Annotated in this window: 193 protein-coding genes, 4 tRNA genes, 3 rRNA genes, 3 pseudogenes and 1 riboswitch (1 of these 204 cut by a window edge); of the genes and pseudogenes, 85 read left to right on the forward strand and 118 right to left on the reverse strand. The window is 54.6% G+C overall.

All coding sequences use genetic code 11. From position 1 onward, the window contains the following. Positions 1 to 603 precede the first annotated feature (603 nt). Positions 604 to 1,719 (reverse strand): phosphoethanolamine transferase, encoded by a 1,116-nt coding sequence (locus MY052_RS19295; RefSeq protein WP_248537657.1) that lies wholly within the window; start codon positions 1,717 to 1,719, stop codon positions 604 to 606. Between the two features lie 1,178 nt (positions 1,720 to 2,897). Between MY052_RS19295 and MY052_RS19300 the strand changes: the two genes are divergently transcribed. Beyond that, complete coding sequence (locus MY052_RS19300; RefSeq protein WP_248537658.1) at positions 2,898 to 3,668, forward strand: amidohydrolase; 771 nt, start codon at positions 2,898 to 2,900, stop codon at positions 3,666 to 3,668. Positions 3,669 to 3,673: 5 nt separating this feature from the next. Here MY052_RS19300 and eamB read toward each other — a convergent pair whose 3' ends face one another. Then, positions 3,674 to 4,261, reverse strand: coding sequence for a cysteine/O-acetylserine transporter (gene eamB, locus MY052_RS19305; protein ID WP_248537659.1), 588 nt, complete (start codon positions 4,259 to 4,261; stop codon positions 3,674 to 3,676). Between the two features lie 104 nt (positions 4,262 to 4,365). Between eamB and MY052_RS19310 the strand changes: the two genes are divergently transcribed. Further along, positions 4,366 to 5,250 (forward strand): LysR family transcriptional regulator, encoded by an 885-nt coding sequence (locus tag MY052_RS19310; protein WP_248537660.1) that lies wholly within the window; start codon positions 4,366 to 4,368, stop codon positions 5,248 to 5,250. A 3-nt stretch (positions 5,251 to 5,253) separates the two neighbouring features. On the opposite strand, the gene MY052_RS19315 is transcribed toward MY052_RS19310, so the two are convergent. The 4 genes from MY052_RS19315 to MY052_RS19330 all read right to left on the reverse strand — a co-directional run bounded on the left by MY052_RS19315 (position 5,254) and on the right by MY052_RS19330 (position 11,721). Next, entirely contained in the window at positions 5,254 to 6,585 is a 1,332-nt protein-coding gene (locus MY052_RS19315) for an HlyD family type I secretion periplasmic adaptor subunit (RefSeq protein ID WP_202216423.1), read from the reverse strand. Then, on the reverse strand, positions 6,582 to 8,684 hold the full coding sequence (locus MY052_RS19320) for a type I secretion system permease/ATPase (protein WP_248537661.1): 2,103 nt from the start codon (positions 8,682 to 8,684) through the stop codon (positions 6,582 to 6,584). The genes MY052_RS19315 and MY052_RS19320 overlap by 4 nt, the downstream gene beginning before the upstream one ends. A gap of 62 nt (positions 8,685 to 8,746) precedes the next feature. Beyond that, positions 8,747 to 11,005 carry a calcium-binding protein gene (locus MY052_RS19325; protein ID WP_248537662.1) on the reverse strand — a complete coding sequence of 753 codons (2,259 nt, stop codon included), beginning with the start codon at positions 11,003 to 11,005 and terminating at the stop codon, positions 8,747 to 8,749. Between the two features lie 18 nt (positions 11,006 to 11,023). After that, a protein-coding gene (locus tag MY052_RS19330; protein WP_248537139.1) for an IS1 family transposase occupies positions 11,024 to 11,721 on the reverse strand; the annotation gives its coding sequence in 2 pieces (ribosomal slippage) (positions 11,024 to 11,472 and positions 11,472 to 11,721; 699 coding nt in all). A gap of 389 nt (positions 11,722 to 12,110) precedes the next feature. On the opposite strand from MY052_RS19330, the pseudogene MY052_RS19335 reads away from it, so the two are divergent. After that, positions 12,111 to 12,218, forward strand: a pseudogene (locus MY052_RS19335) (LysR family transcriptional regulator); the annotation flags it as partial. A 61-nt stretch (positions 12,219 to 12,279) separates the two neighbouring features. Here MY052_RS19335 and MY052_RS19340 read toward each other — a convergent pair. Next, positions 12,280 to 12,356: transfer RNA gene (locus MY052_RS19340), tRNA-Asp, on the reverse strand. Between the two features lie 130 nt (positions 12,357 to 12,486). After that, a complete protein-coding gene (dnaQ, locus tag MY052_RS19345) occupies positions 12,487 to 13,218 on the reverse strand; it encodes a DNA polymerase III subunit epsilon (protein ID WP_248537663.1) in 732 nt (243 codons plus the stop codon). Between dnaQ and rnhA the strand changes: the two are divergent. Then, positions 13,172 to 13,749, forward strand: a pseudogene (gene rnhA, locus MY052_RS19350) (ribonuclease HI). The gene dnaQ and the pseudogene rnhA overlap by 47 nt on opposite strands. Here the strand turns inward: rnhA and MY052_RS19355 are convergent. Then, positions 13,746 to 14,468, reverse strand: a complete 723-nt coding sequence (locus MY052_RS19355) for a class I SAM-dependent methyltransferase (protein WP_248537664.1) — start codon at positions 14,466 to 14,468, stop codon at positions 13,746 to 13,748. The pseudogene rnhA and the gene MY052_RS19355 overlap by 4 nt on opposite strands. Before the next feature lie 33 nt (positions 14,469 to 14,501). Here MY052_RS19355 and gloB point away from each other — a divergent pair, with 33 nt between their 5' ends. Continuing rightward, entirely contained in the window at positions 14,502 to 15,257 is a 756-nt protein-coding gene (gene gloB / locus MY052_RS19360; protein WP_248537665.1) for a hydroxyacylglutathione hydrolase, read from the forward strand. Between the two features lie 71 nt (positions 15,258 to 15,328). Then, positions 15,329 to 16,690, forward strand: coding sequence for a murein transglycosylase D (mltD, locus tag MY052_RS19365; RefSeq protein WP_035894470.1), 1,362 nt, complete (start codon positions 15,329 to 15,331; stop codon positions 16,688 to 16,690). A gap of 57 nt (positions 16,691 to 16,747) precedes the next feature. On the opposite strand, the gene MY052_RS19370 is transcribed toward mltD, so the two are convergent. Next, a complete protein-coding gene (locus MY052_RS19370) occupies positions 16,748 to 17,542 on the reverse strand; it encodes an endonuclease/exonuclease/phosphatase family protein (protein WP_248537666.1) in 795 nt (264 codons plus the stop codon). 141 nt (positions 17,543 to 17,683) lie between these two features. After that, complete coding sequence (locus tag MY052_RS19375; protein ID WP_202216428.1) at positions 17,684 to 18,859, reverse strand: MFS transporter; 1,176 nt, start codon at positions 18,857 to 18,859, stop codon at positions 17,684 to 17,686. Between the two features lie 104 nt (positions 18,860 to 18,963). On the opposite strand from MY052_RS19375, the gene yafC reads away from it, so the two are divergent. Continuing rightward, a complete protein-coding gene (gene yafC, locus MY052_RS19380; protein WP_202216429.1) occupies positions 18,964 to 19,857 on the forward strand; it encodes a DNA-binding transcriptional regulator YafC in 894 nt (297 codons plus the stop codon). A 107-nt stretch (positions 19,858 to 19,964) separates the two neighbouring features. On the opposite strand, the gene dkgB is transcribed toward yafC, so the two are convergent. The 8 genes from dkgB to gmhB form a co-directional block, all read right to left on the reverse strand. Then, positions 19,965 to 20,768 (reverse strand): 2,5-didehydrogluconate reductase DkgB, encoded by an 804-nt coding sequence (dkgB, locus tag MY052_RS19385; RefSeq protein ID WP_248537667.1) that lies wholly within the window; start codon positions 20,766 to 20,768, stop codon positions 19,965 to 19,967. A 165-nt stretch (positions 20,769 to 20,933) separates the two neighbouring features. Next, a tRNA-Asp gene (locus MY052_RS19390) sits at positions 20,934 to 21,010 on the reverse strand. 191 nt (positions 21,011 to 21,201) lie between these two features. Next, a 5S ribosomal RNA gene (gene rrf / locus MY052_RS19395) occupies positions 21,202 to 21,317 on the reverse strand. 97 nt (positions 21,318 to 21,414) lie between these two features. After that, a 23S ribosomal RNA gene (locus tag MY052_RS19400) occupies positions 21,415 to 24,322 on the reverse strand. A 210-nt stretch (positions 24,323 to 24,532) separates the two neighbouring features. Then, positions 24,533 to 24,608, reverse strand: a tRNA-Ala gene (locus MY052_RS19405). A gap of 42 nt (positions 24,609 to 24,650) precedes the next feature. Further along, positions 24,651 to 24,727 (reverse strand) — tRNA-Ile (locus MY052_RS19410). A 69-nt stretch (positions 24,728 to 24,796) separates the two neighbouring features. Next, positions 24,797 to 26,336, reverse strand: a 16S ribosomal RNA gene (locus MY052_RS19415). The 16S, 23S and 5S rRNA genes sit together here with 3 tRNA genes alongside, the layout of an rRNA operon. A 378-nt stretch (positions 26,337 to 26,714) precedes the next feature. Beyond that, on the reverse strand, positions 26,715 to 27,278 hold the full coding sequence (gmhB, locus tag MY052_RS19420) for a D-glycero-beta-D-manno-heptose 1,7-bisphosphate 7-phosphatase (protein ID WP_035891989.1): 564 nt from the start codon (positions 27,276 to 27,278) through the stop codon (positions 26,715 to 26,717). Between the two features lie 188 nt (positions 27,279 to 27,466). On the opposite strand from gmhB, the gene metN reads away from it, so the two are divergent. The 6 genes from metN to proS all read left to right on the forward strand — a co-directional run bounded on the left by metN (position 27,467) and on the right by proS (position 33,055). Continuing rightward, a complete protein-coding gene (gene metN / locus MY052_RS19425) occupies positions 27,467 to 28,498 on the forward strand; it encodes a methionine ABC transporter ATP-binding protein MetN (RefSeq protein WP_035891988.1) in 1,032 nt (343 codons plus the stop codon). Beyond that, positions 28,491 to 29,144: a methionine ABC transporter permease MetI gene (locus MY052_RS19430; RefSeq protein WP_035891987.1), complete on the forward strand. Its 654-nt coding sequence runs from the start codon at positions 28,491 to 28,493 to the stop codon at positions 29,142 to 29,144. Before metN ends, MY052_RS19430 begins: the two co-directional genes overlap by 8 nt. A gap of 41 nt (positions 29,145 to 29,185) precedes the next feature. Further along, positions 29,186 to 30,001, forward strand: a complete 816-nt coding sequence (gene metQ, locus MY052_RS19435; RefSeq protein WP_035891986.1) for a methionine ABC transporter substrate-binding lipoprotein MetQ — start codon at positions 29,186 to 29,188, stop codon at positions 29,999 to 30,001. 113 nt (positions 30,002 to 30,114) lie between these two features. After that, entirely contained in the window at positions 30,115 to 30,519 is a 405-nt protein-coding gene (rcsF, locus tag MY052_RS19440; RefSeq protein ID WP_035891985.1) for an Rcs stress response system protein RcsF, read from the forward strand. Next, positions 30,516 to 31,223 carry a tRNA (N6-threonylcarbamoyladenosine(37)-N6)-methyltransferase TrmO gene (gene tsaA / locus MY052_RS19445; RefSeq protein WP_202216432.1) on the forward strand — a complete coding sequence of 236 codons (708 nt, stop codon included), beginning with the start codon at positions 30,516 to 30,518 and terminating at the stop codon, positions 31,221 to 31,223. Before rcsF ends, tsaA begins: the two co-directional genes overlap by 4 nt. Before the next feature lie 113 nt (positions 31,224 to 31,336). Then, entirely contained in the window at positions 31,337 to 33,055 is a 1,719-nt protein-coding gene (gene proS / locus MY052_RS19450; protein WP_035891983.1) for a proline--tRNA ligase, read from the forward strand. 127 nt (positions 33,056 to 33,182) lie between these two features. Here proS and nlpE read toward each other — a convergent pair whose 3' ends face one another. The 3 genes from nlpE to MY052_RS19465 form a co-directional block, all read right to left on the reverse strand. After that, positions 33,183 to 33,848, reverse strand: coding sequence for an envelope stress response activation lipoprotein NlpE (gene nlpE / locus MY052_RS19455; protein WP_420828648.1), 666 nt, complete (start codon positions 33,846 to 33,848; stop codon positions 33,183 to 33,185). Between the two features lie 72 nt (positions 33,849 to 33,920). Next, positions 33,921 to 34,334 (reverse strand): alternative ribosome rescue aminoacyl-tRNA hydrolase ArfB, encoded by a 414-nt coding sequence (arfB, locus tag MY052_RS19460; protein ID WP_035891981.1) that lies wholly within the window; start codon positions 34,332 to 34,334, stop codon positions 33,921 to 33,923. Beyond that, positions 34,331 to 34,876 carry a YaeQ family protein gene (locus MY052_RS19465; protein ID WP_202216437.1) on the reverse strand — a complete coding sequence of 182 codons (546 nt, stop codon included), beginning with the start codon at positions 34,874 to 34,876 and terminating at the stop codon, positions 34,331 to 34,333. Before MY052_RS19465 ends, arfB begins: the two co-directional genes overlap by 4 nt. 176 nt (positions 34,877 to 35,052) lie before the next feature. Here MY052_RS19465 and MY052_RS19470 point away from each other — a divergent pair, with 176 nt between their 5' ends. Together MY052_RS19470 and rof are read left to right on the forward strand one after the other, a co-directional pair. After that, positions 35,053 to 35,253: a YaeP family protein gene (locus MY052_RS19470; RefSeq protein ID WP_035891979.1), complete on the forward strand. Its 201-nt coding sequence runs from the start codon at positions 35,053 to 35,055 to the stop codon at positions 35,251 to 35,253. After that, positions 35,240 to 35,500 (forward strand): Rho-binding antiterminator, encoded by a 261-nt coding sequence (gene rof, locus MY052_RS19475; protein WP_035891978.1) that lies wholly within the window; start codon positions 35,240 to 35,242, stop codon positions 35,498 to 35,500. The genes MY052_RS19470 and rof overlap by 14 nt, the downstream gene beginning before the upstream one ends. A 1-nt stretch (position 35,501) precedes the next feature. Here rof and tilS read toward each other — a convergent pair whose 3' ends face one another. From tilS to rpsB, 21 genes and pseudogenes are all read right to left on the reverse strand, one after another. Continuing rightward, on the reverse strand, positions 35,502 to 36,818 hold the full coding sequence (gene tilS / locus MY052_RS19480; protein WP_202218162.1) for a tRNA lysidine(34) synthetase TilS: 1,317 nt from the start codon (positions 36,816 to 36,818) through the stop codon (positions 35,502 to 35,504). Positions 36,819 to 36,881: 63 nt separating this feature from the next. Next, positions 36,882 to 37,271, reverse strand: coding sequence for a VOC family protein (locus MY052_RS19485; protein ID WP_035891977.1), 390 nt, complete (start codon positions 37,269 to 37,271; stop codon positions 36,882 to 36,884). A 62-nt stretch (positions 37,272 to 37,333) separates the two neighbouring features. After that, positions 37,334 to 39,472, reverse strand: coding sequence for a lysine decarboxylase LdcC (gene ldcC, locus MY052_RS19490; protein WP_248537669.1), 2,139 nt, complete (start codon positions 39,470 to 39,472; stop codon positions 37,334 to 37,336). 76 nt (positions 39,473 to 39,548) lie between these two features. Next, positions 39,549 to 41,303, reverse strand: a pseudogene (locus tag MY052_RS19495) (glycoside hydrolase family 19 protein). A 180-nt stretch (positions 41,304 to 41,483) separates the two neighbouring features. Next, positions 41,484 to 42,443: an acetyl-CoA carboxylase carboxyl transferase subunit alpha gene (gene accA, locus MY052_RS19500; RefSeq protein WP_202216440.1), complete on the reverse strand. Its 960-nt coding sequence runs from the start codon at positions 42,441 to 42,443 to the stop codon at positions 41,484 to 41,486. Between the two features lie 12 nt (positions 42,444 to 42,455). Next, positions 42,456 to 45,938, reverse strand: a complete 3,483-nt coding sequence (gene dnaE / locus MY052_RS19505; RefSeq protein ID WP_035891973.1) for a DNA polymerase III subunit alpha — start codon at positions 45,936 to 45,938, stop codon at positions 42,456 to 42,458. Between the two features lie 36 nt (positions 45,939 to 45,974). Further along, positions 45,975 to 46,571, reverse strand: coding sequence for a ribonuclease HII (gene rnhB, locus MY052_RS19510; RefSeq protein ID WP_035891972.1), 597 nt, complete (start codon positions 46,569 to 46,571; stop codon positions 45,975 to 45,977). Beyond that, positions 46,568 to 47,716: a lipid-A-disaccharide synthase gene (gene lpxB / locus MY052_RS19515; protein ID WP_248537670.1), complete on the reverse strand. Its 1,149-nt coding sequence runs from the start codon at positions 47,714 to 47,716 to the stop codon at positions 46,568 to 46,570. Before lpxB ends, rnhB begins: the two co-directional genes overlap by 4 nt. Further along, positions 47,716 to 48,504, reverse strand: a complete 789-nt coding sequence (gene lpxA, locus MY052_RS19520; RefSeq protein WP_035891970.1) for an acyl-ACP--UDP-N-acetylglucosamine O-acyltransferase — start codon at positions 48,502 to 48,504, stop codon at positions 47,716 to 47,718. The genes lpxB and lpxA overlap by 1 nt, the downstream gene beginning before the upstream one ends. A 3-nt stretch (positions 48,505 to 48,507) precedes the next feature. Beyond that, entirely contained in the window at positions 48,508 to 48,963 is a 456-nt protein-coding gene (gene fabZ / locus MY052_RS19525; protein WP_004145858.1) for a 3-hydroxyacyl-ACP dehydratase FabZ, read from the reverse strand. 103 nt (positions 48,964 to 49,066) lie between these two features. Continuing rightward, entirely contained in the window at positions 49,067 to 50,092 is a 1,026-nt protein-coding gene (gene lpxD / locus MY052_RS19530; protein WP_123650808.1) for a UDP-3-O-(3-hydroxymyristoyl)glucosamine N-acyltransferase, read from the reverse strand. Between the two features lie 3 nt (positions 50,093 to 50,095). Beyond that, the gene (skp, locus tag MY052_RS19535) at positions 50,096 to 50,581 is read right to left on the reverse strand and encodes a molecular chaperone Skp (RefSeq protein WP_035891968.1); all 486 of its coding nucleotides are present in this window, start codon (positions 50,579 to 50,581) and stop codon (positions 50,096 to 50,098) included. A gap of 126 nt (positions 50,582 to 50,707) precedes the next feature. Further along, entirely contained in the window at positions 50,708 to 53,119 is a 2,412-nt protein-coding gene (bamA, locus tag MY052_RS19540) for an outer membrane protein assembly factor BamA (protein ID WP_248537671.1), read from the reverse strand. Between the two features lie 31 nt (positions 53,120 to 53,150). Then, positions 53,151 to 54,503, reverse strand: a complete 1,353-nt coding sequence (rseP, locus tag MY052_RS19545) for a sigma E protease regulator RseP (RefSeq protein ID WP_035891966.1) — start codon at positions 54,501 to 54,503, stop codon at positions 53,151 to 53,153. 11 nt (positions 54,504 to 54,514) lie between these two features. Continuing rightward, a complete protein-coding gene (cdsA, locus tag MY052_RS19550) occupies positions 54,515 to 55,372 on the reverse strand; it encodes a phosphatidate cytidylyltransferase (RefSeq protein ID WP_202216443.1) in 858 nt (285 codons plus the stop codon). A gap of 12 nt (positions 55,373 to 55,384) precedes the next feature. Beyond that, positions 55,385 to 56,143: a (2E,6E)-farnesyl-diphosphate-specific ditrans,polycis-undecaprenyl-diphosphate synthase gene (ispU, locus tag MY052_RS19555; RefSeq protein ID WP_248537672.1), complete on the reverse strand. Its 759-nt coding sequence runs from the start codon at positions 56,141 to 56,143 to the stop codon at positions 55,385 to 55,387. 237 nt (positions 56,144 to 56,380) lie between these two features. Next, a complete protein-coding gene (gene ispC, locus MY052_RS19560; RefSeq protein WP_202216444.1) occupies positions 56,381 to 57,577 on the reverse strand; it encodes a 1-deoxy-D-xylulose-5-phosphate reductoisomerase in 1,197 nt (398 codons plus the stop codon). Between the two features lie 212 nt (positions 57,578 to 57,789). After that, the gene (frr, locus tag MY052_RS19565) at positions 57,790 to 58,347 is read right to left on the reverse strand and encodes a ribosome recycling factor (protein WP_035891962.1); all 558 of its coding nucleotides are present in this window, start codon (positions 58,345 to 58,347) and stop codon (positions 57,790 to 57,792) included. Between the two features lie 151 nt (positions 58,348 to 58,498). After that, the gene (gene pyrH / locus MY052_RS19570) at positions 58,499 to 59,224 is read right to left on the reverse strand and encodes a UMP kinase (RefSeq protein ID WP_035891961.1); all 726 of its coding nucleotides are present in this window, start codon (positions 59,222 to 59,224) and stop codon (positions 58,499 to 58,501) included. Positions 59,225 to 59,390: 166 nt separating this feature from the next. Next, positions 59,391 to 60,242: a translation elongation factor Ts gene (gene tsf, locus MY052_RS19575; protein ID WP_035891960.1), complete on the reverse strand. Its 852-nt coding sequence runs from the start codon at positions 60,240 to 60,242 to the stop codon at positions 59,391 to 59,393. Positions 60,243 to 60,378: 136 nt separating this feature from the next. Continuing rightward, on the reverse strand, positions 60,379 to 61,104 hold the full coding sequence (rpsB, locus tag MY052_RS19580) for a 30S ribosomal protein S2 (RefSeq protein WP_035891959.1): 726 nt from the start codon (positions 61,102 to 61,104) through the stop codon (positions 60,379 to 60,381). A gap of 334 nt (positions 61,105 to 61,438) precedes the next feature. Here rpsB and map point away from each other — a divergent pair, with 334 nt between their 5' ends. From map to MY052_RS19600, 4 genes are all read left to right on the forward strand, one after another. Then, entirely contained in the window at positions 61,439 to 62,233 is a 795-nt protein-coding gene (gene map, locus MY052_RS19585) for a type I methionyl aminopeptidase (RefSeq protein WP_035891958.1), read from the forward strand. A gap of 62 nt (positions 62,234 to 62,295) precedes the next feature. After that, positions 62,296 to 64,968, forward strand: a complete 2,673-nt coding sequence (gene glnD, locus MY052_RS19590; protein ID WP_202216445.1) for a bifunctional uridylyltransferase/uridylyl-removing protein GlnD — start codon at positions 62,296 to 62,298, stop codon at positions 64,966 to 64,968. A 33-nt stretch (positions 64,969 to 65,001) separates the two neighbouring features. Beyond that, positions 65,002 to 65,826, forward strand: coding sequence for a 2,3,4,5-tetrahydropyridine-2,6-dicarboxylate N-succinyltransferase (gene dapD / locus MY052_RS19595; protein ID WP_004872026.1), 825 nt, complete (start codon positions 65,002 to 65,004; stop codon positions 65,824 to 65,826). Positions 65,827 to 65,934: 108 nt separating this feature from the next. After that, on the forward strand, positions 65,935 to 66,318 hold the full coding sequence (locus MY052_RS19600; protein WP_035891957.1) for a DUF3461 family protein: 384 nt from the start codon (positions 65,935 to 65,937) through the stop codon (positions 66,316 to 66,318). A gap of 55 nt (positions 66,319 to 66,373) precedes the next feature. Here the strand turns inward: MY052_RS19600 and cdaR are convergent, their stop codons facing one another. From cdaR to dgt, 3 genes are all read right to left on the reverse strand, one after another. Then, a complete protein-coding gene (gene cdaR / locus MY052_RS19605; RefSeq protein WP_035891956.1) occupies positions 66,374 to 67,531 on the reverse strand; it encodes a DNA-binding transcriptional regulator CdaR in 1,158 nt (385 codons plus the stop codon). 158 nt (positions 67,532 to 67,689) lie between these two features. Next, positions 67,690 to 69,129 (reverse strand): serine endoprotease DegP, encoded by a 1,440-nt coding sequence (gene degP / locus MY052_RS19610; RefSeq protein ID WP_248537673.1) that lies wholly within the window; start codon positions 69,127 to 69,129, stop codon positions 67,690 to 67,692. Between the two features lie 135 nt (positions 69,130 to 69,264). Next, positions 69,265 to 70,779: a dGTPase gene (gene dgt, locus MY052_RS19615; RefSeq protein ID WP_248537674.1), complete on the reverse strand. Its 1,515-nt coding sequence runs from the start codon at positions 70,777 to 70,779 to the stop codon at positions 69,265 to 69,267. 83 nt (positions 70,780 to 70,862) lie between these two features. Here dgt and mtnN point away from each other — a divergent pair, with 83 nt between their 5' ends. Genes mtnN through MY052_RS19630 form a run of 3 tightly spaced genes read left to right on the forward strand, consistent with a single transcriptional unit; the run spans position 70,863 to position 72,992 of the window. Then, on the forward strand, positions 70,863 to 71,561 hold the full coding sequence (gene mtnN / locus MY052_RS19620) for a 5'-methylthioadenosine/S-adenosylhomocysteine nucleosidase (protein WP_035891953.1): 699 nt from the start codon (positions 70,863 to 70,865) through the stop codon (positions 71,559 to 71,561). After that, positions 71,554 to 72,354: a vitamin B12 ABC transporter substrate-binding protein BtuF gene (btuF, locus tag MY052_RS19625; protein WP_248537675.1), complete on the forward strand. Its 801-nt coding sequence runs from the start codon at positions 71,554 to 71,556 to the stop codon at positions 72,352 to 72,354. The genes mtnN and btuF overlap by 8 nt, the downstream gene beginning before the upstream one ends. A 14-nt stretch (positions 72,355 to 72,368) precedes the next feature. Continuing rightward, positions 72,369 to 72,992: a TRIC cation channel family protein gene (locus tag MY052_RS19630; protein WP_202216447.1), complete on the forward strand. Its 624-nt coding sequence runs from the start codon at positions 72,369 to 72,371 to the stop codon at positions 72,990 to 72,992. A 136-nt stretch (positions 72,993 to 73,128) separates the two neighbouring features. On the opposite strand, the gene erpA is transcribed toward MY052_RS19630, so the two are convergent. Together erpA and clcA are read right to left on the reverse strand one after the other, a co-directional pair. Then, positions 73,129 to 73,473 (reverse strand): iron-sulfur cluster insertion protein ErpA, encoded by a 345-nt coding sequence (gene erpA / locus MY052_RS19635; protein WP_035891950.1) that lies wholly within the window; start codon positions 73,471 to 73,473, stop codon positions 73,129 to 73,131. An 82-nt stretch (positions 73,474 to 73,555) separates the two neighbouring features. After that, on the reverse strand, positions 73,556 to 74,974 hold the full coding sequence (clcA, locus tag MY052_RS19640) for a H(+)/Cl(-) exchange transporter ClcA (RefSeq protein ID WP_035891949.1): 1,419 nt from the start codon (positions 74,972 to 74,974) through the stop codon (positions 73,556 to 73,558). Positions 74,975 to 75,155: 181 nt separating this feature from the next. On the opposite strand from clcA, the gene hemL reads away from it, so the two are divergent. After that, positions 75,156 to 76,436 carry a glutamate-1-semialdehyde 2,1-aminomutase gene (gene hemL / locus MY052_RS19645; RefSeq protein WP_035891948.1) on the forward strand — a complete coding sequence of 427 codons (1,281 nt, stop codon included), beginning with the start codon at positions 75,156 to 75,158 and terminating at the stop codon, positions 76,434 to 76,436. 95 nt (positions 76,437 to 76,531) lie between these two features. Here hemL and fhuB read toward each other — a convergent pair whose 3' ends face one another. The 6 genes from fhuB to hrpB form a co-directional block, all read right to left on the reverse strand. Further along, positions 76,532 to 78,514 (reverse strand): Fe(3+)-hydroxamate ABC transporter permease FhuB, encoded by a 1,983-nt coding sequence (fhuB, locus tag MY052_RS19650; RefSeq protein WP_123650798.1) that lies wholly within the window; start codon positions 78,512 to 78,514, stop codon positions 76,532 to 76,534. Next, complete coding sequence (fhuD, locus tag MY052_RS19655) at positions 78,511 to 79,401, reverse strand: Fe(3+)-hydroxamate ABC transporter substrate-binding protein FhuD (protein WP_035891946.1); 891 nt, start codon at positions 79,399 to 79,401, stop codon at positions 78,511 to 78,513. Before fhuD ends, fhuB begins: the two co-directional genes overlap by 4 nt. Further along, on the reverse strand, positions 79,401 to 80,198 hold the full coding sequence (fhuC, locus tag MY052_RS19660) for a Fe3+-hydroxamate ABC transporter ATP-binding protein FhuC (RefSeq protein ID WP_035891945.1): 798 nt from the start codon (positions 80,196 to 80,198) through the stop codon (positions 79,401 to 79,403). Before fhuC ends, fhuD begins: the two co-directional genes overlap by 1 nt. Before the next feature lie 48 nt (positions 80,199 to 80,246). Next, positions 80,247 to 82,460 carry a ferrichrome porin FhuA gene (fhuA, locus tag MY052_RS19665; RefSeq protein ID WP_248537676.1) on the reverse strand — a complete coding sequence of 738 codons (2,214 nt, stop codon included), beginning with the start codon at positions 82,458 to 82,460 and terminating at the stop codon, positions 80,247 to 80,249. A gap of 304 nt (positions 82,461 to 82,764) precedes the next feature. Next, complete coding sequence (mrcB, locus tag MY052_RS19670) at positions 82,765 to 85,299, reverse strand: bifunctional glycosyl transferase/transpeptidase (RefSeq protein WP_248537677.1); 2,535 nt, start codon at positions 85,297 to 85,299, stop codon at positions 82,765 to 82,767. 122 nt (positions 85,300 to 85,421) lie between these two features. After that, positions 85,422 to 87,851 carry an ATP-dependent helicase HrpB gene (gene hrpB / locus MY052_RS19675; RefSeq protein WP_248537678.1) on the reverse strand — a complete coding sequence of 810 codons (2,430 nt, stop codon included), beginning with the start codon at positions 87,849 to 87,851 and terminating at the stop codon, positions 85,422 to 85,424. A 73-nt stretch (positions 87,852 to 87,924) separates the two neighbouring features. Here hrpB and thpR point away from each other — a divergent pair, with 73 nt between their 5' ends. The 16 genes from thpR (at position 87,925) to MY052_RS19755 (ending at position 102,529) form a co-directional block, all read left to right on the forward strand. Then, positions 87,925 to 88,458, forward strand: coding sequence for an RNA 2',3'-cyclic phosphodiesterase (thpR, locus tag MY052_RS19680; protein WP_248537679.1), 534 nt, complete (start codon positions 87,925 to 87,927; stop codon positions 88,456 to 88,458). 12 nt (positions 88,459 to 88,470) lie between these two features. Beyond that, positions 88,471 to 89,193, forward strand: a complete 723-nt coding sequence (gene sfsA, locus MY052_RS19685; RefSeq protein ID WP_248537680.1) for a DNA/RNA nuclease SfsA — start codon at positions 88,471 to 88,473, stop codon at positions 89,191 to 89,193. 156 nt (positions 89,194 to 89,349) lie between these two features. Beyond that, positions 89,350 to 89,805 carry an RNA polymerase-binding protein DksA gene (gene dksA, locus MY052_RS19690; RefSeq protein ID WP_035891939.1) on the forward strand — a complete coding sequence of 152 codons (456 nt, stop codon included), beginning with the start codon at positions 89,350 to 89,352 and terminating at the stop codon, positions 89,803 to 89,805. Positions 89,806 to 89,873: 68 nt separating this feature from the next. Next, the gene (gene gluQRS, locus MY052_RS19695) at positions 89,874 to 90,764 is read left to right on the forward strand and encodes a tRNA glutamyl-Q(34) synthetase GluQRS (RefSeq protein ID WP_248537681.1); all 891 of its coding nucleotides are present in this window, start codon (positions 89,874 to 89,876) and stop codon (positions 90,762 to 90,764) included. A gap of 61 nt (positions 90,765 to 90,825) precedes the next feature. Then, positions 90,826 to 92,223, forward strand: a complete 1,398-nt coding sequence (gene pcnB / locus MY052_RS19700) for a polynucleotide adenylyltransferase PcnB (RefSeq protein ID WP_202209294.1) — start codon at positions 90,826 to 90,828, stop codon at positions 92,221 to 92,223. After that, on the forward strand, positions 92,220 to 92,699 hold the full coding sequence (gene folK, locus MY052_RS19705) for a 2-amino-4-hydroxy-6-hydroxymethyldihydropteridine diphosphokinase (RefSeq protein ID WP_202216454.1): 480 nt from the start codon (positions 92,220 to 92,222) through the stop codon (positions 92,697 to 92,699). Before pcnB ends, folK begins: the two co-directional genes overlap by 4 nt. A 119-nt stretch (positions 92,700 to 92,818) precedes the next feature. Then, on the forward strand, positions 92,819 to 93,610 hold the full coding sequence (gene panB, locus MY052_RS19710) for a 3-methyl-2-oxobutanoate hydroxymethyltransferase (protein ID WP_035891935.1): 792 nt from the start codon (positions 92,819 to 92,821) through the stop codon (positions 93,608 to 93,610). A 121-nt stretch (positions 93,611 to 93,731) separates the two neighbouring features. Beyond that, a complete protein-coding gene (panC, locus tag MY052_RS19715) occupies positions 93,732 to 94,580 on the forward strand; it encodes a pantoate--beta-alanine ligase (protein WP_202216455.1) in 849 nt (282 codons plus the stop codon). Positions 94,581 to 94,843: 263 nt separating this feature from the next. Continuing rightward, positions 94,844 to 95,224 (forward strand): aspartate 1-decarboxylase, encoded by a 381-nt coding sequence (panD, locus tag MY052_RS19720; RefSeq protein ID WP_035891933.1) that lies wholly within the window; start codon positions 94,844 to 94,846, stop codon positions 95,222 to 95,224. 359 nt (positions 95,225 to 95,583) lie between these two features. Continuing rightward, complete coding sequence (locus tag MY052_RS19725) at positions 95,584 to 96,168, forward strand: fimbrial protein (protein WP_315405163.1); 585 nt, start codon at positions 95,584 to 95,586, stop codon at positions 96,166 to 96,168. Positions 96,169 to 96,229: 61 nt separating this feature from the next. Continuing rightward, entirely contained in the window at positions 96,230 to 96,964 is a 735-nt protein-coding gene (locus tag MY052_RS19730; protein ID WP_248537683.1) for a fimbrial chaperone, read from the forward strand. 57 nt (positions 96,965 to 97,021) lie between these two features. Next, on the forward strand, positions 97,022 to 99,598 hold the full coding sequence (locus MY052_RS19735) for an outer membrane usher protein (protein ID WP_248538971.1): 2,577 nt from the start codon (positions 97,022 to 97,024) through the stop codon (positions 99,596 to 99,598). A gap of 18 nt (positions 99,599 to 99,616) precedes the next feature. Continuing rightward, positions 99,617 to 100,192, forward strand: coding sequence for a fimbrial protein (locus tag MY052_RS19740; protein ID WP_338033433.1), 576 nt, complete (start codon positions 99,617 to 99,619; stop codon positions 100,190 to 100,192). Between the two features lie 24 nt (positions 100,193 to 100,216). Further along, entirely contained in the window at positions 100,217 to 100,777 is a 561-nt protein-coding gene (locus tag MY052_RS19745; protein WP_248538973.1) for a fimbrial protein, read from the forward strand. A 22-nt stretch (positions 100,778 to 100,799) separates the two neighbouring features. Next, positions 100,800 to 101,396, forward strand: coding sequence for a fimbrial-like protein (locus tag MY052_RS19750; RefSeq protein WP_420828626.1), 597 nt, complete (start codon positions 100,800 to 100,802; stop codon positions 101,394 to 101,396). A 23-nt stretch (positions 101,397 to 101,419) separates the two neighbouring features. Continuing rightward, the gene (locus tag MY052_RS19755; RefSeq protein WP_248537684.1) at positions 101,420 to 102,529 is read left to right on the forward strand and encodes a fimbrial protein; all 1,110 of its coding nucleotides are present in this window, start codon (positions 101,420 to 101,422) and stop codon (positions 102,527 to 102,529) included. 2 nt (positions 102,530 to 102,531) lie between these two features. Here MY052_RS19755 and MY052_RS19760 read toward each other — a convergent pair whose 3' ends face one another. The 4 genes from MY052_RS19760 to MY052_RS19775 all read right to left on the reverse strand — a co-directional run bounded on the left by MY052_RS19760 (position 102,532) and on the right by MY052_RS19775 (position 106,070). Continuing rightward, positions 102,532 to 103,761 carry a polysaccharide deacetylase family protein gene (locus MY052_RS19760; RefSeq protein ID WP_248537685.1) on the reverse strand — a complete coding sequence of 410 codons (1,230 nt, stop codon included), beginning with the start codon at positions 103,759 to 103,761 and terminating at the stop codon, positions 102,532 to 102,534. 63 nt (positions 103,762 to 103,824) lie between these two features. Next, positions 103,825 to 104,265: a PTS sugar transporter subunit IIA gene (locus MY052_RS19765; RefSeq protein ID WP_123650784.1), complete on the reverse strand. Its 441-nt coding sequence runs from the start codon at positions 104,263 to 104,265 to the stop codon at positions 103,825 to 103,827. 111 nt (positions 104,266 to 104,376) lie between these two features. Continuing rightward, positions 104,377 to 105,147, reverse strand: a complete 771-nt coding sequence (locus tag MY052_RS19770; protein WP_035891927.1) for an ABC transporter permease — start codon at positions 105,145 to 105,147, stop codon at positions 104,377 to 104,379. Continuing rightward, a complete protein-coding gene (locus MY052_RS19775; RefSeq protein WP_035891926.1) occupies positions 105,144 to 106,070 on the reverse strand; it encodes an ABC transporter ATP-binding protein in 927 nt (308 codons plus the stop codon). Before MY052_RS19775 ends, MY052_RS19770 begins: the two co-directional genes overlap by 4 nt. A gap of 101 nt (positions 106,071 to 106,171) precedes the next feature. Here MY052_RS19775 and can point away from each other — a divergent pair, with 101 nt between their 5' ends. Continuing rightward, on the forward strand, positions 106,172 to 106,834 hold the full coding sequence (can, locus tag MY052_RS19780; RefSeq protein WP_035891925.1) for a carbonate dehydratase: 663 nt from the start codon (positions 106,172 to 106,174) through the stop codon (positions 106,832 to 106,834). Between the two features lie 90 nt (positions 106,835 to 106,924). Here can and hpt read toward each other — a convergent pair whose 3' ends face one another. Then, entirely contained in the window at positions 106,925 to 107,461 is a 537-nt protein-coding gene (gene hpt / locus MY052_RS19785) for a hypoxanthine phosphoribosyltransferase (RefSeq protein WP_248537686.1), read from the reverse strand. Positions 107,462 to 107,665: 204 nt separating this feature from the next. Between hpt and MY052_RS19790 the strand changes: the two genes are divergently transcribed. Continuing rightward, positions 107,666 to 110,056 (forward strand): glucose/quinate/shikimate family membrane-bound PQQ-dependent dehydrogenase, encoded by a 2,391-nt coding sequence (locus MY052_RS19790; RefSeq protein WP_248537687.1) that lies wholly within the window; start codon positions 107,666 to 107,668, stop codon positions 110,054 to 110,056. A gap of 69 nt (positions 110,057 to 110,125) precedes the next feature. On the opposite strand, the gene MY052_RS19795 is transcribed toward MY052_RS19790, so the two are convergent. Beyond that, the gene (locus MY052_RS19795) at positions 110,126 to 110,650 is read right to left on the reverse strand and encodes a hypothetical protein (RefSeq protein ID WP_248537688.1); all 525 of its coding nucleotides are present in this window, start codon (positions 110,648 to 110,650) and stop codon (positions 110,126 to 110,128) included. Positions 110,651 to 110,772: 122 nt separating this feature from the next. Beyond that, positions 110,773 to 112,338: a multicopper oxidase CueO gene (cueO, locus tag MY052_RS19800; RefSeq protein WP_248537689.1), complete on the reverse strand. Its 1,566-nt coding sequence runs from the start codon at positions 112,336 to 112,338 to the stop codon at positions 110,773 to 110,775. Positions 112,339 to 112,481: 143 nt separating this feature from the next. Between cueO and MY052_RS19805 the strand changes: the two genes are divergently transcribed. Next, the gene (locus tag MY052_RS19805; protein ID WP_035891920.1) at positions 112,482 to 112,829 is read left to right on the forward strand and encodes a YacC family pilotin-like protein; all 348 of its coding nucleotides are present in this window, start codon (positions 112,482 to 112,484) and stop codon (positions 112,827 to 112,829) included. Between the two features lie 33 nt (positions 112,830 to 112,862). Here MY052_RS19805 and yacL read toward each other — a convergent pair whose 3' ends face one another. Then, positions 112,863 to 113,225 (reverse strand): protein YacL, encoded by a 363-nt coding sequence (gene yacL / locus MY052_RS19810; protein WP_035891919.1) that lies wholly within the window; start codon positions 113,223 to 113,225, stop codon positions 112,863 to 112,865. Between the two features lie 352 nt (positions 113,226 to 113,577). Here yacL and MY052_RS19815 point away from each other — a divergent pair, with 352 nt between their 5' ends. Further along, the gene (locus MY052_RS19815) at positions 113,578 to 113,898 is read left to right on the forward strand and encodes an excalibur calcium-binding domain-containing protein (protein ID WP_202216475.1); all 321 of its coding nucleotides are present in this window, start codon (positions 113,578 to 113,580) and stop codon (positions 113,896 to 113,898) included. A gap of 248 nt (positions 113,899 to 114,146) precedes the next feature. Here the strand turns inward: MY052_RS19815 and acnB are convergent, their stop codons facing one another. Continuing rightward, positions 114,147 to 116,744 carry a bifunctional aconitate hydratase 2/2-methylisocitrate dehydratase gene (gene acnB, locus MY052_RS19820; RefSeq protein WP_123650762.1) on the reverse strand — a complete coding sequence of 866 codons (2,598 nt, stop codon included), beginning with the start codon at positions 116,742 to 116,744 and terminating at the stop codon, positions 114,147 to 114,149. Positions 116,745 to 117,210: 466 nt separating this feature from the next. Between acnB and MY052_RS19825 the strand changes: the two genes are divergently transcribed. Further along, on the forward strand, positions 117,211 to 118,869 hold the full coding sequence (locus tag MY052_RS19825; protein ID WP_248537690.1) for a DUF3300 domain-containing protein: 1,659 nt from the start codon (positions 117,211 to 117,213) through the stop codon (positions 118,867 to 118,869). A gap of 11 nt (positions 118,870 to 118,880) precedes the next feature. Further along, positions 118,881 to 119,687, forward strand: a complete 807-nt coding sequence (locus tag MY052_RS19830; protein WP_202216477.1) for a DUF2950 family protein — start codon at positions 118,881 to 118,883, stop codon at positions 119,685 to 119,687. 60 nt (positions 119,688 to 119,747) lie between these two features. Here the strand turns inward: MY052_RS19830 and MY052_RS19835 are convergent, their stop codons facing one another. The 5 genes from MY052_RS19835 to pdhR form a co-directional block, all read right to left on the reverse strand. Then, positions 119,748 to 120,032, reverse strand: a complete 285-nt coding sequence (locus MY052_RS19835; RefSeq protein ID WP_248537691.1) for a hypothetical protein — start codon at positions 120,030 to 120,032, stop codon at positions 119,748 to 119,750. A 322-nt stretch (positions 120,033 to 120,354) separates the two neighbouring features. After that, positions 120,355 to 121,779 carry a dihydrolipoyl dehydrogenase gene (lpdA, locus tag MY052_RS19840; protein WP_035897481.1) on the reverse strand — a complete coding sequence of 475 codons (1,425 nt, stop codon included), beginning with the start codon at positions 121,777 to 121,779 and terminating at the stop codon, positions 120,355 to 120,357. 206 nt (positions 121,780 to 121,985) lie between these two features. Continuing rightward, entirely contained in the window at positions 121,986 to 123,881 is a 1,896-nt protein-coding gene (aceF, locus tag MY052_RS19845; RefSeq protein WP_115074870.1) for a pyruvate dehydrogenase complex dihydrolipoyllysine-residue acetyltransferase, read from the reverse strand. A gap of 14 nt (positions 123,882 to 123,895) precedes the next feature. Beyond that, on the reverse strand, positions 123,896 to 126,559 hold the full coding sequence (gene aceE, locus MY052_RS19850; RefSeq protein ID WP_035893076.1) for a pyruvate dehydrogenase (acetyl-transferring), homodimeric type: 2,664 nt from the start codon (positions 126,557 to 126,559) through the stop codon (positions 123,896 to 123,898). A 155-nt stretch (positions 126,560 to 126,714) separates the two neighbouring features. After that, on the reverse strand, positions 126,715 to 127,479 hold the full coding sequence (pdhR, locus tag MY052_RS19855; RefSeq protein ID WP_035893074.1) for a pyruvate dehydrogenase complex transcriptional repressor PdhR: 765 nt from the start codon (positions 127,477 to 127,479) through the stop codon (positions 126,715 to 126,717). Between the two features lie 537 nt (positions 127,480 to 128,016). Here pdhR and aroP point away from each other — a divergent pair. The 3 genes from aroP (at position 128,017) to MY052_RS19870 (ending at position 131,991) form a co-directional block, all read left to right on the forward strand. Beyond that, positions 128,017 to 129,384: an aromatic amino acid transporter AroP gene (gene aroP, locus MY052_RS19860; RefSeq protein WP_115074868.1), complete on the forward strand. Its 1,368-nt coding sequence runs from the start codon at positions 128,017 to 128,019 to the stop codon at positions 129,382 to 129,384. 247 nt (positions 129,385 to 129,631) lie between these two features. After that, positions 129,632 to 131,041, forward strand: a complete 1,410-nt coding sequence (locus tag MY052_RS19865) for a glycoside-pentoside-hexuronide (GPH):cation symporter (RefSeq protein WP_035893072.1) — start codon at positions 129,632 to 129,634, stop codon at positions 131,039 to 131,041. Further along, positions 131,041 to 131,991 (forward strand): glycoside hydrolase family 43 protein, encoded by a 951-nt coding sequence (locus MY052_RS19870; protein ID WP_202216479.1) that lies wholly within the window; start codon positions 131,041 to 131,043, stop codon positions 131,989 to 131,991. The genes MY052_RS19865 and MY052_RS19870 overlap by 1 nt, the downstream gene beginning before the upstream one ends. Before the next feature lie 81 nt (positions 131,992 to 132,072). Here the strand turns inward: MY052_RS19870 and ampE are convergent, their stop codons facing one another. Continuing rightward, entirely contained in the window at positions 132,073 to 132,927 is an 855-nt protein-coding gene (gene ampE, locus MY052_RS19875; RefSeq protein WP_248537692.1) for a beta-lactamase regulator AmpE, read from the reverse strand. Beyond that, positions 132,924 to 133,484 (reverse strand): 1,6-anhydro-N-acetylmuramyl-L-alanine amidase AmpD, encoded by a 561-nt coding sequence (gene ampD / locus MY052_RS19880; protein WP_035893068.1) that lies wholly within the window; start codon positions 133,482 to 133,484, stop codon positions 132,924 to 132,926. The genes ampE and ampD overlap by 4 nt, the downstream gene beginning before the upstream one ends. A gap of 98 nt (positions 133,485 to 133,582) precedes the next feature. Here ampD and nadC point away from each other — a divergent pair, with 98 nt between their 5' ends. The 4 genes from nadC (at position 133,583) to hofC (ending at position 137,687) form a co-directional block, all read left to right on the forward strand. Continuing rightward, on the forward strand, positions 133,583 to 134,476 hold the full coding sequence (gene nadC, locus MY052_RS19885) for a carboxylating nicotinate-nucleotide diphosphorylase (protein WP_248537693.1): 894 nt from the start codon (positions 133,583 to 133,585) through the stop codon (positions 134,474 to 134,476). Between the two features lie 178 nt (positions 134,477 to 134,654). Then, positions 134,655 to 135,092 carry a prepilin peptidase-dependent pilin gene (gene ppdD, locus MY052_RS19890; RefSeq protein ID WP_248537694.1) on the forward strand — a complete coding sequence of 146 codons (438 nt, stop codon included), beginning with the start codon at positions 134,655 to 134,657 and terminating at the stop codon, positions 135,090 to 135,092. A 14-nt stretch (positions 135,093 to 135,106) separates the two neighbouring features. Beyond that, on the forward strand, positions 135,107 to 136,492 hold the full coding sequence (gene gspE, locus MY052_RS19895) for a type II secretion system protein GspE (protein ID WP_248537695.1): 1,386 nt from the start codon (positions 135,107 to 135,109) through the stop codon (positions 136,490 to 136,492). Beyond that, positions 136,485 to 137,687 carry a protein transport protein HofC gene (gene hofC, locus MY052_RS19900; RefSeq protein ID WP_248537697.1) on the forward strand — a complete coding sequence of 401 codons (1,203 nt, stop codon included), beginning with the start codon at positions 136,485 to 136,487 and terminating at the stop codon, positions 137,685 to 137,687. The genes gspE and hofC overlap by 8 nt, the downstream gene beginning before the upstream one ends. A gap of 31 nt (positions 137,688 to 137,718) precedes the next feature. On the opposite strand, the gene MY052_RS19905 is transcribed toward hofC, so the two are convergent. Beyond that, positions 137,719 to 138,762 (reverse strand): GMP reductase, encoded by a 1,044-nt coding sequence (locus MY052_RS19905; protein WP_035893058.1) that lies wholly within the window; start codon positions 138,760 to 138,762, stop codon positions 137,719 to 137,721. Between the two features lie 225 nt (positions 138,763 to 138,987). On the opposite strand from MY052_RS19905, the gene coaE reads away from it, so the two are divergent. The 3 genes from coaE to yacG are packed head-to-tail and all read left to right on the forward strand — an operon-like array spanning position 138,988 to position 140,555. After that, entirely contained in the window at positions 138,988 to 139,608 is a 621-nt protein-coding gene (gene coaE / locus MY052_RS19910; protein WP_202216483.1) for a dephospho-CoA kinase, read from the forward strand. Then, the gene (gene zapD, locus MY052_RS19915; protein WP_035893054.1) at positions 139,608 to 140,351 is read left to right on the forward strand and encodes a cell division protein ZapD; all 744 of its coding nucleotides are present in this window, start codon (positions 139,608 to 139,610) and stop codon (positions 140,349 to 140,351) included. Before coaE ends, zapD begins: the two co-directional genes overlap by 1 nt. A gap of 9 nt (positions 140,352 to 140,360) precedes the next feature. After that, positions 140,361 to 140,555 carry a DNA gyrase inhibitor YacG gene (yacG, locus tag MY052_RS19920; protein WP_035893052.1) on the forward strand — a complete coding sequence of 65 codons (195 nt, stop codon included), beginning with the start codon at positions 140,361 to 140,363 and terminating at the stop codon, positions 140,553 to 140,555. Between the two features lie 83 nt (positions 140,556 to 140,638). Here the strand turns inward: yacG and mutT are convergent, their stop codons facing one another. The 23 genes from mutT to leuO all read right to left on the reverse strand — a co-directional run bounded on the left by mutT (position 140,639) and on the right by leuO (position 167,826). Next, positions 140,639 to 141,028: an 8-oxo-dGTP diphosphatase MutT gene (gene mutT, locus MY052_RS19925; protein ID WP_035893051.1), complete on the reverse strand. Its 390-nt coding sequence runs from the start codon at positions 141,026 to 141,028 to the stop codon at positions 140,639 to 140,641. Between the two features lie 59 nt (positions 141,029 to 141,087). Beyond that, positions 141,088 to 143,793 (reverse strand): preprotein translocase subunit SecA, encoded by a 2,706-nt coding sequence (gene secA, locus MY052_RS19930; RefSeq protein ID WP_035893049.1) that lies wholly within the window; start codon positions 143,791 to 143,793, stop codon positions 141,088 to 141,090. A 64-nt stretch (positions 143,794 to 143,857) separates the two neighbouring features. Beyond that, entirely contained in the window at positions 143,858 to 144,364 is a 507-nt protein-coding gene (gene secM, locus MY052_RS19935; protein WP_248537698.1) for a secA translation cis-regulator SecM, read from the reverse strand. A 261-nt stretch (positions 144,365 to 144,625) separates the two neighbouring features. Further along, positions 144,626 to 145,543: a UDP-3-O-acyl-N-acetylglucosamine deacetylase gene (lpxC, locus tag MY052_RS19940; RefSeq protein ID WP_035893045.1), complete on the reverse strand. Its 918-nt coding sequence runs from the start codon at positions 145,541 to 145,543 to the stop codon at positions 144,626 to 144,628. A 100-nt stretch (positions 145,544 to 145,643) separates the two neighbouring features. Next, a complete protein-coding gene (gene ftsZ / locus MY052_RS19945; protein ID WP_035893043.1) occupies positions 145,644 to 146,795 on the reverse strand; it encodes a cell division protein FtsZ in 1,152 nt (383 codons plus the stop codon). A 63-nt stretch (positions 146,796 to 146,858) separates the two neighbouring features. Further along, complete coding sequence (gene ftsA, locus MY052_RS19950) at positions 146,859 to 148,121, reverse strand: cell division protein FtsA (RefSeq protein ID WP_035893041.1); 1,263 nt, start codon at positions 148,119 to 148,121, stop codon at positions 146,859 to 146,861. Further along, the gene (ftsQ, locus tag MY052_RS19955; RefSeq protein ID WP_035893039.1) at positions 148,118 to 148,951 is read right to left on the reverse strand and encodes a cell division protein FtsQ; all 834 of its coding nucleotides are present in this window, start codon (positions 148,949 to 148,951) and stop codon (positions 148,118 to 148,120) included. Before ftsQ ends, ftsA begins: the two co-directional genes overlap by 4 nt. A gap of 1 nt (position 148,952) precedes the next feature. Further along, the gene (locus MY052_RS19960) at positions 148,953 to 149,873 is read right to left on the reverse strand and encodes a D-alanine--D-alanine ligase (protein ID WP_035893037.1); all 921 of its coding nucleotides are present in this window, start codon (positions 149,871 to 149,873) and stop codon (positions 148,953 to 148,955) included. Next, a complete protein-coding gene (murC, locus tag MY052_RS19965; RefSeq protein ID WP_035893035.1) occupies positions 149,866 to 151,341 on the reverse strand; it encodes a UDP-N-acetylmuramate--L-alanine ligase in 1,476 nt (491 codons plus the stop codon). Before murC ends, MY052_RS19960 begins: the two co-directional genes overlap by 8 nt. Before the next feature lie 53 nt (positions 151,342 to 151,394). Continuing rightward, positions 151,395 to 152,462 (reverse strand): undecaprenyldiphospho-muramoylpentapeptide beta-N-acetylglucosaminyltransferase, encoded by a 1,068-nt coding sequence (gene murG, locus MY052_RS19970; RefSeq protein ID WP_248537700.1) that lies wholly within the window; start codon positions 152,460 to 152,462, stop codon positions 151,395 to 151,397. Next, a complete protein-coding gene (gene ftsW / locus MY052_RS19975; RefSeq protein ID WP_035893031.1) occupies positions 152,459 to 153,730 on the reverse strand; it encodes a cell division protein FtsW in 1,272 nt (423 codons plus the stop codon). Before ftsW ends, murG begins: the two co-directional genes overlap by 4 nt. Beyond that, positions 153,730 to 155,046: a UDP-N-acetylmuramoyl-L-alanine--D-glutamate ligase gene (gene murD / locus MY052_RS19980; protein ID WP_248537701.1), complete on the reverse strand. Its 1,317-nt coding sequence runs from the start codon at positions 155,044 to 155,046 to the stop codon at positions 153,730 to 153,732. The genes ftsW and murD overlap by 1 nt, the downstream gene beginning before the upstream one ends. Positions 155,047 to 155,048: 2 nt before the next feature. After that, positions 155,049 to 156,131, reverse strand: a complete 1,083-nt coding sequence (mraY, locus tag MY052_RS19985) for a phospho-N-acetylmuramoyl-pentapeptide-transferase (protein WP_035893027.1) — start codon at positions 156,129 to 156,131, stop codon at positions 155,049 to 155,051. Beyond that, a complete protein-coding gene (gene murF / locus MY052_RS19990; RefSeq protein WP_248537702.1) occupies positions 156,125 to 157,483 on the reverse strand; it encodes a UDP-N-acetylmuramoyl-tripeptide--D-alanyl-D-alanine ligase in 1,359 nt (452 codons plus the stop codon). The genes mraY and murF overlap by 7 nt, the downstream gene beginning before the upstream one ends. Further along, a complete protein-coding gene (gene murE / locus MY052_RS19995) occupies positions 157,480 to 158,967 on the reverse strand; it encodes a UDP-N-acetylmuramoyl-L-alanyl-D-glutamate--2,6-diaminopimelate ligase (RefSeq protein ID WP_248537703.1) in 1,488 nt (495 codons plus the stop codon). The genes murF and murE overlap by 4 nt, the downstream gene beginning before the upstream one ends. Next, positions 158,954 to 160,723: a peptidoglycan glycosyltransferase FtsI gene (locus MY052_RS20000; RefSeq protein ID WP_035893021.1), complete on the reverse strand. Its 1,770-nt coding sequence runs from the start codon at positions 160,721 to 160,723 to the stop codon at positions 158,954 to 158,956. Before MY052_RS20000 ends, murE begins: the two co-directional genes overlap by 14 nt. Before the next feature lie 15 nt (positions 160,724 to 160,738). Next, entirely contained in the window at positions 160,739 to 161,104 is a 366-nt protein-coding gene (gene ftsL / locus MY052_RS20005; RefSeq protein ID WP_035893020.1) for a cell division protein FtsL, read from the reverse strand. Beyond that, positions 161,101 to 162,042: a 16S rRNA (cytosine(1402)-N(4))-methyltransferase RsmH gene (gene rsmH / locus MY052_RS20010; protein WP_035893019.1), complete on the reverse strand. Its 942-nt coding sequence runs from the start codon at positions 162,040 to 162,042 to the stop codon at positions 161,101 to 161,103. The genes ftsL and rsmH overlap by 4 nt, the downstream gene beginning before the upstream one ends. A 2-nt stretch (positions 162,043 to 162,044) precedes the next feature. Then, positions 162,045 to 162,503 (reverse strand): division/cell wall cluster transcriptional repressor MraZ, encoded by a 459-nt coding sequence (gene mraZ, locus MY052_RS20015; protein WP_035893018.1) that lies wholly within the window; start codon positions 162,501 to 162,503, stop codon positions 162,045 to 162,047. A gap of 593 nt (positions 162,504 to 163,096) precedes the next feature. Further along, positions 163,097 to 164,101 carry a catabolite repressor/activator gene (gene cra, locus MY052_RS20020; RefSeq protein WP_035893017.1) on the reverse strand — a complete coding sequence of 335 codons (1,005 nt, stop codon included), beginning with the start codon at positions 164,099 to 164,101 and terminating at the stop codon, positions 163,097 to 163,099. Between the two features lie 145 nt (positions 164,102 to 164,246). Then, positions 164,247 to 164,738: an acetolactate synthase small subunit gene (ilvN, locus tag MY052_RS20025; RefSeq protein ID WP_035893016.1), complete on the reverse strand. Its 492-nt coding sequence runs from the start codon at positions 164,736 to 164,738 to the stop codon at positions 164,247 to 164,249. 2 nt (positions 164,739 to 164,740) lie between these two features. Next, complete coding sequence (gene ilvI, locus MY052_RS20030) at positions 164,741 to 166,465, reverse strand: acetolactate synthase 3 large subunit (protein WP_248537705.1); 1,725 nt, start codon at positions 166,463 to 166,465, stop codon at positions 164,741 to 164,743. 389 nt (positions 166,466 to 166,854) lie between these two features. After that, the gene (gene leuO, locus MY052_RS20035; RefSeq protein ID WP_035893013.1) at positions 166,855 to 167,826 is read right to left on the reverse strand and encodes a transcriptional regulator LeuO; all 972 of its coding nucleotides are present in this window, start codon (positions 167,824 to 167,826) and stop codon (positions 166,855 to 166,857) included. Between the two features lie 602 nt (positions 167,827 to 168,428). Here leuO and leuL point away from each other — a divergent pair. The 5 genes from leuL to leuD all read left to right on the forward strand — a co-directional run bounded on the left by leuL (position 168,429) and on the right by leuD (position 173,289). After that, the gene (leuL, locus tag MY052_RS24340; RefSeq protein WP_100249930.1) at positions 168,429 to 168,515 is read left to right on the forward strand and encodes a leu operon leader peptide; all 87 of its coding nucleotides are present in this window, start codon (positions 168,429 to 168,431) and stop codon (positions 168,513 to 168,515) included. 90 nt (positions 168,516 to 168,605) lie between these two features. Then, positions 168,606 to 170,177 carry a 2-isopropylmalate synthase gene (gene leuA, locus MY052_RS20040; protein WP_248537706.1) on the forward strand — a complete coding sequence of 524 codons (1,572 nt, stop codon included), beginning with the start codon at positions 168,606 to 168,608 and terminating at the stop codon, positions 170,175 to 170,177. Beyond that, positions 170,177 to 171,268 (forward strand): 3-isopropylmalate dehydrogenase, encoded by a 1,092-nt coding sequence (leuB, locus tag MY052_RS20045; protein ID WP_035893011.1) that lies wholly within the window; start codon positions 170,177 to 170,179, stop codon positions 171,266 to 171,268. The genes leuA and leuB overlap by 1 nt, the downstream gene beginning before the upstream one ends. A 2-nt stretch (positions 171,269 to 171,270) precedes the next feature. Further along, on the forward strand, positions 171,271 to 172,671 hold the full coding sequence (leuC, locus tag MY052_RS20050; RefSeq protein ID WP_035893010.1) for a 3-isopropylmalate dehydratase large subunit: 1,401 nt from the start codon (positions 171,271 to 171,273) through the stop codon (positions 172,669 to 172,671). 12 nt (positions 172,672 to 172,683) lie between these two features. Next, positions 172,684 to 173,289, forward strand: a complete 606-nt coding sequence (gene leuD / locus MY052_RS20055) for a 3-isopropylmalate dehydratase small subunit (protein ID WP_035893008.1) — start codon at positions 172,684 to 172,686, stop codon at positions 173,287 to 173,289. An 84-nt stretch (positions 173,290 to 173,373) separates the two neighbouring features. Here the strand turns inward: leuD and MY052_RS20060 are convergent, their stop codons facing one another. Both MY052_RS20060 and sgrT read right to left on the reverse strand, forming a co-directional pair. Beyond that, a complete protein-coding gene (locus MY052_RS20060) occupies positions 173,374 to 174,552 on the reverse strand; it encodes a sugar efflux transporter (protein WP_202216492.1) in 1,179 nt (392 codons plus the stop codon). Positions 174,553 to 174,635: 83 nt separating this feature from the next. Beyond that, a complete protein-coding gene (sgrT, locus tag MY052_RS20065) occupies positions 174,636 to 174,773 on the reverse strand; it encodes a glucose uptake inhibitor SgrT (protein WP_115074862.1) in 138 nt (45 codons plus the stop codon). 98 nt (positions 174,774 to 174,871) lie between these two features. On the opposite strand from sgrT, the gene sgrR reads away from it, so the two are divergent. From sgrR to thiQ, 4 genes are all read left to right on the forward strand, one after another. Beyond that, entirely contained in the window at positions 174,872 to 176,527 is a 1,656-nt protein-coding gene (gene sgrR / locus MY052_RS20070) for an HTH-type transcriptional regulator SgrR (protein ID WP_035893004.1), read from the forward strand. Between the two features lie 35 nt (positions 176,528 to 176,562). Next, a riboswitch (TPP riboswitch) is annotated at positions 176,563 to 176,663 on the forward strand. Between the two features lie 30 nt (positions 176,664 to 176,693). Continuing rightward, positions 176,694 to 177,677: a thiamine ABC transporter substrate binding subunit gene (gene thiB / locus MY052_RS20075; protein ID WP_248537707.1), complete on the forward strand. Its 984-nt coding sequence runs from the start codon at positions 176,694 to 176,696 to the stop codon at positions 177,675 to 177,677. Beyond that, positions 177,653 to 179,263: a thiamine/thiamine pyrophosphate ABC transporter permease ThiP gene (gene thiP / locus MY052_RS20080; RefSeq protein WP_248537708.1), complete on the forward strand. Its 1,611-nt coding sequence runs from the start codon at positions 177,653 to 177,655 to the stop codon at positions 179,261 to 179,263. The genes thiB and thiP overlap by 25 nt, the downstream gene beginning before the upstream one ends. Further along, positions 179,247 to 179,945 carry a thiamine ABC transporter ATP-binding protein ThiQ gene (thiQ, locus tag MY052_RS20085; RefSeq protein ID WP_035895441.1) on the forward strand — a complete coding sequence of 233 codons (699 nt, stop codon included), beginning with the start codon at positions 179,247 to 179,249 and terminating at the stop codon, positions 179,943 to 179,945. Before thiP ends, thiQ begins: the two co-directional genes overlap by 17 nt. Positions 179,946 to 179,982: 37 nt before the next feature. Here thiQ and MY052_RS20090 read toward each other — a convergent pair whose 3' ends face one another. Continuing rightward, positions 179,983 to 180,750 (reverse strand): DedA family protein, encoded by a 768-nt coding sequence (locus MY052_RS20090; protein WP_035895439.1) that lies wholly within the window; start codon positions 180,748 to 180,750, stop codon positions 179,983 to 179,985. 129 nt (positions 180,751 to 180,879) lie between these two features. After that, positions 180,880 to 181,725 carry an arabinose operon transcriptional regulator AraC gene (gene araC / locus MY052_RS20095; protein ID WP_123650728.1) on the reverse strand — a complete coding sequence of 282 codons (846 nt, stop codon included), beginning with the start codon at positions 181,723 to 181,725 and terminating at the stop codon, positions 180,880 to 180,882. A 338-nt stretch (positions 181,726 to 182,063) separates the two neighbouring features. On the opposite strand from araC, the gene araB reads away from it, so the two are divergent. From araB to rluA, 6 genes are all read left to right on the forward strand, one after another. Then, positions 182,064 to 183,770 carry a ribulokinase gene (araB, locus tag MY052_RS20100; RefSeq protein ID WP_248537709.1) on the forward strand — a complete coding sequence of 569 codons (1,707 nt, stop codon included), beginning with the start codon at positions 182,064 to 182,066 and terminating at the stop codon, positions 183,768 to 183,770. Between the two features lie 11 nt (positions 183,771 to 183,781). Next, positions 183,782 to 185,284, forward strand: coding sequence for an L-arabinose isomerase (araA, locus tag MY052_RS20105; RefSeq protein WP_248537710.1), 1,503 nt, complete (start codon positions 183,782 to 183,784; stop codon positions 185,282 to 185,284). A 127-nt stretch (positions 185,285 to 185,411) separates the two neighbouring features. After that, positions 185,412 to 186,107, forward strand: a complete 696-nt coding sequence (araD, locus tag MY052_RS20110) for an L-ribulose-5-phosphate 4-epimerase (protein ID WP_123650726.1) — start codon at positions 185,412 to 185,414, stop codon at positions 186,105 to 186,107. 138 nt (positions 186,108 to 186,245) lie between these two features. Further along, positions 186,246 to 188,603, forward strand: a complete 2,358-nt coding sequence (gene polB / locus MY052_RS20115; protein ID WP_248537711.1) for a DNA polymerase II — start codon at positions 186,246 to 186,248, stop codon at positions 188,601 to 188,603. A gap of 132 nt (positions 188,604 to 188,735) precedes the next feature. Then, positions 188,736 to 191,642 (forward strand): RNA polymerase-associated protein RapA, encoded by a 2,907-nt coding sequence (gene rapA / locus MY052_RS20120; protein WP_035895430.1) that lies wholly within the window; start codon positions 188,736 to 188,738, stop codon positions 191,640 to 191,642. Between the two features lie 11 nt (positions 191,643 to 191,653). Next, positions 191,654 to 192,313, forward strand: coding sequence for a bifunctional tRNA pseudouridine(32) synthase/23S rRNA pseudouridine(746) synthase RluA (gene rluA / locus MY052_RS20125; protein ID WP_123650722.1), 660 nt, complete (start codon positions 191,654 to 191,656; stop codon positions 192,311 to 192,313). Positions 192,314 to 192,412: 99 nt separating this feature from the next. On the opposite strand, the gene djlA is transcribed toward rluA, so the two are convergent. Then, a complete protein-coding gene (gene djlA, locus MY052_RS20130) occupies positions 192,413 to 193,237 on the reverse strand; it encodes a co-chaperone DjlA (protein WP_035895425.1) in 825 nt (274 codons plus the stop codon). 243 nt (positions 193,238 to 193,480) lie between these two features. Here djlA and lptD point away from each other — a divergent pair, with 243 nt between their 5' ends. From lptD to apaH, 6 genes are read left to right on the forward strand one after another with little or no spacing between them, the layout of a single operon-like run. Beyond that, positions 193,481 to 195,850 carry an LPS assembly protein LptD gene (gene lptD / locus MY052_RS20135; RefSeq protein WP_248537712.1) on the forward strand — a complete coding sequence of 790 codons (2,370 nt, stop codon included), beginning with the start codon at positions 193,481 to 193,483 and terminating at the stop codon, positions 195,848 to 195,850. Positions 195,851 to 195,903: 53 nt separating this feature from the next. Then, positions 195,904 to 197,190 (forward strand): peptidylprolyl isomerase SurA, encoded by a 1,287-nt coding sequence (surA, locus tag MY052_RS20140; RefSeq protein ID WP_035895422.1) that lies wholly within the window; start codon positions 195,904 to 195,906, stop codon positions 197,188 to 197,190. Then, complete coding sequence (gene pdxA / locus MY052_RS20145; RefSeq protein ID WP_248537713.1) at positions 197,190 to 198,182, forward strand: 4-hydroxythreonine-4-phosphate dehydrogenase PdxA; 993 nt, start codon at positions 197,190 to 197,192, stop codon at positions 198,180 to 198,182. Before surA ends, pdxA begins: the two co-directional genes overlap by 1 nt. Next, a complete protein-coding gene (rsmA, locus tag MY052_RS20150; protein WP_035895418.1) occupies positions 198,175 to 198,996 on the forward strand; it encodes a 16S rRNA (adenine(1518)-N(6)/adenine(1519)-N(6))-dimethyltransferase RsmA in 822 nt (273 codons plus the stop codon). The genes pdxA and rsmA overlap by 8 nt, the downstream gene beginning before the upstream one ends. Before the next feature lie 3 nt (positions 198,997 to 198,999). After that, entirely contained in the window at positions 199,000 to 199,377 is a 378-nt protein-coding gene (apaG, locus tag MY052_RS20155) for a Co2+/Mg2+ efflux protein ApaG (RefSeq protein WP_123650718.1), read from the forward strand. Positions 199,378 to 199,380: 3 nt separating this feature from the next. Further along, the gene (gene apaH, locus MY052_RS20160) at positions 199,381 to 200,229 is read left to right on the forward strand and encodes a bis(5'-nucleosyl)-tetraphosphatase (symmetrical) ApaH (protein ID WP_035895414.1); all 849 of its coding nucleotides are present in this window, start codon (positions 199,381 to 199,383) and stop codon (positions 200,227 to 200,229) included. A gap of 102 nt (positions 200,230 to 200,331) precedes the next feature. Here apaH and folA read toward each other — a convergent pair whose 3' ends face one another. The 6 genes from folA to MY052_RS20190 form a co-directional block, all read right to left on the reverse strand. Beyond that, the gene (folA, locus tag MY052_RS20165; protein WP_248537715.1) at positions 200,332 to 200,811 is read right to left on the reverse strand and encodes a type 3 dihydrofolate reductase; all 480 of its coding nucleotides are present in this window, start codon (positions 200,809 to 200,811) and stop codon (positions 200,332 to 200,334) included. Positions 200,812 to 200,967: 156 nt separating this feature from the next. After that, a complete protein-coding gene (kefC, locus tag MY052_RS20170; protein WP_248537716.1) occupies positions 200,968 to 202,836 on the reverse strand; it encodes a glutathione-regulated potassium-efflux system protein KefC in 1,869 nt (622 codons plus the stop codon). Beyond that, complete coding sequence (gene kefF, locus MY052_RS20175; protein WP_035896026.1) at positions 202,829 to 203,362, reverse strand: glutathione-regulated potassium-efflux system oxidoreductase KefF; 534 nt, start codon at positions 203,360 to 203,362, stop codon at positions 202,829 to 202,831. Before kefF ends, kefC begins: the two co-directional genes overlap by 8 nt. Positions 203,363 to 203,482: 120 nt before the next feature. Then, positions 203,483 to 204,793 carry an MFS transporter gene (locus MY052_RS20180; protein ID WP_123650715.1) on the reverse strand — a complete coding sequence of 437 codons (1,311 nt, stop codon included), beginning with the start codon at positions 204,791 to 204,793 and terminating at the stop codon, positions 203,483 to 203,485. 56 nt (positions 204,794 to 204,849) lie between these two features. After that, a complete protein-coding gene (locus tag MY052_RS20185; protein WP_248537717.1) occupies positions 204,850 to 205,800 on the reverse strand; it encodes a 2-hydroxyacid dehydrogenase in 951 nt (316 codons plus the stop codon). Positions 205,801 to 205,997: 197 nt separating this feature from the next. Further along, a complete protein-coding gene (locus tag MY052_RS20190; RefSeq protein WP_202216506.1) occupies positions 205,998 to 206,990 on the reverse strand; it encodes a LacI family DNA-binding transcriptional regulator in 993 nt (330 codons plus the stop codon). Positions 206,991 to 207,243: 253 nt separating this feature from the next. Here MY052_RS20190 and idnO point away from each other — a divergent pair, with 253 nt between their 5' ends. From idnO to MY052_RS20205, 3 genes are read left to right on the forward strand one after another with little or no spacing between them, the layout of a single operon-like run. Continuing rightward, on the forward strand, positions 207,244 to 208,008 hold the full coding sequence (gene idnO / locus MY052_RS20195) for a gluconate 5-dehydrogenase (protein ID WP_035896019.1): 765 nt from the start codon (positions 207,244 to 207,246) through the stop codon (positions 208,006 to 208,008). A gap of 15 nt (positions 208,009 to 208,023) precedes the next feature. Then, a complete protein-coding gene (locus MY052_RS20200; protein ID WP_035896017.1) occupies positions 208,024 to 208,554 on the forward strand; it encodes a gluconokinase in 531 nt (176 codons plus the stop codon). Continuing rightward, positions 208,551 to 209,018 (forward strand): NanQ anomerase/TabA/YiaL family protein, encoded by a 468-nt coding sequence (locus tag MY052_RS20205; protein ID WP_248537719.1) that lies wholly within the window; start codon positions 208,551 to 208,553, stop codon positions 209,016 to 209,018. The genes MY052_RS20200 and MY052_RS20205 overlap by 4 nt, the downstream gene beginning before the upstream one ends. 48 nt (positions 209,019 to 209,066) lie before the next feature. Here the strand turns inward: MY052_RS20205 and MY052_RS20210 are convergent, their stop codons facing one another. Then, positions 209,067 to 209,300, reverse strand: a complete 234-nt coding sequence (locus tag MY052_RS20210) for a YgdI/YgdR family lipoprotein (protein WP_035896033.1) — start codon at positions 209,298 to 209,300, stop codon at positions 209,067 to 209,069. 181 nt (positions 209,301 to 209,481) lie between these two features. Between MY052_RS20210 and MY052_RS20215 the strand changes: the two genes are divergently transcribed. Beyond that, positions 209,482 to 210,345: a MurR/RpiR family transcriptional regulator gene (locus MY052_RS20215; RefSeq protein ID WP_248537720.1), complete on the forward strand. Its 864-nt coding sequence runs from the start codon at positions 209,482 to 209,484 to the stop codon at positions 210,343 to 210,345. A gap of 126 nt (positions 210,346 to 210,471) precedes the next feature. On the opposite strand, the gene MY052_RS20220 is transcribed toward MY052_RS20215, so the two are convergent. Next, on the reverse strand, positions 210,472 to 210,867 hold the full coding sequence (locus MY052_RS20220) for a RidA family protein (RefSeq protein WP_035896012.1): 396 nt from the start codon (positions 210,865 to 210,867) through the stop codon (positions 210,472 to 210,474). Next, positions 210,867 to 212,324 carry an N-acyl-D-amino-acid deacylase family protein gene (locus MY052_RS20225; RefSeq protein WP_248537721.1) on the reverse strand — a complete coding sequence of 486 codons (1,458 nt, stop codon included), beginning with the start codon at positions 212,322 to 212,324 and terminating at the stop codon, positions 210,867 to 210,869. The genes MY052_RS20220 and MY052_RS20225 overlap by 1 nt, the downstream gene beginning before the upstream one ends. 202 nt (positions 212,325 to 212,526) lie before the next feature. Here MY052_RS20225 and MY052_RS20230 point away from each other — a divergent pair, with 202 nt between their 5' ends. Beyond that, positions 212,527 to 213,747 carry an amino acid deaminase gene (locus MY052_RS20230; protein ID WP_248537722.1) on the forward strand — a complete coding sequence of 407 codons (1,221 nt, stop codon included), beginning with the start codon at positions 212,527 to 212,529 and terminating at the stop codon, positions 213,745 to 213,747. 58 nt (positions 213,748 to 213,805) lie between these two features. On the opposite strand, the gene MY052_RS20235 is transcribed toward MY052_RS20230, so the two are convergent. Then, positions 213,806 to 214,885 (reverse strand): MurR/RpiR family transcriptional regulator, encoded by a 1,080-nt coding sequence (locus MY052_RS20235; RefSeq protein ID WP_123650707.1) that lies wholly within the window; start codon positions 214,883 to 214,885, stop codon positions 213,806 to 213,808. Positions 214,886 to 215,157: 272 nt separating this feature from the next. Here MY052_RS20235 and MY052_RS20240 point away from each other — a divergent pair, with 272 nt between their 5' ends. From MY052_RS20240 to celB, 3 genes are read left to right on the forward strand one after another with little or no spacing between them, the layout of a single operon-like run. After that, a complete protein-coding gene (locus MY052_RS20240) occupies positions 215,158 to 215,463 on the forward strand; it encodes a PTS sugar transporter subunit IIB (protein ID WP_248537723.1) in 306 nt (101 codons plus the stop codon). Positions 215,464 to 215,479: 16 nt separating this feature from the next. Then, entirely contained in the window at positions 215,480 to 216,784 is a 1,305-nt protein-coding gene (locus tag MY052_RS20245; RefSeq protein WP_248537724.1) for a 6-phospho-beta-glucosidase, read from the forward strand. A 49-nt stretch (positions 216,785 to 216,833) separates the two neighbouring features. Then, complete coding sequence (gene celB / locus MY052_RS20250) at positions 216,834 to 218,183, forward strand: PTS cellobiose transporter subunit IIC (RefSeq protein WP_035896004.1); 1,350 nt, start codon at positions 216,834 to 216,836, stop codon at positions 218,181 to 218,183. 60 nt (positions 218,184 to 218,243) lie between these two features. Here the strand turns inward: celB and carB are convergent, their stop codons facing one another. The 9 genes from carB to citC all read right to left on the reverse strand — a co-directional run bounded on the left by carB (position 218,244) and on the right by citC (position 229,280). Then, positions 218,244 to 221,468, reverse strand: coding sequence for a carbamoyl-phosphate synthase large subunit (gene carB, locus MY052_RS20255; RefSeq protein ID WP_115074856.1), 3,225 nt, complete (start codon positions 221,466 to 221,468; stop codon positions 218,244 to 218,246). Positions 221,469 to 221,486: 18 nt separating this feature from the next. Next, the gene (gene carA, locus MY052_RS20260; RefSeq protein ID WP_035894907.1) at positions 221,487 to 222,635 is read right to left on the reverse strand and encodes a glutamine-hydrolyzing carbamoyl-phosphate synthase small subunit; all 1,149 of its coding nucleotides are present in this window, start codon (positions 222,633 to 222,635) and stop codon (positions 221,487 to 221,489) included. Between the two features lie 455 nt (positions 222,636 to 223,090). Further along, positions 223,091 to 223,912 (reverse strand): 4-hydroxy-tetrahydrodipicolinate reductase, encoded by an 822-nt coding sequence (dapB, locus tag MY052_RS20265; protein WP_202216514.1) that lies wholly within the window; start codon positions 223,910 to 223,912, stop codon positions 223,091 to 223,093. A 179-nt stretch (positions 223,913 to 224,091) separates the two neighbouring features. Beyond that, on the reverse strand, positions 224,092 to 225,000 hold the full coding sequence (gene citG, locus MY052_RS20270; RefSeq protein ID WP_248537726.1) for a triphosphoribosyl-dephospho-CoA synthase CitG: 909 nt from the start codon (positions 224,998 to 225,000) through the stop codon (positions 224,092 to 224,094). Beyond that, complete coding sequence (gene citX, locus MY052_RS20275; RefSeq protein WP_248537727.1) at positions 224,960 to 225,529, reverse strand: citrate lyase holo-[acyl-carrier protein] synthase; 570 nt, start codon at positions 225,527 to 225,529, stop codon at positions 224,960 to 224,962. Before citX ends, citG begins: the two co-directional genes overlap by 41 nt. Further along, positions 225,529 to 227,049, reverse strand: a complete 1,521-nt coding sequence (gene citF, locus MY052_RS20280) for a citrate lyase subunit alpha (RefSeq protein ID WP_248537729.1) — start codon at positions 227,047 to 227,049, stop codon at positions 225,529 to 225,531. The genes citX and citF overlap by 1 nt, the downstream gene beginning before the upstream one ends. A gap of 10 nt (positions 227,050 to 227,059) precedes the next feature. After that, the gene (citE, locus tag MY052_RS20285; RefSeq protein ID WP_248537731.1) at positions 227,060 to 227,929 is read right to left on the reverse strand and encodes a citrate (pro-3S)-lyase subunit beta; all 870 of its coding nucleotides are present in this window, start codon (positions 227,927 to 227,929) and stop codon (positions 227,060 to 227,062) included. Next, on the reverse strand, positions 227,926 to 228,219 hold the full coding sequence (citD, locus tag MY052_RS20290) for a citrate lyase acyl carrier protein (protein ID WP_248537732.1): 294 nt from the start codon (positions 228,217 to 228,219) through the stop codon (positions 227,926 to 227,928). Before citD ends, citE begins: the two co-directional genes overlap by 4 nt. A gap of 29 nt (positions 228,220 to 228,248) precedes the next feature. Then, on the reverse strand, positions 228,249 to 229,280 hold the full coding sequence (gene citC, locus MY052_RS20295; protein WP_248537734.1) for a [citrate (pro-3S)-lyase] ligase: 1,032 nt from the start codon (positions 229,278 to 229,280) through the stop codon (positions 228,249 to 228,251). Between the two features lie 251 nt (positions 229,281 to 229,531). Between citC and citS the strand changes: the two genes are divergently transcribed. Beyond that, on the forward strand, positions 229,532 to 230,686 hold the 5' portion of the coding sequence (citS, locus tag MY052_RS20300; protein ID WP_248537735.1) for a citrate/sodium symporter CitS. It continues 186 nt past the right edge of the window; 1,155 of the gene's 1,341 nt are visible here — the first part of the coding sequence; the start codon lies at positions 229,532 to 229,534; the stop codon falls past the right edge of the window.

Here is a 230,686-nt window from a genome sequence, read left to right on the forward strand (position 1 = left end):
AACAACAATAAATCCACTGCAATATATGTTTTAAAGTGATGTGTTTTATAATTCGATTATTGATAAGATTTATATTTGTATTTTATATATTAAATAAAGCTGTAATGGAATGTATAATACATCTACTTACCATGAAAAATAAAGTCACTTTTCAATGCAGGCCAATTAATGGAAAGCTAGCAATCCAGTGGTCGGAGTACAACATATCCTTGTCCATCATCAGCATTTTAAACGGAATACCAACGAGCCTTCGGTATTATCAATGCCACCCAAAGAGAGCATGCCCGTAGTCTTTCATCTTATTCTTTCTGAACTGACTCATCAGGAGATAACGCTGACTAATGCCGTTAACAAACGTTAACCTCCTCCCTCCACGAACCCATGATCTAGCTTATCGCTAGCATGCCTATCTTCTGCCATCTCTCCATGACCAATATCGTGAATCTGGTGGGTATAGCAGAACGCACTAACATGCTTTTCACTGCCCACCATAGAGGTGAGCAGTGCAATCCAAATTTTGAAGTACTGTCAAACTTTCAGGTGTTGATATCAGGACCGAGAAACAAGGAACAAATGCATAAAATAAAACATTTGCCATATCTATTAATGTTCTAACGTTAAATCGTCTACAAGATTTATTGCGGGATCATCTATTTCGTACACCTTTTTACTTAAACCATAGTCCTGAGGGTTGGATATACCATCAAACAAGTTATAGGAGCTAATTGAACCACCTTCGATACCCATCCACTCAGCCAAACCATTAACAAACATCAGGCCAGATTTCCTTGAGGTAACTACCGTCCTCTTGTCATCGTCAGATGATATTTTAACTAATGGAATATCATAATGGTATTTGCTGTTATAATTATTATTTAGCTTAATATCACCATTTATTTTTTGATGAGCCAAGCCATGATCTGAAAAATAAACAAGGGAAAATGTTCTTCCTCTATTATTAAACTTCAATATATTATAAGCTTCTTTTAAGAAATCATCCGTTTGTCTGATACTAGAAATATAGCATGCTATGTCGTCATTTATTTTTGAACGTGACTTATACCGAACACCCATGTTTTTAATTCTAGCACAAGCATTTGGATGAGACCCCATTGTATGCAGCACAATAAGTCGTTTTTTATTCGTACTTTTTGATAAAACGTTGGCTAATTTCCGTAACAGCACTGAGTCCTGTATGTTAGATTCATCGAATCCCTGAAATTTAGTGAAGTAGGAATACCCCGCATTTTTGGCAATGGCAGATACTGGAGAATCCCATTTACCAAACTGCCCCTGATTTGATAACCAATAGGACTCTATGCCAGCCTTATTCACCATACCTATGATATTCTTGTTGTACTGTGGTAGCCAATTATGAGGATCCCCCTGTGTTAGCATCAAGCGTAAAGAGCCTATAGTATAGGTATCTCCTGATGTCAGACCATCAACAATAACGCCCTTCACACCGTCGAGAAATGGTGTATTACCCACGGGGTAACCATATACATGAAAATAATCTTTCCTGGCACTTTCCCCAATAACAAGAATATAGTCATCGTATTTTGTTTTGTCTGTCAGATGAATGTCACCCCAATTATTTTCGCTTACATACTTAGATAATTCAGCCTGATCGGATTTCAAGTCATTAATAGAACCACTTGTTTTCTTGATAAAAACAAGGGCGCCAGAAGAGAGCGTCATAATAATCGCAATCAGCATAACATAAGTTCGGTTTTTAATAGGCCTTATCTTAAACTTACATGATAACAAATGTAATATATAAAAAAGAATAGGGATCAAAACTGAAACCGCATATGCGTCGTAGGATATCAACGTAAGAAATTCAAGGCTTTCCTGAATATCAGTAGCGAATAAAGATGACACATACTGGTAGGATGGGAAACCATAGGTGAATCCGACTGGAGCATACAAGGCAACAATAATTGATGCAGGAAGTGTAATCAGACAATATGATTTTTTAGACCCTAGTGTAAGGCTTATTAACAACAGAAGAATAATTACATTGCTCACCTTCGGATGAACATCACCTGTTGCTACCAGGGTCAATACTGATAAAAGAAAAAGAAATACAAGAAGACATATTACAATTATATATGATTTATATTTTTTTAGCATGATTTTTTATGGTGAGTGGCATAAGTATTAATTATTTATATAGCGCAATTAATCCATTTTTTAAATGCATTTAACTTTTATCATCGTCATACCCCGCTCAATTAAAATGATGTTTTTCAACATAAGCTTCAATCAGTTTCCAATGTAATTAAAACAAACGTAAACAGCAAATGGCTTTACACGCCAGTACGTTTAACATAGATGCAATGATTAACATCACGCCATTCAATTTCTTAAGTAAATATCTAGCCTATGAGATTAACGCCTGCTAATGCTGCCCATTAATAACCGCTCTGGTTGTAGTGTTCAAGGTTTTTGTTGAATAAATCAGACTTTTGCTGAGAGAAGGATTGGGATACGTATTACCCGACTACATTGGTCGCTTCGGGTACAAATGCAAATGTACAATTGATTAAATGAACCTGGTAATATTTACTTAAAGCGAATGAAAAGCAAGGGCTAGCAAACTACAATCTAAGAAACCTCTTCACCCAGAACATTTGACATTGTGAGAAAAGCAATAAGTAGCAAAAATAAAAACTCAACAGTCGACAATACCAAGCAAAAAGCATACCTTCACAATGAATACATACAGATTATGTACATTATTAAAAACAATATCTCTATAAAAAATGATAAATTCAAAACCAACCACTAAGTATAAACATAACGTCCCTATCATTCATAACGATAATAAACGCCACTCAATACCCACCAGCCATGCTACAGTGTAAAAACACGGTACAACGAGGAGCATGGTCGTGCCTGCATTAAAAATTACTTTACTACAGCAACCCCTCGTGTGGATGGACGGCCCCGCGAATCTGCGCCACTTTTCCCGGCAGATGGAAGGGATTACAGGGCGTGATGTGATAGTCCTGCCGGAGATGTTTACCACTGGCTTTGCGATGGAAGCGGCGGAACAATCGATGTCAGAAGATGAGGTTGTGGCCTGGATGCGCGAGCAAGCCGCGCGCGCCAATGCACTGGTGTGCGGGAGCGCCGCGCTACAAACCGGTCTCGGCGCGGTGAACCGTTTTCTGCTCGTTGAACCGGAAGGTCACGTCCACCGCTATGATAAACGCCACCTGTTTCGCATGGCAGATGAACATCATCACTACGTTGCTGGTCATGAACGTCTCGTGTTGACCTGGCGCGGCTGGCGTATTCTGCCTCTGGTCTGCTATGACCTGCGTTTCCCAGTGTGGTCGCGCAACCGTAATGATTACGATCTGGCGCTCTACGTGGCGAACTGGCCTGCGCCACGCTCCGTACATTGGCAGGCGTTACTGACCGCGCGGGCAATCGAGAATCAGGCCTATGTTGCAGGATGCAATCGCGTCGGTACCGATGGCAACGGCCACCACTATCGAGGCGATAGCAGGATTATTACCCCACAAGGTGAAATCCTGGCCACCGCCGAGCCGCATCAGGCAACGCGTATCGACGGTGAGCTTTCGCTTGCAGCGCTACAAGAATATCGCGAGAAATTCCCCGCCTGGCAGGATGCCGATCCCTTTGCGCTTGGTTGAAAGGTTTAGATAAACATCCGCACCGCACAATAAATCAGCAATGCCGCCAGCAACCAATTTAGCTGGCGGCCATAGCGTTGAAATACCCGCTGAAAAAGATGCCCCGCCAGCGCCCAGCAAACATTGCCAAATACCCCAATCACCGCCAGCAAAAGGCTCACCCCTACCACCCAGTGCCAATCTCGCGTATAGGGCAGTACAAAAGTCGACAGCGCCGTGATGCCGTAAAGGATTATTTTCACGTTCACAAACTGTAGCCCACAGCCAGCCCAGAAGCTGACCGGCACTTGCCTGGTATTACCGCCACCAGGTGTGCTCATGGCGATACGCCAGGCAAGCCAGACGATATACGTCGCCCCCACAATGCTCAGCCAGTGCGTCATCGTCGGGTCGAGTCTCACCAGAGAAAAGGTTAACCCCGCGCACAGTAGCATAATGGCTAAAAAGCCCGCCCCCATTCCAGCCAGCACTCGTGAGCTCTGGCGAAAACCATGGGTGGTGACAGCATTAAGCGCCAGAATATTATTCGGGCCGGGCGTTAGCGCGGTGATCAGGGTATAGGTAAAAAAAGCACTTATCAGGGTTGAAGTCACTTGTTATCTCCTTGGTTTTGCCCGACAGTACCCGAAGATAATTATTTAAAAAAATGAATGTTTTCTGATTAAGAATTCGAACTTATCGATAGATTGAGGTCACGATGGATTTACGCCGTTTTATTACGCTGAAAACCGTGGTGGAAGAAGGTTCGTTCCTGCGCGCATCGCAAAAACTGTGCTGCACTCAGTCGACCGTTACCTTTCATATTCAGCAGCTTGAACAAGAGCTGTCGATGCAGCTTTTCGAGAAAATTGGCCGCCGAATGTGCCTGACCGCTGCGGGGAAAAACATCCTGCCGCACGTTTATGAACTGACTAACGTTATCTCCTCTATTCGCCAGGCAGCCCAACTGGACGCCGAGCCGACGGGGGAGCTACGCGTGGCGACAGGCGAAACACTGTTAGCCTATAAAATGCCGCAGGTTTTGCAGCGCTTTAAGCAGCGGGCACCGCAGGTAAAACTGTCGTTGCAATCACTGAACTGCTACGTCATTCGCGATGCGCTGTTGGATGATAAGGTCGATCTTGGGGTCTTTTATCGGGTTGGGAACGATCAGGCCTTAACAATGCGTCATTTTGGTGAGCAGCCGCTGGTGCTGGTAGCATCCCCCGAATTTCATGGCTACGACTTCACCCGTCACGATCAGCACATTCCGGTGAGCTTTGTTATCAACGAGCCCCAGTGCATTTTTCGGCAGATTTTTGAAAGTACGCTTCGCCAGCGGGCGATCACTATGGGAAATACCATTGAGCTGTGGAGTATTGAGAGCATTAAACAGTGCGTGGCGGGAAATCTGGGCGTGTCGTTCCTGCCACGTTTTACCGTCGAGCGAGAGCTGGCAAGCGGTGAATTGCAAGAGCTCCCGTTTAGCCCAACGCCAATGAAAATTAGCGCCCTTTGCGCACACCATGCCGGAAAAGCCGTTAGCCCTGCCATGCAGGTGTTTATGGAGTGCATGGCAGAGATGTTAGGCAAAGAGAAGTAAGGGCTAACGCTGTTTGCCTACGCTATCCAACGCTTCCATGACTGGGCTAAGCAGATAACTCAGGATGGTGCGGGTTCCGGTGGTGATTTCTGCCGTCACCTGCATTCCTGGCTCCAGTCGCATCGGCTGGCCGTCAATCACCAGCGATTTTTTATTCAGCTCAATGGTGGCTTTGTAAACCAACCCCAGCTCTTTATCCTCAATGGCATCGGCGGAGAGCTTAATTAAGCGTCCTGGCACCCAGCCATAGCGGGTGAAATCGAAGGTATCGATCTTTACGGTGACATTCTGGCCGGAATGAAGGAAGCCGATATCGCTGTTGCTGACCATGACTTCAGCAGTCAACGTTTCGTTTTCCGGCACAATGCGCAGCAGCTCCTGTGGTGCATCTACCGCCGCGCCGCCATCACGAAAGAGTAACGCATCAACTATCCCTGAGACGGGTGCTTTCAGAGTGTACTGGGCTATCTGAGCAGAAAGCTCCTGAAGCTGCTTCTCCAGCACTCGGTTTTCGTGCTGCTTGTCTGAAATATCCTGCTCGACCTGCTGCATTTTTTCCGCGATACGTGCACGATATTCCGTCTCCGCCTGATGATAGCTGACGTCCATTTCTGTCAACTTCGCCTGCGCGCTTTCCAGTGTGTAGCGTGCCTCTGTAAGCTGCTTTTGCTTTTCCAACAGGCTGTCACGGCTGGTTAACTGTTTTTTATAGAGCGTCGCCAGTGCCTGATATTGCTCGTTATAAACTGGCAGCAGGCTTTCTGACTGCGCTTTTTGCGAGGCGTACCAAACCTTTTGCGCTTTCAGCACCGACATCTTGTCGCGCAGCACCGCTTTCTCCTGACGATCGTTTTCGGCCTCCGACATCAGCTGCGCCGATAGTTGCCGCGCCAGTGCCTCATCCTCCTGATAAAATATCGCCGGAAGTTTTTCCTCCGCCGGCTGATCCTGGTAGTGCTGGAGCAGCAGCGTCAGGCGAGCGATATGAAAACGGTTAATCTTCTGACGTAGGGCATTTTCTTCATACCGTGCGTCCAGCGCCCGGCTATTCAGCCGAATGAGTGGCTGACCTTTTTTCACTTTCATACCATCACGCACCAGCACGCTGTCTACTTCCGCCATCACCGCGCTGCTTACCGGGCGAGATAATTCGCTGACCACCACTTTGCCGCGACTGATCGCCACAATATCGATATCGCCGCACGCCGACCAGACCACTGCCGTGACCAGCAGCACCATAATCGTTCGCAGAATAATGCGGCCGACGGGAGAAGGCGGGGTTTCCTGGACTTCCAGGACGGCAGGCAAAAACTCACGATAAGATTCCTGCCTCATACCGTGGCCTCCTGAAGCGTATGCAGGTGCGCGTAAAGGCCCTGCTGTGCCAGCAGTTGTTGATGATCCCCCTGCTCAACGATCGCCCCCTTATCCATCACAATAATCCGGTCAGCCGAACGCAGCGCCGACAGGCGGTGAGCAATAATAAATACGGTACGGTTGTGGCAGATCTGGGCCATATTGCGCTGAATGATATGTTCAGATTCATAATCGAGAGCGCTGGTCGCCTCATCAAAAATCAATATCCTGGGGTCAGACATCAACGCGCGAGCAATGCCGATACGTTGTTTCTGACCACCGGACAAACGACCACCGTGCTCCCCGACCGGCGTATCGTAGCCCAGCGGAAACTCGCTAATAAAATCATGTGCCCCCGCGAGCTCTGAAACCGCAATCACCTGCTCCAGCGAGGCTTCAGGTACGGCAAGCGCGATATTGTCACGAATGCTTCCGCTGAACAGCTGCGTTTCCTGAAGCACGACGCCAATTTGTCGACGTAACCAGTGGGGGTCGGTTTGGGCGATATCGATCCCATCGATAAATATCTGCCCCTCTGAAGGGGTGCAAAGCCTCTGGATGAGTTTGGTCAGCGTGCTTTTGCCAGAGCCAGAGCGTCCTGCGATGCCAATCATCTCTCCAGGGCGGACGGTTAACGAGAACGCATTCACCACCGGCGCATTGCCCACCTGCCAGGCAAAAGTCACATTGGTCAGTTTGACCGCGCCTTTAATTGTCATTAGCGTAGAACTGTTTTCCTGATGCTCTGTCGGCACGTTCAGAATATCGCCCAGCCGTCTGACCGAGACTGATACCTGCTGAAAATCCTGCCATAGCTGCACCACTCTTAGCACCGGCGCCGTGACCTGCCCTGCGAACATATTGAAGGCGATCAGCGCACCGACCGTCAGTTCGGCATCCATTACCTGCTGAGCGCCGTACCACAGGATAGCCACGCTGGTCACTTTGCTGACGAAACGAGAGATCTGGCTGGCAATATTGCCGAGAGTCTGGGTTTTAAAGCAACTGGTGACAAAAGCGGCGATTTGCTCATCCCAGCGACGGGTCATCAAATTTTCCACCGCCAGCGCTTTGACTGACTCCATGCCGGTCAGACTCTCTACCAGGAAGGCCTGGTTTCCCGCGCCCTGTTTAAACTGCTCATCCAATCGACGGCGCAATACGGGCGTGATAGCAATCGACAATAGAATATAGGGCACGAGCGATGCGATAACGATAAACGTAAGCGGCAGGCTGTACAGCGCCATTACGGAAAAAAACACGAGGGTAAAGAGAAGATCCAGGCACAGCGTCATCGCGCTGCCGGTTAAAAATTCCCGCACGGTTTTCAGTTCATGAACACGGGCGACAATCACCCCGGCCTGACGTTGCATAAACCAGGTCAGCGGCAGCGCTAGTAGGTGTTTATAAAGCAGAGAGCTTAGCGTTGCGTCAATACGCTGGGAAGTATGCGCCAACTGGTAACTGCGAAGACCATCAAGGATGACATCAAAGAGTGCGACCAGCAGCATCCCTAGCGCCAGCACGTCCAGCGTGGTCACGCTCTGATGGGTCAACACTTTATCGACGACCACCTGAAAAAACAGCGGCGACACCAGCGCCAGCAGTTGAATAAAAAATGAGGCCAGCAGTACTTCGCCCATCAGTTTTTTATAACGCCAGAACGCGCTGGCAAACCAGCGCAGATTAAATTCGGTGGTTAATCTTTCCAGAGAAAAGCGCCGGGCAAAAAGAAAACCCGGATAGTGTGCGCCAGCATCGGGCTCGAATCGCTCTGGCGAAGCGGTCATATTACGCTGAATAAGCCACTCGCCCTCTTTAACGGCCAGGAGCAAGACATAACCTATATCCGGAATTTCAGCGATGGCCGGTAGCGGAATTTTATTCCCCTGAGAAAAATGGCGGACATAGCGGCATTTCAGTCCGGTTTCACGCACCGCGCGGACAAACTGCACGGTGATTTCATGATGCGCATCCACAGCATATTTTTCCTGCAATGCAGGAATATTTATCGCCATACCATAAAATTGTGCAATAGCAGAAAAACCCTGCCAAAGAGGCTGATAATTGGCCGACATCTTATTTCCTCATCCTTAAGCAATCATGCAGCCGACAGCGCAGCCGCTAATATCCATAACCTTTAATAGCTAACCAGTGAATTCACCGTGGTGCGGGCCGTTGCCAGCGTGGTATTTACCACCAAGCCAGCATTATCGTCATACTCCCCCCCTGAAAAAGCCGCCATTTCCTGGCGTAGCAGGCTCATTGATACGGGCGTATCCGGCGGCGCTGCAATCGGGAGGGGGATGTCATCCTCCAGGTAATTCAGTATGTCCTCCGGCAGCCAGTCAGTTCCATCTGCAAAGGTAATGTGCTCGACCTGGTATTTGGCAGCGCGGAAGAAATCATCAAGGGTGATGCTGTCGGTGCTGTCGCGGAAGGTGATAATCAGACTGTCACGGGCATTGAGTCCGGAGGTCTTTCTGCGCTGAATAATCACATCTTCCGGGTTAATGCCTTCGCCAAAGCGCAGGGTGTCGACGTCACCGGCGTTACTGGTTCCCTCATAGAGATAATCGTTGCCGTCTCCGGCGTTGAAGAGATAAGTGTCGCTGCCGTAACCGCCCTTGAGCGTGTCGTTGCCGGTACCGCCGGAGAGTATATCAGCGCCTTTACCGCCGACGAGGGTATCATCACCCGCGTCGCCGTAGAGCTGGTCGCTGTTATCAGCACCCTGCAGGGAGTCATTACCGCCCGCCGCATGAATTTCGCTGCCCTCAGCATAGGCGGTGATGGTCTGGGCGTCATCGGTACCGTGCAGGCTCATGGCCTTAACGGTATTCACATCCCAGACTGTGCCATTCGCAAATACCAGTTCTTCGACCTGGTATTTGCCCTCACGGAAGAAGTTATCAATAGTAATGCTGTCAGCGCTGTCGCGGAAGGTGATAACCAGGCTGTCGGCGGCTTTCAGGCCGGTGGTGATTTTACGCTGGAGGATGACATCTTCCGGGTTGATGCCTTCACCGAAGCGCAGGGTATCGATATCTCCGGCGTTGCTGCTGCCCTCAGAGATATAGTCTTTGCCATCACCCATGTTGAAGAGATAAGTGTCGCTGCCGTAGCCGCCGTTGAGCGTGTCGTTGCCGGTACCGCCGGAGAGAATATCTGCACCTTTACTGCCAACGAGGGTATCGTCACCCGCGTCGCCGTAGAGCTGGTCGCTGTTATCAGCACCCTGCAGGGAGTCATTACCGCCCGCCGCATGAATTTCACTGCCCTCAGCATAGGCGGTGATAGTCTGGTCATCATCAGCGCCTTCGAGCAGCCGGGCTTTGATGGTGTCCACATGCCAGACGGTACCGTCGGTGAAGATAAACGCTTCAACCTGGTATTTCGTCCCGCTGAAGAAGTTATCGATGGTGATGCTGTCAGTGCTGTCGCGGAAGGTGATAATCAGGCTATCGGCGGCTTTCAGGCCAGTGGTGATTTTACGCTGGAGGATGACATCTTCCGGATTAATCCCTTCACCAAAGCGCAGAGTGTCGACATCCCCGGCGTTGCTGCTGCCCTCAGAGATATAGTCTTTACCATCACCCATGTTGAAGAGATAAGTGTCGCTGCCGTAGCCGCCCTTGAGCGTGTCGTCGCCTTTATTTCCCCAGATATAATCATTCATTTTGCTGCCGCTGAATGTATTATTGCCATCATCGCCAAAGAATGATTGTTCTGAAGGTATACCTAATTGTTCGCGAACATCACTATAGGAAGGCGAATACTCGAATAAGGCATAGAATGTTTTTCTGAGATGCAGATATTCATTGACGTCAGTTAATTTTATCGACTCCAGATGACAGGCGAAATCATCAAAATTCAATGTCAGTCCGCTGTAATCAGATTTCATGGTAAGGGAAATGGTTGCAAAGTCATCACGGTACAGGGTTTGCGATAGCAGCGATGCTTCAATAAAGTCAGAAAAGTGTTTATATTCATCTTCCAGCAATACCGCTGCGTTTTTAAGTGGATCAGTCGTGCCATTGACTTTATTCTGATAGTTTTCGCCAGTGGCTTTCTCCAGAACGCTGAGCCGACGGGCATCTATGTTTTCCCCGCGACTGTCTGCCGCGATATCGGCCACTCCCGCCCAGGTGAATATAATATCCTGTAACAGCGCCTGAGAATTTAACGGGTCTACAATATACTGTTCCACCATCGCCTGTAATTCCGAATTCAGGCTCATTGCCACATGCAAATCCGTCATATTGCCAAAGCCACGTACCCAGGGAAGCGCGCGAACAGACTGAGGAACGACAATATCCAGAGTGTAGCTTGTATAACCTTTATCCACATCGAACCAGACGTCTGCCGACTGCCCTTCAGACCCATCGAGATAAATCACTTCGGTAATGACTCCAACTTACTGATAGTGTTTTATGTTCAGATAATGCCCGATGACCTTGTCATGCAGCTCCAGCGATTTTGAGAACGACAGTGACTTCCGTCCCAGCCTTGCCAGATGTTGTCTCAGATTCAGGTTATGTCGCTCAATGCGCTGAGTGTAACGCTTGCTGATAACGTGCAGCTTTCCCTTCAGGCGTGATTCATAAAGCGGCCAGCCATCCGTCATCCATACCACCACATCAAAGACCGACAGCAGCTCCAGAAGACGCTCCAGTGTGGCCAGAGTACGCTCACCAAAGACGTGTGCCACCACCGTCCTGCGCATCCTGTCATAGGCGTAAAATAACCAGCGCTGACATGATTTAGCCCCGACGTAGCCCCACTGTTCGTCCATTTCCGCGCAGACAATGACGTCACTGCCCGGTTGTATGCGCGATGTTACCGGCTCCGGCCTGAGTTTTTTAAGTGCCGTAAAATCGTGTTGAGGCCAACGCCCATAATGCGGGCACTGGCACGGCACCCAACCCCATTCATAGCCATATCAATGATTTTCTGATGTGTACCGGGTTGAGAGGCGGTGTAAGTGAAGCTGATTTGCCATGTTTTACGGCAGTGAGAGCAGAGATAGCGCTGATGTCCGGCAGTGCTTTTACCGTTACGCACGACGCCTTCGGTAGCTGAACAAGTGGGACATCTGATGGAAATGGAAGCCACGCAAGCACCTTAAAATCACCATCATACACTAAATCAGTAAGTTGGCAGCATTACCAACAATACCGGTAATGTTTGTTTTCGTTGGATTGCTACCTGATTCTGAGTTTCTCAAATGGAGGATTAAAAAGTAATTTAATTTATCGCTTATGATAAACCCACGATCATCGTGATGCTCAAAAAATTAGTTCAAAAAGCATAAATAAAAGTATGCAGAGGTACTGACGTCACGTACTTCGCATCTATAGCATTCTGGCCCTCTTTTAGACTTTCCATTTGGTCCCAATGACTATTGAGGTGGTTCATGACAGGTGCCTGAGTGCCATGTTTGTCGTACGTTACCGTCAAGCAAGAGCCGGCAAGCAACGATCTTCAGGAACAACCGCATCCCAACGGCAATGAAAATTAGCGCCCTTTGCGCGCACCATGCCGGAAAATCCGTTAGCCCAGCCATGCAGGTGTTTATGGAATGTATGAAGGCGTTGCTAGGTGAGGAATAAAAAGTAAGGGGATAGAAACGACGAAAGCCCGAATCATTGCTGATTCGGGCTTTCTGAATAGTGGCGGAACGGACGGGACTCGAACCCGCGACCCCCTGCGTGACAGGCAGGTATTCTAACCGACTGAACTACCGCTCCGCTGTGTTCCCTTGGGAACGAGGCGAATATTACGGATTCCCCGGCAAACCGTCAACGCTTTTTCTCTACTTTTGAATCGTTTGCTGCAAAAATCGCCCACACGCTTATTTTCACAGCAAAAACAGCCGTTTTACGACCGCCAGAGGCAGCTTCCGCCCTTTTTCTGCACCAGGTCGAGGCGCGATTCATGATTCGCCAGCTCTTCATCAGTAGCATAAACCACACGTAGTTTACTTGCCGCACGCACAATACGCTGAATACCGGCATCTCCCGCCTGCTGCTGCGATTCGCCTTCCATCGAGAACTTAATCGAGGTCTGCCCACCGGTCATGGTCAGATAGACATCCGCCAGAATCTGGGCATCGAGCAGTGCACCGTGCAATGTACGCTTGGTGTTGTCTATCTCATAACGTGAGCAGAGCGCATCGAGGCTGTTGCGCTTGCCGGGGAACATCTTCCTCGCCAGCGCCAGGCTATCGGTGACTTTGCAGAAGGTACTAGTTTTTGGAATACCGCGGTTGAGCTTACTAAACTCATAGTCCATAAAGCCGATATCGAACGATGCGTTATGGATAACCAGTTCCGCACCGCGGATGTAGTCCATAAACTCGTCGGCTACGTCGGCAAAGGTCGGTTTATCCAGCAAAAACTCATCGGCGATACCGTGAACGCCGAACGCCTCAGGATCCACCAGCCGGTCGGGCTTGAGGTAAACGTGGAAGTTGTTGCCGGTTAAACGACGGTTTATCACCTCGACGGCACCGATCTCGATGATCTTGTGGCCTTCATAGTGGGCACCGATCTGGTTCATACCGGTGGTTTCGGTATCCAGAACGATCTGTCGTGTAATTGCAGTGCTCATATCAGTCATTTATGTCAGACTTGCCGTTTAACTTTGATTGCAGATACAGGAAGTCTACCAGAGATGCTTAAACAGGTAGAAATTTTCACCGATGGCTCTTGCCTCGGTAACCCAGGTCCGGGTGGTTATGGTGCCATTCTACGCTATCAGCAGCGGGAAAAAACCTTCAGCGAAGGTTACCGTCTGACGACCAATAACCGCATGGAAATGATGGCGGCTATCGTCGCGCTTGAAGCGCTCAAAGAGCCATGCACCGTGGTGTTGAGCACCGATAGCCAGTATGTTCGTCAAGGGATCACCCAGTGGATCCACAACTGGAAAAAACGCGGCTGGAAAACGGCGGATAAAAAGCCGGTGAAAAACGTCGATCTGTGGAAGCGCCTGGACACGGCGCTCGGTAAGCATGAGATTCGTTGGGAATGGGTTAAAGGCCACGCCGGTCACCCGGAAAACGAACGCTGCGATGAGCTGGCGCGTACGGCGGCCAACTCACCAACGCACGACGATGTTGGGTATCAGCCGGAGGCTTAAGCGTCCGGTTTACGGTACTGTCGCGTTGCCCCTACGGCCTGCTGAATGCGGCTTTTGGCTTTATTCTGCCGCATCGGGTTAAGCGTAAGCGGAAACGTCCGCTTACGCGCTACGATCACCTGCAGGCAACCCAACGCCGGTAAATGTGTGCTGAGCAGCGTCCCGCCCTGTTTCGCCCAGGGAAGCACCTGAAACCGGCTTTGGTGCATCACTTCAAAATTCAGTAGCGCCAGCCAATCCAGTTGACGCATCAGGGTAAACATCCGGCTATTGTAGGGCATCGATTTACGCAGCACCGGAACCAGTTTACGCAGCCCCATCAGGCTCATCGGGTTAAAGCTGGTGATAATCAGCCAACCATCGTCAATAAGCACGCGGTCAGCTTCACGCAGCAGGCGATGAGGATCGCTGCACCAGGGCAGCGTGTGCGACAGCAGGCAGGCATCAACGGATTTCTCCGCAAATGGCAAATGCAGGGGATCTGCCTTCACCTGCATCGGGTTGCCTTCCAGAGAAATATTGACCTGATGCGAGATAGCGCAGGCTTCAGTATTGATCTCAGCGCTGAGGTTTCCCACCTTGAGCAGGTGAAAACCATACAGTTTTCCCAGCCAGGGTTTCAGTTGACGATCGATAGCCTCGCGATAATATTCACCCCAGGGCATTTGCGCCCACGAGACAGGCGCCGAGACTGTTTGAGGTATCCTTGCCGGTTTCATCACAACCTTCCCTACGCGTTTAAGAGGTAACAAATGAATCTTAACAGTATTCCAGCCTTTCAGGACAACTACATCTGGGTTCTTAATGATGAAACCGGGCGTTGTTTGATAGTCGATCCGGGTGATGCCGCGCCGGTGCTTGAGACAATCAAGGCAAACAACTGGCACCCAGAGGCGATCCTTTTAACGCATCACCACAACGATCATGTCGGTGGGGTTGCCGAGCTCGTTAAGTCTTATCCGAATATTGACGTTTATGGCCCTAAAGAGACTCACAACAAAGGGGCAACAAAAATTGTGTCCGACGGCGACCAAATTCACATCCTCAACCAGGATTTTCACGTTTTCGCCACGCCGGGCCACACTTTAGGACATGTCTGTTTCTACAGCGCCCCGTGGCTTTTTTGCGGAGACACCTTGTTTTCCGGGGGCTGCGGCCGTCTTTTTGAAGGCACGCCAGCCCAGATGTACCAGTCGTTGCAGAGCATTAACACGTTGCCTGAAGAGACGCTAATTTGTTGCGCTCATGAGTACACGCTCTCCAATATGAAGTTTGCGCTGAGCGTTTTACCGCATGATTTGTTCATTAACGAATACTATCGAGAAGTGAAGGAGTTACGCGCGAAAAAGCAAATGACACTCCCCACAACTCTGAAAAAAGAGCGTCAGATTAATCTCTTTTTAAGAACGGATGATATTGATTTAATTAATGAAATAAGCAAAGAAACAAAATTGCTACAATCTGAGCAGCGTTTTGCATGGTTACGGTCAAAGAAAGATAACTTCTGATACTTCCGGGTTGCGTTTTCGAAAGTTCGTCGTTATTATCGGTCGTCTTTTAAGCAACTATTGACACACACATGAAGGCAAAAGCGATATTACTCGCCTCTGTCCTGCTCGTGGGTTGCCAGGCTTCACAGCAAGGTAACGTCCAACAGCACGCACAGAGCCTTTCTGCGGCTAGTCAAGGGGAAGCAGGTAAGTTCGCAAGTCAGGCACGTTGGATGGACGATGGGACATTCGACATGCAGGACCAGGATTTGTGGGCTTACATTGGCGACGAGCTAAAGATGGGAATCCCGGATAACGCCCGGGTTCGCGAACAGAAACAGAAGTACTTACGAAATAAGAGCTATCTCCACGATGTAACTTTACGGGCAGAGCCGTATATGTACTGGATAGCCGGGCAAGTTAAGAAACGTAACATGCCAATGGAACTGGTATTACTACCCATAGTGGAGAGCGCTTTTGACCCGCACGCAACGTCTGGTGCCAATGCCGCAGGCATTTGGCAGATCATTCCGAGCACAGGGCGAAATTACGGTCTGAAACAGACCCGCAGTTATGACGCACGTCGTGATGTCGTTGCTTCCACAACGGCAGCACTGGATATGATGCAGCGCCTGAACAAAATGTTCGATGGCGACTGGTTATTAACCGTGGCAGCGTATAACAGCGGCGAAGGCCGTGTAATGAAAGCAATGAAGGTGAACAAGGCCCGTGGTAAACCCACCGACTTCTGGTCACTGCCGTTGCCTCAGGAAACAAAATTATACGTACCTAAGATGCTGGCCTTGAGCGACATCCTCAAGAACAGCAAACGCTATGGCGTTCGTCTGCCTACCGCAGATGAAAGCCGTGCATTGGCGCGCGTACGCGTTGATAGCCCAGTAGAGATCTCACAACTGGCCGATATGGCAGGAATGCCCGTCAGCAAGCTGAAGACCTTTAACGCGGGCGTCAAAGGCTCTACGCTCGGTGCAAGCGGTCCGAAGTACGTGATGGTGCCACAGAAACATGCGGATCAGCTGCGTGAGTCCCTGGCCTCCGGTGAGATTGCCGATCTCCAGCCTACTCTGGTTGCCGACAACACGCCGATGACCAGCCGTAGCTATAAGGTACGTTCAGGTGACACGCTGTCAGGTATTGCCTCACGTTTAGGCGTGAATGCAAAAGACCTGCAGCAGTGGAACAACCTGCGTGGCAGCAATCTGAAAGTCGGTCAGAGCTTAACGGTAGGTGCGGGCAGCAGCGCTGCACGTCTTGCCGATAACAGCAGTATTACGTACCGCGTACGCAAAGGTGATTCGCTTTCGAGCATCGCCAAACGGCACGGCGTGAACATCAAAGATGTGATGCGCTGGAATAGCGATACGGCCAATCTGCAGCCGGGCGATCAGCTGACGTTGTTTGTAAAAAACAGCGACCGTCCTGATTCCTGACAGGTAACTCATAAAAAAGGCACCGTTTCCCCCGGTGCCTTTTTTATTTCCCTCGCCCTATTTTCCCGGGCTAAATTCCACAATCAGCGGATTATGATCGGATGCGCGGGTCACCAGAACCGAGGCGTCAGCCACGCTTAGCCCGCGATAGAACACAAAGTCTAACGGACGACCAAATGCGCGACGACGCTGGTCATCATCAAAACGAACGGGACGCAGCGACATATCGCGCGCAAACCGATACAACGCATTCATTCGCGGACGGCTCCAGGCGTTAAAATCTCCGGCCATAATCACCGGGCCTGTGTGCTGGGCAATCTGTTCTCCAATAGGCATCAGCTGTTTACTATAGACATCCACGCCGAGGCTAAAGTTAACCGCGTGAATATTGACGACCATCAGCAGGCGCGCGTCGGGAAGTGGGTAAACGGTCACTAACGCTGATTTTGCTAACCGTAGTATCGGCTCGCGTTCGCGCAATGGATAACAGTAAATAGGATGAGCGGCGGACAGCGTCATCACGCCTGAAGGGTGATGTGGCAGCGCAAAGGCGGGAACCTGATCGGCGGCAAGATAGTTAGTGGTCGCAAACTTCACCAGCTCAGGCGTCGTCTGCGCTTCCTGTAATAGGACCAGATGGGCATCTTTACCGAACTTATTCAGCACCGACAGCCATTCAGCCCGCTGCTGTTTAAAGATGTTCCACACCAGGATACGAATGTTCTCTTCCGTGCTTAACGGCTTACCCACCGAGAGTGCCTGGCTAATGCTGGTATAAGCGCCGGGAGGAGGCAGAATCCGCTCCGCTGGCTGTCCGGCAATATAGCGCATGGCGTAGGTATTTTTTCGCACTTTCTTTTATAACCTCAATAACGAAAGAACCCGCCTGATTCCAGGAAGGTTCTTCTGTTATAGGGGCTTTTGCCCGCGGTTTCAACGCTATTTGTGATAAAGCTGCGTGAACTTCTGTAAGCGCTTGCTTACCCTTCAGCCTTAGCCTAATGCGACGCGTGCAGGTCTATCCAGGCGACCGCTCAGGCCGGTCAGCAGCAGTGCAACCACCACGATCAGCGCGCCAATCCACGGTGTTTGCGCCAGACCATAATGCTCTACCGTTTGACCACCAACGACGGAACCGATAGCGATGCCGACGTTAAAAGCGGCGATATTCAGGCCAGAGGCAACGTCGACCGCAGCCGGAGTGTACTGCTCTGCTTTTTGCACCACATAAACCTGCAAGCCCGGAACGTTACCGAAGGCAAAGACACCCATCACGAGGACGGTGGCCAGAGCCGCGTACTGAATTGATGCCGTAAACTGGAAAACCAACAGCAGTGCAGCCAGTGCCGCGAAAATAAACTTCAGTGCGGGTACTGCGCCGTGTTTATCGGCCAGTTTACCGCCCCAGATGTTCCCAATTGCTACCGCCACACCATAGCCCAGCAGGATCCAACTCACCGCGCCTGGCGTAAAGCCAGCCAGGTCCTGCATCATCGGCGCCAGGAAGGTAAAGGCAGTAAAGACGCCGCCATAGCCTAACGCGGTAATGGCGTAAATCATCAGCAAGCGTGGGTGAGTCAGTACTTTCACCTGTTCAGCAAGGCTTGCTGGCGCACGCCCTGGGATATTACGTGGGATAAGCACCGCGCTGGCAATTAGCGCAATCACGCCGAGCAGAGAAACGGCGAGGAAGGTTTCCCGCCAGCCGAAATGCTGACCAATGAACGTCCCCATCGGTACGCCGGTCACCAGAGCAACGGTCAAACCGCCGAACATAATAGCGATTGCCGACGCCGCCTTATCTTTAGGTACCAGGCTCGTTGCAATCGTCGACCCAATGGAGAAGAAAACGCCGTGGGCCAGGCCTGTCAGCAAACGCGCGACGACCAGAGTGGCATACCCGGGCGCTTGCCAGGCCAGCAGGTTCCCGATGGTAAATAGCACCATCAGCGCCAGCAGCAGCTGTTTTCGCGGCAGTTTGCCGGTCAACGCGGTTAATACCGGCGCGCCGATGGCTACGCCCAGGGCATAAATAGAAACCAGCATCCCTGCGGAAGGCAGAGAGATGGCAAGCTGTTCAGCAATCGTCGGGACCAGGCCGACAATCACAAATTCGGTTGTGCCAATTGCGAAGGCACTGATCGTTAAGGCTAGAAGCGCCAGCGGCATAATTTACTCCACATCATCAGTATTAAGATGACACGTAGTATGCCGGGGTGTTTAAATAACAAAAATATTCAAAATCTCAATAGAATTTTGCTTCAGGTGCAATAATGAGAGCGACATCAGAAGAAATAGCCATTTTTGTGGCGGTAGTGGAAAGCGGCAGTTTCAGTCGTGCCGCCGAGCAGCTTGGGCAGGCCAACTCGGCGGTAAGTCGGGCGGTGAAGAAGCTGGAATCAAAGCTTGGCGTGAGTCTGCTTAACCGCACTACGCGCCAGTTGAGCCTGACCGAAGAGGGAGAGCGTTATTTCCGCCGTATGCAGGTTGTGCTACAGGAGATGGCGGCTGCCGAGAACGAGCTGCTGGATACGCGTAACACGCCGCGGGGCCTATTGCGCGTGGATGCTGCCACGCCGGTGATGCTGCACTTCCTGATGCCACTGGTGAAGTCTTTCCGCGAACGTTACCCGGAAATGACGCTTTCGCTGGTCTCTTCCGAAACCTTTATCAATTTGATTGAGCGTAAGGTTGATGTCGCTATCCGCGCCGGTACTTTAACGGATTCCAGCCTACGCGCACGTCCACTGTTTAGCAGCTATAGGAAGATTATTGCCTCGCCGGAGTATATTGCTCGCCACGGTAAACCAGAGAACGTTGTCGACCTCAAAGAACATCTTTGCCTTGGCTTTACCGAACCGTCTTCACTGAACACCTGGCCTGTTTACTGCTGTGATGGCCAGTTTATGGAAATTAGCAGTGGAATTTCGTCAAACAGCGGTGAGACGCTTAAACAACTGTGTTTGCACGGTAACGGCATTGCCTGCTTGTCGGACTATATGGTGGATAAAGAAATTGCTAGCGGGGAGTTTGTTGAGCTGCTGGCTGATAAACGTCTGCCGGTGGAAATGCCTTTTAGCGCCGTGTATTACAGCGATCGTGCGGTGAGTACGCGCATCAGAGCGTTTATTGATTTTCTCAGCGAGTATGTGAAAGACAACCGGTAATAGAGAGATCCCGGCGTCGGCGTAAACGCCTCGCCCGGGCTACCAGAGGGTGCAGCCCGGGTGAGTTGCTTTAGCTACTTGAGGGTTGTAGCCCGTTTATCGCATCATTAGTCCCACTCTGGAGCCAAGCCTTCTGGGCTGACCAGGCGGTCGTTGCAATCCAGGGCAGCAATCGCTTGTTTATCATCGGCATCTAATTTCAGATCCAGCGCCAGCAGGTTACTCGCCAGGTTTTCACGCTTGGTTGAAGATGGGATCACCGCATAGCCTTCACCCATTGCCCAAGCCAGAATAACCTGCGCTGGCGTCGCATTGTGTTTCTTCGCAATTTCAGCAATCACCTCATCTTTCAGCGCCTTACCGTAGGCCAGCGTCATATAAGAGGTGATGTGGATACCATGCTCTGCCGCCCAACCCACCACCTTACGGTTCTGCAGGTAAGGTGACAACTCAATCTGGTTGGTCGCAATATTTTCGACGCCAACGGCAGAAATAGCGCGTTCCATCAGCGGAATAGTGAAGTTGGAGATACCAATCTGGCGCGTCAGGCCCTGCTGTTTCGCTTCCAGCAGCGCAGCCATGAATTCTTCAACCGCCACAGCGTCATTTGGAGACGGCCAGTGGATCAGCGTCAGGTCAACATAATCGGTACGTAGCTTCTCCAGGCTCTCTTTGAGGCTAGCGATCAGCTTGTCTTTGCCCAGGTTTTCAATCCAGATCTTAGTGGTGATGAACAGCTCATCACGCGCGATGCCGCTTTCCGCAATCGCCTGACCAACGGCCGCTTCGTTGTCGTAGATCTGCGCGGTATCGATGGTGCGGTAACCTAGCTCAAGGGCGGTTTTAACGGATGCGATAACAACGTCATCTTTCAGGCGGAAGGTGCCAAGGCCAAGTGCAGGGATTGTCATGATTTTCCTCTTTATTTATCAATATTGGTTAACGAAAACCATTATGACGAGCGAGAGGATCGGGAAAAAGATCGTTTAATGCAGAGGATTTTTGCTAAAACAGCAATAATTAGACAGCAGAAAAAGAAAAAGCCCTGAGCAATTATGCTCAGGGCTCTTAATAAGTGGCGGAACGGACGGGACTCGAACCCGCGACCCCCTGCGTGACAGGCAGGTATTCTAACCGACTGAACTACCGCTCCACCGAATTCTTTGTCACTACCCGGATTATTCATCCCGGTTTACTGCAATTTGATGCCTGGCAGTTTATAAATCACTACGTGATTTACCCTTCGGGCCGTTGCTTTGCAACGTTCAAAAGCTTTCGCTTTTGTCCTACTCTCTGTCGAGTAGTGAACTGCCTCGAATATTAGTGCCATACTTCTAAATTGATGCCTGGCAGTTCCCTACTCTCGCATGGGGAGACCCCACACTACCATCGGCGCTACGGCGTTTCACTTCTGAGTTCGGCATGGGGTCAGGTGGGACCACCGCGCTACAGCCGCCAGGCAAATTCTGTTTATCAGACCGCTTCTGCGTTCTGATGTAATCTGTAATCAAGCTGAATATCAATGTCTGTCTTTCGCCAAAACATCTTCGGCGTTGTAAGGTTAAGCCTCACGGTTCATTAGTACTGGTTAGCTCAATGTATCGCTACACTTACACACCCAGCCTATCAACGTCGTCGTCTTCAACGTTCCTTCAGGACTCTCAAGGAGTCAGGGAGAACTCATCTTGGGGCAAGTTTCGTGCTTAGATGCTTTCAGCACTTATCTTTTCCGCATTTAGCTACCGGGCAATGCCATTGGCATGACAACCCGAACACCAGTGATGCGTCCACTCCGGTCCTCTCGTACTAGGAGCAGCCCCCCTCAATTCTCCAGCGCCCACGGCAGATAGGGACCGAACTGTCTCACGACGTTCTAAACCCAGCTCGCGTACCACTTTAAATGGCGAACAGCCATACCCTTGGGACCTACTTCAGCCCCAGGATGTGATGAGCCGACATCGAGGTGCCAAACACCGCCGTCGATATGAACTCTTGGGCGGTATCAGCCTGTTATCCCCGGAGTACCTTTTATCCGTTGAGCGATGGCCCTTCCATACAGAACCACCGGATCACTAAGACCTGCTTTCGCACCTGCTCGAGCCGTCACTCTCGCAGTCAAGCTAGCTTATGCCTTTGCACTAACCTCCTGATGTCCGACCAGGATTAGCTAACCTTCGTGCTCCTCCGTTACTCTTTAGGAGGAGACCGCCCCAGTCAAACTACCCACCAGACACTGTCCGCAACCCGGATTACGGGTCTACGTTAGAACACCAGCCATTAAAGGGTGGTATTTCAAGGTTGGCTCCACACGAACTGGCGTCCGCGCTTCAAAGCCTCCCACCTATCCTACACATCAAGGACCAGTGTTCAGTGTCAAGCTATAGTAAAGGTTCACGGGGTCTTTCCGTCTTGCCGCGGGTACACTGCATCTTCACAGCGAGTTCAATTTCACTGAGTCTCGGGTGGAGACAGCCTGGCCATCATTACGCCATTCGTGCAGGTCGGAACTTACCCGACAAGGAATTTCGCTACCTTAGGACCGTTATAGTTACGGCCGCCGTTTACCGGGGCTTCGATCAAGAGCTTCGCGTTGCCGCTAACCCCATCAATTAACCTTCCGGCACCGGGCAGGCGTCACACCGTATACGTCCACTTTCGTGTTTGCACAGTGCTGTGTTTTTAATAAACAGTTGCAGCCAGCTGGTATCTTCGACTGATTTCAGCTCCATGAGTAAATCACTTCACCTACATATCAGCGTGCCTTCTCCCGAAGTTACGGCACCATTTTGCCTAGTTCCTTCACCCGAGTTCTCTCAAGCGCCTTGGTATTCTCTACCTGACCACCTGTGTCGGTTTGGGGTACGATTTGATGTTACCTGATGCTTAGAGGCTTTTCCTGGAAGCAGGGCATTTGTTACTTCAGCACCGTAGTGCCTCGTCATCACACCTCAGCGTTAAAAGAAGTCCGGATTTACCTAAACTTCCCGCCTACATGCTTAAACCGGGACAACCGTCGCCCGGCTAACATAGCCTTCTCCGTCCCCCCTTCGCAGTAACACCAAGTACAGGAATATTAACCTGTTTCCCATCGACTACGCCTTTCGGCCTCGCCTTAGGGGTCGACTCACCCTGCCCCGATTAACGTTGGACAGGAACCCTTGGTCTTCCGGCGTGCGGGTTTTTCACCCGCATTATCGTTACTTATGTCAGCATTCGCACTTCTGATACCTCCAGCATCCCTCACAGGACACCTTCGCAGGCTTACAGAACGCTCCCCTACCCAACAACACATAGTGTCGCTGCCGCAGCTTCGGTGCACAGTTTAGCCCCGTTACATCTTCCGCGCAGGCCGACTCGACCAGTGAGCTATTACGCTTTCTTTAAATGATGGCTGCTTCTAAGCCAACATCCTGGCTGTCTGAGCCTTCCCACATCGTTTCCCACTTAACTGTGACTTTGGGACCTTAGCTGGCGGTCTGGGTTGTTTCCCTCTTCACGACGGACGTTAGCACCCGCCGTGTGTCTCCCGTGATAACATTCTTCGGTATTCGTAGTTTGCATCGGGTTGGTAAGTCGGGATGACCCCCTAGCCGAAACAGTGCTCTACCCCCGAAGATGAGTTCACGAGGCGCTACCTAAATAGCTTTCGGGGAGAACCAGCTATCTCCCGGTTTGATTGGCCTTTCACCCCCAGCCACAAGTCATCCGCTAATTTTTCAACATTAGTCGGTTCGGTCCTCCAGTTAGTGTTACCCAACCTTCAACCTGCCCATGGCTAGATCACCGGGTTTCGGGTCTATACCCTGCAACTTAACGCCCAGTTAAGACTCGGTTTCCCTGCGGCTCCCCTATTCGGTTAACCTTGCTACAGAATATAAGTCGCTGACCCATTATACAAAAGGTACGCAGTCACACCCCGAAGGATGCTCCCACTGCTTGTACGTACACGGTTTCAGGTTCTTTTTCACTCCCCTCGCCGGGGTTCTTTTCGCCTTTCCCTCACGGTACTGGTTCACTATCGGTCAGTCAGGAGTATTTAGCCTTGGAGGATGGTCCCCCCATATTCAGACAGGATACCACGTGTCCCGCCCTACTCATCGAGCTCACAACACATGCAATTTTGTGTACGGGGCTATCACCCTGTATCGCCGGCCTTTCCATACCGTTCCACTATCACACATGCTGATTCAGGCTCTGGGCTGCTCCCCGTTCGCTCGCCGCTACTGGGGGAATCTCGGTTGATTTCTTTTCCTCGGGGTACTTAGATGTTTCAGTTCCCCCGGTTCGCTTCATTACGCTATGTATTCACGTAATGATAGTGTGTCGAAACACACTGGGTTTCCCCATTCGGAAATCGTCGGTTATAACGGTTCATATCACCTTACCGACGCTTATCGCAGATTAGCACGTCCTTCATCGCCTCTGACTGCCAGGGCATCCACCGTGTACGCTTAGTCGCTTAACCTCACAACCCGAAGATGTTTCTTTCGATTCATCATCGTGCTGCAAAAATTTGAGAGACTCAAACACACCTCAGTCTGTTCTTATTACGGAGAACAGAGTTCAGTGTGCTGTTTCAATTTTCAGCTTGATCCAGATTTTTAAAGAGCAAAACTTCGCAGTGAACCTTTTCAGGTACACTCTGAAGTTTTCTTGGGTTTGTTGCAGTAAAGGATGGTGGAGCTATGCGGGATCGAACCGCAGACCTCCTGCGTGCAAGGCAGGCGCTCTCCCAGCTGAGCTATAACCCCATCGCAAAATGCTAATCTCTGTACCGACAATTCTTGCGAATTTGGTAGGCCTGAGTGGACTTGAACCACCGACCTCACCCTTATCAGGGGTGCGCTCTAACCACCTGAGCTACAAGCCTGCAGAGATTTTTACTGCTAATTTTCATCAGACAATCTGTGTGAGCACTTCAAAGAACGCTTCTTTAAGGTAAGGAGGTGATCCAACCGCAGGTTCCCCTACGGTTACCTTGTTACGACTTCACCCCAGTCATGAATCACAAAGTGGTAAGCGCCCTCCCGAAGGTTAAGCTACCTACTTCTTTTGCAACCCACTCCCATGGTGTGACGGGCGGTGTGTACAAGGCCCGGGAACGTATTCACCGTAGCATTCTGATCTACGATTACTAGCGATTCCGACTTCATGGAGTCGAGTTGCAGACTCCAATCCGGACTACGACATACTTTATGAGGTCCGCTTGCTCTCGCGAGGTCGCTTCTCTTTGTATATGCCATTGTAGCACGTGTGTAGCCCTACTCGTAAGGGCCATGATGACTTGACGTCATCCCCACCTTCCTCCAGTTTATCACTGGCAGTCTCCTTTGAGTTCCCGGCCGAACCGCTGGCAACAAAGGATAAGGGTTGCGCTCGTTGCGGGACTTAACCCAACATTTCACAACACGAGCTGACGACAGCCATGCAGCACCTGTCTCAGAGTTCCCGAAGGCACCAAAGCATCTCTGCTAAGTTCTCTGGATGTCAAGAGTAGGTAAGGTTCTTCGCGTTGCATCGAATTAAACCACATGCTCCACCGCTTGTGCGGGCCCCCGTCAATTCATTTGAGTTTTAACCTTGCGGCCGTACTCCCCAGGCGGTCTATTTAACGCGTTAGCTCCGGAAGCCACTCCTCAAGGGAACAACCTCCAAATAGACATCGTTTACGGCGTGGACTACCAGGGTATCTAATCCTGTTTGCTCCCCACGCTTTCGCACCTGAGCGTCAGTCTTTGTCCAGGGGGCCGCCTTCGCCACCGGTATTCCTCCAGATCTCTACGCATTTCACCGCTACACCTGGAATTCTACCCCCCTCTACAAGACTCTAGCCTGCCAGTTTCGAATGCAGTTCCCAGGTTGAGCCCGGGGATTTCACATCCGACTTGACAGACCGCCTGCGTGCGCTTTACGCCCAGTAATTCCGATTAACGCTTGCACCCTCCGTATTACCGCGGCTGCTGGCACGGAGTTAGCCGGTGCTTCTTCTGCGAGTAACGTCAATCACTAAGGTTATTAACCTTAATGCCTTCCTCCTCGCTGAAAGTACTTTACAACCCGAAGGCCTTCTTCATACACGCGGCATGGCTGCATCAGGCTTGCGCCCATTGTGCAATATTCCCCACTGCTGCCTCCCGTAGGAGTCTGGACCGTGTCTCAGTTCCAGTGTGGCTGGTCATCCTCTCAGACCAGCTAGGGATCGTCGCCTTGGTGAGCCATTACCTCACCAACCAGCTAATCCCATCTGGGCACATCCGATGGTGTGAGGCCCGAAGGTCCCCCACTTTGGTCTTGCGACGTTATGCGGTATTAGCTACCGTTTCCAGTAGTTATCCCCCTCCATCGGGCAGTTTCCCAGACATTACTCACCCGTCCGCCACTCGTCACCCAAGAGCAAGCTCTCTGTGCTACCGTTCGACTTGCATGTGTTAGGCCTGCCGCCAGCGTTCAATCTGAGCCATGATCAAACTCTTCAATTTAAGTTTGATGCTCGTGAATTAAACTTCGTAATGAATTACGTGTTCACTCAGAGACTTGGTATTCATTTATCGTCTTGCGACGTTAAGAATCCGTATCTTCGAGTGCCCACACAGATTGTCTGATAAATTGTTAAAGAGCAGTGCAACACGGCTTTCGCTCACTGTTGCGAGGTGGCGTATATTACGCTTTCCTCTTTCAGAGTCAAGCGTTTAATTTCGCTTTTCTCCGTCGAGATTCTCAGGAGAACCTCGCTGACCCGGCGGCTTGCTTGCCGTTGTTCCGTCTCAGTGGGGCCGCATTATAGGGAGTTTCTTCAGGCTGACAAGAGGAAAAATGCATTTTTCTTTCAACCGCTCACCTTTTCGCCTTTTCGTCGTTTATTTCTGCTTTTTGATAGCCGCAGGCAGGTCTGCAAGGCTATTAATCACCCAATCTGCGGCTTTTTCCGCTTCCTCGGTGACGGGTTTGCCCGTACGCACCAGCACTTTAGTCCCCACGTTCGCCGCAGCAGCTGCCTGCATGTCTTCTACTTTGTCACCCACCATATAAGAAGAAGCCATATCAATGTGCAGAAACTCCTGCGCGGATTTGAACATTCCCGGGTGCGGTTTACGGCAATCACATACCTGACGATACTCTTCTACCGTTCCCTGCGGATGATGTGGGCAATAATAGATACCGTCCAGGTCAACGCCACGGTCAGCCAGAGACCAGTCCATCCATTCCGTCAGCGTTTCAAACTGCGCCTCGGTGAACTTCCCGCGAGCAATACCTGACTGGTTAGTCACCAGCACCAGCGCATAGCCCATCTCTTTTAATTCGCGCATAGCGTCGATGACGCCATCAATAAACTCAAACTCATCGATTTCATGTACGTAGCCATGATCGACATTAATCGTGCCGTCACGATCGAGAAAAATTGCGGGTACAGACTTTGCCACCGTGTTGCTCCTGATTAAGGCTTGTGCCTTTAGTATCGCATGTTTCGACAGGCAAGAAAGCGCCGATCGCATAAATCAGATTGATTTAGCCGTCTAGATGCCTTAACATCCGTTTTGTTGACGGTCATCGCCCGTCTCTGGCAGAAGAAAATGCCACGGATAACTCCTAACCGATAATAAATAATCTAATGATTAAACTTTCGAATATCACCAAGGTGTTCCAGCAGGGCCACCGCACAATTCAGGCGCTGAACAACGTTAGCCTGCACGTGCCTGCGGGACAAATTTATGGCGTCATTGGCGCATCCGGTGCAGGTAAAAGTACGCTGATTCGCTGCGTCAACCTGCTTGAACGCCCGACAGAAGGCAGCGTTCAGGTTGGCGGTCAGGAACTTACCGCACTGTCCGAATCGGCGCTGACTAAAGCGCGTCGCCAGATTGGCATGATCTTCCAGCACTTTAACCTGCTCTCTTCACGCACGGTGTTTGGCAACGTTGCGCTGCCGCTGGAACTCGATAATACGCCTAAAGAAGAAGTGAAGCGTCGCGTCACTGAACTGCTGGACCTCGTGGGTCTGGGCGACAAGCATGATAGCTACCCGGCAAACCTGTCCGGTGGGCAAAAACAGCGTGTGGCCATTGCCCGTGCGCTGGCCAGCAACCCGAAGGTTCTGTTGTGTGATGAAGCCACCAGCGCGCTGGATCCGGCAACCACTCGCTCTATCCTCGAACTGCTGAAGGACATTAACCGTCGCCTGGGTCTGACGATTCTGCTCATCACCCATGAGATGGACGTGGTGAAGCGTATCTGTGACTGTGTTGCGGTTATCAGCAACGGCGAGCTTATCGAGCAGGATACGGTAAGCGAAGTCTTCTCTCATCCGAAGACGCCGCTGGCACAGCAGTTTATTCAGTCCACGCTGCATCTGGATATTCCAGAAGATTACCAGGCACGTCTTAAAGAAGCACAGACTGCCGATAGCGTACCGATGCTGCGCATGGAGTTTACCGGTCATTCGGTCGACGCTCCACTGCTGTCGGAAACCGCACGTCGCTTTAACGTGAACAACAACATTATTAGCGCGCAGATGGATTACGCGGGCGGCGTGAAGTTCGGCATTATGCTGACCGAAATGCACGGCACCCCTGAAGATACGCAAGCGGCCATCGCCTGGCTGCAGCAACACCATGTAAAAGTAGAGGTACTGGGTTATGTCTGAAGCCATGATGTGGTTACTGGCGCGCGGCGTCTGGGAAACGCTGGCAATGACATTCGTGTCGGGCTTTTTCGGCTTCGTGATTGGTCTGCCGGTCGGCGTGCTTTTATATACCACGCGTCCGGGGCAAATCATTGAGAATGGCAAGCTCTACCGTGTGCTTTCTGCGCTGGTGAATATCTTCCGTTCCATCCCGTTCATTATCCTGCTGGTATGGATGATTCCGTTTACCCGTATTATTGTCGGTACCTCTATCGGCCTGCAGGCGGCAATCGTTCCGCTGACGGTTGGTGCTGCACCGTTTATTGCACGTATGGTGGAAAACGCCCTGCTGGAAATCCCAACCGGGTTGATTGAAGCTTCCCGCGCAATGGGTGCCACGCCGATGCAGATCGTACGTAAAGTCCTGCTGCCGGAAGCGCTGCCGGGTCTGGTCAATGCGGCAACCATCACCCTGATTACGCTGGTTGGCTACTCCGCAATGGGCGGTGCCGTCGGTGCTGGCGGTCTGGGGCAGATTGGCTATCAGTATGGCTACATTGGATATAATGCGGTCGTGATGAATACAGTACTGGTATTGCTTGTCGTTCTGGTTTATTTAATTCAAGTATCTGGCGACCGTATCGTTCGGGCAGTCACTCATAAATAGCGTTACACACAACACAACTCAAAAGTTTAAGGATAATAAGCATGGCGTTCAATTTTAAAACCTTTGCGGCAGTTGGGGCCCTGATTGGTTCTCTGGCTCTTGTTGGTTGCGGCCAGGACGAGAAAGATCCAAACCACATTAAGGTCGGCGTGATTGTCGGTGCAGAACAGCAGGTTGCTGAAGTTGCACAGAAAGTCGCGAAAGAAAAATATGGCCTGGACGTTGAGCTGGTTACCTTCAACGATTACGTTCTGCCGAACGAAGCGCTGAGCAAAGGCGACATCGACGCGAACGCCTTCCAGCACAAACCATACCTGGATCAGCAGATCAAAGATCGCGGCTACAAGCTGGTTTCCGTGGGTAATACCTTCGTTTACCCAATCGCAGGCTACTCCAAGAAAATCAAATCTCTGGACGAACTGCAGCCGGGCTCCCAGATTGCGGTACCAAACGACCCGACTAACCTCGGTCGTTCCCTGCTGCTGCTGCAGCAAGTTGGCTTGATCAAACTGAAAGATGACGTAGGTCTGCTGCCAACCGCGCTGGATATCACTGAAAACCCGAAAAACCTGAAGATTGTTGAGCTGGAAGCACCACAGCTGCCACGTTCCCTGGATGATGCGCAGATTGCTCTGGCCGTTATCAACACCACTTACGCCAGCCAGATCAACCTGACTCCGGCGAAAGACGGTATCTTCGTTGAAGGTAAAGACTCTCCGTACGTGAACCTGATCGTGACCCGCGAAGATAACAAAGACGCTGAAAACGTGAAGAAATTCGTTCAGGCTTACCAGTCTGATGAAGTGTACGAAGCAGCAAACAAAATCTTTAACGGCGGCGCTGTTAAAGGCTGGTAATCGCATTACCGCTAAGCAGTATCTTTCAAGACGGGCGCATGCCCGTCTTGTCATTTATGCAAGCACCTGATTCAATAGCTCCCTGGTCTACCCTTTATGATAGAGGAATTACTATGCGTGCTTTACCGGTCTGTTTATTAGCGCTCCTGTTAGGTGGCTGTTCCATGCTAAACAGATCTCCTGTTGAACCTATTCAAAGCACTGCGACCCCCGCGAAAACGGAGACCGCGAAACCTAAAGCGCCACGCGCTACGCCGGTGAGAATTATCACCAACGCTGAAGATCTGGTCGGTAAGCCGTTCCGCGATCTGGGCGAAGTCTCCGGTGACTCATGCCAGGCCACTAATCAGGATTCTCCACCGAACATCCCAACGGCACGCAAGCGCATGCAGATCAACGCCTCTAAAATGAAGGCCAATGCGGTACTGCTGCACAGCTGTGAAGTCACCAGCGGCACGCCGGGTTGCTACCGTCAGGCGGTCTGCGTAGGTTCAGCCCTTAACGTTAGCGCGCAATGAGCCCATTCGTATTTGAACAAATAGGCGTTATCCGTTCTCCTTATAAAGAGAAGTTTGCCGTACCTCGCCAACCAGGGCTGGTCAAAAGCTGCAGCGGTGAGCTGCATCTATTGCCGCCCTACAACCAGGCCGACGCCGTGCGCGGCCTGGAAGCGTTCAGCCATTTGTGGGTACTGTTCGTCTTCCATCAGACGATGGAAGGCGGATGGCGTCCTACGGTACGGCCTCCTCGCCTCGGCGGAAACGCCCGTATGGGCGTGTTTGCCACGCGCTCAACCTTCCGCCCGAATCCCATCGGAATGTCGCTGGTTGAACTCCGGGGCGTTCGCTGCCACAAAGAACACGTCATCCTTGAACTAGGCGGGTTAGATTTAGTCGACGGCACGCCTGTTGTCGATGTAAAACCGTACCTACCGTTCGCCGAGTCGCTGCCAGACGCTCGAGCCAGCTACGCTCAGGATGCACCGCAAGCCAACGTTGACGTCACCTTCAGCGATGAGATTGCCCAGCAGCTTATCGGCCTGGAAAAGCGCTACCCGCATTTACGTCGGTTTATTGCCGAAGTACTGGCCCAGGACCCGCGTCCGGCCTATCGTAAGAACGAGGAAGAAGGAAAGACCTACGCCGTCTGGCTGCTCGATTTTAACGTCCGCTGGCGCGTAACGCCGTCAGGATTTGAGGTCTTTGCGCTGGAAGCCCGGTAATTTCACCGCGCTCTCTTTTGACATCCCTTTCTCGCTGGTAAACTAAATCACTTTTGTTTTTGTGCCAGGCTCGACTTGAGCCTGTTCGATCGTTCAACTGGAACCGTAACAACATGCGTACTAGCCAATACCTGCTCTCCACTCTGAAGGAGACACCTGCCGACGCCGAGGTTATCAGCCACCAGCTGATGCTGCGCGCCGGGATGATCCGCAAGCTGGCCTCCGGGTTATACACCTGGTTGCCGACCGGCGTGCGCGTCCTGAAAAAAGTCGAAAACATCGTGCGTGAAGAGATGAACAACGCCGGTGCTATCGAGGTGTTAATGCCGGTAGTTCAGCCTTCTGAACTGTGGGAAGAGAGCGGCCGTTGGGAACAGTACGGCCCGGAACTTCTGCGTATTGCAGACCGTGGCGATCGTTCATTCGTACTGGGTCCAACCCACGAAGAAGTCATCACCGACCTGATTCGTAACGAGCTGAGCTCATACAAACAGCTGCCGCTGAACTTCTATCAGATCCAGACCAAATTCCGTGACGAAGTACGCCCACGTTTTGGCGTGATGCGTTCCCGCGAATTCCTGATGAAAGACGCCTACTCTTTCCATACCTCTCAGGAATCCCTGCAGGAAACCTACGACGCGATGTACGCGGCCTACAGCAAAATCTTCAGCCGTATGGGTCTGGATTTCCGCGCAGTACAGGCTGACACCGGTTCTATCGGCGGTAGCGCTTCCCACGAATTCCAGGTGCTAGCGCAGAGCGGCGAAGACGATGTGATCTTCTCTGACTCTTCCGACTTCGCGGCAAACATCGAGTTCGCTGAAGCCGTGGCACCAAAAGAACCACGTGCGGCAGCAACGCAGGAAATGACGCTGGTTGATACGCCGAACGCGAAAACCATCGCCGAGCTGGTTGAGCAGTTCAACCTGCCAATCGAGAAAACCGTGAAAACCCTGCTGGTGAAAGCGGTGGAAGGCAGCAAGTCTCCGCTGGTTGCCCTGCTGGTTCGCGGCGATCACGAGCTGAACGAAGTCAAAGCAGAAAAACTGCCGCAGGTTGCGAGCCCGCTGACCTTCGCCACGGAAGAAGAAATTCGTGCGCTGGTGAAAGCTGGTCCAGGCTCACTCGGCCCAGTTAATATGCCAATTCCGGTGATTATCGACCGTACCGTCGCTGTGATGAGCGATTTCGCGGCTGGCGCTAACATCGACGGTAAGCACTACTTCGGCATCAACTGGGATCGCGACGTGGCGACGCCAGAAGTGGCTGACATTCGTAACGTTGTCGCTGGCGACCCGAGCCCAGACGGCAAAGGCACGCTGCTGATTAAACGCGGTATCGAAGTGGGCCACATCTTCCAACTGGGTACCAAGTACTCCGAAGCGATGAAGGCGTCTGTTCAGGGCGAAGATGGTCGTAACCAGACCCTGACCATGGGCTGCTACGGTATTGGTGTAACTCGCGTAGTTGCGGCAGCCATTGAACAGAACTTTGACGACCGCGGTATCGTATGGCCAGACGCTATTGCACCGTTCCAGGTTGCCATTCTGCCAATGAACATGCACAAGTCCTACCGCGTTCAGGAGCTGGCTGAGAAGCTGTACGCTGAACTGCGCGCACAGGGCATCGAAGTGCTGATGGACGACCGTAAAGAGCGTCCAGGCGTGATGTTCGCGGATATGGAGCTTATCGGTATTCCTCACACTATCGTGCTGGGCGACCGTAACCTCGACAACGACGATATCGAATACAAATACCGTCGTAACGGCGAGAAGCAGCTGATTAAAACCGGTGACATCGTTGATTACCTGGTGAAAGCTATTAAAGGCTAATCCGCTCGGTGCCTTCCCGGAGTCGGCGTTACCGCCTCGTCCGGGCTACAAAAAAGCCTCACATATACGTGAGGCTTTTTTATATCAATATGCTCTTGTACGACCGCCATCCGGCCTACAAACACCGTTACTTCGCGCTGGAACAGTCTTTACCCGGCGTAAATTTCCCGGCTTTATCGGTCGCCAGCGTTTTCACCATCGCGCCGGTATCCGGGTTCGGCTCAACGGTGAAGTGCCCGTCAACCACCAGCAGAATCGGCTTGCTGTCGCTGCCTTGTGCGGCGGCATAGTCACGCTCCAGCTGCGCGTTATTCGCTACTGCCACGCGCTGTCCGGTGGCGCAGTCGGTGAAGGTTGCCGCATCCGCCATATAGAAGTACATCCCGCGCATCGCCATTGGCGTGGTTGGCAGGCTGGCTTTCACCGGCTCCAGCGTATAGTTAAGTTTTGATTCAATCGGGTTACCCTCGCGATCGAGCATCTCCAGCTTCTCGCCCTTCGCGCGGTAGTAAGATTTCTCGCCTTCGCTATCGGTCAGCACCAGCTTATCAGCGGTACGCGCCCAGGTACCGTAGGAACCAAACGACGACGGTTCACGGCTCACGCCCTGATAGCGTTCGTTCATCACCCAGGTGCCGTCCTTTTCGAGGAACAACGAGGTTTCAATACCTTCACAATCGGCGCAAGGGATAACGCCACGCCAGCTTTGCTGCATCGGCGTTAACTCAGCCGCCTGAGTCGGTTTAAGCGTCTTCACTTCCGAATGGTTGCAACCGAAAAGCCCAAACAGCATCCCCGTAGCCGCAATGGCCAATATCGCTTTTTTCACCCTCAATTCCTTATTCTTATTACATCCACGTCCGGCTTAATAGCGAACTTTACCGCGCAAATTTTTCACTGAAGACTTTTGCGCTTTCGACGTCAGCCGCCGCTCCTTCGAAGCCCGGGTTGGGCGCGTCGGTCGTCGGCTTTTTTGTTCTGCGGTCAGCGTCTGGATAACCGCGACCAGGCGAGCTATCGCCGCTTCACGGTTCATTTCCTGACTGCGGTACTCCTGCGCCTTAATAATAATCACACCATCGGCAGAAATTAAGTGGTGGTTAGCTTCGAGCAGGCGCTCTTTATAATACTCTGGCAGGCTGGAAGCTCGGATGTCAAAACGCAGGTGAATCGCCGTCGAGGTCTTATTCACGTGCTGACCACCAGCCCCCTGCGCCCGGATGGCGGTAATCGTCAGCTCCGAGTCTGGGATACTCACCTGCCGGGAGATAACAATCATGCCGGCAGCTGCCACGGCGTCAGGTGAATTTCCAGATTATTCTGAGCGTCAGAAAGCCAGATTGCCCCTTCTTGAATGGTGGCCTGTAGCGTCATGGTGCGTTCTGCAAACGCGCTCAGTTTCGCTAGCTGTTCGTCGTCAAGATACCAAACCGCCAGGTTTTTAAAGCCCGCCATCTTGTTCTGATTTTGCTGCCACCAAATCTCTGCCGCACGACTATTGTAGGTGAATAACGCCACCTCTTGAGACAGACTGCAGGCTTTTTTAATTCGACGTTCATCCGGCAGACCGAGTTCAATCCACAAGTCGATGCCCATATGGTCGTTGCGCAGCCATACTTCCGGCTCGTCCTCAGAAGAAAGGCCGCGGGTAAACTGCAGACGTTCGTTCGCGTACTTAATCCACGCCAACAGGCGCAGCATCATGCGCTCCTGGGTTTCGGAAGGATGGCGAGCCAGCGTTAACGACGCGTCCAGAAACTGGTTTCGGTCGAGATCCGCGACGTTCACCACCGCCTTATAAATTGTTGCTTTCAGCGCCATGACTTCACTCCTGCGAAAAATGGGGCTCATTGTAGCGAAATCAGGGCCAAAAGGCTGTCCTGAATTGCATCCGCCGTCGCTCATCCCGCTGATAATGCTTAAATGAGTATGATATAGTCACCTTGCTAAACAGAGATTATCTTCATAGGCTTATTGAAGCGCAGACAGGAGGGCACGTGGGCAACTATTGTGAGTTGATTCGTCAACGCTACGCAGAGATTGCGAGCGGTGATTTGGGGTATATCCCGGATGCGCTAGGTTGTGTACTGAAGGTGTTGAACGATGTTGCGGCGGATAATGCCATTTCCGAATCAATCAGGGAAAAAGCCGCGTATGCGGCGGCAAACTTACTGGTGAGCGATTATGTCGATGAATGATACTTATCAACCCATCAATTGTGATGACTATGACAATCTTGAGCTCGCCTGCCAGCACCACCTCGTCCTGTCGCTGGAGCTGAAAGACGGCGAAGTGCTGCAAGCCAAGGCTCATGATCTGTTATCACGTAAAAACGTGGAATATCTGGTCGTTGATAGCGCGGGCGAACTGCGCGAACTGCGCCTCGACCGTATTACCAGCTTCAGCCACCCCGAAATCGGGACCGTGGTCGTTAGCGAATCATGATTCAATCACGGGCGGCATCGCTGCCCGTTTTATCCCACCTCAGCGCGATGCCCTTACCTGCTTCACACGTCCCGTCGACCGTGACAAAGACACCGACCGCCGTAATGAGCGTTTCACCATAAAATAGCAGCGGCGTGGTGTCGCGCAGCCAGGGCGGTACACCCAGTTCTTGCCAGATTTTCTTGAGCTTACGGCCACCGTGACGCCCGACAATATGCAGCATCCCCGGCGCTTTAAACCGCACGGAAACCAGCTCATCAGCTCGCGGCGAGCGAATATCGCCGCCAGCGGCGCAGTGCAGTTGACCTAGTTCCCCCGGCAGTACCAGCGGCATCGTGCGGTCAGCCCATTCCAGCACCGATTCTGTTTGCCTCTCCAGCGCCTTCACCCACCAAAGCTGCTGCTGATAGCGGCGAACCTCGAAGTTCCCCAGACGCAGGCAAGGCGTCGCGTCTTCCCGCGCCAGCGCCACCTCTTGCCACACCCTGGCTATCGTCTCACGCGAAGGCATCGGCGCACCGAGCCACGCCAGCCAGCGGCGCAAAATCGCCGCCCGTTTTGGCGCGCTCATCGTCATCATCGGTTCGATGGTCAACGTCCCGGCATCCGTACGCAGTCGCGCAAGCTCATCCGCCAGCAGTTCATCCAGCAACTGTTCCTGCTCAGCGCACAGCGCCGCGCTTCTGGCCGATGCTTCGGCAAAGTGGGGCCAGCGGGCGTTGAGTAACGGTAAGACGCGCAGACGCAGGAAATTACGATCATAGGCATCGTCCTGGTTGCTCTCATCCTCAATCCACGTCAGCGCATGCGTCTGCGCCCAGTGCAGCAACGCCGCACGGGTTTCATGTAACAGCGGACGAATCAACTGCGTGTCACCAAACGCCGCATACGTCGGCATAGCTGACAGTCCGGCGGGCCCACTACCGCGTTTAAGCGCTAACAGCAGGGTTTCGCTTTGATCGTCAAGATGCTGCGCCGTAAGCAGTACCTCTCCCGGGATAAGCGCCTCGCGAAAAGCCTGATAGCGCGCGGTTCGTGCTTCCGCCTCTAGCCCCAGACCGTTTTGCGCCAGGGTGACTCGTTCTACCACCAGTGGCACCTGCCATTGTGTACAAAGCCGCTGGCAATGCGCTACCCAGCTATCGGCGTTCTGACTAATGCCGTGATGGATATGGACCGCGCGCAACGAAATGGATGGCTCCTGCTGACGCCAGCAGACCAGTTGATGCAACAGTACCGTTGAATCAAGGCCACCGCTGAATGCCACCAGAAACTGGCGGTGCGGTGAGAGTCGTTGCGCGAGCGAAGATATTGTCATGGGGATGTCGTCATCAGAAAGATAGCCCGGCACGTTACCGGGCCGGGCGCTCACAGGCAAGCCTTACTGCTGGTATAGCTCCAGCGGCAGGCCGTCTGGGTCATTGAAAAAGGTAAAACGCTTATCGGTAAACGGGTCGATACGGATCGCTTCACAAGCGACACCATGCGCCTCAAGGTGCGCCACCGCCACATCGATATCATCGACGCTGAACGCCAAATGGCGCAGGCCACAGGCTTCCGGGCGGCTGGGGCGCGCTGGCGGGAACGGGAAAGAGAACAGCTCAATCACATATTGACCGTTTAGCGCCAGGTCGCCTTTCCATGAATCGCGTTCATGTCGATAAACTTCGCTTTGCAGCGTAAAACCAAGAATATCGCAGTAGAAGGATTTACTCTTAGCGTAATCGGTCGCAATAATGGCAATGTGATGAATCTGTTTTAATCCCAACATCGTTTCTCTCCGTTAACCGTATCTCAGCACGTTACCCGCGCAGGTCGTTATCACGCAACCCCTCAATGGTTTTTTAGGACTCTCACACGGTAGACGCCGTTTTCATCGCGTTTTGCACCGTGGATATCGGTTTCAAAGCCCGGATAATGTCGCCCAACGGAGCAGAGCATCAGCAGGAAGTCGAGCACAGAACGACTCTCTTCCGTAATCATCTCACCCGGCATCAACAGCGGTACGCCCGGCGGGTACGGCAGGATCATATTGGCCGAAACACGCCCGACCAGATCTTCCAGCGCCACCGTTTCCACCTCGCCTTTGATCTGTTTCTGCCACGCCCGATGCGGCGTGAGCTTCATCTCTGGCAGCACGTCAAAGGCGCGCAGCATCAAGCGCGGAAGATCGTGCTGGCGAATCAGGCGATGGATCCCCTGCGCCAGATCCTGGATACGCATATTGCGATAGAAGTCAGGATCTTCAGCGTAGAGATCCGGCAGCATGTTCTTCACTCGCAGGTTCAGATCGTAGGCGCGCTTAAACTCGGTGAGACCACGCAGCAGCCCCATCGCGCGGGTTTTATCGATCCCAATGCTAAACAAGAACAGCAGGTTATACGGCCCGGTCTTTTCGACGACCACGCCGTGTTCATCAAGGTACTTCGCCACCAGCGCTGCCGGAATACCCTCATCGCTCATGTTGCCCTGTTCATCCATTCCCGGCGTAAGGATTGTCACCTTCACCGGATCGAGGAACATATGGTCGGCATCGGCATCGCTAAAACCGTGCCACTCTTCACCCGGGGAAACCGGCCAGCACTCCGCTTCGTCGATGGCTTCCGGCTGCCAGATATCAAAGAACCAGCTGTCCGACTCTTCGCGCAGGCGCTGAACCTCTTTGCGGAAATGCAGCGCACGCTCCACCGAGCGGTTAATCAGGCGTTTACCGGGGTTACCGCGCAGCATAGCTGCCGCCGTCTCTATTGAGGCGATAATCGGGTAGCTTGGCGAGGTGGAGGTGTGCATCATAAAGGCTTCGTTGAAGGTATCTTCGTCGTAGTCGCCCTTAATGTGGATTAACGAGGCCTGCGACAGCGCCGCCAGCATCTTGTGCGTAGATTGCGTTTCGAAGAAGACCTTGCCGGGCACCCGCTCACCGCTCATGCCGCTTTTACCCTGATAGATGGGATGGAAGTGGGTATACGGTACCCAGGCCGAATCGAAGTGAATCGACGGCACGTCCAGCGTCTGTTTGATCCAGTTGGTGTTATACAGCAGACCGTCGTAGGTTGAGTTGGTGATAACCGCATGCACCGGCCACTCGGCGCCGTCGGTACTGTTCACCTTCTGCTGCAGGCTGTCGCGGGTAAACTCGCGCTTCGGAATGCCGCCAAGTATCCCCAACGCGTTGCGCGTTGGTTTCAGCCACAGCGGCACAACGTCGTTCATCATCAGCAGGTGCGCCAGCGACTTATGGCAGTTACGGTCAATCAGCAGCGTGCTGCCGCTCGGAGCGGCGTACATGCCAACGATTTTGTTCGAGGTTGAGGTGCCGTTGGTCACCATATAGCTCTGCTCGGCACCAAAGGTGCGGGCGATATACTCTTCGGCCTCAAGGTGCGGCCCGGTGTGATCCAGCAGTGAGCCCAGTTCGGTGACGGAAATCGACACGTCGGCCTTCAGCGTATTCGCGCCGAAGAAATCATAGAACAGGCAGCCTACCGGGCTTTTCTGGTAAGCCGTACCGCCCATGTGTCCGGGCGTACAGAAAGTGTATTTGCCTTCCGTGACGTAGGTAAACAGCGCTTTGGTGAACGGCGGCGTGATGTTATCGAGGTATTCGTCGGTATACTGGCGGATGCGCGTGGCGATATCGTCGGCCTGGCCCAGCGCATATTCAAAGAACCACAGCGCCATACGCATGTCGTGCGCGCTGACGTCCATCGTCGAGTGGTTATTGATAAAGGCGTAGAGCGGCAGATACTCATTAAGCTGATTTATCTCACCGCAGAGATCGACGCTGTATTCGTCCCAGTCAAAAATCACGCCGCTGATACGCGGGTTGTGTTCGATAAACTTCAGCAGATCGGCGCTGTTCTGTGGCCAGATAATCTGAAACCCCTGATGCTGTAGCGCACGTTCGAGTTCCTTAATGGGCTCATCTTTATAAAAGACGCCATGCGGTCCCATGATGGCAATGATATTCATGCGTTCCTCCTGGAAAAACCTGAGGTAAGCATAGTAACAATCCTGCCAGTGCATAGCACTGACAGGATTTTTTAGATTAAAGCGCCTTCCAGGCATCTCCCCATGCAAACCCCACGCCCGGTTCATAATAGCTTGGGCTGGAGTTACACCAGGCACCGTCTGGCAGTGGCTTACATTGATACAGTGCGCCGTTGTTATTCACAATATCACCCGCCGACCAGGTGGTTGCACTGTTCCAGACTGGATAGGTTACATCCGCACCCTGCTCACCAGAGGATTTCGCTTTTACGTTCAGCGTATACTCCGTCGTGTCAGAAAGTGTGCCATCACTTACCTTCAGGTTGATCACATACTGGCTATCTTTTGTCACTTCTGGTGCCGTGAACGTCACCACGGACTTATCTTCACCACTGACGGTTTGACCATCCTGAGACATCCAGGTATAGGTCAGTTTATCGCCATTAGCGTCGCTAGAATCCGCTGCGCTCAACGATACCTGGGCACCCGCCTCAACGGCGCCGACCGGCCCCGAAATATGCGCGACAGGTGCGACATTTTCAGCAGGCGTTGGAGTTGGTTTAGTGCTGTCCTCTGATTTACCAGAATCATCTACTACGTTAACGTTAAAATACTTCTGTACGCACTTCGTGTAGTCGCCTTCTTTAAACGCGGTGAAAGGCGTCTGATAACCGACCAACTGACAAGAATAGGTTTTACCGTCAGGTGTATCCGCACTCCATCCCCAATCTTCTTCCCAGTAGATAGGCAGGGCACCAGCGCCACCTTAGTCAAACTGCTTCATGTTCTTACAGCCGAGGACCTCATCGTCGGCAACCGGCACTTTCAGATAGTTGGCAAACTCTTTGTAGTAAGCGATACGGTTAAGAGACTGAGCATTCTCTTCTGCCCCGCCGCACTCTACGCCACCGTTGATAATCTGAATAGTCACGCCAAATCCGTCAACCAGGCCATTAGCTTTATCATGGTCATTAGGCTGCCAGGTGCCGTCGATAACATGCAGCATGGATGGTTTTGGAGGCTGTGGGTAAACGAAGAAGAATACCGCACTTGCCAGGTTCATCCAGGTGTCTGCCACCAGTTCCGGTTTATCCAGCAGAGGACGAACGTCACCACCGTACATGGCATCCGAGAACGGACCATAGTTATAGTTATAGGAAAGCTGTTTTGCACCGCGACCAAAGTAGCTCAGGTAGTCGCCGTCTTTATCTGTGCCGCAAGGCCAGGTCTGTCCCTGCCAGATATCAGGATTACATTCGCCGTTGTAGCCGCCTTTTTGCCCTTCAACCCAACCGACTTCACGCAGATAAACCAAAGCCTGACGCCACTCTGGAATATCGCGCCAGCTTTCATGGCCACCGGTTTCCTGTGCAAAGTGCGCAAACATTGTCGCCAGAGATTTCCGGCAAATGGCATCACTATCACGCCCATCAGTATAGGTCCCGCATACCGCTGGGAATTTGCCAATGGCTTTCAGAAAATTACTGTACGTGTATTCCGATGCCCGCATCGGGAACAGAAAATCCCAGTCCTGTTCTGAAATAACGCTTTCTACGCGTTTAACGTTTTCCGGATTGGCCGCCCGACCGGGTTCAATCTTCTCGACTTCACTGTTTGCCAGTGTCGCGATGGAGGATTTAACTGCGTTCATTAACGGGAAATCCGTTAATGATTTCTCTTTTGCCGCCAGGTCACTGGCATTAATGGTATAGAGCTCACTGCTACTCAGCAAAGACGCAGCATGTGCGCCAGATAAACTAAAAATAATCCCTGCAGCAACGGCGCCTACCGCCATTTTTTTTCGCATTGCCATATCTATTCTCCTTGAGTGTTATGTCTAACCAGCCGGAAACGCATCGCTGGCCGTACTAACAATTTCAAGGATGAATGGCTCAAACCCTCAATCACAATGGCTCATTGCCATCTCATTTTTTCTCACAAAAAAAAGAGGCCGGATTATTATCCGGCCTCTTACAGAATGTGTTGCGGTTAATTATGCGTAACCGTAGCTCATCAGACGCTGATAACGACGGTTAAGCAGGTCTTCTTTGCTCAGTACGTCGAGATCCGCGAGGTCAGCCAACAGCTGCGCCTTCAGGGATGCCGCCATCACCTCTGGGTTGCGGTGTGCGCCGCCCAGCGGTTCTGGAACGATAGCGTCGATAAGCTTCAGCTCTTTCAGACGCGGTGCGACAATGCCCATGGCTTCAGCAGCCAGCGGCGCTTTGTCCGCGCTTTTCCACAGAATGGAAGCACAGCCTTCCGGAGAGATAACGGAATAGGTGCTGTACTGCAGCATATTCACTTTATCGCCCACACCGATAGCCAACGCGCCGCCGGAGCCGCCTTCGCCGATAACGGTACAGATGACCGGTACGCTCAGGCGAGACATCTCACGCAGGTTGCGGGCGATAGCTTCAGACTGACCGCGCTCTTCTGCGCCCACGCCAGGGTATGCACCCGGGGTGTCGATGAAGGTGATGATAGGCATATTGAAACGCTCAGCCATCTCCATCAGACGCAGGGCTTTACGGTAGCCTTCCGGCGCTGGCATGCCGAAGTTACGACGGATTTTCTCTTTGGTTTCGCGACCTTTCTGATGACCAATGATCATCACCGGACGACCGTCCAGACGTGCGATACCGCCGACGATAGCTTTATCGTCAGCATAGGCGCGATCGCCCGCCAGTTCGTCAAATTCATCAAACGCCAGGCGGACATAATCCAGGGTGTACGGGCGCTGCGGATGGCGCGCCAGTTGGGCTACCTGCCATGCGCCGAGATCGGCAAAGATTTTGCGCGTCAGCTCTACGCTTTTTTCACGCAGACGATGCACTTCTTCGTCGATATTAATATCCAGTTTCTCATCCTGACGGCTAACCGCAGTCAGAGAATCGATTTTCGCTTCCAGCTCTGCAATCGGCTGTTCAAAATCAAGGAAATTCAGACTCATAGTATTCCTGTATTAGTCAAACTCCAGTTCCACCTGCTCCGAACCGATGAGGCCACGCAGATCGTTGAGTAAACGATCGCTCGGAGAGACACGCCAGGTTGCACCGAAACGCAACCGCGCACGTGCATCCGCCCTCTGATAGTAGAGATGTACTGGAATGGTTCCCGAACGATGGGGTTCCAGAGACTGACGGAGTCGGTTTAAAAGCTGGTCATCAATTTGCCTGTCCGTCAGCGAGATAGCAAGCCCGCGAGCGTATTTTTCCCGGGCTTCGTCAATGTCCATCACTTCGCGGGCCATCATTTTAAGGCCGCCGCTGAAGTCATCAAAGCTGACCTGTCCGCTGACGATAAGTATGCGGTCGTTTTCCAGCAGATGCTGGTATTTTTCCAGGGCTTCGGTGAATAACATCACTTCTAGCCGTCCGGATCGGTCATCCAGGGTGCAGATACCGATACGATTGCCTCTCTTGGTGACCATAACCCTTGAGGCAATCACGAGCCCCGCAGCCGTGGTCACTTTACCACGTTCTGTCGGATGCATGTCTTTTAGGCGATAGCCGCCGACATAGCGCTCAATTTCTTTAAGATACTGGTTAATCGGGTGACCCGTTAAGTATAAACCTAACGTTTCACGCTCACCTTCCAGTACCGTGTGTTCAGGCCAGGGCATGCAGTTCGCGTACGACTGCTCAATTTGCTCCGGCTCTTCCGCCAACACGCCGAACATATCCGCCTGACCAATAGCTTCTGCTTTCGCGTGCTGGTCAGCCGCTTTTAACGCATCGCCCAGCGAATTCATCAGCGCGGCGCGGTGTGGGCCAAGGCGGTCGAACGCCCCGGACATAATCAATTTTTCCAGCACCCGACGGTTAAGCTTTTTCGTATCGGTGCGCGCACAAAGGTCAAACAGCTCGCGGAAATAGCCACCGTTATTACGCGCTTCGATAATGGCTTCGATTGGGCCTTCGCCCACGCCTTTAATGGCGCCGATACCATACACGATTTCCCCGTCATGATTAACGTGGAAATGATATAAACCGGAATTGATATCCGGCGGCAGGATTTTTAGCCCCATTCGCCAGCATTCATCCACCAGCCCGACCACCTTCTCGGTGTTATCCATATCGGCAGTCATTACCGCCGCCATAAACTCGGCCGGATAGTGCGCTTTCAGCCACAGCGTCTGATAGGACACTAAAGCATAAGCAGCGGAGTGCGATTTGTTAAACCCGTAACCGGCGAATTTCTCTACCAGGTCGAAGATTTTCATCGCCAGTTCGCCGTCAACACCGCGACTTTTCGCCCCTTCTTCGAAGGTGCCGCGCTGCTTGGCCATCTCTTCCGGCTTTTTCTTACCCATTGCACGACGCAGCATATCCGCGCCGCCGAGGGTATAGCCGGAAAGCTCCTGGGCAATCTGCATAACCTGTTCCTGATACAGGATAATGCCGTAGGTTGGCTCCAGTACTGGTTTCAGACATTCGTGCTGCCACTGTACGTCTGGGTATGAGATCTCTTCACGCCCGTGCTTACGGTCGATAAAGTTATCTACCATCCCCGACTGCAGCGGGCCCGGACGGAACAGGGCCACCAGCGCGATCATATCTTCGAAGCAGTCAGGCTGCAGACGTTTAATCAGATCTTTCATGCCGCGGGATTCAAGCTGGAAGACCGCGGTGGTCTCCGAGCGCTGCAGCATATCAAAGCTTTTCTTATCGTCGAGCGGAATGGCCGCGATATCCAGCGGCGGCTCGCCGTTACGCTCACGACGGGCGTTGATCATCTCCAGCGCCCAGTTAATGATGGTAAGCGTACGCAGGCCGAGGAAGTCAAACTTCACAAGCCCCGCGTATTCCACATCGTTCTTATCGAACTGAGTAACCGGGTGCAGGCCCTGCTCGTCACAGTACAGTGGCGCAAAATCGGTAATTTTGGTTGGTGCGATAACCACGCCACCAGCGTGTTTACCGGCGTTTCGGGTGACCCCTTCCAGCTTACGCGCCATGTCTATCAGCGCGCGAACTTCTTCATCCGCCTCGTAAATTTCCGGCAGTTGCGGTTCAACTTCAAACGCTTTCGCCAGCGTCATGCCCGGATCGGGCGGCACCAGCTTGGAGATGCGGTCAACGAAGCCGTACGGGTGACCCAGTACGCGGCCTACGTCGCGGATAACCGCTTTCGCCGCCATGGTACCGAAGGTGATAATCTGCGATACCGCATCACGTCCGTACATCTCCGCCACGTGCTCAATAACCTGGTCGCGTTTCTCCATGCAGAAGTCGACGTCGAAGTCGGGCATTGAGACACGTTCCGGGTTAAGGAAACGTTCGAACAGCAGGTCGAGTTCGAGCGGATCAAGGTCGGTAATTTTCAGCGCATAGGCCACCAGTGAGCCCGCACCGGAACCACGTCCCGGCCCTACCGGTACGCCGTTATCTTTTGACCACTGGATAAACTCCATTACGATCAGGAAGTAGCCAGGGAACCCCATCTGGTTGATAACTTTGAGTTCAACGTCGAGACGTTCGTCATATTCCGGGCGGCGTTTGGCGCGCTCTTCCGGATCCGGGAACAGGAACTCAAGACGCTCCTCCAGCCCCTCTTTCGACTTCGCCACGAGGAAGTCCTCGGTGGTCATATCGCCGGTCGGGAACTGCGGCAGGAAGTACTCACCCAGACGCACCGTCACGTTGCAGCGTTTAGCTATCTCAACGGTGTTTTCCAGCGCTTCCGGGATGTCGGAGAACAGCTCGCACATCTCCTCTTCGCTGCGCATATACTGCTGCGCAGAGTAGTTGCGCGGACGCTTTGGATCGTCGAGGGTAAAACCATCGTGGATGGCGACGCGAATTTCGTGCGCGTCGAAATCTCCCGGCTCGAGGAAGCGTACATCGTTAGTCGCCACCACCGGCAGACCGCGCGTTTCCGCGAGCTCCACCGCCGCATGCAGGTACGACTCTTCATCCTGGCGGCCGGTACGGATCAGCTCAAGGAAATAACAGTTTGGGAAATGTTCTTCATAAAAACCAACGCACTGCTCCACCAGCGCCATATTACCGCGCAGCAGGGCACGCCCGACGTCACCCATACGGCCGCCGGACAGCAAAATAAGCCCCTCTTTCAGCTCAAGTAGCCAGTCACGATCGATGATCGGACCGGCCGCGCCGTAGCCGCGCTGATAGGCTTTAGAGATCAGCAGCGTCAGGTTCTGGTAGCCGGTGTTATTGGCCGCCAGCACCGTTAAATGGGTAAGTTCGTCGCCGAACAGTTCGCTCTGCACGTTAAAATCCGCACCGACGATCGGCTTGATCCCTGCGCCATGGCCCGCTCCGTAGAACTTCACCAGGCCGCACAGGTTAGTAAAATCGGTGATCGCCAGTGCAGGCATGCCAAGCGCGGCCGCCTTTTTCACCAGCGGCCCGGTTTTTGCCAACCCATCGATCATGGAGTAGTCGCTATGCACCCGCAGGTGCACGAAACGTGGTTCAGCCATCTTTAGATTCCGGTTTACTTATTCACGACACACGAATCAGGACGCAAGTCCCAGTGCACGTTTGACGGGAGCAAAGCTGCGTCGATGATGTTCGGTAGCGCCATATTGCGCCAGCGCTTCCAGATGGAAAGCGGTTGGATAGCCCTTATGCTGGGCAAAACCGTACTGCGGAAACACTTTATCCAGCTCGGTCATCTCAGCATCTCGCGTCACTTTAGCGAGAATAGACGCCGCGCTGATTTCCGCCACTCGGCTATCGCCTTTCACCACCGCCATGGATGGCATTGGCAGCGCCGGACAGCGGTTGCCGTCAATCAGCACATATTCCGGCGGGATAGAGAGCCCGGCAACGGCACGCTGCATCGCCAGCATGGTGGCATGCAGAATGTTCAGTTCGTCGATTTCATGCGGCTCCGCGCGGCCAAGGCTCCAGCACAGCGCTTTTTCTTTGATTTCGTCAAACAGCGCCAGACGGCGTTTTTCGCTCAGCTTCTTGGAGTCGTTCAGGCCGACAATCGGGCGAGCAGGGTCGAGTATGACCGCCGCAGTCACCACCGCGCCAATCAGCGGGCCGCGACCGACTTCATCCACCCCCGCCACTAAATGGGTGTGGGGATATTCAAATTCAATCATTGTGCAAGCTCCAGCACCGCATCTGCCGCCTGTTCATCCGCATTACAGCGAATTTGCAGGTGCAGGTCGCGGAAGGTATCGTGCATCGCGTGGCTGGTCTTACCGTTTGCCAGCAACGGCTGCAACGCATCGGCTAGCGCCTGCGGCTGACACTCATCCTGCAGCAACTCTTTCACCAGCTCACGGCCGGCAAGCAGATTCGGCAGGGAAACGTAGTCGGTTTTCACCAGACGCTGAGCCAGCCAGAAGGTAAACGGCTTCATGCGATAGCCGACGACCATCGGACATTTTGCCAGCATACATTCTAGCGCCGCCGTCCCGGATGCCAGCAATGCGGCATCGCTAGCGATCATTGCTTCGCGCGCCATGCCGTCCAGCATATGCACGGAAAGATCCGGCGCCACGTCGGCCTTGATACGTTCAAACTGCTCGCGACGTTTTGCATTCACCAGCGGCACCACCACTTCAAGGTCGGGGTACCGCTGACGCAACAGTTGTGCCGTTTTTAAAAAGTCAGCGCTGAGCATTTCCACTTCGGCACCGCGGCTGCCGGGTAACAGCGCCAGACAGTGCACGTCGTGGGCGATACCCAGCGTATCCCGGGCGGCGTTTTTATCGGGGTCGAGCGGCATGGCATCTGCCATGGTATGACCGATAAAGCGACACGGGACGTTAAATTTGTCATAAAACGCTTTTTCAAAAGGCAGAAATGCGAGTACCAGGTCGGTAGCTCTGCCAATTTTGAAGACGCGTTTCTGTCGCCAAGCCCAGACGGACGGACTGACGTAGTGGATGGTTTTAATGCCCTGTTTCTTAAGGTTGCCCTCAAGGGTGATATTGAAATCGGGGGCATCAATGCCGACAAAGACGTCGGGCTTGAGATCGGTAAAGCGTTTGGTCAGGTCAGCGCGAATGTGCAGCAGACGACGCAGTCGCCCCAGCACTTCAACGATGCCCATCACCGCCAGCTCTTCCATTTCGTACCAGGCTTCACAACCTTCAGCCTGCATACGCGGACCCGCAACGCCAACAAAACGGGCGTTGGGAACTCGCGCCTTGAGGGCGCGAATCAGACCTGCACCAAGAATATCGCCGGAGGTTTCTCCGGCGACCAGGGCAATCGTTAGCGGACGCTGCTCAATCATTAACGAATCAGGCCACGCGTAGAGCGGGCGAAGAAATCGCTGAATGGTTGAACTTCCGGGTACTGCTTCGCCAGTTCGGCGATTTCCGGTTTAGCTTCGTCCAACGTTTTGCCACTGCGGTACAACGCTTTATAGGCGTTGCGGATCGCGGTGATCGCTTCGCGGCTAAAGCCACGACGCTTCAGGCCTTCGATGTTGACGCCAAACGGCGTCGCGTGGTTGCCCTGAGCAATAACGTACGGAGGCACATCCTGAGCAACGCCAGAACAGCCGCCGACCATCACGTGCGCACCAATAATGCAGAACTGGTGCACTGCGGTCATGCCGCCGATGATAACAAAATCATCCAGCGATACGTGACCCGCGAGCGTCGCGTTATTGGCCAGGATACAGCGGTTACCTACGGTACAATCGTGCGCTACGTGAGCGTTGATCATCAGTAGGTTATCGCTGCCCACCTTCGTCAATCCACCGCCCTGTTCTGTGCCACGATGAATGGTGACGCTTTCGCGGATGCGGTTGCGATCGCCAATTTCCACGCGAGTCGGTTCACCAGCATATTTCAGGTCCTGGTTAACTTCCCCGATAGAGGCGAACTGATAGATCTCATTATCACGACCAATAGTGGTATGGCCGTTAACAACAACGTGAGACTTCAGTACGGTGCCTTCGCCGATAACGACGTTTGGCCCCACAATACAAAACGGACCAATGTGGGCGTTAGCGCCGATAACGGCACCGTCTTCCACAATGGCGGTAGGATGGATAAAGGCGGTTTTATCAATCACGGATCAGGCCTCCCGGCTACGCGCACACATCATCGTCGCTTCGCAAACTACTTTACCGTCTACCAGCGCAACGCCTTTAAAGCGAGTCAGGCCACGGCGAGTTTTCTCGAAGGTGACTTCCATAATCATCTGATCGCCAGGCACGACAGGACGCTTGAAGCGCGCTTCATCGATACCAGCAAAGTAGTACAGCTCGCCAGGCTCCAGTTTACCAACGCTTTTAAACGCCAGAATACCGGTTGCCTGAGCCATCGCTTCCAGAATCAGCACGCCCGGTAAAATCGGTTTGCCAGGGAAGTGGCCCTGGAAAAACGGCTCATTTACGGAAACATTTTTCACTGCGCGCAGAAAACGACCTTCTTCAAAATCCAGCACGCGGTCTACCAGTAAGAACGGGTAGCGGTGTGGCAGAAGTTCTAAAATCTCTTCAATGTGCAGAGTATGAGTGTCAGTAGTCAAAATACTCTTCCTGTCAAAATATACTAAGGGGCAATAATAACACGGCCTGCCGGATTACAAGAATGCCGACAGGCCGGAAAGTATCATGCGATACAGATGAAAATTAGTCTTGATTATCAAGCTTGCGTTCAACAGCTTTGAGACGCTTGCTCATTTCATCAATATTCATCACCAGCGCGGCAGTTTTGCGCCATGCCTTATTAGGCTGGAGCGGGATACCTGACGAGTAAACGCCAGGTTCGGTAATTGGACGCATAACCATGCCCATACCGGTTACTGTCACTTTGTCGCAGATTTCCATGTGACCGTTGATGACGCTGGCACCGCCAATCATGCAGTAACGGCCAATTTTCAGGCTGCCGGCCATAATAACACCGCCAGCAACCGCGGTATTGTCGCCAATCACCACGTTGTGCGCAATCTGGCACTGGTTATCAATGATAACACCGTTGCCGATCTGTGTATCATCCAGCGCACCGCGGTCGATCGTTGTACAGGCGCCGATCTCTACGCGATCGCCAATAATGACGCGACCAAGCTGAGGGATCTTCACCCAATTTCCACGATCGTTGGCGTAGCCAAAACCATCCGCGCCAATGACGGTGCTGGATTGGATCAGGCAATTCTCACCGATCTCGACTTCGTGGTAAATGGTGACGTTTGCCCACAGACGTGAACCTGCGCCAATTTTCGTTTTTTTACCAACGAAACACCCCGCCCCAATCACAACGTTATCACCGAGCACAACGTCAGACTCAATCACCGCATTCGGACCGATGGAGACGTTGTTACCGAGTACCGCAGACGGACTAATCACCGCGCTCGGAGCGATATCCTGTGCTGGCTGTGGCGTGGTATCTAAAATTTGAGCCATACGTGCGTAAGTCAGGTAGGGATTCTTCACTACCAACGCAGCGCCTTTGGCAAAAGGCAGTAATTCTTGCGTCAGGACAATCGCCGACGCTTCGCACGCAGACAGGTGATCACGGTACTTAGGATTAACCAAGAACGTGATATGGCCCGCTTTAGCGGATTGCATGGACGCGACAGCGGTGATGACGATATCGCCATCACCGTGTAATTCCGCATCCAACTGCTGAGCTAAGTCAGCCAGTCGAATTGAAGGCATTACTTATTTAACCTGTTTCAGTACATCAGCGGTGATGTCTTTTACATCGCTGCTGTTGAATGCAACGGCGTTAGCATCAACTACCAGGTCAATGCTCTGGCTTGCAGCAACGGATTTCACAGCAGTCTGGATACGAGTAACCAGTTTGCCACGTTCTTCGTTGGTGCGACGCTGACGGTCCTGTTCAAAGGACTGCGCTTTCTGAGAGAAAGTCTGACGCTGGGAAGTGATGTCTTTTTCCAGCTTGGTGCGATCGGCACCTGCTTTCATAGACTGCAGACGCTGCATTTTAGACTGCAGATCACCTTCCATGCGCTGAAGTTCGCCAGCACGGCCTTTGAATTCGTTTTCCAGGGTGCTGGAAACGCCCGTTTTCTGTGCAACTTGCTGGAACAGGCTACCCATATTAACAATTGCAATTTTATCTGCTGCTTGAGCAGATGCAGCCATTGCTAAACCCAGACCTGCAGCGACTAACCACTTTTTCACAATAATACTCCTTACCATCCCATATGTACCCGAGGGTACTGTTCTTTTGGTGGCCGAAGCCACCTTGACGCTACCGCCTAATGCCAGCAAAACTACACTGAACCTGCATTCCTTTGCAAAGAGCAATTACCAGGTTTTACCAATGTTGAACTGGAACTGCTCGGATTTGTCTCCATCGTATTTCTTATACGGCTGGGCGTAGGAGAAGACCAACGGCCCTAATGGGGACATCCATTGTAATGCGATACCCGCGGACATACGGATATTGCTCGGATCGCTGTAGTCTGGAACGCCAGCAGACTTCATTGCTGCGGTATTCTGCCAGTTGGTATCCCACACGGTACCCGCATCCCAGAAGAATGAGGTACGCACCGAGTTCGCGTATTTATCGCTGATAAACGGCGTTGGGACGATCAGCTCAAGGCTGGCCACACCCATAGCGTTACCACCAACCGCATCGTCGGACTTACAGTAACCACCGCTCTGGTCGCAGTTATCCAAGCCTGATGCACCATAATAGACCGCTTTCGGACCGATGGTGTTGGACTGGAAGCCACGCACGGTGCTTGAACCACCAGCATAGAAGTTCTCATAGAACGGCAGTTCTTTACCGCCTAAACCGTCACCGTAGCCCCACTTGGTACGACCCAGAACCACCCACTTATGATCTTCATCCAGCGGGAAGTAGGACGCCGTATCCAGCGTTACCTTATAGAACTCGTTATCGGAGCCTGGGATTGTAACCTTACCGTTCAGGTTGACGCGCGAACCGTCCGTTGGGAAGTAGCCGCGGTCAAGTCGGTTATAGGTCCAACCGTAGTTAAAGGTGAAATCGTTAGCACTGAAGCCGTTATCATCGCTGGTTTTACCCGCCGTCTGGCCGATAGAGTCCAGATAACGCCACATCGCCACCTGCGGTTCCATATTGGACAGGTCGTTGTGGACATAGCCCAGACCCGCACGCAGTGAGTTGTATTCGTTAATCGGGAAGCCCAGCGTACCGTCTACACCATAACTTTTGTTGGTATAGGACGACAGGTCAGCATCATCCGCTTTAAAGTCATTGTAGAAGACACGACCGCCAAGGCTAACACCATCCACCGTAAAGTACGGGTTGGTCACAGAAAGCTCGGTATAGGTCTGGTAGTCGTTCTTGGTACCGTTGATACCGACGGAATAACCGGTACCTAACCAGTTATCCTGCTGAACGCCCGCCTGGAAGCTCACGCCGCTTTCCGTACCGTAGCCGATACCGAAGTTGAAGCTACCGGTGTTACGCTCTTTGACCTTGTAAACCACATCCACCTGATCCGGGCTGCCCGGTACGCGTTGGGTTTCAGTGTCGACGGTTTCGAAGTAGCCCAGACGGTTCAGACGATCTTTACCCTGGTCAACTAAATCACCGCCCAGCCACGCCCCTTCCATCTGGCGCATTTCGCGACGCAGAACGGAATCTTTTGACGTGTCGTTACCGACAAAGCGGATGTTACGCACGTAGAAGCGGTTACCTGCATCAACGTTGATGTGCAGCTTAACCGTTTTATCCGTGTCATTAATTTCAGGCTGAGACTGTACGCGTGGATACGCGTAGCCGTAGCGACCAAGAAGTTTCTTAATGTTATCTTCCATTTTGGTCACTTTCGCGCCGTTATAGAGTTCACCTGGCTCAATCTTAGTCAGGCTCTCAATTTCAGCCGAGTGCCCTGCCAGGTTACCCGTCACCTGTACGCCAGACAGTTTGTACTGGTCGCCTTCGGTGATGTTAACGGTGATGTAGATGCCTTTTTTATCCGGCGTCAGGCTCACCTGCGTGGAATCGATGTTGAAACGGGCGTAACCGCGATCCAGGTAGTAGCTGCGCAGGGTTTCAAGGTCACCCGCCAGCTTCTGTTTCTGGTATTTACGATCGCCAACCACGTTCCACCACGGCACTTCGTCACGCAGCTGGAAGGTTGAGATCAGATCTTCGGTGCTGAACGCATGGTTACCGACGATATTGATCTGTTGGATCTGGGCGGAAACCCCTTCCTGGAAGACCAGCTTCAGGTCGACACGGTTACGCGGCAGCGGCGTAACAACCGCCTTCACGCTCGCGCTATACTTACCGACGCTGTAGTAGAAATCTTCCAGTCCTTTTTCGATATCGGAGAGGGTTGTACGGTCGAGAGATTCGCCAACACGAACGCCAGAAGCTTCGAGGTTCTGTTTTAGCATGTCATCTTTCACCGACTTGTTGCCGGAGAAGGTGATGCTAGCAATTGTTGGGCGTTCTTTGACCTGCACCAGTAACACATCGCCGTCTCTCAGGACGCGAACGTCCTCAAAGTTGCCCGTAGCAAACAGGGCGCGAATGGTGTTACTGATATCATCATCAGAGACGGTATCGCCAGGACGTACTGGCATACTGAGAAGGGCCGCACCAACAGCGACACGCTGCAAGCCTTCGAAATGAATGTCCTTCACCACGAACCCGTCAGCACCGTACACGGTCGCGCTGCTAAACAGCAGCGACGCTATAAGCAACTTTTTCATCGCCATCGTTATTATGCGTTCTTCCTAACTAACTCTCTTACAACCGAGAGAAATCATTGAAAAGTGCAAGCCCCATTAACAGCATCAGCAGAATCGAGCCGATGCGGTAACTAAAGTCTTGAACTCGCTCGGATACCGGGCCGCCTTTCAGCTTCTCAATCGCTAAAAACAGCAAGTGTCCCCCATCTAAAACAGGGAGCGGGAACAGGTTGATTATGCCTAAATTCACGCTGATGAGTGCAAGAAACATCAGGTAGTAAATCAGCCCATACTCCGCAGACATCCCAGCCCCCTGGGCGATCGAAATCGGCCCACTGAGGTTGTTCAGTTTGACGTCACCGGTGATCAATTTTCCCAGCATACTGACGGTCAGCTTCATCAACTGCCCGGTTTTCTCCGTGGCTTCGACGATAGCGCTGAACGGCCCATACTGGCGCACTGTCTTATATTCCTCAGGCAGCGGGATAACTTTCGGTACTACCCCTGCGAACCCTTCCGCTTTTCCGTTACCGTGTTTTGTATCCGGTATCAGAGTTAAAGACAAGAGAGTCCCCTGCCTTTCGATCTCCAGCTGTAACGCTTTGCCTGGATTGTCGCGTACCAGCGTGACAAACGTCATCCATTGCGTCAGCGGTTGACCGTTGACTGTAACGATCCGATCCCCTGCTTGTAAACCGGCTTTACGCGCCGCAGAGTCAGATTGCACCTCTGCCAGCACTGGTTCAATCTGCGCGCCACGAGGGCGAATACCGAGCGAAGTCACCGGATCTTGTTTATCCGGCTCAAACGCCCAATGCCGCAGGTTGAGGATTTTATCCTGCCGCTGCTCGCTGCCGAAAGGGGAAACGGTGAGGGTGGTGCTTTCATCACCAATTTTCGCCACTAACGCCATACGTACAGCATCCCAATCAGGCGTTTCGATACCATCTACGGCTTTAAGTTCCGTGCCTGGTGCAATTTGTGCTTCTGCGGCGATGGAATTGGCGGTTATTTCACCAACTACTGGACGAATACCAGGGACACCGATGATGAACACCAGCCAGTAGGCGAAGATAGCAAAGAGGAAGTTGGCGATAGGGCCGGCGGCGATAACGGCGGCTCGCTGGCCCACCGTTTTGTTGTTGAACGCCATATGACGCATCTCAGGCGCCACTGCGTCAACGCGCTCGTCGAGCATTTTGACGTAACCGCCCAGCGGGATAAGGGCGATAACAAATTCAGTGCCGCGTTTATCAACGCGGCGCCAGAGCGCTTTACCAAAACCAATGGAAAAGCGCTCTACACGGATACCACAGCGCCGAGCAACCCAGAAGTGACCAAATTCATGTACGGTGATCAATACCCCTAGCGCGATAATAAACGCGGCAAGGTTCCAGAGAATGCTCAGCATAAGTCCATCCGTTAGATCGTCCTGAAAACCAGCAGCAGCAAGCAGGCGAACACCGGAACTGCCGCCGTCAGGCTGTCAATGCGGTCAAGTATCCCGCCGTGGCCAGGGATAAGATGCCCGCTATCTTTGATGCCAGCTTCACGTTTGAACATGCTCTCAGTGAGATCGCCCAATACTGAAGCCAGCGCTGCAACGATGGAACAGGTTAACAGCGTGGATGGGGCAACGTCCAGATTTGCCCACAGGCCATAGGCCCAGGAAATGATTGCCGCCGTCACCAGGCCGCCAAAGAAGCCTTGCCAGGTTTTGCCCGGAGAGACCTTCGGTGCCAGCTTATGTTTGCCAAAAAGCTTACCAAACATGTAGGCCCCGGAGTCAGCGCCCCATACCAGAATCATGACGTAAAGCAGCCACAGCGCGCCGCTGTAGTGGTTTTCATCATAATGCCAGGAGCGCAGCGCCAGCATTCCCCAGAAAAACGGGACAATCGTGACGATGCCGAAGACCAGTCGCAGTACCTTGGATTGACGCCAGATAGCAGCGGACCCAGGATAGGAAAGGACCAGCAGCAAGGCGACAACCCACCAAATCAGGGAGGCCCACAGCGAAGTTTCAACGACCGGCTGATGGATATTATGGTGATATTCCGGAATGAAGAAGAGCATCACCGCCAGCAACAGGCCACAGAGTACCGCCAGCCACACGCGCTGTGTCCGCGAGGTGAAACCGCTTAATTGCCCCCATTCCCATGCCGCCAGCATACAAACGACCAGCGTAACAATAGCGAAGCCGCCAGGCGGCAGCAAAAACAGGGCTGCAATAACAACCGGTATTAAAATCAATGCAGAAATCAGGCGATACTTCAGCAAAAGCTACCCCCATCAGGCCTTGTCGCCACCAGGCTCGGTGCCACCGAAACGTCGCTCTCGATTAGCGAAAGCATGCAGCGCACCTTCAAAGTCTTGTTCATCGAAATCGGGCCAAAGAACATCTGTAAAGTAAAGTTCAGCATAGGCAATTTGCCAGATAAGAAAGTTACTGATCCGATGTTCTCCCCCGGTCCTAATTACTAAATCTACGGGAGCCAGTTCATGCATGCAGATCTGCTGAGAAAGCAGTTCTTCACTAATTTGATCGGGGCGGAGCTCCCCTTCCTGAACCTGTTCGGCTAAGCGCTGAACTCCCTGAACAATATCCCATCGACCGCCATAATTAGCAGCAATGTTCAATGTTAGCCCCGTATTATTTTCCGTCAGCGCTTCCGCTTTACGAATTCGCTCCTGCAGGCGCGAATTAAACCGACGGATATCGCCAATAATCCGCAGCCGAACATTATGGCGGTGCAGACTTTTCACTTCGCTGTCCAGTGCCCAAACGAACAGCTCCATCAACGCACTCACCTCTTGCTCAGGGCGATTCCAGTTTTCACTGCTGAATGCGTATAGCGTTAATGCCTCAATACCGTTGCTCGCCGCATAGGATACGGCTCGGCGCACGGATTTCGCCCCGGCTTTATGGCCAAAGGCGCGAATCTTACCTTGCTTTTTCGCCCAGCGACCATTGCCATCCATAATGATTGCCACATGGCGGCAACCGTGGGCTGGCTGACTCTCGCTGGTTGGTTGATTAGCAGACAACATAACGCGTTTTTAATCCATGAAAAGGGATGAGCGGTACCCCGGAATACAGCCATACACTTCATCCGTCAGGAAAACCTGAAGGATTTTACGTATCTTTGTCTCGCAAAAAAGCCGTGCTAAATCACGGCTCTCCCGACCCCGCAGCGAAAACACACTGAGATCGGGTGGCGCAGACTATATCACTGAAGCCAGACGCTAACAAATGCCGTGACGGGTTGTATGCTGATTCGGCTCTCATTACCTGACGAAATGTCTTGCCTGCGTCGCCGCCGCTTCACGCGCCATCGCATCGATAGCCAATACCGCGTCCACACTCTGCGGTTCGCCAGGATCAAGGCTATCCAATACTGCCATATTGACGTTCGCGATATCGGTAAAGCGGATTTGCCCGTCAAGGAAGGCCGCCACAGAGACTTCGTTCGCGGCATTCAGCGCGGTGGTTGCCGCCTGACCTTGTTCAAAAGCCTCCATCGCCAGCTTCAGACAAGGGTAACGAGCATAATCCGGCTCGGAGAAGCTTAGCGCGCCCATCTTGCAGAAATCTAACGGCTTCGCGCCAGAAACCACGCGATGGGGCCAGGCCATAGTATTGGCAATTGGCGTACGCATATCGGGCTCACCCAGCTGTGCCAGTACACTACCGTCCTGGTAACGCACCATCGAGTGAATCACCGACTGAGGATGAATCAGCACTTCCATCTGCTTCGCTGAAGCATTAAACAGCCAGCGGGCTTCGATGTATTCCAGACCTTTATTCATCATAGTGGCCGAGTCGACGGAAATTTTACGTCCCATCGACCAGTTCGGATGACGACAAGCCTGATCCGGCGTCATTGCGCCGAGCTCACTGATTGGCGTCTCACGGAACGGGCCACCTGACCCGGTAAGCAGAATGGATGACACCCCATGCTGCTCAAGGTCAGCGTACCCTAAGTCGGACTGAAAGCTTTGCGGTAAACTCTGAAAGATAGCGTTATGTTCACTGTCGACCGGCAGTAACTGCGCATTATGCTGTTTTACCGCCTCGAGGAATAACCGCCCACAGGTCACCAACGACTCTTTATTCGCCAGCAGAATGCTTTTGCCTGCACGGATAGCCGACAGCGTCGGCAGCAGACCGGCCGCCCCCACGATGGCCGCCATCACCTGATTGACCTCGTCCAGCGCTGCCACATCGCACGCTGCCTGCTGTCCACAGAGCACTTCCGTACGGCTGCCGTGTTCACGCAGCGCCGTCCTCACCGCATCGGCGCTCTTTGCGTCATCCATCACCGCATAGCGAGGCGTGAACTCCAGACACTGTTCAACCATCCGCTCGACGTTTTTACCTGCCACCAGCGCAGTTACCGCAAAACGTTCACGGTTGTGACGCACCACGTCCAGCGTGTTGCAACCAATAGAGCCCGTTGAGCCCAGGACAGTTAATTGCTTCATGAGATATTCCGGATAGATAGATTTACTCTATGGATTTCAAGCGGTAGGAAGGCGGCAAGTGAACGAGCCCGATGAGCTTACTCTAGTAAGTGATTCGGGTGAATGAGCGCAGCCAACGCACCTGCGGCTTGAAAGACGACGAGTAAAAGCAAAACGCCGCCAGCAAAGCAATAATGCTTCCTGTACGGCGTTCATCGCACAACTTACACAGCTTAGAACTGCATCAGTTCCGCTTCTTTCTCAGCCAGCGCCGCTTCAATTTTCTTGATAGCAACGTCAGTCAGTTTTTGTACGTCTTCCTGAGAACGGCGATCGTCATCTTCGCTGATCTCTTTGTCTTTCAGCAGCGCCTTCACTTTATCGTTCGCATCACGACGAACGTTACGCACGGAAACGCGCGCCTGTTCAGCTTCGCCACGGACGATTTTGGTCAGGTCTTTACGACGTTCTTCGGTCAGCGGAGGCAGCGGAACGCGAATGTCGGTACCCGCAGAGCTAGGGTTCAGACCGAGGTCAGACGCCATAATCGCTTTCTCAACGGCCGGGCCCATAGAGCGGTCGAATACGTTGATTTTCAGAGTACGGGTATCTTCTACGGTGACGCTTGCCAGCTGACGCAGTGGCGTAGCGGTGCCGTAATACTCAACGACGATGCCGTCCAGCAGGCTAGGAGAAGCACGACCCGTGCGAATTTTGCTGATTTGGTTTTTGAATGCTTCTACACATTTGTCCATGCGTACTTCAGCATCTTTTCTGATATCGCTAATCACGTTACGAATCCTTGAAAACTAGTCTCAGTCGACCAGACGATGACACATTGCAGAGAATGCGCTAAGTATAGTCTCGTTTAAATCATGCCACAGAATATCTCAATTCTGCCGGATAAACGCGAATCTTACCCGGAAATGGCCGCAACGGAAATTATTCCGTAATTAAAGTGCCTTCTTTTTCGCCCATCACCACGCGACGCAGTGCGCCTGGTTTATTCATATTGAATACGCGAATTGGCAATTTGTGGTCACGAGCCAGCGTAAAGGCAGCCAGATCCATGACTTTCAGTTCTTTATCCAGCACTTCGGTGTAGGTCAGCTGCTCATACATGGTGGCAGTCGGATCTTTTGCTGGGTCAGCGGTAAACACACCGTCAACTTTGGTGGCTTTCAGTACCACGTCGGCTTCGATTTCGATGCCGCGCAGGCAGGCTGCAGAATCGGTGGTAAAGAACGGGTTGCCGGTACCGGCGGACAGAATCACGACGCGGTTGTTACGCAGCAGGCTGATAGCCTCTGCCCAGCTGTAGTTGTCGCAAACGCCGTTCAGCGGAATTGCTGACATCAGGCGGGCGTTCACATAGGCGCGATGCAGTGCGTCACGCATTGCCAGGCCGTTCATTACCGTTGCCAGCATGCCCATGTGGTCGCCCACAACGCGGTTCATACCCGCTTTTGCCAAGCCCGCACCACGGAACAGGTTGCCACCACCAATGACGACACCCACCTGGATGCCCAGCTCAACAAGTTCTTTAATCTCTTGCGCCATACGGTCAAGAATACTTGCGTCAATACCGAAGCCTTCAGTCCCCTGCAATGCTTCACCGCTAAGCTTGAGCAGAATACGTTTGTAGACAGGTTTTGCGTTGGTAGCCATTTTCTTTCCTGGAGTGTCACGATTGGGATGGTAAAAATTCAGGTGACATCATGCGTTCCATGCCAGTGCATCCCTATAGGAGCAGGCTGATTCTCACATGACGATTTTGTGCATTAACCCTTAGTGCACAAAAGAGAGCCGCCCTCAGGCGGCTCCTTTACAGCAATTAAGACTGCTTGGACATTGCAGCAACTTCTGCTGCGAAGTCAGTCTCAACTTTCTCGATGCCTTCGCCCACTTCGAAGCGGATGAAGCCAGTCACGTCAGCGTTGTGCTCTTTCAGCAGCTGGCCAACAGACTTGCTTGGATCCATAACGAATGGCTGGCCAGTCAGAGAAACTTCGCCGGTGAATTTCTTCATGCGGCCTTCAACCATTTTCTCTGCGATTTCTTTTGGCTTACCAGACTGCATCGCGATGTCCAGCTGTACCTGGTATTCTTTCTCTACCACTTCAGCGGATACGTCTTCTGGTTTAACGAATTCTGGCTTGCTTGCAGCAACGTGCATTGCCAGCTGTTTAACCAGCTCTTCGTCAGCGCCAGTAGCAGCAACCAGAACACCGATGCGAGCACCGTGCTGGTAGTTGCCCAGAACTTCGCCTTCCAGGGAAGCCACGCGACGGATGTTGATGTTCTCACCGATTTTAGCAACCAGCGCAACGCGTTCTTCTTCGAACTGTGCTTTCAGAACGTCAACGTCGGTGATGTTACCAGCAACAGCTGCGTCCAGAACTTTGTCAGCAAATGCCTGGAAACCGGAGTCTTTAGCAACGAAGTCAGTCTGGCAGTTAACTTCCAGAATGAAGGCGATGTTGCCATTGATTTTGGTTTTGATCACGCCGTCAGCAGCAACGTTGCCTGCTTTTTTCGCTGCTTTGATAGCACCGGATTTACGCATGTTTTCGATTGCCAGCTCGATGTCGCCATTAGCTTCAGTCAGGGCTTTTTTGCAATCCATCATGCCTGCGCCAGTACGCTCACGCAGCTCTTTTACCAGGGAAGCGGTAATTTCAGCCATTCTAAAATCCTCGGAAGATTTGATCTGCCCGGCGATAAACCGCACAGATTTAAAAGTGAAAAAGGGGGCCATAAACAGGCCCCCTAACCAAACGTGTTACTACCTGGTTTATAAGGGCTCTTTCGAGCGTGCCTTATTACTCAGCTTCTACGAAGCTTTCTTCCGCCTGGGAAGCCAGATCAGAAGAACGGCCTTCACGAACGGTAGCAGCAACTGCGCTCAGGTACAGGGTCACAGCACGGATTGCATCGTCGTTACCAGGGATAACGAAATCAACGCCATCTGGATCAGAGTTGGTATCAACGATAGAGAATACTGGGATACCCAGGTTGTTCGCTTCTTTGATAGCAATGTGTTCATGGTCAGCATCGATAACGAACAGTGCGTCCGGCAGGCCGCCCATGTCTTTAATACCGCCCAGGCTGTTTTCCAGTTTCGCCAGCTCACGAGTACGCATCAGCGCTTCTTTCTTGGTCAGCTTGTCGAAAGTACCGTCCTGAGACTGAGTTTCCAGATCTTTCAGACGTTTGATGGACTGACGAACGGTTTTCCAGTTAGTCAGCATACCGCCCAGCCAGCGATGGTTCACGAAGAACTGGTCGCAGCTCAGAGCAGCATCTTTCACAGCTTCGCTTGCAGCGCGTTTAGTACCAACGAAAAGGATTTTGCCTTTACGAGAAGAGATCTTGTTCAGTTCAGCCAGAGCTTCGTTGAACATTGGTACAGTTTTCTCAAGGTTGATGATGTGAACTTTGTTACGTGCGCCGAAGATGAAAGGCTTCATTTTCGGGTTCCAGTAACGGGTCTGGTGACCGAAGTGTACACCAGCCTTGAGCATGTCGCGCATGGAAACAGTTGCCATGGTTAAAACCTCTATAGATTAAGTTGGGGTTATGCCTCCACGTATCCCATATTACCGACCCCGAAGGGCACCCCGGAATATGTGCCGATACGTGTGTGTTATTTACACAAAGTGAGATTTGTCGCTTCCGGACAAAACAAGAATGAGCGGAAGTTCGGCGCGCTTTATACCATAAAAGCGGCGCAGATACCAACAGTTGTTATCTCTGACGCAGGGCACGAAAGGCGAAGTTCAGAATGATTCTCAATTTGGCACCAGGCGCCTCGGGCTGTTAACATTGACATTACTAACACTCAATTATTGTCGAAAAAATCGACACTGATGGACATATTCCATGGCGATTTCTATTAAGACCCCTGAAGATATTGAAAAAATGCGCGTTGCCGGCCGTCTGGCCGCCGAAGTGCTGGAAATGATCGAGCCGTACGTGAAGCCTGGCGTGACCACCGGCGAACTGGACCGCATCTGCAACGACTACATCGTCAACGAGCAGAAAGCGGTCTCCGCCTGCCTGAACTACCACGGTTTCCCGAAATCCGTCTGCATCTCCATTAATGAAGTGGTATGCCACGGTATTCCGGATGACGAAAAACACCTGAAAGATGGCGACATCGTCAACATCGACGTCACGGTCATCAAAGACGAGTTCCACGGTGACACCTCCAAAATGTTTATCGTGGGCAAACCAACCATTCTGGGCGAGCGTCTGTGCCGTGTGACTCAGGAAAGCCTGTATGTGGCGCTGAAAATGGTGAAACCAGGCGTGAACCTGCGTGAAATTGGCGCGGCTATCCAGAAGTTTGTGGAAGCGGAAGGGTTCTCTGTGGTACGCGAATACTGCGGTCACGGCATTGGCCGCGGCTTCCATGAAGAGCCGCAGGTACTGCACTATGATTCTCGCGAAACGGACGTGGTGCTGAAACAGGGCATGACCTTTACTATCGAGCCGATGGTTAACGCCGGTAAGAAAGAGATCCGCACCATGAAAGACGGCTGGACGGTAAAAACCAAAGACCGAAGCTTGTCTGCGCAGTACGAGCATACTATTGTGGTGACAGACAACGGCTGCGAAATACTGACGTTACGCAAGGATGACACCATCCCGGCGATAATCTCGCACAACGAATAACGAAAGCCGGCGAATGCCGGCTTTTTTTATGGGTGATAGTTTTTTCTTATGAGCGGCGCGCGATGAGTAACTCCATACCTGAACTGGCTTGTACAATCCTCCCTGCCCTGCCCGGCCAGCCGGAGAACCCGGTCGATTGGCCCGAAGCCAGTCTGAACTGCACCGATATCAAAAACCGGCTCGATGAGTTTCAGCGCTGGCTGGGCGCTGCCTTTGATGAAGGCATCTCTGCCGAGCAATTGATTGAAGCGCGCACCGAGTTTATCGACCAACTGCTGCAACGCCTGTGGCTGCTGTACGGTTTTGGTCCCATAGAGGATGCGGCGCTGGTCGCCGTCGGCGGCTATGGTCGCGGTGAGCTGCACCCCCTTTCCGACGTTGACCTGCTGATTCTGAGCCGCAAAAAGCTGCCCGATGAGCAGGCACAGAAAATCGGCGAACTGCTGACGCTGCTGTGGGATATCAAGCTAGAAGTAGGCCACAGCGTACGTACGCTAGAAGAGTGCCTGCTGGAAGGCTTATCAGACTTAACCGTCGCTACCAACCTGATTGAATCACGCCTGCTGATTGGCGACGTCGCGCTGTTCCTCGAACTACAAAAGCATATTTTCAGCGAAGGCTTCTGGCCGTCAGAAACGTTCTTCCCGGCCAAAGTTGCCGAACAAGAGGCGCGCCACCAACGCTACCACGGCACCAGCTACAACCTGGAACCAGACATTAAAAGCAGCCCCGGCGGCCTGCGCGATATCCATACCATTCAGTGGGTCGCTCGCCGTCACTTTGGCGCAACCTCAATGGATGAGATGGTGAGCTTCGGCTTCCTGACTGAAGCCGAGCGCAATGAGTTAAACGAGTGTCTTCACTTGCTGTGGCGCATCCGCTTCGCTCTGCACCTCGAACTCAACCGCTATGACAACCGCCTGCTGTTCGACCGCCAGCTCAGCGTTGCCCGCCGCCTGAAATACGAAGGCGAAGGCAACCAGCCGATCGAACACATGATGAAGGATTTCTATCGCGTCACCCGCCGCGTCGGCGAGCTGAACCACATGCTGCTGCAGCTGTTTGACGAAGCAATTCTCGCCCTCACTGAAGATGAAAAGCCACGGGCGATTGACGACGATTTCCAACTGCGCGGTACGCTTATCGACCTGCGCGACGACACCTTGTTCATCCGCGAGCCGCAGGCCATTCTGCGCATGTTCCACATCATGGTGCGTAACAGCAGCATTACCGGTATTTACTCGACCACGTTACGTCATCTGCGCCATGCCCGTCGTCACCTCAGCCAGCCGCTCTGCTATATCCCGGAAGCGCGTGAGCTGTTCCTGAGCATGCTTCGCCACCAGGGCGCCGTCAGCCGCGGCCTGCTGCCGATGCATCGCCACAGCGTACTGTGGGCCTACATGCCGCAGTGGTCGTATATCGTCGGTCAGATGCAGTTTGACCTGTTCCATGCCTACACGGTCGATGAACACACCATTCGCGTATTGCTGAAGCTCGAGAGCTTCGCCAATGAAGAGACGCGTTCGCGCCACCCGCTATGCGTCGATCTCTGGCCGCGGCTAAACCATCCAGAGCTTATTCTGATTGCCGCCCTGTTCCACGATATTGCCAAAGGGCGCGGCGGCGACCACTCCATTCTTGGCGCGCAGGATGTCCTGAAGTTCGCCGAGCTACACGGCCTGAACTCGCGGGAAACCCAATTAGTTGCCTGGCTGGTACGTCAGCATCTGCTGATGTCGGTCACCGCTCAACGCCGCGATATTCAGGACCCGGAAGTGATCAAGCAGTTTGCCGAAGAGGTGCAGACCGAGCACCGTCTGCGCTTCCTGGTATGCCTGACGGTCGCCGATATCTGCGCAACCAACGAAACCCTGTGGAATAGCTGGAAGCAGAGCCTGTTGCGCGAGCTCTACTTCGCCACCGAAAAACAGCTGCGTCGGGGGATGCAGAACACGCCGGATATGCGCGAACGCGTCCGTCATCATCAGATGCAGGCGCTGGCGCTGCTGCGTATGGACAACATTAACGAGGAAACGCTGCACCAAATCTGGAACCGCTGCCGCGCCAACTATTTTGTGCGCCACACGCCAAACCAGCTTGCATGGCACGCCCGTCATCTGTTGAAGCACGACCTCACCCAGCCGATGATCTTGCTCAGTCCGCAGGCCACCCGCGGCGGTACCGAGATCTTTATCTGGAGCCCGGACAGACCGTATCTGTTTGCCGCCGTTTGCGCCGAGCTCGACCGCCGCAACCTCAGCGTGCACGACGCGCAGATTTTCACCACCCGTGACGGCATGGCGATGGACTCCTTTATCGTACTTGAGCCAGACGGCAGTCCGCTCTCCGGTGACCGCCATGAAGCCATTCGTTTTGGGCTGGAACAGGCAATTACTCAACGCAGTTGGCAGCCGCCGCAGCCGCGTCGTCAGGCGGCAAAACTGCGCCATTTCTCGGTCGATACCGAAGTCAATTTCCTGCCAACCCACACCGACCGGAAATCGTTCCTCGAACTGATTGCCCTCGATCAGCCCGGCCTGCTCGCTCGCGTCGGCCAGGTGTTTGCCGACCTCGGGATCTCGCTCCACGGGGCGAGAATTACGACAATTGGTGAACGAGTAGAAGATTTATTTATAATCGCCACCGCCGACCGGCGTGCGCTTAATAATGTGCTCCAACAAGAAGTGCAACAACGGTTGACAGCAGCCCTCAATCCAAACGATAAAGGGTGACGTATTTTTTTTAAGTAAATGGAAAGAGAAACAATGCAGCAATTACAGAACGTTATTGAGTCCGCTTTTGAGCGTCGCGCCGACATCACGCCGGCAAATGTGGATACCGTAACCCGCGAAGCGGTTAACCAGGTGATTTCCCTGCTGGATTCCGGCGCGCTGCGTGTCGCTGAAAAGATTGACGGTCAGTGGGTAACTCACCAGTGGCTGAAGAAAGCGGTTCTGCTCTCTTTCCGTATTAACGATAACCAGGTTATCGACGGTGCGGAAAGCCGCTACTTCGATAAAGTACCAATGAAATTCGCTGACTACGACGAAGCGCGTTTCCAGAAAGAAGGTTTCCGCGTAGTGCCACCGGCTGCGGTTCGTCAGGGCGCATTCATCGCTCGCAACACCGTACTGATGCCATCCTACGTGAACATCGGTGCTTACGTTGACGAAGGCTCCATGGTGGATACCTGGGCGACCGTCGGTTCTTGCGCGCAGATCGGTAAAAACGTTCACCTGTCCGGCGGCGTCGGCATCGGTGGCGTTCTGGAACCACTGCAGGCTAACCCAACCATCATCGAAGACAACTGCTTCATCGGCGCACGCTCCGAAGTCGTTGAAGGCGTTATCGTAGAAGAAGGTTCCGTTATCTCCATGGGTGTATACCTGGGTCAGAGCACCAAAATCTACGACCGCGAAACCGGCGAAGTCTTCTATGGTCGCGTACCGGCAGGCTCCGTTGTCGTTTCCGGCAACCTGCCATCCAAAGACGGCAAGTACAGCCTGTACTGCGCGGTGATTGTGAAAAAAGTGGATGCCAAAACCCGCGGTAAAGTGGGCATCAACGAGCTACTGCGTACTATCGATTAATAAGATGCGAAAAAGCGGGGGCAACCCCGCTTTTTTTTATTCGTAAGCTGGCGGAAATAGATTTTTTCGTTAATTATTCAATAGTTAATTTAGATCAGGGGTACCGCTATGTACGATAATTTGAAAAGCCTGGGGATTACCAATCCCGATGAAATCGATCGTTACAGCCTCCGGCAGGAAGCCAACAACGATATCCTGAAAATCTATTTCCAGAAGGACAAGGGTGAGTTTTTCGCCAAGAGCGTGAAGTTCAAATATCCACGCCAGCGTAAAACCATCGCCGGTGATGGTCAGGGTTTCAAGGAAGTGCAGGAGATAAGCCCAAACCTGCGCTACGTGATTGATGAGCTGGACCAAATCTGCCAGCGCGATCGCACGGAAGTCGATCTTAAGCGTAAGATCCTTGACGATCTGCGCCATCTCGAAAGCGTCGTCACCAACAAGATCAGCGAAATTGAAGCCGATCTGGAGAAGTTGACCCGCAATAAGTAAGTTTTATGCGGTTTGTCTTCCCGGGCGAGCGCAAGCGACCCCGGGTTCCATTAGCTCATCGTTGTTCATCCAACTGCAACGCAATATACAGCAGCAGCCTGTCGTCGAAATTCCCCAAATCCAGCCCGGTCAGCTCCGAAATTCGGTTCAATCGATACTCCAGCGTATTACGGTGAATAAACAGCGCCTTTGAGGTCGCCAGCGGCTGCACGTTGTTGCGAAACCATGCCGTCAACGTCCGACGCAGCAGGCCATTATTATCCATCGCCTTCAGACGCATCAGCGGACGCGACAGCTCGTTGGCCTGCCAGCCACCGCGTAGGCTGTCGAGCAGCACTGGCAGCATCAAATCCTGGTAAAAATAGCTACGGCTCTCCGGCATGCGCTGTTTACCCACCATCATGGTGGTGCGCGCCGTACGGTAGGAGCGGGCGATACTGCCCGGCCCGGTAAAGTAGTTGCCGAGCGCCACGCGAAAACGCAGATGCCCGTTCTCTTTCATGCGGGAAATCAGCTGTTCTACCCGCTTCTGGTGGTCTTCTGCATCCCAGCGTCCGAACTGGTTGAGCGCCGGTTTCAGCACCACCATTTCGGTCAGAGAGACTATCGCAATCAGGTTATTACGCTCTGGCGTCGTCAGCGCATTTTGCAGCTGCTGAAGCTCAGCCATCGCGCTGTCAACGCCCAACTGCCCGCTGTCGACCTCCACCACCGCCGCCACACGCGGCTGATTGAGGTCAATGCCCAACCGCTGCGCCCATTCGGTCAGCGCCGGGGTGTTCTCTTCGGCTTGAATCAGGTTCATCACCAGCTCTTCACGCAGGCGACTATCCTGCGCCAGCAGGTGCATCAGACGAGACTGTTCCAGCATCATCTCCGCCGTCATGCACACCAGCTCGCCGTATTTACGCAGCGTTTCCGGCTCTCCGGTCAGGCCAATAACGCCGACAATCTCGCCTTCCAGGCGCAGCGGCAGGTTAATCCCCTGACGCACCCCATGCAGGTGTCGGGCAACGGCATCGTCGATGTCCACCACGCGCCCTTGAGAGAGCACCAGCAGCGCGCCTTCGTGCAATTCCCCAATACGCTCACGATCGCCGCTGCCGATAATGCGCCCGCGGGCATCCATTACGTTAATATTGGTATCGATAATGCGCATGGTGCGCGCCACGATATCCTGCGCCATTTTAGTATCAAGATGCCAGCTAGCCATGAACCCCTCCTATGAGCAGGTTACATGATAAGAAAGATACAAAAGCGCCGCACTGTGCAAATGCACAAAGCACGGTTGAGAACTATGGAGTTGTGGGGTGCTTCACATTACGAAGGGAAAAACCCTTTCCCCGGGCGGGGAAAGGGTTGAGGTCACGATTACTGCATCAGCAGGTAGATGGAGCTATCGCCACGCTGGATGTTCAGCGCCAGTACGGAAGGTTTACTATCGAGGATTTTGCGCAGCTCAGCGATGTTTTTCACCGCCTGCTGGTTAGCGCCCACGATAATGTCCCCTTTCTTCAGGCCAATCTGCGCTGCCGGAGAACCCGCTTTCACGGTATTCACCACCACGCCTTTGTCCTGACCTTTGTTGCTCATTTCAGCCCCTTCGATACCGCTGAAGATAGAGCTGGAGTCAATCTGGGTCTGGCTGCTCTGCTGAAGTTCCAGTTCTACCGTTACCGGCTTACCGTCACGCAGCAGGCCAAGGCTGATTTTGCTGCCTACCGGCATGGTGCCGACCTGCGCACGAAGTGCCGCGAAGCTGCTGATCGCCTTACCGTTCAGTGAGGTAATCACGTCACCGGCTTTAATCCCGGCTTTCGCCGCTGAAGAGTTCGGCATGACCTGGCTTACGAAAGCACCGCGCTGAGCGTCGACCTTCATCGCTTTCGCCAGCTCGGAGTTCAGTTCGGTCCCCATAATGCCCAGCTCACCGCGTTTCACCTGACCAAATTTCACCATCTGGTCGGTCAGGTTTTTCACCATGTTGCTCGGGATGGCGAAGCCGATACCGATGTTACCGCCGTCCGGTGCGAGGATAGCGGTGTTAATACCGATAAGCTCGCCGTTCAGGTTCACCAGCGCACCGCCGGAGTTACCGCGGTTAATGGCCGCATCGGTCTGGATAAAGTTTTCGTAGTTTTCAACGTTCAGGCCGCTACGACCCAGCGCGGAGACGATACCGGAAGTCACGGTTTCACCCAGACCAAACGGGTTACCGATAGCCACGGTGTAGTCACCAACGCGCAGAGCGTCAGAGTCCGCCAGCTTAATCGCCGTCAGGTTTTTCGGATCCTGAATCTGAATCAGCGCAATGTCGGAACGCGGGTCTTTACCCACCACTTTCGCGTCAAACTTACGGCCGTCACTCAGCTGAACCTTAATGGAATTGGCGTTATCCACCACGTGGTTGTTAGTGACGACGTAGCCTTTCGCGGCGTCAATCACGACACCAGAACCGAGGGCCATAAATTTCTGTTGCTGCTGCGGCTGATTGCCGCCATCCGGGCCCGCGCCGCCCTGACAGAACGGGGAGCTCTGGAACGGGGAACCGTCCTGGCAGAACGGCGAGTTGTCGCCGAAGAACTGCTGGAAGTTACGTCCCATACGCGGCGTGTTTACCGTTGTGCTGCCCTCAACATTAATGCTGACGACAGACGGCATCACTTTTTCCAGCATCGGTGCCAGACTTGGCATTGGCTGCGCAGCGGATGCGGAGGAAGATGCCGTCTCGGCCGCGCTAGCGGACAACGGAGACAGAGCCAGACTTAAACTAAGAGCCAGTGCACTCATTGCTAACGTGGTTTTTTTCATGTGTTTCAATCTCAATATCAGATTACGCAAAATTGCTATGTTCGTGACTATCAGATTCACTTTATGGCACTAAGTTCCGTGCAACTGCATCAGCTAAAAGTAAAAATTTATTGAGCGTCTTTACAAAACTTCTGATTATTCTACCGCCATCAAGCGACGATATTCATCCCATGCGTAGAGATCTGTCATCCCGCTGATATAATCCTGAAGAAGGCGACAACGATAATAATATTCCATTACCGGAAAATCGACGGAATCACGAGAAAGTTTATTTACTGCCTCAACGTAAGCTAAACGATGGCGCGTTGAGAGCTTGCAAAATAGCCGGGATTCGATAGGCAAGTGGCGCACACGTTCTTGTTTTGCCAGCTCACTAAAATCGCTTAAGGATAATTTAAGCAAGGGCGCGTAAATATCCAATAACCCACCAATCACCCGGTAGCCCTGGAGTTCAAGTTGCTCAACCTCTGGATGGCTAAACACATGTTTTCTTGCAACATTCTTATATAGCTTCAGCAATTGGCTGTAGCTACTGTCATCTTCCAGCAGCGCATGGTTAAAATCACCCTGATAAATCTTCGGAAGATTTTCAATAAACCGCTGTGCCGCATAAGGCACCAGTTTATTTAATGTATTCACCCGCAAATACATAAAGAACTGATCTTCTGTACTACGGCTTAATGAGTTTGAACGGGATTTATCCCACGCATTTTCGACGACCTGAGCAAACAACGAGCCTTTGTTATGCTCCGGCCAGGCATCATATAAATGCTGATACAACTGCTCGACGCTGAAGACGCGTTTTTCCACCGCATCTTCGAGGTCAGCCACACAATAAGAAATATCATCCGCTGCTTCCATAATCCAGGTTAATGGGAAGCGATTGTAAGGTGCTAAATCCAGTTCTTTACGTAAACGTTCAATATAGGGCTCTTCCGCCAGGTAGTAACCAGGCTTTTTCATTAAATAGCTGTGCGTCGCCGGGGTCTCTGTCGCCCACCAGGCCGGGCGCGTATATTTTAAGATACACCCCACCTGCGCCCAGGTCAGGTTCATGCGCATCAGAGTATGTACCAGGCGGATCCCCTGCGCGTTCCCTTCAAAATGGCATAGGTCCTGACGCACTTTACTGCGCAGCGTATTGAGCGTCTCTTCGCCCTCTCTCAACCGCAGGTCGGCAACTTCACAGCGATCATGGCTTAATGGCTGACTCAGCGCATCTTTCGGGGCCAGACGCTGGCTAAACCAGTCGTTGATTGCCGCTTCACCAAAATGACCAAACGGCGGGTTGCCGATATCGTGCATCAGGCAGGCCATCTCTACGATGCTTTCAAACGGCCCGGTCAGGTCATCCAGCCCGTAAACTTCCAGCAGCTTTTTCTCTTTTAAGCGGCTCAGTATCTCTTTGGCGATGTAACGTCCCACCTGCTGGACTTCCATCGAGTGCGTGAGGCGGGTACGGACAGCCGCGTTACGCTCCAGCGGAAACACCTGCGTTTTCTGCTGCAAGCGACGTATCGCCGGTGAGTTGATAATGCGCCCGCGATCGCTTTCAAAAATGCGCAGAATCTCATGTTCGGAGCTGACACCCTGCGGTGAACGATAGCGCCGACGCCAGTTAATTTTATTGCGAAAATCAATCTTAGTCATAGCCTCTCCGTCGCAAGCAATGCGCTTCCCCTGAACCGCATGATAGACTATGCCTTTAAACATGGCACATCGCGAGTAAATCTATGAAAATCGGCATTATTGGCGCAATGGAAGAAGAAGTTACGCTGCTGCGTGACAAAATCGAAAATCGTCAGACTATCACCATCGGCGGTAGCGAAATCTACACGGGTCAGCTGAACGGCGTAGATGTCGCGTTACTGAAGTCCGGCATTGGTAAAGTTGCCGCCGCAATGGGTGCTGCGCTGCTGCTGGAGCGCTGCCAGCCAGACGTGATTATCAACACCGGCTCTGCGGGCGGCCTTGCGCCAACGCTGAAAGTGGGCGATATCGTGGTTTCTGACGAAGCGCGCTACCACGATGCCGACGTTACCGCATTCGGCTACGAAATTGGCCAGATGGCAGGTTGCCCTGCGGCGTTTAAAGCCGACGACAAACTGATTGCCGCCGCTGAAGCGTGCATCAAATCCCTCGACCTGAACGCCGTGCGCGGCCTGATCGTCAGCGGTGATGCCTTCATCAACGGCTCCGTCGCGCTGGCGAAAATCCGTCACAACTTCCCGCAGGCCATTGCCGTAGAGATGGAAGCCACGGCTATTGCCCACGTCTGCCACAACTTTGGCGTGCCGTTCGTGGTCGTTCGCGCGATTTCCGACGTTGCCGATCAGCAGTCTCACCTGAGCTTCGAAGAGTTCCTGGCCGTTGCCGCGAAGCAGTCGACCCTGATGGTCGAAACGCTGGTACAGAAACTGGCGCGTGGCTAAGCGGCTGATAACAGGGCTACTTGCCCTGCTGCTTAGCGCCCCGGCGTGGCTTTTCGCCGCGCCGCGGGTTATCACCCTATCCCCTGCGAATACCGAACTGGCCTTTGCCGCCGGGATCACGCCCGTTGGCGTCAGCGCCTGGTCTGACTACCCCGCCGCCGCAAAAGAGATAGAACAGGTCGCCTCCTGGCAAGGGATTAACCTTGAACGTATTGTCGCGCTGCACCCGGACGTCGTATTAGCGTGGAAAGAAGGCAACGCCGAACGCCAGGTCAACCAACTGCGTTCGCTGGGTATTACCGTTTTGTGGGTTGATACGCACAGTATTGAAGAAATTGCCGCGACGCTTCGCCAACTGGCGAAATGGAGTCCACACCCAGAGAAAGCCGAGCAGGCAGCCACCGCGCTGCTGAGCGACTACGCACAGCTAAAGGCGCAGTACGCCAGTAAGCCGAAAAAACGGGTCTTTATGCAGTTTGGCTTTAACCCTATTTTCACCAGCAACAAAAGCGCCATTCAGAACCAGGTGCTGGAAATCTGCGGCGGTCAAAACATCTTTGCCGACAGCCGGGTAGCCTGGCCTCAGGTAAGTCGCGAACAGGTGCTGATGCGTAAGCCGCAGGTGATTGTTGCGGCCGGCGATGCAGGTCAGATTCCGAAAATCCAGCAGTACTGGGCAAGCCAGCTCACAATCCCGATTATTCCCCTCAATAGTGACTGGTTTGAACGCGCGAGCCCACGTATTATCCTCGCCGCAAAACAACTCTGTACTGCGCTGTCGCAGGTTAATTAATCGGGTAATTGGTCATGCTTGTCTATTGGCTGGATATTGTAGGCACCATCGTTTTCGCGGTCTCCGGCGTACTGCTGGCGGGAAAGCTACGGATGGACCCTTTTGGCGTATTGGTACTGGGAGTCGTTACCGCCGTCGGTGGTGGGACCATTCGCGATATGGCGCTGGCCAACGGCCCGGTATTCTGGGTGAAAGATCCCACAGACCTGGTGGTGGCGATGGTGACCAGTATGCTCACGATTGTTCTGGTGCGTCAGCCGCGCCGCCTGCCCAAATGGGTGCTGCCGGTGCTCGATGCCGTGGGGCTCGCCGTGTTTGTTGGTATCGGCGTGAACAAAGCGTTTCTCGCCCACTCTGGGCCGCTCGTCGCCGTCTGCATGGGCGTGGTGACCGGCGTGGGTGGCGGGATAATCCGTGACGTACTGGCACGTGAAGTGCCGATGATCCTGCGAACAGAAATCTATGCCACCGCCTGTATTATCGGCGGGATTGTGCACGCCACCGCCTATTACACTTTCCAGGTACCGCTGGAAAACGCCAGCATGATGGGAATGGTGGTGACGCTGGCCATTCGCCTGGCGGCCATTCGCTGGCACCTGAAGCTGCCGACCTTTGCTCTGGACGATAACGGGCGTTAAACCTGTGTAGCCCGGCCAAGCACAGCTCCGCCGGGGATGCCCCGGAGTCGACGCTAGCGCACCTCGTCCGGGCTACAAGAAATACAAAAAAAAGCCCACCTTTCGGTGGGCTTTTTCATTTATCTGGTCAGCAAGCTTAGATGCTGAAGGAAGAACCGCAGCCGCAGGTGCTGGTTGCATTCGGGTTGGTTACGATAAAGCGAGAACCTTCCAGACCTTCGGTGTAATCCACCGAACCGCCTACCAGATACTGCAGGCTCATCGGGTCGACCACCAGGCCTACGCCCTGTTTCTCGATGGTCATGTCGCCTTCGTTGATCTGGTCATCAAAGGTAAAGCCATACTGGAAGCCGCTGCAACCGCCGCCCGTGATGTACACACGCAGCTTCAGGTTTGGATTCTCTTCATCCGCAATCAGGACTTTTACTTTTTTGGCTGCGGCGTCGGTAAACTCCAGCGGCAGCACTACGTCATCACTCATTTTTTGCTCCCATTAATACAGCGGGTCTGGGCAAATAATAACCCGACTCTTTTGGCCATTATCTAATACCCTAGTAAATCGTTCAAGTATTCTCCGGGGCCGACTGCCTGGCTTTCGCCTCTTGCTCGGCCTCCTGCTTCGCCAGGGTGCGCGCCAGAATCGTGGCGTAGAGCGGTTGTCCGCCGAGGAACTGCGCTAATAGCGTGGCACCGAGCCCGGTAATAATCATTGGCAAAATGAGCTGATAATTGTCGGTCATCTCCAGCACCAGCACAATCCCGGTGAGCGGCGCACGCACAGAAGCCGCCAACAGCGCGCCCATTCCGGCGATAGCAAAGGTCCCCGCATCCAGATTGTAGGCAGGAAAGAGATGCATTGCCGCCACACCAAAGGCCGTGCCCAGCAAGGTGCCCAGCGCCAGCATCGGTGCGAAAATACCGCCCGGCGCACCGGAAGAGAAGCACAAGAGCGTGGTGATAACACGAGCCACAAACAGAAACAGCAGCGTTCCGACGGTAAAGTTGCCCGCCGCCGCAATCGGAATCAGGTTAAAACCACCGCCCGCCGCCGCCGACTGAAACAGCCCCAGCACACCACAGCCACCGCCAATCAGACCACCAATCAACACCCATTTTTTCGTATTGCCGCCATGAATACGGAAAAACATATCCTGTGTTTTCAGCACCAGGGTATTAAACAGCGGGCCAACACAGCCAAAAATCACACCCAATACCAGATAAAGCCACAGCGTGTTAACCGGCGCATTGCTCAGTTTGCCGACTTCAATCACCGGCGTTTCGCCGTTGAAGATACGGAACACGATGCTCGACATAATAACGCCGGTAAACACCGCTTTAATGGAGATAAGGCTGTAGCGGAACTGCGGGCGCATCTCTTCAATAATAAAGAGGATCCCCGCAAGCGGCGCGTTAAACGCCGCCGACAGCCCCGCTGCCGCGCCGGTTGCCAGTAAGGTGTGGCGCGATTCTTCGCCGCGCTGGCGGAAGATATCGCCTACCATGCGCCCGATATTCCCACCAATCTGGACAGTTGGACCTTCGCGTCCAAGCACCATGCCCGAGCCGAGCGTCCCCAAGCCGCCAAAGAACTTCACCGGCAGCACGCGCCACCAGCGAACCGGGCGCAGGTCTTCAAGCGCGCCTTCAATTTCCGGGATGCCCGAACCGCCCGCTTCCGGCGCAAAGCGTCGCATCAGCCAGTAGCCGAACATGGCCAGCAGCGCCGACAGGATAAACGCCAGCGGCCAGACCAGATACCAGTGGTCGGCAACCTGCACCAACGTACCGATACGCACGTTCAGCACCCAGTTCACCGCATGTTCAAATGCCACGCCAACCACCCCAACAAGCGTGCCGACTACGGCGGACATCAGCAGCACCATCAGCGGTGTTTTATCGCGGTTCAGTAATTTACGCACCACATCGCGGCGACGTTTATGCACTATTCGCTGTGCCTCTAAAGGGGGTATTTCTGCTTTCATACCGTCATCACTAATTGGTAATACAAATAGGAAGGGAGGGCATTTTACCCAAGCCTGTGCGCTACGTCGCGAAAAAATTACGCTACGAGTGCTTTGTTGCAATCAGGCAAAAATTTCATAACTTCTGTGGAATAATTTAGAATAGCGGACAAAACATTTTTCACGAACCAGGATCCTGGCAATGAGCAAATCTGAAAACCTCTATAGCGCAGCGCGTGAACTTATCCCTGGCGGGGTCAACTCACCGGTACGTGCTTTCACCGGCGTCGGCGGTACGCCGCTGTTTATCGAGCGTGCGGACGGTGCCTATCTGTACGACGTGGATGGCAAAGCCTATATCGATTATGTCGGTTCCTGGGGGCCGATGGTGCTGGGTCATAACCACCCTGCCATCCGCAATGCGGTGATTGAAGCGGCAGAGCGCGGCCTGAGCTTCGGCGCACCAACCGAAATGGAAGTGACCATGGCGAAGCTGGTGACCGAACTGGTGCCAACCATGGACATGGTGCGTATGGTGAACTCCGGTACCGAAGCCACCATGAGCGCCATCCGTCTGGCGCGCGGTTTCACCGGCCGTGACAAAATCATCAAATTCGAAGGCTGCTACCACGGCCACGCCGACTGCCTGCTGGTGAAAGCAGGTTCCGGCGCGCTGACCCTCGGCCAGCCAAATTCACCGGGCGTACCGGCGGACTTCGCTAAGCACACCCTCACCTGTACTTATAACGATCTGGCTTCCGTGCGCGCCGCGTTCGAGCAGTTCCCACAGGAGATTGCCTGCATCATCGTTGAACCGGTTGCCGGTAACATGAACTGCATTCCACCGCAGGCTGATTTCCTGCCGGGCCTGCGCGCGCTGTGCGACGAGTTTGGCGCGCTGCTGATCATCGATGAAGTCATGACCGGCTTCCGCGTGGCGCTGGCAGGGGCACAGTCCTACTACGACGTGGTGCCGGATCTGACCTGCCTTGGCAAAATCATCGGCGGCGGTATGCCGGTGGGCGCTTTCGGTGGCCGTCGCGACGTGATGGACGCGCTGGCACCAACGGGCCCGGTGTACCAGGCAGGTACGCTTTCCGGTAACCCAATCGCGATGGCAGCGGGCTTTGCTTGCCTGACCGAAGTGGCACAGCCGGGCGTACACGAAACGCTGACCGATCTGACCAACCAACTGGCACAAGGACTGCTGGATGCCGCGCAAGAGACCGGTATTCCTCTGGTGGTGAACAACGTGGGCGGGATGTTCGGGATCTTCTTTACCGAGGGTAAAGAAGTCACCTGCTATCAGGACGTGCTGAAGTGCGATGTTGAGCGCTTTAAGCGTTTCTTCCATCTGATGCTGGATGAAGGCGTGTACCTGGCTCCGTCGGCGTTTGAGGCGGGCTTTATGTCCATCGCCCACAGCGAAGAAGATATCAATAACACCATTGACGCGGCGCGTCGGGTGTTTGCGAAGCTGTAATTCAGCGACACATGCCGGGTGGCGGCTTCGCCTTACCCGACCTACGTGAATCGCACAATCTGTAGGCCGGATAAGCGCATGCGCCATCCGGCTTTTTAACGACTCTGCTTTCTCAGCAGATAGATAAAGTACGGCGCACCGATAAAGGTCGACAGCAGCCCTGCTGGCACCTGATACGGGAACATCAGCATGCGTCCACACCAGTCGGCAAACACCAGCATCAGTCCCCCGATCAGCGCGGAAATCACAATATGCGGCATCGTACGACGGAAGCCCATCATGCGCGCAATATGCGGCGCCATCAGCCCAACAAAGCTTAGCGGCCCGATGGTCAGCGTGGCCGCCGCCGTCAGGCACGCTGCCAGCAGCAGCAGGCCGATACGCGCCGGAGAGAGCGCCATCCCGATAGACCGCGCCGTCTCACCGCCCAGCGGCAGAATGGTTAACCAGCGACGGCACAGCGGCACCAGCAGCAGTAAAATCACCATCGCGATAGCCGACTGCACCACCTGCTCACCGGTCGCGTTATAGGTTGAACCGGAGATCCACGTCAGGATCTGCGCCATGCGCGGGTCACCGCTCGCTTGCAGCATCATCAGCAGCATAGTAAATGCGGTACTGAGCGCCATCCCCGCCAGCAGCATGCGATGCGGCGAAAATCCACCGCGCCCGGCGGCAATCAAGATAATCAGCAGCGTCACCGCCGCCCCCAGACTCCCCGCGGGTAGCAGCCAACCAAACGCGTTGCCCGGCACCACAAACAACATCAAGACCACGCCGAACGCCGCACCGGAGCTTATCCCCAGCACTTCCGGGCTCGCCATCGGGTTACCCGTTAAGCGCTGAATAATGCAGCCCGCCACCGCCAGCATCACACCCGCAATCAATGCCGACGCAATGCGCGGCCAGCGCCACTGCGCCAGCTCGTCAAGCAGCGTACCGCTCGCCCAGTGCCAACTGTGCGCATCGCGCCCCAGCGACAGGGCAACGAACATCGCCGCCAGCAGAATCACCAAACCGCCCAGCGCAAACCACTGCACGTTCTGACGTTCATTTGCCACGCTATCGCTGGCGTTCATTGACGGTGCGCTCATGCTACGCAGTCGAGGTAACAGCCAAAGCAACAGCGGTGCGCCAATCAGCGCGGTCACGGAGCCGGTAGAGACTTCCATCCACACGCGGGTGAGCCAGAGAATCAGCTGGTCAGAAAGCCACAGAATCAGCGCACCAATCAGCGGTGCCAGCATCAGTCGGGAAAGCAAACGTCGTGCGCCGAGCATCTTCGCCAGCAGCGGCGCAAACAGGCCGATAAAGCCAATAATCCCCACCGCATTGACGAGGAACGCACTGATAACGATAGCCAGCGTCAGCGCGCCCAGACGTGCCAGCGACAGCGCCAGCCCCAGGTTGCGCGCCACGCCGTCATCCAGGCCCATCAACGTTAACGGGCGCAGCAGCAGCAGCGTCAGCATCACGCCGCCCAACAGCTGTGGCCACAGACGCTGTACCACGCTCCAGTCGGTTTGCGTCAGCGTCCCGGTGCTCCACAGGAACATGCTTTGCAGCTGGTCGTGATGGAAAATCACCATCAGCTGGTTGATTGCGCCGCAGTACAGGCTCACCACCAGCCCGGCCAGAATCAGCGTCACCGGCGAGAGACGTTTACCCCACGCCACACCAAACACCAGCGCGCCCACGATACAGGCACCCGCCAGGGCGGCAAACTGCGAAGTCAGCACGCCCGGTATCGCCCACAGCGTGGTTATCGTCATCCCCAGTTGGGCACCGGTTGCCACGCCAAGCGTCGTTGGCTCAGCCAGCGGGTTACGCAGCACCTGCTGGAACAGAACGCCCACCAGCCCCAGACCCGCCCCCACCAACAGAGAGATGGCCAGACGAGGCAATAGGCTGTAGTGGAACAGCATCTGGTCAATGGCGTTGATATCCGGCTGACGCATTGCCTGGAACCAAAGCGCGTTGGGCAGTGCCAGGTTGAAGTTAAACCAGGTCAGCGCCAGCGCGAGGATAAATAGCGCCAGCAGCAACACAGAGGCAAAAGGAGAGCGGGTCGTTTTCACGCTTGACCTCCTAATGCATTATCGAGGATGCGAGCGAAGTTCATCGCCGACAGCGTCGCACCATAGAACCACACCGCCGGGACGTTCTGCACGCGGTTGGCGCGCACAAACGGCATCGCCTGCCATAACGGCGTGGCGGCCAGGCGGCGCATATCAGCCTCATTGCCATGATCAAAGCAGAGAACGTCCACGTCTTTGTACGCCGCCAGCCTGTCGATACCGACCACCGTACTGCCCCAAAAATTAGTTTCACCCTGCCAGGCGTTTTTCACACCCAGACGGTCGAGAATCTCCTGGAATAGGCAGTTCGGGCCAAACACCAGCATATGGCGAGAATCGAGCAGCGACATCATCAGCAGAGGGCGTTCGCCGCGCTGTGCAAAACGTGGCTTCAGGCTATCGATATAGGCATCAAACTTCGCCAGATGACGATGGGCCACATCCTGCTTGTTGAGCAGGTCTGCCATTTCCAGCAGCGAGCGGCGCGCCTGCTCCAGCGGCTGTTTGCCATCGCTGAAGGCAAAGCTTCGGCCCGGTGCAATTCGCGCGAGGATCTTCGGTGAAGGACCATAACCTGCGGACCAGACCAGCATAGAGGGCTTCATCTGGGTCAGCAGTTCAAGATTAGGTTCGGTACGCAGCCCGACGTCAATCACCGAGTCCGGCAGCACCGGCTCGTTGACCCACATGCGGTAGTTGGGGATATCCGCCACGCCGTAGGGCGTTACGCCCAGCGCCAGCATCAGCTCGACGGGCAGCCACTCCAGCGCCACGATACGTTCGGCATTCACCGGCGCAGCCTGCGCTTTTTGCATCTGCCAGAGCAGCGGCGAGAGCGCCATCGCCGCCAGAAAACGGCGACGGTTTATCAAATTCGAATCAGTCATCAATAGACAAAACTTACCGGTGCAGCACCGGCTGGATGCGGCAGAATGCCCATTGGAATGCCGTAAATCTGCTCCAGCGTGTCGCTGCGCATCAGTTCATCAGGCGTTCCCTGAGCAATCATTTCACCGCCGCGAAGCGCCACCAGATAATCGCAGTAGCGCGCCGCCATATTAATATCGTGCAGGACAGCAACGACCGTCAGACCGCGCTGCTGGCTCAGGCGATGCACCAGCGCTAGCACATCAACTTGATGAGCAATATCCAGCGCCGAAGTTGGTTCATCGAGCAACAGACAGCGACTGTCTTGCGCCACCAGCATGGCTATCCACGCACGCTGACGTTCGCCGCCGGAGAGGCTGTCCACCAGGCGATGCGCCAGCGGTTTTAGGCCAACCAGCGAAATCGCTTCTTCCACCTTCTCTCTGTCAGCCACGCCAAAACGTCCCAGCGCGCCGTGCCACGGGTAGCGACCAATCGCCACCAGTTCACGTACGGTCATCCCTTCTGCGGGCGGCAGCTGCTGCGGTAAATAAGCGACCTTACGGGCAAACGCTTTGCTGTTCCAGCTCGCCAGCGGCTGACCGTCGAGCAGAATCTCCCCTTCCGACGGCGGCTGATGGCGGCCAAGCATTTTCAGCAGCGTGGATTTGCCCGAGCCGTTATGACCGATAAGACCGGTCACTTTGCCCGCAGGAAAAGTTAAGGAGAGAGGATGAAGAAGCGTACGGCCTGGAACGCGAAAAACGACCTGTTCCAGAGAAAAGGTCGTATCAGAATGAGTTGTGTTGTCCTGCATAACCGTCAACATGTTAAAGGGCGCGGAAAATCCGCGCCCTGGAGGTGGTTAGAAACGGAACGTTGCGGTAGCAACAACCTGACGCTCTGCGCCCCAGTAGCATGCGTATTCGCTATAGCAGCTGGAGACGTATTCGCGGTTGAACAGGTTATTGACGTTAACGGCAACGGACGAACCCGGCAGGCCGAAGCGGCCCAGATCGTATTTCACCATTGCGTCAGCTACGGTATAGCTTGCGACGTTAAACGATTCGTTTTTCTTCGCCGCGACGTTTTTGTAGTAGCTCACGGTAGAACCGGTATAACGCACACCCGCACCGAAGGTCAGGCCGCTGAGCGCCGTGTCGTAGAACGTATAGTCAGTCCACAGGGAAGCCTGATTACGTGGAACCTCTGCCGGGCGTTTGCCCTTAAAGATGGTGTCCTCGGTGTATTCAGCATCGTTGTAGCTGTAGGCTGCCGTTACGTTGATATTTTCGTTAACGGCCGCTTTCGCTTCCAGTTCCAGACCACGGGAGCGAATTTCGCCCGTCTGTACACTATACAGACCGGTAGAGTCGTTCGGGTCAGAGGTCAGGTTTTTATCTTTGGTCAGCTGATAGATAGCGGCGGTCAGCACCACTGGCTTATCTTTCGGCACATACTTCACGCCAGCTTCATACTGCTTACCGCGAGAAGGATCGAATGGTTTGCCTTCTTTCGTTGAACCAGACGTTGGTTCGAAAGATTCGCTGTAGCTGAAGTACGGAGAAATACCGTTATCAAACAGGTAGTTCAGACCACCGCGCCAGGTGAACTGCTGGTCGTGGTTCATCGCTTCACTACCGGTGGTGCGGGTCAGAGTAGATGTCTTCGCGTAGTCATAGCGACCGCCCAGCGTCAGTACCCATTTGTCCCACTCCATCTGATCTTGTGCGTACAGGCCCGTCTGATCCATACGGTTCAGTACCTGATACTTCGCATAAGGACCGCTAACGTCAATATTCGGATTACCGTACTGCGGGTTCAGCATATCAATTGAATCAGCAGAGCCGTAAAGCGCGTCAATATCGTTACGCATACGTGAGTAATCCACACCGGTCAGCAGCGTATGTGCGACATCGCCGGTTGCGAATTTAGACTGCAACTGAGTATCAACAGTGAAGGTATTGAGGTCTTCATCAGAACGCACGTACTGACGATTGATTTTACCCGCGCCATCGTAGCCATAACCATATACCGAACGGTACAGGGTTTTTACCTGGTCGTAGCGCAGATTCTGGCGCACGGTGAAGGTGTCGTTAAATTCGTGAGAGAAGTTGTAGCCCACCATCTGCTGGCGGCGCTGCATTTTGTTATCTTTCTCGCCTTCATTGAAGTCGGTCGGCAGCTTGTGGGAATTGCCGTTCGCGTCAACGTAAGGAACCACTGTACCTTCACGCGGCAGCCAGCCGTAGTAACCCGCATCCGGATCGCTCTGGAAGTTACTCAGGAAAGTGAAATCTGTCTTATCATCCGGACGCCAGCTGAAAGACGGTGCAATGGCGTAACGACTCGATTTCGCCATATCCTGCTGAGCATCCTGGCTGCGGCCTAAACCGGTCAGACGGTAAGACCACACGCCTGCGTCATCGATAGCATCACTAAAGTCAAAACCGGTCTGCCAGAGGTTATCTGTACCCATTTTGAACTGAATTTCGCGCAGCGGTTCGGTGGTCGGACGCTTGCTGACCATGCTCACGATACCGCCTGGGTTGCTGTTGCCATACAGCACGGAGGTTGGCCCGCGCATCACTTCAACGCGTTCCAGGAAATACGGGTCCATCGAAATTTCAGAGTAGTTATTACCCTGAAGCTTCATGCCATCCAGATACTGGTTGGTGTTGACCGTCGTCGGCGCGGTAAAACCACGAATGGAAACCACATCATAAGTTGATGAACTGCCGCGAGTGGAGAAAACGCTTGGCGTGTAGGCCATCGCATCTTTAACCGTCGCTGGCTGACGGATATCCATCTCTTGACGGGTAATCACCGAAACAGACTGTGGCGTCTTCTCAATCGGCGTATCCGTTTTGGTTGCCGTCGCGGAGTGCTTTGCCGCAATCGTCGCCGCCGGCCCCCAGGCACTTTCCTGAGCCGCCGGAGCTGCGGTGACGGTGATGGTTTCTTCTTTTGGTTTTTCTGCAGCCTGTGCATAGACAGACATGCCGCTAACCGCCGTGGCTACTACAACCGCGAGTTTACGCAGCGAGTGGGTTGGCTGAGCAGTTTTAAAACGCGCCATTGGTATATCTCTGATGAAGTGAATGATAACGTAAACGAGAATTATTATTATAACGATGGGAATAATAGGTCATGCATTGCACGCATAGCAAGCGATATAAGTCCCTACCAGAATTAAGGGGTTAAGAATTAAACAGATGAAATAATGGCGTTAAGAAAAAGAAAAAACTTAGGGATAAAAAAGCCCATGCGCAAGGCTGGGGCTTAGTACTGATACGGTGATGCTGTGATTGGCACCGAGCTATCCCGGAGTCGGCGTAAACGCCTCGTCCGGGCTACAGCTGGGTATAATGCCGGGTGCAACTTTAGTTGCCGCCGAACATATCCTTAATCCAGCCCGCTACGCCGTCGCTGTCTTTCTTCTCCTGTGCTGGCGGCTGCTGTTGCTGCTGCGGTTGTGAAGAAGACGAGTCAAACGGGTTCGCTGACTGCTGCTGCTCGATAGCCTGCTGGCTCTGCTGGCAGAGTGAATCTGGGTCGGTTGTCCAGACCGGCAGCATACGCGTGCCACCGCCGCCGCAGACGAAGTTACCGCCGTCGTCCACGCCCATGTTCACCACATCTTCCGGCGGCGTCAGATCCAGCGCGATAGGCGACTGGGTTTCCAGATAACGCTGGTAGATGGACATCGCACCGCTGGCACCGTACAGCTTGGTTGGCTGGTTATTATCGCGGCCTACCCAGGTGATCACCACTTCACGACCGTCAATCCCGGCAAACCAGGTATCGACGTTGTTGTTGGTGGTCCCGGTTTTCCCTGCCAGATGCAGGTTCGGGTATTTCGCGCCCAGTTGACGACCAGTACCGCGCTGCACAACCTGCTGCATGGTCCACAGCGTCAGATAAGCCGCCTGCGCCGGAACGGCACGTTCAGCCTGCGGGTAGCTCTGGTACAGCACGGTACCATCTTCCGCAATCACCGAACGCAGCGCCGATAATGGCGCACGGTTACCGCCGCTGGCGATGGTCTGGAACGCCTGCGCCACTTCAATCGGCGTCAGGTTCAGCGCCCCCAGCAGCATCGCCGGAACGGCGTTAAGCTGATCTTTCGGTGCGCCCAGTTTCAGCCAGGTATCGGTGACCGCTGGCAGACCCAGTGCCATACCGAGGTTAACGGTTGGCACGTTCATGGAACGCGTCAGCGCATCCACCAGCATCACCTGACCGCTATAGCGACGGTCATCGTTCTGCGGTGACCATACTTGACCATTCGGCTGACGCAGCGCAATTGGCGCATCGGCAATCCAGGTGTTCAGACGATACTGGTTCGGCTGGCTTAACGCCGTTAGATAGGTCGCTGGCTTAGCCAGAGAACCAATCGAACGACGCGCCTGCATCGCGCGGTTGTAGCCCGCAAACTGCGGTTCAGCACCGCCAACCATCGCCCGCACTTCACCGCTGAAGCGGTCGACCACAACCATTGCGGTTTCAAGGTCACTGAGTTTGCGCTGTTTCTTCAGCACCGGAATGCCGTCGGTTGCCGCTTTTTCTGCCGCATCCTGCGCCACCGAGTCGAAGGTGGTAAAGATCTTCACGCCGGAGAGATCTTTCACTTTATCGCCCAGCTTAGCCTGCAGCTCCTGACGAACCATCTGCATAAACGCTGGCTGCGGTGAAATCACCCCGCCGCGTGGCTGTACGCCCAGCGGACGCGCACTCAGCATGTCGTAAAGCTCTTGATCGATGACCTTCTGCTGTTGCAGCAGGCGCAGGACCAGGTTACGACGCTCCAGCGCCAGTTTCGGGTTACGCCACGGGTTGTAAACCGATGCCCCTTTCACCATGCCCACCAGCAGCGCCTGCTGGTCAAGGCTCAGCTCTTCCACCGGACGACCAAAGTAGTACAGGCTCGCCAGCGGGAAGCCGCGAATTTCATTGTCGCCGCTCTGACCGAGGTACACCTCGTTCATATACAGCTCAAGAATGCGGTCTTTGCTGTAGCGGGCGTCCATGATCAGCGCCATGTAGGCTTCGTTCGCTTTACGCCAGTAGGAACGCTCGCTGGAGAGGAACAGGTTCTTCACCAACTGCTGGGTCAGCGTACTTGCCCCCTGCACCGTTCTACCCGCGGTCAGGTTCGCCAGCACTGCGCGTCCCATTGAGTAGAAGCTAATACCGTCGTGCTCGTAGAAGTGACGGTCTTCGGTCGCGATAAGCGTATCGATCAGCAGATCCGGGAAGCCACTGCGCGGCACAAACAGACGCTGCTCGCCGTTTGGCGAGGACATCATGGTGATAAGGCGCGGGTCGAGACGGAAGAAACCGAACTGTCGGTTGCTGTCCAGGTTCTCGATGGTTTCCAGGTGATCGCCAGAGAAGGTCAGACGCGCGCGCACCTGCCCTTCTTTGCTGTCCGGGAAATCGAACGGGCGACGGATCATCTCAATGCTGTTCGCCTGCACGGTGAATTCACCGGGCCGCGTCATCGCCGTGACCTGGCGATACTGGGTCGCCGTCAGCAGCTGCACCATCTCTTTTTTGCTGATCGGCATATCCGGCTCAAGGCTCACCATGCGGCCATAAACCGCCGCCGGAAGCTGCCAGACTTTACCGTCAATGCGGCTGCGGATTTTTTGATCCAGATAGACGCCATAAATGGCCATCAGCACGGCAAAAACGATGCCCAGCTTTACCAGGAACCAGAACCAGCGGTGTTTGCCGCGCGGTTTCTTGCCCTTTCCGCCGCCTTTACGCGAGCGAGGCTTTTCATCGTCATAGCCATCATCATCATAATCGTCGTCATACTCATCATCTCTGAGCTGTCGACGGCTTACCTTTTGCTTTGCCGGACGTGCAGGCTTGCCTTTACGTCCAATCGGCTCGCGGTCATTCCCCGCCATGCTTTCTCTCCGCAACATTCAGGCATAAAGGCCTGATTCTCAATTCTTCTGTCACGAGACAGAAGAAGATATCTCTCAATTTTATGCAACACGTTCCCTCTCCCACAGGGAGAGGGAGAAAATCACGAATACTTTTTCGTCCGCCGCGTTGGCGCGGTGTTTGCCGGATCGTCCGGCCAGACGTGCTTCGGATAGCGCCCCTTCATCTCTTTTTGCACTTCCCGGTACGCGCCCTGCCAGAACGCGCTTAAATCACGCGTAATTTGCAGCGGGCGCTGCGCCGGTGAGAGCAGTTCCAGCACCAGCGCAACCCGCCCTTCGGCAATCGTCGGCGTGCTGGCCTCACCAAACATCTCCTGCATACGCACCGCCAAAGCCGGAGGATTTTCATCATCATAGCGAATGGCAATCCGGCTTCCTGTAGGCACAGTGTAATGAGTTGGCAGCAAACTCACCAGACGTTGTCGTAATGACCAGGGCAACCACTCGAGCAGCGCCTGGTGAATATCCAGCGATTTCAATCCGCGCAACGAGTGAACGCCGCTCATATGCGGCAGCAGCCAACTTTCCAGCGCTGCCAAAAGCGACGCGTCATCTACCGCTGGCCAGGCATCTTCCGGCAGCCAGCGTGCGGCGCACTGTAGACGCAAGCGTAGCTGTTCCGCTTCGTTCGTCCAGTTGAGCACGCTTAATCCTTTCTCGCGAATACCGGTGAGCATCGCACGATGCAGTTCCTCTTCCGACGGTTTCGCCAGCGGACGCACGCTTAGCGTTAGCTGGCCAATCTGGCTTCGGCGCAGCGCTTTCAGCGTGCCCTGGGTATCATCCCATTCAATGGTGTCAGATTGTTGAATCAGCTGCGGGCAGCGCGCCACCAACGCATCAATATCCAGCGCGCAGGCTTGCAAGATTCGCGCATCTGGCGAGGCATTGCCCTGTAACAGCAGCGGCGCAATCAGCCACTCGTGGCGATTCAGCGCATCGTCGGCGTCTAGCATCGCCCCCATGCCGTTGGCAAGCTGGTAGCGCCCTTCCTGCCCTCGTCGGCGGGCGATACGGTCGGGAAAGCCCTGTGCCAGCAGCGCGGGAATCGCGTCGCTGTCCGGCTGCCCGGCCCGGCGATTCAGGCGCTTACAGAGCTGTTGGCTACGCTGCTGCCACGGCCCTTGCGAACGGGTAAAAGCCTGCATGAGATCGCCGCCGCCGCCGCGCGGAGGCTCTTCCAGAATGGCCGCCAGCCGCGCCGCCGTAGCGACTTCATCGTCGCTATCTGCCGCCACCAGCATCGCCGCAAGGCGTGGATCGTTCCCCAACGCCGCCATTTTCTGCCCTTTCGCCGTTAAGCGCTCATCGGCCAGCGCCCCAAGCTGCGTTAACAGACGACGCGCCGCCGCCAGGTTCACCGCGGGAGGCGTATCCAGCCAGCTCAGCTGCGACGGGTCGTTACAGCCCCACTGCAAAAGTTCGAGCAGCAGCGAGGAGAGGTCGCTTTGCAAAATTTCCGCTTCGCTCTGCGCCGTCGCGCGCTCGGCCTGATCTTTTGCCAACAGATGCACGTACACGCCGGGCTCCAGACGCCCCGCACGCCCGGCGCGCTGAGTCATTGAGGCCTGACTGACGCGCTGAGTTATCAGGCGCGTCAGTCCGCTACGTACATCAAAACGCGCTACGCGCTCCTGGGCGCTATCCACCACCAGGCGAATACCTTCGATCGTCAGGCTGGTTTCAGCAATATTGGTCGCCAACACCACCTTCCGTTTGCCCTGCGGCGCGGGAAGTATCGCCCGGCGCTGCTCGCTGAGCGGCAGTGCGCCATATAAAGGACACAGTAGGACGTCATCGGCCACGCGCTCCGCCAGATGGTTCTGCACCCGCTGAATTTCACCCACGCCGGGTAAAAAGAGCAGCAGCGAACCGCTTTCATTGCGCAGCAGTTCTGCCGTGGCGATAGCCACCGCCTCATCAAAGCGCTGGTGCGCGGGCAGCGACTGATAGCGACGATCCACCGCAAACGCACGACCTTCGGAAATTACCACAGGCGCATCCGGGAGCAGGCGTTGAAGCTTGTCGTTATCGAGGGTGGCCGACATGATCAGCAGCTTGAGATCATCGCGAAGCCCCTGCTGAACATCCAGCAGCAGCGCCAGCGCGAGGTCGGCCTGTAGGCTGCGTTCGTGAAATTCATCGAGGATCACCAGCCCCACGCCCGACAGCTCGGGATCGTGCTGGATCATACGCGTCAGGATCCCTTCGGTCACGACCTCTAACTGGGTAGCTGGCCCCACGCAGGTTTCCGCACGCATACGGTAGCCGACCGTTTCCCCTGGCTTCTCACCCAGCAGCTCAGCCAGGCGCTGCGCGACATTGCGGGCCGCCAGACGGCGCGGCTCCAGCAGCAAAATGCGCCCGTTGATGCCGCCATCGCGTAAAATTTGCAGCGGCAGCCAGGTGGATTTACCCGCACCCGTTGGCGCGTTCAGCAGCACCTGCGGTGATTGCTGTAAGGCATGAAGGAGTTCAGGAAGGATGCTTGCGACCGGCAACAGGGACACGAATGGCTCCAGAGGGTTAACATTAAACGGCGGACATTGTAGCATCGCCTCAATTCATAACCGAGTCCCCACCATGTCAGAGTCAAAAAGGCTGTTTTTCGCCGTTGAGATCCCAAAGCCTATCCAGAAGCAGCTGGTGCAGTGGCGTGCCGATAATTTTCCTGCCGATGCCGGGATACCCGTCGTCGCGGCAAATCTGCACATCACGCTGGCGTTTCTGGGGGACGTGAGCGAGGAAAAGCAGCGTGCGCTGGCCGCCATGGCAGGACGTATCCGTCAGCCGGGTTTTACGCTGAATCTGGATGATGCCGGACAGTGGCTGCGCTCCCGCGTTGTATGGCTTGGCACGCGTCAGCCGCCGCGCGGGCTGCTACAGCTCGCCAATATGCTTCGCGCTCAGGCCGCCCGCAGCGGCTGTTATCAAAGCCCGCAGCCGTTTCACCCGCACCTGACGCTGCTGCGCAACGCCGCACAGGCGGTGCCGCTCCCCGCTCCCGGCTTTCTCTGGACGTTTCCGGTGACCGAATTTGTGCTCTACGAATCACGCTTTGTCCGGGGACGTACGAAATACACGCCGTTACAGCGCTGGACGCTCAACGAATCATAATAAGGAAAACGTATGAAGTTTACGCCACCGCTCAAGCACGCCACGCTGATTCAACGCTACAAACGCTTTCTCGCCGATGTCGTCACGCCGGAAGGTGAAACCTTCACGCTGCACTGCCCGAATACCGGCGCGATGACCGGTTGCGCCACGCCAGGCGATACCGTTTGGTACTCCACTTCAGAAAATACCAAACGGAAATATCCACATACGTGGGAATTAACTCAAACACAAAAAGGGGCGTTCATCTGCGTCAATACGCTACGGGCAAATACGCTGGCAAAAGAGGCCATTCAGGCCAATCGTATTCCCGAGCTGACCGGTTACAACATCCTGAAAAGCGAAGTGAAATACGGTGAAGAAAACAGCAGAATCGACATCATGTTACAGGCAGATGATCGTCCCAACTGCTATATTGAAGTGAAGTCAGTCACACTTGCGGAAAATGAATTTGGCTACTTTCCGGATGCGGTGACCGTGCGCGGACAGAAGCATTTACGCGAGCTGATGGGCGTAGTCGCTAGCGGCGATCGCGCTGTTTTACTGTTTACTATCTTGCACTCAGCCATTGAATATTTCTCTCCTGCACACCATATTGATGCTAAATATGCACAGTTACTTACTGAGGCACAGAAACAGGGGGTGGAGATTTTGGCTTATAAAGCGGAACTTTCTGCCGATAATATGACTCTGATATCGCCGTTACCCATTGCGTTATCACCGGGGGTATCTGCATAGAAAGTGTTCGGGCTGCGGCGCAAATACGCTTTTCCTCACAGCATTGTCAAGTGTTACGTTTAGATAATTGCCATGTGGAAAAGCATCTGTTATTTATAGCGGCCTGATTTTTCCCCCGAACACGGGGATCGATAGTGCGTGTTAAGGAGAAACAACATGCAAGAAGGGCAAAACCGTAAAACATCGTCCCTGAGTATTCTGTCCATCGCAGGGGTGGAGCCGTACCAGGTGAAACCGGGCGAAGAGTATATGAACGAAGCCCAGCTGGCGCACTTCCGACGTATTCTTGAAGCATGGCGTAATCAACTTAGGGATGAAGTCGATCGCACCGTTACTCACATGCAGGACGAAGCTGCAAACTTCCCGGACCCGGTAGACCGTGCCGCGCAGGAAGAAGAGTTCAGCCTCGAACTGCGTAACCGCGATCGTGAACGTAAGCTGATCAAAAAGATCGAGAAGACGTTGAAGAAAGTCGAAGATGAAGATTTCGGCTACTGCGAATCATGTGGTGTTGAAATTGGTATTCGTCGTCTGGAAGCACGTCCGACGGCTGACCTGTGCATTGACTGCAAAACGCTGGCAGAAATCCGCGAAAAGCAGATGGCAGGTTAAGAGAACGCTAACTCTCTATCTTCAAGGCGGGAATCTCTCCCGCCTTGTTGTTTTTTATTGCAATAATCATGTCGACACAACCTTATATAGGGCGATTTGCCCCTTCCCCTTCCGGTGAACTGCATTTTGGTTCGCTCATTGCTGCACTGGGAAGCTATCTACAAGCTCGTGCCCAGCAGGGTATCTGGCGAGTTCGCATCGAAGATATCGATCCTCCTCGTGAAGTTCCCGGTGCTGCAACCACCATTTTGCATCAGCTGGAACATTACGGCCTCCACTGGGACGGCGACGTTCTCTGGCAATCGCAGCGGCACGATGCCTATCGTGAAGCCCTCGCATGGTTGAAAAGCCAGAACCTGTGCTACTACTGCACCTGTACGCGCGCTCGTATTCAAAGCATAGGCGGCAGCTATGACGGACACTGCCGTGACCTCAACCACGGCCCCGAAAACGCGGCCCTGCGTCTGCGTCAAACGCACCCGGTGACCGAATTCGCCGACCTGCTGCGCGGCACTATCAAGGCCGACGAACGTCTCGCTCGCGAAGATTTCATTATTCATCGACGTGATGGTTTGTTTGCCTATAATCTCGCGGTGGTGGTCGATGATCAGTTTCAAGGGGTCACAGAAATTGTGCGCGGTGCGGATTTAATTGAACCCACCGTACGGCAGATTTCGCTCTACCAGCAGTTTGGCTGGCAGGCACCTGACTATATTCATCTGCCGCTGGCATTGAATGAAGATGGTGCTAAACTTTCTAAGCAAAATCATGCACCTGCCCTACCAACCGGCGATCCACGCCCCGTACTTATCGAGGCGCTACGCTTTTTAGGCCAGGATATTCCGGCGCAATGGCAGGATTTCAGCACGGCGGAAATATTGCAAAATGCGGTCGCCAGTTGGTCGCTTGCACAGGTGCCCGAGACGGCGAAGATCAATCCGCCATTCTCAAATGCGTAATGCTGAGCTATGATTAGCCGCTATTTTTTTGTCCTGGATACTGATATTACCGAGGTGCACCATTTTTACCCGAGTCGCTAATTTTTGCCGCAAGGTGCTAAGCCGTGAGGAAAGCGAGGCTGAAAACGCCGTCGCTAAACCTGCTATGACCGTTATTCCGCGCGAGCAGCACGCTATTTCCCGCAAAGATATCAGCGAGAATGCCCTCAAGGTTCTTTATCGTCTGAACAAAGCAGGCTACGAGGCTTACCTCGTCGGCGGCGGCGTTCGCGACCTGCTGCTGGGCAAAAAACCAAAAGATTTCGACGTGACCACCAGCGCCACGCCTGACCAGGTTCGCAAGTTGTTCCGCAACTGCCGTCTGGTTGGTCGCCGCTTCCGTCTGGCGCACGTCATGTTCGGCCCTGAAATTATCGAAGTCGCCACCTTCCGTGGTCACCACGAAGACGGCCAGTCCGATCGCACCACCTCACAGCGTGGGCAAAACGGCATGCTGCTGCGCGACAACATCTTCGGTTCCATCGAAGAAGACGCCCAGCGCCGCGACTTCACCATCAACAGCCTTTACTACAGCGTGGCGGACTTCACCGTTCGTGACTACGTTGGCGGTATGCAGGATCTGATCGACGGCGTGATTCGTCTGATTGGCGACCCGGAAACCCGCTACCGTGAAGACCCGGTGCGCATGCTGCGCGCCGTACGCTTCGCCGCGAAGCTGGATATGCGTATCAGCCCGGAAACCGCTGAGCCTATTCCGCGTCTGGCAACCTTAATGAACGACGTGCCGCCGGCGCGCCTGTTCGAAGAAGCACTCAAGCTGCTGCAGGCAGGCTACGGTTTCGAAACCTACAAGCTGCTGCGCGAATACAATCTGTTCCAGCCGCTGTTCCCGACCATCACCCGTTACTTCACTGAAGACGGTGATAGCCCGATGGAACGCATCATCTCTCAAGTGCTGAAGAACACTGATACCCGTATTCGCAACGATATGCGCGTAAATCCGGCATTCCTGTTCGCCGCGATGTTCTGGTATCCGCTGCTGGAGATGGCGCAGAAAATCGCGCAGGAGAGCGGGCTGGCCTATTACGATGCCTTCGCACTGGCGATGAACGAAGTGCTGGATGAAGCCTGCCGCTCGCTGGCCATTCCAAAACGTATTACTACGCTGGTACGTGATATCTGGCAGCTTCAACTGCGGATGTCCCGTCGTCAGGGTAAACGCGCCTGGAAGCTGATGGAGCATCCAAAATTCCGTGCGGCATACGATCTGCTGGCCCTGCGTGCCGAAGCCGAGCACAACGGCGAACTACAGCGTCTGACCCAATGGTGGGGCGAGTTCCAGGTGGTTGCGCCACCGGCTCAGAAAGATATGCTCAACGAGCTAGGCGATGAACCGGACACCCGTCGTCGTCACCGCCGTCCACGCAAACGCGCACCGCGTCGTGAAGGTTCCTCGTGACCCTCGCCTACATTGCTCTCGGCAGTAATTTAGCCTCTCCTCTGGAGCAGGTTAATGCTGCCGTACAGGCTATCGGCGATATTCCCGACAGCCGTATCGTGGCGGTTTCCTCGTATTACCGCACGCCACCGTTAGGCCCACAGGATCAACCCGATTATCTGAACGCCGCTGTGGCGCTGGAGACCGCACTTGCCGCCGACGAGCTGCTCAGCCATACCCAGCGTATCGAACTGCAACAGGGGCGTCAGCGCAAAGCCGAACGTTGGGGTCCGCGTACCCTCGATTTAGACATCATGCTATTTGGTCAGGAAATTATTCATACCGATAATCTGACCGTCCCGCACTACGACATGCACAACCGCGGCTTTATGCTGTGGCCGCTGTTCGAAATTGCCCCTGAGCTTATCTTCCCTGATGGCATCAGCCTGCGTCAGCGCCTTGATGCAGTGGCGGAAAACTGCCCTGCGCGCTGGTAGCGTGCCCTACCTTTTTTAGCGATCCCTGCTCTACCTGATATCGTTTGCCTAAAGTCATTGCCCCCCTGATTTCGGCTGTTAGAATGCCGGGTAATACGATCTTACCATCAGGGATTATTATGAAACCTACCACCATCGCTTTATTGCAGAAATGCAAACAAGAGAAAAAACGCTTTGCGACCATCACGGCATACGACTACAGCTTTGCCAAACTGTTCGCAGACGAAGGCATCAACGTGATGCTGGTTGGCGACTCTCTTGGCATGACCGTTCAGGGCCATGATTCCACCCTGCCTGTGACCGTTGAAGACATCGCCTACCACACTCGCGCCGTGCGCCGTGGGGCGCCGAACTGTCTGCTGCTGTCCGACCTGCCTTTTATGGCTTACGCCACGCCGGAACAAACCTTCGAAAATGCCGCCACGGTGATGCGCGCCGGGGCCAATATGATCAAAATTGAAGGCGGCGCGTGGCTTGCCGACACCGTCAAAATGCTGGCCGAGCGTGCGGTACCGGTCTGTGGCCATCTGGGATTAACCCCGCAGTCGGTTAACGTGTTCGGCGGCTATAAAATTCAGGGTCGCGGTGACGCAGGCCAGGTGCTGTTGGATGACGCGCTGGCGCTGGAAGCCGCGGGTATTCAACTGCTGGTACTGGAGTGCGTACCGGTTGAGCTGGCAAAACGCGTCACCGAGGCGCTGTCGATTCCGGTTATCGGCATCGGCGCGGGCAATGTCACCGACGGACAGATCCTCGTGATGCACGATGCGTTCGGCATCACCGGCGGCCATATTCCTAAATTCGCCAAAAACTTCCTCACCGAAGCGGGCGACATGCGCGCCGCGGTACGGCAGTATATTGCCGAAGTAGAGTCCGGTGTTTATCCGGGTGAAGAACACAGTTTCCATTAATTTATCGGCCTGCTCGCCATTACGCCGCATGGTGGCGCTTCGCGCCCGATCCGGCCTATAACGGCACGCGTAGGCCTGATAAGCGAAGCGCCATCAGGCATCGTATTTAAGGAGTCTTGTTGTGTTAATTATTGAAACCCTGCCGCTGCTGCGCCAGCATATTCGCCGTTTGCGTCAGGAAGGTAAACGCGTTGCGCTGGTTCCCACTATGGGCAACCTGCACGACGGTCATATGACGCTGGTTGAAGAAGCCAAAACCCGTGCGGACGTGGTGGTGGTCAGCATCTTCGTTAACCCGATGCAGTTCGACCGTGTTGAAGACCTGGCACGCTATCCGCGTACGCTGCAGGAAGACTGCGAGAAGCTGAACAAACGTAAAGTCGACTTCGTCTTTGCTCCTGCGGAAAAAGAGATTTATCCGCAGGGCCTGGAAGGCCAGACCTTCGTTGATGTACCAGGCCTCTCCACCATGCTGGAAGGGGCAAGCCGCCCAGGCCACTTCCGTGGCGTATCAACCATCGTCAGCAAGCTATTCAACCTGATTCAGCCGGATATCGCCTGCTTCGGTGAGAAAGACTTCCAGCAGCTGGCGCTGATCCGCAAGATGGTGGCCGATCTTGGCTACGATATTGAGATCGTCGGCGTGCCGATTATCCGCGCCAAAGACGGTCTGGCACTCAGTTCCCGTAACGGATACCTCACCGCAGACCAGCGTAAAATCGCGCCAGGTCTGTACAAGGTGATGAGCCACATGGCAGAAAAACTGAAAGCCGGTGAGCGTGATCAGGGCGAGATGATTGCGATCGCCGAGCAGGAACTGAACGAGAAAGGCTTCCGCGCCGATGATATTCAGATTCGCGATGCCGATACCCTGCTCGACCTGACCGACAGCAGCAAACGTGCGGTGATCCTGATGGCGGCGTGGCTGGGCCAGGCGCGTCTGATTGATAACCAGAGCGTAGAGCTGTAGTTTTCGTGCCCTTTCCCGGCGGCGCTTCGCTTGACCGGGCTACAATCGGGCAGCCCGGACGAGGCGCATTAGCGCTGACTCCGGGGCGTCATTCTGCAATGACGATACCGTTTGCAGCAGGTTATGCGTGTCGATGCGCAATTAATCGTAAGCAAGGTTAATCGCATATGGACACCTGGTATAAATCGGGCAATACTGCCTGCGAAATTTCTCAAAGCAGTCGTGAACTGCTTTGTTTCCGTTAAGAATTAAAGGTAAACGCTATGATTCGCACAATGCTGCAGGGCAAACTCCACCGCGTGAAAGTCACACATGCCGACCTGCACTATGAAGGTTCCTGCGCGATTGACCAGGACTTCCTCGACGCCGCCGGTATTCTGGAAAACGAAGCCATTGATATCTGGAATGTGAACAACGGCAAGCGTTTCTCCACCTACGCTATCGCGGCAGAACGCGGTTCGAAAATCATCTCCGTCAACGGCGCTGCGGCGCACAACGCTGACGTAGGCGATATCGTTATCATCGCCAGCTTCGTAACCATGAGTGATGAAGAAGCGCGTACCTGGCGCCCGAACGTTGCCTATTTCGAAGGCGACAACGAAATGAAACGCACCGCGAAAGCCATTCCGGTACAGGTAGCTTGAAGCAAATTGCGGGGACAGCCTGAGTCAGGTTATCTCCGCACATTTTATTCCATGTAACGGGACATCATAATACATTTAATAAATTAGTATAACCCGTCATCGTGTTATCTATTGCGAGTTCCCTCCTACTTTCTTGAATTAATCCTTTTCTCAAAATCAGCAATAAGCCGCATAAGATGGCTACAGATGGTGCTGCATGCCAGTATTATTGAGGCATACGCCACTAGATTCAAATATAACTTAACGCACCCTTTAGAAAATATAACGACAAAGAATTGTAATTCGCACATATAATCCAAAGTGTTGTCAGGAAATTAAATGAATTAATTTTTATCATCACTCATAAATGGACGTTATATATGTTTTATAAAACAACACTGGCTACTGCCTTCGCCGTAGCGACAATGGGTTCTCTTTCAGCACAGGCTGCTGATATAGGTCTTATTACTTTTGATGGCGCAGTCACGGATACGACCTGTACCATCACAACCAATAACGGCGTTGATGCAAACAATGTCACCATTTCACTCCCTGTCGTACAGAAAACCGATGTTGAAGGCACAACCCTCGATAAAGGGGTGGGTGAAAAAGAATTCGAATTGAAGCTCACTAATTGCCCGGACGGACAAGCGAGCGCCTCCGCCACCTTTACCTCACAGCAGTTTGCCGATCTCACTAACGGTACGCTAAAAAGCGACCCCACTGTGGCAGGCCACGCTAACAACGTCAACCTGGCGCTCTACAACAACGCTAGCGCAGATAAAACTCGTATTAACATCGGGCTCGCTGGCAACAATACCCAAGCCGCCGACACCAGTACTGGTGAAGGCACGCTCTCCTATCGCGTGGCCTATGTTCCCAGCGCTGACTGGGCCAAAGGCACAAACGATATCACTGCTGGTAGCGTGAACAGTAACGTGACCTTCACAATGACCTATCAATAATTACGTTGATGCACAGGCGCTTACCTATCAGGTGAAGCGCCTTTAATATTTATGGATGAATATGATGAGTCTGACTAAAACCACCCAATCTGCACTATTGTTTGGTGCAACCTTTCTGGCATCTCATGCCGCTCTCGCCGATATAGTGATTTCCGGCACCCGTGTTATCTACCCGGAATCAGCCAAAGACGTGACGGTAAATATGGAAAACCGAGGAGGAAAACCGCTATTAGTGCAAACCTGGCTAGACGATGGCCGCGATACCACTAACCCACAGGAACTGAAGCTTCCTTTCATCATCACACCGCCAGTATCACGTGTTGATGCCGGAAAAGGCCAGACGGTGCGTATCACCTGGCTTGGGCAGCCACTCGCTCAGGACAGAGAAACCATGTACTGGTTTAACGTACTTGAAGTGCCGCCAAAAGCCAAAAACGCTGAAACCCAAAATATGCTGCAGTTGGCGTTCCGCACCCGTATCAAAATGTTCTTCCGCCCAAATGGATTGAAAGGCTCGCCTTCAGCCGCAGCGGCACAATTAACATGGTCTCAGCAACAGCAAAACAGCAAGCCTGTTTTGGTTGCACGCAACGATTCACCCTATTACATCTCGCTGGCAAAAGTCACCGCTCAGTCTGGTAGCACATCAGAAGAAGTTGAGCCGCACGTTGTCGCGCCGTTCAGTAGCCAGGCAATGACATTCACTCGTACCAGTTCGACGAAAGTCACCCAAATTACCTACGCATCGATTAATGATTTCGGTGGAGTAGAACAACACCAGACGGTCATAAAATAACATAACAACCCGCTAGCAGTGCTGCTGCTGTTAGTAACTAATGGATTAGTGAAGAGATTGTTACTGCATCGTTCGATTTACTGCATTTTTATCTATTTTGCTGCTCAGGCTCCATCCTTTGCGGCCGATACCTCTACGCCTCAACCTTCTGATGAAGAAGTCGAATTCAACGATCAATTCTTATTTAACACCGGTAATAATATTGACATTAGCCGCTTCTCAAAAGGCAACCCCATCGTTCCTGGTACATTCAAAACCCAACTATCACTAAACAAAAGAAAAAAGCTGTTGACCAATTTTACCTTTAAGGATAATAACACCCCGCGAGCCACACCCTGCTTCACCAAAAAAATATTGATGCAGATAGGGATTAAAGCGGATGCAATTAAAGAAAAACTTAAAAAATACGACGAAGATACCTGCATTGATATCACCAGCGCCTTCCCCGGTATGAGTTGGGATTTCGACGCCAGTACCCAGGTTCTCAACCTCAATTCGCCGCAGATTTATATCGACAGACACCCGAATGGCTATATTGATCCTTCGCTCTGGGATGACGGGATCGCAGCAGCTATGCTTTCATATGATCTCAACGCATGGCGCAGCCATAGCGCCAATAGCACGACTGAAACCGCCTATGCTGGCCTGAAATATGGTCTGAATATCGGGCCGTGGCACCTGCGTTCACGAGGCACTCTCAACTGGGATCAGGACAACGGCGCTGACTACGCCAGCCAGGACATTTATCTACAGCGCGACCTCACGCAGCTACATTCACAGTTGTTGCTTGGCGATTCCTATACGCGTGGCGATGTATTTAACGCTTTCAACCTGCGCGGAATGCGTATTTATAACGATGACCGTATGCTGCCGGGCGGGATCTCGACGTATGCGCCTACGATTCATGGCATTGCCACCAGCAATGCTAAAGTCACCGTGACGCAAAGCGGAAATAAAATTTATGAAAGCACCGTTCCGCCGGGTGAATTCGAAATTAGCGACTTGAGCACCGTGGGCTATGGCAGCGATCTGGTGGTTACCGTCGAAGAGTCGGACGGTAGCCAGCGAACCTTTTCCGTACCTTACTCTTCCGTCAGCCAGCTGATTCGCCCCGGCAATGCCCGCTGGGATATCGGCGTAGGGGAGCTGAATGATAGCAATTTGAAGACACGCCCCAAAGTGGGCTATCTCTCCGGCTTTTACGGCTTAACGGATCTTGTCACGGGATACGCTGGCGCGCAGTATGCCGATAACCATTATTTTTCCGGCTTGTTGGGGTTGGCAGTCAATACGCGGCTGGGTGCATTCTCATTGGATGCCACCTATTCCGACGCTGACATTAGCGGCCTGGGCGCGCTAAGCGGCCAAAGCTATCGCCTCTCCTGGAGCAAGCTGATTGAGCCGACACACACCTCTTTCAACGTCGCCGCCTACCGTTTTTCAACGGCAAACTATCTGACGCTAAGCGATGCCGCCACGCTCGCCGACGAAATCCAAAGCAGCACGGGCAACGATAGCAACAGCACCTATAACAGCTATCAACGGATGAAAAACCAAATACAGATGAATGTGAGCCAACCGCTGGCGGCGGAAAAAAAGGACTATGGCTCGCTTTATCTGACAGGAAGCTGGCAAAACTACTGGAATAACAGTAGCACCACATCTCAATACTCTGTGGGTTATAACAACTCGTTCAGCCTGGGCAGCTACAGTATCTCATTACAGCGCAGCTACAACGAATATGGCGAAAAAGACGACCGGCTATATATCAACCTGAGCATTCCACTTGAAACGCTGTTTGGTCACGAAAAATCCACGGCCGGATTCTCCAGTATCAACACCAGCCTGAGTTCAGACCTCAAAAATAATTCTACGCTGAATACCAGCGCTAACGGTAATACCGAAGATTACCGATTTAGCTACAGCATCAATGCCAGCGCTACTCATGCTGATGGCAGCGATACCAAACAAATCGGCGGATACGGTAGCTACAACAGCGCCTATGGTCCATTAAGCCTCTCCGCCTCCGCCGCAGACGGAAGTAACCGCCAGACATCCTTGAGCTACAGCGGAGGTATGCTGCTGCACTCCGGAGGAATGACGCTTGCTCCCGGCAGCATCGGCGACACAGATACGCTGGCGCTGGTCAACGCTCCCGGGGCAAAGGGCTCACGCTTAACAACCGGCGATGGCGTTATCGACGGTTCTGGCTACGCCATCATGCCGTATTTGTCTGCTTATCGGGAAAACACAATTGGTCTTGATATCTCCAGCCTGGAATCCGACGTGGAGATTAAAAGCACCAGCACCATCGCCATACCGCGCAGCGGCGCCGTCATTCGAGTCGATTTTGAAACCGATCAGGGCCGCTCTCTGCTGCTCGATCTGCACCGTTCAGACAACGGTTTTATCCCGCTTGGCGCAGATGTGCTCAATGAAAAAGGGCTTTCCATCGGCGCCGTCGGCCAGGCGGGGCAGGCTTATGTCCGCGGCGTGCAGGACAATGGCACGCTACGCGTCATATGGGGAAATACCGCCAACAGCAGCTGTACAGTGACATATCGCATTACGGAGTCTGCGCAAAAGGTGGGGTTGAGCATCATGCTGAATAACCAAACCTGCCAGATGGATTAATTTCACAAGGAGTGTTTTATGCAATCATCACGGTTCTTTATACGTATTATCATCTTGCTGACGCTGTGCGTAAGCTCGCCGTCTATGGCTAGCGGCACGATCAACCTCGACCTGACCTTTACCGCGACGCTTCGTGAGACAACTTGCGATATGACCCTTGAAGGCGGCACCGGCGACGGCACAAACAATATTATTCCCATCGGCAGCGGCGGGATTACCCAACTGGATAAAATCGTCAACGCCGACAGCTCCGCGACTACCGCGTTTAAGCTCAAAATCGTCGATTGCCCGTCAAGCTTAACCAAACTGAAAACCACCATCACCGGTACCGCTTCCAGCATTCAGACGGCGATTAGCAATTCGGCGACCAATAACGCGGCCAGCAACGTTGGCGTCAGCATTGCCCGGGCCATCACGCCCGATCAACCTTTTGAAATCAACGCCACCGACGATGCCAAAAGCCTGCTTTGGACATCAAGCGAAATCAGCGCCAAGGAAGTGCCATTAGTTGCTCGGCTCATGGAAACGGCAACCGGTAAAGGAACAACCGGTATTTTCAGCGCCACCGCAACGTTTAATTTCGAGTATGAGTAACGGCAAGGAGCCAAAAAAATGAAAATGCGTACCCTGATATCTTTGATTACTATCACCCTGGCCACCGCGTGTTTTTCTCCGGTAACCCTCGCCGACATCACCGGCACGACTAGCGTCCAGGCAACGTTTACCTCAACCATTGAAGCCGGCACCTGCACAGCACAAATCCAGAGCGCGGGCGGGCAAGCCATCAGCACGCTCGCTTTTGGTGACGTATTTAAATCCGATCTGGTGGCACAAAGCCGCAGCGAATCCTTCAAAATTGCCTTCAGCGACTGTATGGGTGTTAAATCCGCCAGCATTCAGGCCACTTCCGGCAGCGGCGGCGGCTGTTCTGGCCCGGATTCTGACGGCGATTCATTCTCCGCGGGCAACGCCACCGGCTTTGAAATCTGGAAGGGAGAGGCAGGCGCAGGAACGCTATTAAGCTGCAATACCAAACCCGCACAGAACATCACCATTAGCGATACCGATGTCGATGTTAAGATGAATGCCCGCATCGTGATTGCCAAGACACGAACTATCAGCGACGTCACGGCTGGCAACGTCAGCGCCCCGGTCACCTTCCTGGTAACGTATCAATAGCGGATAAGGTTGGGAGAAAATCGTGTTATTCACGCTGAGTAAAAAAATACGCACCATCTTCAGCCTATTAACGTACCTGGCAGCCGTAAGCACCTGTCAGGCGGGCGACGCCAACCTGGAGATGACCCTCAGCGCCAATATTGTTGAAAACACCTGCCAGATATCCGTGTCTGACGGCGGTCAGGTACATCTCCCTACCGTCGGAAAGGGGTGGTTTTATAACCCTGACGGCAGCTCACGCCTTGCCCCCACCGACGCCGCTGCGGGTACCGCCTTTACAATAAACGTAGAAAGCTGCCCGGAAGATAATATGACGGTGAATACGCTGAGCTTCAGCTTCCAGCCGCAAAGCGGGCGGTGGCCAACAGGTAGCAAGCAGGTGTTTATCAACGAAACGCCAGCGACAGAAAGCGGCGCGGATAACGTCGGGATTGTTATTTTCTCAACGGCGCACCACGCCAATGTACTCAACAGCGATGGTACCTCTAGCGTCACCATTGATATACAAAACAATGCCTGGGCCACCGAGTATGAGTTCTATGCCCGGCCACAAAATACCGGCCCGGTTAGCGCAGGAAAAATTACCAGCAACGTACTGGTCAGCACCATTTATAACTAATTCAGGATGAAGGAAGGTTTCCTATGTTTATCACACGACGAAAACCGGCAAGGCGTCTTTATTTTCTGCTCGCCGCGCTGTTAATAGTAACTGGCCCAGTGCATGCCGCGATTGAGTGTCGGTTTGATGACGGCAGCGGTGGTACGACAACGCTGGTCAATGGCATATCCTCAAATAATATTCGCTGGAGCCAGTCCGGCGGCCCCATGAATTCGAGTGATGAGATATTGCTCGCCACGGTAGATTTAACGCTGAGCCCCTCGCTGCAATCTACCTGTAGCATAGGTCAGAATGGCGAGGTATTAAAAGGCAAGCCCGATTATTCTTATGTTTACGCAACGAGCGCATATGATGATGGCGCAGTCCGGTATTATACCAATATTCCCGGTATCTACTTTACTGCCAAAATTTATTCCGATGCCGGTGGCGGTTTCTTCAAGGGTTCGGACTCGAGCAGCGACGATGGTTGGGTTGTGGTGGAAGCCGATCACAACGACGAACGCTGGAAAAATAAAACCTGGAAGGCACTCATTCATATTTTTCAGTACAACTATGAGTTCGGCGGAAATACCGGCGGTGTCACCACATTAACGCCCAAAACCAGCTTTTCACTGGGGCAAATGGCAATTGGCGACAGAACCGATAGAACTAACAAGCCCTGGACATTCAACGTTACGCCAAGCAGCTTTCAAATCCCCATTATTACCACCACCTGCCAGGCCGCAGCGCTGAGCGATGGCTCAACCAATATCGATCTCGGTGACTATATGTTTGCCGATTTTAATCAATCAACGCGTAGCCAGGATGTGTACGTACAACTTAAAGGCTGCAATAACCTGTTTGGCGCTGATGTGAAAATCACCTCGAATAAAACAACGGGAAGCAGTAACGACCTGCTGGGGAATACGCTCACCAGCAATGCCGCCTCCGGCGTAGGCGTCAAACTGCTGAGCGGGTGGACCTACAGTCAACTCATCCCAAACTCATCCCTCGAAACACGCTACAACTTCAATACCGGTTCAAACACCACGGCCAACGTATTTAGTTTTAGCGCTCAATTGGTCAAAGACGGTAATCCGATGAAGGCCGGAGAGTTCAAAGCCGCCGCCACTGTGTTGATGTCCTACTACTAACCTTACCCCTGCGGTTGATTGACTATCAGCCGCGACATCGTCTCCAGCGAATCCGTCCGCATAATATACAGACGCTTCAGCAGCATCGGATTATCCCCCGGCTTCACCTTCCCTTTTACCGTCGTCACCGCCAGATGAAAACCGGCATCGCTCGCCGCCTGCACCGCCGTCGCGTTATAGCCACCGAACGGGTACGAGAGATAAAGCACGTGCGGATTAAACTGCGCCAGCGCCCGTCGTGAGTGTTCAAAATCAAACAGGATATTGTGATAGCTCCGGCTCAGCAAAATTGGCCGACGGTGAGCATCTACCCGGTGCAGGAAGTGGGTATGTGACTGGAAATCAAAAACATCTTTAATCTCTTCCAGCTCGGAAACGCTCATAAACTGCAGCGACTTCGGCGCCCACTTCTGTGGATGGCGCTTAATGCGCGAGGTGATGATAAACGCCGTGGCTTTAAAACCGTACTGCTTGAGTATCGGGTAGGCGTAGCGGCTGACCGACTTTAGCCCATCGTCAAAGGTTATCACCACCGCGCGCGCAGGAAGATTGGCGCGATTATGAACATAGTCCTCAAGCTGATACATGGTCAGCGTGGTATAGCCCATATCGCGCAGCCAGGTCATCTGGTTACTAAAGGCACGTACCGAGGTAGTGGTGGAGGTATGACGAAAACGGGTGTTCTCTTCATCGCGCAAAATATGGTGGTAGGTAATGACCGGAATGCCGTTATCCGGCTGGGCGTCCAGCGCGCTGATATAGGCCAGACGTTCCCCGATGCGAATCTGATACCAGGTCTGGTTGAGCCGGTCTTTCAGCTTGTTGATAACCGGATAGCGCAGGTTCTCCGCCAACGTACCGAGTGGTGCGCTACCGATATCCGGCGCGTTGTAGACCGGCGTGTCTTTCCAGGTCACCAGATTCTGATTGCTCAGCGGTTTGTTTAAATCCCCCAGCCCATCCTCAACGCGCTGTTTACCCTGCACTGGCTCAAGGTGGCCTTTATCGATAAAGCCCTTACCGAAACCAAAGCTAAAGGTGTAGTAGTCTTCAACATCGGGCTCAATGGCGATGATTTGCCCGGCACGCAGGTTGCCCACGGTCATCGTTTTATTGCCGACACGCGCCCATATAGCGGCATCCTCAGTTGTCTGCATATAACGTGTGGGCAACGCGGCGGCCACGCTGCCGGTGAGGAAAAGCAGGAAGAAAACAACCGTACGTATAGCCATGAGCAATAACCGAAGCGGGAAACGACTCTACTATTGTAACAAAAGCTACATCAATACCAATGTTTAAGACTCATACAGGTCGTGAAGCAGAACAAAGGGCGGATTTTTCTGCTGCTGATGCCACAGGCTGGTCACTCCGGGCGAACCCAGCGTCACAATGCGCTCGCGAAAGGCGCTGCTGCTGAGGGAATCCCGCAGAGGAATCATTTGTTCAATTAATGAATAGTGGATACCCGCGATCACTTCGCAGCCGCTGTGCTTATGGCTCATCAGCGCGGCCACGCGATACGGGGCAGCGCCCGCGTTATCGGTGAGAAAAATAACCCCGTCCCCAGAATCAGTCTGATGCAGCGCATCGCACATCATGCGGCTGAGCATATTTGAACTCAGCCCTCGCCAGTAATTGACGGCCCGACACTGCGGCAGCGGCCCATATTTTTTTTCCAAACGATCCAGCAGTTCCTGTGCTTTGTCGTCGTGGCAGGAAATGACCCAACCTAACATAACTTGCCTCCTTAGCAGGCAAGCAGTTTAGCTAAGTAATCAATTAAGCGGGGTGATGACTGTCAAAGAATGGTTCCCGGCAGCGTTTACCTGCCGGGAAATACAGCACTGCTAGCTGCGCAGGCCGCGCCCACGCTGGATGAGATACCAGCACAGCAGATAAAACGCGGCGATGAACACCACCAGCACGCCAAATGTCGTCACCAGTGGGACATCGTTAATGCCGAGGAAGCCGTAGCGGAAGCCGCTAATCATGTAGACGATCGGGTTCAGGTGCGACAGTCCCTGCCAGAACGGTGGCAGCAGCGTCAGCGAATAGAACACCCCGCCGAGGTAGGTCAGCGGCGTCAGCACGAAGGTTGGGATCAGGCTGATGTCATCGAAGGTTTTGGCGAAGACCGCGTTAAGCAGGCCAGCAAGCGAGAACAGCACAGCGGTCAGGATCAGCGTCAGCGCCACAAACACCCACGAGTGAACCTGGAACGGCACGAAGAACAGCGAAATAGCCGTGACCAGAATCCCCACGCATAGGCCACGTGCCACGCCGCCGCCGACAAACCCGGCGATGATAACGTGCGTTGGCACCGGTGCCACCAGCAGCTCTTCAATGTTGCGCTGGAACTTCGCGCTGAAGAATGACGAGGCCACGTTGGCATAGGCGTTGGTAATCACCGCCATCATAATCAGACCCGGCACGATAAACTGCATGTAGGTAAAGCCGTGCATTTCACCGATACGGGAACCGATCAGGTTGCCGAAAATAATAAAGTACAGCGTCATGGTGATGACGGGTGGTACCAGCGTCTGGATCCAGATACGCATAAAGCGGTGGATCTCTTTCGCCCAGATGCTTTTCAGCGCAACCCAGTAAAGCTGCATCATGCGCGATCTCCTTGTTTTTCATGAACCAGCGAGACAAACAGCTCTTCAAGGCGGTTCGCTTTGTTACGCATACTCAGTACCTGGATGCCCTGCGCGCTCAGCTGCGCAAAGACGCTGTTAATCCCCTGCTCACGCAGCACTTCAACTTCCAGCGTCGAGGTATCCACCAGCGTGTGCTTGTAACCTTCGAGCTTCGGCAGCGGGCTTTTCGGCGCCAGATCGAGAATAAAGGTTTCTGACTTCAGCTTGGATAGCAGCTCCTTCATCGAGGTGTTCTCTACCAGTTCACCGCGCTGGATGATGCCGATATTGCGGCACAGCATTTCTGCCTCTTCCAGATAGTGGGTGGTCAGAATGATGGTGGTGCCTTTGTCGTTGAGATCCTTGAGGAATCCCCACATGGAGCGACGTAGTTCAATATCAACGCCCGCGGTAGGTTCGTCGAGAATCAACAGCTTTGGTTCATGCATCAGCGCACGCGCAATCATCAGACGACGCTTCATCCCGCCGGAGAGCATCCGCGCACGTTCGTTGCGTTTTTCCCACAGATCGAGCTGCTTCAGGTATTTTTCGCTGCGGATGACCGCTTCTTTATGCTCAACGCCGTAATAACCCGCCTGGTTCACCACGATTTGCTGCACGGTTTCAAACGGGTTGAAGTTGAACTCCTGCGGTACCAGCCCAAGCTGACGTTTGGCGTTGACCACATCTTTTTGCAGGTCATAACCAAATACGCTCACGCGTCCCGAGGTTTTGTTCACCAGCGAGCTGATAATCCCGATGGTGGTGGATTTACCCGCGCCGTTCGGCCCCAGAAGCGCGTAGAAATCACCGGCTTCGACTTTAAGATCGATCCCACGCAGCGCCTGTACGCCGCCAGGATAGGTCTTTGTCAGTTGCTCTAATTCCAGTGCAATGGTCATAGATTTTCGCTTACCTTACATTCTGATACTTGATATTTGGTTTTAATAAATCAGGAGTTGCCCTATATTAACCCAACGAAAATTACTGGGTTACCGCTTCCATGAACGACATAGATACACTCATCAGCAACAATGCACTATGGTCAAAGATGCTGAGAGAAGAGGATCCCGGCTTTTTTGCGACGCTGTCGCAAGCGCAAAAACCTCGTTTTTTATGGATTGGATGTTCTGACAGCCGCGTCCCCGCCGAGCGCCTGACCGGGCTTGAGCCTGGCGAACTGTTCGTCCACCGTAACGTCGCTAACCTGGTTATCCACACCGATCTTAACTGCCTTTCCGTGGTGCAGTATGCCGTTGATGTTCTGGAAGTTGAACACATTATTATCTGTGGCCACTACGGCTGCGGCGGCGTACAGGCGGCGGTGGAAAATCCAGAGCTGGGGTTAATCGACAACTGGCTGCTGCACATTCGCGATATCTGGTTCAAACATAGTTCATTGCTGGGCGAGATGCCGCCGGAGCGCCGCATGGATACGCTATGCGAGTTGAACGTCATGGAGCAAGTGTATAACCTGGGCCATTCGACGATTATGCAATCAGCATGGAAACGTGGGCAGAAGGTGACGATTCACGGTTGGGCGTACGGTATTCACGACGGCCTGCTGCGCGACCTTGATGTGACCGCCACGAGCCGCGAAACCCTCGAGCAGCGTTACCGCCACGGGATTTCCAACCTCAAGTTAAAACATATCAATCATAAATAAGGGAAATCATCCCTTGTCGCCCGGCCGAACGCAGTGAAGCCGGGTGTGTCCCGGAGTCGGCGTTCCGCCTCGTCCGGGCTACCTGCAAACTTACCCGTCTAACAGCACCACTTTGCCAACGTATGGCAGGTGGCGGTAACGCTGAGCGTAATCAATCCCGTAACCCACGACGAATTCGTCCGGAATAGAGAAGCCGACAAACTCAACCGGCACTTCAACTTCACGACGGGTTGGTTTATCCAGCAGCGTACAAATCGCCAGCGACTTCGGCTCGCGCAGGCTCAGGATCTCACGCACTTTCGACAGGGTGTTCCCGGAGTCGATAATGTCTTCGACGATCAGCACGTCTTTACCGCGAATATCTTCGTCGAGATCTTTGAGGATTTTCACGTCGCGGGTGGTGGACATACCGCTGCCATAGCTGGATGCCGTCATAAAATCGACTTCGTGCGGAACCTGTACTTCACGGCACAGGTCAGCCATGAACATGAACGAGCCGCGCAGCAGACCGACTAACACCATTTCGCTGCCGCTGTCTTTATAACGCTCGTTAATCAGACGACCCAGTTCAGCGATACGCGCCTTGATCTCCGCTTCCGGGATCATCACTTCAACAGTATGTTTCATTTAACTAACCACATGATTTTAAATGTAAATCACTCAACCCGTTAACCCAGAGTCACGAGGTTGATCAGCAAGCGAGAAAGTATACCAGCAAAACGATTCATGCGGCTAATTCGATAATAAAGCTCAATTTGTGATTTCGATCACACTTGTTAAATCCTATAATGAAATGAAAGCAATAATTAACAAACAAATGGACACTCTTCTATGGCTGAAACAAATCATCAACGTCCAGGACTTCTCGGGAGGCTAACTGCCCTCTTCGCGGCGTTCTGCGGCTTATATCTATTGATTGGCGGCATATGGCTGGTCGCGATTGGGGGTTCCTGGTATTACCCTATCGCGGGTCTGGTGATGCTGGGCATTACCGCACAGCTTTGGCGCGCTAAGCGTTCAGCGCTGTGGCTTTACGCCGTACTGCTGCTGGCAACCATGGTGTGGGGCGTGTGGGAAGTCGGCTTCGACTTCTGGGCGCTTACGCCGCGTAGCGACGTACTGGTTATCTTCGGCGTCTGGCTGATTTTGCCATTCGTCTGGCGCCGTCTGGTGGTACCGTCGAGCGGAGCCGTCGCGGCGCTGGTCGTCGCGCTGGTTATCAGCGCCGGTATCCTGACCTGGGCTGGTTTCCATGACCCGCAGGAAGTGAACGGCACGCTGAGCGCAGATGCGACGCCAGCAGAGCCAATCTCTCAGGTTGCCGATCAAGACTGGCCGGCCTATGGCCGCAACCAGGAAGGTCAGCGCTTCTCGCCGCTGAAGCAGATTAACGCCGATAACGTGCATAATCTGAAGGAAGCCTGGGTGTTCCGTACCGGCGACCTGAAGCAGCCAAACGATCCGGGTGAAATCACTAACGAAGTCACCCCTATCAAGATTGGCAATATGCTCTACCTCTGCACCGCCCACCAGCGCGTGTTTGCCCTGGACGCGGCAACCGGTAAAGAGAAATGGCACTTTGACCCGCAGCTCGGCACCGACCCAAGCTTCCAGCACGTGACCTGCCGTGGCGTGTCTTACCATGAAGCGACCGCTGCGAACGCATCCCCTGACGTGGTTGCCGACTGTCCGCGCCGTATTATCCTGCCGGTGAACGATGGCCGTATCTTTGCCCTCAACGCCGACACCGGTAAGCTGTGTGAAAGCTTTGCCAACAAAGGCATTCTCAACCTGCAAACCGACATGCCGGTCACCACACCGGGTATGTACGAACCTACTTCACCACCGATTATCACCGATAAAGTTATCGTGATTGCCGGTGCGGTCACCGATAACTTCTCCACCCGTGAGCCATCTGGCGTTATCCGCGGCTTTGACGTTAACAGCGGCAAACTGCTGTGGGCCTTTGACCCGGGCGCGAAAGACCCGAATGCGATTCCAGGCGAAGGCCAGCACTACACCTTCAACTCGCCGAACTCCTGGGCTCCAGCAGCCTATGATGCGAAGCTGGATCTGGTGTATCTGCCAATGGGCGTCACCACGCCAGATATCTGGGGTGGCAACCGTACGCCAGAGCAGGAACGCTACGCGAGCTCGATTGTGGCGCTGAATGCGACCACCGGTAAGCTTGCCTGGAGCTACCAGACCGTTCACCACGATCTGTGGGATATGGATATGCCGTCCCAGCCAACGCTGGCAGACATCTCCGTTGACGGTAAAACGGTGCCGGTTATCTACGCGCCAGCGAAAACCGGTAACATCTTCGTGCTCGACCGCCGTAACGGCGAGCTGGTCGTTCCGGCACCGGAAAAACCGGTTCCACAGGGCGCGGCCAAAGGCGACTACGTCACCAAAACCCAGCCGTTCTCCGATCTGAGCTTCCGTCCGAAGAAAGATCTGACCGGTGCGGATATGTGGGGCGCCACCATGTTCGACCAGCTGGTGTGCCGCGTGATGTTCCACAAACTGCGCTATGACGGCATTTTCACCCCGCCGTCCGAGCAGGGCACGCTGGTGTTCCCGGGTAACCTGGGGATGTTCGAGTGGGGCGGTATCTCCGTCGACCCTAACCGTCAGGTGGCGATTGCTAACCCAATGGCGCTGCCGTTTGTATCGAAGCTGATTCCACGCGGACCTGGCAACCCAATGGAGCCGCCGAAAGACGCGAAGTCCAGCGGTACCGAGTCCGGCATTCAGCCGCAGTACGGCGTGCAGTTTGGCGTAACGCTGAACGCGTTCCTGTCACCGTTTGGTCTGCCATGCAAACAGCCAGCCTGGGGTTATATCTCCGCGCTGGATCTGAAAACCAACGAAGTGGTATGGAAAAAACGTCTGGGTACGCCGCAGGATAGCCTGCCGTTCCCAATGCCGGTTCCGCTGCCGTTCAACATGGGTATGCCGATGCTGGGTGGCCCAATCTCCACGGCGGGTAACGTGCTGTTTATCGCGGCAACCGCCGATAACTACCTGCGCGCATACAACATGAGCAACGGTGAGAAACTGTGGCAGGGTCGTCTGCCAGCAGGTGGTCAGGCAACGCCGATGACCTATGAGGTTAATGGCAAGCAGTACGTGGTCATTTCCGCAGGCGGTCACGGTTCGTTTGGTACGAAGATGGGTGATTATATCGTCGCCTATGCGTTACCTGACGACGCGAAGTAAGCGTTAGCGCCGACCCCGGGGTCGGCGTATACGCCTCGCCCGGGCTACGAATATTGTGGCCCGGCCGATTTACTTATCAAACTTAATCGACAGCAGTGAAACCCTGGCCACATCCTTATATTGCCCTTCCAAATCTTTTGTCATGTTAAACGCGGCCTGCACGGCTTTATCGTTTTCTGACGTCACCAGCAGCATATTCAGGATATCAGTATCCGCCGCCTGAGAGCGGAAGGTAATCAACCACGCCTTATGCCCGTCCACCGTCACGGCTTCCGCCTGCGGTTTGAAGTTTTTCAGCATGTTCAGCGTCGCATCCTTTGCCACGTCGAGCTTGTCTGCGGGCAGCGCATGGCGACCGTTACTAAGGCCTAAAGACGCTTTACCGCGTTCATCGCCGTAGATCACCTGCGGGCGGTTTTCAGAAGGGTATTTGATTTTAGCCATGTCTTCAGGCATTGGTGTGAGCGTCTGCGGGATCTCGATGCTCAGCTTTAATTCAGGGATGTCTTTGCGTTCCATCTTCATGTCAGCGTGCGCCGATACCGCCACCAGCATGACAAAAGAGGCTGCCAGAGCCTTACCAAAGATAGCCATTCTTACCTCGTGATTAATCGTTAACCACCGGAGTATAGCGAGAAGTTCGCTGAATGATATGGCTGAAATCTGTATCTACCCCAGAGGGTTACCGGATAGCGAGGCCGCTATCCGGTGGCACGTTAAACGGTAAAGCCGAGCATCATGCCGGTATCTTCATGCTCCAGCAGGTGGCAGTGCGCCATATAGGCCTGCTCTTTCGGCGCGCTGTGGTCAAACTTCACCAGTACCTCGCTGACGCCGCCCTCAACACGAACGGTGTCTTTCCAGCCTGCGCGATGCGCCGCCGGTGGCTGACCGTTCTCGCGCAGGATGCGGAACTGGGTGCCATGAATGTGGAACGGGTGCAGCATCATGTCGCCCTCGCCGGAAATCACCCAACGCTCGTACTGCCCTTTAGCCGCGGCAAACATCGGCACGTTCATATCAAACGCTTTGCCGTTGATACGGTTCGCGTTGTGGAAGTCGAACCCACCGTCGCCGTGGTGCATATTACCCATTCCGCCGTGGTCCATTTTCATCCCACCGTGGCCCATCATGCCGCCGTGATCCATGCCGCCCATCGCCTGATTTCCGTACTTCTGCATCAGCGCCTGCATGCCCATCATGTCGAGCATCGGGTCCATTGAGAGCTGGAGCTTGCGTTCAGTCAGCCCATCCAGCGACGGCAGTGCAGGCACGGCTACGAGTGTATCCGGCAGCGTTGCTGACCCCGGAATGCCGATAGGCTGAACGTGCAGGACCGGCACCGCCTTATCGAACGGCGCGACGGCCATGCCCATCTGTGTCACAGGAAGGGTCAGGATATCGAACGGTTTGCCATCGCGGGCATCCACCAGCACTTCAAAACGTTCGCCCATCAGCATCGGCAGCTCACTGACTTTCACCGGCTCGGCCAGCAGTCCGCCATCGCTGGCAACCACATACATCGGGCGCTTATCGCTGGTCGCAATGGTCAGTGAGCGTGCATTACAGCCGTTCAGCAAACGCAGGCGCAGCCAGCCCCGTGGCGGCGTATGCTGCGGGTAGGTCACGCCGTTGGTCAGCAGCGTATCGCCAAACCAGCCCACCGCGGCGCTCATTACGTCCAGCTGATAGTCAATCTCACCGGCGGCGGTAAATTTTTTGTCCTGCATAATCACCGGCACATCGTCGATACCCCACTGTTTAGGCAGCATCAGTTTCTGGCTATCTACATCTTCGATGAGCACAAGGCCCGCCAGCCCCATCGCCACCTGATGCCCGGTTTTGCCGTGCTGATGCGGGTGGAACCAGCAGGTTGCCGCACGCTGGGTTGGCGTAAACGTGACGGTCCGACTGCCGCCAGGTTGGATAACCCCTTGAGGACCGCCGTCCACCTCACCCGGCACTTCCAGTCCGTGCCAGTGCACGGTGGTCTCTTCCGGCAGGGTGTTGTTAATTTTCACCGTAATGGGTTTACCCTGTTGCAGCTGAATAGCCGGCCCTAACAGGCTGCCGTTGTAGCCCCAGGTTGTCGCGGTTTTTCCCGCAAATTGCGTCTTTCCGGCCTGAACGGTCAGCAAGATCTGATTATTCGCATCGGCGGCAAGCAGGGGAGGAATGGGAAGCATGGTGCGCTCGGCGGCGAATACCGCACGGCTCCACAGAGGCAAGGCGCTGGCAACGCCGATAGCGGCGCTGAGTTTGATAAAATCACGACGATGCATCGTTACATCCTTTTCGGCTTCTGGTGATTAATTGAGCTTAAACCCTACCCCTGCGGGAAGGTCAAGCAGAAAGCTTTAAGAAAGCCTCCCGCCGCTTCTGGAAGTATGTTAACGTTGAATATCGACGATGTAAGGTAGAAGAAATGAAGACGTTTTTCCGAACGGTACTGCTTGGATCGCTGCTGGCGATGTCCAGTTCCAGTTATGCTTTAAGCGAGTCTGAAGCAGAAGATATGGCCGATCTCACGGCGGTATTTGTCTTCCTGAAAAACGACTGTGGTTACCAGAATCTACCGAACACGCAAATTCGTCGCGCATTAGTCTTTTTTGCCCAGCAAAATCAGTGGGATCTCAGCAACTACGACACCTTTAACATGAAGGCGCTAGGTGAAGACAGCTACCGCGATCTCAGCGGCATCGGCATTCCTACCTCGAAGAAGTGCAAAGCACTGGCTCGCGACTCTCTGAGCCTGCTGGCCTACGTGAAATAATGCGCGTCGCGGAGCCCACAGGCTCCGCATCCGTTAGCGCTGCTTGATAAACTCGCGATAGGCGGCAACGACCTGTAAAAAGTCCTCAACGCCGCACAGTGACAAGCTCTCTTCATCGTAGTAGCTCATCCCCTCTTCCATCTCATCGCCGGAAATCTCCAGCTGATTGGCGCGAACCATCACTTCTTCGCCGTCCAACCACAGGGTATATTCATGCCCCGCGCGCTGCCATGAGCGTTCGCTGCCTTTGACGGTACGTGCAGCCTGTTCCACTTCGTCCAGTAGCGTGAGGTTGTCTTTGACCTCTTCATTAAACCAGTGACCGACCACTTCGTGGCCCATCGACATACGTACTTTTACCCCTCCGGTAACGTCACGCAGAAATTCATAATCCATAATCTGTTCCTCTACAAAGGCAATGCGTCACCGCTGCATTGTACCTATAGGTAATTATCGCAGTTGGAGAGGATAAAAGCAGTACGATAGCCCGCAGAGTGGGAAAAAAACATCGCCGTAACCGCCCAGAGTATCACCACGTCGATGAGGCGATGTCAGAAGAATGTCTAATAGACCGTTTGTCATCGACGATCGCACGCTGAATATATTAACCAATCAACAAATTAATATAAATGGCGCACATCATTCGCCATGTAAATTACTTACACGTAGCCATTAATTAATAATTTTACAGCTATCATACTCATGTGATTATATAAACATTCTATTTCACCAAAGGAATGAAAATAAAATGAAAAAAACCGTCAAAACAATAATTATTTTATCTACTTTTTTAAGCACATATTCATACGCTTATGAATGCAACGGTCGCCATTACTGTAGTGAAATGGCGAACTGCGAGGAAGCCCAGTGGGTATTGAATAACTGTCCGGACCCTCGGATGGATGGCGATCATGATGGCATACCATGCGAACAGCAGCACTGTGGTGGATACCATCACTCCGAAATTGGAAACCAGAATCCAGCTATGCGAATTTTCAATAATAAACCGAACACATTTAATTATCTGGCATCAGTACAAACCCCAACATCAACAAATAATAACCAGTGAACATTAAATAATATAAATATTGAATGTAATGGCGAGATATATTATTCAAGAAAAAGCAGCAACATAATAAGCTTATCTTTCAATTGATTAAGTTTAAGTAATGTTCGGCATAGCATCAATATCAAGCCGTGCTTTAATATAAAAAAGGCGAGAGTTCAAACTCTCGCCTTTTTAGTAGCCCGGCCAAGCGTAGCGCCGCCGGGAATTTCCCGGAGTCGATGCTAACGCATCTCGTCCGGTCTACGTTCTTATACTGCGGTCTGGAAGATAACGCCGTCGGCTTTCTCAGTGTACTGAGAGAGCTGGTCGAAGTTCAGGTAACGGTAGGTGTCCACCGCCGTCTTATCAACCTGAGCCACGAAGGTCTGGTACTCTTCCGGGGTTGGCAGCTTGCCGATCAGCGCCGAAACTGCCGCCAGCTCCGCAGAGGCCAGGAAGACGTTCGCGCCGGTACCTAAACGGTTCGGGAAGTTACGGGTAGAGGTCGAAACGACCGTCGCACCGTCAGCTACGCGCGCCTGGTTACCCATACACAGGGAGCAGCCAGGGATCTCAATACGCGCACCGCTCTTACCGAACACGCTGTAGTAACCTTCTTCGGTCAGCTGAGCTGCGTCCATACGGGTTGGCGGAGCCACCCACAGGCGGGTCGGCAGCTGGCCTTTATGGTTATCCAGCAGCTTACCGGCAGCACGGAAGTGGCCGATGTTGGTCATGCAGGAGCCGATAAATACTTCGTCAATCTTCTCGCCCTGTACGTCAGACAGCAGACGCGCGTCGTCCGGATCGTTTGGCGCACACAGGATTGGCTCTTTAATGTCAGCCAGATCGATGTCGATCACCGCCGCGTACTCTGCGTCAGCGTCAGCTTCCAGCAGTTCAGGGTTCGCCAGCCATTTTTCCATGCCCTGAACACGACGTTCCAGCGTACGGCGATCGCCGTAGCCTTCCGCGATCATCCACTTCAGCAGAACGATGTTGGAGGTCAGGTACTCAACGATTGGCTCTTTGTTCAGCTTGATGGTACAGCCCGCAGCAGAACGCTCTGCGGAAGCATCGGTCAGCTCGAACGCCTGCTCAACTTTCAGATCCGGCAGACCTTCGATTTCCAGGATGCGGCCAGAGAAGATGTTTTTCTTACCTTTCTTCTCAACGGTCAGCAGGCCCTGGCGAATTGCATACAGCGGGATCGCATGAACCAGGTCACGCAGTGTGATACCCGGCTGCATTTTGCCTTTGAAGCGCACCAGTACAGATTCCGGCATATCCAGCGGCATCACGCCGGTCGCCGCAGCAAACGCCACCAGACCAGAGCCCGCCGGGAAGGAGATACCGATTGGGAAACGGGTATGGGAGTCACCGCCGGTACCCACGGTATCTGGCAGCAGCATACGGTTCAGCCAGGAGTGGATAACGCCGTCGCCCGGACGCAGGGAGACACCGCCACGGTTCATGATGAAGTCTGGCAGCGTGTGGTGCGTGGTCACGTCGACCGGCTTAGGATAGGCGGCAGTGTGACAGAAGGACTGCATCACCAGGTCAGAAGAGAAGCCCAGGCACGCCAGGTCTTTCAGTTCATCGCGGGTCATTGGGCCGGTGGTATCCTGAGAACCGACGGAGGTCATCTTCGGTTCGCAGTACGCGCCTGGACGAATACCTTTCACGCCACAGGCGCGGCCAACCATTTTCTGTGCCAGAGAGAAGCCGCGGCTGCTTTCCGCCACGTCTTTCGCCTGACGGAATACATCGCTGTGCGGCAGGCCCAGCGCTTCACGCGCTTTGGTGGTCAGGCCACGGCCGATGATCAGCGGAATACGGCCACCGGCACGTACTTCGTCGATCAGCACGTCGGTTTTCAGCTCGAAGGTTGCCAGCAGTTCGTCGGTTTCGTGGTTACGCACTTCGCCTTTGAACGGGTATACGTCAATGACGTCGCCCATGTTCAGATTGGAAACATCGACTTCAATTGGCAGCGCGCCCGCATCTTCCATGGTGTTGAAGAAGATAGGTGCAATTTTGCCGCCAAGGCACAGGCCGCCGCCGCGTTTGTTCGGTACATGAGGGATATCGTCACCCATGAACCACAGCACGGAGTTGGTCGCTGATTTACGGGAAGAACCGGTACCCACAACGTCGCCCACGTAGGCCAGCGGGAAACCTTTCTGCTGCAGTGCTTCGATCTGTTTGATCGGGCCAACGGCACCCGGCTGATCCGGGTCAATGCCTTCGCGGGCGTTTTTCAGCATCGCCAGAGCGTGTAGAGGAATATCCGGGCGGGACCAGGCATCCGGTGCCGGAGACAGGTCATCGGTGTTGGTTTCACCGGTCACTTTGAACACGGTAACGGTGATTTTATCTGCCAGCGCAGGACGGCTCAGGAACCATTCGGCATCGGCCCAGGACTGAACAACCTGCTTAGCGTAGGCGTTGCCCGCTTTGGCTTTCTCTTCTACGTCGTAGAAGTTATCGAACATCAGCAGAGTGTGAGACAGTGCTTTGGCAGCAATCGGTGCCAGCTTCGCATCGTCCAGGGCATCAATCAGCGGATGGATGTTGTAACCACCCTGCATGGTGCCTAACAATTCGATGGCTTTTTCTGGGGTAACCAGTGGGGAAGTGGCTTCGCCTTTCGCGACAGCGGCGAGGAAACCCGCTTTAACGTAGGCGGCTTCATCAACGCCCGGCGGTACACGGTTAGTTAACAGGTCTAACAGGAATTCTTCTTCGCCAGCAGGCGGATTCTTCAGCAGCTCAACCAGCGCGGCCATTTGGGTTGCATCTAAGGGTTTGGCAACAATCCCTTCGGCGGCACGCTCAGCTACGTGCTCACGGTATTCTTTTAGCACGACGGTATCTCCTCGCTCTCATTGTCATATGCGGTCGGCGATCTCTTCACGCTCCTGTGAGACAGCAGTTTGTAGGGTAAAAGCCCGGTACCGCGAGGCCAGCATAGCAGGATTTCAGAAGGGTGTTAATCTGTTTACAAAAAAGCAACATTAAATATTTGCTGAATCGTTAATGTTGATATAACAGATTAAAAAAAGCCGTTTTACGATGAAAAAAAACCATCGAAGCGCCGGGGTATTAAACATTTTGTTATGAAAGTATGACATCTAAGAGGATGAAAAACGGGCGATGCTGACGTCGAGGCGCGATTATTTTGCCCGCTCTTTGACAGTGTAAACTCTTGTCAGATTTCCCTACTCACCGCAAAAATCCCTGCTTTAATCAAAAAATAAACAACGGCCTCATTATACTCGCGGCATATCCGACTCCTCTGTTACGCACTGTGTAGTTCCCTGGAGAACCACCATGACTTTGCCCTTTAAGCCCCACTATATTGCGCTTATCTGCAGCGCCGGGTTACTTGCGGCCGCCGGCACGCTGTACGTCAAAAGCCGGGAGCCCGTCGCGCCCGACGCGCCGCCTGCGATGGCGGTAACAGCACCTGAAGCGGCCCCTGCCCCGGTCACCTACACCACCGCACAAATCACGCAGTGGGTAGCCCCTATCGCACTCTACCCAGACTCGCTGCTGTCGCAGGTGCTGATGGCCTCAACCTATCCGGATAGCGTGACGCAGGCGGTGCAGTGGTCGAAAGACCATCCCGGCCAGCAGGGCGATGCGGCGGTAAAAGCTGTGGCTAATCAACCGTGGGATGCCAGCGTGAAGTCGCTGGTCGCCTTCCCGCAGCTGACGGGCATGATGGGTGAAGATCCGCAGTGGGTGACCAACCTCGGTAACGCGTTCCTGGCGCAGCCACAGGACGTCATGGATGCAGTACAGAAACTACGCCAGCTCGCCCAGCAAACCGGCTCGCTGAAATCGACGCCGCAGCAAACGGTCACCACCGCCAAACGCGTGGCCTCCTCGACGTCCCCCCATTCCACCAACAGCGAGCCGACGGTTATCAAGATTGAACCGAGCAACCCGCAGGTGGTATACGTGCCGAACTACAACCCGACGGTGGTTTACGGCAGCAGTTGGCCTTATACCTCCGCGCCGCCGGTCTATCTGCCGCCACCTCCGGGGCAGCAGTTTGCCGACAGCTTTGTACGCGGTTTCGGCTATAGCCTTGGGGTAGCAACCACCTATGCGATTTTCAGCAACATCGATTGGGATGATGACGACCATCATCATCATGACGATGACCATCATGACGATCACGGCGGCCATCCATCGGGCTATCAGCACAATGGCGATAACATCAACATTAACGTGAATAACTTCAACAAGATTAGCGGGCAGAATATCAGCGGTCAGACGATGGGCTGGCAGCACAACCCGGCGTATCGCGGCAACACGCCGTACCCGAATAACAACGTGGCGCAGCAGTTCCACCAGACCAACGTGCCAGGTGGCCTGAGCGCTACGCATCAAACGCCGGGCGCGTTTGCACCTCATCAAACGGAAGCGGTCGGCGGGTTGAGCGCCACTCAGCACGCGCAGCCTAACCGCGACAGTCAGCGTCAGGCGGCGATGTCGCAGCTACAGCAGCGCACGCATATTGGTAGCGGCAATGCCAGCCCAGCCGGGCTGGGCTCCCGTGATGCCCAGCGTAACGCGGCAACACAGCAGTGGAATCAGGCCGCGCAGCGGAATAACTTCCGCGGCTACGACGCCCCAACCAGCCGAACGCCGAGCCATACGGTTTCGCAGCGCGCCGCAGCACAGCAGCATATTCAACAGTCGCATCCGCAGTTGAATGCGACCCAGCATCAGAATCTGCAAACGCATGAACGGTTAAACGGCCAGACACCGCATCTGAATGCTGGAATGATGGGTCAGAACAGCGCGCTGCGCGCCAACGGCGGCGGTCTGCGCAACACGGCGCTCAGCGGCAACGAAAGTCGCGCGCCATCATGGCAGGCGCAGCAGTCTCGAGGGCTACAGAGCCGCCACGCTTCCGGCCTTAGCGCTGAGCAACATAATGGCGGTATTGCCGGGCACCATGAGTTCCGTCGACGCTAAAGGATAATGTGATGAAAAAGCAGATACAGATAGCGCTGCTGGCGCTGGCGATGTCACCACTGATGGCGCTGGCGCAGCAAACCTTCGCCACCCCGGACCAGGCCGCAAGTGCGCTGGTCAACGCGGTCACGCAGAAAAACGATGCTGAGCTCGACAACCTGCTCGGCGATAACTGGCAGCAGTTCTTACCCCCCGACGGCGTCGATCAGGATGCCGTTGATCGCTTCCTGCGCGATTGGCAGGTTAATCACCGTATCGTCAATCAAGGTAATACCGCCTGGCTGGACGTCGGTAATGACGGTTGGCGATTACCGATTCCAATGGAAAAAAAGGCCGATGGGTGGGAATTCAACATGGCCGCGGGGAAAGATGAAATTCTGACGCGCGCCATCGGGCGTAACGAACTGTCAGCCATTGAGGCGATGCACGCCTACGTGGATGCCCAGCAGGACTACTACCAGTTGAACCATGCCTGGGCGCAGAAAATTATCAGTAGCGAAGGGAAAAAAGATGGCCTTTACTGGCCTATAGCGCCAGGAGAAACGCCAAGTCCCTTAGGGCCAAACTTCAGCCCAGCGGTACCAGGGGAAGGCTATCATGGCTACCATTTCCGCATTCTGCCTGAAGGCGATAAAGGCGACGTTGCCTTACTCGCCTGGCCCGTTGAATGGGGACAAACTGGCGTGATGAGCTTTATGATTGATCAAAACGATCGCGTTTATGAAGCCAATTTGGGCGCTGAGTCTGAACAGAAAGCGCAGGCGATTACCCACTTTGATCCCGATGCCAGCACGGGCTGGCAGGCGGTTGCAGAGTAAAAAAATGCCCGGCGGCGTCTGTACGCAGCCGGGTATTCTTCAAACAACGATACCGTTAACTTAGCCCTGATGCGGCATCAGTTCAGGGTGGCCTTTCACCGCCGGTTTGCTGCTGGTCAGCGCGGCTTCATCGGCGCTAATGCTGCCGGAGTTATCGGCCCACACCCCTTCCTGCGTTTTTGTTACCTGCTGATGCTCAGCGTTCAGGTTCTGTCCCATCGCAGCGATATGCGTACTTTCGGTACCGCCGCTGTTATCAGCCCACGGGATCGTTGCGTCGCTCGCAAAAGCCAATCCAGAAACCAGCGTTGCAGCTAAGGCTGCCGTCGTCAGAAACATTTTCATCGTCTCACACTCCAATTTATTAGCCTGCTATCAGTTTATATCGTGATTATTATTCAAGTTGCGGCAAGCGTTAACAGAACGTTTCGAGATTAAAGGGAGAGAAGAGGATGAAGGTGCCGAAAACATAGCGATAGCGTCGGAAAACTGTAACCCGCTTCGTAATCTTTGCTACGGTTAGACATAACTCGTTGGCAGAGAGCATAAAAAAAGCGGCCGTTAAGCCGCTTTTTTCTATGGTAGCCCGGACGAGGTGTTAGCCGACTCCGGGAGGACCGTGCGCTTCCCGGCGTCGCTATGCTCGGCCGGGTTACGGGTCAGAAGATTACTTCTTCTTCGCTTTCGCGTTCGGCAGGTCGGTAATGCTACCTTCAAAGATTTCTGCTGCCAGGCCAACAGACTCGTGCAGAGTCGGGTGAGCGTGGATGGTCAGCGCGATATCTTCAGCATCACAGCCCATTTCGATAGCCAGACCGATTTCACCCAGCAGCTCGCCGCCGTTGGTGCCGACAATCGCACCACCGATAACACGGTGAGATTCTTTGTCGAAGATCAGCTTGGTCATACCGTCTGCGCAGTCGGAAGCGATAGCACGGCCAGAAGCAGCCCACGGGAAGGTGGCGGTTTCATAGCTGATACCTTTCTCTTTCGCTTCTTTCTCGGTCAGACCAACCCAGGCAACTTCCGGATCGGTATACGCGATGGATGGAATCACTTTCGGATCGAAGTAGTGTTTCTGGCCTGCGATAACTTCAGCAGCAACGTGACCTTCATGAACACCTTTGTGCGCCAGCATTGGCTGACCGACGATATCGCCGATAGCAAAGATGTGCGGCACGTTGGTACGCAGCTGTTTGTCGACGTGGATGAAGCCACGGTCGTCAACTTCTACGCCAGCTTTGCCCGCGTCGAGGTTTTTACCGTTCGGTACGCGACCGATAGCCACCAGCACGGCGTCATAACGCTGTGCTTCAGCAGGTGCTTTTTTGCCTTCCATGGAAACATAGATACCGTCTGCTTTTGCTTCAACGGCGGTCACTTTGGTTTCCAGCATCAGGTTGAATTTCTTGCTGATACGTTTGGTGAAGACTTTAACGATGTCTTTGTCTGCAGCCGGGATAACCTGGTCGAACATTTCAACCACGTCAATCTCTGAACCCAGCGCATGGTACACGGTACCCATTTCCAGACCGATGATGCCACCGCCCATAACCAGCAGGCGTTTTGGCACTTCTTTCAGTTCCAGTGCGTCTGTAGAGTCCCAAACGCGTGGGTCTTCATGTGGAATGAATGGCAGTTCAATCGGACGGGAACCCGCCGCGATGATAGCGTTGTCGAAGTTGATTACGGTTTTACCGTTCTCGCCTTCCACTTCCAGGGTGTTTGCCCCGGTGAATTTACCCAGACCGTTTACCACTTTCACTTTACGGCCTTTGGCCATACCAGCCAGACCACCGGTCAGCTGAGTGATAACTTTCTCTTTCCAGGTACGAATTTTGTCGATATCGGTTTTCGGTTCGCCGAAGACGATACCGTGTTCAGCCAGCGATTTGGCTTCTTCGATAACTTTTGCAACGTGCAGCAGTGCTTTAGAAGGGATACAGCCAACGTTCAGACAAACACCACCGAGGGTGCTGTAACGTTCTACGATTACGGTTTCCAGACCTAAATCAGCGCAACGGAATGCAGCAGAGTAGCCCGCAGGACCTGCCCCAAGTACCACGACCTGAGTTTTAATTTCAGTACTCATCATGACCTCTATCATTTGTATCCGGCGGTCTGACGTTATAGTTATTACGCCCATCATCCACCGGGACGTTCTATCCGCGTGTATTTTACAAAATTGTTAACAATTTTTAAACAACAAACGGCAAACGATTTTGTCCTTTGTTGCTGATAACCCCAAATCATCCTGAGGTTATCAGAAAAAAGCCGGCCGTCTGGCCGGCTTTTTTATTACATCACCAGACGGCGAATGTCGGACAGCATGTTGTTGATGATGGTGATAAAGCGCGCACCATCAGCACCGTCGATCACGCGGTGGTCGAAGGAAAGAGAAATTGGCATCATCAGACGCGGCATAAACTCTTTACCGTTCCACACTGGCTCCATAGAGGACTTGGAGACACCGAGGATCGCCACTTCCGGCGCGTTAACAATCGGCGCGAAGTGGGTAGTACCCAGGCCGCCGATGCTGGAGATGGTGAAGCAACCGCCCTGCATTTCGCCAGCGGTCAGCTTACCGTCACGCGCTTTCTTAGAGATCACAGTCAGTTCACGGGACAGCTCGGTAATGCTCTTCTTGTTCACGTCTTTGAAGACTGGAACAACCAGACCATTTGGCGTATCAACCGCAACACCGATGTTGATGTATTTCTTCAGGGTCAGGCGCTGACCATCTTCAGACAGAGAGCTGTTGAAGCGCGGCATCTGTTCCAGAGCAGCAGCAACGGCTTTCATGATGAAGACTACTGGGGTGAATTTCACGTCCAGTTTACGTTTTTCAGCTTCGGCGTTCTGCTGTTTACGGAACGCTTCCAGATCGGTGATATCGGTCTTATCGAAGTGAGTAACGTGCGGGATCATCACCCAGTTACGGCTCAGGTTAGCACCAGAGATTTTCTGGATACGGCCCAGTTCCACTTCTTCGATTTCACCAAACTTGCTGAAGTCGACTTTCGGCCAAGGCAGCATGCCCGGGATACCGCCGCCAGCGGCTGCCGCAGGTGCAGCTTCAGCGCGTTTAACGGCTTCTTTCACGTAAGCCTGAACGTCTTCGCGCAGGATACGGCCTTTACGACCCGTACCTTTCACTTTCGCCAGATTAACGCCGAACTCGCGCGCCAGGCGACGAATCAGCGGAGTAGCGTGAACGTAAGCGTCGTTCTCAGCGAACTCGGTTTTACCTTCAGCCTTCGCAGCCGGTGCGGCAGCTGGTTTAGCAGCCTGAGCTGGTGCAGCAGCAGGGGCTGGAGCCGCCGCGGCTGCCGGAGCAGCAGCAGGTGCTGCGCCTTCCACTTCGAAGACCATAATCAGAGAGCCGGTAGACACTTTGTCGCCGGTGCTGATTTTGATTTCTTTCACGGTACCCGCGAACGGAGCCGGAACTTCCATAGAAGCTTTGTCGCCTTCTACGGTGATCAGTGACTGCTCAGCGGCAACTTTGTCGCCCACTTTCACCATCACTTCGGTGACTTCAACTTCGTCACCGCCGATATCCGGAACGTGAACGTCTTTCGCGCCCGCTGCTGCTGCCGGAGCCGCCGCAGCTGGAGCTGCTGCCTGCGCCGGAGCGGCTGCTGGAGCGGCACCCGCCACTTCGAAGACCATGATCAGGGAGCCGGTAGACACTTTGTCGCCGGTGTTCACTTTGATCTCTTTCACGGTACCCGCGAACGGTGCCGGAACTTCCATAGACGCTTTGTCGCCTTCTACGGTAATCAGAGACTGCTCAGCGGTCACGGTGTCGCCCACTTTCACCAGAATCTCGGTCACTTCAACTTCGTCACCGCCGATGTCTGGAACGTGTACGTCTTTTGCCGCTGCAGCAGCAGGTGCTGCCGCTGGAGCCGCTTCTTTCTTCTCTTCTGCCTTAGCAGGTGCAGCAGCTGCTGCACCGTCGGCGGAATCGAAAATCATGATCAGTTTGCCGGTCTCAGTTTTGTCGCCAACAGAGACTTTGATCTCTTTAACGATACCAGCCTGAGGAGACGGAACTTCCATAGAGGCTTTATCGCCTTCTACGGTGATCAGCGACTGTTCAGCTTCAACTTTGTCGCCTACTTTGACCAGGATCTCGGTGATTTCAACTTCATCAGCCCCGATGTCCGGTACATTGATTTCGATAGCCATTATTCTTTTACCTCTTACGCCAGACGCGGGTTAACTTTTTCTGCATCGATGTTGAATTTGGTAATTGCTTCCGCAACCACTTTCTTATCGATTTCGCCACGTTTAGCCAGTTCGCCCAGTGCCGCTACTACCACGTAAGAAGCATCAACTTCGAAGTGGTGACGCAGGTTTTCACGGCTGTCAGAGCGGCCAAAGCCGTCGGTACCCAGTACGCGGTAATCATCAGCCGGTACATAAGTACGAACCTGCTCAGCAAACAGTTTCATATAGTCGGTGGAGGCTACCGCTGGCGCGTCGTTCATCACCTGAGCGATGTAAGGCACGCGTGGGGTTTCCATTGGGTGCAGCATGTTCCAACGCTCACAGTCCTGACCATCACGAGCCAGTTCAGTGAAGGAAGTTACGCTGTACACATCGGAGCCAACGCCGTAGTCGTTCGCCAGGATCTGCGCTGCTTCACGTACGTGACGCAGGATAGAACCGGAGCCCAGCAGCTGAACTTTACCTTTGCTACCTTCGATGGTTTCGAGTTTGTAGATACCTTTACGGATACCTTCCTCGGCACCTGCTGGCATCGCCGGCATGTGGTAGTTTTCGTTCAGCGTGGTGATGTAGTAGTAAACGTTCTCTTGTTTCTCACCGTACATGCGCTCCAGACCATCGTGCATGATGACCGCCACTTCGTACGCGTAAGATGGATCGTAAGAGATACAGTTCGGGATAGTCAGAGACTGAATATGGCTGTGACCATCTTCGTGCTGCAGACCTTCACCGTTCAGCGTCGTACGACCGGAAGTACCACCTACCAGGAAGCCGCGAGCCTGCTGGTCGCCAGCCTGCCAGCACAGGTCACCGATACGCTGGAACCCGAACATGGAGTAGTAGATGTAGAACGGAATCATCGGCAGGTTGTTGGTGCTGTAAGAGGTCGCAGCCGCCAGCCAGGATGCGCCAGCACCCAGTTCGTTGATACCTTCCTGCAGAATCTGGCCTTTCTCGTCTTCTTTGTAGTATGCAACCTGCTCGCGGTCCTGCGGGGTGTACTGCTGACCGTTCGGGCTGTAGATACCAATCTGACGGAACAGACCTTCCATACCAAAGGTACGCGCTTCATCGGCGATGATCGGCACGAGGCGGTCTTTGATGGATTTGTTCTTCAGCATCACGTTCAGAGCACGTACGAACGCGATAGTGGTAGAGATCTCTTTGTTCTGCTCTTCCAGCAGCGGGCCGAAATCTTCCAGGGTCGGCAGCTCCAGCTTCTCATCGAAGTTAGGCTGACGGCTTGGCAGGTAGCCATGCAGTTTTTCACGCTGGGCGTGCAGATAGGTGTGTTCTTCAGAACCTTCTGGGAAGGTAATGTAAGACAGTTTTTCAACCTGCTCGTCGGTAACAGGAACGTTGAAACGGTCGCGGATATAGCGCACGCCGTCCATGTTCATTTTCTTAACCTGGTGAGCGATGTTTTTACCTTCAGCGGTGTCACCCATGCCGTAACCTTTAATGGTATGGGCGAGGATTACGGTTGCTTTGCCTTTGGTTTCCTGCGCTTTTTTCAGTGCAGCGTAGACTTTCTTCGGATCGTGACCACCACGGTTCAGGGCCCAGATCTGCTCGTCAGTCCAGTCGGCAACCAGCGCTGCGGTTTCTGGATATTTACCGAAGAAGTGCTCACGTACGTAAGCGCCGTCTTTGGATTTGAAGGTCTGGTAGTCGCCGTCAACGGTTTCGTTCATCAGCTGGATCAGTTTACCGCTGGTGTCTTTACGCAGCAGCTCATCCCAACGACCGCCCCAGATAACCTTGATAACGTTCCAGCCAGCACCCGCGAAGATACCTTCCAGTTCGTTAATGATTTTGCCATTACCGGTAACCGGGCCATCAAGGCGCTGCAGGTTACAGTTGATAACGAAGACCAGGTTGTCCAGTTTTTCACGGGTCGCGATGGTGATAGCACCCTTAGATTCTGGCTCATCCATCTCGCCGTCGCCCAGGAAGGCGTAAACGGTTTGTTTGGAGGTGTCTTTCAGACCACGGTGTTCCAGATATTTCAGGAATTTAGCCTGGTAGATAGCACCGATAGGACCCAGACCCATAGATACGGTCGGGAACTGCCAGAAGGTTGGCATCAGTTTCGGGTGCGGGTAAGAAGACAGACCTTTACCGTGAACTTCCTGACGGAAGTTGTTCATCTGCTCTTCGGTCAGACGGCCTTCCAGGAACGCACGTGCGTAGACGCCCGGAGAGATGTGACCCTGGAAGTAAACCAGATCGCCGCCATCCTGCTCGTTGCGCGCACGGAAGAAGTGGTTGAAGCACACTTCGTAGAAGGTCGCAGAAGACTGGAAGGAAGCCATGTGGCCGCCCAGCTCGAGGTCTTTTTTAGACGCACGCAGCACGGTCATGATGGCGTTCCAGCGGATAGCAGAACGAATACGACGCTCCAGCTCCAGATTACCCGGGTATTCCGGTTCATCTTCAACGGCAATAGTGTTGACGTAACCGCTAGCACCTGCACCCGCAGCTACCTGAACGCCACCTTTGCGGGCTTCAGAAAGCAGTTGGTCGATAAGATACTGAGCACGCTCAACACCTTCTTCACGGATGACCGATTCGATCGCCTGTTGCCAGTCGCGAGTTTCGATCGGATCCACGTCATTGAGTAAACGTTCTGACATGGGTTATTCCTTATCTATCTAGTACGTTGATTTGTCTGGAACCTGTCCCATTGTGTTTTCGTAGGAAAGCACAATAAGACAGGTTCTGCGTTTAGTTGCCGCGCGCTAATGGCGCATTTCCACATTTCCCGGTCGAACGACTGCCGGAAAAAATATTAATCCTTTCGCTGCTGGAGACGACGTAACGAGCGCTCACGGCGGCTCTGTTCACGGCTTCTATCCAGCAAAATCTCTTCGATGAAGGCCAGGTGGCGGTGTGACGCTTCACGCGCCTGCTCGGGCTCGCCTGCCATGATCGCTTCAAAGATGCTTGTACGGTGGTCGCTGACCAGTGGGAGCATCTCCCGACGGGCATACAGCAACTCAAAGTTCTGACGAACGTTTTGCGCCAGCATAGGCTCCATACACCGTAGCAGATGCAGCAGTACTACGTTGTGGGCGGCTTCGGTGACCGCAATTTGATACTGGACGACGGCGTCAGATTCAGCGTCGAGGTCGCCCGACTGCTGAGCCCGTTCGATGGCCTGATGCAGCTCGCGAATGCGTACGCGATCTTCATCAGTGCTGCGCAGTGCCGCGTAATAAGCCGCGATACCTTCAAGCGCGTGACGGGTCTCAAGCAGATCAAATTGGGATTCAGGGTGATCGGACAGAAGCTCAACCAGCGGGTCGCTGAAGCTCTGCCATAGGCTGCTTTGAACAAAAGTCCCGCCGCCCTGGCGACGAAGCAGGAGCCCTTTGGCTTCGAGGCGCTGGATAGCCTCACGCAGCGAAGGGCGAGAAACGTCGAACTGTTTCGCCAGTTCACGTTCAGGTGGAAGTTTTTCGCCGGGGCGTAATGTCCCCTCAAGGATCAAAAACTCCAACTGCTGCTCAATCACATCGGATAGTTTTGGTTGGCGGATTTTGCTGTAGGCCATTGTTCCCTGTCTCTGCCATTAGCCCGGAGTCAATTGGTCTTACCAATTTCAAGTTCGTAGCGCTAAAGTAACAAAGTATTCACCTTATGTCCATACAGGTTTTGATTGAAATCAGTAAACCCGGCACTTTTTAACAACATTACAGAAATGATGTTTCAGAAATGTAACTTTGCACAAAAAATAACTTTACCCATAAAGAAGTACAGTTAACTAAATAAAAACAAAAATACGCAAACTGAACCGTTTCAATAAACCAATAAATGAATATTAATTCATTAAAATACAATAAATACTCATAAAGTAGTCGATGTAATACTTGCAGGCCATCGTGACAGCTGTCGGCTTTTTATCCAACCCGTCATCATCCCTTCATAAAGCAGGTGCATTCCGCCGCGCTTACCACTATTCTGCTGATGACGAAAGAGCCTTACCTCTTTTTAAGAAATGCTTTTCGTAAACATAACAATACAGAAAACGGAATTTCTTAAGTACATACGCAAACAGCGTCACAATAATAACCACACACGAGGTTTCACAATGGAAGGTCAACAGCAAGGCGCACAGCTCAAGCGCGGCCTTAAGAACCGCCATATACAGCTGATCGCTCTGGGCGGCGCTATCGGCACAGGCCTGTTTCTCGGCAGCGCCTCCGTTATCCAATCGGCGGGTCCAGGTATCATTCTGGGTTACGCTATCGCGGGCTTTATTGCTTTTATGATCATGCGCCAGCTTGGCGAAATGGTGGTTGAAGAGCCGGTCGCCGGCTCATTCAGCCACTTTGCCTATAAATACTGGGGCAATTTCGCCGGTTTCGCATCGGGCTGGAACTACTGGGTGCTGTACGTACTGGTTGCCATGGCGGAACTGACCGCCGTGGGGAAATACATCCAGTTCTGGTGGCCTGAGATCCCAACCTGGGTATCGGCGGCGGTCTTCTTTATTGCTATCAACCTCATCAACCTGAGCAATGTAAAAGTGTTCGGTGAGATGGAGTTCTGGTTCGCCATTATTAAAGTGGTTGCCGTTATCGCCATGATCCTGTTCGGCGCGTGGCTGCTGTTTAGCGGCACCGCAGGCCCGCAGGCTACCGTACGCAACCTGTGGGAACAGGGCGGCTTCCTGCCTCACGGCTGGATGGGGCTGGTGATGATGATGGCAATCATCATGTTCTCCTTCGGCGGACTTGAGCTGGTCGGCATTACCGCAGCAGAAGCGGATAACCCAGAGCAGAGCATTCCAAAAGCCACCAACCAGGTTATCTACCGTATTCTGATTTTCTATGTGGGCTCACTGGCGGTGCTGCTCTCTCTGATGCCGTGGACCCGCGTCACCGCCGACGTCAGTCCGTTCGTGCTTATCTTCCATGAACTGGGTGACTCGTTCGTGGCGAATGCCCTGAACATCGTGGTGCTGACCGCAGCGCTGTCCGTGTACAACAGCTGCGTATACTGCAACAGCCGCATGCTGTTCGGCCTGGCGCAGCAGGGTAACGCCCCGAAAGCGCTGCTGAGCGTGGATAAACGTGGCGTACCGGTGAACACCATTCTGGTTTCCGCCGTTGTCACCGCCCTGTGCGTCTTGATCAACTACCTGGCACCAGAGTCCGCGTTCGGCCTGCTGATGGCGCTGGTCGTCTCCGCGCTGGTCATTAACTGGGCGATGATTAGCCTGGCCCACATGAAGTTCCGTAAAGCCAAACAGCAGCAGGGCGTGACCACTCGTTTCCCGGCGCTGTTCTATCCGTTAGGGAACTGGATTTGCCTGATCTTCATGGCCGCCGTTCTGGTCATCATGGTGATGACACCGGGTATGGCTATCTCGGTATGGCTGATTCCGGTGTGGATCATCATTCTGGGCATCGGCTTTATGTTTAAACAGAAAAGCGCCAAAACCGCAAAAGCCTGATACTCGCGGTAGCCCGGCCGAACGAAGTGACGCCGGGACGACCCCGCAGTCGCGCTATCGCACCTCGTCCGGGCGACTCAATTATGCACAGGCCTCTCCATACGGAGAGGCCTTCTTCCTTGATGTTACCTGCTTCACACATTCCTCCGCGCAGCAATATTATCCATATCAACAACGTTATCCTGCTACGCATATATCTCTTCCGCAGCCAATAATCTTCTCCATACACCTCAAGAGAGATCTGGCGATGAACTCAAGTAAACTGTCAGTTAAAGAGAAGATTGGTTATGGCATGGGCGACGCGGGATGTAACATCATCTTCGGCGCTATCATGCTGTTCGTTAACTACTTTTATACCGATATTTTTGGTTTGGCCCCGGCATTGGTCGGCGTGTTGTTACTGTCTATTCGCGTGATCGATGCCGTCACCGACCCAATTATGGGCGCAATGGCCGACCGAACGCGCAGTAAATACGGTCGCTTTCGTCCATGGCTGCTGTGGATAGCCTTCCCCTATGCGCTGTTCAGCGTGCTGATGTTCACCACGCCAGAATGGAGCTATAGCAGCAAAGTTATCTATGCCTTTGTCACCTATTTCCTGCTCTCGATCACCTATACCGCCATCAACATCCCTTACTGCTCGCTCGGTAGCGTTATCACCAACGACCCGAAAGAGCGCGTGGCCTGCCAATCCTACCGCTTCGTGCTGGTCGGCATTGCCACCCTGCTGCTGTCGCTGACTCTGCTGCCAATGGCCGACTGGTTCGGTGGCGCGGATAAAGCCAAAGGCTACCAGATGGCGATGACCGTGCTGGCATTCATCGGCATGTGCATGTTCCTGTTCTGCTTTGCCACCGTGCGTGAACGCGTACGCCCGGCGGTACAGACCAACGATGAACTGAAGCAAGATTTAAAAGACGTCTGGAAAAACGACCAGTGGGTTCGCATTCTGCTGCTGACGCTGTGCAACGTCTGCCCGGGCTTCATTCGCATGGCCGCAACTATGTACTACGTTACCTGGGTCATGGGTGAAAGCACCCACTTCGCCACTATCTTCATTAGCCTTGGCGTCGTGGGCATGATGATCGGCAGCATGCTGGCAAAAGTCCTGACCGACCGCTGGTGCAAACTGCAGGTCTTCTTCTGGACTAACATCGCGCTGGCAATTTTCTCCATCGCGTTCTACTTCTTCGACCCACACGCCACCATGTTGATTGTGGTGCTCTACTTCCTGCTGAACGTGCTGCACCAGATCCCCTCCCCGCTGCACTGGTCGCTGATGGCGGACGTGGACGACTATGGCGAGTGGAAAACCGGTAAACGTATTACCGGTATCAGCTTCTCCGGGAACCTGTTCTTCCTGAAAGTGGGCCTGGCCGTCGCGGGCGCAATGGTCGGCTTCCTGCTCTCCTGGTACGGTTATGACGCCGGTGCAAAAGCGCAGAGTGACACCACAATCAACGGAATTATGCTGCTGTTTACCGTTATTCCAGGCGTAGGTTATCTCATCACTGCGGGCGTTGTACGCCTGCTGAAAGTCGACCGTACGCTGATGAAACAGATTCAGGAAGATCTGGAAAAACGCCGCACTAACTATCGCGAACTGAATGAATACCAGCAAGAATTGAAAACGACCGAACACGTAAGGAAAGCCTGATGAAGAATTGGCCGAATCCCTTTATTGAGCAGCGCGCAGACCCTTTTATACTGCGCCATCAGGGAGAGTATTACTTTATTGCCTCCGTACCGGAATACGACCGGCTGGAGATTCGCCGCGCCGATAGCCTGGATGGGCTGCGAACGGCGACGCCTGTCGTTGTCTGGCGCAAACCAGAGACCGGGCCGATGAGCAACCTCATCTGGGCTCCCGAGCTGCACGCTATCAACGGTAAATGGTATATCTACTTCGCCGCGGCGCACACTCAGGCGCTTGATAAGCTGGGAATGTTCCAGCACCGCATGTTCGCGCTGGAATGTAGCGATGCCGATCCGTTAACCGGCACATGGGTAGAGAAAGGACAGGTCAAGACGCCGTTTGATACCTTCTGTCTGGATGCCACCACTTTTCAGCACCAGGGCAAACAGTGGTATCTCTGGGCGCAAAAATCACCGGACATCACCGGTAACTCCAATCTCTACCTGGCCGAACTAGAAAACCCGTGGACCATTAAAGGCGAGCCGGTACTACTTAGTAAGCCGGAGTTTGACTGGGAGTGTCGGGGTTTTCTGGTCAACGAAGGCCCCGCCGTGCTGGTCCACGACGATCGACTCTTTATCAGCTATTCCGCCAGCGCGACCGACGAAAACTACTGCATGGGCCTGCTGTGGATTGATAAAGATGCCGACATGACGAAGCCTGCCAACTGGCATAAATCCCCGCAGCCGGTCTTCACCACCAGCTACGAGAATCGCCAGTATGGGCCGGGGCATAACAGCTTTACGCAAACCCCTCTTGGGGAAGATGTGCTGGTCTATCACGCGAGGAATTATACGGAGATTGAAGGCGACCCGCTGTACGACCCGAATCGCCATACGCGCCTGAAGACGGTGCGCTGGAAAGAAGATGGGATGCCTGACTTCGGTATTCCACCGGCAGATACCCAGTAAGTCTTTCTCGCCCGCAGTGACCTGCGGGCATTTTTTGTAGCCCGGACGAGACGTTTACGTCGACTCCGGGAAGGCACTCAACTACACCAACGTCCCATAAATCGTCAGCAGCGCCATCATCACTACCACCGCATACGACGTCTTCTTCGCCATCGACACCGCCGCCTTTGGCGTTGCCACCTTATCCACATGAGGCGCGCGCGCGAGCGAATACTGCGCCAGATGGGTCAGCACCTGATATTGCGAAGAGTGGCGGTCGCCGAGCGAGGCAAACCATGCGGGAAGCGCTTTTTCACCGTGACCAACCAGCGCGTAAACCACACCCACCAGACGAACCGGAATCCAGTCCACCACGTGTAGAATGGCATCAATACCCGACTGCAAACGCTGGTGCGGCGTCTGATAACGCGCCAGCCAGGACTGCCAGGAGCGTAAGAATGCGTATCCAATCAGCGCCACCGGCCCCCATGAGCCGCCGACCACAAACCAGAAAAGCGGGGCCAGATAGTAGCGGTAGTTAATCCACAGCAGCGCGTTTTGCAGCTCGCGCAGGAACTCACGTTCATCGCAGCCCGCCGGTACGCCGTGGATCATCGTCAACTCACTGGCCATCGCCTCACGTGCATGGGCGTCATCACGGGATGCCGCTTTGAGATACGCGTGGTAATGCATCCGCACGCGACCCGCGCCAATACACAGCAGACCTAGCGCAATCCAGAACAATAATAATGGAACGTTAAACAGCACGCCTTCCAGCGCACGCTGGATAATTCCCACAATCACCATCGCAACGATGGTCATCACCAGCGTTCCAGCCATGGAATAGTGTTTCACGCGCCGGAACAGCGTCTCCAGACGGTGATCGAGCTGCCAGTGCTCGCCAAGCTTAAACAGCCGCTCCGCAAATAAAACCAGAAGCGTGGTAAACAGCGTCATGTCATCTCCTTATTCGACGGGGTGACCAGTGCGCGAAAACGGGCCCAGTCAAACGCCGGGCCGGGGTCAGTTTTACGCACAGGCGCAATATCACAGTGGCCGGTCATATTATCGGCAATCGCGGGATACTCGCGAATCAGCAGCTGGGTTAACGCCGCCAACTGCTGGTACTGTTCATCGGTATAGGCCAACGTATCGGTGCCTTCAAGCTCAATACCGATAGAAAAATCATTGCAGCGCTCGCGGCCATGATAGGAAGAGACTCCAGCATGCCAGGCGCGCTTATCAAAAGGAACGTACTGCACAATTTCGCCATCACGGCGAATCAGACAGTGGGCAGAAACGCGCAAATGGGCGATTTCAGCAAAGAATGGATCGGCATCTGGGTCAATCGTGCCGGTAAACAGCGCGTCTATCCACGGGCCGCCAAACTGGCCAGGTGGCAGACTAATATTATGCACAACCAGCAATGAAGGTGCTTCATCCTCCGGGCGACCATCATGGTGTGGGGATGGCACGTGCCGAACGCCCACCAGCCAGCCCTTATCTAACTGCATTGAGGATCTCCTTATAAATGGCTTATATGTGGTTATGCTAGACGGTTCAGAGTAGCATGTTTCAAACTTTCGCATCGTTACCAATTTGGAGCTTTATTATGCCGCCTCGCCGTTATAACTCAGACCATCGACGTGACGCGCTACTTGAACGTATCAACCTCGATATTCCCAACGCGGTCGCCCAAGCGCTGCGCGAAGATTTGGGAGGAGAAGTTGATGCCCATAATGATATTACCGCACAACTGCTGCCAGAAAACAGCCATTCTCACGCCGTCGTTATCACCCGTGAAGACGGCGTATTTTGCGGCAAACGCTGGGTGGAAGAGGTCTTCATTCAGCTGGCCGGCGATGACGTGATGCTCACCTGGCACGTCGCCGACGGCGACGCGGTGAAAGCCGACCAGCCGCTGTTTGAAATCGACGGTCCTTCCCGTGTTCTGCTGACCGGTGAACGCACCGCGCTGAATTTCGTGCAAACGCTCTCCGGCGTAGCCAGTGAAGTCCGCAAATATGTCGAACTGCTGGAAGGTACCCACACCCAACTGCTGGATACCCGTAAAACGCTTCCGGGCCTGCGTACCGCGCTGAAATATGCGGTGCTGTGCGGCGGCGGTGCAAATCACCGACTGGGACTCTCCGATGCTTTCCTGATTAAGGAAAACCATATTATTGCCTCTGGCTCCGTACGTCAGGCGGTGGAAAAAGCCTTCTGGCTGCACCCGGATGTGCCGGTAGAAGTTGAAGTGGAAAGCATTCAGGAACTCACTGAAGCGCTGAAGGCCGGAGCAGATATCATCATGCTTGATAACTTTGACACCGAGCAGATGCGCGAAGCGGTGAAAATGACGCAGGGTCAGGCGCAGCTGGAGGTCTCCGGCAACGTCACCTTTGATACCATCCGCGAATTTGCCGAAACCGGCGTGGACTATATCTCCGTTGGTGCGCTGACCAAGCACGTCCGCGCCCTCGACCTCTCTATGCGTTTTCGCTAAATCCTTTCAAATGCCCTCCTCCGCGAGGGCATTTTTTCGAGTCTGATTCCAGTTCCACGCCATTTCACTGCAACGCCATCAAAAAGCGTGGAATACGCCTTCCTGTCTCTATTTTCATGCCTCGAACGCCCTTCAGGGTTCTGACACAGTAGCCCCAAGATTCAACAAGGGGCATATCATGGAAAAACAAAAGGGCTTCACGCTTATCGAACTGATGGTGGTTATCGGCATTATCGCCATTCTCAGCGCTATTGGCATACCGGCCTATCAGAACTACCTACGCAAAGCCGCACTCACCGACATGCTGCAAACCTTTGTTCCCTATCGCACTGCAGTCGAACTCTGCGCGCTCGACCGCGGCGGCGTAGATAACTGCGATGCAGGTAGCAACGGCATCCCTTCCCCCACGACGACTCGCTATGTGTCGGGGATGAACATTGCCAAAGGAATGGTCTCCCTCACCGGGCAGGAAAGCCTTAACGGGCTAAGCGTCACGCTGGTTCCTGGATGGGATAACGCCAACGGCATTACCGGCTGGCAGCGAACCTGCGATATCCAGAATGACAGCGCACTGCAGCAAGCATGTGAAGATGTCTTCCGTTTTGACGTGCAATAGCCGGAGACGCCACGATGAAGCAAGAACAGTTATCAACGCTGTGCCAACGTCATCATGCTGTGCTGTTAAGTAACGACAAGGGGGAACTGAACATCGCCGTCGTCGGAGCGCCAGCGAGCGAGCTTCTGGAAGCGCTACGCTTTGCGACCCAAAAGCGAGTGGATATTGAGTGCTGGGACCAGGAACGAATGGATAAGTATCTGGAACAAAGCGCGCGAAAAGTGACTTACCCCGTACGCGAAGAAAATGACAGCGCGGTTGAACGGCTCGACCAGTTACTTAAACAAGCCCTCTCGCAGCGGGCGTCCGATATCCATTTTGAGCCAACGGAACACTATCTGCGTATTCGCTTACGCGTGGATGGCGTACTGCATGCGCTTCCAACGATACCGCTATCGCTGATGACACCGCTTATTGCACGACTGAAAGTACTTGGTCAGTTAGATATTGCCGAGCGCCGCCTCCCTCAGGATGGACAATTTACGGTAGACATCGCCGGGAAGTCGCTCTCTTTTCGTATCTCAACGCTACCCTGTCGCTACGGTGAAAAAGTGGTCCTGCGTCTGCTGCATAAGGTTGAACAGGCGCTGGATCTACAGCGCCTCGGATTATCGCCCACGGCTCTGAACCAACTGCAAACCGCCCTGAATCAGCCGCAGGGTTTACTCCTGGTGACCGGGCCAACGGGCAGTGGGAAAACCGTCACCCTCTATAGCGCTTTGCAAACCCGCAACCATCCCGAGGTGAATATCTGCAGCGTGGAAGACCCTATCGAAATTCCATTAGAGGGTCTCAACCAGACTCAGGTCAGCGCCAGGAGTGGGTTGACGTTCCAGAGTATTCTGCGCTCTCTCTTACGCCAGGACCCGGATATTGTCATGGTTGGCGAAATCCGCGACGGCGAAACGGCTGAGATTGCTATCAAAGCGGCGCAAACCGGGCATCTTGTGCTCTCAACATTGCATACCAACTCAACGGTAGAAACCGTTGTCCGGCTCGAGCAAATGGGCGTCGCACGCTGGATGGTCTCTTCAGCGCTAATCATGGTTATCGCACAGCGGCTGGTGCGTAAGCTATGTCCTCACTGCCGTCAGAAAACGATGGGCGAGCCAATGTTCCCCGCCTCATTGTGGCCACGTCCATTACCCCACTGGAAGACACCCGGTTGCCCGCGCTGCTACCACGGTTACCAGGGGCGGCTTGCACTGTTTGAAGTTCTGCCTGTCACGACGCCCATTCGTCAGGCCATCGCAAATGGGAGATCCCCATCAGACATCATGCAGCACGCCAGGCTTGCTGGAATGAACACCCTCTTTGAAAGCGGCTGCCTGGCCGTCGAACAGGGATTAACGACCCAGGAAGAGCTCATCCGCGTACTTGGAATACCGAAAGATGAGTGAGCAACTCTGGTACTGGAACGGCTTAACGGCTGAAGGAGAAACCCTCAGCGGCACGCTTTGGGCCACGCATCGGCCCGCGGCCTTGATAGTCTTAGAGCGCCAGCACCTCACCATCACTACGCTAAAACGCCGCACGGTCAATACTGCATTATGGCAGGCGCAGCACAGCTGCGCGGTTATCAGCCAACTGGCCACGTTGCTGCAAGCAGGGCTCCCTCTTGCGGAGGGGCTGGCTTTGCTCGCCGAACAGCACCCGGCTGCGCAATGGCGCGCGCTGTTAGGTACGCTTGCCGAGCGACTCGCACAGGGCATTTCGCTATCAGAAGGTCTACAGCAGTGGCCTCAGGCATTTCCCCCACTCTATCTGGCCATGATTCGCACCGGCGAAATCACCGGTAAACTAGAGCACTGCTGCTTTGAGCTCGCCCGCCAGCAGAAAGCTGAGCTTCTGCTAAGAGCAAAAGTAAAAAAGGCCCTACGCTACCCGCTGGTTATTTTGACGTTGGCGATAGTGGTTGTCATGGCGATGGTCGGCTTTGTCCTGCCCGAATTTACCGCTATCTATCGCACTTTTAACACCCCGCTTCCCACCCTGACTCTCGCCGTCATGGCAACGGCTGGGTTTATTGAACAGTGGTTTTTACTGCTGTTAGCGTTCTTACTGGTGCCTGTATGCGTAAGCATAGCGCTGCGTCATTACTCTCCCTGGCAATATACGCGTCAGAAGATACTCTTATCGCTGCCGGTACTGGGCACGCTTGTACACCGACAAAGACTCAGCCAAATCTTTACCGTGCTGACGCTCACACAACGCGCCGGTATTGCTTTCCTGCAAGGGCTGGAAACCGTTGAAGAGACGCTAAGCTGCCCGTGGTGGCGAAATATTGTGGTAAGTATTCATCAGGACATCACGCAAGGCAGCGCTATCTGGCAGGCCATGGCAAACAGCCGCGCCTTTACACCTTTGTGCATACAGCTGGTGAGAACGGGTGAGGCTTCTGGCGCACTGGACAACATGCTGGAGAATTTGGCCCAGCACCATCATGAGCACACGCAGAATTTAGCCGAGAATTTGACCGCGCTGCTGGAGCCTGTGCTGTTGATTGTGACCGGGGTGATTATTGGAACGCTGGTCGTCGCAATGTACCTGCCCATCTTTCATCTGGGCGATGCCATCAGCGGCGGGATGGGATAACGCTGGCGCAGGGTGCGCCAGCGAGAGCGAATTACAGGCTGTTGAACACGCGGTTCTCTTGTTCCTGTACGCGGATAAAGGTCGTGCGTTTGGTCAGTTCTTTTAAGCGCGATGCCCCAACGTAGGTGCAGGCAGAGCGCAGGCCGCCAAGGATATCGCGCGCGGTGTTATCAACCGGTCCGCGCAACGGCAGCTTAACGGTTTTGCCTTCGGCCGCACGGTACTGCGCAACGCCGCCAACGTGACGCTTCATCGCGGACTCAGAGCTCATACCGTAGAACAGCATGAATTTTTCGCCGTTTTCTTCTACCACGGTACCGCCGCTCTCATCGTGACCGGCCAGCATACCGCCAAGCATGACGAAGTCTGCACCGCCGCCGAAAGCTTTCGCCACGTCGCCCGGCATGGTGCAGCCGCCGTCGCTGACGATCTGGCCGCCGAGGCCATGGGCCGCATCGGCACATTCGATAACCGCTGAAAGCTGCGGATAGCCCACGCCGGTTTTCACGCGAGTAGTACAAACGGAGCCAGGGCCGATACCCACTTTCACGATATCTGCACCGGACAGAATCAGCTCTTCACACATTTCGCCCGTCACTACGTTGCCTGCGCAGATAGTTTTGGTCGGCCAGGCTTCACGCGCTTTTGCCACGAACTGAACGAAGTGCTCGGAGTAACCATTCGCAACATCAATGCAGACGAAGTTGAGTGATGGGTGCAGTTTCAGGATCTGCTGCGTTTTTTCAAAATCGGCATCGGAAGTCCCGGTCGATACCATCACGTGACGGAGCACCTCTTCAGACTCAGCCTGAACAAACGCACTCCACTGTTCAACGCTGTAGTGCTTGTGCACGGCGGTGAGGATATCGAAAGAGGCCAGTGCTTTTGCCATTCCGAAGGTGCCTACGGAGTCCATATTCGCAGCAATGATCGGCACGCCAGACCAGCGTTGTCCTGAATGTTTAAAGGTGAATTCGCGTTCCAGTTCAACATCGGAACGGCTTTTAAGTGTAGAGCGTTTAGGGCGGATAAGAACGTCTTTGAAACCTAACTTCAGATCTTCTTCGATACGCATGTGCGAATTCCTGGGGTTAATGGCAATTAAATTGAGAGCACAACTCCAGTAATGCAATCATACGCACTAATCAGGTCTTCGCAAGACTGCGAATTTCAGTTTTTTTAAGCTACAATCCCATAAATTTACCTGGCGAATAGTACCTTGCAACATTCATGCATGTGTATATGTCCGCTTGTTTTTTAATCATTTGATTTTCATAGTAAAAACTCAGGGTTAAGCGGTATGACTTACACAGTAGCGTTAACGGGCGGCATCGGTAGCGGCAAGAGCACGGTCGCAGATGCATTTTTTCGCCTGGGTATTAACGTTATTGATGCTGATATTCTCGCTCGCCAGGTAGTCGAACCCGGAACGCCAGCGCTGTCTGCCATTGCCGAACATTTCGGCGCATCTATCCTGAACAAGGACGGCACGCTAAACCGCCGCGTACTGCGCGAACATATTTTCGCCCATCCCGCTGAAAAAGCCTGGCTAAACGCTCTATTACATCCCCTCATCCAGCAAGAAACGCAGCGCCAGCTACAGCAGGCTACCTCGCCTTATGTGCTCTGGGTTGTTCCTCTGCTGGTGGAGAATAGACTCTATGAGCGAGCCAATCGCGTGCTGGTCGTTGATGTATCACGCGAAACCCAGCTTCTTCGAACCATGCAGCGCGACCAGGTGTCACGCGAGCATGCGGAAAATATCCTTGCTGCCCAGGCCACTCGCGAAGCGCGTCTGGCGGTAGCTGATGACGTTATTAATAACAACGGCGCACCAGATGCAATTGCATCGGATGTCGCCCGCCTTCACGCGCTCTATCTGGAGCTCGCGGCGCAGGCTGTATCACAGGAAAAATCGTAATGCACACCCACATCCTTTTTGAGCATCCCCTGAATGAAAAAATGCGTACCTGGCTGCGTATTGAATTTCTGACGGAGCAATTGAATGTCAATTTACCTATCAGGGATCACGCCAGCGCGCTGCATTTTTTTCGCAATGTAGGGGATTTACTGGATGTGTTTGAGCGCGGTGATATTCGCACCGAACTGCTCAAAGAACTGGAACGCCAGCAGAGAAAACTCAACGCCTGGAGCGACGTTGAAGGCGTAGACCAGACCCGCATTGACGCGTTACGCCAGCAGTTAAAAAACAGCAGCAGCATCCTGATGGCCGCACCGCGCGTTGGGCAATTCCTGCGTGAAGACCGCCTGATTGCGCTGGTTCGTCAGCGTCTGAGCATTCCCGGCGGCTGCTGCAGCTTCGATCTGCCTACGCTGCATATCTGGCTGCATTCAAAACAGCATCAGCGCGATGCGCAGGTTGATGCCTGGCTGGAAAGCCTGGCGCCGCTGATCCAGGCGCTGTCGCTGATCCTCGATCTGGTGCGTAATTCCGCACAGTTCCGCAAACAAACCAGCCTCAACGGTTTCTATCAGGATAACGGCGAAGATGCCGATCTGCTGCGTCTGAAGCTTGAACTTACTTCACAGCTGTATCCGCAGATCTCCGGGCACAAGAGTCGCTTTGCCATCCGCTTTATGCCGCTGGATAGCGAGCACGGCCTCGTGCCAGAGCGCCTGGATTTTGAACTGGCCTGCTGCTAAGGAGAGAAGATGTCTGACGTTACAACCGTAAACTGCCCAACCTGCAACAAACCGGTTATCTGGGGCGAACAGAGCCCGTATCGCCCGTTCTGCTCCAAGCGCTGCCAGCTGATTGATCTCGGCGAATGGGCTGCGGAAGAGAAACGCATTCCCAGCAGCGGCGACCTCTCCGAGAGCGACGACTGGAGCGAAGAGCAGCAATAACCCAAAGGTAGCCCGGCCGAGCGCAGCGACGCCGGGAACTTCCACATAGCCACCGCTAACGCCCCTCGTCCGGACTACAAATCTTACCCTGCAATCAGCTTTTCAATTACCGGTACGTTCGCAGGCGGAAATTCATCTGCCACTAAATCCCGTTGCGCCACCCAGCGTCCCGGCTGCCCTTCTTTACCCCACGGCTCGCCTTCCCAGCCGTCTACCATCCAGAACCACAGCGTGATATGACGGTCAGGGAACTGATATTCCAGTTTATCAAACTGATGCAGGGACGTGGCAGCGATACCAACCTCTTCCTGCAGCTCGCGGATCACCGCCTCCTCGGGCGTTTCACCTGCTTCAATTTTACCGCCGGGGAACTCCCATTTATGGGCCATATGCGAGTCGGCAGCGCGCTGGGTAATGTAGATCTCACCGTCAGCATTGCGAATGATGCCAACGGATATTTGCAGTATTTTCATGTTGTCTTATCCATAAAAAAGGCGCAGTAATCTGCGCCTTTTGTCTTCTTATCGTGCCCTTAGCTCAGACGGCCATGGCACTGTTTGTATTTTTTACCTGAACCACAAGGGCACGGATCGTTACGGCCTACTTTACGGTCGCCGGTTTGTGCTGCCAGATCTTCTGCAACCGCTTCGTCATCGCTCTTATGGCTAAGCTGCTGCATCTGCGCCAGACGCTCAGCTTCCTGACGACGCTGCTGCTCCATCTCTTCGACTTCTTCCGGCATACGTACCTGAACCTTGCTCAGGGTACTGATCACTTCATACTTCAGTGACTCCAGCATTGCAGCAAACATAGCGAAGGATTCGCGCTTGTATTCCTGTTTTGGATCTTTCTGCGCATAGCCACGCAGGTGGATACCCTGACGCAGGTAGTCCATTGCCGCCAGGTGCTCTTTCCACAGGGAATCGAGCGTCTGCAGCATCACGCCTTTCTCGAAGTGGCGCATCATTTCGGTGCCAACCACTTCTTCTTTACGCTGATAAACTTCTACAGCACTTGCCAGGATGCGCTCACGCAGCGTCTCTTCGTGCAGCTCAGGCTCTTTGTCCAGCCACTCGGAGATAGGCAGGTCGAGGTCGAAGTCGTTTTTCAGACGTTCCTGCAGGCCTGGGATATCCCACATTTCTTCCAGAGACTGTGGCGGAATGTGCGCGTCAATCGTCGCTTTGAAGACGTCTTCACGGATGCTGTTGATGGTTTCGCTAACATCAGACACGTCCAGCAGCTCGTTACGCTGGGTGTAGATAGCGCGGCGCTGGTCGTTGGCAACGTCATCATATTCCAGCAGCTGCTTACGAATATCGAAGTTGCGGCTTTCTACTTTGCGCTGTGCGTTGGCAATCGCTTTAGTCACCCACGGGTGTTCGATAGCTTCGCCCGGCTTCATACCCAGCTTACGCATCATGCCGGACACGCGGTCGGAGGCAAAGATACGCATCAGGGCATCTTCCATAGACAGGTAGAAACGGGAAGAACCCGCGTCACCCTGACGACCGGAACGGCCACGCAGCTGGTTATCGATACGACGAGATTCGTGACGTTCGGTACCAATGATGTGCAGACCGCCAGCCGCCAGAACGGCGTCGTGACGAACCTGCCAATCGGCTTTGATCTGAGCAATTTGTTCTGGGGTTGGATCTTCCAGCTGCGCGACCTCTGCCTGCCAGCTACCGCCCAGCATAATATCGGTACCACGACCTGCCATGTTGGTGGCGATGGTCACGGCAGAAGGGTAACCCGCCTGCGCAACGATATCCGCTTCGCTAGCGTGGAACTTAGCGTTCAGCACGTTATGCTTGATACCCGCTTTGGTCAGCTCATGGGAAACCACTTCAGATTTTTCGATAGAGATAGTACCGACCAGCACCGGTTGGCCTGCAGCAGTACGCTCTTTAATATCTTCGATGATCGCCTGAATTTTTTCCGCTTCGGTCATGTAGACCAGATCCGGCATATCTTTACGGATCATCGGACGGTTAGTTGGCACCACCACGGTATCCAGCTTGTAGATGGAGCTGAATTCGAAGGCTTCGGTGTCCGCCGTACCGGTCATACCGGCCAGTTTTTCGTACAGACGGAAGTAGTTCTGGAAGGTGATAGATGCCAGGGTCTGGTTTTCGTTCTGGATCTCAACGCCTTCTTTCGCTTCAACGGCCTGGTGCAGACCATCGGACCAGCGACGACCCTGCATGGTACGGCCGGTATGTTCATCGACGATGATAACTTCGCCATCTTTAACGATGTAGTCAACGTCGCGGGTGAACAGCACGTGGGCGCGCAGGGCAGCCGTCACGTGGTGCATCAGCATAATGTTGCCCGGAGAGTACAGCGACTCGCCCTCATCCATAATGCCTTCATTCACCAGCAGTTCTTCAATCAGTACCAGACCACGTTCGGTCAGGTTCACCTGGCGGGATTTTTCATCAACGGAGAAGTGACCTTCACCCTGGAAGGTGTCGGAATCTTCCTTTTCCTGGCGCACCAGGTGAGGAATGATTTTGTTCACTTTCTTATACATTTCGGAGCTGTCTTCCGCCGGACCGGAGATAATAAGCGGCGTACGCGCTTCATCGATCAGAATGGAGTCAACTTCATCGACCAGCGCATAGTGCAGCTTACGCTGTACGCGTTCTTCCGGGCTGAATGCCATGTTGTCGCGCAGGTAGTCAAAACCGTATTCGTTGTTGGTACCGTAGGTGATGTCCGCGTTGTAGGCTTCACGCTTAGCAGGAGCCGGCAGGCCAGACATATTGATACCCACGGTCATGCCGAGGAATTCGAACAGCGGGCGGTTGTTTTCGGCGTCACGCTGGGCCAGATAGTCGTTGACGGTAACCACGTGTACGCCTTTACCGGACAGCGCGTTCAGGTAAGCCGGCAGCGTTGCGGTCAGGGTTTTACCTTCACCGGTACGCATTTCCGCGATGCAGCGGTCGTTCAGTACCATACCGCCGAGCAACTGTACGTCAAAGTGACGCATGCCGAATACGCGCTTACTCGCTTCACGGACAACGGCGAACGCTTCCGGGATCAGGCTTTCAACGGACTCGCCTTTTTCAATGCGCGCGCGGAACTCGTTGGTTTTCGCTTTCAGCTCGTCGTCGGAGAGTTTTTCCATCTCCGGTTCCATCGCATTGATGATGCCTACAGCTTTACGCATACGGCGCAGGGTACGGTCGTTACGACTACCAAAAACTTTGGTCAATAATTTGATTAACATAATAAAATCTCAAACGCCCCGACATTTCGGAGTCAGAAAAATAAAGGATATAAAGCGGTTATTTTTAGACGAGGCGCTGCGGCCCGGCGCGGATGCCCTGCACCTGGCTTATCCAGGCTGGGATGCTAAAAGCGTGAGGGGGTAAAGCAGGTAAAAGGACAGCCTGGGCGATCACCGCTGGCGGCTGACTTTCAACGTTCAGTAACGCATTTAGCGTGTCGAGCAGAGCCAGATGCTGTGCGGCCTGAAGCGGCGACGCAGGCTCGGCAACCGGTGACGCGGTAGGCGCCATGGCAAAAGAGAGGTGGCGAATAACCGTGCGAATGGCATGTTGATGCCAGTAGTCCACGCTGAATGAAGGGCGGCGATTGTTCTCAAGACGCGCCAGCTGCGTGAAATCAATTTTCTGCGACGGATGATGGTTACTGCTCGTCTCACGGGCCGGAGAGGCGGGCTCAGTATTACTTGCAAGCGCAGGCAGGCCAAAACTAGCAGCAACCATCCCCAACAGGAGATGCGGCCAGAAGTAGCGTCTACCAAACTGTCGCCAACGCGTCAGCATTCCACTCACGTAATATTCCACCTTCGGTTTAAGTACCGTTATTCTATTTTCGCGCCAAGATATTACCATTAATGCAGCGTTGCAGCAGCAGGAATGACGAAATCATCATCGAAAAACGGGTTAAGAAAGCAGCGGTTGCACAGGAGTGTGATCTTTACAAAGACACTGAAGGCGGGAAAGTAGAATCTTGAGCGCTGAAAAGAAAAAACGACTGGTTCCCTGACCGGAGAGAGTGCCAGGTTGCCAGTCGAATTTACGCGATGGTCAGGCTTATGCCAGAACCATTGACGGTGCTTTGAACGCCATCGGCAGTTCTGCGTCGTCCTGGAAGGTCACAAATTCCCAAGCTTCCTGTTTTGCCAGGACCGCCTGCAGAAGTTTGTTGTTCAGCGCATGACCGGATTTATACGCGGTAAATGCACCAATAATGTTGTGACCACACATGAACAGGTCGCCGATTGCATCCAGCATTTTGTGACGAACGAATTCGTCTTCAAAACGCAGGCCGTCTTCGTTCAGTACGCGATAATCGTCAACAACGATGGCACAATCGAAGCTGCCGCCCAAGGCCAGACCACGGGACTGCAGATATTCGATATCACGCATGAAGCCGAAAGTACGAGCACGGCTAATCTGTCGCATGAACGCGTCTGCGGAGAAGTTCATGGCATAACGCTGCGTGCTGGCATCAATAGCCGGATGGTTAAAGTCGATGGTAAAGTCCAACGAGAAACCATTGTACGGTTTGAATTCAGCCCACTTATCGCCATCTTCCACGCGAACGGTGTCTTTAATACGGACGAACTTCTTCGCGCAGTTCAGTTCATCGATGCCGGCATCCAGCAACAGATAAACGAATGGCGCAGCACTACCGTCCATGATCGGGATTTCTGGTGCATCGACTTCAACAATGATGTTGTCGATACCCAGGCCCGCCAGCGCGGCGTTGAGGTGCTCTACGGTAGAAATCCGCACGTCATGCTCGTTGACCAGGCAAGTACAGAGCATAGTATCACGCACAGATTTGGCATCAGCCGGGAAATCTACCGGAGGATTCAAGTCAGTGCGACGATAGATGACCCCGGTATTTGCCGGCGCAGGGCGTAACGTCAGTGTGACCTTTTTGCCGGTGTGTAAACCGACGCCAGTCGCCTGAACGATACGTTTAAGAGTCCTTTGTTTGATCATCGTATAATCTCGCCAAATTAACTATCCAACCGAAGTGTATATCACATTCGGTGGGCCAGTTTAGCACAAAGAGCGCAGATTCCCAACTTCCAGCTAATTCTTAGTCAGCTTGCTTACGCAGGAAGGCTGGGATATCCAGGTAATCCGGTTCTTTGGTGGTCTGCGGCGTATTGTCGTTTACCACTTTAGCAGCCGGTTTCTGTTCTTGCGTCAGCGGCGCCATACCATGCTGCTGATAGCGATCCAGCGCAGGTTGCTGCGTCTGCTTGTTGGTCACCAGGGTGATCTCTGGACGCTTATCCATGCCGATACCGGTCGCAACCACGGTAACACGCAGTTCGTCGTTCATATCCGGGTCAAGGGAAGTACCGATAACCACGGTCGCGTTATCCGAAGCAAACGCACGGATAGTATTACCCACGGTTTCGAACTCATCCAGACGCAGGTCGAAGCCCGCGGTGATGTTGACCAGAACGCCACGTGCGCCGGACAGGTCGATATCTTCCAGCAGCGGAGAAGAGATAGCCATTTCAGCCGCTTCTTCCGCACGGTCTTCACCGCTTGCCACGCCGGAGCCCATCATCGCATAGCCCATTTCGGACATCACGGTACGGACGTCCGCGAAGTCGACGTTCATCAGACCAGGACGGGTGATAAGCTCTGCGATACCCTGTACTGCGCCTTTCAGCACATCGTTCGCCGCGCCAAACGCGTCGAGCAGGGAGATACCGCGACCCAGTACTTTCAGCAGCTTGTCGTTCGGAATGGTGATCAGGGAGTCCACGTGCTTGGACAGTTCGGTGATACCCTGCTCCGCAAATGCCATACGCTTCTTGCCTTCAAAGTTGAAAGGCTTAGTCACGACAGCGACGGTCAGGATACCTAAATCTTTAGCCACTTCAGCAACCACTGGCGCTGCACCGGTACCGGTACCGCCGCCCATGCCTGCTGCGATAAATACCATGTCTGCACCGTCTAACGCAGCACGCAGTGCTTCACGGTCTTCATCAGCCGCGTTGCGACCGACTTCCGGGTTTGCCCCAGCGCCCAGACCTTTGGTGATACCGCTACCGATCTGGATAGTCTGGCCAACCGCCGTTTTACGCAGTGCCTGCGCATCGGTGTTAACAGCAAAAAACTCAACACCTTCAATGCGCTCGCGCACCATGTGTTCAACGGCATTACCGCCGCCGCCACCGACGCCGATGACTTTAATCACCGCGTCGTTGGTCAGTTCCATAGGTTCAAACATAGTTTCTCTCCGTTTTGTGCCTGTCGCCCGAGACCGTGAATTGTGCATTGGTCTCTTTAAAAATTAAAACTCTTTGCGTAACCAGCTATTCAGTCGCTTGATCCACGATCCGACCGATGCGGTAACGCGCTTTTCTACCTCTGCTTCACCACTTAAGTGGGACTCTTTCCCGTAGTGCAGCAGGCCCACCGCCGTTGAATAATACGGCTCCTGGGCATAGTCCGTCAGACCAGTAATATTCAGCGGCGCACCGATACGAACCTGCGTATGGAACACTCGCTGCGCGCAAGCCGCTAACCCTTCAATTTGCGCTGCGCCACCGGTCAATACAATCCCCGCCGCGAGGTGGTGTTTGACACCCTGCTGACGAAGCTGTTCCTGTAACTGTAAAATTTCTTCATTGACGAGGTTCAGTAGCTCGGTATAACGCGGCTCAATGACCTCTGCCAACGTCTGGCGCTGCAGGCTACGCGGCGGACGACCGCCCACGCTTGGCACTTCAACGCTCTCATCTTTGCCCACGATGGAGCCCAGCGCGCAGCCATGGCGCACTTTAATCGCTTCGGCGTCGCTTGGCGGCGTACCGAATGCGTAGGCGATATCGCTGGTCACCACGTTCCCGGCATAAGGGATAACTTTAGTGTGACGCAGCGCGCCGCCGGTGTAGACCGCGATATCCATTGTACCGCCACCGATGTCCACAACGCAGACACCCAGCTCACGTTCATCTTCCGTTAAGACGGAATAGCTTGAAGCCAGACCGGCGAAAATCAGCTGATCAACCTTCAGGCCGCAACGCTCTACCGCTTTGACGATGTTTTTCGCCATGTCGTTGTGGCAGGTAATCAGATGCACCTTCGCCTGCATACGCACACCGGATAAGCCTACCGGGTTTTTGATCCCTTCCTGATAATCAATCGCGTATTCTTGCGGAATAACGTGTAAAACACGATGTTCATCACGTACGCGTACGGATTTCGCCGTGTGAACGACGTTCTCCACGTCTTCCAGCGTGACCTCTTCTTCTGAGATAGGCACCATACCTATCTCATTTTGACAGCTAATGTGCTTACCGGAAAGCGCCAGATATACCGAAGAGATCTGGCAATCCGCCATCAGCTCCGCCTGGTCGATAGCGCGCTGTACGCATTTCACTACAGACTCAAGGTCGTTAACCCCACCTTTATCCATACCACGGGAGGGACAGCTGCCGACCCCAATGATATTAATCACTCCGTCGGGCAGAACTTCCCCTACTAAAGCGGCCACTTTTGCAGTGCCAATCTCCAGTCCAACTACCAGTTTTCTGTCCGTCGCCTTGATCATTGTTGTTCTGCCTGTGCCTGATTCTGTTGTTGATTAGTGTCCGCCGCAGGAGCAGGTTCCCAGCCTACTGCCGCCCCCGAGTCATAACGCAAGTCAACATAACTAATCCGATTACCGTCTGTTTGCGCCTGCTGTTGTAGAACCGGATACAGTTCTAAAAAACGTTCCAGCCGCTTCATCGTATCGCCCCGCCCCAGATTCAACTTGATACCGTTATCAAGCGTCAGCTGCCACGAACGGCGCGCGGTCATCGCCGCAACCTTCAACGTGAACTTCCCTTTCGCGAGCATCGCTCCCATGTCGTGATAACCCTGCAACACTTCGCTTGCGCTTCCTTCAGGGCCATAGAGCATAGGCAAATTCTGCTTGCTGGTTCGATCGGCAGGTACGCTGAAGGCATTACCCTCGGCATCCACCATGTGCTGATCATTCCAACGCGCAATGGGCACATATTCAACCAGATGAATCTTCAATTCGTCCGGCCACTGCTTTCTGACGCTTGCCTGTTTAATCCACGGCAGGCGCTCAATTTGACTCTGAACGATGTTCACGTCCTGAGTCATAAAGGTTCCCGGCGATCCCAGAGCCAGAATGGACTGTCGAATATCATCGTTACGCGTGTAATGACGATCGCCAGTCACCACCAGTTTTGAGATGGGCAAACGTTGCGCATCTTCCATCCAGCCCAGCACGACCCAGCCGCTAACGAACACGGTACACAACACCGCTAGCAGGAAGACAATTCCCACCAGATGCGTTCCATTATTGCGCCGTGAAGCAGCGTACTCTTCTTCTTCACGGTTCCGCGTATTCAGCGCAGCCTGCGACATATCACCCCGCCAGGTCCAGAATTCGTACTACCAGCTGCGAGAAGCTCATTCCCGCCTGACGTGCCGCCATCGGCACCAGACTATGGCTGGTCATCCCCGGAGAGGTATTCGCCTCCAGCAGATAATATTGACCATCGCTGTCCTGCATGACGTCAATGCGACCCCATCCACGGCAGCCTAAAACTTTCCAGGCTTTCAGTACTAAAGACTGCATTTCCGATTCCTGGGTTGGTTCCTCACAACCAGGGCAGAAATATTTTGTCTCATCAGAGAGATACTTCGCCTCATAATCATAGAAGGTTCCGGCAGGTTGGATGCGAACTGTCGGCAAAATTTCTTCACCGAGTACCGCAACCGTAAATTCTGGCCCACTGAGCCATTTTTCTACCAGAACTTCGTCATCATGTTGAAACGCCTGCGTTAACGCTTCGGCCAGGTCACCACTCTCGGTGACTTTCGACATCCCAACGCTTGAACCTTCACGACTCGGCTTAACGATAAGCGGCAGGCCGAGTGCGGCAATCTGCGCTTGAACCTCGCTGGAAAGCCCGGCATTAAAGGCTTCGCGCTCAACGGCAACCCAAGGGGCAACCGGTAATCCCGCGCCCTGCCACAGCAATTTGCTGCGCAGTTTATCCATCGAAATCGCTGAAGCCATCACGCCGCTGCCGGTATACGGAAGCTTAAGCAGTTCCAGTAATCCCTGCAGCGTGCCATCTTCACCGCCGCGACCATGCAGTGCAATAAACGCTTTCTGAAAACCCATGTTTTTCAGTTGGGTAACATCTGTCTCTTTCGGGTCGACCGCATGCGCATCAATGCCCGCTTCGCGAAGACCGGCCAGCACCGCCGTGCCGGAGTTTAACGACACTTCGCGTTCAGCAGAGGTTCCGCCCAAAAGAACCGCGATCTTATCAGCCATGACGCGGTTCCTCCTGAGTTTGCGGCTTCAGTTTGATTTCAGCTAAGTTACGCGCAATTTTACCAATATTTCCGGCACCCTGAATTAAGACAAGGTCATTACCCGTCAGTACTGATGCCAACATTTCCGGGACCTGAGACGGGTCAGCGACCAGAATCGGGTCCACTTTTCCACGTCCGCGAATGGTACGACACAGCGAGCGGCTATCAGCCCCAGGAATCGGCGCTTCACCCGCCGGATAGACATCCAGCATCAGCAGGGCATCCACCTGGGTAAGCACGTGGGCAAAATCATCGTACAAGTCACGCGTACGGGTATAACGGTGCGGCTGGAATACCATCACTAATTTTTTGTCCGGCCAGCCCGCACGTGCAGCTTTAATGGTGGCATCAACTTCTGTTGGGTGGTGACCGTAGTCATCAACCAGCAGCGCGGTGCCTTCTTTACCATTCACCTCTTCCAGCGGGAACTCGCCCAGGAAGTCAAAACGACGGCCGGTGCCCTGGAAACTTTCCAAAGCGCGCAGGATAGCGTCGTCTTCAATGCCCTCTTCCGTCGCTACCGCGACCGCTGCTGCGGCGTTCAGAGCGTTATGACGGCCCGGCGCATTCAGCGTCACGCGCAGGTCTTCTTTATCCTGACGCACCAGCGTGAAGTGCCCCTGTGGGCCAATCTGCTGGTAGTTTTCTACGCGAACGTCCGCGTCATCACTGAAACCGTAGGTGGTGGTCTGACGGCCTACGCGCGGCAGAAGCTCACGGATAACCGGGTCATCAACACACATCACCGCACGGCCATAAAACGGCAAGTTGTGCAGGAAATTAATAAACGTCTGCTTTAAATTTTCGAAGTCGCCCTGGTAAGTATCCATGTGGTCGGCTTCGATGTTGGTGACAATCGCCACCATCGGCTGCAGATGCAGGAACGACGCGTCGCTCTCATCGGCTTCCGCAATCAGGTAGCGGCTATGGCCCAGACGCGCATGCACGCCTGCCGCTTTCACCAGGCCACCGTTGACGAAGGTCGGGTCCAGCCCGGCTTCCGCATAAATACTGGCGACCATCGCAGTGGTCGTGGTTTTACCGTGTGTCCCGGCAATAGCAATGCCGTGACGAAAACGCATCAGCTCCGCCAGCATTTCCGCGCGGCGAATAACCGGGATACGCGCCTCGTGTGCGGCAACGATTTCCGGGTTATCGGCAGAGATAGCCGTTGAGACCACCACAACGCTCGCATCGCGAACATTTTCCGGACGGTGGTTGAAATAAATCGTGGCGCCCAATTTCGTCAACTGCTGCGTCACCGGGTTCGGTGCCAGATCGGAACCGCTGATCTGATATCCTTCGTTGGCCAGTACTTCAGCAATACCGCCCATACCGGCGCCACCGATGCCAACAAAGTGAATGTGCCGAACGCGACGCATCTCGGGCACAATAGAACGCAGTTTCGCCAGTTGTTGTGTATTCATTCTCTAAACGCCATCACTTCTGAAATTCGGGCGACGCAAATGCGCCGCGATGATTAAGCCTTTGCAGCCAGGCTTACTTCTTTTGCTACCCGCTCGGTAGCGTCCGGGATGGCCGTCGCACGTGCACGCTCAGCCATCTCTAATAATGTGTTGCGATCCCAGCTTGCCAGCGTGTCCGCGACCGCCTGCGCCGTAAACTGCGGCTGCTCAAAGATCTTCGCCGCGCCGGCTTTCTCCAGCGGCAGCGCATTCCAGTACTGCTGACGGTCTTTATGCTGGAATGGGACGAAAATCGCCGGCAGACCTGCCGCCGCAATCTCGCTCACCGTCAGCGCGCCGGAGCGACAGACCACCACATCGGCCCACGCGTACGCTTCAGCCATGTCATCAATGAATTCGGTTACTTTATGCTGCGGCTGACCGGCATCGACGTAGGCCTGTTCAACGGTTTGTTGACCGCCTTTTCCGCTCTGGTGCCAGATAGTCACCGCATCACCCAAACGCTGTGCAACCTGCGGCAGGGTCTGGTTGAGAACGCGTGCGCCCTGAGAACCGCCAACAACCAGCACGCGGATGGGGCCATCGCGGCCCACCAGGCGCTGTTCCGGCAGCGGCAGCGCCAGCACATCAACGCGTACCGGGTTGCCAACCACGTCGGCATTCGGGAACGCCCCCGGGAAAGCCTGCATCACTTTGGTAGCAATCTTCGCCAGCCATTTGTTCGTGAGCCCGGCAATACCGTTCTGCTCATGCAGAACAACGGGGATACCCAGCGACCACGCCGCCAGACCGCCAGGCCCGGAGACATAACCGCCCATGCCCAGCACCACGTCCGGCTTAAAGCGTTTCATGATCGCGCGCGCCTGACGCCAGGCGTTGAAAATACGCATGGGTGCCAGCAGCAGCGCTTTCAGGCCTTTGCCGCGCAGCCCGGAGATATGGATAAAATCAATCTCGATGCCATGTTTTGGCACCAGGTCGGCTTCCATACGATCTGCGGTTCCCAGCCAGCGCACCTGCCAGCCCTGATCCATTAAATGGTGCGCGACCGCCAGCCCCGGAAACACGTGTCCACCGGTACCGCCTGCCATCACCATTAACCGCTTTGTTTGACCGCTCATCGAGAACCTCGGGTAAACGCCTGGGCTTTCTCCAGACGCGTTTCATAATCAATTCGTAATAAGAACATGATGGCAGTCGACATAATCAGAAGACTGGAGCCACCGTAGCTTATCAACGGCAGGGTCAGGCCTTTTGTCGGTAACATACCGGCTGCCGCCCCTACGTTTACCAACGCCTGGAAACTGAACCATACGCCGATTGCGCAAGCCAGGAAGCCAGAAAAACGTTGGTTGATCTCCAGCGCTTTGCGACCAATGGACATGGCGCGGAAAGCGACGAAGAATACCATTAAAAGTGCCAGTACCACACCGATATAACCCAATTCCTCACCGATGATGGCGAAGATGAAGTCGGTATGCGCTTCCGGCAGATACTCCAGTTTCTGCACCGAGTTGCCTAAACCTTGCCCCCACATCTCGCCACGGCCAAAGGCCATCAGCGATTGGGTCAGCTGGTAGCCGCTACCAAACGGGTCTTCCCACGGGTTCCAGAAGGAGGTCACGCGGCGAATACGATACGGTTCGGCAAGGATCAACAGTACGACTGCGGAGAGCCCCATACCAATGATGGCGATGAACTGCCACAGCTTGGCACCCGCGAGGAACAGCATCGCCAGCGTGGTGACGAACAGCACCACCACGGTACCAAGGTCAGGCTGCGCCAGCAGCAAAATCGCCAGCACGAAAATCACGCCCATCGGTTTTAAGAAGCCGCGCAGGTTGTTGCGCACCTCATCGGCTTTACGCACCAGATAGTTGGCGATATAGCAAAACAGCGATAGCTTGGTCAGCTCGGCAGGCTGGATACGCAGCGGGCCGAAGGCAATCCAGCGCGATGCACCGTTAACCGAGCTACCGACGACCAGAACAATCAGCAACATACCGATAGAAGCAATCAGCATGAACGTACTGTGCTTCTGCCAGAATGACATCGGCAGCCGCAGCGTCACCAGCGCCATCAAAAACGCCAGCAGAATATAAAGACCGTCACGCTTGGCAAACAGGAAAGGATCGTTAGCCAGACGCTGCCCCACCGGCATTGAGGCCGAGGTCACCATAATAAAACCAATCGCCGCCAGGCCAAGGGTCAGCCACAGCAGCGTGCGGTCGTACATAATCAGGCTATCGGTATCTTTCTCCCGAGAGCCCATCACCCAGCCCTTAAGCGCGGCAAACATCCAACCAAACAGCCATGCGAAAACGCGCATGCCCGGCAGACGCGGCAGCCTCAGTTGAGGCAGTCTCAGGCGCGGGAGCGATAAACGCATCAACCTAACTCCTTCGCCAGGCGAGCAAACACGTCGCCGCGCTGCTCAAAGCTTTTAAACTGGTCAAGGCTGGCACATGCCGGAGACAGCAGCACCATATCGCCCGCTTTCACCTGTGGCGCAATCAGGCGCATCGCCTCTTCCATGGTTTCCGTTTGGGTGGCGATTTCCGGGCGCAGCGCGGCCAGTTCACCGCCGTCACGGCCAAAGCAGTAGAGACGAATGTTATCGCCGGCCAGGTAGCGTCGCAGTGGTTCGAAGTCGGCAGATTTACCGTCGCCACCCAGCAGCAGATACAGCGTTCCTGCCACGTGCAGGCCGTTTAACGCTGCTTCGGTGCTGCCGACGTTGGTCGCTTTAGAGTCGTTAATCCAGCGCACGCCGCGATGGTCGAGCACAATCTGGAAACGGTGAGCCAACCCGGTAAAGGTGGTCAACGCTTTCAGGCTGGTCGCGCGCGGCAGGCCAACGGCATCCGCCAGCGCCAGCGCCGCCAGGGCGTTGCTGTAGTTATGCTGCCCGGTGAGCGGCATCTCTTTGACGTTCAATACTTTTTCACCTTTCACGCGCAGCCAGGTTTCCCCCTGCTGGCGGTTCAGGTGATAGTCACCGACGTCCACGCCGAAGCTCACGCAGCGCTCATCCGCACCGCGCACCGGCATGGTCAGGGCGTCGTCAGCGTTCACGACGCAGACTTTGGCGTTTTCATAGATACGCAACTTCGCCGCTCGGTACTGTTGCAGCCCCAGCGGGTAGCGATCCATATGGTCTTCGGTAACGTTGAGAATCGTTGCCGCCGCCGCATGCAGGCTGGAGGTGGTTTCCAGCTGGAAGCTGGAAAGCTCAAGCACGTACAGTTCGCGCGCCGGGTCCAGCAGCATCAACGCTGGCAGGCCAATATTACCGCCGACGCCGACGTTCACACCCGCGGCTTTAGCCATCTCGCCAATCAGCGTGGTGACCGTGCTTTTACCGTTGGAGCCGGTAATCGCCACGATAGGCGCCTGCGCTTCACGGCAGAACAGTTCGATGTCGCCAACAATTTCAATACCAGCATCGGCCGCGCGGCTCAACGCTGGGTTTGCCAGCGCCATACCTGGGCTTGCGACAATCAGGTCGGCCGCCATCAGCCAGTCTTCGTTCAGCCCACCGACATAACGCTCTACCGCTTCCGGCAGTTTATCCAGACCGGGTGGCGTCGCTCGGGTATCCATCACGCGCGGCGTGACGTTCTGCGCGAGGAAAAAATCCACGCAGGAAAGCCCGGTCAGTCCAAGACCAATAATGACGACGTTTTTACCCAGGTAATCTGCCATGATTAACGTACCTTCAGCGTTGCCAGGCCAATCAGCACCAGCATCAGCGAAATAATCCAGAAGCGCACAATAACGCGCGGCTCCGGCCAGCCTTTCAATTCATAGTGGTGGTGAATCGGCGCCATACGGAAGATGCGCTGACCGCGCAGCTTGAAGGAGCCGACCTGCAGGATGACCGACAGGGTTTCAACCACGAAGACGCCGCCCATGATCACCAGCAGGAACTCCTGGCGCAGCAGCACAGCAATAATGCCCAGCGCACCGCCCAGTGCCAGCGAACCAACGTCGCCCATAAAGACCTGTGCCGGATAGGTGTTGAACCACAGGAAGCCGAGTCCCGCGCCAACAATCGCCGTACAGACGATCACCAGCTCGCCTGCATGACGCAGGTAAGGAATATGCAGGTAGCTCGCGAAATTCATGTTACCGGTCGCCCACGCCACCAGCGCAAAGCCCGCCGCCACGAAGACGGTCGGCATAATGGCCAGACCGTCGAGGCCATCGGTCAGGTTAACGGCGTTGCCGGTACCGACGATAACGAAGTAGGCCAGCAGGATGTAGAGCAGGCCCAGCTGCGGCATGATGTCTTTGAAGAACGGCACCACCAGCTCGGTAGCTGGCGTATCTTTACCGGCAAGGTACAGCGCAAAAGCCACGCCCAGCGCAATCACCGACATCCAGAAGTATTTCCAGCGCGCGATAAGCCCTTTGGTGTCTTTACGAACCACTTTGCGGTAGTCATCAACAAAACCGATAATGCCGTAGCCGATCAACACCGTCAGCACGCACCAGACGTACGGGTTTGACGGATAGGCCCACAGCAGCACGGAAACGGTGATCGCGGTCAGGATCATGATCCCGCCCATCGTCGGCGTACCGCGTTTACTGAAGTGAGATTCAGGACCGTCGTTACGAACAACCTGACCAAACGACATTTTTTGCAGACGGGCAATCATGCGCGGTCCCATCCACAAAGAGATGAACAGCGCGGTCAGCAGGCTGACGATGGCGCGAAACGTCAGATAGGAAAAGACGTTAAAGCCGGAATAATATTTGACCAGATGTTCGGCCAGCCACACTAACATGTCCCGTTCTCCTGTAATGCGCGTACGACCTCTTCCATGGCAGCACTGCGTGATCCTTTCACCAGAATGGTGATAGTTTTATGTTCGTTAATCAGCGTGTTAAGACGAGCAATAGCCGACGCTTTATCGGTGAAGTGCTCCCCTGCCCCGCTGGCAGTGCTAATCGCCTGGCTTAACGTGCCGACGCTCAGAACTCGGTCAATCCCGGCCGCTTTGGCAGCGTTACCCACCTGGATGTGACACGCTTCGCTTTCGGCGCCAAGCTCTGCCATATCGCCAACGACCAACACACGGTAGCCCGGCATTTCAGACAGCACCTGTACCGCAGCCGTCATAGAACCGACGTTCGCGTTGTAGGAGTCATCCAGCACCAGCTGGCTGTCCGTCAGGTGAATCGGGAACAAACGCCCCGGCACCGCTTTCAGCTGTGCCAGCCCGGCTTTCACCGCGCTTAAGTCTGCGCCAACGGCGGTTGCCAGCGCGGTCGCGGCAAGCGCGTTCGCGATGTTATGGCGACCCGGCAATGGCAGCAGCACGTCAATGCTGCCGTTCGGCGTATGCAGCGTAAATTCGGTACCCTGTGAGGTAATACGAACGTCAGAGGCGTGGAAATCACTCCCCGCCGCGTTGGGTGAGAAACGCCAGACGGTACGATCGCCAATCACCTGCTGCCAGTTAGCCCAGTCGTTGTTATCGGCGTTCAGAATCGCAATGCCGCTGTCCGGCAGGCCGGTGAAGATTTCACCTTTCGCCTTCGCCACGCCGGCCAGCGAGCCAAAACCTTCCAGATGCGCAGCCGCCAGGTTGTTCACCAGCGCCGCTTCCGGGCGGGTCAGGCTAACGGTCCAGGCGATTTCGCCCTGATGGTTTGCGCCGAGCTCAATCACCGCAAACTGATGTTCCGGCGTTAAGCGCAGTAATGTCATCGGCACGCCGATATCATTATTGAGATTGCCCGCGGTATAAAGCGTGTTGCCGCACTGCCCAAGAATGGCGGCGGTCATCTCTTTTACCGAGGTTTTACCTGAAGAACCGGTCAGGGCCACCACGCGGGCAGGAACCTGCTGGCGCACCCAGGCAGCCAGTTCACCAAATGCCAGACGGGTATCGCTCACCACGAGCTGTGGCAGGTCGATGTCCAGCTTACGGCTGACCAGCAGCGCACCGGCGCCACCGTCTTTTGCCGTTTGCGCAAAATCATGCGCGTCAAAACGTTCGCCTTTCAGCGCCACAAACAGACAACCCGGCGTTAATTTCCGGGTATCCGTGGTGACGTCTTCAATAAGGGAATCGCTGCCATAAAGCTCGCCGTTCAGAACGTTGGCAAGCTGGCCAAGCGTTACGCCAATCATGCCACCACTCCCAGCAGACGCGCTGCGGTAATACGGTCGGAGTAATCGAGACGACGGTTACCCACAATCTGATAATCTTCGTGGCCTTTGCCCGCCACCAGAACAACGTCATTCTCTTTCGCCTGCATGATGGCGTTGGTTACCGCTTCCGCGCGGCCTTCCATCACCTTCACGTGGCCGGCATCTACCATACCCGCAAGAATGTCGTTAATGATATCGCGCGGCTCTTCGGTACGCGGGTTATCGTCGGTGACCACCACAATGTCGGAGAACTCTTCGGCAATGGCCCCCATCAGCGGGCGCTTGCCTTTATCACGGTCACCGCCGCAGCCAAATACGCACCACAGCTTGCCGGAGCAGTGCAGACGCGCGGCCTGCAATGCTTTTTCCAGCGCATCTGGCGTATGAGCGTAATCAACCACCACGGTCGGTTTGCCCGGCGCGCTAAACACTTCCATGCGTCCGCACACCGGCTGTAAATGCGAAGCGGTTTTCAGCAATTCATTCAGCGGATAGTCCAGCGCCAGCAGCGTCGCCAATGCCAACAGCAGGTTGCTGACGTTAAACGCCCCCATCAGGCGGCTTTCAATTTCACCTTCGCCCCAGGTGGACGCAAAGCGGATAGTGGCGCCGCTGTCGTGGTAGTCCACCGCCACGGCTTTCAGCCAGCGGCCATGGCAGTTCGGATTAATGTGATCGTCCATGGAGACCGCAACGGCATCCGGCAGACGGCCTAACCAGCGACGACCCACTTCATCGTCTGCATTGACGATGGCCTGGCCGCAGTGGTGGGTGGAGTACAGCAGCCATTTCGCCGCTTCGTAATGCTCCATATCACCATGATAATCAAGATGATCGCGGCTCAGGTTAGTAAATACCGAGGCCGCAAACTTGAGCGCTGCCACACGGTGTTGCACCAGGCCGTGAGAGGAAACCTCCATCGCGGCAACCGTTGCACCCTGCTCAACCAACCCTGCCAGCACATGCTGTACATCAACGGCAGAACCGGTGGTGTTTTCCGTCGGGATGACGTTATCCAGCAGGCCGTTACCGACCGTACCCATCACCGCGCTGGTTTCGCCAAGCAGCTGGCACCACTGTGCAATCAGCTGCGTGGTGGTGGTTTTACCGTTGGTTCCGGTCACGCCAATCAGGCGCAGGCTGTCGGATGGCTCGTGGTAAAAACGCCCGGCCAGTGCCGATAAGCGCTCGTTTAACTGGCTGAGGTAGATAACCGGCACACCGTGCATCTCGCGGATTTCACCGTCGGTTGCCTCATCTTTTGCCTCGGCTATAACAGCAGCGACACCTTGCGCAATTGCCTGCGGGATATAACGACGCCCGTCCGCCTGATGACCCACTACCGCCACGAACAGATCGCCCGATGCAGCCACACGGCTGTCGAGCGTCATCTCTCGCAGTACTCGCTCCGGCGCATTTGGCACCCACGGAGCGAGAAGGTCGCGCAAATTACGATCTGCCACCTGTACCCTCGCCTTGATTCGTTACTAATTCACTTTTATCGCCGCCCGTTGCCAGCGCATCCGGCTCAATGTTCATCGTGCGCAGAACGCCGCCCATGATGGCACCAAAGACCGGCGCGGAAACGGCGCCACCGTAGTATTTACCCGCCTGCGGATCGTTGATGACCACCACCAGCGCAAAGCGCGGCTGGCTAGCTGGCGCAACGCCCGCGGTGTAAGCAATGTATTTGTTGATATAGCGTCCGTCCGGGCCGACTTTTTTCGCCGTACCGGTTTTAATCGCGATACGGTAGCCTTTAATCGCCGCTTTCACGCCGCCGCCGCCAGGCAGCGCCACGCTTTCCATCATATGAACGACGGTGCGGACGATAGATTCCGGGAAGATGCGCTCACCGGGAACCGGCGGGTCAACTTTGGTTATCGACAGCGGGCGGTAAATCCCGTAGCTGCCAATCGTTGCGTAGACACGCGCTAACTGTAACGGCGTTACCATTAGCCCGTAGCCGAAAGAGAAGGTGGCCCTCTCTATGTCAGACCACCGTTGTTTTTGAGGATATAAGCCACTGCGTTCTCCGACCAACCCCAAATTGGTCGCTTTTCCCAGCCCAAAACGTGAGTAAGTATCTACTAACGCTGAGGACGGCATCGCTAACGCCAGCTTGGAAACACCGACGTTACTCGACTTCTGTAGTACCCCGGTCAGGGTCAATTCGCTGTAGCGCGCCACGTCTTTGATTTCGTGGCCGTTAATACGGTAAGGAATGGTATTCAGTACGGTGTTTTCACGCACCACGCCGCGCTGAAGCGCGGTCATCACTACCATCGGTTTCACCGTGGAACCCGGTTCAAACACGTCGGTAATGGCCCGGTTACGCATGGTGTCTTTCGCGGTACCGGTAAAGTTGTTCGGGTTGTAAGACGGGCTGTTAGCCATCGCCAGCACTTCACCGGTGCTCACGTCGACCAACACGGCGCTGCCGGATTCCGCTTTGTTAAACGCCACGGCGTTGTTCAATTCGCGATAAACCAGCGCCTGCAGGCGTTCATCAATGCTCAACGCCAGATTATGGGCGGCCTGACTGTCGGTTGAGGAGATGTCTTCAATCACGCGACCATAACGGTCTTTACGGACAATACGCTCACCCGGCTGACCGGTAAGCCATTTATCAAAACTCTTCTCGACCCCTTCAATCCCCTGGCTGTCGACGTTGGTGAAGCCAATGAGGTGAGCGGTTACTTCCCCTGAAGGGTAGTAACGACGAGATTCTTCACGCAGATAGATCCCCGGCAGCTTGAGCTTTTTGATGTAGTCAGCCATATCAGGGTTAACCTGACGCGCCAGGTAGATAAAGCGCATGCGTGGGTTGGTATTGATACGGTTTGCTAGCTGGTCCAGCGGGATGTTCAGGGCATCTGCCAACGCTTTCCAGCGGTTGTTCAGCACCACGCCGCCCGCTTCGTGCAGCTCTTTCGGATCGGCCCAGATAGCTTTCACCGGCACGCTCACCGCCAGCGGACGACCTGAACGGTCGGTAATCATGCCGCGGGAGGTAGAAACCTGCTGAACGCGCAGGGAGCGCATATCGCCTTCACGAACCAGCTTATCCGGGGCAATAATTTGTAGCCAGGCAGCGCGTCCCAGCAGAAACGCGAGCGCCAGAAAAATACAGCCGCAAAGCAACGCAAAACGCCAACTGATAAAGTTGGCCTGTTCTTCCTGACGTTTTGGCTTAAGCGTTTTTGCCGCTGGTTTCATGCGTTGCAATAATCCTTATTTCTGAACAACAATGTTTTCTTTCGATGGATCAACATGTTGCATCTGCAACTTTTCGGTAGCGATACGTTCGACTCGGCTATGATCGCCCAGAGCATTCTCTTCGAGGATCAGGTTTCGCCACTCAATGTCTAACGCGTCGCGCTCCAACACCAACTGTTCTCGTTGGGCTGTTAACAGGCGAGTATGGTGAGCCGTCGTCACCACCGTTACCGCCGTGACAATAATGCAAATGAACAGACAGAGTGGCAGCTTCCCAAACTGCAAAAGGTCGTCGCGAATAACGCCAGGCAAGGCATGGCGCTCGCCGTTTCCTAACGACCCGGTTACTTTGCTTAGGGCTTCTGTCACTCTGCCGATCATGCGTTCGTCCTTTCTGCAATACGCAGCACTGAACTACGGGCACGCGGATTCTCTGCCACTTCATCTTCGCCCGGCATCAACTTGCCTAATGCTCGTAAATGACGGCCACCCAGCTTCCTGAGTTGCTCTTCAGTCATCGGGATCCCCGCCGGAACCTGTGGACCGCGGCTTTGTTCACGCATAAAGCGTTTCACAATGCGGTCTTCCAGCGAATGGAAGCTGATGATTGACAGCCGCCCACCCGGGGCCAGCACGCCAAGCGAGCTTTTTAGCGCTTGCTCTATCTCCTCCAGCTCACTATTCACCCAAATGCGCACCGCCTGGAAGGTACGGGTTGCGGGGTGTTTGAATTTGTCTTTCACCGGCATGGCCGCCGCGATAACTTCCGCCAGTTCTTTCGTGCGGGTCATCGGCTCAACGCGATTGCGTTCAACGATGGCGCGGGCAATACGTTTGCCAAAACGTTCCTCGCCGAAGGTTTTAATCACCCAGGCAATGTCCGCTTCTTCTGCCGTTTGCAGCCATTCTGCTGCTGATTGACCGCGGGTTGGGTCCATACGCATGTCCAGCGGGCCATCGCGCATAAACGAGAAACCGCGTTCTGCGTCATCAAGCTGCGGTGAAGAAACACCAAGATCGAGAAGAATACCGTCGATCTTGCCAACAAGGTCGCGCTCGGCAACGTAGTCTGCCAGCGCAGAGAAAGGACCATGCACGATGGAAAAGCGTGGATCATCAATGGTCTTAGCCACCGCAATCGCTGCGGGATCGCGATCGATCGCAATCAAACGCCCCTGCTCGCCAAGCTGCGACAGGATAAGACGCGAATGACCACCGCGACCAAAAGTGCCATCGATATAGATACCGTCAGGACGAATATTCAGGCCGTTAACGGCCTCGTCCAGCAGTACCGTAGTATGTTTAAAATTTTCCATCATATTTATAAGGACAAATCCTGCAATCGCTCCGACAGCGCCCCTGAAGCAGATTGCTCAGCGTCGATATCTTCCTTGACCCGTTGATACCAGGCCGTTTCATCCCACAGTTCAAACTTGTTGAACTGCCCGACCAGCATCACTTCTTTGGTCAATCCGGCATGTTGCCGTAAAACCGGCGCAATCAATAATCGCCCGGCATTATCCATCTGACATTCGCTAGCATGCCCTAACAAAAGTCGCTGTACGCGACGTTCAACGGGGTTCATGCTCGACAAACGCGAGAGCTTTTGCTCGATAATTTCCCATTCGGGCAGAGGATAAAGCAGCAGGCAGGGGTGATGAATGTCAATGGTACAAACCATTTGACCGGTAGCGCTCTCGACAAGCTGGTCCCGATATCGGACAGGGACGGCCAAGCGCCCTTTGCTGTCGAGATTGACTAACGTTGCCCCACGGAACATGCCAGCCTCACCCCCATTTACCACTTTGCCCCACAAATTCCCACTTTAAGGAGTTTACGGAGCAGAGGAAAAGCTTGTCAAGCCAGCATGAATGCCAACAGAGTCCAAAAAACCACTATTTGCGGCCGACAATAGCCCTGATTAATAATTATCCAGCAGACGAGGCAAATTAACGCCATGAATACCCGTAAGAAAAATACAGGCTCATTCACATTGCTTTAACGCAACTAAATATCATCGAAAAAATATATAAAGTGCCAGTTTGCGACGCGAGCGGCATTTTAGGACATTCTGTGGCTCGTTAACAGTCCCTGCGGCGCGCCCTTACAAGGAATTCAAGACAGGCCTGTCGCCTATTCTGGTAGGTCAGCTAAGAAGTGTTTGTTATTTCGGCAATCCGCCATGAGAATGTAACAAAATAATTCAGAAATAATATAATTTTACTTTGCGTTCACATTAAAAACGCTATTTCGCTATCTTATTAGGGGAATTAAATAGAAAGCTAACTAAAATGTAGAATTATCTTAATATTAAAGAAAATAGGGTTTTTATCTAATGAAGGCCACAGCGTGTAGCCTTCATTGAGGTATTGCTTATCGGCGATTCAGACTACCGCGGCGATAGAGGTTACGACGAATACGGCTTAAGCCAGGCTTCGGTTTACGAGGCTCATCAAGGCTTGCCAGCACAATCTCCAGCACTCGTTCTGCAACATCGCGGTGACGCTGAGCAACCGCAAGCACCGGGCATTGCAGGAAGTCGAGCAGTTCGTGGTCGCCAAAGGTGGCAATGGCCAGATCGGTCGGTAGTTTCCCTTCACGACGCAGCGTTACGTCCATCACCCCTTGCAGCAACGCAAATGAAGTGGTGAACAGCGCCTGCGGCATCGGGTGCGTTTCCAGCCATTTTTCAAACAGCTGCGCCGCCGCCTCACGCTCATAGCTATTGGCATAAAGATAATGTACGTCGCGCGGATCGTCTTTCCAGGCTGTACGGAAGCCCTGTTCGCGCAGGAAGCTTACCGACAGTTCCGGTAGCGCGCCAAGATAGAGGACGGTTTCTGCCGGGAAGGTACGCAGTTCTGCGGCGAGCATTTCCGCGTCATCCTGGTCGGCGCCCACGACGCTGGTGAAGTGTTCACGATCGAGCGCACGGTCAAGCGCGACAATCGGGAATGAATCGTTCGCCCAACGCTGGTAGAAAGGATGCTCCGGCGGCAACGATGTTGACACGATGATCGCATCTACCTGACGTTGCAGCAGGTGTTCAATGCAGCGCATTTCGTTATCAGGCTGATCTTCCGAGCAGGCGATCAACAGTTGATAGCCACGCTGGCGTGCCTGGCGTTCAAGATAGTTAGCAATGCGCGTGTAGCTGGTGTTCTCCAGATCGGGAATGACCAGCCCAATAGAACGCGTGCGTCCTGCACGCAGCCCGGCGGCTACCGCGTTAGGATGATAGTTATGCTCACGCACAACGGCCATCACTTTTTCAACAGTTTTATCGCTGACGCGATACTGCTTCGCTTTACCGTTAATCACATAGCTGGCGGTGGTTCGGGAAACACCGGCAAGCCGGGCGATTTCATCCAGTTTCACAATTGCCCCTTGCTTTATAAGTATAATCCGTAACATCTAAACGCAGATTGATCTCATCGGCAATAGCTTTTCTTCGCACTTATTGCTGATTTCGCAAAAAAAAGCCCGACGTCTGGCCGGGCTACGATAAAGCGATGAGACGTGATTAGCGCATAATCTTGTCGCCGCGCGACAAACCGACCACGCCAGAGCGTGCCACTTCCACGATTCTCGCAACATCACGCAGCGAAGCGAGGAACGCATCCAGCTTGTCGCTCGTGCCCGCAAGCTGAACAGTATAGAGCGATGGCGTGACGTCGATAATCTGCCCGCGGAAGATTTCCGTATTGCGCTTGACCTCGTCGCGACCATAACCGCTGGCCTGCACTTTCACCAGCATGATTTCGCGTTCAACATGCGCGCCCTGTCCCAGCTCATTCACCCGCAGCACATCCACCAGCTTATGCAGCTGCTTTTCGATCTGTTCGATGGTTTTTTCGTCACCGACCGTCTGGATAGTCATACGAGAGAGCGTCGGATCGTCGGTTGGCGCCACGGTCAGACTTTCGATGTTGTACCCACGTTGTGAAAAGAGGCCAATCACGCGCGACAGCGCGCCGGACTCGTTTTCCAGTAATACAGATAATATCCGGCGCATAATCAGGTTCTCTCCGTTTTGCTCAGCCACATCTCGTCCATTGCCCCGCCGCGAATGTGCATCGGGTAGACGTGCTCGCTGCCATCGACGCAAACGTCGACAAATACCAGGCGGTTATTGCGCACCTGCTCCAGCGCCTGCGCAAGTTTGCTCTCAAGCTCGGACGGTTCGGTGATGCGAATGCCTACATGACCATAGGCCTCGGCCAGGCGAACAAAGTCCGGCAGCGATTGCATATAGGACTGGGAGTGACGGCCAGAATAGATCATATCCTGCCACTGCTTCACCATCCCCAGATAACCATTGTTCAGGTTCAGAATCAGCACCGGCAGCTCGTACTGCAGCGCGGTCGACAGCTCCTGAATATTCATCTGAATACTGCCGTCGCCGGTCACACAGACTACGGTTTCATCTGGCAGCGCCATTTTCACCCCAAGAGCCGCAGGCAAACCGAAGCCCATGGTGCCGAGGCCGCCAGAGTTGATCCAGCGACGAGGTTTATCAAACGGATAATAGAGCGCTGCAAACATCTGGTGCTGGCCCACATCAGAGGTGACGTACGCCTCGCCGTTGGTCAGCTTCCAGATGGCTTCCACTACCGCCTGCGGTTTGATCTGCGCGCTTTGGGTATCGTATTTCAGGCACTGGCGCGCCCGCCATTGTTCAATTTGCTGCCACCAGTCGCGGATCTCATCCAGCGGCTGTGCCGCGCTTTCTTGATCCAGCAGTTCCAGCATTTGATCCAGTACTATTCCCGCATCGCCGACGATCGGAATATCTGCCGGAACCGTTTTAGAGATCGACGTCGGATCGATATCAATATGCAGCACGGTGGCATCCGGGCAGTACTTCGCCAGATTGTTGGTCGTGCGATCGTCAAAACGAACCCCAACGGCAAAAATCACGTCAGAGTGATGCATGGTCATGTTAGCTTCATAGGTACCGTGCATACCCAGCATGCCCAGCGCCTGACGATGGGTCGCCGGGAAAGCGCCTAACCCCATCAGTGAAGAAGCGACAGGCAGGTTTAGCTTTTCAATCAGCGTAAGCAACTGCGTATGGCACTCGGCGTTCACCACCCCGCCGCCGACATACACCACCGGCTTTTTCGCCGCGATGAGCGTTTGCAGCGCGCGTTTAATCTGCCCTTTATGGCCGGTCGTCGTAGGGTTGTAGGAGCGCATGCTGACCGTATCCGGCCAGACGTACGGCAGCTTATTTGCCGGGTTCAGAATATCTTTCGGTAAGTCGACCACCACCGGGCCAGGTCGGCCGCTGGATGCTAACCAGAATGCTTTTTTGAGCACGCCGGGGATATCCTCGGTCTGCTTCACCAGGAAGCTGTGTTTGACGACCGGTCGCGACACTCCGACCATGTCGCACTCCTGGAAGGCGTCATAGCCAATCAACGAGGTGGCAACCTGGCCGGAAAGTACCACCAGTGGAATGGAGTCCATATAGGCCGTGGCAATACCGGTGATGGCGTTGGTCGCGCCAGGGCCGGAAGTCACCAGCACAACGCCGACTTCGCCGGTCGCACGCGCCAGGCCGTCGGCCATATGCACCGCCGCCTGTTCATGGCGCACCAGCACATGGTCAATACCCCCCACCGTGTGTAGCGCGTCATAAATATCAAGGACAGCGCCTCCCGGGTAGCCAAATACCTGCTTCACGCCCTGATCGATTAACGATCGGACGACCATCTCGGCTCCAGACAACATCTCCATGGTTTGCCTCCAGGCTTCTGTTCTTAATGACCCGAGAATTCATTTCTCTGCGCCATACGCCCGACGGAAGAATTTGTCCGCCGACGCTAAATTATCGGTAAAGAACTAACATAACCGCTCACCACAAGGCAGGCAATTCACACGTCTGGAGTAGAAGCCGTACTAAAAAGAGGAAAAATAAAGGGAAAAGGGAGAATGATGGATGATTACTTCAACGCCAGGAAAAAGAGAGCGTAGATGCTCGGGCGAAACGCGGCATTACAGCAAAACCTGCATTTTTCACATTATTGCTCCCACCGCCAGAGAGTGACAACAGCATAATATTTTTCATTATCATAAAAAAACAAGACAAACAGAATGCATAAACACTCTGTTTGTCTGACGGGTTATTACTGCGGACGGCACGCGCTAATCAGTAACTCTTCCATCCATTGATGGCCTTTATCGCGGCCTGCCGCTTCATGCCAGGAAAGATAGCAGGTACGGCTATTTAACTTCATTGGCAACGGTAAAATCTGTAGGCCCAACTGCTCGGAAAACTCTTCCGCCAGACGACGAGGAGCAACGGCAACCAGCTGTGTCTGGGACACGACATTGAGTACGCTTATCAATGCCATTCCCTGATAGGCAATACGACCCTGCTTATCAATGGTGTCATACCAAGGCTGGCTAAACGATGCATAGCGATCCAGAGAAACAACGGCGTGTTCTTCGCTATAAATATCGGCTTCAGTTACCGGTCCATGTATACGGGGATGCTTGTCGCTCGCCACCAGAACCATTTCATCATTGAATAACGGCACACAGGCAAATTCAGGGCGACGAAACTCTTCATAGCCCAACACAAACTCGATTTCCTGATAGCGCAGCTGATGTTCAGTATTTTGATTTAATGACGATTTGAAAACCATATGAATATGCGGCGCTACTTCACTTACTTTATTAAGAATGATTGAAGTTAAATAGTTATCCAGAGGGCTGCATACGCAAAGATTAAATACTCGCTCACTGCTTAATGGTTCAAAACCAGAACCCGGCAATTCATTTTGCACGAGCTGCAACGCCTGGCGGACAGAACCAAACAGCTGGAAGGCACGTGCTGTCGGCTGAATACCGCGGCCATACCGCACAAATAATTCATCATTAAACATCACTTTCAAACGAGCGACAGCGTTACTGACCGCAGGCTGTGACATTCCAAGAATATGAGCGGCGCGAGTAATGTTTTGTTCTTGCATCACCGCGTCAAATACGGTCAGCAAATTTAAATCCACCATCCGCAGCTGGGGTTTATTTCCTTCATTTATTGATGTGCGCTGCTGCTCCGGCGCATTAATGACGCTATCAGACTCCAATGTCATACAAAACTCCCTTTGCTAAATAGCAAAAATAAACTGAGGCTATATGATTTACCATGCATATAAGATCCAAAAAAGAGAATTCAATAAAAAATAGGAATATATAAAGATAACAAGGCAAGTTTGCTGATGAGCAAAATTCAAACCCATCAATATCACCAAGTGAATGCCATGTAGTTTACCCATAGATTGCGCGAATAGACAACATTCCAAAATCGGACGAATATATTAAGTATTATTAAAGTGTTTTATTTTACTGGCTTTAATAATTAACATTTTATATCAAAAAGAGTTCTCTTAAATTCACAACACAACAGAAAAAGAACAACAACCATATATTTATCATAGAGATAGATCGAAACCTCAAAAATGTCAAACTCATGAGCGTTTGCGATGATTCATGTTTAAATGCGACAAAATATGAAAGTCATGAATCAACGCATGAAACGATCATCTATAAAATGCGACCTCCTTCAGCACAATTAGCTAATTCTACCGTTTCGGTTTGATAACGAAATCGGCTTCATTTCACCTGCCAGGGTTGACATCAGAAACCATATCCAGTACCACTAAAAGCATATCGAATTCATCTGGAGAATGATGACATGTTCCGTACCACTCGCTTCAACGGCCTACTACTACTAAACGCCTCTTCTGTGCGCGGTAGGCTGGTGTGCGACGTTCAACGTTAAGTCATCATCAGTAAACGAAAAACCCGCGCCGCTGCGCGGGTTTTTTTATGCTCGTAGCAAGGCGCCCCAAGTTAACCAAGGACCTAAACCATGAGCCAGCAAGTCATTATTTTTGATACGACCTTACGTGATGGTGAACAGGCATTACAGGCAAGCCTGAGCGTGAAAGAGAAGTTGCAGATTGCTTTTGCCCTCGAACGTATGGGCGTTGACGTGATGGAAGTCGGGTTTCCGGTCTCTTCTCCGGGCGATTTTGAATCAGTACAAACCATCGCGCGCAACATTAAAAACAGCCGTGTTTGTGCGCTGGCTCGCTGCGTAGAGGCGGATATTGACGTTGCCGCCGAGTCATTGAAAGTCGCGGAAGCATTCCGTATCCATACTTTTATTGCCACCTCTCCGATGCACATCGCCACCAAGCTGCGCAGCACGCTGGATGAAGTGATTGAACGCGCGGTGTATATGGTGAAACGCGCACGTAACTACACCGACGACGTTGAGTTCTCCTGTGAAGATGCCGGTCGTACCCCAATTGATCAGCTGGCACGCGTGGTAGAAGCGGCGATTAACGCCGGTGCCACCACCATCAACATTCCAGATACCGTCGGCTACACCCTGCCGTTTGAGTTCTCCAACATTATTACCGGCCTGTACGAACGCGTCCCAAACATCGATAAAGCGATTATCTCCGTTCACACCCACGATGACCTGGGCATGGCGGTCGGTAACTCTCTGGCAGCGGTCCACGCGGGCGCTCGTCAGGTTGAAGGCGCGATGAACGGCATCGGCGAGCGCGCAGGCAACTGCTCGCTGGAAGAAGTGATCATGGCGATTAAAGTGCGCAAAGACATCATGAACGTGCACACCGCCATCAACCATAACGAAATCTGGCGTACCAGCCAGACCGTCAGCCAGATCTGCAACATGCCGATCCCGGCCAACAAAGCTATCGTCGGTACCGGCGCGTTCGCCCACTCCTCCGGTATCCACCAGGACGGCGTGCTGAAGAACCGCGAAAACTACGAAATCATGACCCCTGAGTCCATCGGTTTGAACCAGGTCCAGTTGAACCTGACCTCCCGCTCTGGCCGTGCTGCGGTGAAGCACCGCATGGAAGAGATGGGCTACAAAGATACCGACTACAACATGGACCACCTGTACGACGCGTTCCTGAAGCTGGCGGACAAAAAAGGCCAGGTCTTCGATTACGACCTGGAAGCACTGGCGTTCATCAATAAGCAGCAGGAAGAGCCAGAGCATTTCCGCCTCGATTACTTCAGCGTGCAGTCAGGCTCCAGCGATATTGCCACCGCCTCCGTGAAGCTGGCCTGCGGTGAAGAAACCCAAGCCGAAGCCGCGAACGGTAACGGCCCGGTTGACGCGATTTACCAGGCGATTAACCGTATCACCGGCTACGACGTTGAGCTGGTGAAATATGACCTGAACGCCAAAGGCCAGGGCAAAGACGCACTGGGTCAGGTCGATATCGTCGTTAACTATAACGGTCGCCGCTTCCACGGCGTCGGTCTGGCGACGGACATCGTTGAATCCTCCGCAAAAGCAATGGTTCACGTGCTGAACAACATCTGGCGCGCCGCTGAAGTCGAAAAAGAATTGCAACGCAAAGTTAAGAATAACGAGAACAACAAGGAAACCGTGTAATGTCGAAGAATTACCATATTGCTGTGTTACCAGGTGACGGTATTGGCCCTGAAGTCATGACACAGGCATTGAAAGTACTGGAAGCCGTGCGCCAACGTTTTGATATGCGCATTACCACCAGCCATTACGACGTTGGCGGCATCGCCATCGACCGTCACGGCGAACCGCTGCCACAGGCGACCGTTGAAGGCTGCGACCAGGCTGACGCTATTCTGTTTGGTTCCGTGGGCGGCCCTAAATGGGAAAATCTGCCGCCAAACCAGCAGCCAGAACGCGGCGCGCTGCTGCCGCTGCGTAAACACTTCAAGCTGTTCAGCAACCTGCGTCCAGCGAAACTGTATCAGGGGCTGGAAGAGTTCTGCCCGCTGCGTGCCGATATCGCCGCTAACGGCTTCGATATCCTGTGCGTCCGCGAACTGACCGGCGGTATCTACTTCGGTCAGCCGAAGGGTCGTGAAGGCAGCGGTCAGCACGAAAAAGCGTTTGATACCGAGGTATATCACCGCTTTGAGATCGAACGTATCGCCCGTATCGCGTTTGAATCTGCGCGCAAGCGCCGTCACAAAGTAACCTCTATCGATAAATCCAACGTGCTGCAGTCCTCCATTCTCTGGCGCGAAATCGTCAGCGAAATCGGCAAAGAGTATGCCGACGTTGAGCTGGCACATATGTATATCGACAACGCCACCATGCAGCTGATTAAAGACCCGTCACAGTTCGACGTGGTGCTGTGCTCTAACCTGTTCGGCGACATTCTCTCCGACGAGTGCGCGATGATCACCGGCTCTATGGGTATGTTGCCGTCTGCCAGCCTGAATGAAGAAGGCTTTGGCCTGTACGAACCGGCCGGCGGCTCGGCTCCGGATATCGCTGGCAAAAATATCGCTAACCCGATTGCGCAGATCCTCTCTCTGGCGCTGCTGCTGCGCTACAGCCTGGACGCTAACGACGCGGCCACCGCCATTGAAAATGCCATTAACCGCGCGCTGGAAGAAGGCGTACGGACCAGTGATTTAGCGCGCGGCGCCGCGGCAGTCAGTACCGATGAAATGGGCGACATCATCGCCCGCTATGTTGCCGAAGGGGTGTAATCATGGCGAAGACCTTGTACGAAAAGTTGTTTGATGCTCACGTGGTTTACGAAGCGCCAAACGAAACGCCGCTGCTGTATATCGACCGCCACCTGGTGCATGAAGTGACTTCACCGCAGGCGTTTGACGGCCTGCGCGCGCACAACCGCCCGGTGCGTCAGCCGGGTAAAACCTTCGCCACCATGGATCACAACGTCTCTACGCAGACCAAAGACATCAACGCCTCCGGCGAGATGGCGCGTATCCAGATGCAGGAGCTGATTAAGAACTGCAACGAGTTCGGCGTCGAACTGTATGACCTGAATCACCCATATCAGGGCATCGTCCACGTCATGGGGCCAGAACAGGGCGTTACCCTGCCGGGCATGACCATCGTCTGCGGCGACTCCCATACCGCCACCCACGGCGCATTCGGCGCGCTGGCGTTTGGTATCGGCACCTCCGAAGTAGAACACGTGCTGGCAACCCAGACCCTGAAGCAGGGTCGCGCCAAAACCATGAAGATTGAAGTGAACGGCAAAGCCGCACCGGGTATCACCGCCAAAGACATCGTGCTGGCAATTATCGGTAAAACCGGTAGCGCAGGCGGCACCGGCCACGTGGTGGAATTCTGCGGTCAGGCGATTCGCGACCTGAGCATGGAAGGCCGTATGACCCTGTGCAACATGGCTATTGAGATGGGGGCGAAAGCGGGCCTGGTTGCGCCAGACCAGACGACCTTCAACTATGTGGAAGGCCGTCTGCACGCGCCGAAAGGCAAAGATTTTGACGAAGCCGTCGCCTACTGGAAAACCCTGCAAACCGACGACGGCGCGGCCTTCGATACGGTGGTTACCCTGCAGGCGGAAGAGATTGCGCCGCAGGTGACCTGGGGCACTAACCCAGGCCAGGTAATTTCCGTGAATGACAACATTCCGGACCCGTCATCGTTCAGCGACCCGGTTGAACGCGCCTCCGCGGAAAAAGCGCTGGCGTATATGGGTCTGAAATCCGGTATCCCGTTGACCGACGTGGCTATCGACAAAGTGTTTATTGGCTCCTGCACCAACTCGCGTATTGAAGATTTACGCGCGGCGGCGGAAATCGCCAAAGGCCGTAAAGTCGCCCCAGGCGTACAGGCGCTGGTCGTGCCTGGCTCCGGCCCGGTGAAAGCGCAGGCGGAAGCAGAAGGTCTGGATAAGATCTTTATCGAAGCCGGTTTTGAATGGCGTCTGCCGGGCTGTTCTATGTGTCTGGCAATGAACAACGACCGTCTGAACCCAGGCGAGCGCTGTGCTTCTACCAGCAACCGTAACTTTGAAGGCCGTCAGGGCCGCGGTGGTCGTACCCATCTGGTTAGCCCGGCCATGGCCGCAGCGGCCGCGGTAACCGGCCATTTCGCCGACATTCGTAGCTTGAAATAAGGAAACACCATCATGGCTGAGAAATTTACCCAACATACGGGACTGGTGGTGCCGCTGGATGCCGCGAACGTCGATACCGATGCCATCATTCCAAAACAGTTTTTGCAGAAAGTGACCCGCACCGGTTTTGGCGCGCACCTGTTCAACGACTGGCGCTTCCTCGACGACAAAGGCGAGCAGCCGAACCCTGAGTTCGTGCTGAACTTCCCTGAGTTCAAAGGTGCTTCCATTTTGCTGGCGCGCGAAAACTTCGGCTGTGGTTCATCACGCGAGCACGCACCGTGGGCGCTGACCGATTACGGTTTTAAAGTGGTCATTGCCCCAAGCTTCGCCGATATCTTCTACGGCAACAGCTTTAATAACCAGTTGCTGCCGGTGACATTGAGCGATGCACAGGTGGACGAGATGTTTGCGCTGGTGAAAGCCAACCCGGGCATTACGTTTGAAGTGGATCTGGAAGCGCAGGTGGTTAAAGCGGGGGAGAAATCCTACAGCTTTAAGATTGACGACTTCCGTCGTCACTGCATGTTGAACGGGCTGGATAGCATTGGCCTGACGCTGCAACACGAAGACGCTATTTCGGCTTACGAAAACAAGCAGCCGGCGTTTATGCAGTAATCCGTAACGCCGCTGCCTCCCCGGAGGCGGCGCGTTCGCGCCTTATCCGGGCTACCAGCCCAGATAAGGCGGGACGGCTCCAGACTAAACGTCCTTCACCCGCCCGGTCATCACCAGCGTCACCAGCGAAATCCCGGCAATCACCCAGTACACCGAGAAATGGCCAAAGCTCTGCGCCAGCGCCCCCTGAATAATCCCCGCCAGAATCACCCCGGTTGAAATGCTGTTGGTAAACAGCGTGGTCGCTGCCCCCGCACGCCCCGGCATCAGGTCCTGGAACCACAGCATGCCAATCCCGGCAACAATACCGATAAACACCGCGTTAAACAGCTGGAGCACCAGCAGCGACGTGTGGCTGTGGAAGAAGATCAGCCCGACGTAGAACAGCACCCCGGCGGCTACCGCCGTCACCATCATCCGCCGCTTACCAAAGCGCTTCACGTAGTAACCCGCGAGGATCATCGCCGGAATTTCCAACCCCGCCGCCGTCCCCATCAGGATCCCCGCCAGGCTATCCGACAGACCGAGATCGCTGCTGATCCACAGCGGCATATCAATGATATACATGGTGTTGCAGGTCCACATCAGCGTGGAGGCAATAAACAGCATCCGCACGTTACTGTCCTTCCAGCCGCTAATCTGATTCTGCACCACGTCGGCGGGCTGTTCGACTCGCGCCACCGACGGTAGCGTCAGAGCAATCAGCGTCAGGCTAATCACGAAAATCACGGCGGCAATAGAGAACATGGCGGTAAAGCCATAGTTGAGCGCCAGCATAAAGGCCAGCGGCGGGCCAATCACCCACGCCAGCGACAGCTGCGCACGCATCACCGAGCTGAACATCACCACTTCACGCGCCGAGCTATCGGCATATTCACGCGCAAGCGCAAACAGCTGCGGCATCGCCGCATTGGCGATGGAAGCCAACAGCACGCCGCAGGTAATCAGCGTCAGGTAGTGGCGGTTGAAGGCGAAAAGCAGCGCGTTGCCCACCGCCATCAGGCAGCAGAACATAATCAGCTTACGTCGGTCACCCCGGTTATCGGATCGTTTTGCCAGCCCCAGGCTGACGACGATCCCGGCGATAGCATTGACGGTGTAGAACAGCCCTACCCAGAACGGCTGCACCCCAACTTCTCGACTGAGATACAGGCTCAGCGTTGGCGCCTGCAACGCCCCCGCCACGCCCATCATAAACGCCACCAGCATAAAGGCGGCATACACACCGTTGAGACGTCGTCCCATCGTCATTAACCAGAGCATCAGAAATCCTTTCGCGAAAGAATAAAAAAAAGCCAGCAGATGATACCTGCTGGCAAATACTCAGTCACACATGATTAGGCGAATTAATACTCAGAGGTCGGGTTCGTAACTTCCCATTGCATCAGATAGTTCAGCACTTCAAGCCGCTGTGCAGTCGCCTGACGGGCCAGCCAGGAAACATTTTTGGTGGCAGAGAAATAACGCCGGTAGAACTGATACATGGTGACCTCCTCATTTCCCCTTCGCTTCATCGAAATCAATTATTGGCTTAATATAGGGATTAATAAATTGCTGAGTTTTTATCAGGAGTTCCCCTTTTATGCCTTCAGGTCGATTACAGCAGCAGTTCATCCGTTTGTGGCAGTGCTGTGAGGGAAAATCACAGGAAACCACGCTCAACTCACTGGCCGAGCTGCTGAACTGCTCTCGCCGTCATATGCGTACGCTTTTAAACACCATGGAGGCGCGCGGATGGTTGACCTGGGAGGCCGAAGCCGGGCGTGGCAAGCGCTCTAAGCTGACTTTCCTTTATACCGGCCTAGCGCTTCAGCAACAGCGCGCGGAAGATTTGCTCGAGCAGGATAGGATCGATCAACTGGTACAGTTAGTCGGTGATAAGGCGGCGGTGCGCCAGATGCTGGTGTCACATCTTGGCCGCAGCTTCCGTCAGGGGCGGCACATTCTGCGGGTGCTTTACTATCGCCCGATGCACAATTTACTGCCTGGAACGGCGCTTAGACGCTCGGAAACCCATATCGCGCGGCAGATATTCAGCGCACTGACCCGAGTAAACGAGGTAAATGGGGAACTGGAAGCGGATATTGCGCACCATTGGCAGGCCATTTCCCCATTACACTGGCGTTTTTACTTGCGCCCCGGCATTCATTTTCATCACGGTCGCGAACTGGAAATGGAAGACGTCATCAGTTCGCTGCATCGCAGCATGACGCTATCGCTCTTTTCCAACATCACGCGCATTCATTCTCCTACCGCCTGGACGCTCGACGTGCATCTGAGCGAGCCCGATCGCTGGCTGCCGTGGTTGTTCGGCCAGGTGTCGGCGATGATTCTGCCCCGCGAATGGCAATCGCTCAGCGACTTCTCGCGCATGCCGGTGGGGACCGGGCCGTATGCGGTCGCCCGCAACAATCAGAACCAGCTGAAGATCCACGCCTTTGACGACTACTTCGGTTTCCGGGCGCTGATTGACGAGGTGAACGTTTGGGTACTGCCAGAAATCAGCGAAGAACCGAACGGCGGCCTGACGCTTCAGGGCACCACCCAGAGCGAAAAGGCAGTGGAAAGCCGTCTCGAAGAGGGCTGCTACTATCTGCTGTTTGACGCACGCAGTTCGCGCGGCAACAACCCGGCAGTACGACAGTGGCTGAGCCACATTTTCCACCCGAACAACCTGCTGTATCACGCAGGCGAGCAGCACCAGAGCCACTGGTTCCCGGCCTACGGCCTGCTGCCCCGCTGGCACCATGCCCGTAGCCACACCTGTGAGAAACCGGCAGGTCTTGAGTCGGTCACCCTCACCTACTATCGCGATCATGTTGAACACCGGACTATCGGCCAGATAATGGAAGCGCTGCTGGCGGCGCATCAGGTCAAGCTGGTTATTCAGGAAGTGGACTATGATGAGTGGCACCGCGGCGAGGTGGTCAGCGATATCTGGCTTAACAGCGCCAACTTTACGCTGCCGCTCGATTTCTCACTCTTTGCCTATCTTTATGAAGTCCCGCTGATTCGCCACTGTATCCCCATCGACTGGGAACAGGACGCGCAGCGCTGGCGCGCGGGGGAGCTGTCGCTGCCTGACTGGTGCCAAAGTCTGCTGGCAAATCAGTCTATTGTGCCGCTGATCCACCACTGGCTGATGCTACAAGGCCAGCGCAGTATGCGCGGCGTTCGCATGAACACCCTCGGCTGGTTCGACTTTAAATCCGCCTGGTTTGCACCGCCGGATCCTTAAGGCTTTTGATTTATTCACGTAATCATTACAATGTGCCGTTCTCAACGGGGTGCTGCGCCGAGTGCGCGAGCTGAGAAAATACCCGTCGAACCTGATCCGGATAATCCCGGCGAAGGGATTTGAGGCTAACTCAAAATCCTTTGCCACCATTTTATAAAGGTGCAAAGTGCTCAAAAAATTACTCCCCCTGCTGGTTCTGGTTGCCGCTCCGGCCCTCGCCAAGCCTGTACTGACCGTCTATACCTACGACTCTTTTTCGGCTGATTGGGGCCCGGGCCCGGCAGTGAAAAAAGCGTTTGAAGCCAATTGCAACTGCGAGCTGAAGTACGTGGCGCTGGAAGATGGCGTTTCGCTGCTCAACCGCCTGCGCATGGAAGGCAAAAACAGCAAAGCCGACGTGGTGCTGGGGCTCGATAACAACCTGCTACAGGCCGCAACCGACACCAGGCTGTTCGCCAAAAGCAACGTCCCAACGGATGCCGTGACCGTACCAGGCGGCTGGAACAACGACACCTTCGTGCCGTTCGACTACGGCTACTTCGCCTTCGTCTACGACAAAAACAAGCTGAAGAACCCACCGAAAAGCCTGAAAGAGCTGGTCGAAAGCGACCAGAAATGGCGCGTGATTTATGAAGATCCGCGCACCAGCACGCCGGGTCTCGGCCTGCTGCTGTGGATGCAAAAAGTCTACGGTGACAAAGCGCCAGAAGCCTGGCAGAAGCTGGCGGCGAAAACGGTCACCGTGACCAAAGGCTGGAGCGAAGCCTATGGCCTGTTCCTGAAAGGGGAAAGTGACCTGGTGCTGAGCTACACCACCTCTCCGGCGTACCACATCATCGATGAGAAGAAAGATAACTACGCGGCGGCGAACTTTAGCGAAGGCCACTATCTGCAGGTGGAAGTCGCGGCCAAAACCGCGGCCAGCAAACAGCAGAAGCTGGCCGATGAGTTCCTGAAGTTTATGGTTTCTCCGGCCTTTCAGGACACCATTCCAACCGGCAACTGGATGTATCCGGTGACCAACGTCACGCTGCCAGAAGGCTTTAATGGCCTGGTGAAACCGCAAACCTCTTTGGAATTTACCCCACAGCAGGTGGCCACCGAACGTCAAAACTGGATTAACGCATGGCTTCGCGCAGCCAGCCGCTAATTCCCCGCTGGCTGTATCCAGGGCTAACGGCAACCACGTTGATGGTTGCCGTCGCGCTGGCGGCGTTTCTGGCGCTGTGGCTTAACGCGCCGGAAACATCGTGGTCAACGCTGCTCGGCGATAGCTACCTGTGGCACGTGGTGCGCTTCTCCTTCTGGCAAGCCTTCCTGTCGGCGCTGCTGTCGGTCGTACCCGCTATTTTCCTGGCCCGAGCGCTTTACCGACGGCGTTTCCCTGGCCGCGCGCTGCTGCTGCGGCTGTGCGCCATGACGTTGATTCTCCCGGTGTTGGTCGCCGTCTTCGGCATTCTGAGCGTATATGGCCGTCAGGGGTGGCTATCCCAACTTTTTGCCTGGCTTGGCTGGCAGTGGCGGTTCTCGCCCTACGGTCTGCAGGGCATTCTGCTCGCGCACGTGTTCTTTAATATGCCAATGGCGACCCGCCTGCTATTACAGGCGCTGGAGCAAATCCCCGGCGAGCAGCGCCAGCTTGCCGCTCAATTAGGCATGCGTGGTTACCCGTTTTTCCGCCTGGTGGAATGGCCGTGGATGCGCCGACAGCTCCTCCCCATCGCCACGCTGATTTTCATGCTCTGTTTCGCGAGCTTTGCTACCGTACTGTCGCTCGGCGGTGGGCCTTCGGCGACTACCATCGAACTTGCTATCTACCAGTCGCTGAACTTTGACTACGACCCCGCGCGCGCCGCGATGCTGGCGCTTATCCAGATGGGTTGCTGCCTGATGCTGGTGCTGCTGAGTCAACGGTTGAGTCGAGCCATCGCCGTAGGTAATAGCCAGGTTCACGACTGGCGAGATCCGGACGACCGCTGGCACAGCCGAATAACCGACACCCTGTTGATTATTCTCACCCTACTGCTGTTGTTGCCGCCGCTGCTGGCAGTAGTGATTGATGGGGTGAATCCATCGATGTTCCAGGTCTTCACCCAGCCGGTACTCTGGCAGGCGCTTGGCACCTCATTGCGCATCGCCGTTGCCGCCGGGGTTCTCTGCGTGATGCTGACCATGATGCTGCTATGGAGCAGCCGCGAGCTGCGCGCTCGCAACCAACCGCTGGCCGGGCAGGCGATGGAACTGAGCGGCATGCTGATCCTCGCCATGCCGGGCATCGTGCTGGCCACCGGCTTCTTCCTGCTGCTCAACAACACCGTTGGTCTGCCCGACTCTGCCGACGGTATTGTGATTTTCACCAACGCCCTGATGGCGGTGCCTTATGCCCTTAAAGTGCTGGAAACGCCGATGCGCGATATTACCGCCCGCTACAGCATCCTGTGTGAATCGCTGGGGCTTTCTGGCTTTAATCGACTGAAAGTGGTTGAGCTTCGCGCCCTGAAACGCCCGCTGGCGCAGGCGCTGGCCTTTGCCTGCGTGCTGTCGATAGGTGATTTCGGCGTCGTGGCGCTGTTTGGCAATGAAAATTTCCGCACGTTGCCGTTTTATCTCTATCAGCAAATTGGCGCCTACCGCAGCCAGGACGGCGCGGTGACCGCGCTGATTTTGCTGCTGCTCTGCTTCCTGCTGTTCACCGTTATTGAAAAGTTACCCGGACGCCATGTTAAAACTGAATGATGTCACCTGGCTTTACCAGCACCTGCCGATGCGCTTTAACGCCTCGATTTCCCAGGGCGAGAAAGTGGCAATCCTCGGCCCCAGCGGCGCGGGGAAATCCACGCTGCTGAACCTGATTGCCGGCTTTCTCACGCCGGCCAGCGGCACGCTGATGCTTGAAGGCCGGGTGCATACCCACACGCCGCCGTCGCAGCGCCCGGTGTCGATGCTGTTTCAGGAAAATAACCTCTTTAGTCACCTGACCGTACGCCAGAACATTGGGCTGGGCATGAGCCCGCGCCTGTCGCTCACCGCGGAGCAGAAGCGAAAGTTACAGGTGATTGCCGGGCAGATGGGCATTGAGTCCATGCTGGACAGGCTACCCGGTGAGCTCTCCGGCGGCCAACGTCAACGCGCGGCGCTGGCACGGTGTCTGGTGCGCGAGCAGCCGATTTTACTGCTGGATGAACCATTCTCGGCGCTCGACCCGGCGCTACGGCAGGAGATGCTACAGCTGGTTGATGAAGTGTGTCAGCGGCAAAACTTAACGTTGCTGATGGTTTCCCACAGCGTAGAGGATGCGGCAAGGATTGCACAGCGCGCGATGGTCGTTGCGGAAGGGCGTATCGCCTGGGATGGCGATACGCAGGCGTTATTGAGCGGGAAAGCCAGCGCGTCCGCGCTGCTTGGCATTCGGGCGTGATGTTCTGCCGGATGGCAGCGATGCTTTATCCGGCACACTACAGCCCCACCACCTTCCGCAAAATCTCGATATACACCGGCATTAGCGGGTGACGAATCACGCTCACCAGCGCCACCACGCCAACGCCCAGCACCAGCGGGGCCAGCAACAGCAGACGCTGACGCGTTAACAGCGCGCTCAGGCGGTCATGATTCTCTTTGGCGCTGCGCCATAAGCGCCAGCACAGCCATCCCGCTACCCACAGCAGCAGCGCCGCCGCCAGCAGCAGCCATTTAAAGCTGGCGCTGTGTTCATCCGCAGGAATGTCGATTGCCGCTCCGGCCAGAATGCCCGGCAGGAAGTAAAGCGGTGGCCACAGCACGCAGCCAATGATATTGGGGGTGATAAACTTGGCGATCGGCAGGTCGAGCATACCGGCCACCATCGGCACCAGCGGGCGCGTCGGGCCGACAAAACGGCCCACCAGGATAGTGAACATGCTGTGCTGATGCAGCGCATGTTCGGTTTTATCCAGCAGCGATTTGTTTTTCTTCATAAATGACCAGCGATGCAGCGGCTTTTTAAAGCGCCATCCTAGCCAGAAAGAGACCCAGTCACCCAGCAGGCAGCCAATAATACCCACCAACCACGCCTGCCAGAAATTCACCTCGCCGCTGCCAATAAGCGCCCCCAGCCCCGCCATCATCACGGTGCCTGGCAGAATCAGCCCCACCAGCGCCAGTGATTCCAGAAACGCCACCAGCGCCACCGCAATCAGCGAGTAGGTTGTGGACTGAGTAATAAAGTGTTCCAGCAGTGCTTGCATAGTGTGCCCGGTTTGAAAACGAAGCAGGGATTCTCCAGAGCGTCTCCCCCATCGTCAAGCCTTCAATTGTCTTTAGAGTTTACTGGCAAAGACAAAAACCAACACACCGCATTTCCTTTTCTTTACTTTTTATTCACACCCCGCGCGAAATTCGCTGGGACTCGCGCCGGTGCATTTTTTAAATACGCGGGAAAAATAGAGCTGATCTTCAAAGCCGACGTTGCGCCCCACGGTGGCGATAGGCATTCGCGTGGTGCTAAGCAGTAGCTTGGCCTGGCTGATGCGCTGATCCTCGCGCCAGCTCAGCACGCTGACGCCAAGCTGCTGGCGGAACAGGTGCGACAGGCGCGACGGCGACAGGCAGACGTGCTGCGCCACGCTTGCAATATCAAAGTGGCTATCAGCAAGGTGGTCGCTGATGTACTGGCACGCATCGCGCACACGGTTATCCATCGGGGGATGCAGCGATTCATTGATGGCTTCCATGCGGCGCAGCAGCAACTGTTCCAGCAGGTTAATCGCCAGATGCTCCGAGTAGCGCCCAATTCCCTGCCCAGCGTCGATTATCTTGCCAAACAGTTCAGAAATTTCCGTTTGATGCGCCTCATCCGGACGATAAAAACCGGTTTGCGCGACGATTGCGGGCCAGTTCAGCCACTCGTGCCAGTAGGCGCGCGGGCGGAAATAGACCCATTGGTGATACCACTCACTGGCATCCGGGTGACGGCCATAGTGGTGAATTTCGCCCGGCGGAAACAGCAGCATATCGCCCTGACGGCAGACGAACTGCTTGCCCTGGTTCTCAATCACCCCTTCACCACGCACCGTCAGGTTGAGGATAAACCCCTTCATACCCAGCGGACGGTCGATAAAGAAATCCAGATAGCCACCGGCTTCAATCGGCGTTAAACCCGCGACCAGATGGGCGTTAAAGGAGTAGCCCGGTAGCAGGGGATCGTTTTGCATTTCAGCCATTTCTGCTCGCTCTCGCTTCGCTCTTAAGAAACCAATTATCCATACTCCGCTTTTTAGCGTTATCCATGCCGTGCTGTCGATGCAGCGAGGAAGGAGTAACAGACATCCCTTGATGAACAAGGCATTTAGAGAATAAATCCTGCTAGCCGCCCCCTTCAGGATAACAACTGAAGTGTCTATAAGGACGGCAGAAAAGTCCACATTGAATATTTGCACGGCGTCACACTTTGAACAGTCACAGCAAGATAATCCATAAGATTAGCGGTTCCAGCCTGACGGTTTTTTGCGGGGATATCTACTGTTTCACTATCACGTATTCTTTGAGATGGAGTAACACGATGGCAATCGCAATTGGCCTCGATTTTGGTAGTGATTCAGTCCGCGCCCTGGCGGTAGATTGTGCGACGGGCGAAGAGATCGCGACCAGCGTCGAATGGTATCCACGCTGGCAGGAAGGGCGTTTCTGCGACGCGCCAAATAACCGTTTTCGCCACCACCCGCGCGACTATATCGAATCCATGGAAGCCGCGCTGAAAGGCGTACTGGGTGAACTCTCCAGCGCACAACGCGCCGACGTCGTTGGTATCGGCGTCGACAGCACCGGCTCAACGCCAGCGCCTATTGATGCCGACGGGAACGTCCTGGCACTCAAAGAAGAGTTTGCCGACAACCCGAACGCCATGTTCGTGCTGTGGAAAGACCACACCGCGGTGGAAGAGGCCGAAGCCATCACCCGCCTGTGCCACCAGCCGGGCAAAGAAGACTACTCCCGCTATATTGGCGGCATTTACTCCAGCGAGTGGTTCTGGGCCAAAATTCTGCACGTTACCCGTGAAGACAGCGCCGTTGCGCAGGCTGCCGCCTCCTGGATTGAGCTGTGCGACTGGGTGCCTGCTCTGCTCTCCGGCACCACACGTCCGCAGGACATCCGCCGCGGCCGCTGCAGCGCCGGGCATAAATCGCTGTGGCACGAAAACTGGGGCGGCCTGCCACCAGCGGCGTTCTTTGACGAACTCGATCCGATTCTTAATCAGCACCTGCCTTGCCCGCTGTTTAGCGAAACCTGGACGGCCGATATTCCGGTTGGCAACCTGACCGCTGAGTGGGCGAAACGCCTGGGGCTGTCGACGAACGTGGTTATCTCCGGCGGCGCATTCGACTGCCATATGGGGGCGGTCGGTGCGGGGGCTCAACCGAATGCGCTGGTAAAAGTTATCGGCACGTCAACCTGCGACATCTTAATTGCCGATAAAAACAGCGTCGGCAACCGCACGGTAAAAGGCATCTGCGGTCAGGTTGACGGCAGCGTGGTGCCGAACTTTATCGGCATGGAAGCAGGTCAATCTGCCTTCGGCGATATCTATGCCTGGTTTGGCCGCGTTCTCGGCTGGCCGCTGGAGCAGCTTGCGGCTCAACATCCAGAGCTAAAAGCACAGATCAAAGACAGCCAGAAACAGCTGCTGCCAGCCCTGACTGAAGCCTGGGCGAACAACCCTTCTCTCGACCATATGCCGGTCGTCCTCGACTGGTTTAACGGTCGCCGTACGCCAAATGCCAACCAGCGTCTGAAAGGGGTCATCACCGACCTGAATCTTGCTACCGATGCCCCGGCGCTGTTCGGCGGGCTGATTGCCGCCACCGCTTTTGGTGCTCGCGCCATTATGGAGTGCTTCACCGAGCAGGGCATTCCGGTCAACAACGTTATGGCGCTGGGCGGTATCGCCCGTAAAAACCGCGTCATCATGCAGGCCTGTTGCGACGTACTGAACCGTCCGCTGCAAATTGTCGCCTCTGACCAATGCTGTGCGCTGGGCGCGGCCATCTTCGCCGCCGTTGCCGCACGCGTACATACCGACATTCCGGCTGCCCAGCAACAAATGGCAAGCCAGGTCGAACACACCTTGCAACCACAGCCACAGCAGGCTCAGCGCTTTGAAGAACTCTATCAGCGCTATCTGCAATGGGCCGTGAGCGCCGAACAACATTATCTCCCGGCTGCGTCCGCGGAAAAATCCGCCGCTTCTCAGGCAGCCCTGACTCATTAAAGGATACGACTATGACCGTTTTTGATAATTATGAAGTGTGGTTTGTCATTGGTAGCCAGCACCTGTACGGGCCGGAAACGCTGCGCCAGGTGACGCAAAACGCGGAGCAGGTCGTCAATGCCTTAAATGCGGAAGCGAAACTGCCGTGCAAACTGGTGCTAAAACCGCTGGGCACGCGCCCGGATGAAATTACCGCCATCTGCCGCGATGCCAACTACGACAACAAATGCGCCGGTATGATCGTCTGGCTGCACACCTTCTCACCCGCGAAGATGTGGATCAATGGCCTGACTATCCTCAATAAACCGCTGCTGCAGTTCCACACGCAGTTCAATGCCTCCCTGCCGTGGGACAGCATCGATATGGACTTTATGAACCTGAACCAGACCGCGCACGGCGGCCGCGAGTTCGGCTTCATCGGCGCGCGTATGCGTCAGCAGCACAGCGTAGTAACCGGCCACTGGCAGGATAAACACGCCCACGAGCGTATTGGCTCCTGGATGCGTCAGGCCGTCTCTAAACAGGATACCCGCCAGCTGAAAGTGTGCCGCTTCGGCGATAACATGCGCGAAGTGGCGGTCACCGACGGTGATAAAGTCGCCGCGCAGATTAAGTTCGGTTTCTCGGTCAATACCTGGGCTGTCGGCGATCTGGTGCAGGTGGTTAACGCCGTGACCGAAGGCGAAATCAATGCGCTGATTGACGAGTACGAAAGCAGCTACCGCTTCACGCCCGCCACGCAGATTCACGGGGACAAGCGTCAGAATGTCCTGGACGCGGCACGCATTGAACTGGGAATGAAACGCTTCCTGGAAGAAGGCGGTTTCCACGCGTTCACCACCACCTTTGAAGATTTGCACGGCCTGAAGCAGCTCCCGGGCCTCGCCGTGCAGCGCCTGATGCAGCAGGGCTACGGCTTTGCGGGTGAAGGCGACTGGAAAACTGCCGCCCTGCTTCGCATTATGAAAGTGATGTCGACCGGTCTACAGGGCGGCACCTCATTTATGGAAGACTACACCTACCACTTCAACGGTGGGAACGACCTGGTACTGGGCTCGCACATGCTGGAAGTCTGCCCATCCATTGCTGTGGAAGAGAAACCACTGCTCGACGTACAGCACCTGGGCATTGGCGGCAAGGCCGACCCAGCGCGTCTTATCTTCAACACCCAAACCGGCCCGGCCGTCGTGGCGAGCATGATTGACCTCGGCGACCGTTATCGTCTGCTGGTCAATACCATCGAAACGGTGAAAACCCCTCACGACCTGCCGAAACTGCCGGTGGCCAACGCGCTGTGGAAAGCTCATCCGAACCTGGAAACCGCCTCAGAAGCGTGGATCCTGGCCGGTGGCGCGCACCACACCGTATTCAGCCATGCGCTGACGCTGGACGACATGCGCCAGTTCGCCGAACTGCACGATATCGAGATTGCCGTTATCGACAACGACACCCGTCTGCCGGCGTTTAAAGACGCGCTGCGCTGGAACGAAGTGTATTTCGGGTTCAAACGTTAAGCCGATTTTCCCCTCACCCAACCCTCTCCCCGAAGGCGAGAGGGTACCGATAGCGCGCATAGTCGCCCTTCCTCCTCTCCCTCCGGGAGAGGGCCGGGGTGAGGGAAATTCAGACTCGGAGCAAAACATGTTAGAAGATCTCAAACGCCAGGTGCTGGAAGCCAACCTGGCACTGCCTAAGCACAATCTGGTGACCCTGACCTGGGGCAACGTCAGCGCCGTTGACCGCGAGCGCGGTGTGCTGGTTATCAAACCTTCCGGCGTCGACTACAGCGTGATGACCGCGGACGATATGGTGGTGGTGAGCCTGGAAACCGGCGAAGTAGTGGAAGGTAACAAAAAACCGTCCTCGGATACTCCAACCCATCGCCTGCTGTATCAAGCATTCCCAACGCTCGGCGGCATTGTCCACACCCACTCCCGCCACGCAACCATCTGGGCGCAGGCCGGACAGTCCATCCCGGCAACCGGCACTACCCACGCGGACTATTTCTACGGCTCGGTGCCCTGCACCCGCCTGATGACCGATGCGGAAATCAACGGTGACTACGAGTGGGAAACCGGCGCGGTCATCGTCGAAACCTTCCGCGAGAACGACATCGACCCGGCGCAAATGCCCGGCGTGCTGGTGCACTCCCACGGCCCATTTGCCTGGGGCAAAAACGCCGAAGACGCGGTGCACAACGCTATCGTGCTGGAAGAGATTGCTTATATGGGCATCTTCTGCCGTCAGCTCGCGCCACAGCTTCCGGATATGCAGCAGACGCTGCTGGATAAACACTACCTGCGTAAGCATGGGGCAAAAGCGTATTACGGCCAGTAACTCCGGCAGCGCTCTCTGTCGCCCGGACGAGGCGCAGCCGACTCCGGGATCTCACCGATAACACCTGTATAAACCACCAGCACTCTCCCTTAAACCAGGCTATAATCAAGCCTGGTTTTTTTATGGATGAGCTCAAGCGTGACCCAGCCACAAGCAGGTTTTCTCCTTACCCGTCACTGGCGGGATACCCCGCAGGGTACCGAACTGGCTTTCTGGCTAGCGACGGACGACGGCCCGCTACAGGTTACCCTACCGCCGCAGGAGTCGGTGGCGTTTATCCCCGAGGCCCAGCGCGCACAGGTTGAACGCTTGCTGAAGGATGAAAACGGCCTGCGCCTTGCGCCGCTTACGCTCAAAGATTTCCATCGCCAGCCTGTTTTTGGCCTCTACTGCCGTGCGCATCGCCAACTGATGCGGCTGGAAAAACTGCTGCGTGAAAACGGCATTACCGTCTACGAAGCTGATATCCGTCCGCCAGAGCGCTATCTGATGGAGCGCTTTATCACCGCACCGGTTTGGGTAGAAGGCACCGCGCGCGGCAACGCATTGACCCAGGCGCGCATGAAGCCCAACCCGGAATACCGTCCGCCGCTGAAGTGGGTATCGTTAGATATCGAGACCAGCCGCCACGGCGAGCTCTACTGCATTGGCCTTGAAGGCTGCGGGCAACGCACCGTCTATATGCTCGGTACCGAGCCAGAGCAGCCGCCGCAGGTCGATTTCCACCTCGAATATGTCGCCAGCCGTCCGCTGCTGCTGGAGAAACTCAACGCCTGGTTTGCCGAACATGATCCGGACGTGCTGATTGGCTGGAACGTGGTGCAGTTCGATCTGCGCGTGCTGCAAAAAAGCGCCGAACGCTACCGGGTGCCGCTGTTGTTGGGCCGTGGAAACAGCGAACTCGAATGGCGCGAACACGGCTTTAAGAACGGCGTGTTCTTCGCCCAGGCCGCTGGACGCTTAATTATCGACGGCATCGACGCCTTAAAATCCGCCTTCTGGAGCTTCACGTCGTTCTCGCTGGAAAACGTCTCCCGGGAGCTGCTGGGCGAAGGCAAAGCTATCGATAATCCGTGGGACAGAATGGACGAAATTGACCGCCGTTTCGCCGAAGATAAGCCCGCATTAGCCACCTATAACCTCAAAGACTGCGAGCTGGTCACGCGCATCTTTCACAAAACCGAGATCATGCCATTTTTGCTGGAACGCGCGACGGTTAACGGGCTGGCGGTCGACCGGCACGGTGGCTCGGTAGCCGCCTTCAGCCACCTCTATTTTCCGCGTATGCACCGCCTGGGCTTTGTTGCGCCAAACCTCGGTGAAGTGCCGCCGCAGGCAAGCCCCGGCGGTTATGTCATGGACTCGCGCCCCGGGCTGTACGATTCCGTACTGGTACTGGATTATAAAAGCCTGTACCCGTCGATCATCCGCTCATTCCTGATTGACCCAGTTGGATTGATTGAAGGTATGGCGCATCCGGACACGCAGCACAGCACTGAAGGTTTTCTCGACGCCTGGTTCTCTCGCGACAAACACTGCCTGCCGGGGATCGTCAGCCAGATCTGGCACGCCCGCGATGAAGCCAAGCAACACAAAAACAAGCCGCTATCGCAGGCGCTGAAGATCATCATGAATGCCTTTTATGGCGTGTTGGGCACCAGCGCCTGCCGCTTTTTCGACCCTAGACTGGCGTCGTCGATCACCATGCGCGGCCACGCGATCATGCGTCAGACCAAAGCGCTGATTGAATCTCAGGGCTACGACGTGATTTACGGTGATACCGACTCCACCTTCGTCTGGCTCAAACGGGCTCACGGCGAAGAAGAGGCCGGAGCCATTGGTCGCGCGCTGGTCGATTTCGTCAACCAGTGGTGGGCAGATGAACTGCAAAAAAAAGGGCTGACCAGCGCGCTGGAGCTGGAGTTTGAAACTCACTTCTGCCGCTTCCTGATGCCAACCATCCGCGGTGCCGATACAGGCAGCAAAAAACGCTATGCGGGGATGATTCAGGAAGGCAGCGAACAGCGGATGCTGTACAAAGGGCTGGAAACGGTGCGTACCGACTGGACGCCGCTGGCGCAACAATTCCAGCAGGCGCTGTATTTGCGCATCTTCCGCAACGAGCCCTACCGGGACTTCATCCTTGAAACCATTGATAAACTGATGGCAGGCGAACTCGATGACCAGCTGGTTTATCGCAAGCAATTGCGCCGCCCGCTGGCCGAGTATCAGAAAAATATTCCGCCGCACGTGCGCGCCGCCCGTCTTGCTGATGAACACAACGTGCGGTTAGGGCGCCCGCAGCAGTACCAACAGCGCGGCAGCATTCGCTACGTCTGGACCACCAACGGCCCGGAACCACTGGCCTATCAGCAATCACCGCTCGATTACGACCACTATCTGACCAAACAATTAGCCCCGGTTGCCGAAGGAATTCTCCCCTTTGTCGACGATGATTTTGCTACAATAGTGACAGGGCAACTGGGTCTATTTTGACAGGTGACTAACGTCTCGCCATCCAGTACCATAGCGCCCTTTCCATTCCTGGACCAAATTCACTCGCCGCCTGTTTATAAAGGTGGTGGATGAATATTGCCTGCAATTTATTAAAGATAGAGCCGAACGCATATGCCTTTTACACTTGGTCAACGCTGGATCAGCGATACAGAAAGCGAACTGGGACTTGGTACCGTTGTTGCAATGGATGCACGCACCGTCACCCTACTCTTCCCGGCAACCGGAGAGAATCGTCTGTATGCGCGTAGCGACTCCCCCGTGACCCGCGTTATGTTTAATCCCGGCGACACGATTACAAGCCATGAAGGCTGGCAGCTGCTCGTTGACGAAGTAATAGAAGAAAATGGCCTGCTGGCCTACATCGGCACCCGTCAGGACACCGAAGAGACCGGCGTCATGATGCGCGAAGTGCTGCTCGACAGCAAACTGGTGTTCAGCAAACCGCAGGACCGTCTCTTTGCCGGGCAAATCGACCGCATGGACCGATTTGCTCTGCGCTATCGCGCGCGTAAATACCAGAGTGAACAATACCGTATGCCGTGGAGCGGCCTGCGCGGTCAGCGCACCAGCCTTATCCCGCACCAGCTCAACATCGCCCATGACGTGGGCCGTCGCCATGCGCCGCGCGTGCTGCTGGCAGACGAAGTCGGCTTAGGTAAAACCATTGAAGCCGGGATGATCCTGCACCAGCAGCTGCTGTCTGGTGCCGCCCAGCGCGTGCTGGTCATCGTCCCGGAAACCCTCCAGCACCAGTGGCTGGTTGAAATGCTGCGTCGTTTCAACCTGCGCTTTGCGCTGTTCGACGATGAACGCTATGCCGAAGCCCAGCACGATGCCTACAACCCGTTTGAAACCGAACAGCTGGTTATCTGCTCGCTGGACTTCGTTCGCCGCAACAAGCAGCGTCTGGAAAACCTGTGCGAAGCTGAGTGGGATATCATGGTGGTCGATGAAGCGCACCACCTGGTGTGGAGCGAAGATGCGCCAAGCCGCGAATATCAAGCCATTGAACAGCTCGCCGAGCGCGTACCTGGCGTACTGTTGCTGACGGCAACCCCGGAACAGCTGGGGATGGAAAGCCACTTTGCGCGTCTGCGTCTGCTGGACCCAAACCGCTTCCACGATTTCGAGCAGTTTGTTGAAGAACAGAAAAACTACCGCCCGGTAGCCGACGCTGTCGCCCTGCTGCTGGCAGGCAACAAGCTCAGCAACGACGAACTGAACATGCTGGGCGAACTGATTGGCGAGCAGGATATCGAAGCCCTGCTGCAAACCGCCAACAGCGATCGCGACGGTGCAGAAGCAGCTCGTCAGGAGCTTATCAGCATGTTGATGGACCGCCACGGCACCAGCCGCGTGCTGTTCCGTAACACCCGTAACGGCGTGAAAGGCTTCCCGAAACGCGAACTGCACACCATCAAGCTGCCGCTGCCAACCCAGTATCAAACGGCGATTAAAGTCTCCGGCATCATGGGTGCCCGTAAGAGCGCAGAAGAGCGCGCCCGTGACATGCTCTACCCTGAGCAGATTTATCAGGAATTTGAAGGTGATACCGGCACCTGGTGGAACTTCGACCCACGCGTCGAATGGCTGATGGGCTACCTGACCAGCCACCGTTCGCAGAAAGTGCTGGTTATCTGCGCCAAAGCGGCCACTGCCCTGCAGCTGGAGCAGGTTCTGCGCGAACGCGAAGGCATCCGTGCCGCCGTGTTCCACGAAGGCATGTCGATTATTGAACGCGACCGCGCCGCCGCCTGGTTCGGCGAGGAAGACAGCGGCGCACAGGTACTGTTGTGCTCGGAAATCGGTTCTGAAGGCCGTAACTTCCAGTTCGCCAGCAACCTGGTGATGTTCGACCTGCCGTTCAACCCGGACCTGCTGGAACAGCGTATCGGCCGTCTGGACCGTATCGGTCAGGCGCACGATATTCAGATTCACGTCCCGTACCTTGAAAAAACCGCGCAGTCAGTGCTGGTTCGTTGGTTCCACGAAGGTCTGGATGCCTTTGAGCACACTTGCCCGACCGGTCGTACCATTTATGACAGCGTGCATGACCAGTTAATCAACTACCTGGCAGCACCGGAAAACAGCGACGGCTTCGACGACCTCATCAAGAGCTGCCGCGAACAGCACGAAGCGCTGAAAGCACAGTTGGAACAGGGCCGCGACCGTCTGCTGGAGATCCACTCCAACGGCGGAGAAAAGGCGCAGCGTCTTGCTGAAAGCATCGAAGAGCAGGATGACGACACCAACCTGATCGCCTTCGCCATGAACCTGTTCGATATCGTCGGTATCAATCAGGACGATCGCGGTGAGCACCTGATCGTGCTGACCCCGTCAGACCACATGCTGGTTCCGGACTTCCCTGGACTGCCGGAAGATGGCTGCACCGTCACCTTCGAGCGTGACGTGGCGTTGTCTCGCGAAGACGCACAGTTCCTGACCTGGGAACACCCGCTGATTCACAACGGTCTGGATCTCATCCTCTCCGGTGATACCGGCAGCAGCACTATCTCCCTGCTGAAAAACAAAGCGCTGCCGGTGGGTACGCTGCTGGTCGAGCTGATTTACGTGGTTGAAGCGCAGGCACCGAAACAGCTGCAGCTCAACCGCTTCCTGCCGCCAACGCCGGTGCGTATGCTGCTGGATAAAAACGGCACTAACCTTGCCGCGCAGGTTGAGTTTGAAACCTTCAACCGCCAGCTCAGCGCGGTGAACCGTCATACCGGCAGCAAGCTGGTGAACGCGGTGCAGCAGGACGTGCATACCATTTTGCAAAAAGGTGAAGCGCAGATTGAGCAAGCCGCTCAGGCGCTGATTACCGCGGCACGTGAAGAGGCGGACGAGAAGCTCAGCGCGGAACTGTCGCGTCTGGAAGCGTTGAAGGCGGTGAACCCAAACATCCGTGACGACGAACTGTCCGCGATTGAAAGCAACCGCCAGCAGGTGATGGAAAGCCTGTCGCAGGCGGGATGGCGTCTGGACGCACTGCGTCTTATCGTCGTCACTCACCAGTAATCGGAGCCGCTATGGGCATGGAAAACTATCATCCGCCACGGGACCCGTGGCTGGTGATCCTCTACCAGGACGAGCACATTATGGTGGTCAACAAGCCCAGCGGCCTGTTGTCCGTCCCGGGCCGTCAGGAAGAGCATAAAGACAGCGTGATGACCCGCGTACAGCGCGATTATCCGCAGGCGGAGTCCGTACACCGCCTCGATATGGCGACCAGCGGCGTTATCGTCGTGGCCCTGACCAAAGCGGCAGAAAGAGAACTGAAGCGTCAATTCCGTGAGCGCGAGCCGAAAAAGCAGTACGTGGCGCGCGTATGGGGTCACCCGCAGCCGCAGGAAGGCCTGGTGGATTTACCGCTGATTTGCGACTGGCCGAACCGGCCGAAGCAGAAGGTGTGTTATGAAACCGGCAAGTCTGCGCAGACGGAGTATGAAGTGCTGGAATATGCGCCGGATAACACCGCACGGGTGAAGCTCAAACCGATTACCGGGCGTTCACACCAGCTGCGCGTGCATATGCTGGCGCTGGGTCACCCGATTCTGGGCGACCGCTTTTATGCGCACGACGAAGCGCTAGCGATGGCACCGCGTTTGCAGCTCCATGCGGAGACGCTCACCATTACCCATCCGCAGTTTGGTAATAGCATGACGTTTAAGGCACCGGTCGATTTTTAGATTGTCCAGGGTTTTCCCGGGGTCGCTGGCGCTCGCCCGGGCTACCAATATGCACGAATGTAGCCCGGGCGAGCGCCAGCGACCCCGAGTTCACGCACCTTACTTAAATCCCTTCTGTTCTTTTATCAGTTCGTACGCTTTCTGAATTTCCTGCGCCTTCTGCTTGGCCATCTCCATCATCTCCGGCGGCAGCCCTTTCGCCACCAGCTTATCCGGGTGATGTTCGCTCATCTGCTTACGATAGGCGCGTTTGATGGTCGTGGCATCGTCGCTCGGCTTCACGCCCAGCACGTTACACGCATCTTCCAGCGTCGGCCCACGCTGCGCCTGTTGCCAACCACCACCCTGACCGCCCTGAGACTGCTGATGGTAGCCACCGCCAAACTGCGCGCCGCCCTGCATCATGCGCAGGAACTGGTCGAACTGCGCGTGGGAGATCCCCAACTCTTCGGCAATCACGTACAGCACGTCGCGTTCGTTGGGATGCAGAGACCCGTCGGCAAACGCCGCCTGAATCTGAATCTCCAGGAACATACGAATAAGATCAAAACGACCAAAGCAGACGCTACGGAACTGACGCATCTTTTCACGCAGCGGGTAGTTGTCAGCTTTACCCACACGAAACGCCTGCTGCGCCGCCGTGCGGGACTCGCCGTGCAGATTCATGCGGTCCATAAACAGACTGGCGACATGAATATCCGCTTCGGTCACGCGCCCTTTCGATTTGGTCAGATGGCCCATCACTTCAAAGGTGGTGGCAAAAAACAGCGACTGACGCTGCTGTTGATTGGCAAACCAGTTCATACGACGGCTTCGCGCCTTGTCAAACATATGACCCACGAGCAGCCCGAGGACAACGCCCCAGAACCCTCCGCCCATCATCAGGGCGACGGCCACACCAATCACTTTTCCCCAATACTGCATATACTCCCCAAATCGTCATGCCAGCGGCTAAAATATGCATTATCATACCTGTCATTCAATGCCGTGCATAACACCTCTGGCAAGAACGGGCAGGATAGACTCGATGAATTTCACGTTGCAGCCAACGGCACTGCAACTTAGAAGCCGACGAGCATTAACACTAGCGTCATCACGATGAGTACGTTAGTCTCTGACCGTTTGCAAGCCGCAATGCTATAGATGACGGAACAACAAATACAACGTATGAAAAAACGTATTCCCACTCTCCTCGCGACCATGATCGCCAGCGCCTTGTACAGCCAGCAGGGAATGGCAGCAGATCTCGCCTCTCAATGTATGCTTGGCGTACCGAGTTACGATCGCCCGTTAGTCAGCGGTCCTGCGAACGAACAGCCGGTCACTATCACGGCAGATCATGCAAAAGGTAATTACCCTGATAACGCCGTATTTAGCGGCAACGTCGATATTAATCAGGGGAATAGCCGTTTACAGGCCGATGAAGTTCAGCTTCATCAAAAACAGCCTGAGGGGCAGCCTACACCGGTTCGCACCGTCGATGCACTCGGCAACGTTCACTACGACGATAATCAGGTTATTCTGAAAGGGCCAAAAGCCTGGTCAAACCTGAATACCAAAGATACCAACGTCTGGAAAGGTGATTACCAGATGGTCGGCCGTCAGGGCCGCGGTACGGCGGATGTCATGAAACAGCGCGGTGAGAACCGCTACACCATTCTCGAAAACGGCACCTTTACCTCCTGTTTGCCGGGTTCTAACACCTGGAGCGTCGTGGGTAGCGAAGTTATCCACGACCGCGAAGAGCAGGTTGCCGAAATCTGGAACGCACGCTTTAAAATTGGTCCGGTGCCGGTCTTCTATAGCCCGTACCTGCAGCTCCCGGTCGGCGACAAACGCCGCTCTGGCTTCCTGCTGCCAAGCGCGAAATACGGTAGTACTAACCACTTTGAGTTCTCATTACCGTATTACTGGAACATTGCGCCTAACATGGACGCCACCCTGACGCCGCACTATATGGACAAGCGTAGCGGCGTGATGTGGGAAAACGAATTCCGCTATCTGACCGATGCCGGTGAAGGCCTGTTTGAACTGGACTATCTGCCGTCAGATAGCGTCTACTCCAACGAACATCCTAATGATGACAATAGCCGCCGCTGGCTATTCTACTGGCGTCACGCCGGGGTCATGGATCAAGTATGGCGTTTCAACGCCGACTACACCAAAGTCAGCGATCCAGATTACTTTAACGACTTTGACTCGAAATACGGCTCAAGTACCGACGGCTACGCCACGCAGAAACTGAGCGTGGGCTATGCGGTACAAAACTTCGATGCCACCGTATCGACGAAACAGTTCCAGGTCTTCGACCGCAGCAACAGCAACTCCTATTCGGCCGAGCCGCAGCTGGATATCAACGCCTACCAGAACGATGTGGGGCCGTTTGATACCCATCTCTATGCTCAGGCGGTGAAGTTCACCAACAGCAACAGCGATTTGCCTGAAGCGACGCGAGTCCACCTCGAGCCGACCATCAGTCTGCCGCTGGGCAACCGTTGGGGTAGCCTCACCACAGAAGCAAAACTGCTGGCGACGCACTACAACCAGACCAATATCGACGACTACAATAATGACTCGGCCAACGCCAACAAGCTGGCCAGTTCAGTCAACCGCACCATGCCGCAGCTGAAAGTGGACGGCAAAATGGTGTTTGAGCGCGATGTTGAGCTGACGCCGGGCTACACCCAGACGCTGGAACCACGTATGCAGTACCTGTACGTGCCGTACCGCGACCAAAGCAAAATCAATAACTACGACTCCACGTTCCTGCAATCCGATTATACGGGTCTGTTCCGTGACCGTAGCTACAGCGGTCTCGACCGCATCGCTTCCGCAAACCAGATTACGACCGGGGTCACATCACGTATTTATGATGACGCCGCCGTTGAACGTTTTAACGTTTCTGTTGGTCAAATCTACTATTTCACCGAGTCTCGCACCGGTGATGACAACATTAACTGGGAGAAAAACGACAAAACGGGTTCACTGGTTTGGGCGGGCGACACCTACTGGCGTATCAGCGATCAATGGGGTTTACGCGGTGGTATTCAGTACGACACGCGTCTGAACAACGTCTCCACCAGCAGTTCAGCCATCGAATGGCGTCGGGACGAAGAACATTTAGTGCAGTTGACTTACCGTTACGCCAGCCCGGAATATATTCAGGCAACGCTGCCGAGTTACTCCACGGCAGAACAGTATAAAAACGGGATTTCGCAGGTTGGTGCAACTGCGAGCTGGCCAATCGTCGACCGCTGGTCCGTCGTAGGTGCTTATTACTATGACACCAACTCCGGCAGCGCCGCTGACCAGATGCTGGGCGTTCAGTATAACTCCTGCTGTTACGCTATCCGCGTAGGCTACGAGCGTAAACTCAACGGTTGGGATTACAACAACGACACCCAGACTGGTGGTCGTTCCAAATATGACAACTCCATCGGCTTCAGCATTGAGCTGCGTGGTCTGAGCTCTAACTACGGTCTGGGTACTCAGCAGATGCTGCGTTCCAACATCATGCCGTACCAAAGCTCGCTGTAATGTCACTGGTTAGACACATCATCCGCATTGCGGTTAATTGAAATGGAAAAAGTATGAAGAACTGGAAAACGCTGCTTCTCGGTATCGCCTTAGTTGCGAATACCAGCTTCGCTGCCCCGCAGGTTGTCGATAAAGTAGCAGCCGTCGTGAACAACGGCGTCGTCCTTGAAAGTGATGTTGATGGTCTGATGCAGTCCGTCAAAATGAACGCCGGCCAGGCGGGTCAACAGCTGCCGGATGACGCTACGCTTCGTCACCAGATTCTGGAACGTCTGATCATGGATCAGATAATCCTGCAGATGGGGCAGAAGATGGGTGTCAAGATCACTGACGATCAGCTCGATCAGGCGATCGCCAACATCGCAAAACAAAACAACATGACGATGGATCAGATGCGCAGCCGTCTGGCTTACGATGGGATGAACTACAACACCTATCGTAACCAGATCCGCAAAGAGATGCTGATTTCCGAAGTGCGTAACAACGAAGTGCGTCGCCGCATTACCGTGCTACCACAGGAAGTCGACGCGCTGGCAAGCCAGATTGGCAACCAGAACGACGCCAGCACCGAGCTGAACCTCAGCCACATCCTGGTTGCGCTGCCGGAAAACCCAACCTCCGATCAGGTTAACGAAGCACAAAGCCAGGCCGAGTCCATCGTTGAACAGGCTCGCGGCGGTGCTGATTTCGGTAAGCTCGCTATCACCTACTCCGCAGACCAACAGGCGCTGAAAGGCGGCCAGATGGGCTGGGGTCGTATTCAGGAACTGCCTGCTATCTTCGCTCAGGCGCTGAGCACGGCGAAAAAAGGCGATGTTATTGGCCCTATTCGTTCCGGCGTAGGCTTCCACATCCTGAAAGTTAACGATATGCGCGGCCAGACCCAGAACATCTCGGTAACGGAAACCCACGCTCGCCACATCCTGCTGAAGCCATCGCCAATCATGACCGACGATCAGGCTCGTGCGAAGCTGGAACAGGTTGCAGCGGATATTCGCAGCGGCAAAACCACCTTTGAGAAAGCGGCTAAAGAGCTGTCTCAGGACCCAGGCTCAGCTAACCAGGGCGGCGATTTAGGTTGGGCAACGCCGGATATCTACGATCCGTCATTCCGCGATGCGCTGATGAAGCTGAGCAAAGGCCAGATGAGCGGCCCAGTTCACTCTTCCTTCGGCTGGCACCTGATTCAGCTGCTCGATACGCGTAACGTTGACCGTACCGACGCCGCACAGAAAGACCGTGCTTACCGCATGCTGATGAACCGTAAATTCTCTGAAGAAGCGGCGACCTGGATGCAGGAACAGCGCGCAAGCGCTTACGTTAAAATTCTGAGCAACTAATGACGCAACACGCTCGTGTCGTTATCACTCCCGGCGAACCCGCCGGGATTGGTCCGGATCTTGTTATCCAACTGGCCCAGCGCGACTGGCCGCTTGAACTGGTCGTTTGCGCTGATGGCCGCCTGCTCACCGAGCGGGCAACGCTTCTCGGCCTTCCTCTCACGCTATTGCCCTACTCTCCCGAAAAACCCGCTGCACCACAGCGCGCCGGTACGCTCACGCTGTTACCCGTCGCCCTGCATGCCGAGGTTACGCCGGGAACGCTCAACGTTGAGAACGGTCGCTATGTTGTTGAAACGCTCGCCCGCGCCTGCGATGGCTGCCTGAACGGTGAGTTTTCCGCACTGGTCACCGGCCCGGTCCACAAAGGCATCATTAACGATGCCGGCATCGCCTTTACCGGGCACACCGAGTTCTTTGAAGAGCGCGCTGGCGCACCGAAAGTGGTGATGATGCTGGCAACCGAGGAGCTGCGCGTCGCGCTGGCAACGACCCACCTGCCGCTGAAAGCGGTGAGCGATGCCATCACGCCGGACCTGCTGCGGGAGGTTATCACCATCCTGCACGACGACTTGCAGAACAAGTTTGGTCTTGCCGAACCGCACGTGCTGGTCTGCGGCCTGAACCCACATGCGGGGGAAGGTGGGCATATGGGTACGGAAGAGATAGACACCATTATTCCGGTGCTGGAAGAGCTGCGTGCCAAAGGGATGAATCTGAGCGGGCCGCTGCCTGCCGATACCCTTTTCCAGCCTAAGTATCTTGACCATGCCGATGCCGTGCTCGCAATGTACCACGATCAGGGCCTACCCGTGCTAAAATACCAAGGCTTTGGCCGTGGCGTGAACATTACGCTCGGTTTACCCTTTATTCGCACCTCCGTTGACCATGGTACCGCCCTTGAACTGGCAGGCCAGGGGAAAGCGGATGTCGGCAGTTTTATTACGGCGCTTAACCTCGCCATCAAAATGATTGTTAACTCTAATGAATAATCGAGTCCATCAGGGCCACTTAGCCCGTAAACGCTTCGGGCAAAACTTTCTCAACGATCAATTCGTGATCGACAGTATTGTTGCGGCTATTAACCCGCAAAAAGGCCAGGCCATGGTTGAAATCGGCCCGGGTCTTGCCGCGCTGACCGAGCCGGTTGGCGAACGTCTTGACGAAATGACCGTTATTGAACTGGACCGCGACCTCGCCGCGCGTCTGCAAACGCACCCGTTCCTGGGGCCGAAGCTGACCATTTATCAGCAGGATGCCATGACCATGAACTTTGGCGAGCTGTCTGAGAAGCTGGGTCAGCCGCTGCGCGTGTTCGGTAACCTGCCGTACAACATCTCCACGCCGCTGATGTTCCACCTGTTTAGCTATACTAATGCTATTGCGGACATGCACTTCATGCTGCAAAAAGAGGTGGTTAACCGTCTGGTTGCCGGTCCAAACAGTAAAGCCTATGGTCGTCTGACCGTAATGGCGCAATACTACTGCAACGTGATCCCGGTACTTGAAGTGCCGCCAACCGCGTTCACTCCACCGCCAAAAGTGGATTCCGCCGTCGTACGTCTGGTGCCGCATAGCACTAAACCGTACCCGGTAAAAGATGTCCGCGTCCTGAGCCGTATTACGACCGAAGCCTTTAACCAGCGTCGTAAAACTATCCGCAACAGTCTGGGCAACCTATTTAGCGTTGAGCTGTTGACGGAGCTGGGTGTAGACCCGGCCATGCGCGCGGAAAATATCTCTGTTGCGCAGTACTGCCGGATGGCCAACTATCTGTCAGAGAATGCGCCCTCGAAGGAGAGCTAAACCATGATCGATTCGCCACGAGTTTGCGTCCAGGTACAGAGCGTCTACATTGAGACGCACTCCCAGCCGGAAGAAGAGCGTTACGTTTTTGCTTATACGGTGACCATTCGCAATCTCGGGCGAAGCGCGGTTCAGCTTCTCGGCCGTTACTGGCTGATTACCAACGGCCACGGCCGTGAAACCGAAGTTCAGGGTGAAGGTGTGGTCGGCGTGCAGCCGCACATCGAGCCCGGTGAAGAATATCAATATACCAGCGGTGCCGTGCTGGAAACTCCGCTCGGCACCATGCAGGGTCACTACGATATGGTCGATGTGGACGGTGTGCCGTTCTCCATCGACATACCCGTTTTCCGTCTCTTTGTTCCCACGCTGATTCATTAAAACATGGCTACATACCTTATTGGCGACGTTCACGGTTGCTTTGACGAGTTAATTGCCCTGCTCGAGCAGGTGGCGTTCACCCCGGACGTCGATACCCTGTGGCTGACGGGCGATCTGGTTGCCCGTGGCCCCGGTTCGCTGGAAGTGCTGCGCTACGTTAAATCGCTGGGCGACTGCGTGAAAGTGGTGCTCGGTAACCACGATCTGCATCTGCTGGCGGTATTTGCTGGCATTAGCCGCAATAAGCCGAAGGATCGCCTGAACCCGCTGCTGGAAGCACCGGATGCCGACGAGCTGCTCAACTGGCTGCGTCGCCAGCCGCTGATGCAGGTCGATGAAGATAAAAAGCTAGTAATGGCGCATGCAGGCATCACGCCGCAGTGGGATATGGAAACCGCGAAACAGTGCGCACGCGACGTTGAAGCGGTGCTCTCAAGCGATTCCTATCCGTTCTTCCTCGATGCCATGTACGGCGATATGCCCAACAACTGGTCACTGGATCTCTCAGGGCTGGCGCGCCTGCGCTTTATCACCAACGCCTTTACCCGCATGCGCTACTGCTTCCCGAACGGCCAGCTGGATATGTACAGCAAAGAGTCGCCGGAGAACGTGCCTGCGCCACTGAAGCCCTGGTTTATGCTGCCGGGACCAATCACCAGCGAGTACAGCGTGGCCTTTGGTCACTGGGCGTCGTTGGAAGGTAAAGGTACGCCGGAAGGGATTTACGCGCTGGACACCGGCTGCTGCTGGGGCGGTGATTTAACCTGTCTGCGCTGGGAAGATAAAAAGTATTTTGTGCAGCCGTCAAACCGTAAGCTGTCGCCGGGCGAGAGCGAGGCGGTGGCTTCGTAGTGGGGTGCATCCCCATTGATAAATAAAAAACGCCGGGCTTCAACCCGGCGTTTTTTATTTTAGTAGCCCGGCCAGGCGAAGCGCCGCCGGGAAGGCTCGGTCTTAACGACGCTCAAGCACCTCAAAGCAGTAGCTATGAGAGTTCTGCTCATCAGCATCATGGAACTCGCTGAACACCGACTCCCACTGGTCTGGGTCGTAATCAGGGAAATGGGTGTCGCCTTCGACTTCCGCATCAATGTGCGTCAGATACAGCTTCTGCGCTTTTGGCAGGAACTGCTCGTACACACGACCACCGCCAATCACCATAATCTCTTCCACGTCGCCACAGGCAGCGATCGCTTCATCCACCGATTTCACCCACTGTACGCGATCGTCAGTGTCCGGTTGGCTGCTGATGACGATGTTCTTACGGCCCGGCAACGGGCGTCCGATGGACTCCCAGGTCAGGCGGCCCATCACCACAGGTTTGTTTAAGGTGTTACGTTTAAACCAGGCCAGATCGGCTGGCAGGTCCCAGGGCATGGCGTTTTCCATACCGATAACGCGATCTACCGCTAGCGCAGCAATCAGACTGATCATTGAGTGTGTCCCAGATACGAAAAAAAATTGTCGCCACTATACGGAAAGCTTAATCTTTCGTCGACTGGCAGCCAGGTAAAGAATAAGAAAATTTTTCGTTTTGCTGGCAAGTCCACGGTGGATAAGTGGACAGCCAGCATTACACCTAATACAACATTACAGCTTTGGTTTTACTTCCGGCTCATCTTCCGGGTTGCCGCTGTGCTTTCCTTCTTCCGTTCCTTGCCAACCGTGACGCTGAATCACCGACAAATGGTTGCGATCTTCGTTGATAATCTCGGTCAGCATGGCGCTGGTACGTTTAAACGCCGCCGCCCGTGACGTATCATCGTTTTCCGCCATCTCGACCATTTCATCCATCAACTGCATGTTAAAACGGCGGAACAGGTCGGCACGCTCGCGCGCTTCATAGGCGCCAAGCCCTAGCGATTCCAACGCCTGACGGCCCGATTTCAACGCCCCTTCGAAAGTTTCACGCTCCGGTGCCTCTACCCCAGCCTGACGCAGCTTGATGTAGTGCTCAACGTCGCGGGCACGAGCAATAATCGTCAGATTCGGGAAGTGCTCTTTCGCCACTTCGGTCAGCTCAAGGCTTGCCTGCGGATCATCAATCGCGTTAATCAATACTTCCGCTTTCGCCGCCCCTGCCGATTCCAGCAGATCGGCCCGCGTCGCATCGCCGTAAAACACCTTCATATCGAACTTACGCAGCGTATCGACATGATCCGGATCGTGGTCGAGGACCACCATTTTCACGCCGCTCGACAGCAGTAAACGGCCGGTAATCTGACCAAAACGCCCGAAGCCCGCGATGATCACCCGTGGCTGTTCTTCATCGATTTCATCCGCTTCGCGCGCATCGCCCGCGCTGTTGCGTTTCTCAAGGCGGGTCAGCAGCACCAGCAGAATCGGCGTAGCGGCCATCGACAGCGCCACCGCCAGCGTCAGCGCTTTTGCCCATTCAGGGTCCAGCACGTTAGCCATTTGTGCAGCGCCAAAGACCACGAAGGCGAACTCACTCCCCTGCCCCAGCAGCGCCGCGAACCACAGGCGCTGCGAGCGCGGCACCTGGAGCGGTTTGGCAATCAGCCACAGCAGAATTGACTTAATGACCAGGAAACCAACCAGCAGCGTAATAATGCGCAGTGGGTTGTGGATAAGCGTACCAAAGTCGATGGACATCCCTACGCCGATAAAGAACAGCCCCAGCAGCAGCCCTTTAAACGGCTCGATATCGCTCTCCAGCGCGTGACGGTACTCCGAGCTCGCCAGCAGCACCCCAGCGAGGAACGCCCCCATCGCCATCGACAGCCCGACCTCTTCCAGCAGCAAACCGAAGCCAAAGACCAGGAACAGGGCCACGGCGCTGAACACTTCTCGCAGGCCAGAGCGTGCCACGAAGCGTAACAGCGGTCGCGTAACATAACGTCCGAGTACCACCACCAGCGCCAGCGCACCGGCCACTTTCAGCGCCGAGAACGCAAACGCGCCGAGCGTCGTGGAACCGCCGCTGGTTGCCAGCAGCGGAATCATCGCCACCAGCGGAATGGCGGCAATGTCCTGGAACAGCAGCACGGCGAAGGCGCTGCGCCCCACCTGCGTCACCGTCAGGTTACGTTCGTTCATCGCCTGCATGGCAATCGCGGTGGACGATAACGCCAGCGTCATGCCAATAAGCTCCGCCACCTGCCAGCGCAGGCCGAGGAAAATACAGAAGACGCCAATTAACGCGCCGCACAGCACCATCTGCAACAGCCCGCCGCCAAACACCGAGGCACGCAGTTTCCACAGGCGCTGCGGGTCAAGCTCAAGGCCAATCACGAACAGCATCAGCACCACGCCAATTTCGGCAAAGTGCAGAATAGACTCCGCATCGGTCACCAGACGCAGCCCCCAAGGGCCGATAATGCAACCGGCGATCAGGTAACCGAGCACGGAACCGAGGCCCAGACGCACGGCAATCGGCACAATCAGCGCCGCGGAACCGAGATAAATCAGCGCCTGTATTAGCGTATGGCTATCCATTGTTGTGCTCCTCCTGCCAGGCCAGTAACCGTTGTTTGTAGTGTCGTGCCTTTGCCTGCAGCGTCTCTTCATCGCAAATAAACGTACAGTGCACGGCAAACGGCGGCAGCCATTTCATGCCGCAGTACACCGCGGTGGCCTCCAGCGGCTGCCCAAGAACATCAAACCCCGGATGCGAGCCGATTTCGAAGTGGCTCTCGCCACCGCCGGTGGTGACCGCCCACATGATGCTCTTACCGTGCAGCGCCGTGCCGCCGTGACCGTAGGCCCAGCCGTGCGCCAGCACTTTATCCAGCCACAGCTTCAGCAGCGGCGGCGTGCTGTACCACTGCATTGGGTGTTGCAGAATGACCAGATCGGCACGAGACAACGCCTCCTGCTCGGCGGCAACGTCGATATTAAAATCGGGATAGAGGTGATAGAGAGAACGGATTTCAACGCCGTCGAGCGTCCTTACCTGCTCAAGCATCCGTTTATTCGCATGCGAGTGATGCGGATAAGGATGCGCATAAATAATAAGAATCATGTTTCGCCTGTCTTACTTCATTATTTTATTCCTGAGTTTAGACAGTTAATGATGACACTTACAGGATCAGTTCACACAACCGCAGGAATTGGGGGGCGTGAGGGCCACGCCCCGGCAGGGTCAGGAGGGTTGATTGGCCGGTTTATCCGCCACCGGCGGTTTGTCAGATGACGCGGTCAGGTCACAGTGTTTCGGCAGGAAGAAGGTGATGGTCCCGGCAATAATCAGCGAGCCCGCCAGCGCACATACCGCCACGTTCTGGCCATAGAAGTAGATCATCACGCCGACCAGATACGGGCCGCAGAAGCCGCCCAGGTTGCCCAGGCCGTTGATCACCCCGCGTGCGCTGCCCGCCACTTCCGGCATGGCGATACGCCCCGGAATCGACCAGAACGGGCTGGTCGCCGCTTTCAGGAAGAAGCCGCACACGACCAGCGCGATATAGGCCGCCACCACATGATCACGCAGTACCACTGAAGCCAGCAGCGCGGCGGCAAAGCCGTAGAGCGAGAAGCGAACCCATAGGCGCCGTTTCCCGCTACGGTCGCTGAACAGGGAGATAATATAGATACCCGCCAGCGTAGCGATAAACGGCAGGATAGCCAGCACGCCCACGCTTGCCATATTGGCGCCGGTCAGGTTTTTGAGGATAGTCGGCAGCCACAGCGTGTAGCCGTAATCCCCGGTCTGGTAGAAGAAGTTGAGCAGCACCAGCTTCATCAATCCGGAATTGCGGAACACTTCCCGCACCGGCGCATTGCTGACCGGCGCTTCCGAACGTCGCGCCTCTCGCTCGGCGGTTAACGCGGTAATCAGATACTCACGCTCACGCTCCGGCAGCCAGCGCGCCTCTTCCGGGCGGTCGCTGATCATCAGCCACCATACCGTCAGTACGACAAACGACAGCAGCCCTTCGATGATAAACAGCCACCGCCAGTCGAGCGCGGAGATAATCGCCCCGGAGACCGGCGCGGTGAGCATGCCGCCCAGCGGGGCGAACATCATCACAAAGGCGTTAGCGCGACCAATCTCTTTTTCCGGGAACCAGTTGCTGACCATGGTCAGCACCACCGGCAGCATGCCGCCCTCGGACACGCCGAGGATAAAGCGCAGCGCCAGCAGCTGATATTCGTGCGTCACGAAGCCGGTCGCAATCGAGACAATCGCCCAGGCCAGCAGCGACCAGGCGATAAAGCGCTTACCGCTGCCGTGTACCGCAATGCGCCCGCCCGGTATTTGCAAAAAGAGATAGCCAATAAAGAATATCCCGCTCGCCACCCCCGCCATCTGGCTGGTAATCCCCAGGTCGGATTCCATGCCGCCGGGCAAGGCGAAGCTGATATTAACCCGGTCCATAAACGAAATAATGCACGCGATGAGAACAGGCGCAATGATGCGCAGCCAGCGAGTGCCAGGTATTTTCTCAGTCATTATTTATACTCTCTCTCGAGGGGAGCCATGCTCAGCATGGCGAAAAGCGCCGATGATTAATCAATGGCATTCGGTAGCGGCGTATCGCTGAAGAAGGCGGCGACGTTATTGAACACCACCTCGCTCATCCGCTGACGCGTTTCGTGAGTAGCGCTCGCCACATGCGGCAGCAGCACAACGTTATCCATCGCCATCAGCGCCTCAGGCACGTGCGGTTCGTCTTCATACACATCCAGTCCCGCACCGGCAATAACGCCGTTTTGCAGGGCGTGAATAAGGGCTTTCTCATCTACCAGGGTGCCGCGCGCGATGTTAATCAGCCACGCGTGTTTTGGCATCACGTTAAACACGCTGGCATCGATAAGCCCACGGTTTGCCGCGCCGCCGGAAGCCGCAATCACCAGGAAATCACTTTCGTGGGCCAGGGTGTGCAGGTCGGCGCACCACTGATAATCCACGTGGTTGAGCTTTTTGCGGTCGGTGTAGAGGATCTCCATATCAAATCCACTCGCGCGACGAGCAATGGCCTGGCCGATATTGCCCATGCCGAAGATGCCGATACGTTTGCCGCTCACCTGCGTCGCCAGCCCCGGCCCTTGTTTCAGCCATTTGCCTTCGCGAACAAATTTGTCGCCCTGGCAAAGTTGACGTGCGCCCGCCAGCAGCAGCCCCATCGCCAGGTCGGCAACGTCGTTGGTCAGCACGCCAGAAGTGATGGTGACGGCAATGTCATGAGCGCGGGTATAGTCGAGATCCACCGCATCGGTACCGACACCAAACACCGCCACCAGCCCAGCGTTCGGCAATTGCTCCAGTACGGCGCGGGTGACGCCGATATCACCACGGGTGACCACCGCCTGCACCTGATGGCCCACTTCGCGCAAGAAAGCCTGCGGGTCAGCCTGTTCATACAGGCGATAGACCTGGAAAGCGGTGGAGAGTTTATCCAGCAGGCCGTCTACGACCGGGGCAATTAACAGTACCGTGTTTGGGTTTGCAGTATTCATCGTGTTCCCTGTTTAAGCGTTTAGAAATTTGTTACGCCTATCAAACGGGTTTTCACGATGTCATTTTGCGATCTGCATCACGCCAGATCGTGTTAGAACTCCGTGTTACGGATGACGTGATCGTGGAAGCAAAAGCCCGCTGGAATGCGGGCTGGATGGCAACAATTGAATAACATTGCCGACGTGGCGTGTAAAGGTCAGATGGTTTCGCCCATCGATAAACGATAGTGCAGGTCAACCTTCTCGATAGTCGGTAACCCTTTTATTTTCTTGATTAAAATCTCGGTGGCGACCTTGCCCATCTCAAAGCGTGGGGTCAATACGCTCGCCAGACGCGGGCTCACCACCTGGCCAATCTCCAGCCCGTGGAAGCCGGCAATCGCCATCTCCTGCGGCACCGTGATACCCGAAGCGATGCACTCCTGTAACACCCCAACCGCAAGATCATCATTAGTGCAGAGAATGGCATCCATCTCTTTATACATCTGGCGGGCAAGGGTCATCATGCCGGTGCCAATCGACACCGAAGAGACCTTGTTTGGCGCAATGCGCCCGACCGCCAGACCCGCCTCCTCCATCGCCCGGCAGTAGCCCGCATAGCGCTGCTCATCGCGAATATCCGACATCGAGCCAAAATAGATAATCTGCTTTTTGCCGCTCGCCAGCAGCATGTTGGTCATATCCAGCCCGGCACGGTAATTATCAAAGCCCACGTTGATGCGGTCGGCGTTATCCGATAAGCCCATCACCTCAGCAACCGGAATTTTTGCGGCTTTCAGGTATTTTTCTGCCCGCAGCGTATGGACGGATTCGGTTAGCAGCAGCGCTTTAACGTTCAACGCCAGCACGGTGGCAATCTGCTCTTCTTCACGCTGGCTGTCGTAATCGTAATTCACCACCAGCGTCTGGTAGCCGTGGGCGGTGGTGACCGATTCGATGCCCGCTAATACGTCGGAGAAAATCTGGTTATTAAAGGAGGGAACAAGCACCCCAATGCGCGGTGCGGCATTGCTGCTGATGGCGGGGTTATCGGCATCTGGCTGGTAGCCAACCTCTTCAATTACGCTGGCAATGCGCTCGGCGGTTTCCGGCCTCACCTTCTCAGGCGTGCGTAAATAGCGGCTGACGGTCATTTTGGTTACCCCCGCCAGCGCGGCGATATCCTCTAACGTGATGCGTTGTACTTTCATTAGCCCTGCCCGTCATTGCCGAAATCCTGTGGCCTATTATGCCAGCAGGTTACAAAAAAGAGAAAGCGATAACCCACCGTCAAAGCCCCGCATGGCGCGGTTTTCGCCCTGTTTTCCTCTTCAGGATCACACATGCTGTAACCCCTTTTTGTAACATAACTGAGAGTGATCTACGTCACAGTTTCACCGAGGCAAAAACCGTGAGATAGAGAACATCTTCTTAGCGCATCGGCTCGCAATACAGGACACTGTGATGAACAACTTATTCAGCCTGCAAGGCAAACGCATTTTAATTACCGGCTCCGGACAGGGCATCGGCTACGTGATGGCCCAGGGGCTGGCCCAGTACGGCGCGGAAATCATCATCAACGATATCTCCGCAGAACGCGCCGAGCAGGCAGCGATGAAACTCCGCGACGAGGGCGCCGTCGCCCATACCGCGGTCTTTAACGTCACTGACCCAGAGTCGGTGGAAAACGCCGTTGCTGATATTGAAGCGCGCATCGGCGCTATCGACGTGCTGTTTAATAACGCCGGTATCCAGCGTCGCCACCCGTTCACCGAGTTCCCGGTGAAAGAATGGAACGACGTGATTGCCGTGAACCAGACCGCCGTTTTCCTGGTTTCTCAGGCCGTGGCCAAACGCATGATGACGCGTGGCGCGGGGAAAATCGTCAATATCTGTTCGATGCAGAGCGAACTGGGGCGCGACACTATCACCCCGTACGCCGCCGCCAAAGGCGCAGTCAAAATGCTGACCCGCGGGATGTGCGTAGAACTGGCACGCCACAACATTCAGGTTAACGGTATTGCGCCGGGCTACTTTAAAACCGCCATGACCCAGGCATTGGTTGATGATAAAGCTTTTACCGACTGGTTGTGCAAACGTACGCCAGCCGCCCGCTGGGGCGACCCGCAGGAGCTGGTTGGCGCGGCGGTGTTCCTGTCGTCGAAAGCCTCTGATTTTGTGAATGGGCATCTGCTGTTTGTTGACGGCGGCATGCTGGTTGCCGTCTGAGTCGGGAGCAAAACCATGGCAGGACAGTGCATTATTTTAATGGGTGTCTCCGGCACCGGCAAAACCACCGTCGGGCAGGCGCTTTCTCAGGCATTGGGCGCGAAATTTATCGACGGTGATGACCTTCACCCGCGGGCAAATATTGTCAAAATGGCCGCCAGCCAGCCGCTGGAGGATAGCGACCGCCAGCCTTGGCTGGAGCGTATTGGCGATGTGATCTTTAGCCTCGGGCAGAAAAACGAGTCCGGCGTACTGGTCTGCTCGGCGCTGAAAAAGCGCTATCGCGACCAGCTACGCGCGGGTAATCCGCATCTGCGCTTTCTGTGGCTGACCGGTGACTACGACTGCATTTTGCGGCGTATGCAGGCGCGTAAGGGCCACTTTATGCCGGAAGCGCTTCTGCAAAGCCAGTTTGCCGCGCTGGAAGCTCCGGACGACCACGAGCCGGACATTCTGCCGGTCGATATTTCCGGCGACGTTCCGAGCATTGTCGCCCGCTCGCTCACCCTTTTAGCCCATCAACCGACATCGGGAGTTACGGCATGATTATCGACACGCTCCATAACGCGGAGAAAACCGCCTTTTATCCGCAGGCTATCCGCAAGGCGCTGCGCGCCGTGATTAATCAAGAGCCGCATACGCTACCGCCGGGAAAATATACCATCGATGGCGATAACCTGTTCTTCAACGTGGTGGAAGGGGAAAGCAAACCGCTTGCCGAACAGCGCCCGGAGTACCACCGCCAGTATATTGATATTCACATCGTGCTGAAGGGCGAAGAGATTATTGGTGCGGGGAATAAGGGGCTGGAGATTGTCGAAGACGGCGCGTTTAACGACGCGCATGATATCGGTTTCTGCACACAAATCAGCAGCGAAACGCTGATTCACCTGCACCCGGAAGAGATTGCTATCGTCTTCCCCGGCGAGCTACACCGCCCGATGAGCAGCCTTGGCGCGGGCGCGCCGCTGCGTAAAATCATCGTCAAAATCAATAGCGACCTGCTTTAAGCGGTATACGCTGGCCCCGCACGGCATTCGCGGGGCCACGAATAACGTTTAGTTATCGAGCTCACCCATCGACCGAACCTGATCGCGGTTGATCTGTTCGGTTTTCCCGGTTTCGGCATTTTTATACGACACCAGACCGGTATCCTCATCGACCTGTGGTTTTCCGTCGGTCACGATAGTTTTCCCATCGGTGGTTTTCAACGCCTGGTTGGATGAACACCCAGCAACGGTAAAGAGTGCGCCAGCCGTCAGAATCGCTACGGTAAGTCGCTTATATTGCATCATGTTTCCCTCCTGCTTCTCAGCTAAAATCGTTATCACTCTAACCATTTTAGGTTAGCTGGCTGAAAGCGAGAGGGAAACCAGAACACTCCGAAGCGGCATTTACACCACTATCGCGCGTTTCCCCGGCACATGACTTCTGTGATACAAAGTACCAGCTATTTATTTTCAGGGGCTTACCATGTCCGTTTCCATCGACATCATTTCCTGCATTACCGACCGCTTTGTCGAGCTGACCGCCACCGAAAAGCGGATTGCCCAGTTTATTCTTGATGACGTGCAGGCGGCGACCACCTTACCAATTGCCGAAATGGCTAAGCTGACCAACACCAGCCAGGCGTCGGTCACTCGTTTTGCACGCGCCATTGGCTGCAAAGACGTCCGCGAGCTAAAAGTGAAGCTCGCTCAGTCGCTGGCGGTAGGGCAACGCTTTATTCTCGATGTGCCGGATCTGGAAGGGGTACAGGGGATCTACGAGACGATTATCAACGTGCTGGAGATGAACCGCCGGGCGCTCGATCCTGACGCACTCCGCCGCGCGGTCGAATGGTTAAGCAGCGCACGTCAGATCCTCACCATCGGCATGGGCGGCGGCTCCACCATCTGCGCGCAGGAGGTTCAGTTCCGCCTGTTCCGTCTGGGTCTACCGGTGGTAAGCCAGAGCGACGGGCTGCTGGTGAGGATGATGTGTTCGGCGGTGTCGCCAAACGATGTGGTGCTGGCGTTGTCGCTCGGCGGCTATACGCAGGAAGTAGTGGAGAGCGCGGCGATTGCGCGTCAGTACGGTGCGAAGGTGATTGCCATTACCCCGGAAGCCACACCGCTTGCCGAGAACGCCGATTTGGTACTGCCGCTGATCGTGCGGGAGAACGACTATATCTTTAAGCCCAGCACCTCGCGCTACGCGATGCTGGCGATGGTTGATGTGCTGGCGACGGAATTGGCGGTGGTGAATAAGGCAGAGACGAAAAACCGTCTGCGGCGGATTAAGCTGGCGCTGGATAGCCATCGGGGCGGGGCTGACCGGCAGCCGTTGGGGGATTAGCGCGGGGGTTCCCCCTCACCCTAACCCTCTCCCCGTAGGGGCGAGGGGACCGTATGTGCGGTCTTTCCCCCTCTCCCTTCCAGGGAGAGGGCCGGGGTGAGGGTACAGCCCGCACCACCCCACAAGTTACTTCACCCGTTCCGCGTTGTAACAGGTCAAATCCACCTCAACCTTACAATCCACCACCAAATCCGCCACGCAGCACACGCGCGCCGGTGGGTGATCGGCAAAGAACTCACGGAATACCTTGTTAAAGGACTGGAAGTAACGCGCGTCGGTCAGATACACCTTCACATGCACCACGTCTGCCAGGCTGTATCCCGCGTCCTGCATAATATCCACGCAGTTCTGAATCGCCAGCCGCGACTGCTCGACAATGCCGCCCTCCACCACTTCACCATCCTTCATCGGCGTTTGCCCGGACACATACAGCCAGCCTCCGGCCTCAACGGCCTTGGCAAACGGCAGAGACTGCCCGCCGGTGCCGGTGCTGCCACCGACGCCATAACGTTTAATGCTCATTATTGCTGCTCCTTAATTTTTCCGGCTGACCGGCGTAAGAATCGCCCGGCGCGCCCGATAACATGGTAATTCTGTCCATAGCTCATCACCCCGTTGACCATCACCGCATCGATACCGGCGGCGGGCTGCTGTGGGTCGCTGAAGCTTGCGACATCGCGGATAGTTTCTGGGTCAAACAGCACCAGATCGGCAAAATAGCCGCGCTTGATGAGCCCGCGGTCGGTGAGCTGAAAACGCGCCGCCGACAGACCGGTCATCTTGTGCACCGCGACGGTAAGCGGGAACAGTTTTTCATCGCGGCTGTAGTGCCCCAGCACGCGTGGGAACGCGCCCCACAGGCGAGGATGCGGCATCGGGTCATTCGGTAAACCGTCCGAGCCCACCATGGTCAACGGATAGCGCAGCACCCGCTGCACGTCCTGCTCGTCCATGTTGTAGTAAATCGCGCCAGCAGGCATCAACCGCTTGCCCGCCTCTTCCAGCGTAAGCGACCAGCTTTGCGCAATCTGCTTTAAGGTCCGCCCGGCCATCTCCGGGTGCGGCGTCGACCAGGTGATAACGATGTCAAAATCGGCGGTAATCTGCTTCATATCCAGCGTCGATGAACTGGCGGAATACGGATAGCAGTCGCAGGAAACGTCCTGCTGCTGGCGGACGTTATCGAACAGCGCCAGGGTTTCCACGGTGCGCCCCCAGTTATTCGCCCCCGCGCATTTGTGGTGCGAGACCACCACCGGCACCTTGCCGTGGCGGCCAATCCGGAACGCTTCATCAAGCGCGTCGAGAATGGGTTCAAACTCTGAGCGAAGATGGGTGGTATAAATCCCATTTTCCGCCGCCAGCTCTTCCGCCAGCGCCATCACCTCTTCGGTCGTCGACTGGAAGGCGGAGGCATAGGCTAGCCCGGTGCTGAGTCCTAAAGCGCCCTCCTGCAATGCCAACCGTAGCTGCCTGCGCATAGCTTGAATTTCTTGATAGTTGGCCGGACGAAACAGCGAGTCCATCTGGTTATTACGCAGCGCGGTATGACCGACCAGCGTGCCAACGTTCACCGCCGGACGCGCCTGCATGACCGCGTCGGCGTAGGCGTTAACCGTCGGGTAGATAAACTGTTCAGCATTGCCCAGTAGGTTCATCGGATCCGGTACGTCGCCTGCGATCGTCGCACTTGCGGCGCTGATCCCGCAGTTACCGACGATAACCGTAGTCACACCCTGGCTGATTTTGGGCAGGTACTCCGGCATGCGGATAACGTTAATATCGTCGTGGGTGTGAACATCAATAAACCCCGGTGCCAACACGCGCCCCGTGCCGTCAATCTCATGCTGCGCCTGCCCGTCGATAGCGGGTGCTATCTCCACAATGCGATCGCCCTTGATGGCAACATCGCCGCGATACTGCGGGCCGCCGCTACCGTCGATAACCGTGACGTTCCTGAACAGATAATCGAACTGCATCTCTTCTCTACCCCTGTCGTTTCCTGCCTTGAATTTGACCATTTACAAGCGCTGAAAACAGTGAAAGACTACGCAAAACATGCATTAATTAATGATACTTTTATTCATAAAAATCAACGAAAACAATAAAAACACTTTATTTACAATAAAATAAACAATCAAAGATTCATGATATAAACTAAAAACCAGAAGGATTTATGTTATGAAATACCATGAAAGCCTCATCGTACCCCACAAATCCGCAACGCTTTTTACCCCAACAAACATCCTCAATGAAGACGTTTGCCTACCCGCCGCGGTCATTAAAAAAACGGCGCTAACCAACAATATTCAGTGGATGCAGCACTACGCCGATGCGCGCGGTGTCTCACTCGCCCCGCACGGTAAAACCACCATGACACCGTGGATCTTTTCACAGCAGCAACAAGCGGGAGCCTGGGCCATTGGCGTGGGTAGCGCCTGGCAGGCAAACATTGCTGCGGCAAGCGGGATCCAACGCGTGCTGATGGTGAACCAGCTCGTCGGCAAGGCCAATATGGTGCTGATCGCCAGAATCAAGACGGAATACCCGGCGGTAGATTACCTGTGCTGCGTCGATAGTATCGATAACGCCCGTGCGCTCTCGGCGTTCTTCGCCGCACAAAACCAGACGCTGGATATTCTGCTGGAACTGGGCGTGCCGGGCGGCCGCTGCGGGTGCCGAACCGCAGAACAGGCGCTCACACTTGCCGAGCAGGTTGCCACCTTACCGGCGCTGCGTCTGCGCGGCCTTGAGCTGTATGAAGGCGTGCTGCACGGCGATAACCCGCAGCCGAAAGTGGAAGCGCTACTGCGCGATGCCGCCGCGCTGGCCTGCAAGCTTGAACGCTATGTAACGGGCGAGTTTATCCTTACCGGCGCGGGCTCCGTCTGGTATGACGTGGTGTGTAACGTCTGGCTTGCCGAGCCGAAACCGGCCAACTGCCGGGTGGTGATCCGCCCTGGCTGCTATATCACCCACGATGCGGGGATCTATCTGGAAGCGCAGAACGCAATCGTCGCGCGCGACCAGACGGCCTGCGACCTCGGCGGCGATCTGGTTTCTGCGCTGGAACTGGTGGCAATGGTGCAGTCGGTGCCGGAAAGCGGCCGGGCAATCGTCAATTTCGGCAAGCGCGACAGCGCGTTCGATGCCGGGTTACCGCAGCCGGTTGCCCATTATCGTGCGGGGAAATCAGTCACATTGGCGGCAAACAGCATTGAAACCACCGGCATTATGGACCAGCACGCCATGCTGAAGCTGGCACCAGACGTTGACGTGAAGGTGGGAGATATTCTGGTGTTCAGCACTTCGCACCCTTGCCTGACGTTCGACAAATGGAAGGCGCTGCTACTGGTTGATGATGCGTATAACGTGCTGGATACGTTAGAAACGGCGTTCTAAGCCGCCCCGGTGTCGCTGCGCTCGGCCGGGCTACAGGCCGGGCGCAACGATGCCGAAGTTACATCGAATCACATATCAAATCGACAATCAGCAGCGACCCGTAACGCGCGTCGTTAAGCGGTAGCGTGACGTTTTGCTGATGGCTGAGCGCGCTCTCCTGCTGGCCAATCACGATGATATCCGCCCCTGCCCAGCGCGCCTGATGTACGGCAGCAATCAACGCGCTGCCCGGCGGCGTACCGGCAAAGACCACCAGCACCTGCCCAGCGCCAAGCATCGAGGCGGTAATCCCCATTAACGCCGGATCCTGGCAGACGTTGGCCGGATACCCCTGCGTCAGCAGGCGATACTGCAACACGCTGGCGAACGGGTTATCGGCGGTGCTGGCGCTGAAAATATGCACCGCTTTCGCCTGTTTAAGCAGGCTTGCCGCCCGCTCAACCGCCGCTGGCGATAGTTCGTGAAGCTGCGCGTTCAACGAATACTGGATCTGGTTTAGCCGCTCGCGCCATGGCCCCGGCATATCGCCGCTGGCAACCGGTGCGCTGGCCTGCGCCAGCTTCATGCGCAAATCGCGAATATCGTCGCAGCCCGCGGCGCGGGCAAAGCGGGTGATGGTCGCCGGGCTGACTCCTGCCGCCGTCGCCAGTTGGTCAATGGTCGCCGAAGCCGCAAACGCCACGTCGCTGAGGATAGTCTGCGCCACGCGAGACTCCTGCTGGCTGAAGTCCTGTAGCCGTTGGCGGATCAGGCTCAGAATGTCATCGCTGCCGTCGCGACCGATGGAGTGCGAGAAGCGATCGAGGATCTCGCTGCCAATGCCGGCATTTTTCGCCAGCTTTTGCAGCGTACCGGTGTCCACCCATGCCGCGTCGCCGAGCATCGGCGCCGCCGTCGTTTTCAAACGATTCTCCTGCTGCTGATGGCGCACCTGGCCAATAAAGTCATTGAGGTCGGCACAGCCAATGCTGCGCGAGAAATGCTGTAACGTCGCGGGACTCACGCCCGCCTTTGCCGCCAGCTCTTCAATACTTGCCTCAGGTATCTGGGCAAAATTATCGAGGAAAAAGCGCGCCAGCCGGGATTCCTGCGCAGGAAGACCCGATAGCCCATTCACCAGCTGATAAACAATATCCATAACCAGAGAGTCCTAATGTCGGCAAATTCTGCTCGTTAAAAACATCATAATTTATTGAAATTATTTTTCAATTCATTCGATCAACTGACGCTGACACCTTCGGTATTTGGGCGACGGCTATTCGTTTTTCTTACTTTGATCACACTTTCACGCGGATAACATACCGTAAAGCAATATTTTAACGCCGATCACACTCATGAAAATAATTTTCATACATGCTACGTAAAACGGCTAATGTGTGAAATATGTTTTCAAGTGAGGGAAAAGTTGTCATGAAAAAGATCATGTTGTGCTGCGCCGCCGGGATGTCCACCAGCATGCTGGTGCAAAAGATGCGCACCGAAGCCGAAAAACGCGCACTGGCGGTCGAGATTAACGCTTATCCGGTTGCCGAAATCGAAAGCATGCTGTCGCAGGCCGACGTGGTGCTGCTCGGCCCGCAGGTGCAGTTCGAACTCTCTCGTCTGCGTGAATTGTCTGCGCCATTGGGCAAACCGGTCGAGGTGATCGACATGATGGATTACGGCACCATGCGCGGCGATCGCGTGCTCGATAAAGCGATCCAACTGATGGCCTAAGGCCTCGGAGAGAACAATGAAAATTACCGTGATTGGCGGGGGCAGCAGCTACACCCCGGAACTGGTTGAAGGATTAATTGCGCGTCATGCTTCCCTGCCAATGGCGGAGCTGGCGCTGGTTGATGTCGAAGCGGGTCGAGAAAAGGTCGAGATTATCGCCGCCCTCTCCCGCCGCATGCTCGACCGCAACGGTCTGGAGTCGGTGAAGGTATCGGTTCACTTCGATGCCGATGAAGCGATTACCGGCTCAAGCTTCGTGCTCACCCAACTGCGCGTAGGCCAGCTACCGGCTCGCGCCGCTGATGAGCGTCTGGGCTTAAGTCACAGGCTGCTGGGCCAGGAAACCACCGGCGTTGGCGGCTTCGCCAAAGCGCTGCGCACGATTCCCGTGATGCTGGATATCGCCAGACGCGTTGAACGTCTGGCGCCGAAAGCATGGATCATCAACTTTACCAATCCGGCGGGCATTGTGACGGAAGCGGTGTCACGCCACAGCAAAGCGAAGATTATCGGCCTGTGCAACGTGCCGGTCACTATGCACCACATGATTGCCGACATGCTGAAGCTGCCTTACGGCGACGTCTCGCTGCGCTTTGCTGGCCTGAATCATATGGTTTGGGTGCATCAGGTGCTGGCCGCGGGTCGCGATGCGACCGACGAGGTTATCGAAATGCTATGCGACGGCGAGCAGCTGTCGATGAACAACATCAAGGCCATTCCGTGGCCACCGGAGCTACTGCGTGCGCTGCGCGCTATTCCCTGCCCGTATCACCGCTATTTCTGGCAGACCCGCACCATGCTGGAAGACGAGCTGGCGGATGCCGATAGCAAAGGCACCCGCGCCGAGCAGGTGATGAAGGTCGAAGCGTCGCTGTTCGAACTGTACGCCGACCCGCATTTGGACAAGAAACCAGAGGAGCTGAGTCAGCGCGGCGGTTCGTTCTACTCCGAAGTGGCGGTACAGCTGATAAACGCGCTGCACAACAATCTTGGCATTGAGATGGTGGTGAACACCACCAACAACGGTGCCATTCAAGGACTGCCGGACGACGCGGTGATAGAAACCAACTGCCTGATTGATGCGCTGGGCGCGCATCCGCTGGCCTTTGGCAAACTGCCGCCGCTGATGAACGGCCTGACCCAGCAGGTGAAGGATTTTGAGCGTCTGACCATTGATGCCGCCGTATATGGCGATAAGCAAAAAGCGCTGCTGGCGCTGGTCGCCAACCCGCTAGTCGCCGATGTGAATCTGGCGTCGGCGCTGGTCGATGAAGTACTCACCATCAATAAAGCGTGGCTGCCGCAGTTTAGCCAACAATAAATACAACAATAGCCCGGTCGGCAACGTCTGCGCCGGGCAGGGGGTGTCTGTGAATAAGTCGATAATAGATAAATACGTTTTACCGACCGCGCTCAAAATCGCCGGACAAAAACATGTGCTTTCGGTGCGTGACGGGATCATCCTGAACATGCCGTTTATGCTGATAGGCTCGTTTTTCCTGATCTTCGCCTATCTGCCAGTGCCGGGTTACGGCACGCTGATGACCGAGCTTTTCGGCCCAACGTGGCAGGAAAAAGTGCTCTATCCGGTGAAAGCGACCTACGACATCATGGCGCTGATCTCCAGCTTCGGTATCGCCTACCGCCTGGCAGAGAAGTACCGCACCCTCGACCCGCTGACCGCCGGGGCCGTCTCTCTGGTGGCTTTCGTGATGACCATTCCGCAGCACATCATGTTTACCCCTGCGGGCAGCGATGTGGCGCAACTGGTGAAAGGCGTGATGCCGATGGGCCAGATTGGCAGCCAGGGATTATTCGTGGCTATCCTGATTGCCCTGCTCTCAACTGAAATTTACCGCTTCGTTAACGACCGCAATCTGGTTATTCGCATGCCGGAAGGGGTTCCACCGGCGGTGGCAAAATCCTTCCTCGCGCTGATTCCGGGCTTCTGCGTGCTGGCGGTGGTGCTGGCGCTGCGTCTGCTGGTAGAAGCAACGCCGTTTGGCGATATCAACACCATGATTACCGAGCTGGTCGGTATTCCGATGAGCCACGTCGGCGGCTCGCTGCCGGGGATGATTATTTCGGTGCTGCTGATTGGCATTCTGTGGATGCTCGGCCTGCACGGCGACACCATCGTGCTGGTGTTTATCCGCCCGGTCTGGCTCAGCAACATGTCCGAAAACCTGGAAGCGTTCCAGAACGGTTTGCCAATTCCCCACATTATCACCCAGCAGTTCTACGACCTGTGGATTGCGCCGGGCGGTACCGGGGCGCTGTTAGGGCTGGTTATCTTTATGATCCTGCGCAGCCGCAGCGTGCAGATGAAACAGCTCGGTAAAATTGCCGCACCGGGCAGCCTGTTTAACATCAGCGAGCCGATGGTATTTGGTATTCCGATTGTGATGAACCCGTACCTGGTGGTGCCGTTTATCCTGACGCCGGTGGTGCTGGTGATTGTCTCCTACGTGGCGATGACCACCGGTTTAGTGGCCAAGCCGGCCGGAATTGCGCTGCCGTTCACGACGCCGATTGTGGTCAGTGGATACCTGGCGACCGGCGGACATATCTCCGGTTCGGTGCTGCAAATCGTCAACCTCGGGATTTCGCTGGTGATGTATTACCCATTCTTCCGCATCTGGGATAACCTGAAATTCCGCGAAGAGCAGGCCAGTAAGTCGCAGCAGACCACCGCGGCAATGCCAGCAACGGAGCAGTAACCAGGATATAAAAACAAAAACGCCGGGCATCTGCCCGGCGTTTTATTTTATCGCTCGCACTTATTTTTTAATCTGCGCGTGCATTTCCTGTACGGAAGTGACTTTGTCTTTCGCGTCCGCATTCAGCGCCATTGCCGTCGCGAAGCCGCCGTTCAGGGTGGTGTCGTAATGCACCTTGTACTGCAGCGCGCTGCGGCGAATCAGCTTGGAGTCTTCAATCGCCTGACGACCTGCGGTGGTGTTGATGATGTAGGTGTATTCGCCATTCTTGATACGGTCCTGAATGTGCGGACGACCTTCATGCACCTTGTTCACCAGGCGAGGGTTGATACCCGCTTCACCCAGTACAATCGCGGTACCGTGGGTTGCATCCAGCTCGAAGCCCTGTTTCAGCAGCTTAGCGGCCAGGTCAACCACGCGCTCTTTGTCGCCTTCGCGAACGGAGAGCAGCGCACGGCCCTGTTTCTTCATGGTGGAGTTACTGCCAAGCTGTGCCTTAGCGAACGCTTCCGCGAAGGTACGGCCCACGCCCATCACTTCCCCGGTAGAGCGCATTTCTGGCCCTAACAGTGGGTCAACGCCTGGGAATTTGTTGAACGGCAGCACCACTTCTTTCACCGAGTAGTACGGTGGGATGATTTCTTCGGTCACGCCCTGCTGCTTCAGGGTTTTCCCTGCCATCACGCGCGCCGCCACTTTCGCCAGCGGTACGCCGGTCGCTTTGGAGACGAACGGTACGGTACGCGCCGCACGCGGGTTGACTTCAATCAGGTAGACTTCGTTGTCTTTCACCGCGAACTGCACGTTCATCAGGCCGCGAACCTGCAGCTCGAAGGCCAGCTTCTGCACCTGCTCACGCATCACGTCCTGAATTTCCTGGCTCAGCGTGTAGGCTGGCAGGGAACACGCGGAGTCACCGGAGTGAACGCCAGCCTGCTCGATGTGCTCCATGATGCCGCCAATCAGCACCATTTCGCCGTCGCAGATAGCGTCGACGTCGACTTCAATCGCATCGTCGAGGAAGCGGTCCAGCAGCACCGGCGCGTCGTTGGAAACGCTGACGGCGGTCTGGAAGTAGCGCTTAAGGTCAGCTTCGTCGTAGACGATTTCCATCGCACGGCCGCCGAGAACGTAGGACGGACGCACCACCAGCGGGTAGCCAATCTCTTTTGCCTTCTCAACCGCTTGTTCAATCGCGGTCACGGTGGCGTTGGCTGGCTGTTTCAGCTTCAGACGGTCAACCGCATGCTGGAAGCGCTCACGGTCTTCTGCACGGTCGATAGCATCCGGGCTGGTACCAATAACCGGTACGCCTGCGGCTTCCAGTTCACGCGCCAGCTTCAGCGGGGTCTGGCCGCCGTACTGTACGATAACGCCCTTCGGCTTCTCGATGCGCACGATTTCCAGCACGTCTTCCAGGGTTACCGGCTCGAAGTACAGGCGGTCGGAAGTGTCATAGTCGGTAGAGACGGTTTCCGGGTTACAGTTGACCATGATGGTCTCGTAACCGTCTTCGCGCAGCGCCAGCGAGGCGTGTACGCAGCAGTAGTCAAATTCGATACCCTGACCGATACGGTTCGGGCCGCCGCCGAGGACCATGATTTTATCGCGGTCAACGGAAGGATTGGACTCGCACTCTTCTTCATAGGTGGAGTACATGTAAGCGGTGTCGGTAGCAAATTCCGCCGCACAGGTGTCTACACGCTTGTAGACCGGGTGCAGGTTGTACTGGTCACGCAGCTTGCGGATTTCCGCTTCGCGTACGCCCGCCAGTTTTGCCAGACGCGCATCGGCAAAGCCTTTGCGTTTCAGGTGGAACAGGAAGTCAGCGTCAAGGCCGTTGATGCCCACTTCCGCCACTTTTTCTTCCAGACGCACCAGCTCTTCAATCTGTACCAGGAACCAGCGGTCGATGTTGGTCAGGTTGAACACGCCGTCGACGGAGAGGCCCGCGCGGAAGGCATCGGCGATGTACCAGATACGCTCAGCGCCTGCGTCTTTCAGCTCACGGCGGATTTTGGTCAGCGCTTCAGGGTCGTCGAGGCTCACTTTCGGGTCGAAGCCGGTCGCGCCCACTTCCAGACCGCGCAGCGCTTTCTGCAGGGATTCCTGCTGCGTGCGACCAATCGCCATCACTTCACCGACAGATTTCATCTGCGTGGTCAGACGGTCGTTAGCGCCAACGAATTTCTCGAAGTTGAAGCGTGGAATCTTAGTCACAACGTAGTCGATGGACGGCTCGAAGGAAGCCGGGGTACGGCCGCCGGTGATGTCGTTCATCAGTTCATCGAGGGTGTAACCCACTGCCAGCTTGGCAGCCACTTTAGCAATCGGGAAACCGGTCGCTTTCGAGGCCAGCGCCGAGGAGCGGGATACGCGCGGGTTCATTTCGATAACAATCAGGCGACCATCTTTCGGGTTCACCGAGAACTGCACGTTAGAACCACCGGTTTCTACGCCGATTTCACGCAGTACCGCCATCGAGGCGTTACGCATGATTTGGTATTCTTTGTCGGTCAGGGTCTGCGCTGGCGCGACGGTGATGGAGTCACCGGTGTGGATGCCCATCGCATCGAAGTTTTCGATAGAGCAGACGATGATGCAGTTGTCGTTTTTGTCACGCACCACTTCCATCTCGTACTCTTTCCAGCCGATCAGCGATTCATCAATCAGCAGCTCGTTGGTTGGCGAGAGATCCAGACCGCGTTCGCAGATTTCTTCAAACTCTTCGCGGTTGTAGGCGATACCGCCACCGGTGCCGCCCATGGTGAAGCTTGGGCGGATGATGCATGGGAAGCCAACGTCAGCGGCAACCGCCAGCGCTTCTTCCATGGTGTGCGCGATACCGGAACGCGCGGTGTCGAGGCCGATTTTCTTCATCGCGACGTCGAAACGGCGACGGTCTTCTGCTTTATCAATCGCGTCGGCGGTAGCACCAATCATGGTCACGCCGAACTCTTCCAGCACGCCCTGACGCTCCAGCTCCAGCGCGCAGTTCAGCGCGGTCTGGCCGCCCATCGTTGGCAGAACCGCATCCGGACGCTCTTTTTCGATGATTTTACGCACCACTTCCCAGTGAATCGGCTCGATGTAGGTGGCATCGGCCATTTCCGGGTCGGTCATGATGGTAGCTGGGTTGGAGTTCACCAGGATGACGCGGTAGCCCTCTTCGCGCAGCGCTTTACACGCCTGGGCACCAGAGTAGTCAAACTCACACGCCTGACCGATAACAATCGGGCCCGCGCCCAGAATCAGGATACTTTTTATGTCTGTACGTTTTGGCATGGCTCTTATTACTCCTGATTATTTCGCGGACTGACGGTATTGCTCAATAAGCTCGATAAAGTGGTCGAACAGCGGTGCCGCATCGTGCGGGCCTGGGCTCGCCTCTGGGTGGCCCTGGAAGCTGAACGCCGGTTTATCGGTACGGTGAATCCCCTGCAGGGTACCGTCGAACAGAGATTTGTGGGTTACGCGCAGGTTGGCCGGCAGCGAGTCTTCATCAACCGCAAAGCCGTGGTTCTGCGCGGTGATCATCACCACGTTCTTGTCCATGTCTTTCACCGGGTGGTTACCACCGTGGTGACCAAATTTCATCTTGATGGTCTTCGCACCGCTCGCCAGCGCCAGCAGCTGATGGCCGAGGCAGATGCCAAACACCGGAACGTTGGTCTGGAGGAATTTTTCAATCGCGTCGATGGCGTAGTCGCACGGCGCCGGGTCGCCAGGGCCGTTAGACAGGAACACGCCGTCTGGATTCATCGCCAGCACTTCTTCGGCGGAGGTCTTCGCCGGTACCACCGTCAGGCGGCAGCCGCGGTCAACCAGCATGCGCAGGATGTTGCGCTTCGCGCCAAAATCGTAGGCAACGACGTGGAACGGCAGCTCTTCTTCGGACTTGGCTTCCGGCAGGTCACCCGCCAGTGTCCAGCTACCCTGCGTCCAGCTGTAGGATTCAGCCGTGGTCACTTCTTTTGCCAGGTCCATCCCATTTAAGCCTGGAAACGCTTTGGCTTTTTCTAAGGCCAGCTTAGCATCCAGATTATCGCCTGCGATGATGCAGCCGTTCTGAGCGCCCTTCTCGCGCAGCAGTCGCGTCAGCTTACGCGTATCGATATCGGCAATCGCCACGATGTTATGCCGTTTGAGGTAAGAAGAGAGGTCTTCGGTGTTGCGGTAGTTGCTGGCAATCAGCGGCAGGTCGCGAATAACCAGACCCTGAGCGTGAACCTGAGAGGACTCTTCATCGGCGGCGTTGGTGCCGACATTACCAATATGGGGATAAGTAAGGGTGACGATTTGGCGAGAATAGGAAGGATCAGTGAGGATTTCTTGATAACCGGTCATTGAAGTATTGAAAACGACTTCCCCAACCGCCGAACCCGTTGCCCCTATGGCCCGACCGTAAAACTGGGTTCCGTCTTCCAGAACCAATAGCGCTGACTTAATCAAAACACCCTCCAGAGAATATTTACTCGCTTTATTTGCATATTAATTCATAACAATGGCACAAATCAATGCAAATCTGCTTACCGATGAATTTCTGGCAAACGGCGGCATTCTAGTGACAGCCTCGGCAAATGTCTACCTTAAAGGACAATTTTTATTATTATTTTGCGCCACTGATGTGACAGCAAGGCGATAGCCATCAAAAAGATCAACTAACTCATTGTAGAAAACGCTTGCGGAGCAGGAAGAGTGTTAAATTTCAGCGGGGAGCGTAAAAAAGTAGACCGGATGGTCAAAATTTACATTTAACCAACACATTTTCGATAGATAACTTATAAAAACACCAAACTCAAAACAGAATCATAAAACAAAAGGCAAAATAAAGGGCAATAAAATATTGCCCTGTGTAATCAAGTAATTATGACTACAATAACCACATCACGATGGGTAATAAATACTTATAATTCATTCAAATTCAGCACATCACGCATATCAAAAAGACCATTTTTCTTAGACTTGAGCCACTGAGCCGATCTTACCGCGCCGTTAGCAAACGTCATGCGGCTGGAAGCCTTATGCGTAATCTCTACACGCTCGCCAATATCGGCAAACATCGCGGTGTGTTCACCAACAATGTCCCCGGCGCGAACGGTGGCAAAACCAATGGTGCCCGGTACGCGTTCACCGGTATAACCTTCGCGCGAGTAGACCGCGCAGTCCTTCAGATCTTTATCCAGCGCCCCGGCGATCGCTTCACCCATCGCCAGTGCCGTACCCGATGGTGCATCCACTTTATGGCGGTGGTGCGCTTCAATAATTTCGATATCGGTATAGTCGCCCATCACTTTCGCCGCTTTCTCCAGCAGCTTAAGCATGACGTTAACGCCGACGCTAAAGTTGGCCGCGAAAACGATCGCAATCTCTTGTGAAGCGTCGCGAATGGCCTGCTTACCGGCATCGTCGAAGCCGGTGGTGCCAATGACCATGCCTTTACCATGCTGGCGGCAAAACGCCAGATGTGCCAGCGTGCCTTCCGGACGGGTAAAATCGATGAACACGTCAAAATCATCTTTTACCGCTTCCAGGCTGCTCTGAACGGTGACGCCAGATTGACCAGCACCCGCCATTTCACCAGCATCGCTGCCCAGTAAAGAAGAGCCTTCACGCTCCAGCGCAGCCCCTAATTGAACTCCTTCCATCGCCAGCGTTGCCTGGATTAACTGCCGTCCCATGCGCCCGCCAGCGCCTGCAATGGCGACGCGGATTTGTGCTTCATGCATAGCTATTCTCTTTTGTTAAAATTGCGTAAATCGTTTTCAGAGTAACCAGCCCACAACAGGGTCGCCAGCCGAAAACGCCGATAATTAGAATTTAATGATAAACAGAGAGGAATATCAGTAAAAGACATGATTCATCCCGCAGGATGAATCAATAGCATAGGAAGATAATGAAGTGAAACTTACTCAGAATAGAAAGGACCAGCCGGGAAATGACTTAAAAACCAGGTCACTGCCAGTAAATCTGCACTGCCTCCTGGGCTAAGATTGCGCGCTATCAGCTCATCATCAAACTGCTGCATCGCTTCAATCCCACCGTCAACCAGCACCCCGCCCTGCCACAATAATTTTTGCGCCTGTTGTTGTACATAATTGAGCCCTTCCAGCCCACCACGGGAAACCAGATTGGTGTCATCATTCCAGGCCATCAGATGCAATAACGTTTGTAGCAGCGCCAGATTGGCGTCGTCATGCTCCTTGAGTACGCGATGGTAAACGGGCAGTGCCTGCGTTCTGACAGTACGAAAACCGCTTTCCGCCTCGCCGCGCGCGCCCGCCAACCCATAACGCAGAAAGTGCCGTTCGCCCTTGCTGAGATTGCCACCTTTATCCAGAGACAGTTCACGCGCGACCATATCCCGACACAAACTCGCCACGGTGTCGCAAATATGGTGCTGCGATAGCGACTCCCCCTGCCCGACGAGACGACCCATCGCCGTAGTGAGTAACCCAAAAGCAAAAATTGCGCCGCGATGCGTGTTTACACCGTTGGTCGACTGCAGCATGTCATTTTCACACGCCAGCCCCAGCGGACGAATCATCACCAGCACCATCTGCGGATCCAGCTTCGCGGTGCTGTTTCCCATCATGAAAAACTTTTCCATCCACGGTGCAATCGCCGCCGTGCTGCGCTCAAAGGTGGCCAGATCCATGTCCCGATGGGCACCAGCATTGCGAATATCCACCAGCCCCGGTTTCGGGGTTAACCGCACTTCGGTCAGCAGCGCACGCGCCACCAGCCCAATAACATCCTCGGCTTTCAGCGTTACGCTAACTGGCGTATGCCGTTCCGTCACTACGTTCACGCTCATAGCTATCAATCCTTCGTGCAATTTCATCCAACAAGAGGTCGAGAGAATGCGCTCGACCTCGCGCACAGACGTGGGCTTCCGACTGACAAATCAGGCATTTCCTGGCAGGTAGCCCCAGTTCACGACGCGAAAGCGAGCGACCATCGCTATCCATCACGTCAATATCCCAGAGCCTTCCCAGCGGATGCTGTTGTTCCAGCATCATCAGTTGTCGTTTCAACGCTTTAGCAGGCGCGCAGACCGCCGCCATCCATTCCGGGCCGCTCAACGCATCCGTACGCGCTTCCCAGACGCTTACCCATTCCATCTGCTGGCAGACAGCCGCAATCTCGCGCTGCGCATACTCTGCAACACGCAGCCACACAGGGGAGTTTTTGACGGCTCCCGGTGCCACCAGTGAAAAGGTGATCAGCGGTAGTCGGTAACAGTCCAACGCCTGGCGCTGACGCGCCGCGCGGCTATCGCGCGCATAAAGCATCGCTTCCAGCGTTACCGGCTGACCGCTGGAGAGGAGATCTGCACCATTCATCAGCGTTTTACCTGACGGATCACGTCGATCACCGAACCATCGCGATAGCGCACCACCGCCACCACCCGGTCGGTAAAGGCGATAGGCTCCGGTTTACCCGTCAGTTGCTCCGCACGTTGCTGGAGCTGTTCGATGGTCATCAGCGCAACGCCAGCCTGCTTCAGGTTATCAATCAGATCCTGACGAGCCGGGTTCACCGCAATGCCGTGATCGGTGACAAGCACATCGACGCTCGCCCCCGGCGTAACGGTGGTGAGCACCTTTTCCACCACGCAGGGAATGCGCCCACGCACCAGCGGCGCGGTAATAATAGTCAGATCGGCCCCTGCCGCCGTGTCGCTATGCCCACCGGAAGCACCGCGCAGCACGCCGTTCGACCCGGTCATCACGTTCACGTTGTACTTCACATCAATTTCCAGCGCGCTGAGCATCACTACGTTCAGACGTTCGCATGCTGCCCCTTTAGAGCCTGGGTTGGCGTACTGGTTGGTGGAAATCTCAATGTGGTTAGGGTTTTGCGCCAGAGAACGCGCGGCGTCGCCGTCAAAGGATTGGGTATCAAGCAGCGCTTTGATAAGCCCCTTCTCATGCAGATCCACCATCGTGCCGGTGATCCCGCCGAGCCCGAAGCTCGCGGTAATATTGTGGCGACGCATTTTATCTTCGAGGAACCTCGTGACCGCCAGCGATGCGCCGCCGGTGCCGGTTTGCAGCGAGAAGCCGTCGTTGAAATAACCCGAATGTTCAATCACCTCCGCAGCCTGGCGTGCAATCAGCAGCTCGCGTGGGTTGCTGGACAAGCGAATCGCCCCTGCGGTGATCTTCGCCGGATCGCCCACCTCATCGACCTGGACAATATAATCCACCTGATCCTGCGCAATGCTCGCCGGATAGTTCGGATATGCCACCCACTCTTCCGTCAGCAGTACCACGCAGTTAGCATGTTCGGCATCAACCTGCGCATAACCCAGTGAGCCGCAGCGCGATTTACCACTGAAGCCGTTGGCATTGCCGAACTCGTCGCAGCACGGTACGCCGAGGAACGCAACATCGATATTCAGCTCACCGCTCTGAATTAGCTTCACGCGTCCGCCGTGAGAGTGGATCTGCACCGGATTCTCCATCAAACCGGCGGAAATCTCCTCGCCCAGTTGACCGCGCAGACCAGAGGTGTAGATCTGGCGGATCACGCCGTTTTTAATATGTTCGATAAGCGGCCAGTGCGCGTCAATCAGCGAACTGGAGGCCAGCGTTAAGTCGCGAAAGCCCATTTCTGCCAACTTCGCCATCACCATATTGACGACTTTATCGCCACCGCGAAATGCATGGTGGAAGGACACGGTCATGCCATTTTTAAGCCCAGTGCGACGGATAGCCTCTTCCAGCGAGTCGCACACCTTACGCTGGCGTTTTTCGGTTTCGCAGGCCAGCCACGTGCTGTTGTGGGCCACGCCCTGGTAAGGCTGTAATCTCTCCGGCACAACATATTGCTGTTCCAGCATGTTGATTGTCTCTTTCATGGTTCCCTCCTTAATCACGAATGCCGGAAGCCGACAACGCCACCACTTTGCGCGCGTGGTCGATAATCGGACCGTCGATCATTTTGCCGTTCAACGACACTACGCCCAGACCGCGTGTTTCCGCCTCTTCCGCTGCGGCAATCACTTCCCGCGCGTGCTCCACTTCTTTTCGCGTCGGCGAATACGCCTGATGCAGCAGCTCAATTTGACGCGGGTTCACCAGCGATTTACCGTTAAACCCGAGTCCCTTAGCCAGCTGAACCTCTTTGAGGAACCCTTCTTCATTGTTGATATCGGACCACACCACGTCGTAGGCCGCGATACCGCCTACGCGGGCGGCGTGCAGCACGGCGCAGCGGGCGTAAAACAGCTCGGTACCGTCGCCGCGACAGGTGCCCATATCCATCACATAATCGAAGGCCGCCAGGGCAATCGCCACCATGCGCGGGCTGGAGGTCGCAATCTCTACCGCGTTCACCACGCCCAGAGCCGATTCAATCGCCGCCATCAGTTTGGTGCTGCCCACTTCACGCCCGCATTCGCGCTCAATGCGCTCAACGTGGGCTTCCAGTTCGTGAACGTCTTCTTTACGGTCGGTTTTTGGCAGGCGAACAATATCCACGCCAGCGCGGACGACGGCTTCCAGATCGGCCAGGCCAAACGGCGTATTCAGCGGGTTAATACGCACCACTTTTTCAACGTCCCGATAGAAAGGATGCTGTAGCGCGTGATGCACCAGCAGACGAGCGGTGTCTTTTTCGCGTAATGCCACGGCATCTTCTAAGTCGAACATCACCGCGTCCGCGCCGTACACAAAAGAGGTGCTCAACATGGCGGCATTCGCGCCGGGGATAAACAGCATACTGCGACGAGGTTTCATAGCGCGCTCCATTGAATTTCAGTTTGCTCAGCCGCGCGCAGCGCTGCCGCCTGAACCCTGGCCCGCAAAATACACTCCAGCGCCCCTTTGTCATCAACGCTAACCTGCGCGCGTTCAACCCCCAGCTTTGCCAGCGTTTCGCGAACCACGCTTTCAATCGCCGTACCAAACTGCTGCTTCACGAGGCTCTCCAGCTCCAGCCGTATGCCCGGCTCGGAGGAAGGGCCAATCCTGACCATGACATCGCTGGACTCCAGCGTGCCGGCTAGGGCATCCTTAATGATTTCCATAGGTTATGTTCCTTGTTAACGGTATTACGTCATGCGGTTTCAGTCTGTTTAGCGGCAAGGTGCTGTAAGAAAGCCAGCGTCCCCGCAGGCACCAACGCGCTTACCGCCCGCCAGTCGCGTTCGGCGTAGAGCTTTCGGACCCGCGAGGCGGAAATGGGAGCCCCTCCTTTTTCCATACGCGCCAGCTCCACCACTTCTACTGCCGGGGCGCGGCCGTGTGGGGAGCCGAGAATGTCGTGCATCCGCTGGTTATAGGCACGCGTCAGAGGGCAGAACGGTTCATTGCCGACAAAGCGGTGGGTGATACCCAGCGCAGGTGCCAGATGTTCACGAAACAGCTGTAGATCGATCTGGCTGTGGCAATCGTCCACCGCTCCCTTTTCTTTGAGGAAGTAGCCCGGAAAGGTCGCTCGCGAAATCAGGTAAGCGGACCCTGGATGCAGCGTGAGGTTCTCAATACCGACAACCCCTTGCTCGATCAACGCCCAGCGGTCGGCGTAGCGAAACTGCGAGGCGTCTTCTTTCACCACAAACAGATGCAGCCAGTCGCAGCGCGCCGCCGCCTGTTCAATCAGATAGCGGTGGCCGAGCGTAAAGGGATTGGCGTTCATCACGATGGCGCCAATGGTCTTTCCCGGTTGGCGATAGAGCGCCAGCTGGCGACAAAAGCGAGTCAGCCGCTCGCTACTGTTTTCCATCAATACCGCTTGCGTCCCGGCCTGCGCGATGGGCCAGAAGCCTGCGCCAGAAAACAACACGCTATTTTCCGGTTTGGTAAACAAAAACAGCTCGCTGCGGTTCTGTTCATAGGCCAGCGTGAGCAGTTCGGTCAGCAGCTTCAGGCTTAACCCTTCACCGCGTATGAGGGGAGAGACGGCAATGCATTTGAGTACGTTGCCGGCAATCGCACCGCAGCCCACGATGTCGTTTTGCCACTCGGCGCAAATCACCACTTCACAATCGGCCTCCAGAGAAAGCCCGGCCTGTTTCAGAAAGCTCGCTACCGCCTGACGGCGCGCTTCGTCTTTCTGCGGATAAATACGCTTAAACGTTAGATTCATTATTCTGCGTCCGTAAGCAAATAACGCCGCATATTTCGCCAGCGTTTACGCTATTCGTCTGGAATATAAATCACATTTTCCACGCTAGTTTTATTGCCTTTATAGTTTTTATGTTCTTAATTAAACAAGAAAATAAAAATAATTAAATTAATAAAAAACACCTCCATTCAGTGAAGACAATCACATCTCATCGGGAATTGAATTTATTAATATGCGCGGCGTTACCTCTCACGATAAACAGGATAATGTTTATGACTAACATGACCCAAGCTCCCGCTGCGGAGAAAAAGGGCGCGCGTGATTTGCTGGGATTTAAAATCTTCGGTATGTCGCTACCGCTTTACGCATTTGCTTTAATTACACTATTGCTTTCACATTTTTATAATGCGCTACCCGATGACCTGGTCGGTGGCCTCGCTATTATGTTTATTATTGGCGCCATTTTTGGTGAAATAGGAAAACGCCTGCCAATATTTAATAAATATATTGGTGGTGCGCCGGTAATGATATTCCTGGTTGCAGCCTACTTTGTCTATGCGGGCATTTTTACGCAGAAAGAAATTGATGCGATTAGCAACGTAATGGATAAGAGTAACTTCCTTAACCTTTTTATTGCGGTGCTGATTACCGGTGCCATTCTTTCGGTCAACCGTAAGCTGCTGTTAAAATCACTGCTTGGCTATATTCCAACCATTCTGACCGGAATCGCGGGAGCTGCCATTTTCGGCATCGCCATTGGCCTGTGCTTCGGTATCCCGATTGACCGCATTATGATGCTGTACGTACTGCCAATCATGGGCGGCGGTAACGGCGCAGGCGCGGTACCGCTGTCTGAAATCTACCATTCCGTCACCGGTCGCTCCCGCGAAGAGTATTACTCTACCGCCATCGCTATTCTGACCATCGCCAATATCTTTGCCATTATATTTGCCGCATTCCTTGATATCGTCGGCAAAAAGTATACCTGGCTTAGCGGTGAAGGTGAGCTGGTACGTAAAGCCTCGTTCAAAACCGAAGACGATGAAAAAGCGGGCCAGATTACCCACCGTGAAACGGCCATTGGCCTGGTGCTGTCTACAACCTGTTTCCTGCTGGCCTACGTTGTCGCCAAAAAGATCCTGCCAAGTATTGGCGGCGTCTCTATCCACTATTTCGCCTGGATGGTGCTGATCGTCGCGGCGTTGAACGCCTCCGGCCTGTGTTCACCAGAGATCAAAGCCGGTGCTAAACGTCTTTCTGACTTCTTCTCCAAGCAACTGCTGTGGGTGCTGATGGTTGGCGTCGGCGTTTGCTATACCGACCTACAGGAAATTATCGATGCACTGACCTTTGCGAACGTCGTCATTGCGGCGGTTATTGTCGTGGGTGCCGTTGTCGGTGCCGCAATTGGCGGCTGGCTGATTGGT

The organism is Kluyvera ascorbata (genome assembly GCF_023195735.1).
Classification (GTDB): Bacteria; Pseudomonadota; Gammaproteobacteria; order Enterobacterales; family Enterobacteriaceae; genus Kluyvera; species Kluyvera ascorbata.

Bases quoted from the DNA above. Each gene is read 5' to 3' on its own strand.
- MY052_RS19295 (WP_248537657.1), bottom strand. From the start codon at position 1,719: ATGCTGATTGCGATTATTATGACGCTCTCTTCTGGCGCCCTTGTTTTT.
- MY052_RS19310 (WP_248537660.1), top strand. From the start codon at position 4,366: ATGGATTTACGCCGTTTTATTACGCTGAAAACCGTGGTGGAAGAAGGT.
- MY052_RS19315 (WP_202216423.1), bottom strand. From the start codon at position 6,585: ATGAGGCAGGAATCTTATCGTGAGTTTTTGCCTGCCGTCCTGGAAGTC.
- MY052_RS19320 (WP_248537661.1), bottom strand. From the start codon at position 8,684: ATGTCGGCCAATTATCAGCCTCTTTGGCAGGGTTTTTCTGCTATTGCA.
- dnaQ (WP_248537663.1), bottom strand. From the start codon at position 13,218: ATGAGCACTGCAATTACACGACAGATCGTTCTGGATACCGAAACCACC.
- MY052_RS19355 (WP_248537664.1), bottom strand. From the start codon at position 14,468: ATGAAACCGGCAAGGATACCTCAAACAGTCTCGGCGCCTGTCTCGTGG.
- gloB (WP_248537665.1), top strand. From the start codon at position 14,502: ATGAATCTTAACAGTATTCCAGCCTTTCAGGACAACTACATCTGGGTT.
- mltD (WP_035894470.1), top strand. From the start codon at position 15,329: ATGAAGGCAAAAGCGATATTACTCGCCTCTGTCCTGCTCGTGGGTTGC.
- MY052_RS19375 (WP_202216428.1), bottom strand. From the start codon at position 18,859: ATGCCGCTGGCGCTTCTAGCCTTAACGATCAGTGCCTTCGCAATTGGC.
- yafC (WP_202216429.1), top strand. From the start codon at position 18,964: ATGAGAGCGACATCAGAAGAAATAGCCATTTTTGTGGCGGTAGTGGAA.
- dkgB (WP_248537667.1), bottom strand. From the start codon at position 20,768: ATGACAATCCCTGCACTTGGCCTTGGCACCTTCCGCCTGAAAGATGAC.
- metN (WP_035891988.1), top strand. From the start codon at position 27,467: ATGATTAAACTTTCGAATATCACCAAGGTGTTCCAGCAGGGCCACCGC.
- MY052_RS19430 (WP_035891987.1), top strand. From the start codon at position 28,491: ATGTCTGAAGCCATGATGTGGTTACTGGCGCGCGGCGTCTGGGAAACG.
- metQ (WP_035891986.1), top strand. From the start codon at position 29,186: ATGGCGTTCAATTTTAAAACCTTTGCGGCAGTTGGGGCCCTGATTGGT.
- rcsF (WP_035891985.1), top strand. From the start codon at position 30,115: ATGCGTGCTTTACCGGTCTGTTTATTAGCGCTCCTGTTAGGTGGCTGT.
- tsaA (WP_202216432.1), top strand. From the start codon at position 30,516: ATGAGCCCATTCGTATTTGAACAAATAGGCGTTATCCGTTCTCCTTAT.
- proS (WP_035891983.1), top strand. From the start codon at position 31,337: ATGCGTACTAGCCAATACCTGCTCTCCACTCTGAAGGAGACACCTGCC.
- nlpE (WP_420828648.1), bottom strand. From the start codon at position 33,848: ATGCTGTTTGGGCTTTTCGGTTGCAACCATTCGGAAGTGAAGACGCTT.
- arfB (WP_035891981.1), bottom strand. From the start codon at position 34,334: ATGATTGTTATCTCCCGGCAGGTGAGTATCCCAGACTCGGAGCTGACG.
- MY052_RS19465 (WP_202216437.1), bottom strand. From the start codon at position 34,876: ATGGCGCTGAAAGCAACAATTTATAAGGCGGTGGTGAACGTCGCGGAT.
- rof (WP_035891978.1), top strand. From the start codon at position 35,240: ATGTCGATGAATGATACTTATCAACCCATCAATTGTGATGACTATGAC.
- tilS (WP_202218162.1), bottom strand. From the start codon at position 36,818: ATGACAATATCTTCGCTCGCGCAACGACTCTCACCGCACCGCCAGTTT.
- MY052_RS19485 (WP_035891977.1), bottom strand. From the start codon at position 37,271: ATGTTGGGATTAAAACAGATTCATCACATTGCCATTATTGCGACCGAT.
- ldcC (WP_248537669.1), bottom strand. From the start codon at position 39,472: ATGAATATCATTGCCATCATGGGACCGCATGGCGTCTTTTATAAAGAT.
- accA (WP_202216440.1), bottom strand. From the start codon at position 42,443: ATGAGTCTGAATTTCCTTGATTTTGAACAGCCGATTGCAGAGCTGGAA.
- dnaE (WP_035891973.1), bottom strand. From the start codon at position 45,938: ATGGCTGAACCACGTTTCGTGCACCTGCGGGTGCATAGCGACTACTCC.
- rnhB (WP_035891972.1), bottom strand. From the start codon at position 46,571: ATGATTGAATTTGAATATCCCCACACCCATTTAGTGGCGGGGGTGGAT.
- lpxB (WP_248537670.1), bottom strand. From the start codon at position 47,716: ATGATTGAGCAGCGTCCGCTAACGATTGCCCTGGTCGCCGGAGAAACC.
- lpxD (WP_123650808.1), bottom strand. From the start codon at position 50,092: ATGCCTTCAATTCGACTGGCTGACTTAGCTCAGCAGTTGGATGCGGAA.
- bamA (WP_248537671.1), bottom strand. From the start codon at position 53,119: ATGGCGATGAAAAAGTTGCTTATAGCGTCGCTGCTGTTTAGCAGCGCG.
- rseP (WP_035891966.1), bottom strand. From the start codon at position 54,503: ATGCTGAGCATTCTCTGGAACCTTGCCGCGTTTATTATCGCGCTAGGG.
- ispU (WP_248537672.1), bottom strand. From the start codon at position 56,143: ATGTTGTCTGCTAATCAACCAACCAGCGAGAGTCAGCCAGCCCACGGT.
- ispC (WP_202216444.1), bottom strand. From the start codon at position 57,577: ATGAAGCAATTAACTGTCCTGGGCTCAACGGGCTCTATTGGTTGCAAC.
- pyrH (WP_035891961.1), bottom strand. From the start codon at position 59,224: ATGGCTACCAACGCAAAACCTGTCTACAAACGTATTCTGCTCAAGCTT.
- tsf (WP_035891960.1), bottom strand. From the start codon at position 60,242: ATGGCTGAAATTACCGCTTCCCTGGTAAAAGAGCTGCGTGAGCGTACT.
- rpsB (WP_035891959.1), bottom strand. From the start codon at position 61,104: ATGGCAACTGTTTCCATGCGCGACATGCTCAAGGCTGGTGTACACTTC.
- map (WP_035891958.1), top strand. From the start codon at position 61,439: ATGGCGATTTCTATTAAGACCCCTGAAGATATTGAAAAAATGCGCGTT.
- glnD (WP_202216445.1), top strand. From the start codon at position 62,296: ATGAGTAACTCCATACCTGAACTGGCTTGTACAATCCTCCCTGCCCTG.
- dapD (WP_004872026.1), top strand. From the start codon at position 65,002: ATGCAGCAATTACAGAACGTTATTGAGTCCGCTTTTGAGCGTCGCGCC.
- MY052_RS19600 (WP_035891957.1), top strand. From the start codon at position 65,935: ATGTACGATAATTTGAAAAGCCTGGGGATTACCAATCCCGATGAAATC.
- cdaR (WP_035891956.1), bottom strand. From the start codon at position 67,531: ATGGCTAGCTGGCATCTTGATACTAAAATGGCGCAGGATATCGTGGCG.
- degP (WP_248537673.1), bottom strand. From the start codon at position 69,129: ATGAAAAAAACCACGTTAGCAATGAGTGCACTGGCTCTTAGTTTAAGT.
- dgt (WP_248537674.1), bottom strand. From the start codon at position 70,779: ATGACTAAGATTGATTTTCGCAATAAAATTAACTGGCGTCGGCGCTAT.
- mtnN (WP_035891953.1), top strand. From the start codon at position 70,863: ATGAAAATCGGCATTATTGGCGCAATGGAAGAAGAAGTTACGCTGCTG.
- MY052_RS19630 (WP_202216447.1), top strand. From the start codon at position 72,369: ATGCTTGTCTATTGGCTGGATATTGTAGGCACCATCGTTTTCGCGGTC.
- erpA (WP_035891950.1), bottom strand. From the start codon at position 73,473: ATGAGTGATGACGTAGTGCTGCCGCTGGAGTTTACCGACGCCGCAGCC.
- clcA (WP_035891949.1), bottom strand. From the start codon at position 74,974: ATGAAAGCAGAAATACCCCCTTTAGAGGCACAGCGAATAGTGCATAAA.
- hemL (WP_035891948.1), top strand. From the start codon at position 75,156: ATGAGCAAATCTGAAAACCTCTATAGCGCAGCGCGTGAACTTATCCCT.
- fhuD (WP_035891946.1), bottom strand. From the start codon at position 79,401: ATGACTGATTCGAATTTGATAAACCGTCGCCGTTTTCTGGCGGCGATG.
- fhuC (WP_035891945.1), bottom strand. From the start codon at position 80,198: ATGCAGGACAACACAACTCATTCTGATACGACCTTTTCTCTGGAACAG.
- fhuA (WP_248537676.1), bottom strand. From the start codon at position 82,460: ATGGCGCGTTTTAAAACTGCTCAGCCAACCCACTCGCTGCGTAAACTC.
- mrcB (WP_248537677.1), bottom strand. From the start codon at position 85,299: ATGGCGGGGAATGACCGCGAGCCGATTGGACGTAAAGGCAAGCCTGCA.
- thpR (WP_248537679.1), top strand. From the start codon at position 87,925: ATGTCAGAGTCAAAAAGGCTGTTTTTCGCCGTTGAGATCCCAAAGCCT.
- sfsA (WP_248537680.1), top strand. From the start codon at position 88,471: ATGAAGTTTACGCCACCGCTCAAGCACGCCACGCTGATTCAACGCTAC.
- dksA (WP_035891939.1), top strand. From the start codon at position 89,350: ATGCAAGAAGGGCAAAACCGTAAAACATCGTCCCTGAGTATTCTGTCC.
- gluQRS (WP_248537681.1), top strand. From the start codon at position 89,874: ATGTCGACACAACCTTATATAGGGCGATTTGCCCCTTCCCCTTCCGGT.
- panB (WP_035891935.1), top strand. From the start codon at position 92,819: ATGAAACCTACCACCATCGCTTTATTGCAGAAATGCAAACAAGAGAAA.
- panD (WP_035891933.1), top strand. From the start codon at position 94,844: ATGATTCGCACAATGCTGCAGGGCAAACTCCACCGCGTGAAAGTCACA.
- MY052_RS19725 (WP_315405163.1), top strand. From the start codon at position 95,584: ATGTTTTATAAAACAACACTGGCTACTGCCTTCGCCGTAGCGACAATG.
- MY052_RS19730 (WP_248537683.1), top strand. From the start codon at position 96,230: ATGATGAGTCTGACTAAAACCACCCAATCTGCACTATTGTTTGGTGCA.
- MY052_RS19740 (WP_338033433.1), top strand. From the start codon at position 99,617: ATGCAATCATCACGGTTCTTTATACGTATTATCATCTTGCTGACGCTG.
- MY052_RS19745 (WP_248538973.1), top strand. From the start codon at position 100,217: ATGCGTACCCTGATATCTTTGATTACTATCACCCTGGCCACCGCGTGT.
- MY052_RS19755 (WP_248537684.1), top strand. From the start codon at position 101,420: ATGTTTATCACACGACGAAAACCGGCAAGGCGTCTTTATTTTCTGCTC.
- MY052_RS19760 (WP_248537685.1), bottom strand. From the start codon at position 103,761: ATGGCTATACGTACGGTTGTTTTCTTCCTGCTTTTCCTCACCGGCAGC.
- MY052_RS19765 (WP_123650784.1), bottom strand. From the start codon at position 104,265: ATGTTAGGTTGGGTCATTTCCTGCCACGACGACAAAGCACAGGAACTG.
- MY052_RS19770 (WP_035891927.1), bottom strand. From the start codon at position 105,147: ATGATGCAGCTTTACTGGGTTGCGCTGAAAAGCATCTGGGCGAAAGAG.
- MY052_RS19775 (WP_035891926.1), bottom strand. From the start codon at position 106,070: ATGACCATTGCACTGGAATTAGAGCAACTGACAAAGACCTATCCTGGC.
- can (WP_035891925.1), top strand. From the start codon at position 106,172: ATGAACGACATAGATACACTCATCAGCAACAATGCACTATGGTCAAAG.
- hpt (WP_248537686.1), bottom strand. From the start codon at position 107,461: ATGAAACATACTGTTGAAGTGATGATCCCGGAAGCGGAGATCAAGGCG.
- MY052_RS19790 (WP_248537687.1), top strand. From the start codon at position 107,666: ATGGCTGAAACAAATCATCAACGTCCAGGACTTCTCGGGAGGCTAACT.
- MY052_RS19795 (WP_248537688.1), bottom strand. From the start codon at position 110,650: ATGGCTATCTTTGGTAAGGCTCTGGCAGCCTCTTTTGTCATGCTGGTG.
- cueO (WP_248537689.1), bottom strand. From the start codon at position 112,338: ATGCATCGTCGTGATTTTATCAAACTCAGCGCCGCTATCGGCGTTGCC.
- MY052_RS19805 (WP_035891920.1), top strand. From the start codon at position 112,482: ATGAAGACGTTTTTCCGAACGGTACTGCTTGGATCGCTGCTGGCGATG.
- yacL (WP_035891919.1), bottom strand. From the start codon at position 113,225: ATGGATTATGAATTTCTGCGTGACGTTACCGGAGGGGTAAAAGTACGT.
- MY052_RS19815 (WP_202216475.1), top strand. From the start codon at position 113,578: ATGAAAAAAACCGTCAAAACAATAATTATTTTATCTACTTTTTTAAGC.
- MY052_RS19825 (WP_248537690.1), top strand. From the start codon at position 117,211: ATGACTTTGCCCTTTAAGCCCCACTATATTGCGCTTATCTGCAGCGCC.
- MY052_RS19830 (WP_202216477.1), top strand. From the start codon at position 118,881: ATGAAAAAGCAGATACAGATAGCGCTGCTGGCGCTGGCGATGTCACCA.
- MY052_RS19835 (WP_248537691.1), bottom strand. From the start codon at position 120,032: ATGAAAATGTTTCTGACGACGGCAGCCTTAGCTGCAACGCTGGTTTCT.
- lpdA (WP_035897481.1), bottom strand. From the start codon at position 121,779: ATGAGTACTGAAATTAAAACTCAGGTCGTGGTACTTGGGGCAGGTCCT.
- aceF (WP_115074870.1), bottom strand. From the start codon at position 123,881: ATGGCTATCGAAATCAATGTACCGGACATCGGGGCTGATGAAGTTGAA.
- aceE (WP_035893076.1), bottom strand. From the start codon at position 126,559: ATGTCAGAACGTTTACTCAATGACGTGGATCCGATCGAAACTCGCGAC.
- pdhR (WP_035893074.1), bottom strand. From the start codon at position 127,479: ATGGCCTACAGCAAAATCCGCCAACCAAAACTATCCGATGTGATTGAG.
- aroP (WP_115074868.1), top strand. From the start codon at position 128,017: ATGGAAGGTCAACAGCAAGGCGCACAGCTCAAGCGCGGCCTTAAGAAC.
- MY052_RS19865 (WP_035893072.1), top strand. From the start codon at position 129,632: ATGAACTCAAGTAAACTGTCAGTTAAAGAGAAGATTGGTTATGGCATG.
- MY052_RS19870 (WP_202216479.1), top strand. From the start codon at position 131,041: ATGAAGAATTGGCCGAATCCCTTTATTGAGCAGCGCGCAGACCCTTTT.
- ampE (WP_248537692.1), bottom strand. From the start codon at position 132,927: ATGACGCTGTTTACCACGCTTCTGGTTTTATTTGCGGAGCGGCTGTTT.
- ampD (WP_035893068.1), bottom strand. From the start codon at position 133,484: ATGCAGTTAGATAAGGGCTGGCTGGTGGGCGTTCGGCACGTGCCATCC.
- nadC (WP_248537693.1), top strand. From the start codon at position 133,583: ATGCCGCCTCGCCGTTATAACTCAGACCATCGACGTGACGCGCTACTT.
- ppdD (WP_248537694.1), top strand. From the start codon at position 134,655: ATGGAAAAACAAAAGGGCTTCACGCTTATCGAACTGATGGTGGTTATC.
- gspE (WP_248537695.1), top strand. From the start codon at position 135,107: ATGAAGCAAGAACAGTTATCAACGCTGTGCCAACGTCATCATGCTGTG.
- hofC (WP_248537697.1), top strand. From the start codon at position 136,485: ATGAGTGAGCAACTCTGGTACTGGAACGGCTTAACGGCTGAAGGAGAA.
- MY052_RS19905 (WP_035893058.1), bottom strand. From the start codon at position 138,762: ATGCGTATCGAAGAAGATCTGAAGTTAGGTTTCAAAGACGTTCTTATC.
- coaE (WP_202216483.1), top strand. From the start codon at position 138,988: ATGACTTACACAGTAGCGTTAACGGGCGGCATCGGTAGCGGCAAGAGC.
- zapD (WP_035893054.1), top strand. From the start codon at position 139,608: ATGCACACCCACATCCTTTTTGAGCATCCCCTGAATGAAAAAATGCGT.
- yacG (WP_035893052.1), top strand. From the start codon at position 140,361: ATGTCTGACGTTACAACCGTAAACTGCCCAACCTGCAACAAACCGGTT.
- mutT (WP_035893051.1), bottom strand. From the start codon at position 141,028: ATGAAAATACTGCAAATATCCGTTGGCATCATTCGCAATGCTGACGGT.
- secA (WP_035893049.1), bottom strand. From the start codon at position 143,793: ATGTTAATCAAATTATTGACCAAAGTTTTTGGTAGTCGTAACGACCGT.
- lpxC (WP_035893045.1), bottom strand. From the start codon at position 145,543: ATGATCAAACAAAGGACTCTTAAACGTATCGTTCAGGCGACTGGCGTC.
- ftsZ (WP_035893043.1), bottom strand. From the start codon at position 146,795: ATGTTTGAACCTATGGAACTGACCAACGACGCGGTGATTAAAGTCATC.
- ftsA (WP_035893041.1), bottom strand. From the start codon at position 148,121: ATGATCAAGGCGACGGACAGAAAACTGGTAGTTGGACTGGAGATTGGC.
- ftsQ (WP_035893039.1), bottom strand. From the start codon at position 148,951: ATGTCGCAGGCTGCGCTGAATACGCGGAACCGTGAAGAAGAAGAGTAC.
- MY052_RS19960 (WP_035893037.1), bottom strand. From the start codon at position 149,873: ATGGCTGATAAGATCGCGGTTCTTTTGGGCGGAACCTCTGCTGAACGC.
- murC (WP_035893035.1), bottom strand. From the start codon at position 151,341: ATGAATACACAACAACTGGCGAAACTGCGTTCTATTGTGCCCGAGATG.
- murG (WP_248537700.1), bottom strand. From the start codon at position 152,462: ATGAGCGGTCAAACAAAGCGGTTAATGGTGATGGCAGGCGGTACCGGT.
- ftsW (WP_035893031.1), bottom strand. From the start codon at position 153,730: ATGCGTTTATCGCTCCCGCGCCTGAGACTGCCTCAACTGAGGCTGCCG.
- murD (WP_248537701.1), bottom strand. From the start codon at position 155,046: ATGGCAGATTACCTGGGTAAAAACGTCGTCATTATTGGTCTTGGACTG.
- mraY (WP_035893027.1), bottom strand. From the start codon at position 156,131: ATGTTAGTGTGGCTGGCCGAACATCTGGTCAAATATTATTCCGGCTTT.
- murF (WP_248537702.1), bottom strand. From the start codon at position 157,483: ATGATTGGCGTAACGCTTGGCCAGCTTGCCAACGTTCTGAACGGCGAG.
- MY052_RS20000 (WP_035893021.1), bottom strand. From the start codon at position 160,723: ATGAAACCAGCGGCAAAAACGCTTAAGCCAAAACGTCAGGAAGAACAG.
- ftsL (WP_035893020.1), bottom strand. From the start codon at position 161,104: ATGATCGGCAGAGTGACAGAAGCCCTAAGCAAAGTAACCGGGTCGTTA.
- rsmH (WP_035893019.1), bottom strand. From the start codon at position 162,042: ATGATGGAAAATTTTAAACATACTACGGTACTGCTGGACGAGGCCGTT.
- mraZ (WP_035893018.1), bottom strand. From the start codon at position 162,503: ATGTTCCGTGGGGCAACGTTAGTCAATCTCGACAGCAAAGGGCGCTTG.
- ilvN (WP_035893016.1), bottom strand. From the start codon at position 164,738: ATGCGCCGGATATTATCTGTATTACTGGAAAACGAGTCCGGCGCGCTG.
- ilvI (WP_248537705.1), bottom strand. From the start codon at position 166,465: ATGGAGATGTTGTCTGGAGCCGAGATGGTCGTCCGATCGTTAATCGAT.
- leuO (WP_035893013.1), bottom strand. From the start codon at position 167,826: ATGACATTGGAGTCTGATAGCGTCATTAATGCGCCGGAGCAGCAGCGC.
- leuL (WP_100249930.1), top strand. From the start codon at position 168,429: ATGTTCCGTACCACTCGCTTCAACGGCCTACTACTACTAAACGCCTCT.
- leuA (WP_248537706.1), top strand. From the start codon at position 168,606: ATGAGCCAGCAAGTCATTATTTTTGATACGACCTTACGTGATGGTGAA.
- leuB (WP_035893011.1), top strand. From the start codon at position 170,177: ATGTCGAAGAATTACCATATTGCTGTGTTACCAGGTGACGGTATTGGC.
- leuC (WP_035893010.1), top strand. From the start codon at position 171,271: ATGGCGAAGACCTTGTACGAAAAGTTGTTTGATGCTCACGTGGTTTAC.
- leuD (WP_035893008.1), top strand. From the start codon at position 172,684: ATGGCTGAGAAATTTACCCAACATACGGGACTGGTGGTGCCGCTGGAT.
- MY052_RS20060 (WP_202216492.1), bottom strand. From the start codon at position 174,552: ATGCTCTGGTTAATGACGATGGGACGACGTCTCAACGGTGTGTATGCC.
- sgrT (WP_115074862.1), bottom strand. From the start codon at position 174,773: ATGTATCAGTTCTACCGGCGTTATTTCTCTGCCACCAAAAATGTTTCC.
- sgrR (WP_035893004.1), top strand. From the start codon at position 174,872: ATGCCTTCAGGTCGATTACAGCAGCAGTTCATCCGTTTGTGGCAGTGC.
- thiP (WP_248537708.1), top strand. From the start codon at position 177,653: ATGGCTTCGCGCAGCCAGCCGCTAATTCCCCGCTGGCTGTATCCAGGG.
- thiQ (WP_035895441.1), top strand. From the start codon at position 179,247: ATGTTAAAACTGAATGATGTCACCTGGCTTTACCAGCACCTGCCGATG.
- MY052_RS20090 (WP_035895439.1), bottom strand. From the start codon at position 180,750: ATGCAAGCACTGCTGGAACACTTTATTACTCAGTCCACAACCTACTCG.
- araC (WP_123650728.1), bottom strand. From the start codon at position 181,725: ATGGCTGAAATGCAAAACGATCCCCTGCTACCGGGCTACTCCTTTAAC.
- araB (WP_248537709.1), top strand. From the start codon at position 182,064: ATGGCAATCGCAATTGGCCTCGATTTTGGTAGTGATTCAGTCCGCGCC.
- araA (WP_248537710.1), top strand. From the start codon at position 183,782: ATGACCGTTTTTGATAATTATGAAGTGTGGTTTGTCATTGGTAGCCAG.
- araD (WP_123650726.1), top strand. From the start codon at position 185,412: ATGTTAGAAGATCTCAAACGCCAGGTGCTGGAAGCCAACCTGGCACTG.
- rapA (WP_035895430.1), top strand. From the start codon at position 188,736: ATGCCTTTTACACTTGGTCAACGCTGGATCAGCGATACAGAAAGCGAA.
- rluA (WP_123650722.1), top strand. From the start codon at position 191,654: ATGGGCATGGAAAACTATCATCCGCCACGGGACCCGTGGCTGGTGATC.
- djlA (WP_035895425.1), bottom strand. From the start codon at position 193,237: ATGCAGTATTGGGGAAAAGTGATTGGTGTGGCCGTCGCCCTGATGATG.
- lptD (WP_248537712.1), top strand. From the start codon at position 193,481: ATGAAAAAACGTATTCCCACTCTCCTCGCGACCATGATCGCCAGCGCC.
- surA (WP_035895422.1), top strand. From the start codon at position 195,904: ATGAAGAACTGGAAAACGCTGCTTCTCGGTATCGCCTTAGTTGCGAAT.
- pdxA (WP_248537713.1), top strand. From the start codon at position 197,190: ATGACGCAACACGCTCGTGTCGTTATCACTCCCGGCGAACCCGCCGGG.
- rsmA (WP_035895418.1), top strand. From the start codon at position 198,175: ATGAATAATCGAGTCCATCAGGGCCACTTAGCCCGTAAACGCTTCGGG.
- apaG (WP_123650718.1), top strand. From the start codon at position 199,000: ATGATCGATTCGCCACGAGTTTGCGTCCAGGTACAGAGCGTCTACATT.
- apaH (WP_035895414.1), top strand. From the start codon at position 199,381: ATGGCTACATACCTTATTGGCGACGTTCACGGTTGCTTTGACGAGTTA.
- folA (WP_248537715.1), bottom strand. From the start codon at position 200,811: ATGATCAGTCTGATTGCTGCGCTAGCGGTAGATCGCGTTATCGGTATG.
- kefC (WP_248537716.1), bottom strand. From the start codon at position 202,836: ATGGATAGCCATACGCTAATACAGGCGCTGATTTATCTCGGTTCCGCG.
- kefF (WP_035896026.1), bottom strand. From the start codon at position 203,362: ATGATTCTTATTATTTATGCGCATCCTTATCCGCATCACTCGCATGCG.
- MY052_RS20180 (WP_123650715.1), bottom strand. From the start codon at position 204,793: ATGACTGAGAAAATACCTGGCACTCGCTGGCTGCGCATCATTGCGCCT.
- MY052_RS20185 (WP_248537717.1), bottom strand. From the start codon at position 205,800: ATGAATACTGCAAACCCAAACACGGTACTGTTAATTGCCCCGGTCGTA.
- MY052_RS20190 (WP_202216506.1), bottom strand. From the start codon at position 206,990: ATGAAAGTACAACGCATCACGTTAGAGGATATCGCCGCGCTGGCGGGG.
- idnO (WP_035896019.1), top strand. From the start codon at position 207,244: ATGAACAACTTATTCAGCCTGCAAGGCAAACGCATTTTAATTACCGGC.
- MY052_RS20200 (WP_035896017.1), top strand. From the start codon at position 208,024: ATGGCAGGACAGTGCATTATTTTAATGGGTGTCTCCGGCACCGGCAAA.
- MY052_RS20205 (WP_248537719.1), top strand. From the start codon at position 208,551: ATGATTATCGACACGCTCCATAACGCGGAGAAAACCGCCTTTTATCCG.
- MY052_RS20210 (WP_035896033.1), bottom strand. From the start codon at position 209,300: ATGCAATATAAGCGACTTACCGTAGCGATTCTGACGGCTGGCGCACTC.
- MY052_RS20215 (WP_248537720.1), top strand. From the start codon at position 209,482: ATGTCCGTTTCCATCGACATCATTTCCTGCATTACCGACCGCTTTGTC.
- MY052_RS20220 (WP_035896012.1), bottom strand. From the start codon at position 210,867: ATGAGCATTAAACGTTATGGCGTCGGTGGCAGCACCGGCACCGGCGGG.
- MY052_RS20225 (WP_248537721.1), bottom strand. From the start codon at position 212,324: ATGCAGTTCGATTATCTGTTCAGGAACGTCACGGTTATCGACGGTAGC.
- MY052_RS20230 (WP_248537722.1), top strand. From the start codon at position 212,527: ATGAAATACCATGAAAGCCTCATCGTACCCCACAAATCCGCAACGCTT.
- MY052_RS20235 (WP_123650707.1), bottom strand. From the start codon at position 214,885: ATGGATATTGTTTATCAGCTGGTGAATGGGCTATCGGGTCTTCCTGCG.
- MY052_RS20240 (WP_248537723.1), top strand. From the start codon at position 215,158: ATGAAAAAGATCATGTTGTGCTGCGCCGCCGGGATGTCCACCAGCATG.
- MY052_RS20245 (WP_248537724.1), top strand. From the start codon at position 215,480: ATGAAAATTACCGTGATTGGCGGGGGCAGCAGCTACACCCCGGAACTG.
- carB (WP_115074856.1), bottom strand. From the start codon at position 221,468: ATGCCAAAACGTACAGACATAAAAAGTATCCTGATTCTGGGCGCGGGC.
- dapB (WP_202216514.1), bottom strand. From the start codon at position 223,912: ATGCATGAAGCACAAATCCGCGTCGCCATTGCAGGCGCTGGCGGGCGC.
- citG (WP_248537726.1), bottom strand. From the start codon at position 225,000: ATGAGCGTGAACGTAGTGACGGAACGGCATACGCCAGTTAGCGTAACG.
- citX (WP_248537727.1), bottom strand. From the start codon at position 225,529: ATGAATGGTGCAGATCTCCTCTCCAGCGGTCAGCCGGTAACGCTGGAA.
- citF (WP_248537729.1), bottom strand. From the start codon at position 227,049: ATGAAAGAGACAATCAACATGCTGGAACAGCAATATGTTGTGCCGGAG.
- citE (WP_248537731.1), bottom strand. From the start codon at position 227,929: ATGAAACCTCGTCGCAGTATGCTGTTTATCCCCGGCGCGAATGCCGCC.
- citD (WP_248537732.1), bottom strand. From the start codon at position 228,219: ATGGAAATCATTAAGGATGCCCTAGCCGGCACGCTGGAGTCCAGCGAT.
- citC (WP_248537734.1), bottom strand. From the start codon at position 229,280: ATGAATCTAACGTTTAAGCGTATTTATCCGCAGAAAGACGAAGCGCGC.